Consider the following 174,526-nt stretch of genomic DNA (forward strand, 5'->3'; position numbering starts at 1 on the left):
AGCGCCGATGGTACTGCAGGGGGGACCCTGTGGGAGAGTAGGACACCGCCGGACTTCTTTCGAGAAAGGGCCACCCAATGCTGGGTGGCCCTTTCGCGTTTCTGCAGGTCGCGCGCGGCGTGTGAACCTCACGCGGGGGCGTCGTCGGGGTCGAGGGCCTTGAGCGTGTCTTCTTCGACGGGGTTGTCGGCTTCGAGCTCGTCTTCGGTCGTCTCGTCGCCGCCGATCGGGGCGTCCTGCTCGATGGGCTGGTCTTCGGCGCGTCGCTCTTCGTCCATGGAGTGAGGCTACGACGGCGCACGCGTCGCGGGCAGGGGCTTGACGTGCGCTGCGCGCGCGAGCAGGGGCGGGGAAGCCACGCGGCATCCCCGCCCCTGGTCACTCTGCGGCGGACTAGCCGCCGACGGGGAACCCTCCGAACGGAGCCGTCTCGGTCCCGGTGAACGAGACGCCGTCGACGGTTCCGGTCACCGTGACCGTCGCCTCACCGGCCGGCACCGATGCCAGACGCGTGTTGATCGATACGGCGACCGACGTGCCCGGCGCGACGTTCGTGAACGTCTTGCTGCCGTAGGCGGTCGAGACCGTGAGGTCCACGGGAACCGAATCGCGGTTCGTCGCCGACACCGACAGGTAGACCTTGCCCGCGAGTGCTCGCGGCGTCGTCTCGGCCGTGACGTCCAGACCCGCGTTCACCGAGAAGGTGCCCTCGATGCCGGTCAGCCGGCTGGTGTAGCTCGAGAGGTAGCGCGTCAGGAACGGTGCGGGGGCACCGTGCGTCTCCTGGTCGTTCTCCACGCTCATCAGCGGCAGCGACAGCGTGGGGTCGCTGACCGTGATGGTCTCGCCCGAGCCGCTGCGCGGCCAGCTGCGGGTGTAGTTGGTCCCGATGCCGACGGCGAGCTGGTGTCCCTCGAGCAGGGTCCAGTCGGCATCCTTGAAGTCGAAGGTGACGGTTCCGTCGGACACCCGCGACATCTGCTCCGTGAACATCACCGCGGTGCCGTCGGGGGCGACATCCCACAGCCGCGCGAGCACGTTGCCGCTGCCCGTGGCATCGAACGAGATCGTCGGGGTGCCGGAGATGCGCGTGTCGTCGTTCAGCGGCCGCGACCAGGAGTAGTAGCCGTCTGCGTCCTCGGTGGTACGCGGCGGCACGGCGCTGCGGTTGCGGGCCTGGAAGGTGCTGCTCTCGGCCTTGACGAGGTCGCCCTTGGGGAGCAGGCTCGGGGCGTTCTCCATGTCGAACGTCGCAGCGCCCGGTGCGGCGGGGGTGCGGCCGTCGTCGTCGACGTACGAGCCGGGCTCGAGGTCGATCACGGTGGTGCGGTCGACGATGGGCCAGGTGTCCTGCGTGCGCCATGTGCCGAAGTTGTCCTGGATCATGAAGGCGGGGTCCACGATCTCGGGCTCGATGCCCCGGAGGTGCTCGTCGTAGAAGCGCATGACCTCGTCGTACCAGCCTTCGCGCCCCATCTCGAGGACACCGGCCGAGTTGCGGTCACCGCCGCGCACGTGATCCCACGGGCCGAGCCAGCCGCGCTGAACGCCCTCGTGGTTGGTGAGGTACTCGTTGAAGTCCTCGGGCTTGGTGTTCGCCTCGGTCATGCCCTGCGTGACGAACAGCGGAACCGTGGAGCCCTTCGCCTGCTCGGCGAGGTTGCGGGCGCTCCAGTACTCCGATTCCAGCTTCGACTCCCGCGCGTCCGCCAGGTTGTTCGCCAGGCACTCGGGGTGCGCGATCTCGTATGCCGCGTTGGCCTTGTACCGGTCGGTGTCGTCGGCCATGCCCTGCAGCGACGCGATCGAGTTGTAGGCGCGCGGGGTGCCGGTGACGTTGGAGCGAGGGACCTCGTTGCTGTACAGGTAGTTGTACATGTTCCACAGCGGCTCCTGAGCGACGACGGCCTCGAGCCCCTCGGGCTCCAGGTTCGCGCCGATGAGGCCGGTGACGGCATCGTAGGACTTGCCGTACAGGCCGACCTTTCCGGTCGACCATTCCTGGTTCGCGACCCAGTCCACGGCCGCGACGACGTCGGCCTGTTCGCCGGGCCCGGCGAAGTCGATGCAGCCGGTCGAGCCGCCGTATCCGCGCAGGTCGACGTAGACGACGGTGTAGCCGCGCTCCATGAGGGATCCGCCCTCGATGAGGTCGGTGAAACGGTTCGACGGGCCGGTGTGGGGGTGACGGTCGTTGCCGGACTGGCCGATGTGCCCGAAGTACGGGCCGACCGACAGGATGATGGGGGTGGGCTGGTCGAGCGGCAGGTGGACGGGTCGGAGCACATCGGCGTGCAACTCGACATCGCTTCCGTCCGAAGAGGAGAAGTAGTGCTCGGTCCAGGCGGCGCCCGCCGGGACTCGGCTGTTCTGGGCTGTCGTGATGCCCCCCGTCAGCGGAGAGTCGACGATCGTGTCGGTGGCTGCCGCCGGGGCCTCATTCGCCTGAGCGACGGCGGGGAGACTGGCCAGGACGAGGCCCGTTGTGCAGGCCAGCGTGAGGGTCAAGCGCCTGATGCGCAAATGTTCTGTCATTCCGCTGAGGCTAGGGGTGCCCGGATGCCGGGGGAAGGGTTGGCGGATGGCTCGTTACCCGGTCGTTACCTTCGGCGAGAAATGCGGCGTGAACCGGGCGTTTCGCAATGCTGCCCGCAGTGGTAGTGTCTGCATGGCGCGTGAATCGTTTCACGGATTCGAGCGCACGATGTCGCCGTCTCGACGCCCGACGAGGAGCTCGAGCGACACACCTGTCAAGGAGGACATGTGAACACTGCCCGCACCCGCCTGCGCGACTTCCTTCGCGCGCCGCTCATCGCGCTCCTTGTCGGGACGCTGGCGATCACCCTCGCGGGGGTGCCGGCGCAGTCCGCGTCGGCGGTCGAAGCCCGACCCGCGGCATCCGATCTCTCCACGAACTTCCTGCCGGCACCGATGAACCTCGACGCCGCCACGGCGCCGACCTTCCGCTGGACCCTCGCGCCCTCGCAGTCCCAGACCGCGTACCGCATCGTGGTGGCGTCGTCCGAGCAGCTTCTGGGCGATGCCGCCGACGTGTGGGATTCCGGAAGGGTCGAGTCGGGCCGCATCGGCGGCATCCCGTATGAGGGACCGGCCCTCGCCGAGGGGGAGCGGTACTTCTGGAGCGTCATGACGTGGGATGCGGCGGGCGTCGCGACGTCGTGGGCGACGACGGCGATGTTCGGCACCGGCCCGGGGGCCGATTGGTCTTCGGCGGACACCGTGTGGGTGGGCGGTCCCGCGAAGTGGGGGTCGGACTTCTCTCTGACTCTGCGTGCGCAGTTCGTGCAGCGCCACGTCACCGTCGCGTTCCGAGCGACGGACGCGAACAACTACTACCTGTGGCAGTTCCGAGGTGACGGCGTCGACGAGCTCGCCGTGCACCGCAAGCTCAACGCCGACCCGTCACCTGCCGTGCTCAAGACGGTTCCGCTCGGCGTGCAGATCGAGAACGGGGCGAACGCGAGGTTCTATGACATCCGCATCGAGGCGGAGGGCGACGTGATCCGCACCTACCTCGATGACGTCCTGATCGACACCACGGTCGACGCGACCCTGTCCAGCGGCGGGTTCGGCTTCTACACCGGCGGCTCCGAGTCCTTCATCGTCGACGATGTGCGGATGACCGACCCCGATGGGGCGGTGCTCTACGAGAACGACTTCGAGGGAACCGGGTACAACGACTTCAGCTGCGGCGCCCTGACCGGATCGGCGCTGTCCATCCCGACGGCTCAACGCGCCGGATGCATGTACTTCGGACCGTGGTCGGACTACGACCTCGAAGTGGACGTCAAGGTCTCCAACGCCGCGACGGGAATCCTGCTGCGGGCCGCGGACGCCCGGAACAACCTCATGTGGCAGATCCGCGGAGACAACTCCCGCATCGTGCCGCACACGAGGCTCAACGGCACATTCGTCGCACTGCCGCACACCACGGTGTCACCCGCGATCGGCATCGGCACGACCAACCGCATCACGATCTCGGCGCGGGGCGACACGTTCACGACATCGGTCAACGGCACACAGGTCGATTCCCGTGTCGTCCCCGGCATCCGGGTCGGCGGGATCGGATTCCGCAACGGCGGTTCGGAAGTCGGCGTCTTCTCCAACCTGCGGGTCACGAGTCCGCGCGGACAGGTCGTGTACGAGAACGACTTCCCGACCGGCGACGCGGCCTTCCCCTGCGGCAGCGCCGTCGCGGGCGAGCTGACGGTTCCGCGGTCCGCGGACTGCGTTCGTGCCGGACAGGCAGGCGTCACCGAGGAATGGGCGTTCCTGCGCGGTGAGGCGGCACTCGAAGACAAGCCGGTCGCGTGGGCGAGCCTGTTCACCAGCGGTGCCTCGACGGCTCCGGGGCGCCAGTACGTCTACCGCGTCTGGGTCAACGGAGAGTTCGTCGGCGCGGGGCCGCAGCAGCCGGCGGCAGATGAGAACCGCTTCGGAGGGTACGACGTCACGTCGCTCGTGCGCCCCGGGGAGCGCAACGCCATCGGAGCGCTCGCGCACTCGGCGCAGAGCCAGGGATTCATCGCGAAGCTCGTCGTCGAGTACCAGGACGGCACGCGACAGGTCTTCGACACGGGGCGTGACTGGACGAGCCGAGGAGGATCCGACGTGTATCCCAGCGGCGGATCGATCGGGACGTCGTACTTCCGGGCACCGGTCGAGAACCTCGACGCGCGCGTGTACCCGTTCGGATTCGCCGAGCCCGGGTTCGACGACTCCTCGTGGTCCCGCGCAGCCGCACGATTGACGCTGCCGAACCTCGCGCCGTCGACGACCGAGAACCTCGCCGAGGAGTTCCACGCTCCCGAGCGCATCGTGGAGAAGGGTCCGGGTCATTACTTCATCGACTTCGGCCGGTCCTGGCTCGGCGGAGTCCGGCTTCAGCTCGACGGCGCCGCGGGAACGCGCGTCGAGATCCGGTACGGCGAAGAGCTGACCGATCGGACGACCACCGCGAACACCGTGCGCTGGCAGATGCGCACCGGCAACAACTACCGCGACTACTACACGCTGTCGGGGCGCGGGGAAGCGCTGCAGAACTGGGGCTTCCGGGTGTTCCGCTACGTCGAGATCATCGGTTCTCCCGAGGTGGTCACCGCGGAGAACCTGCAGGCGGCCGCGCTCGTGTATCCCATGAGCGACGATGCCCGGTTCCGCGGCGACGGTGAAGCCATCGACGCGGTGTGGGAGCTGTCTCGACACACCATCGATTCGCAGAACTTCGACATCTACGGGGACTCGTGGACGAGGGAGCGCGCACCGTACGAGGCGGACGTGTTCATCCAGCTGCAGTCGCACATCTACCTCGATGCCGACCCGACCCTCGCGCAGTACTCCGTCGAGTACCTGCTGAGCAGGCGCACGTGGCCGACCGAATGGCCGATGTACCTCATCCTCGCCGCGCACGAACTGTGGCAGTCCACGGGGGACGAGTCGTTCGCCGCGGAGCACTACGACGCGCTCGTGTCGAAGCTTCCCGCTCAGTATCTCGAGGAGGAGACGGGGCTCATCCGCAAGACGTCGGGCTCGGACGGGTGCAACAGCCGGACGGACTGCGACATCGTCGACTGGCCCGCGGGGGAGCGCGACGGCTACCAGTTCCGTCAGTACAACACCGTCGTCAACGCCCTCGCCTATCGCAGCTACCGAGACATGGCCGACATCGCCGATGCAACCGGACATGCCGACGACGCAGCGCGCTTCACAGCGGTTGCCGACCGGATGCGCGAGGCGATGAACACCTATCTCTACGATCGGGATGCGGGTGCTTTCGATGACGGGATGGATGCCGCGAAGGTGCGCACCGGTCATCACGCCGTCCACGCCAGCGTCTTCGCGCAGGCGTTCGGTGTCACAGCCGATGATCAGCGAGAGACCGTCGGCGAGTACCTGGCGGGTCGCGGCATGCAGTGCAGCGTGTACTGCGCGCCCTTCCTCCTGCAGGCGCTCTACGACGGCGACCAGGGCGACGCGGCCTACGGGCTCATGACGTCGACGGGGCAGCGCAGCTGGATGAACATGATCGCGCTGGGCGCGGGCGCCACCATGGAGGCGTGGGACCCCGCGCTCAAGTCGAACACCACGTTCTCGCACCCGTGGGCGTCGTCGCCGGCGTTCATGATCCCGCGCGGTGTGTTCGGCATCAGGTCGATCGACCCGGGGTACGAGAAGTTCTCGGTCAAGCTGCAGCCGGGAGGCCTGCCCTCCGCGGATGTCAGCGTGCCCACCGTGCGCGGGCTGATCCGCGCGGCATACGCGCAGGAGGACGGCCGGACGGATCTCGGACTCCGGGTGCCGTCGGGTTCGACCGCGGTCGTGTCCGTTCCCGTCGAGGGTGCGGGAGACGGCACGCTCTTCGTGGACCGGATCGAGACGCAGGCTACGCGCGAGGGTGCGTATCTCGTGGTCGAGGTGCCCGCGGGATGCCACTACGTCAGCGCGTCGCGGGACAGTGACCCGAGCGCGGTCGATGCGGCGTGCCCGGACGGTTTCGATCTCGGCGCCGACGTGACGCCGAGGGTGCTGGGCGGCAAGACGTATCTCTCCGTCTCGGCGACGAACAACGCCACGGTGCAGGCAGACGTCGTCATCACGACGCCGTACGGGAACAAGACATTCACGAACGTGCAGCCCGGCAAAACGGTCGCCGCCTCGCTCAACTCGAGGCTCGCGTCAGTCCCCGCCGGGCAGGTGACGATCGTCGCGACGCGCATCGTCGGTGGCGAGACGGTCTCCGAGGCGAAGACCGTCCGCTACGCGGCGTTCCCTGTGAGGGAGTGATGCGAGACGTGTGAGGCTGTTCGCAGATCAGGATCTGGCGAGAATCCGCCACCATGACCGAGACCAAGTCCACTCCGCACGGGTATTCTCGGTCGGCGGCGAGCCGGCAGCAGAAGAGCGGGGATGCACGGTTCTGACCGGCATCCCCCGCTCTTCAGCGTTGGCGGGTGGCTATTGCGTCCCTTCCGGATGTGGCAGCGCCTACGTTCGGCTGGACGCCCGCACGATGAGCTCCGGCTGAATAACCGTCTGCCGGGGAATGCTCGATGGGTCTGCGGCCTCTTCGAGAAGGATGCGCAACGCGGTGCGCCCGATCATCCGGCTGGGTTGGCGAACGGACGAAAGCGGCACCGCCGCGGCCGCGGCGAACGAGATGTCGTCGAAGCCGATCAGGGTGATCTCGTCGGGAACCAGCATCCGCCCGCGCGAGACGAGCGACTGCAGCAATCCGAGCGCGATGAGATCGTTGGAGGCGAAGATCGCGTCGGGTCGCTCGCCGCGAGGACGCTCGACGATCTGGCGGCCGACGCGCACGCCCGCTTCGACGGTCGGCGACTGCGTCGGGATCACCTCGAGCTCGACGGGGGCCGGGGCGCTTTCGACGGCGATGCGCGCTCCCGCGAGCCGATCGGTCATCTGGCGCATGTCCAGCGGTCCGCCCACGAACGCGAGGCGTGTGCCTCCGCCCTCGATGAGATGAGCGGCGGCCATCGTTCCGCCGGCCACGCTGTCGACGGAGACGGAGGAGAAGCGCCCGTCGCCGCTGAAGCGATCGACCAGGACAGCGGCGATCCCGCGGGCACGCAAGCGTTCCAGCCGGGCGAGGACATCACCGTGCGGCGCGATCAGAAGGCCGCGCACCTGCTGTTCCTCGAACAGGTCGAGATAGAGATTCTCGCGCGCGGGATCGTAATCGGTGTTGCCGTACAGAATCGCGATGCTGTGTCGCGACGCTTCATCCTCGGCGCCTCGAACGACATCGTGGAAGAACGGGTTCTGCCCGTCGAGCACGACGAAGCCCACGGTCGTGCTGATCCCCGCCCGGAGCTTTCGCGCGGCATCGTTACGTATGTATCCGAGCTGCTCGATGGCCTCGGTCACGCGCCGAGCGGATGTGGCGGAAACCTCATCCGGGCGGTTCAAGACGTTGGACACGGTGCCGACGGAGACTCCGGCCAGTTCAGCGACGTCACGGATGCTCGCGCGCACGCTCTTCCTTCGACTTGAGATGCTGATCACGATCCCATCACGGACGGCGGTCGACTTGACCGACGCGATTCACATAAATAGAGTAGGGAGAAATCCCGGCTGAATCGATTCACTTTCGTCCCGACCTCAAGGGGGAGGCTACAACTCGTGGCTGAGAGCAACTTGTCGCTCGAGCCCGCGCTCGTCCTCGAGCGCGTGGTGAAGTCCTTCGGCGCCGTCCTGGCGCTGCGTTCGGGGAGCTTGACGCTGCATCGCGGATCGATCCATGCGCTGATCGGTGAGAACGGCGCCGGCAAGTCGACGCTCGTGAAGATCATCGCGGGCCTCTACCGACGTGATTCGGGCGAGTTCCTCCTCGACGGGAAGTCGGTCGACTTCACCTCGACGGCGCAGTCGAAAGAGGCCGGAATCGCGGTGATCTACCAGGAGCCGACGCTCTTCCCCGACTTGTCGGTGACCGAGAACATCTTCATGGGACGCCAGCCGACGAACGCCGTGGGCCGGATCGACCGCAAAGCGATGCGCGCGGAGGCGGCGCAGATCTTCCAGCGTCTGGGCGTCGGCCTGGACCCCGACCGTGTGACGGACGGACTCTCGATCGCCGACCAGCAGATCATCGAGATCGCCAAGGCGATCTCACTGGACGCCAAGGTGCTCATCATGGACGAGCCGACGGCGGCGCTGTCCGGTGTCGAGGTCGAGCGGCTGTTCGCGGTGGCGCGGAGTCTTCGCGATGAGGGCCGTGCGCTGCTGTTCATCTCGCACCGGTTCGACGAAGTCTTCGCTCTGTGCGACACGGTCACCGTGATGCGCGACGGTTCGTACGTCGACACGACCGCGATCGCCGATACGACCGTCGACGACCTGGTTCGGCAGATGGTCGGCCGCGATGTCACCGACCTGTTCCCCAAATTGCCCGCCGAGATCGGCGATGTCGTCCTCGAGGTCGAGGGACTGACGCGCAAGGGCGTCTTCGGCGACATCTCTTTCCAGCTGCGTGCGGGCGAGATCGTGGGCCTGGCCGGTTTGGTGGGGGCAGGGCGCAGCGAAGTCGCGCGCGCGGTCTTCGGCGTCGATTCCTATGAGTCGGGCTCCGTGAAGCTGCAGGGCGCGGCGCTCCCGAAGGGCAATCCCCGCACCGCGACGGCGCGCGGAATCGCGTTGGTGCCCGAGGACCGCCGACGACAGGGGCTCGTGCTCGATGACGGAGTCGCCCGCAACATCACGCTCGCCATCCGCGGCAAGCTCGCGAAGTGGGGCCTGATCTGGAACGGCCTGGAGAACCAGGCGGCCAAGACATGGGCCAGCCGCCTCGAGGTGAAGACGGCGGCGCTCGACGCCGAGACGGGCACGCTGTCCGGCGGCAACCAGCAGAAAGTCGTGCTGGGAAAGTGGCTCGCCACGGATCCGGTGGTGCTGATCGTGGACGAGCCGACGCGAGGAATCGACGTCGGAACGAAGTCCGAGGTTCACCGCCTGCTGAGCGAGCTCGCACAGCAGGGGTTGGCGATCCTGATGATCTCGTCTGAGCTGCCGGAGGTTCTGGGGATGGCTGACCGTGTTCTGGTGATGCGAGAGGGCCGCCTGACCGGCGAGTTCTCGCGCGACGAGGCGACACCGGAGGCCGTGATGTTCGCGGCGACCGCGGATGCGGGGGCGGCAGCATGAGCGCGACGCTGACAACTCCTCCGCCGGTGAAGCCCGGCACCAGCGGTGCCGCGAGGCTCGTGCGTCACATCGCGACGGCGCGTGAAACGGGAATCGGCATCGCCCTGGTGGTCATCGTGATCGCCGCCACCGCCGCGAACCCGAACTTCCTGTTCTCGAACGACGGATTCCGCGATCTGCTGCTGACGCCCTCGCTGCTGCTGCTGGTCGCGGTGGGTCAGGCCTTCGTCATCATCACCCGCAGCGTCGATCTCTCGGTCGGCTCGGTCGTGGGGCTGACCGCGTACCTCACGGGTCGACTGTTCATCGACTTCGAAGGCATCCCGGTGATCGTCGTGTTCATCGCGGGCGTCCTTCTCGGCGGACTCCTCGGCGCGATCAACGGCCTCCTGGTGGCGTGGGCCAAAGTGCCGGCGCTGGTGATCACGCTCGGCACGATGTACATCTATCGCGGCATCAACGTCGCATGGACCGGAAGTGACCGCATCAACGCATCGGATCTGCCGCGGGACTTCCGCGGACTCGGAACCGATCAGCTCCTCGGTGTGCCGATCCTCACGATCATCGCCGTCATCGTGCTGATCGCAGCGGCCTGGTACCTGCGCAACATCCGCGGTGGCCGCGAGTTCTATGCGATCGGATCCGACCCCGCAGCAGCCCACCTCTACGGCTTGAAGGTCAACCGCCGCATCATCACGGCGTTCGTCGTGTCGGGTGCCCTGTCCGGGCTTGCCGGTGTGCTGTATGCCGCGCGCTACGGCACCGTGTCCTCTGCGGCCGGGACCGGCTGGGAACTGCAGGCGATCGGTGCCGCCGTGATCGGCGGAGTGGCGATCGCGGGCGGCGTCGGAACCGTGTGGGGCGCCGCGATCGGTGCCTTCCTGCTGCTGACCATCAACCGCGCCCTGCCGATTCTCGGAATCGACGACTTCTGGCAGCGCGCTGTGGTCGGCATCCTCATCATCGGGTCGATCGTGCTCGACCGCGTCCTCGCGGTCCGACAGCACCGACGACTCATCGCACAACGGGAGGAGGGCCGATGAGCACCATGGCCACGGAGACCACCCCGATCCGGCTCTATCAAGCGCATGCCCGTCCGGCGTGGCGGCGCATCCTGTTCACGCGCGAGGCCGCGATCATCGCGCTCCTGGTCATCGTGATCGTGGTCGCCATGACGACCGTGCGCAACTTCGACAGCCCGCTGACGGTGACCTATCTGCTGCGTGATGTCGCGCCGATTCTGCTGATCGCGTTGCCGATGACGTTGATCATCATCACCGAGGAGATCGATCTGTCGGTGGCATCCATCGTCGGTCTGTCGAGTGTGATGACAGGCATCCTCACGCAGGCCGGGTTGCCGTTCCCCATCGCAGCGATCCTCGCGATCCTGGTCGGCACGCTGGCGGGGGCCTTCAACGGGTTTCTCGTGACCGTGGTCGGGCTTCCGTCGCTCGCGGTGACGATCGGCACGCTCGCGCTGTTCCGCGGTATCGCGGTGGGTCTGCTCGGCACGACCGCGATCACCGACTTCCCGGACGAGTGGACGGACCTCGCGAAGGCGAACATCCCGGGCACGCCGATTCCGATGATCATCATCCCCTTCGTGGTGCTGGCCATCCTGTTCGCGGTGCTCCTGCACTTCACGCCCTTCGGGCGCTCGCTGTACGCGATCGGTCTCAACAAGGAAGCGGCGCACTTCTCGGGCATCGACGTGGGGCGCACGAAGTTCATCCTCTTCGTGATGTCGGGCGCGGTCTCGGGATTCGCCGGCGTCTACTTCACTCTTCTGTACTCCAACGCCCGCGGTGACAACGCGATGGGAATGGAGTTGCAGATCATCGCTGCCGTGCTTTTGGGCGGCGTATCGATCTTCGGCGGTCGCGGTGCACTGCACGGCGTCATCGCCGGTGTGCTGCTCATCGGCACCCTCGGCAGCGCCCTGCGCCTCGCCGGTGTCACGAGCGACATCATCAACGTCATCACCGGAGTCCTGCTCATCCTCTCGGTGGTGTCCGCGAGCCTTCTCGCCTGGGTGCACAAGAGACGTGCCGCAGCCATCGGAAAGAGAAGGGGTCGACGCGTCGCTGATCGAGCGACCGCCGGCACCTCGACGCAGTAATCACAAATCCCGCGAGAGCTTCTCGCACCAAGGAAGGAAACAATGATGTTCGGATTGAAGCGCAAGCGGCGTGCTGGTGTTGTAGCCGCGCTGGCTCTCGGCGTGGCCCTGGTCGCGACGGGCTGCTCCGGTGACGGCGGCGGCACCCCGACCGACGGGGGCGACAACGGCGACGGTGACGCGAACCTGACGATCACGATGCTGCCGAAGAACCTCGGCAACCCGTACTTCGACACCTCGACCGGTGGTGCGGAAGAGGCGACGGCCGAGTTCGGCGGCACGTTCGAAGAGGTCGGCCCGACCGAGGCGTCGCCGACGTCGCAGGTGCAGTACATCCAGACGGCCGCTCAGCAGGGCGCTGGGGGACTCATCGTGTCGGCGAACGACCCCGAGGCCATCTGCGACGCCCTCGACGAGGCGCGTTCGGCCGGTGTGAAGGTCGTCACGTTCGACTCGGACACCAACCCCGACTGCCGTGACCTGTTCATCAACCAGGCCTCGAGCGAGGGCATCGCCAAGGTGCAGGCCGAGCTGATCGCGGATCAGATCGGCGGCTCGGGTGAGATCGCTGTTCTGTCGGCGTCGGCCAACGCGACGAACCAGAACGCGTGGATCGAGCTGATGGAGGAGGAGCTCGCCGCGAGCTACCCCGACATCGAGATCGTCGAGATCGCCTACGGTGACGACGACGACCAGACCTCGTTCGACAAGACTGCGGCGCTGCTGCAGACGTACCCGGAGCTGAAGGGCATCGTCTCGCCGACCACGGTCGGTATCGCTGCTGCCGCTCGCTACCTGTCGACGTCGGAGTACAAGGGCCAGGTCGCGCTGACCGGTCTGGGTACGCCGAACCAGATGCGCGAGTACGTCGAGGACGGCACGGTCACGGCGTTCGCGCTGTGGAACCCGGCCGACCTCGGCTACCTCGCCGCGTTCGCGACGGCGGCGCTCATCACGGGTGAGATCACCGGCGCCGAGGGCGACACGTTCGAGGCCGGCAAGCTGGGCTCGTTCGAGGTCGGCCCGGACAACAGCGTGCTGCTCGGAGACCCCTTCGTCTTCGACGCGGACAACATCGGCGACTTCGACTTCTAAGTCGTCCCCCCAGGGCACCCGGCGGCAGCATGACTGCTCGCCGGGTGCCCTTGCCGTGCGTGAGGGGCGGAGTGGCATTCGCGGCGCCGGGGCGTCGGGGTGCCGCTGAGCCGGGGCGCCGGGACCGTCGCGTCGATCTCCCCGGCCATTGACCGCGAGACTGCATCGGCGGGTCGAGACAGCGGGTGGGCCCCGCAGTCTCGGCGGCCTGTTGCGGTCTCGCGGTCGTGGGCGGATGCTGCGGGGGCGGCGGATGCGGCGGGGGTGGGCGGATGCGGCGGGGGCGGCGGATGCGGCGGGGGCGGCGGATGCGGCGGGGGCGGCGGATGCGGCGGGGGCGGCGGATGCGGCGGATGCGGCGGGGGTGGGCGGATGCTGCGGGCACGGGCACGGGGATCGCTTCCTCCACAGGGGGGTCTCCGGGCGGGTTGTGCACGGATTGTAATCGGGGTGTCATCTGGGGGTTTGGATGTCGGTGGCCCTGGTCAGAATGGGGGGTATGAGCACCCTTCCTGTCACTCTCGCCCGGTTGGGTGACGCCCTGGCCGGGGTGGTGCAGACCGTGTTCGACGAGGGCGTGTTGCGGGTCGCGAGTGATGACGAGGTGCTGGCGGTGCTCGCGGCGGCGGGGCGGTTGTTGCGGGGTGTGGAGGCGGTGCTGGTCGAGACGGTCGGGCAGGTGCGGGAACGCTCCGATGCGGTCCCGCATGCGGACCGGTTGACCACCCGGTTGGGGTGCCGGTCGGAGGGTGAGCTGGTGCAGCGGGCGACACGGGTGTCTCAGCGCACCGCGGCCGATATCGTCTCCGCAGCGCGGGCGATCGAGCAGCGCACCGCACCGAGTACGGGGGAGCTGCTCCCGGCGGAGCTGCCGGGCATGCGGGAGGTGCTCGTAGCGGGTGAGGTCGGTGTCGACGGGGTCGTCGCGGTGGCCGGACCGTTGCGGGGATGTATCGCGGGGCGGCAGGCGCTCCTGGCCGCGGATGCGGAGTTGGCTGCGGCCGCTCGCGGTGAGGGGGCGGATGCGGCCCCGCCGGCGTGTGCGGAAGATCTTCGCACGTATGCCACGGTGTGGGCGGTGTTCCTGGATCAAGACGGTACCGAACCCGGCCAGGCGCGGGCGATGCGCAAACGCGGGCTGACCCTCGGGGTCAGCCGTGACGGGCTCGTCCCGGTGCGGGGGAACCTGCTCCCCGAGGTGGCCGCGCAGTTGCAGCGCGGGTTCGATGCCCTGCTGAACCCGAAAGTGAACGGGGTGCCGGTCACCGGGCCACGGTTCGACGGCCACGACGAGGATGATCGTGACGAACCGTTGCCGGGCACCGCCGATGACCGCACCCGCACGCAGAAGCAGCACGACGCGTTGGCGATCATGCTGACCGCCGCCGCCGAATCCGCCGCCCTTCCCACCCTGGGTGGTGCCGCCCCCACGCTCGTGGTGTCCGTGCGGGAAAAGGACCTCGCCACCGGGCGGGGTGCCGCGTTCCTCAGCGGCCTGAACGACCCGGTATCCCTGTCCGTCGCCCGGCACATCGCGTGTTCCGGGGCGGTGCAGCGGGTCGTGCTCGGCGTCAACGACCGGATCGTGTCGATCCACACCCAGGAACGCGTGTTCAACCGCCGCCAACGCCGCGCGATCGGGCTCCGCGACGGGGGCTGCGTCATCCCCGGATGCCACGTCCCCTTCGAATGGTGCGAACTGCACCATGTCGTCGAGCACGCCCAGGGCGGGCCCACACACACCAGCAACGGGGTGCCCCTGTGCTGGTGGCACCACCGCACCCTCGACACCAGCGGATGGCACATCCGGATGAGACGCGGCGTCCCCGAAATCCGCGGACCCGCCTGGTGGGACCCCCACCTGAAATGGCGACCCGTCACATCCTCACCCACAAGACTCCTCGACAGGCTATCGACGAACAGCTGAACCGTGCCCGCTGGGCGGAACTGCGCCGATCAGGACCGGCGCGGCGCGCTCGATAACCCTCGATAACCCTCGGTGACGGTGACGGTGACGGTGACGGTGGCGGTGGCGGTGGCGGTGTCCTCGTGCTCGTGTTCGCCGTTGTCGGCATCCTCGTGCACGTCCTCAGCTTTCGTTCGCGTCTTCGTCGGCGTCCTTCTTTGGCCTTCCTCGGCCTCCGCGTGACCGTCCTCGTTTTCGTTCGCGTCTTCGCCGACGTCCTCGTCTTGGGTCTTCCCCGGCCTCTCGTGCGCGAGCTCGTCCGCATCCCGTCCCGTCCCGTCCCTGCCCCAGTCCTCGCCACATTCCGGTCCGGTGCGCGCGGGTCACGCTGCTCGACCCCGCTCTTCCAGGGGCGCCTCAGACAAATTCGTCACAGCGCTTCGGCGAGCGCAAGCGGCCGACTTCAGCGTTCGATCCCGCCTGCCACGCGCGTGAACCCGCGATCTCGGCACCCGTTTCTGTCTTTCCGTCGGCGTTGGGCGTTGACAGCGGGCGGCGACGGCCAATAGCTTTGCCTGACTCGGCTCCAGCTGCAGGAGACCGAGGGTGCTTCTGGGGATGCACCGAAGCAGCGCTTGTCGAACGCTCAAAGGAGAGACGATGTCGATGATTTCACGATGGCGCCGGACGATGATGGTGGGGGCGATCGGCGCCGCGAGCTGCGCGCTGCTGCTCGCCGGCACGGCCGCGGCGACGGCGGCTCCATCTCACGTGGTCGTGGCCCAGATCGCCGCGCAGGACCTCGTGAGCGTCGAGCTGACACCGCGGATCCTCGCGGGCAGCGTGTTCCTGTCGATCTCGGCCACGAATAACTCATCGGCGCCCGTCGACATCGCCATCTCGACCGTCTACGGCGGCCAGACCTTCACTGCTGTGGCACCCGGCCGGACCGTGGCGACGTCGGTCAACACGCGCCTGGCGACCATTCCGTCCGGGGTCGCCACGATCACCGCGACGAGTGGAACCACCACCGAGACGACGACCGTGCCGTACGGCGGCTACCCCATCGAGGTCGTGCCGCGCACGCTCGCCGGCCGCGTGCACCTGTCGGTGACGGCGACGAACCCGCTCGCCGTGCCCGCCGACGTCGTCGTCACGACGGCATACGGGGGCAAGACCTTCCGCGGCGTCGCGCCCGGCGCCTCCGTCTCGGTCAGCGTGAACTCGCGCCTCGCCGCGGTCCCGGCTGGGGAGGCCACCATGACGGCGACCGCCGTCGCCGGCGGCAACTCGATCACGCGGACAGCGCCCTACCCGGCGTATCCCGGGCAGTAGTCAGCGCGTCGGCTCGTACCGACGCGGCGCGTGCGTGCGCGCCACGAGGTCGCGCAGCGCCTCGAGCGAGCCCGAGACGAGCCCGACGGCACGCGCCTGCACGAGGACGTTGCCGAGCGCTGTCGCCTCGACGGGCCCCGCGAGCACCGGCAGACCCGCCCGATCGGCCGTGCGCTGGCACAGCAGTTCGTTGAGCGCGCCGCCCCCGACGATGTGGATCGTGCGCACGTCGACGCCGCCGATGCGACCCGCCTCACGCGACGCGTCGGCGAACGCCTGCGCGAGCGACTCGACGATCGACCGCGCGTACTCCGCGCGCGAGCGCGGAGGAGTGAGGCCGTGCTCGTCGAACCATGCGTCGATCCGCGCAGGCATGTCACCGGGCGGCATGAAGCGCGGATCGTTGACGTCGAAGACGGGCACGTTGCCCGAGACCTCTTCGGCCGCGTCGAGCAGCGACGGAAGATCGATGCGCTCGCCCGAGCGCTCCCACGTGCGCACCGTCTCGCTCAGAACCCACAGGCCCATGACGTTGTGCAGCAGACGCACGCGTCCGTCGACGCCACCCTCGTTCGTGAAGTTCGCCGCGAGCGCCTCTGTCGACAGCACGGGCCGTTCCACCTCGACGCCGACGAGGCCCCACGTGCCGCACGAGATGTAGGCCGCGGCATCCGCCTGCATCGGCACCGCGACGACGGCCGAGGCCGTGTCATGCGAGCCGACGGCGGTCACGGGCACGCCTTCGGGTGCCCCCACCGCCGCCGCGACGGCGGTCGTGAGCGCGCCGAGGTGCTCGCCGGGCGCGATGAGCGGGGGCAGGATGCCGCGCGGCACGCCGGCTGCCGCACGCAGCCGGTCGTCCCACCGCTGGTCGTGCAACAGCCCCGTCGTCGAGGCGTTCGTCAGTTCGGCGCGGGCGACGCCGGTGAGCCAGTACCCGATGAGATCGGGCACGAGCAGCGCCGTGTCGGCGAACTCGAGCACGTCCCGTGACTCGGCCGCGAACTGATAGAGCGTGTTGAACGGCAGGAACTGCAGGCCGTTGCGGGCGAAGAGATCGGCGTGCGGCATCCGCTCGTGAACCGTCGCCACACCGCGTCCGGTACGCCCGTCGCGGTAGTGGAACGGCTCGCCCAGCAGACGTCCGTCGCGCAGGAGCGCGTAGTCGACGGCCCAGGAGTCCACGCCGATGCTGCGGATGCCGGAATCCCGACGGAACGCCTCGCTCAGTCCGCCCAGGGCGCTGCCGTACAGACCGAGGATGTTCCAGTGCAGCCCGTCGGACGTCTGCACCGGGTCGTTCGGGAACCGTGCGACCTGGGTGAGCTCGAGCGTGTCGCTGCCGACACGACCGACCACGACCCGGCCGCTCGTCGCCCCGAGATCGACCGCCGCGACAGCGCCGGCGCTCACGAGGTCTCCCAACGGTCGCTGAGCTCGTCGAAGCGTCGTCCGTGATCGTTCGCCGACCCGTCGACGACCTCGTGCACCGGGACTCCGCTGCTCATCGCAGGAACGCCGCAGCGACGCCGGAGTCGACCGGGATGTGCAGGCCCGTCGTGCGTGAGAGCTCGGGACCGGTCAGGACGTACACGGCGTCGGCGACGTTGTCGGGCACGACCTCGCGCTTGAGGATCGTGCGGTTGGCGTAGAACTGGCCGAGGTCCTGCTCGTCGACGCCGTAGGTCGCGGCGCGGTTGGCGCCCCAGCCGCTGGCGAAGATGCCCGAGCCGCGCACGACGCCGTCGGGGTTGATCCCGTTGACGCGCACACCGTGCTCACCGAGCTCGACCGCGAGCAGGCGCACCTGGTGGGCCTGATCGGCCTTCGTCGCGGAGTAGGCGATGTTGTTGGGGCCGGCGAAGACGGAGTTCTTCGACGAGATGTAGATGACGTCGCCGCCCATGCCCTGGTCGATGAGCGCCTTCGCGGCGGCCTTCGAGACGAGGAACGAGCCCTTCGCCATGACGTCGTGCTGCAGGTCCCAGTCCTTCTCGGTGGTCTCCAGCAGCGGCTTCGACAGCGACAGGCCGGCATTGTTGACGACGAGGTCGATGCCGCCGAACGCCAGCACGGTCGCGTCGATCGCCGCCTGCACGCCGTCGGCGTCGGCGACGTTCGCCGCGACGCCGATCGCGACATCGGTGTTGCCGAGCTCGGCGGCCACGGCCTGCGCCTTCTCGAGGTCGAGGTCGGCGACGACGACGCACGCGCCCTCGGCGGCGAGGCGGGTGGCGATCGCCTTGCCGATTCCGGATGCCGCACCCGTGACGAACGCGATACGGCCCTGGTGCGTCTTGGGCTTGGGCAGGCGCTGCAGCTTGGCCTCTTCGAGAGCCCAGTACTCGATGCGGAACTTCTCGGCATCCGAGATGGGAGCGTACGTCGACAGCGACTCGGCGCCGCGCATGACGTTGATCGCGTTGACGTAGAACTCGCCCGCGACGCGCGCCGTCTGCTTGTTCGCGCCGTACGAGAACATGCCGACACCCGGCACGAGCACGATGAGCGGGTCCGCACCACGGATCGCGGGGGAGTCTGCCGACGCATGGGCGTCGTAGTAGGCCTGGTAGTCCTTGCGGTACTGCTCGTGCAGCTCCTTGAGGCGCGCGATGGAATCCTCGACCGACGCGTCCGCGGGAAGGTCGAGCAGCATGGGCTTGACCTTGGTGCGCAGGAAGTGGTCGGGGCAGCTCGTGCCCAGCTCGGCGAGCTCGGGGGCACGCGCCGACTCGAGGAAGTCGAGCACGACGTCGGAGTCGGTGAAGTGGCCGACCATCGGCTTGTCGGTTGAGGCGAGACCACGGATCGTGGGTGCCAGCGCGGCGGCCTTCGCGTGGCGCTCGGCCTCGGAGAGGGCCGCGAAGCCGGCCCGGGGTGCGCCGAAGGGGGCGTCCTTGCCGTGCTCGTCGATGTAGCGCTGCGCGGTCTCGATGATCCAGAGCGAGTTCTGCTCGGCTTCGTCCGACGTGTCGCCCCACGCCGTGATGCCGTGGCCGCCGAGGATCGTGCCGATCGCCTGCGGGTTCTTCGCCTTGATCTCGGCGATGTCCAGGCCCAGCTGGAAACCGGGGCGGCGCCACGGCACCCACACGACCTTGTCGCCGAAGATGGTCGCCGTGAGCTCCTCGCCGTCGGCGGCGGTCGCGATCGCGATGCCCGAGTCGGGATGCAGGTGGTCGACGTGCGCCGCATCGACGAGGCCGTGCATCGCCGTGTCGATCGAGGGGGCGGCACCGCCCTTGCCGTGCAGGCAGTAGTCGAACGCCGCGACCATCTCGTCCTCGCGGTCGACGCCGGGATACACGTCTACGAGCGACCGGAAACGGTCGAGCCGCAGCACCGCGAGGCCCTGCTCCTTCAGCGTGCCGAGGTCGCCGCCGGATCCCTTCACCCACAGCAGCTCGACCGGCTCACCCGTGACGGGATCGGTCGCGGTGCCCTTGGCCGACGTGTTGCCGCCCGCGTAGTTGGTGTTCTGGGGATCGGCGCCGAGACGGTTGCTGCGGGCGATCAGCTGAGCGGGGGTGGAATCGGTCATCACGGAACTCTCTGTACGTGGACGATGTTCGTTCGTGTGAAGTATCTCAAGAAATGATCACATGTGCAACGGTGTCAGCGCACGTCGACGACGTCGCGGTAGGCGCGCAGGCGCGCATCGGTCGGATCGAGCTCGGTCACGAGCAGGTCGATCTGCTCCCACTCGAAGCTGCGGGCGACGTCGCGCTCGCCGAGCTTGGAGGAATCCAGCAGGAGCACGATGCGCTCGGCGCTGCGGGCGAACTCCTGCTTCACTTGCGCCTCGGAGAGTGAGACGTCCATCGATCCGAGGTCGGACTGCACCCCGCTCGCACTCGTGAAGAGCGTCGAGTAGCTCATCGACGCCGCCGCGCGACACGCGAGCGGGCCGACGAAGCTGTCCGTCGAGGCCTCGGCCTCCCCGCCGGTGAGCAGGCTGTTCATGAAACCGGCGCGGCGCGCGGCGGAGAAGTTCTCCCACGAGTTGGTCACGACCGTCACGCCGTCGTCGCCCGAGAGGCTCGCGATCAGCGCGCCGACCGTCGTCGACGCATCCATCGCGATCGCGCCGCCGCGCGGAACGAGCCCAGCCGCCTTCCGCGCGATGACCGTCTTGGCGTCACGCTGCAGATTGCTTCGCACGCCGAAGCGCTGCGGTCCCGGAGTGGGAATCGCGCCGCCGCGCACGCGGCGCACGAGGCCTGCCGCCTCGAGCTCGAGCAGGTCGCGACGGACCGTCATCTGCGAGACCTCGAACGCGGATGCCGCATCGGCGAGACTGACCGACCCGTGCTCTTCGACGAGGCGCGCGAGGGCCTGTCGCCGGCGCTCGCTGTCCAGGGAACTCGTGGTCGACATGACGACGACATTGCTGCATCGGCCGCCCCTGCACAACTCGCGCAAGGCCGATTCGCGATCTTGTTGCGCTCTCGAGGACCCTTTGTTAGATTCACTGAATCACAAAAGGTTCATTGAACCCAAGTGAGCCGGATGGACATCGACGTCGAGATATGACGTCACGAAGGAGTGAGAAATGGCGAACGCCGGGCCCTACGAGAACGTCACGAGCACAGAAACCGCCATCGAGCGCGCGATGGATGCCTCGGGCGGCGTTCTGTCACTGGCCCCCGCTTGGGTGCCCCGCTCGTTCTGCACGCCGGGTCGCCGCATCCGCCTCCACCCCGACGACTACTTCCCGCTCGGCAAGGACCGCGGCGGAATCGACGAGCGTTGGCTCGCGAGCGCCATCCGCGCTGAGAACGGTCCGCGCACCGACCCGTTCGAGGGTCTCAGCCTCGTGCGCGACCCCGACGGCAACGTCATCCCGTTCGACGAGTTCATCGCGCACTTCCGTGGCGACGCGATTGGCGGGCTGTGGGATTCGCACGGCCTGTGGCCGATGTACTCCAAGTTCTTCGACAACGAGTTCCCGCTGCCCTTCCACATCCACCACCGCGACGAGCACGCGGCCCTCGTGGGCAAGCCCGGCAAGCCCGAGGCCTATTACTTCCCGACGCAGATGAACAACCACGGCGGTCAGTTCCCGTACACCTTCTTCGGCCTGCACCCCGAGGTCACGAAGGATCAGCTGCGCGAGAAGCTCGCCGGCTTCCTGCGCGGCGGCGACAACCGCATCACCGACCTGTCGAAGGCGTACCGCATCACCCCCGGCACGGGATGGGACGTGCCCGCCGGCATCCTGCACGCTCCCGCCAGCATGTGCACGTACGAGCCGCAGGCGGCGTGCGACGTCTTCGCCATGACCGAGTCCTGGTCCAACAACCGCGAGGTCGGCGACGAACTGCTCTGGAAGGACGTACCCGACGATCGCGTCGGCGACCTGGACTTCATCGTCGAGCTCGTCGACTGGGAGCGCAACGTCGACCCGGAGTTCTGGAGCCACCGTTTCACTCCGCCCGTCGAGACCGTCGCGAGCGTCCGCGCCGCGACGCCCGACTACGTCGAGAAGTGGATCACGTATCGCTCGCCCGCGTTCAGCGCGAAGGAGCTGACGGTCCGCCCCGGTGGCGCCGTGACGGTCGGTGAGACCGACGCGTACGGCCTCGTGGCCGTCGGCGGCCGCGGCACGATCAACGGCCAGCCCCTCGCCGCGATCAGCTCGATCCGGTACGGCCAGTTCTCATCCGACGAGTTCTTCGTGACGGCATCCGCGGCCTCGGCCGGTGTCACAGTCGTCAACGAATCTTCGACCGAGGATCTCGTCATCCTCAAGCACTTCGGTCCCGGCAGCGCCCAGCTGAGCGCCGAGCGCGGGGAACTGGGACTGTAGATGACCGGCACGGCAGAGCTGTTCGGCGTCGACCTCGGCGAGGCGCGACGGCGGATCGGCTCACTCGCTCAGATCGCTCGGATCGACGAGTTCACCGAGACGCAGGGTCCGGCGCGCGGCGCTCGCCGCATCCGCGTCGACACCGGCGGCGGACTGTCCTTCGAGGTGCATCCTGACCGGGCGATGGACCTCGGCCAGGTCACCTTCCGAGGGACTCCGCTGAGTTGGATGTCGCCGGTCGGCATCGGCGCGCCCGCCCACACCCACGACGTGGGCATGGACTGGCTCCGCGCGTTCGGCGGCGGCCTGCTGACGACGTGCGGCCTGGACTCGTTCGGGCCGCCGACGAGCGAGGACGGCGTGGACTACCCCATGCACGGCCGGATCAGCTCGACACCGGCGACCCTCACGCGTGCGCAGGTCCTCGACGACGGGATCGTCATCGAGGGAGAGGTGCGGCAGGCCTCGGTGTTCGGGGAGAACCTCGTCCTCCGCCGCCGCATCCAAGCGCACCTGGGGGGCTCCGTCATCCGGATCGACGACACCGTGACGAACGAGGACTCGCGTCCGGCCGGTCACATGGTGCTCTACCATTGCAATCTTGGCTGGCCGCTGCTTTCGGAGGATGCCGTGCTGCGGATCCCGTCCGCAGCCGTCACCCCGCGAGACGCGACCGCAGAAGCCGGAGTCGCGAGCTGGCACGAGCTCTCAGCGCCCACGCGGGGCTATGCCGAGCAGGTGTTCCGCCACGACTTCCGCGATCAGGGTTTCGCCGAGGTCTCGGTGGACAACCCGGAACGCGACGTGCGTCTGGCGATCAGGTTCGACACGAAGACGCTGCCGGGCCTTCACCAGTGGAAGATGCTCGGCGAAGGTCACTACGTGCTCGGGCTCGAACCCGTGAACGTCGATTGGAGCAGGGGCCGCGCCACGGCCCGCAGCGAAGGCGTCCTGCCCGAGCTGCAGCCGGGCGAGTCGGTGTCGTACGCCATCGAGATCGACGCCGGACCCAGCCGCGCGCGCGGCGCGAAGAGGAAGGAGTCGGCATGAGTGTGCCCGCACTGGAGATGCGGGGGATCTCGAAGTCGTTCCCCGGCGTCAAGGCGCTGTCCGATGTCGATCTCGTCGTCGAACCCGGCGAAGTCCACGCGATCGTCGGTGAGAACGGCGCAGGAAAATCCACCCTGATGAAGATCCTCGCCGGGGTCTACCAGCCCGACGCCGGCTCGGTCGCCCTGTCGGGCGAACGCGTGCGGATCTCCGGTCAGCTGGATGCCCGGCGACGCGGCATCGGCATGGTCTACCAAGAACTCAATCTGGTGCCCGACCTGTCCGTGGCCGAGAACATCGCCCTGGGGGCCACGCCGTCGAGATTCGGCATCGTGCGTCGTCGCGCGCTGCTCGAGTCCGCCCGTGCCGTGCTCGACGCGCTCGATGCGCGGATCGACCCGCGGGCTCGTCTCGGGTCGTTGACGGTGAGTCAGCAGCAGCTGGTCGAGATCGCCAAGGCGTACGCCGCTCGCCCTCAGATCATGGTGCTCGACGAACCGACGTCGTCGCTGAGCGAGCACGAGGCGCAGGCGCTCTTCCGTGTCATCCGCACGATGCGTGCCGATGGCATCGCCATCATCTACATCAGCCACCGCCTGCGCGAAGTGCTGGACTTGGCAGACCAGGTCACGGTGCTGCGCGACGGCCGTCAGATCGAGACGCGGCCCGCGTCGGGGCTGACCGCCACCGAGATGATCACCCTCATGGTCGGGCGCGACCTGACCGATGTCTTCCCCAAGCGCGACGTGCCGATCGGAGACGTCGTGCTCGAGCTCGAGGGACTCAGCCGCTCGGGCGCCTTCGAAGACGTCTCGCTCACGGTCCGCGCGGGCGAGATCGTCGGTCTCGCGGGCCTCGTCGGCGCCGGTCGGACCGAGGTCGCCCGCGCCGTCTTCGGCCTGGACACCGCCGACGCCGGCACGGTCCGTGTCAACGGCTCCGACGCGCGCGTCCGCAGTCCGCGCAAAGCGGTCAACGCCGGCATCGCCTACGTGCCCGAGGATCGCAAGCGCGACGGCATCATCCCCGAGGCATCCATCAAGGACAACATCGCGCTGCCCGTGCTTGCCAAGGTGAGCTCGGCCAGCTGGATCTCGTCGCGGCGCGAGCGCGCCCTCGCGCGGAAAGAGGTCGACGCCCTGGGGGTCTCCCCGCCGGTCATCGAGCGCGCCGTGAGCACCCTCAGCGGCGGCAACCAGCAGAAGGTCGTCATCGCGAAGTGGCTCGCGACGCAGCCCGACGTGCTGCTGCTGGACGAACCGACGCGCGGAGTCGACGTCGGTGCCAAGGCCGACATCCACACGATCATCGGCGAGCTCGCCGCCCAGGGCGTGGCCATCCTGCTCATCTCGTCGGAGCTTCCCGAGGTGCTCGCCGTCAGCGATCGCATCTACGTCCTGCACGAAGGCCGCGTATCGGCGGAGTTCGACCGCGCCGACGCCGACGAGCGATCTGTCATGCACGCCGCGACCGGAGAGGTAACGCAATGACCTCATCGAACGCGCCCACGCGGGCGCAGACCGAAACGACCCGATCGGGCGACCGCCTGACGAAGGGCAGCGCGCTCTCGCGCATCGGTCCCTGGATCGGCATGCCCGTCGGCATCGTGCTGCTGCTCATCGTGGGGTCGGTGCTGTCGGACCGGTTCCTGAGCATCGGCAACCTGACCAACGTCCTCATCAACATCTCGATCCTCGGCGTCATCGTCGTCGGGATGACCTTCGTCTTCATCACGCGAGGCCTCGCCGACCTCTCGGTGCCGGCCACCGTCGCCGTCGGAGCGATCCTCGTGCTCGGCCTGCAGCCGATCATGGGCACGATCCCGGCAGCTCTCGTCGCGATCCTCGCCGCCCTCGCCGCCGGAGTCGTCAACGGCCTCCTGATCGGCTACGCCGGCATCAACCCGGTCATCACGACGCTCGCCGTCGGCACGATCGTGCTCGGCATCGCGCAGTGGAGCGTCGGCGGCGTCATCGTCTACGGCAGCGACCCCGAAGCGCAGGCCTTCCTCAACGGGCGCATCTTCGGGATCCCCGTCATCGTGCTGGTGTTCCTCGTGGTCGCGATCATCGGGCACCTCGTGCTCTCGCGCACCGTGCTGGGGCGCTGGGTGTACGCGGCCGGTGGAAACCCGGATGCCACGCGGGCGAGTGCCGTGCCGCTCTTCTTCACTCGGGGCGCTGCCTTCGTGCTGACGGCGGGGCTCGCGGGCATGGCCGGCGTGCTGCTCGGAGTGACGCTGCAGACCGCACGCCCCGGCATCGGGATCGGCTACGAGTTCGACGCGATCACGGCCGTCGTCGTGGGCGGTGTCAGCCTCCTGGGCGGATCCGGCAGCATCCCGCGCGCGATCGGCGGACTGCTCTTCGTCGCGCTGCTCAACAACATCCTCGTGCTGCAGGGCGTGCCCACCGCAGTGCAGGGCATCGCCAAGGGCGCGCTCATCGTGGCCGCCGTCTCGCTCGATGTGTACCTCCGTCGGAAGGGAGGCCGATCATGATCCGCACCTCGTCGAATCGGATCACCGACAGTGTCGTGTTCCTGAGCCTCGTGCGCTACCGCGTCATCGTCATCCTCGTCGCGACCCTCGTGCTGTCGGCTTCGTTCGTGCCGGGGTTCTTCGAAGGGCGCACGCTCAGCCTCGGCGTCGATCGCGTCGCCACGATGGGGCTGCTCGCGATCGGTCTGACCGTCGTGCTGATCGCCGGCCAACTCGACCTCTCGGGCGGTGCGATCCTCGCACTGTCGGGTATCGCGGCCATCGGATTGCAGCCTGCACTCGGCCAGATCCCGGCGGCTCTCGTGGGCATCGCGGTCGCCATGGCGGCAGGAGCCATCAACGGCGTCCTCGTGGTCGTGCTCAAGATCAACTCGCTCGTGGCGACCCTCGCGACGATGGTGTTCTTCCGCGCCGTGTGCCACCTCATCACCGATTCCCGGCCCGTCAGCGGCACGGACCCGTTCTTCGGCATTCCGCTCACCCAGCCGGTCGCGGGGACGGTGTCCGTGCGTGTGCTGCTGTTCCTCGCGCTCATCCTCCTGCTGCACTTCTGGCTGACGCGCAGCGTCGGCGGACGCAACCTGTTCGCCGTCGGCAGCAACGCCGCCAGCGCGACGGCGAGCGGCGTGCGCTCCAATGCCTACCTGTTCGGCGCGTTCGTCTTCAGCGGCACGATGGCCGGCGTCGCGGGCGTCACGTTCAGCATCGCCTCGAACACCGGCTCACCCGTCTTCGGCGACACGATCGTGCTGACCGCGATCGCGGCCGTCGTGATCGGTGGCACGCGGCTCGAGGGCGGCGTCGGCTCGGCGCTGGGAACCCTGGGCGGTCTGCTGACCCTCGCGGCTCTGACGACGGCGATGGAGTACCAGAGCGTACCCGCCTACGTGCAGGACATCGTGACCGGCTGCATCCTGCTGCTTCTGATCCTGCTCGACCGCTTCACCTTCGCGAAGCAGGGTGTCGACCTCTCCCTGTCGGCACTCGCGCGACGCCTCCGACGACGGGGGCCGGGCGCACAGAAAGACACCACACAAGAGATCGAAAGGACGATCGCATGAAGAAGAAGTTCCTGTTCGGCGGAGCCGTGCTGTCAGCGGCGATGCTGCTCGCCGGATGCGCCGGCGCGGCAGACACCGACTCCGGCTCGACCGATGGCGAGGCCGCAGGCTCCGGCAAGGAGATCTGCTACATCACGGCAGCCGAGTCGCACGCCTACGCCACGCCCGCCAACGAGGCGTTCCTCGCCGCCGCCGATGAGGCAGGCGCCAAGGTCACGATGCTCAGCCAGGACTTCGACGTCCAGACCGGCACCGAGCAGCTCTCGACGTGCATCGGGCGCAACCCCGACGGCATCGTGCTGTGGCCGCTCGACCCGCAGGCCTACATCCCGGGCCTCATCCAGGCGCAGTCGGCACAGATCCCGGTCGTGCTGATCAACTCCCCGATGGATGACGAGGCGCTCAAGCTCGTCGCGAGCTTCACCGGCCCCGACGTCTACGAAGAGGGCGTGCTGTCGGCCGACGCGATGAACGACGCGCTCGGCGGCGAAGGAAACGTCGTCATCATCGCCGGTCAGGCCGGCAACGGCACGAGCATCGGTCGCAGCGACGGCTTCACCGAGCGTCTCGACGAGCTCGGATCGGGCATCGAGATCCTGCAGTCGGTGAACGCCGACTTCGACCAGCAGAAGGCGCTCGTGGCCAGCCGCGACCTCATCACGCGCTTCGGCGACGACATGGACGGCGTCTACGCGAGCGACGACACGATGGCCCGCGGCTTCATCGACGCGTGGACCGAGTCGGGCCGTGACCTTGCCGAGATCCCCGTGATCGTCGGCATCAACGGCCAGGCGGACGCGTTCGCGTCCATCAAGGCCGGTCACTTCTACGCGACGATCCTGCAGTCGCCGGTGGAAGACGGTGCGCTGGCCCTCGAGACGATCCTCAAGGTCGCCGACGGCGAGACGGTCGACGCACGTCTGCCGATCCCGCTGACGGTCGTCACGATCGACAACGTGGACGACATCGAGCCCGCGTTCTAAATCGGGTAGACGAAGGGGCGGATGCGCGCGTGAGCGGCATCCGCCCCTTCGCCGTCCTCACGTCGATTCGCGCACGACCAGCTCGGGCTCGAGAACGACGTGGTTGGTTCGGGGGCTTCGCTGCGGGCTGTCGATGAGGTGCATGATCATCTCGACGGCCGTGCGACCCAGCTGCGCGCGCGGCTGCGCGACGGTCGTCAGGGGAACGGCGCCCACTTCGGACCACACGACGTTGTCGTAGCCGACGATCGCGAGATCCTCGGGCACCCGCAGCCCGCCGTGCGTCACCCGCTGGAGCAGGCCCAGGGCCACCACGTCGTTGGCGCAGAGGACCGCCGTGGGACGCTTGTCGGGTTGCCGTGCCAGCAGCGCCTCGCCGGCCGCGCGTCCTTCCTCGACCGTCCAGGACTCGGTCGAGATGAGTTCGAGCGTGATGTCGCCGGCCGTCCGGTCGATGACCTCGCGCGCGCCCTCGTAGCGCATCCGCACCTTCGGCGACCGATGCGGATGCCCGAGATAGGCGATGCGCCGGTGTCCACGGTCGATGAGATGCTGGGCCCCCGCGCGTCCGCCGTGTCCGTCGTCGACGACGACCGACCAACAGTCGCGATCGTCGCCGACCCGGTCGACGAAGACCATGGGCACGCCGCGATCGCGCAGCATCTCCAGGCGGGAGCTGTTCTCGTCGACGGGGGAGATGATGATGCCCTGCACGCGCTGCTGCACGAGCAGGTCGAGATTCTGCGACTCCCGCACGGCGTCGTAGGCGCTGTTGCACAGCACGACGCCGAGTCCGAGTTCGCGGCTGAGCTGCTCGGCGCCGAGCGCGACGTCGACGAAGAACGGGTTGTCGAGGTTGGCCACGGCGATGCCGATCGTGCGCGTGCGGCCGGCGCGGAACTGCCGCGAGCTCTGGTCCGGCACGAAGTCGAGCTCGTCGATCGCCCGGATGACCTTCTCGCGCGTCTCTGCGCGCACGTACGACGGTCGATTCAGGACGTTGCTGACCGTCCCCGCGGAAACTCCGGCAAGCCGCGCGACATCGCGGATCGTAGCCATCAGCGGGCCCGAGCGGCGCGGTGGGACAGGTTCATTGAACGATCGTATCGCTCGTCCGCCCGGTCCGTAGGGGTCAGGCGCCCCAGCTGGCCTGCACGCCGCCGACGCGCTCGGCCTCGATCCGTTCCTGATAGCCGGATGCCGCATAGGCGGCCATCGGGTCGGCGGGAAGACCGCGCGTCTCGCGCCACTCGGCGAGTGCCGGCCGGACGTCGGTGTAGAACGCATCCATGAAGACCGCGTTGGCGGCCAGCACATCGCCCGAAACCTGAGCGTCGCGGAGGGCGTCGCCGTCGACGAGGAGCGCCCGGGCGGTCATCTCCTGCACGTTCAGCACCGAGCGGATCTGTCCGGGGATCTTCTGCTCGATGTTGTGGCACTGGTCGAGCATGAAGGTCACATCGGGGTTGTTGAGCGCGCCGCCGCGGATCACCTCGAAGAGGATGCGGAACAGCTGGAACGGGTCGGCGGCACCGACGATGAGGTCGTCGTCGGCATAGAACCGCGAGTTGAAGTCGAACGAGCCGAGCTTTCCGAGGCGCAGGAGCTGCATCACGATGAACTCGATGTTCGTGCCCGGGGCGTGGTGGCCCGTGTCGAGGCAGACCATCGCGCGCTCGCCGAGCGCCGCCACCTGCGCGTACGACGTTCCCCAGTCCGGAACGTCGGTGTGGTAGAACGCCGGCTCGAAGAACTTGTACTCCAGCACGAGACGCTGCTCGCCGGAAAGGCGCGCGTAGATCTCCTGGAGGGACTCCTGCAGGCGGTCCTGGCGCCCGCGCAGGTCGGCCTGGCCGGGATAGTTCGAGCCCTCTGCGAGCCAGATCTTCAGATCGCGCGAGCCCGTGGCATCCATGACGTCGATGCATTCGAGATGGTGATCGATCGCCTTGCGGCGGACCGCGGCGTCTTCGTGGGTCAGGGCGCCGAACTTGTAGTCGTCGTCCTGGAAGGTGTTGGAGTTGACGGTGCCGAGTTCCACGCCCAGATCTTCGGCATGGCGGCGCAGCGCGGCATAGTCGTCGACCCTGTCCCACGGGATGTGCAGCGCCACCGCCGGGGCGAGAGCGGTCACGCGGTTGACCTGCGCAGCATCCGCGATCTTCTCGAACGGGTCGCGCGGGGTTCCCGGGGTCGTGAACACCTTGAAGCGCGTGCCGGAGTTGCCGAACGCCCACGAGGGGAGCTCGACGCCTTGCCGTTCGAGGTTCGAAAGGATCTCGGAGGACAGCGTCGTCATGATGCGGAGCTTTCGTTGTCGGAGGCCGCAGCCAACTGGTCGTGAAGGTGGAAGATCTCGGTGAGCGTCGTCGCCGCCTGGTCGGGGCGACCGTCGAGGTCGACGAAGAAGCGGGCCATCTCGGCCTCCCATTCCGCGGCGATCGGCGATGCGGCGAGATACGCCTGGGCGGCAGCGTCGTCATCGGTCTCGTAGTAGCCGATGAGTCGCCCGCGCTCGCCCAGGAAGAGGGAGTAGTTGCGGCGGCCGGCGGCGGCGATCTCGGCGAGCATCTCGGGGGAGACCGGACTGTGGCGGGCCGTGTACTCGTCGATCAGCTCCGGCCGGATCCGCAGTTCGAAGCACACACGGTGCGGGGTGGGGTCATTCGACATCGAGCCGGCTCCTTCCGAGATGGATGACAGGACATGAATCGTTTCAAGATTAGACCTCGGAGTCGACGCGCGCAACCCGGAGTGCGCGTGCGTCGTGCACTGCGCGAGGATGGTCCCTGGCGTGCCATAAACTCCCGGCAGCGCAGCGTCGAGCAGGAGCCCCACATGACGGTGAGTATCAAGGATGTCGCCGCCGCGGCATCCGTCTCGGTCGGCACGGTCTCGAACGTGTTGAACCGCCCCGACCGGGTGGCGCCCGCGACCGTCGAGCGCGTGCACGCCGCGATCGCGGAGCTCGGGTTCGTGCGCAACGACGCCGCACGACAGCTTCGCGCGGGACGCAGCCGCAGCATCGGCCTGATCGTGCTCGATGTGCGCAACCCCTTCTTCACCGACGTCGCGCGCGGCGCCGAAGCGCGGGCCGTTCGCAGCGACCTCACCGTCCTGCTGGGCAACAGCGACGACGATGCCGCGCGCGAGGCCGGCTACCTCGATCTGTTCGAGGAGCAGCGCGTGCACGGCGTGCTCATCACTCCCGTCGACGACATCTCGGACCGCCTCGAGCGGCTGCGCAAGCGCGGAATCGCGACGGTGCTCGTCGACCGGCCGAGCGATGAGCAGGATGTCTCCTCCGTGTCGGTCGACGACGTGGCGGGGGGCCGACTGGCCGTCGAGCATCTGCTCGAGACGGGACGCCGGCGGATCGCGTTCGTCGGGGGTCCCTCGTCTGTGCGCCAGGTGGCCGACCGCCTCGAGGGTGCGCAGCGTGCCGTCGATGCACACGGCGGCGCGACGCTCGAGATCATCGAGACTCCCGCCCTGAGCGTCCTCGCGGGGCGTGCCGCGGGGGAGCGCGTGCATGACCGCGCCCCGGCGGATCGCCCGGACGCCGTCTTCGCCGCCAACGACCTGCTCGCGATGGGGGTGCTGCAGGCGCTCGTCATGCTGGGCGGCGCCTCGGTGCCCGACGACATCGCGATCATCGGCTACGACGACATCGATTTCGCGGCCGCCGCCGTCGTGCCGCTGTCCTCGATCCGCCAGCCGAGTGAGCTCATCGGGTTCCGCGCCGTGGAGCTGCTCCTCGAAGAGGTCGACGACCGCGATGCCCGGGCGCAGATCGTGTTCCAGCCCGAGCTCATCGTGCGCGAGTCCACCGGACGCGCGTCGACCGGCTGACCCGGATGCCGCGGCCCGGCCCGCCCCGGAACCTCCCGCTCTGACCGCGCCTGCCCTGACCGCGCCCGCTCTGACCGCGACACTTCATCGGGGCGCCGAGACAGCGGGCTGACCCCGCAGTCTCGAGCGCCCGTTGCAGTCTCGCGGGTATCGGGTCAGGGGCGTCGGGGGGTGCTGTGTTCCGCTGCCGGGACCCGGATCGGCGTCGTCTGGGCGACCTCGTCGCTGAACTCCTCGGGCGCAGGCTGCACGACCATCAGCGGTCGCGTCTCGTCGATCGTCAGGCGGAAGCGGCTGTCCTCGCGACGCTTGAGCCGCCCCGAGGCGAGCAGCCAGATCGCCCCGATCGAGAACGCGGCGAAGCCGGCGAGGGCGCCGAGGCCGATCGCGACGCGCGGGCCGAACTCGGCCGCGACCCATCCGACGATGGGTGCGCCCACCGGCATCCCGCCCATCAGGATCGCCATGTACAGGGCGAGCACGCGTCCGCGCAGTGCGGGGTCGGTCGTGGTCTGCACGTAGCCGTTCGCCGTCGTCAGCATCGTCACGACGGCGAAGCCGGTGAACATGAGCGTGACGGCATATGTCCAGTAGGTCGGCATGAAGGCCGACACGGCCGCGGCCGTCGCGAACAGCAGCGTGCCCGCGATGACGACGCGGATCCGTGCCCGGTCGCGCCGCGCCGCGAGCAGGGCCCCGGCGAGGGAGCCGATCGCCAGGATCGAGCTCAACAGGCCGTAGCCGTCGGCCTCCTGCCCGAACTCGAGCGCCATGGTCGAGGCGAAGATGGGGAAGTTCATGCCGAAGGCGCCGATGAGGAAGACCATCGCGAACGCGACGACGAGGTCGGGGCGACGCGCGACGTAGCGGAACCCGTCGGCGAGACGGGAGGCTCCCGGCGCCCGCACGCGCGGAATGAGCTCAGCGGGCCGGATGAGCAGCAGTGCGACGATCATGGCGATGAACGTCACGGCGTTCACGACGAACACCCAGCCCGTACCCACCGCGACGATCACGATGCCCGCGACGGCGGGTCCGATCATGCGGGCGCCGTTGAAGGACGCGGCGTTCAGCGCCACGGCGTTCGAGGCATTTTCGCGCGTGACGAGGTCGGACACGAACGCCTGGCGCGCGGGATTGTCGAATGCCGCGACGACACCGAGCACGAGGGCGAACGCGTACATGAGCCAGAGCGTCATGACGCCCATGAGCAGCAGCATCCCGATCACGAGACCCAGCAGAAGGAGCAGGCTCTGCGTCAGCATGAGCAGGTGCCGCCGGTCGAACCGGTCGGCGACCCAGCCGGTGACGCCCACCAGGAGCAGGGGCGGGGCGAACTGGAGCGCCATCGTGATGCCCATCGCGCTGGCGTCGTTCGGGGTCAGCTCGGTCAGGACAACCCAGCTGAGCGCCGTCGACTGCATCCACGCGCCGGTGTTGGACACGAGGGCGCCGATGAACCACACGCGGTAGTTGAAGACCGAGAAGGAGCGGAACATCGCCGACGTGCCGCGGCTCATCGCGTCACCATCCGCTGCATGATCCCGGCCGCACGGGCCATGGTCTCGCGCTCGTCGTCGGTCAGATCGGCCAGCGCCGCGTCGACCCAGGCGTCGCGGCGTCGCGATGTCTCTTCGACGACGGACCGGCCTTCGTCGGTCAGGGCGATGACGACCTTGCGGCCGTCGCTCTCGTCGGGCGCGCGGTCGAGGTAGCCCGCCTCCTGCAGGCAGTTGACGGTGCGGTTCATGGCGGGCGAGGACACGTGCTCGCGGTCGGCGAGCTCTCCGAGAGTGTGCGCGCCGTGCACCCACAGCGCGGCGAGTACGGCGTACTGTCCGTCGCTCATCGTGTCGACGGCACGCTGCGTGCGCATGCGTCGCGCGAGCCGGAAGACGGCGTTGCGCAGGTCGGAGGCGTCGATGGGGGCATCCGGATCAGGCATAGATCATTAGCTTAGGTCATTATCGTTGTTAAGTAAATTCGCGGATGCCGCATGCCTAGACTCGATCGCATGCCCGAGTTCATCGATGCACACGGCATCGCGATCGTCTACGACGTCCATCCCGCGAAGCGCGAGCCTCGGGCCGTCGTCCAGTTGCTGCACGGCGTGGGCGAGCACGCCGGCCGCTACGCGGCGCTCATCGATGCGCTCACGGACGCCGGATACACGGTGTACGCCGACGACCATCGCGGTCACGGCCGCACGGGCATGACGCAGTGGGCCGGCGACGCGTCGAAGCTCGGTCGGCTCGGTCCGGGCGGCATGCCCGCTGCGCTCGCCGCCGTGTGGCAGTTCACGCAGCTCATCCGCGACGAGAATCCCGGCCTGCCGTTCGTGCTGCTCGGCCACTCGTGGGGATCGTTCCTCGCCCAGATGCTGGTGAACGCGCACCCGGACGCGTACGACGCCGTCGTGCTGTCGGGGTCGGCGCTGCGGTGGCCGGGTGCGCTCAACGCGGGCGACCTGAACGCGCCGTGGAAGACGAAGGATGCCTGGGGCACCGAGTGGCTGTCGTCAGATCTTTCCGTGGGCAGGGCGTTCCGCGACGACCCGCTCACGACGACGACTCCGCTGCTCAAGCTGTTCGGCGTGCTCGATGCGTCGCGCCTGTACGGACTGCCGCGGCGCGAGCTCGGACACGATGTGCCGGTGCTGCTCATGGTGGGCCGCGACGACACGGTCGGCGGACCCCGCAGCGTGCACCGGCTCGCCGAGGCGTACCGCACGAGGTCGGGGCTGACCGACGTCACGACCCTCGTGTACCCGGACGCACGTCACGAGATCTTCAACGAAGCGGTCCAGGCCGACGTGCGCGCCGACCTGATCGCGTGGCTCGACGCGCGCCTGCCCGTGCGGGGCTGACCCCGCACCCGCGCCGGCCGTCGTGACAGCCGGGTTCGGGGCGCAGAACCGTGGCGACGCGCCGGGGCCGCCGGCGTGTCGCGGTGGAAAGACGCCCCGAACCGGGCGAGCCGGGATGCGGGTGCTCAGCCGCGGGCGAGCCGGGATACTGGTGCTCAGCCGCGGGCGAGCCGGGATGCTGGTGCTCAGCCGCGGGCGAGCCGGGATGCTGGTGCTCAGCCGCGGGCGCGGCGGTTCGGCGTGCGCGCGCTGCGGCGGATGTCCGCGACGGTCGCACCCGTCGTGAAGCGCTGGCTCGACGAAGTTCCCGTGCGCGCGGCCGGAGCCCCGCTGCGGGGCTGCTCGGACGAACGGGCGCGACCCTGGCCGGAGCGACCCGCGCCCGAGCGTGCCTGATCCGCAGCGGGCTGGCGTGCGGCATCCGTCGTGCTCTTGCCGCGTCCGCCGGAACGGCCACGCGCCGGACGGCCCTGGCCCTCGCCGGATGCCGCGGGCTTCTTCTTCGCCGCGGGGCGCTGCTGCTGCTGGACGGGAGCCGGCGTGACGTGCGGGGCAGGCTCGCCGACGAGCTCGGCGACCGCAGCGTGCGCGGCGTGGACGGGCTCGAGCGGCGCGGTGACCTTGGCCTTGCGCAGCAGGTCCTTGACCTCGCCGCGCTGCGAATCGGTGGCGACGGTCACGACGACGCCCTCGGCGCCGGCGCGAGCCGTGCGGCCCGAACGGTGCAGGTACGCCTTGTGCTCGACGGGCGGGTCGACGTGCACGACGAGCTCGACCTCGTCGACGTGCACGCCGCGCGCGGCGACATCGGTCGCGACGAGCACGCGCACGCCGCCCTTGTCGACGGGGGCGCCGAACGCCGCGAGGTTGCGCTCGCGCGCGTTCTGGCCGAGGTTGCCGTGCAGGTCGACCGACGGGATGCCCGCTGCCGTGAGCTGCTTCGCGAGCTTCTTGGCCTGGTGCTTCGTGCGGGTGAACAGGATGCGGCGGCCACGGCCGGACGCGAGGTGACGGACCAGTGCGAGCTTGTCGTCGGAGCTCGTCACGAACACGCGGTGGGTCATGACGCCCTGCGGGACGCTGGACTCGTCGACCTCGTGCAGGACCTCGTTCGAGAGGAAGCGCTTCACCAGGCTGTCGACGCCGCGGTCCAGCGTGGCGCTGAAGAGCATGCGCTGTCCGCCCGACGGCGTGGCCGCGAGGATGCGGGTGACGCCCGGCAGGAACCCGAGGTCGGCCATGTGGTCGGCCTCGTCGAGCACGGCGATCTCGATGGCGTCGAGCTTGGCGACGCCCTGCTTCATGAGGTCTTCGAGCCGGCCGGGGCACGCGACGACGATGTCGACGCCGCGCCCGAGGGCCTGCTCCTGGGGCCTCTGGCTGACACCGCCGAAAACGGTCGTGACGGTCAGGCCCGCGGCATCCGCCAACGGCTTGATGGTCGCGGCGATCTGGGTCGCGAGCTCGCGAGTCGGGGCGAGGACGAGGCCGCGGGGGCGACCGGGGCGGCGCTTGGCGGCACCGGCGCCGGACAGGCGGGCGACGAGGGGCAGCGCGAACGCGATGGTCTTGCCGCTGCCGGTGCGGCCGCGGCCGAGCACGTCGCGACCGGCGAGCGAGTCCGGGAGCGTGTCGCGCTGAATCGCGAACGCTTCGGTCTTGCCGTCAGCGGCGAGGACGGAGGAGAGGTTCTCGGGCACGCCGAGAGAGAGGAAAGAAGACATGAGTGCTTTCGGTGGTGCACGCGTGCGGAAACGCAGCAGTGCGGAGGTGGCGACGGCGCGGGATCGCGCATCGGTTCGCCGTTCGTAATGAGCCACGGCTTCGGATGCCGGGGAGCGTGACGACGACGCAGCGGCACACAGGCCGCGGCACAACGATAGCAGTCCGGCCGGACCCGAACCTGCGAGCCACCCGCGCGGCGCGTCGGCGCCCGTAGGCTGAGGGCCATGCACGGTGAGTACAAGGTTCCGGGCGGCAAGCTCGTCGTCGTCGACCTCGAGGAGCGCGACGGGCGGATCGTCGACTTCCACCTCGCGGGCGACTTCTTCCTCGAGCCCGACGATGCCCTGGCCGACATCGACGCGGCCGTCAACGGGATGCCCGTCGAGTCCGACGTGACGGCGATCGCCGCGGCGGTGCGGGCGGCGCTCCCCGAGGGGGCGCAGCTGCTGGGCTTCACGCCCGAATCGGTCGGTACCGCTGTGCGCCGCGCGCTCGTGACGGCTCCGGGATGGCGCGACTTCGACTGGGAGATCGTGCACGAGCGCCCCGTCTCGCCGCGGATGAACCTCGCGCTGGACGAAGTGCTCACGACGCGCGTGGGCGACGGGCGTCGTCGCCCGACGCTGCGGATCTGGGAGTGGGACGAGTCGGCCGTCGTGATCGGGTCGTTCCAGTCGCTGCGCAACGAGGTCGATCCCGAGGGCGCTGCGCGCCACGGCTTCGATGTCGTCCGCCGGATCTCGGGGGGCGGCGCGATGCTCATGGGGGCGAACTCGATCGTGACGTATTCGCTGTACGTGCCGGCATCCCTCGTCGCGGGGATGACGTTCGCGGACTCGTACGCGTTCCTCGACGACTGGGTCCTGCAGGCGCTGCGCTCGGTCGGGGTCGAGGCGACCTATCAGCCGCTCAACGACATCGCGTCGCCGCAGGGCAAGATCGGCGGCGCGGCGCAGAAGCGGCTCGCCAACGGGGGAGTGCTGCACCACGCGACGCTCAGCTACGACATGGACGGCGACGTCATGACCGAGGTGCTGCGGATCGGCCGCGAGAAGCTGAGCGACAAGGGCACGACGTCGGCGGCCAAGCGGGTCGATCCCCTGCGCCGGCAGACGGGCCTGTCGCGCGAGGCGATCATCGAGCGGTTCACCGACACGTTCGCGAACCTCTACGGCGCCGTGCCGGGGTCGATCTCGGACGACGAGTATGCCGCGGCAGAAGCGCTCGTCGAGTCGAAGTTCGCGACCGACGCGTGGCTGCACCGCGTGCCGTGACCTCGGATCCCGTGCCCGGCACGCCCCCGGCCTCGGTCCCCGAGCTTGCCGAAGGGTCGTGCTCCGACCCCGCCTCGGCCTCGGTCCCTGAGCTTGCCGAAGGGTCGGTGACCGTCCACCACGGCGACAACCTCGAGGTGATCCGCGGGTTCGACGACGGCTCGTTCACCCTCATCTATCTCGATCCGCCCTTCAACACGGGCCGCCCACGCGAGCGCGCACTCGAGACGGCGCGCGTGCCTCGGCCCGCGGCATCCGCCCCTCTCCCCGCAGCGATCGCAGAGCCCATCCCCGCGAGACTGCAACCGCACGGCGAGACTGCGGGTGATACCCACGGTCTCGGCAGCCCAATGCAGTCTCGCGGTCAAGGGGGCGGGCAGGCGGGCGGCGAGCAGCGGGGGGTCGTACGGCGGGGGTTCCACGGGCGGGAGTACGAGCGGCTGCGCGGAGACCTGCGTGCCTACGACGACCGGTTCGACGACTACTGGGGGTTCCTCGAGCCGCGGCTCGAAGAGGCCTGGCGGCTCCTCGCCGACGACGGCACGCTCTACCTGCACCTGGACTACCGCGAGGCGCACTACGCCAAGGTGCTGCTCGACGCGCTCTTCGGGCGGGACCGGTTCCTCAACGAGCTCATCTGGGCCTACGACTACGGAGCCAAAACGCGCCGCCGCTGGCCGACGAAGCACGACACGATCCTCGTCTACGTCAAGAACCCCGATGCGTACTGGTTCGACTCCGAGACGGTCGACCGCGAGCCGTACATGGCGCCGGGCCTGGTCACTCCCGAGAAGGTCGCGCGCGGCAAGCTGCCGACCGACGTGTGGTGGCACACGATCGTGCCGACGAGCGGACGCGAGAAGACGGGCTACCCCACGCAGAAGCCCGAGGGGATCCTCCGCCGCATCGTGCAGGCCTCGAGCCGGCCCGGCGATCGCGTGCTCGACTTCTTCGCGGGCTCCGGCACGACGGGGGCCGTGGCTGCCGCCCTCGGCCGGCACGCCGTGCTCGTCGACGACAACCCCGCCGCGATCGCCGTGATGCGCAAGCGCATGGCGCACGCCGAGGTCGTCGACAACTCCGGATGAGCGCGCGGATCCGGCCTGGAGCGCGACCCGAAACGGGGATCGGTCCGGAGTTGTCGACGCCTTCGCCTCGATAGGCTCGGGCCCATGCGATTCGGAACCTTCATTCCCCAGGGCTGGCGCTTCGACCTCGTGGGCATCGCGCCCACCGAGCAGTGGAACGTGATGGACTCGCTCGCGCGTCGCGCCGACGAAGGCCCGTGGGAGTCGCTGTGGGTGTACGACCACTTCCACACGACGCCCGTGCCGAGCGAAGAGGCCACGCACGAGGCCTGGACGCTCATGGCCGCGTTCGCGGCGTCGACCAGCCGCGTCCGCCTGGGGCAGATGTGCACGTGCATGGGCTACCGCAACCCGGCCTACCTCGCGAAGGTCGCCGCCACCGTCGACCACGTCTCGAGAGGACGCGTCGAGATGGGCATCGGCGGCGGCTGGTACGAGCACGAATGGCGCGCGTACGGCTACGGGTTCCCCGCCATCGGCGATCGGCTGGGGATGCTGCGCGAAGGCGTCGACATCATGCGCCAGGCCTGGACCACCGGCAGCGCCACGCTCGACGGCACGCACTACCAGGTCGACGGCGCGATCGTGCAGCCGCTCCCCGTGCAGGATGGCGGCATCCCGATGTGGATCGCGGGCGGCGGCGAGAAGGTGACGCTCAAGATCGCGGCGACCTACGCCGATTACACGAACTTCTCGGCGAACGACCTCGACGTCTTCGAGCACAAGAGCGCCGTGCTGCGCGGCCACTGCGAGCGCATCGGCCGCGACCCGGGCGAGATCACCCGCAGCGCCAACTTCAACACGATCGTCGGTGCGACCGAGGCCGAAGCCCGCGATCGGCTGGCCGCGGTCATCGACCGGCTGCGCCCGCACCTCGGCGACGAGCGCACCGACACGATCGAGCGCGACTATCTCTCGTCGCCCGCGTTCGGCACGCCCGAGCAGATCGCCGAGCGCCTGGCCGAGCGCGCCGCCCACGGCCTGGGCTACGCGATCCACTATTTCCCCGAGGCGGCCTACGACCTCTCCGGCATGGAGATGTTCGAGCGCGAGGTCATCCCCGCGCTCAGCTGACCCGGTCGGTTCGGGGCGGCGGGGGCGTGGACTGGCCCCGGCCTCTGGTGCCCGCGACGGAATGGGCTTATTCTCCGTTGCACAGCGGGATGCGATGTTGTTCCCCAAGCTCGGTGCGTTCCGCAGATCACCTCTGAGGAGTGCCATGAGCAATTCCCGTTTCCGTCACGCTCGCGCCGTCATCGTCGGTGTGTCCGTGGCGGGGCTGCTGGTCAGCGCGATCGCCGTACCCGCCTCGGCAGCGCCGCCGCCGTCGGACTTCACCGCGTCGCCGATCGCGCCGGACGGCCCCCCGCAGGCCGGTGCGAAATCCGCGTCGGGCAACCTCGCGCAGAGCGATGGCGACCTGCTCGCGCGCGCCGATGCCGCGGTCGTGCCGGTGCTCGTCAAGGTCGACGTCGACCCCGTCGCCTCCTACGCGGGCGGCGTGGAGGGCTACGCCGCGACGAGTCCCGAGACGACGGGACGCTCCCTCGCCGACGGCGGCGCCGCCGTCGCGCGGTACACCGAGTACGTCGACGCGCAGATCGCGACGGCACAGGCCGAAGCGCTCGCGCTCGTGCCGAGCGCCCGCATGATCGCGACGTACGCGACGGTCTACGGCGGGTTCGCCATGACGATCCCTGCGAACCGCGCGAAGGACGTCCTCGCCCTGGGATCGGTCGCCGCGGTGCAAGAGAACGCGCTGCGCCAATCGGATGCCGCGACCCCGGCCGCCGACCCGGCTCTGACGCCCGACCCGTCAGCCCCGACGCCCGACCCGTCGGCCCCGGCGACGCCCGAGAAGGCCCCGGCGACGCCCGAGAAGGCGCCCGCCACGACCACCCCGGCCGCACCGCGCGCCGCGGTCACCTTGCCGCAGACGACCCCCGCACCCGACGCCGACGCGACGACCTTCATCGGCGCGGATGCCGTGTGGCCCAAGCTCGGCGGACGCGACAAGGCCGGCGAGGGCGTCATCGTCGGCGTCATCGACACCGGCATCTGGCCCGAGCACCCGATGCTGCGCGACAACGGCATCGACCGCCCCGATGGTGGACCGTGGGCCTGCGAATTCGGCGACGGCAGCGTCGGCGACGCGTTCGAATGCAACGACAAGCTCATCGGAGCACACGCCTTCCTCGACACCTACGTCGCGCTGCAGGGACCCGTTCTCGAGGGCGAGTACTGCACCGTCGACGTGTGCTCGGCCCGCGATGCCAACGGCCACGGCACCCACACGGCGACGACGGCCGCCGGCAGTCACGTCGAGTCCGCCGAGATCTTCGGCGTCGATCGCGGTGCGATCAGCGGCGTCGCCCCCGGTGCATCCGTCATCGCCTATCGGGCGCTCGCGGAGCTCGGCGGATACGACGGCGACCTGCTCGCCTCGATCGGTCAGGCCGTGCTCGACGGCGTCGACGTGATCAACTACTCGATCAGCGGCAGCCAGAATCCGTATGACGCCGTCGAGCTCGCGTTCCTCGACGCGTTCGCGGCGGGAGTCACGGTCAACTCCTCGGCGGGCAACTCCGGACCGGGCGCGTCGACGCTCGACCACGCGAGCCCGTGGACGACGACCGTCGCCGCCTCGACGTCGGATCGCGCATTCACGTCGACGCTCGTGCTCGCCGGTGCCGGTGACGCGACGTTCGTCAAACCCGGCACGACGATCACGGCGGGCGTCACCGACGCTCCGGTCGTGCAGACGAAGGACGTCGCCGGCTACCCCGGCACGGAGTACTGCGACGAGCCGTTCGCGCCCGGCTCGGTCGCGGGGCAGGTCGTGCTCTGCATCCGCGGCGGCGCGAACAGCGGCGGACGCGTCGAGAAGGGCTACTACGCGCTGCAGGGCGGGGCGGCGGGCATGATCCTCGCCAACCCCCAGCCGCAGGATCTGCAGACCGACAACCACTTCCTTCCGACCATCCAGCTCGAGGGCCCGAACGACGACCTCGTCGCGTTCCTCGACGCGAACCCGGGAACCACGGCGACGTGGGCGGCGGGCACCGCCACGGTCGCGCCGGGTGACGTCATGGCGTCGTTCAGCTCGCGCGGTCCCGTCGGCGACTTCCTGAAGCCCGATGTCACGGCACCCGGCGTGCAGGTCATCGCGGGGCACACGCCGACGCCATCCGAGATCTCCAGTGGCCCTCCGGGTGAGCTCTACCAGGCCATCGCGGGCACGTCGATGTCGGCGCCCCACGCGGCGGGGGTCTCGGCGCTCGTGAAGGCGGCCTACCCGTCGTGGACGCCGGGGCAGATCAAATCGGCGCTCATGACCTCGTCGCTGCAGGCGGTCGTGAACGTCGACGGCTCGCCCGCCGGGGTGTTCGACCGCGGGGCCGGATCGATCCGCGCCGACCGTGCGATCGCGCCCGTGCTCACGATCAGCGAGTCGGCCGCCGACTTCGCCGCGAGCGCGACCGATCCGCTGCACCGCGTGGACCTCAACATCCCGAGCGTCTACGTCGACCCGCTGCCCGGCGCCGTCGCGACCAAGCGCACCGTGACGAACGTCAGCGGCAAGACGCAGCAGTTCACCGTGAAAGCCACGAGTGACGCGGGCGTGCGGATCACGGTCATTCCGTCGAGCTTCTCGCTCGCGCCGAAGAAGTCGCGTGATCTCACGATCGTCCTCGACGCCCTCAAGGCGAACGAGGGGTGGCACGAGGGGCAGATCACGATCACGCCCCGCTCGGGGAACCCGGTCGTGCTGCCGGTGGCTGCCAACGTCGGTGAGGCCGAGATCACGTTCTCGCAGACGTGCGACCCGACGACGATCGCCCGCGGCTCGACGTCGACGTGCACCGTGACGGCGTCGAACTACCTGCCGGTCGAAGTGGCCGCGAAGATCGACGTCGCGGCGAACCCGCTCCTGCAGGTGCGATCGGTCACCGCGCCGGCGAAGAAGACGCTGCTCGGCGCGAAGTGGAGCGGCACCCTGGCGCCGGCTATCCCGCCGACGATCGCTTCCGTCGAGGTCGTGCCCGATTCGTCGCCGGCGGGCTACGTCCCGCTGAGCGCATTCGGCATCGGTCTCACGGCGATCGGCGACGAGGAGATGGTCAACTACAACGTGCCCGCCTTCCAGTACGGGGGTGAGACCTACACGCGGATCGGGGTGGACTCGAACGGCTACGCCGTCGTGGGCGGCGGAACGGCGGCCGACCACAGCTTCGAGCCCAACGGCATCCCCGATCCCATCGCGCCCAACAACGTGCTCTCGCCGCTGTGGACCGATCTCAACCCCGCCGCGGCTGCCCCCGGCGACGGCGTGCGGGTCGGATCCTTGACCGACGGTGTCACGTCGTGGCTCGTGCTGGACTGGCAGAACGTGCCGACCTACACCGGCAACGCGAGGAACTCTTTCCAGGCCTGGATCGAACTCGGCGCGACCGAAGGGATCTCGTTCACGTACGGCAGTGCCGCCGTCGGCGACGCCGGGTCGGCGGTCGCCGTCGGCGCTGAGAACCGCGACGGCACGAGCGGTGCGACCCTCGCGACGCTCCCCGCCGCGGGCGATGAGGTGCGGGTCACGACCGCGCCGCCGTCGGCGGGTGGCACGGTGACGTTCGACTACACCATCAAGGGTCTCCTGTGGGGCACGTGGTCGACCTTCGCGACGCTGCAGTCCGACGTGCTGCGGGCCACGCCTGCCGAGCAGACCAAGATCAGGGTGAAGTAGAAGAAGAGGGGGATGCTGCAAGCCGCGGCATCCCCCTCTCTTCTGGCCGTTGAGTCAGGCGGAAAGGAAGTCCAGCAGCGCCTCGTTGACCTCGGCGCCGTGGGTCCACAGCAGTCCGTGCGGCGCGCCCTCGAGTTCGATGTAGGTCGCGGTGGGCAGCAGGTCGCGGAAGCGCCGCGCCGTCACATCGGCGGGGAGGATGCGATCGGCCGTGCCGTGCAGGATGAGCGCGGGCACCGTGACCGCCGGGATGTCGTCGCGGAAGTCGGTCGGCCACGTCAGGGGCGCCGCCGCGATCGCCGTGTTGCCGGCCGCGTTGGCCGTCTGCACGCTCGCGTCGACGGCCTCCTGAGAGATGCGCGAGCCGAGGTTCTCGTCGAGGTTGTAGAAGTCGTCGAAGAACCCGCGCGCGAAGGCGTAGCGGTCCTCGCGCACCGACTGCGCGATGCCGTCGAAGAACTCCTGGGGGCCCGCACCGTCGGGGTTGTCATCGGTCTTGAGTAGATAGGGCTCGAGCGAGCCGAGGAAGGCGACCTTCGCGACGCGCTCCGCGCCGTAGCGCGAGAGGTAGCGGGCGATCTCGCCCGTGCCCATCGAAAAGCCCACGAGCACGGCGTCGGTGAGATCCAGGTCTTCGATCAGCGCGTGCAGGTCGGCCGCGAAGGTGTCGTAGTCGTAGCCCGAACCGGCCTTCGTCGAGCAGCCGAAGCCGCGGCGGTCGTAGGCGATCACGCGGTAGCCGGCCTCGAGCAGCGCGGCCTGCTGCTTGCCCCACGACTCGCCGTCGAGCGGAAAGCCATGGATCAGCACGACCGGCTGCCCCGTGCCCTGGTCGGTGTAGAAGAGGTCGATGTCGGCCGAGTTCTCGTTGCCGACGGTGATGTACGCCACGGTCGCTCCTTCCGGCCGGGCGGGATCCCGGCGCACCTCCGACGCTAGAGCGGTACCGCGCCTCGTGCCAAGCGGTGCCGGCGCGCGGGGTAGCCGTGTGGCGGCGGCCGGGCGGTGGGGCGGTCGGGCGGTCGGGCGGTCGGGCGAACGGCCGGGCTGGTGGGTGGTCGAGCTGGATGGGCGGGCAGGCGAGCTGGGGGTTCGTTTGCCTGACTCTGTTCTTCGTCGTGGGTGGGCTCAGCAGATCGGGGCAAGTGAGCGGTCGGGCGGCGGTCGGGCGGCGGTTGGGCGGCGGTTCGGCGGCGGCCGGTCGGTCGGCCGGTCGAGCTGGTCGATCGAGCTCGGGGTTCGTTTGCCCGACTCTGTTCTTCGTCGTGGGCGGGCTCAGCAGATTGGGGCAAGTGAGCGGGGTGACGAGCCGCGCGGGCTACGCGTCGCGGTCCGCTCCGGCGGACGGTGTCACCGGGAACACCGTGGGGGCGGCGAACCCGGATGCCGCGAAGGCCGACCGCGCGGCATCGGCGACGGCGTCGACGCGGTCGTGCGGCACGAGGGCGATGGCCGCGCCGCCGAACCCGCCGCCCGTCATCCGCGCGCCGAGGGCTCCCGCGGCGAGCGCCGCGTCGACCGCGGTGTCGAGTTCGGGCACCGAGATCTCGAAGTCGTCGCGCATCGAGGCGTGCGAGGCGACGAGCAGGTCTCCGATCGCGGCGGGACCGTGCTCGCGCAGCGTGCGCACGGTGTCCTGCACCCGCTGGTTCTCGGTCACGACGTGGCGGACGCGGCGGAAGGTGACGTCGTCCAGGAGGTCGCGCGCGCGGGCAAGGTCGCCGGCCCGCAGATCACGCAGTGCCGGGACGCCCATGATCTCGGCGCCGCGTTCGCAGGCTGCGCGGCGTTCGCCGTAGCCGCCGCTCGCGTGCGCGTGCCGGACGCCCGTGTCGATGACGACGAGCTGCAGGCCGGCAGCGGCGAAGCCGAGGTCGACCACGGTCGCGTCGAGTGTGCGGCAGTCCAGGAAGATGGCGGCATCCGCTCGGCCCTTGATCGAGGCCATCTGGTCCATGATTCCGGTGGGCGCGCCCACGGCTTCGTTCTCGGCGGTCCGGCCCGCTTGCGCGAGGGCATCGTCGTCGAGGCGCAGGTGCCAGATGTCGTTGAGGGCGGCGGCGGTCGCACCCTCGATCGCCGCCGACGAGGACAGTCCCGCGCCGACGGGGACCTCGGTCGTGAAGGCGAGGTCGACTCCGGTCGGGGAGTCCGCGCCCGTGGCGCGCAGGAGCGCCCACGCGACGCCGAGCGGGTAGCGGGCCCACTCGCGGACCTCATCGCGGCGGGCGGGGAAGAAGGTGTCGAGGTCGGTCAGGGAGACCTCGACGGGCGCGCTGTCGTCCGATGAGCCGCCGGGGAACTGCGAGACGATGCGGATGCGGCCGTCTCGCCGCGTGCCGACGGCGACGGTCGTGCGCTGCTGGATCGCGAACGGCAGCACGAACCCGTCGTTGTAGTCGGTGTGCTCGCCGATCAGGTTGACCCTCCCCGGCGCCGACCACGTGCCCTCGGGCTCGCTGCCGTAGACGGCCCTGAACAGGTCGCGCGCGGCGCTCATGCCCGCACCTCGGGGATCGTCGCGACGGCCTCGCGCAGACGCTCGGCGGCAGCCTCGGGCGGGATGTCGCCGATCCACGCGCCCATGGCGGCCTCGGAGCCGGCGAGGTACTTGAGCTTGTCGGCCGCGCGGCGCGGGCTCGTCAGCTGCAGGTGGAGGCGCACCGTGTCACGGCCCTCGCGCACCGGTGCCTGATGCCAGGCGGCGATGTACGGCGTCGGGGTGTCGTAGAGGGCGTCGACGCCGCGCAGGAGGCGCAGATACAGGGGGGCGAGCTCGTCGCGCTCGGCCTCGTTCGTCGCGGCGAAGTCGGCGACGTGGCGATGGGGCAGCAGGTGCACCTCGAGCGGCCAGCGCGCGGCGAACGGGACGAACGCCGTCCAGTGCTCGCCCGCCAGCACGACGCGCTCGGAGGCGCGCTCGAACTCGAGGATCCGCTCGAACAGGTCCTCGCCCTCGCGCTGGATCGAGGCCAGGAGCGTCGTGGTGCGCGGGGTGACGTACGGGTAGGCGTAGATCTGCCCGTGCGGGTGGGGGAGGGTGACCCCGATCGCCTCGCCGCGGTTCTCGAACGGGAACACCTGCTCCACACCGGGAAGGGCTGACAGGGCCGCGGTGCGATCCGCCCACGCCTCGATCACGGTGCGGGCGCGGGTGCGGGTCTGGGTGCCGAACGACCCCTCGTGCTCGGGGCTGAAGCACACGACCTCGCAGCGACCGACCGACGTGCGGGTGCGGCCCAGGCCCGGCGCCGTCAGGTCAGGGGTGCCGTGCGCTTCGGCCAGGGCGGGGCCGAACGAGGGCGACTTGTTCTCGAACACGGCGACGTCGTAGCGCGAGGGGATCTCGGAGGGGTTGGCCGGAGTCTGCGGGGCCAGCGGGTCCAGTTCGGCCGGCGGCAGGAACGCGCGGTTCTGTCGTGCCGCGGCGATCGAGATCCAGTCGCCGGTCAGCACGTCGCGGCGCATCGACGCCGTCGGCGGGCGCGGGGTGCTCGCGCGCGCGTCGATGCCCCGATCGGGACCGAGGGTCGTGTCCGGGTCGTCGAAGTAGATGAGCTCGCGGCCGTCGGTGAGTACCGTGGACCGCTTGACGACACCGGCGCCGAGCACTTCACCGGGTGCGGGGGTCTCGATCTCCGGAATGTTCACGTCAACACGGTACTCGCGACGCCGTGGGAGCGAGCGTGCCGTGCTCGCTCTCATCGCGGCGATCGACGGTGCGCCCGTCTCGGCGGACGTCACCCCGACGACACTCATCGTGCGTGACAGCGCGCCCTGAGGATCAGGCGCCGAGCGCCTCCGCGACGACGGCGCGCGCCTCGGCCTGCACCTGGGCGAGGTGCTCCGGTCCGCGCAGCGATTCGGCGTACAGCTTGTAGACGTCCTCGGTGCCCGACGGGCGGGCGGCGAACCACGCGTCGTCGGTCTGCACCTTGAGTCCGCCGATCGCGGCGCCGTTGCCCGGCGCGTGCGACAGCTTGCCGGTGATCGGCTCGCCCGCGAGCTCGGTCGCCGAGACTGCTTCGGGTGAGAGCTTCGCCAGTTCCGCCTTCTGCTCCGCCGTCGCGGGCGCGTCGACCCGCTGGTAGGCGGATGCACCGTATTCGGCCTCGAGCTCGGCGTAGCGCTCTGACGGGGTCTTGCCCGTGACGGCGAGGATCTCGGCGGCGAGCAGGCACAGCAGCATGCCGTCCTTGTCGGTCGTCCAGACCGAGCCGTCCATGCGCAGGAAGGACGCGCCGGCCGACTCTTCGCCGCCGAACGCGATCGATCCGTCGAGGAGTCCCGGCACGAACCACTTGAATCCGACCGGAACCTCGTAGAGCCGCCGGCCGAGCGCAGCGGTGACCCGGTCGATGATCATCGACGACACGAGCGTCTTGCCGACCGCGGCATCGGCCGGCCAGCCGGGCCGATGCGCATAGAGGTAGTCGATCGCGACAGCGAGAAAGTGGTTGGGGTTCATGAGCCCCCCGTCGGGCGTGACGATGCCGTGGCGATCGGCGTCGGCGTCGTTGCCCGTCAGGATGTCGTACTCGTCGCGCCGTGCGACCAGCGAGGCCATGGCCGACGGTGAGGACGGATCCATGCGGATCTTCTCGTCCCAGTCCAGCGTCATGAACCGCCACGTCGGGTCGACGTCGGGGTTGACGACCGTGAGGTCGAGGCCGTGCACCTCGGCGATGAGCGCCCAGTAGTCGACCGAAGCGCCGCCGAGCGGATCGGCGCCGATCCGCACACCCGCCCGGCTGATCGCCTCGAGGTCGATGATCGTCACGAGGTCGCGCACATAGGCGTCACGGAAGTCGTACACGCCGATCCGCTCCGCCTCGATGTCGGCGTAGCGGGTGCGGGTGACCCCGGCCAGCCCCGCGGCGATCAGCTCGTTGGCGCGCGCCGCGATCCACCCGGTCGCGTCCGTGTCGGCCGGGCCGCCATGGGGCGGGTTGTATTTGAAGCCGCCGTCGCGCGGCGGGTTGTGCGACGGGGTCACGACGATGCCGTCCGAGCGACCCGGGTCCTCGGTGCCCATGCCGCGGTTGTGGGTCAGGATCGCGTGCGAGAGGGCCGGGGTGGGCACCCACGAATCGCGGCTGTCCACGCGCACGTCGACGCCGTTGGCCACGAGCACCTCGATCGCGGTGCGTTCGGCGGGGTGCGAGAGGGCGTGCGTGTCCCGCCCCAGGAAGAGCGGACCCTCGATGCCCTGGTCGCGACGGTAGTCCACGATCGCCTGGGTCGTGGCGAGGATGTGGTCCTCGTTGAAGCTCGACGACAGCGACGAGCCGCGGTGACCGCTCGTGCCGAAGGCCACGCGCTGCGCGGGTTCGTCCGGGTCGGGCTTGCGGTCGTAGTACGCCGCGATCGCCTCGTCGACGTCGATCAGGTCGGATGCTTCGGCGGGCTGTCCAGCTCGGCTCATCGTCCCAGTCTGCCCGGCGCGCGCCGCTGGCGCACGGGATCTGTCGGATGAGCCGCGTGACACCGTCACGGGCAGGGCGTGGAGATGACCATCCCCTGCCAGTTCACGAACGTGCAGCCCGCGCCGCCACCACCACCGCCGCCGCCGCCTCCGGAGGATCCCCCGCCTCCTCCGGAGCGCGGGGCATTCCGCCGCGCCTGTTCGGCGGCTTCGGCCGCCCGCCGCTCGGCCTCGACGCGTTCGGCTTCGAGTTGCGCCACCCGCTGGTCGTGACTGGCGCGCGCCGCGTCGTGGTCGGTCACGTAGCCGCTCAGCATTCCGGCCAGCTCCGTCCACGCCTCGACGGCCTCGCCGTTCTCGGCCGTCAGCGCGACGAGGTCGCGCAGCCCCTGCGCGCGAGAAGTGAGCGCTGTGCGCTCGGCGTCCCCGGCGTGCTCCCACGACGCCGCCGCCGTGTCTGCGGCGTCTGCCGTCGCCGTCGCCAGCGCGCCGGCGGCCTCGTGCGCACGGCTCAGCCACGTCTCGGCGTGCTCCCGCTCGTCCGACCGTTCGGCGGCATGCTGCACAAGACGCTCCACTTCAGCGGATGCCGCCTCATCGGTCGCATCCCGATCCCACTGCATCCGGTCGACGAGGCCCCCGCCCTCGTCGCCGAACTCCGGGGCGATCCGCACCTGTGACGTGGACGCACCCATCGCCGCGGCTTCCGCGTCGAGGTCCGACAGTGCCGCCAGCGCGGCGGCGTCGAACCGGTCGGGATGCGTTTCGGCGGCGTCGAGGACCGGGCGCACGACGTCGTCGAGGGCGCGGGCCGCCTGCTCCTGAGCGGCGACAGCCTCACGGTGCGCGGCCTCGGCCTCGGCGTGCGCGGCGCCTACCTGCACCGTGACCTCGTCGGCGGCCGCCTGGGCCGATGCCCGGGATGTCCCCCACCACACCCCGGCGCCGATGAGCAGGGCGGAGACGAGGGCGATCGCGATGATCATCGCGATGCGCGGTCGCCGAGTGCGCACGGTTGAGTCCACAAACACCGATGCTAGAAGCGGCGGCATCCGAGCAGCACCCGTATTTCCACGGGTCACCTGCGCAGGAGCGCGCCCCCGACGGCGGCCCGCGATGCCGCACCGAGTTTGCCGCGGATCCGGGCGACGTGCTCCTCCGCGGTGCGCACGCTGATGCCCAGCAGCGCCGCGATCTCTTTGTTGGCGAGCCCTTCCGCCACGAGTTCGGCGACCTGGCGCTCGCGCGGAGTCAGGGTCGCGAGCACGCTCGACGAGGCGCGGTCCTGCGCGCCGCGCGCGGCATGCGCGGCGATGATCTGCATCCCGGTCATCCCCTGGCGTTCGAAGATCTCGGATGCCTCGTGCAACAGCGTCGCCGCGGCGGTCGCGTCGCCGAGCGCGAGCTTCACGTGCCCTTCGGACAGCGTCAGCCAGCCCGGTCCCGGAGCGCCGTCGAGGCGGTCGCGGGCTGCGTGCGCGGCGGCCATCATGCGCGCGGCGGCCCGCGCATCCTGATCAGACGCGGCGATCTCGGCGGCAGCGGCATAGCGAAGCGGCAGTCCGAGGCCTCGTCGCAGAGGGTCGGGCGAGAGTGCGACCCGCTCTCCCAGACGCGCGCCCACCACATCGGTGAAGGGCTGGCACCATCGCGCGATCCACCGGGAGGGGGCCGGAGGCGCATCGCGCAGGGCGGTCCAGTCGGCGCGGAGGTCATCGCCGCGGACGTCGGCGGCGACCAGGCGTGCGACCCCCGCGAGCCGCAGACCGTCGAGGTCACCGGCCCGGTGCGCCGCGGCGAATGCCCGCTGGGCAGCGTGCCATGCCGGCTCCGCGGCACCCTGGACGGCGAGGCTGAAGGCGTGCAGGGCCCCCAGGACGGCACCTGGAACGGGGTCGCCGGCGAGCTGGGCGGCGTCCTGTCCGGTCGCGCTGAGGCGCGCAGCGTCGTCCCACCGCCCCCGTTGCATCGCGGCGGCGCCGGCCCAGACGAATGCCGGGACGGCATCGGCGCGCTCGGTGGCCCCGACCTCCGCGAAGAGCGCGACGGCGCGGTCCAATGCCTCGACGCACTCACGGCCCGCCCCGCGTTCGGCGGCGTGCAGCGCGCGAAGGGCCTGACCCGCGGCATCCGCGATGACCGAGGTCGCGTTCGCTCCGAGCGCGTGGATCGCGGCGTCACCGTCGTCGCGCGCGAGCAGGGCATCGGCGAGCTCGGTGCGCACTCGAATGTGCTGCGCGGCGGGATCCGACGCGATCGCGGCGCCGAGGTCGCCGTGGCGTCCCTGCCGGCGCAGCGCGCGCAGGCGTTCGGCGCACGCGAGAGGGGGTTCGTCGGCGCCGAGCGGCCCGAGCGCTTTCAGCGCGGCATCCGGATCGCCGATGCACAGCAGCGCCCGTGCGCGCAGCAGGTCCCGGCGCTCATCGCGGATGTGCAGCGTGCCGGCTGTCCACCGCACGACATCGTCGGGATCGGTGAGGATGCGCGCCTGAGCCTCGTCGCAGATCCGCGCGACGTCGGTCGCGGTGACCTCGTCCGCCAGCATCGACAGGTGCTCGGCTCGCTCGGCCGGCGCCGAGGCGAGCGGCTCGTCGAGCAGGAGGCGGTGCAGCCGGCGCCGCTCGGCGACCGGGATCCCCCGGTACGACGCCGCGCGGACGATCGAGTGCACGACGACCACCTCGCCGTCTTCGCGCGTCGTCAGCAGTGTGCGACCGCGCAGTGATGCTTCGGCGGACGCGATCGATGCCGGATCCAGGCCCGTCAGGAGCCGCGTCGTGGTCGCTCGGAAGACACCGCTCATGGCGACGGCGCGCAGCACCGCCCGTTCCTCGGTGGGGAGGCGTTCGATGTCGGTGCGCAGGGCGCCGTGGGCAGAGGGCAGATCCCCCAGGCGTACGCCCCTCAGCGCTGCTCGGAAGGCGTCCGGGTCGGGGCGGTGGTGCCAGACCTGGGCGAGCAGGGTCGCGAACAGGGGGTTGCCGTCCGAATGCTCGGCGACGACGCGGCGGCCCTCGGCGGGCAGCGCCGGCAGAATGCGAGCGATGGCATCGGCGGGCAGGGGCGGAAGCGTGATCCGCTCCAGGCGCGCGCCCGAACGCCGTACCGCCGCGAGCAGGCGCAGGGGCACGCCGGTGGGGCGGTGGACGAGCACGAGCGTGAGCAGCCGCGCCGCGCCGGTCGTGATCAGCCGTTCGAGGATGTCGAGCATCGGGCCGGTGGCCCACTGCACGTCATCGACGACGAGGAGGACGGCGCCGTCGGCGACGGAGTCCAGCGCGGCGACCCGCGCCGGCGCATCGGCATCCTGGGGATCGGCGCTGACCCAGTGGAGCGCCGCGGGGGCGACGTCGTCCTCGGTGAGGACGGCGACGGCACGACGCACGAGCGCCGACTTTCCGGCGCCCAGCGGCGCGTCGACGAAGATCACGGTGCGGTCGAGGCAGGAGCGGGCGGCGTCTGTGAGCGCGCGAAGTTCCCGCTCGCGGGCGACCAGATGCGCTGACGAGCGCTCGTCGACGCCGTCGGCACCCGCGAGGGGCACCTCGCTCCGCGTCGGTTGGCTCATCGCTGCGATTCTTACAGACCGCTGCGCACCGTACCGGCGGATGGCCGGCGACGGGCGCGGCGTAGGCTGAGCGGGTGACTGCCGAGCCCGGACCCCGCACCTACAGCTACCTCGGGCCCGCGGGCACCTTCACCGAAGCCGCCCTCGCCCAGGTGCCCGAAGCGCGCGGACAGCGCTGGCGTCCCGTGCGCAACGTCGGCGAAGCGCTCGACGATGTCGTCGCGGGACGTTCGGATGCCGCCATGATCGCGATCGAGAACTCGATCGACGGCGGGGTCTCGACGGCGCAGGATGCCCTGGCGACCGTGCCAGGACTGCGGATCGTGGGGGAGTACCTCGTGCCGGTCGAGTTCGTGCTGGTCGCGCCCCGCGGCACGCGCCTCGACGACGTCTCGCTCGTCGCGGGGCACCCCGTCGCCTATGCGCAGTGCCTGCAGTGGCTCACGAAGAACCTCCCCGCCCACGCGCACCTGCCCGCTGCGAGCAACGTCGCGAGCGCCGTCGGCATCCTCGACGGGACGAGCGACGCCGACGCGGCGATCGCGCCGCCCGGCATCCTCGAGCACCACGACCTCGACCTGCTGGCCTCGAACATCGGCGACAACCCGAACGCCGTGACGCGCTTCGTTCTCGTGAGTCGCACGGTGCAGCCGCCGGCGCCGACGGGCGCCGACAAGACCTCGCTCATCGTCGAGCTTCCCGAGGAGTACCCCGGTGCGCTGCTCGAGATGCTCGAGCAGTTCGCGACGCGTGGCATCAACCTGTCGCTGCTCGCATCGCGTCCCATCGGCGACGCGATGGGACGATACCGCTTCGTCATCGACGCGGACGGGCACATCCACGACGAGCGCGTGGCCGACGCCCTGATGGGCCTGCGCCGGTTCAGCCCCCGCGTGATCTTCCTCGGGTCCTACCCGCGGGCCGACCGTCAGGTCGTGCGCTATCCCGAGCGGTACGCCGACGACGTCTTCGTCGAAGCGCGGGACTGGCTGCGGGCCCTCGTCAGCGGAGAACCCGAGGCCTGAGGCTCACGCCGCGGTCAGCGCGGTGGCGAGCAGCTCGAGCGTCTGCACGCGGCCGGGTGCGGCATCCATCGGCTCGGTCTCATACGCGCCGGCGATGGGCGAGATCATCACTTCGTCGACCTCGTGCTTCGCGGCGAACGCCGTGACGGATGCCGCGACCTCGGCGCCCGTGCCGATGAACCAGCTCGCCCGCGACGACGCCATGATCGACTGGGCGAGGGCGTCGAAGTCGGCAACCCCCGCGATCGACTGCTCGACGGATTCGAGCGCCGTGAGCGGCCGGTTCGTGCGCAGCCGCGCCATCATGCGCAGCTGCGGCAGGGCGCGCTCCTCGGCTTCGCCCGACGTCGGTGCGGCGATCGCGTTCGCCGTGAGGAAGGTCCGCGGGGCCGCGAGCAGCTCGGAGGGCTGGAAGCGCGAGCGGTACAGATCGAGGGCGCGTTCGAGGCCGTCGCCCGAGAAGTGGTTCGCGAAGACGTACGGCAGCCCGAAGCTCGCGGCGAGCTGCGCCGAGTAGTCGCTCGAGCCGAGCAGCCACACCTCGGGAACGGTGCTCGCCGCGGGGGTTGCGTGCACGTCGTACGTGCCGCCCGAAGCGAACCGCACCGTCGCACCGTCGGCCGAGACGAGACCGAGGATGTCGCGGATGTGCTCGGGGAACCGCTCGACGTCGCTCGTCGTGCCCGACATGCGCAGCAACTGGCTGATGACCGGGTCGCTGCCGGGTGCGCGGCCGATCCCGAGGTCGATGCGGCCGGGCGCGATCGCCTCGAGCGCCGCGAACTGCTCGGCGACGACGAGCGGCGAGTGGTTGGGCAGCATGACGCCGCCCGAGCCGACGCGGATCGTGGTCGTGCGCGCCGCCGCCGTCGCGATCAGGACGGGCGGTGACGTCGAGGCGACCGCCGGCATGTTGTGGTGCTCGGCGAACCAGTACCGCCGGTAGCCGAGCCGGTCGGCGTGCTGCGCGAGATCCAGTGACGCCGCGACGGCCTCGGGGCTGGTCTGCCCCGTGCGCACGGGCACGAGATCGAGGACGGACAGGGCGGGAGCGGCGGTGGCAGTCATCCTCTGGCGCAACCCGGCGGCGTCGGGGATCATTCCGGACAGCCGGAGGGGCGGGGCTGCGTCAGCGCATCCTTTCGGATTCGCCCTGTTCTTGATACGTTTCTTGCGGAAGCGTGGGGCTTCCGTTTGGGGAACTGATCGCAAGATCACAACTGGGGAGTTGTCCGTTTGCTTACGCACCGCCGTGGGCGCGCTGTCGTGGGCGGCATCGCTGCCGTCATCGTCGCGCAGGCCCTGATCGTCGCCGTTCCGGCGACCGCCGTCGCATCCACCGCCATCGCCGTCTCGGACTCGGTGGGCGTCGCCTCGCCGGCGCTCGCGATCGAGTCGCCCGCCGCGGGCGCCTCGCTCGTGCGGGGCAGTCTCGGCGACGTCACGCTGTCGGCGGCGCACGCCGCCCCGCTGGATCGGCTCACGATCGACCTCTACGACGTCAACGGCACCTTCATCGGGGCCGTCGGATCCACGTCGGCCACCGCGTCGATCGGTGCGCACACGTGGATCGGCTCCTACGCGCTGCCCGCCGATCTCGCCGCGGGCTCGTACACGATCAGCGCCACGGTCACCGACGCCGCCGGCAGTGCGCGCACCGTCACGTCGGGCTTCGACGTGACCGAGCACGAGCCGCCGTCGCTCGAGTGGCTCAGTGAGCTCGTCGCCCGCGTCGTCGCCGGGGTCTTCGCTTCGCTCGGCCGCTGATCCTCAGCCCCGCTTGACGACCTCGTATGCCGCGAGGGCGGCCCTGCGCGTCTCACCGAGGTCGACCATGGGCTCCGTCGGTGCGTCGCGGGCCCACTGCGAGATGTAGTGGCCCTCGGCGTCGAACTTCTTCGCCTGCAGTTCGGGGTTGAACACCCGGAAATAGGGTGCCGCATCGGCGCCCGACCCGGCGACCCACTGCCAGTTGAAGGGGTTGTTGGCGGCATCCGCGTCGACGAGGGTGTCCCAGAACCACTCCTCGCCGCGCCGCCAGTCGATGAGCAGGTTCTTGATGAGGAAGGATGCCGCCACCATCCGCACGCGGTTGTGCATGAAGCCCGTGTGCCACAGCTCCCGCATGCCCGCGTCGACGAGCGGGACGCCCGTCTCGCCCCGTTGCCAGGCGCGCAGGTGCGCGCGGTCCAGCGGCGGCCACGGGAACGCGTCGAACTCGCTCCGCAGGTTGCGCTCTGCCAGATCGGGCTTGTGGAACAGGGTGTGCCAGGCGAACTCGCGCCAGCCGAGTTCGGAAAGGAAGCTGCCGGATCGGCCCGCCGCGACGGCTTCGTGCCACACGGTGTGCGGGCTCACTTCCCCCCAGCGCAGGCGCGGCGACAGCAGCGACGTCGCCCCCGCCGCGGGTTCGTCGCGCGCCCGTTCGTACGAGGCCAGGTCGTCGCGCAGAAACTCCCTCAGGCGCCGGCGGGCCGCCGGTTCGCCCGGCTCCCAGGTGTCGCGCAGCCCGCCCGCCCAGTCCGGGGCGGTGGGCAGCAGCGCCCAATCGTCGAGGTCGTCCGACGCCGGTGCACGGGCAGGGCCCGGGATCTCGCGCGGCTCGGGCAGCGGGGCCCGCGGAGCGGGCCGGGCGAGGCAGGCGCGCCAGAACGGAGAGAAGACCGAGTAGTGGGTCCCCGATCCCGTGCGCACCTCCCACGGTTCGTGCAGCAGGGAGGCCGCGAACGAGGCGACCTCGATGCCCGCCTCGCGCAGCGACGACTTCACCCCGGCGTCGATCTCGCGTTCGGGCTCGCTGTAGCGGCGGTTCCAGAAGACCGCGGCCGGTGCCGTGTCGGCGACGATCTCGCGCAGGACTGCGCTCGCGGGCCCCCGGCGCAGCACGAGGGCCGAACCGCGCTCGCGCAGGCGCGCATCGAGGGAGGCGAGCGAGTGGTGCAGCCACCAGCGTGCCGCCGCACCGAGGGCGCGGATGCCGGGCGACTCCTCGTCGAGCACGTAGAGCGCGACAATGGGTCCGCCCCGGTCGATCGCGGCGCGCAGCGCGGGGTTGTCCGCCAGGCGCAGGTCGTCGCGGAACCAGACGATCGACGGAGCGGTCATCGCTCAGAGCCCGCTGAGGTCGTGCCCCTCGGGCACGGCGAGGAGCAGAGCCCCGGCATCGATGCGGGTGTCGACCTCGACGGCCTCGCCGAACTCGTCGCCGTCGAGTTGCACGGGGTGCGGCTCGCTCGTGCCGATCTCGATCCCGGTGCCGCGCGAATAGATGACCGAGTTGTCCTTCGTGCGGAACGACAGCACGCGCCGCCCCGCCCGGAAGCGGCGCAGGACGCTGTTGTCCCACGCGACCCGCCGCCACACGAAGAGCCAGCCGAACGCGCCCTTCGGCTGCACGATGACGATGTCCAGCGCCCCGTCGAGGATCGACGCGTCGGGCACGAGCTCGAGGCCCGCCGGGAGCGACCCGCAGTTCGCGAAGAGGATGCTCTGCACACGGGCGGCGTGCAGGCGCCGGCCCGCGAGCTGGTACATGACGCGGAACGGCTTCGCGCCGGCGAGCGACCGCGCGGCGCCGTCGACGTACGCGACCCACCCGACCGTCTTCTTCAGCTGCGGGCTCGTGTTCGCGATCATCGCCGCGTCGAGGCCGATGCCGCCCATGACCACGAAGGCGTGCTCGACGCGCTCGCCGTCGGCGCGGCGCAGCCGCGCCCAGCCGACGTCGATGGCGTGCCGGTCGCCGTCGAACGCGGCGCGGATCATCGCGGCGGGCTCGGTGAGGGGCAGGCGCAGGTTGCGGGCGAGCAGATTGCCCGTGCCGCTGGGCACGATCGCGAGCGGCACGCCCGACCCCGCCATCGCCTCCGAGACGGCGCGCACCGTGCCGTCGCCTCCCGCGACGAGCACGACGTCGGCGCCCGCCTCGAGGGCCTGTCGCGTGATGTCGTCGCCGAGATCGGACACGGTGGTCTCGTAGAACAGCGGCTCGGACCATCCGGCATCCGTCGAGATCCGGGTCACGGTGTCGCGCAGCTCGTCGCCGTCGACCTTGATCGGGTTGTAGACGAGCGCAGCCTTGGGGCTCGGCCGCTCCTCGCCGCCCGACATGGTGGCGGTGTCGCCCTCGGCGTCGACGCGTCGCGCTTGCCCGCTCGCGCCGTCGGTGCGATCGGGGGCGATGTCCTCGGGCTCGCGGATGACGTCGTCGGGGGCCGCAGCCTGCACCGGATCCGGCGCGTCTGCGTTTCGAGAACCGTTCCCATCAGGGGTCGCCATTCGACCATTATGCGCAGGATGCCGCGGGGGAGCCCGCATGCGAGGATTGTCGGGTGATCGATCCCGTGCTTCTCCGTGAAAATCCCGAGCTGGTCAAGCGCTCGCAGGAGGCGCGTGGGCACTCCTCCGACACTGTCGATGCGGCGCTCGAGGCCGACCGTGCGCGTCGCTCCGCCATCACGACCTTCGAAGAGCTGCGCGCGGCGCAGAACGCGCACGGCAAGACCGTCGCGCGGGCGCCGAAGGACGAGAAGGCTGCCCTCGTCGCCGAGGCCAAGCAGCTCAGCGAACGTGTCAAAGAGGCCCAGCACGCCGTCACCGCCGCCGAGGAGGCCTCCGACGCGGCGCTCGCGCAGATCGAGAACATCGTGATCGACGGCGTCCCGCCCGGCGGCGAGGCGGACTTCGTCACGCTGCGCACCCACGGCGACGTGCCGACGTTCGACTTCGAGCCCCTCGACCACCTCGCGCTCGGCGAGAAGCTCGGCGCGATCGACATGGAGCGCGGCACGAAGGTGTCGGGCAGCCGCTTCTACTTCCTCACGGGCATCGGCGCGCGGCTCGAGATCGCCCTCATGTCGCTCGCACTCGACCGTGCCCTGCAGGACGGTTTCATCCCGCTCATCCCGCCGACCCTCGTGCGGCCCGAGGTCATGCGGGGCACCGGATTCCTCGGTCAGCACGCCGCCGAGGTGTACCACCTCGAAGAGGACGACCTCTATCTCGTCGGCACGAGCGAAGTGCCGCTGGCCGGATACCACATGGACGAGATCCTCGACCTGACCACGGGCGCGAAGCGCTACGCCGGCTGGTCGACGTGCTACCGGCGCGAAGCCGGCTCGTACGGCAAGGACACGCGCGGCATCATCCGCGTGCACCAGTTCAACAAGCTCGAGATGTTCGTCTACACGGTGCCCGAGGACGCCGAGGCCGAGCACCTGCGACTCGTCGCGATGCAGGAGCGGATGCTGCAGGACCTGGGCCTGAGCTACCGCGTCATCGACGTCGCGGCCGGGGATCTCGGGTCCAGCGCCGCACGCAAGTACGACGTCGAGGCGTGGGTGCCCACGCAGGGCGCGTACCGCGAGCTGACCAGCACCTCGAACTGCACGACCTATCAGGCGCGGCGCCTTGACATCCGTCATCGTCTGCCCGCCGACCAGGGCGGCAAGACGCAGCCCGTCGCGACCCTCAACGGCACCCTCGCCACGACGCGGTGGATCGTCGCCCTCCTCGAGACGCACCAGCGCGCCGACGGTTCGGTCGTCGTGCCCGAGGTGCTGCGGCCCTACCTGGGCGGGCTCGAGATCATGGAGCCGCCGGCATGACCGACGACGACCTGTCCCACCTGCCCGCGACGGGTGAGATCGACGTCGTCGGTCGGGGCGAGGCCGTCGAGATCGTCGACGAGCTCGCCCGCGAGACCGAGGCGCCGGGCATCGTCGTCGAGCACATGCTCATCGCGCTCGACATCGACGGCACCGTCATCCTCGAGGACGAATCGCTCAGCCCGGGTGTCGTCGACGCCGTCGAGCACGCGCAGCGTGCGGGGCATGAGGTGATGATCGCGACGGGACGCAGCTGGGAGGGAACCCGCGGCATCCTCCGTGTGCTGGGTATCGCTCCCGAATACGTCGTGTGCTCGAACGGTGCCGTCGTGCTGCGCCGGATCGACGCCGACGACCTCGAGTACGAGCGGTGGCACCTCGAGACGTTCGACCCGCGCGATGTGCTGACGCTGCTGCGCGAGCACCTGCCCGACGCCCGGTACCTCGTGGAGCTGCCCGACGGAAACCGCCTCTATACCGAGTACCTCGACGACTGGAACCTCGTCGCCGCGCGCCGTGTGCCCTTCGAGGAGCTGGGGGCGCAGCGCGTGTGCCGCGTCGTCGTCGTCGCGCCCGAGCACGCCTCCGACGCCTTCCTGGAGCTCGTCTCGGACATCGGACTCACCCAGGTCTCGTACTCGGTGGGCTGGTCTGCGTGGCTCGACATCGCGCCGCACGGCGTCGACAAGAGCACGGGGCTCGAACGGGTGCGCACGACGCTCGGCATCCAGCCCGAGAACGTGCTCGTCATCGGCGACGGACGCAACGACGTCGGCATGTTCGCCTGGGCGCTCGAGCACGGCGGTCGCGCTGTCGCGATGGAGCAGGGCCCGCAAGAGGTGCGGGATGCCGCCGGTGAGACGACGACGTCGGTCGAGGCCGGCGGCGTCGCCGCGATCCTCCGGGCGCTCTGAGCCTCGCTCGCGTCGCCTTTCGTCGAACCCGACCTTTCCCGTCGAACCCGACCTTTCTCGCGTCGCCTTTCGTCGAACCCGACCATTCCCGTCGAACCCGACCTCGTCGACGTCCCGTTCGGCGGAAACGGTACGGTTCGAGCGACAAAGCCCCGCGCGCCTTTCAGAAGTCCCACAGCCGCCGCTGGAACAATATGTCAGCAGTTCCGTCGACTAGACTCGACGCCTGTTCGACGGATGCCGGTGGCATCCGCCGGGAGGGTTGTCCGAGCGGCCGATGGACCTGGTCTTGAAAACCAGTGGGCAGAAATGTCCCGTGGGTTCGAATCCCACACCCTCCGCTTGATGTGTGCTGGGGGCGAACCTGAAGACGCCGTGAAAGGACCCCCGTGAGCCAGACGACCAAGCCCGCCAAGCGTGGCCGTCGCACCGTCGCGCGTCACGGGGCGCTGACTTCGCCGCATCCGGTTTCGCTGCTGCTCAAGGTGATCGGCGTCATGCTCGGGGTCGTTCTCGTCTCGGGGGCGGGTGTGGCCGCCTATGCGACCTACGATCTCGCGGCGAGCGCCACCGAGGACGCCGTCGATCTCGAAGGACAGGCTCCCGTGCCGCCCGACATCGGTGCGATCGAGACGGGCGTCGATCTGCTGGTCGTCGGCACTGACGAATGCGAGCCCGAGTACGCGTACCTCTTCGGCGACCGCTGCACGGGTCCGGATGCCGAAGGTCAGCTCAACGACGTCAACATGCTCGTGCACATCTCGAACAATCCGCGCCGTGTCACGGTCGTTTCGTTCCCGCGCGATCTCATGGTCCCGATCCCCTCGTGCACGCGCGAGGACGGCTCGACGACGTCGGCGATGAGCAAGCAGCAGATCAATACGGCATGGTCGTACGGCGGGCTGTCGTGCGTCGCCAAGACGATCTCGGCGCTGAGCGAGCAGAGCATCCCCATGGCGGCGAAGGTCAGCTTCGGGAACGTCATCAACATCACCGACGCGATCGGCGGAGTCGACGTGTGCATCGGCAACGGCGGCATCCGCGACCGGTACACGAGCATCGACTGGCCTGCCGGCATGCGCAACGTGCAGGGCGTGGAGGCCCTGCAGTTCCTGCGCACGCGTCACGGCCTCGAGAACGGCAGCGACCTCGCCCGCATCTCGAACCAGCAGCAGTACATGTCGCGACTCGCGCGCAAGCTCGTCAGCGAAGAGGTGCTGTCCGACTTCGGCACCCTGTACCGGCTCGCCACGACCGCCGTCGACAACATCACTCTCAGCAAGAGCCTCGCCAACCCCGTCACGCTCGCCCAGATCGGTCTCGCCGTGAAGGATGTGCCGTTCGACCAGATCGTGTTCGTGCAGTACCCGGTCAACACCGATCCCGCCGACCCGAACCGCGTCGTTCCGAACTATGCCGCGGCCGAGCAGCTGTGGGCCGCGCTCGCCGCGAACGAGCCGATCCAGGTCACGAACGACCCGAACCGCGGCGGCGGCGTCGTCACGGTCGAGCCGTCGGAAGACCCGATCGACGCGGGCGAGGCCCCCGTCGAGCCCGCCGATCCGGCCGACGCCACGACGCCTGAGCCGACCGAGACGGCTGTCGCGTTGCCCAACTCCATCCCCGGCACCTCCGCTGCCGACGAGACCTGCTCGGCGGGCAACCTGAGGTCGAACGGTTGATGTCGGTGCAGGTCCGGCCGGAAGGCCGACGCCCGTTCGCGCGGCATGGCCGGTTCGGGATGCTGCATCCGATCACTCGGCTGCTCGCGGTGCTCGGCGTCGTCCTCGCCGTCGTCGGACTGAGTGCCGGGGGAGTGGGCGCGTTCGCACTGTGGAATGCGGCGCAGGCCGTCGCCGACAGCTCGGTCGCGATCGGCGACGAAGAGTCGATCCCGCCGTCGCTCGGAGCGATCGAGGGCGGCGTCAACCTGCTGCTCGTCGGATCGGACTCGTGCGAGGGGCAGGACGTCGCGCTCTTCCCGCGCTGCGCCAACGAGGATGCCGAGGGTGAGCGCAACGACGTCACGATGCTCGTGCACATCTCGGATGCACCGCGGCGTGTGACCGTCGTGTCGTTCCCGCGCGACATGATCGTGCCGATCCCCGCATGCCCCCGCGAAGACGGCAACGGCGATCACTCGGCGATGAGCGCGCAGATGATCAACGCGTCGTACATGTACGGCGGCCTGCCGTGCACCGTCAAGACCGTCGAGGAGCTCACCGGCGAGAGCATCCATTTCGCGGCATCCATTCGCTGGACCGGCGTCATCAACATGTCCGACGCGATCGGCGGCGTCGAGGTGTGCGTCGCGGGTGACATCAGCGACGGGCACACGGGTCTGAACCTGGCCGCGGGCCCGCACACGCTGCAGGGTGTCGAGGCGCTGCAGTTCCTGCGCATCCGTCATGGAATCGGCGACGGATCCGACCTCGGTCGCATCTCGAATCAGCAGCAGTTCATGTCGTCGATGGTGCGCACGCTGCAGGGTGACGGCGTGCTCGGCAACCCCGGCACGCTGTTCTCTCTCGCGACGACCGCGATCTCGCAGGTGAACGAGGGGCAGCTGGTGCTCAGTCAGTCGCTCGCGAACCCGACGCTCATGGCGCAGATCGCGATGGCAGTGAAGGACGTGCCCTACGAGGACATCGTCTTCGTGCAGTACCCGACCGAGTACGGCGACAACTTCTCGCGTGTGCTGCCGGTTCGGGATGCCGCGGACCAGCTGTTCGCCGCGCTGCGTGAGAACAAGGCGCTCAACCTGACCGGCGACGCGAGCCAGGGCGACGGTGTCGAGGTGACCGGTGAGGCAGCGAAGCCCGAGGGCGACGCCGAGCCCGTCGAGTCGGCGGCGCCGTCGCCGGAGACCCCCGCGGTGCCCGAGGATCGCGTCGATCTGCCCTCGAGCATCGCGGGTCAGACGGCGGCCCAGGTCACCTGCACCCTGCCCGAGCGCTGATGTTTCGCCGGGCTCGACTCGACCGGTTATGATTGCTCTGCGCGTGCTCTTCGAGCGCTCGCCTGGAGACGTCGCATAGTCAGGCCTAGTGCACCACCCTGCTAAGGTGGAGTCCTCGCAAGGGGACCGAGGGTTCAAATCCCTCCGTCTCCGCCATTTTTTCTGGCTCGGTTCCCTTGTAAACACCGGGATCGCGGACCATCTCGGGTTCTAGTTTTCCGGGCTTGCGTTTGAACTGCGTAAAGTCTGCGGGAGTTGGTCTCTGCGGCGTGCGTGAAGCATGCGTAAACCGACGGACCGCCCAATCCGCGAGAGCTCGGCTGACTGTGTCTGAAGTTGTGCTCGGGCGGCTGCCGTCGTGGAGTGACTGTAGTCCCTGAGGTGTTGAAGACGTGCCGATTGACTCTCCTCTTAGGGGAGGCTGCAAGCTGGATTCATGTTGAAGATCGGCGAGTTCGCAGGGTTGACGGGGCTGAGTGTGAAGGCGCTTCGCCACTACGACGAGGCCGGGGTGCTCGTGCCCGCCGAGGTGGACGGCCGTACGGGATACCGGCTGTACGCGGATGGGCAGGTGCGCGCGGGCATGGTGATCCGTGCGCTTCGTGACGCGGGAGTGCCGTTGCCCGAGGTGGCAGATGTGGTCGGTGGCGGGAAAGCGCTCGAAGTGCTCGAGCAACACCGGCTTCGTGTCCTCAAGGAACGGGAGCGGGAGGACCTCGCGTTCCGCGATGCTGAGGGTGTACTCCGCGCGCTTGCCGTGGTGGTCGACGTCACTGAGCGGACGATGCCCGCTCAGCATTTCGTGGGGCAAGTCCTCGCTGTTCCGGTCGATGATGTTGACGCCGTGTCGGACGAGGACGCGAACGAGATCTTCGGCGCACTGTTCACGCGACTGCAGCGGGCAGGCCTCGGTCCCAGCGGGCCATTCTGGACCGCGCTGCGCGCTGGTGACCAGGGAACCATCGAGATCGCATGCTGCTGGCCCACGCCGGAGGATGTGCCCGAGGATATGCTCGGGTCCGAGAGCTTCGCTGCCGTGCTTCCGGCTCGTACGGAGCTCGTGGCGACATGGCGTCCGGCCGGTGGCGAGGAGCTCCCTGATGGGATCCTGCATCCGGCGGTAGTCGGTCTTTTTGATGCCGTCGATGAGCTCGGCTTCGAAATGGGGGCTGTGGAGATCCGTCAGACGGTCACTGGACAGAGCGCTGACGACTTCGTCGTCGAACTGTCGGTGACTGTGTCATGACAGCGGGTGTAGGCGGGGCATGCGACCGCCGACGTCGGCATGGTGCTGACGGCATGGCGGCGTTAGCGCCGGCTCAAGCGAGGTGACGTCGTGCCTATCCGAGCGAGAAGCCGGTGCCGGGCTCGAGGCGCCCGACGGCTCGTGGCGGTGTGACGCGGGTCGTGCATGGTCGTGGCCTGGAGGTCTGCGTCTCGGAGCGCTGTCTTGAACCAGGACTTGGATCCGCTGCTGGCCCGGGTGCGCCGCATGTACTCGCCAGCGGAGTTCGGGACCTACGGGTATGCCAATGCGGGCGGGTGCGGACCGAACAAATCCCTCCGTCTCCTCCGGCAGTTGTCGCCGCGACGGCTCATGGTGTCAGAGCCCGGCGGCATCCATTCTCTGGATCAGGGACGGGCGCCGGGCGTTCTTTCGGCGCACCTCGGCGAGGTAGTCGTCGGCGATCTCGGGGTGTCCGGCTGCTCGTGCGGCGGCGCGGAGTTTCGTCATCCTGCGTACCGCGCCGGGGTAGACGCGGGTGTTCGCCTCGATCAGACGGTCGTCGATGAGCTGCGCCATCACGGGGAGTACGGCAACGGGATCGATCTTGCTGTACCGGTCGACGAGGTCATCCCACTGTTGGGAGAGAATCGACGTGCCGTTCTCGGCCGCGCGGAGTCCCTCTGCCCATGCGCGGGCGATGTCATCCGCGTCGATCAGGTATGCGATCAGCTCCCACGGGCGTTCGCGCATCCGATCGATCGCGTGCTCCCGGATCGCTGGCCAGTCTGGTCCTGAAGCTGACTCCCACGCCTGCGCATTGGCCGTGGTCGGCCATCGTCCGAATACCTCTGAGGCCGCGTCCGCGGCACTCTTGCCCGTTTCGATTGCCAAGGCGGCCCAGAGCTCGCCGCACTCCTGCTGCTGGTGCGGCCCGCCGGGCAGAGTCATGCCCTCGTGCGCGATGACGGTCGCGCGGTCGAGCAGTCCGGCCTCATGGAGCGCTTTGGCAGCGGCGGCGTGCATGTGGGCGCGCGGCATGTCTCCGCCGTGGGTGCGGACGATCGCGTCCTCGTCACCACGCAGGACGGCGAGGCGCTGCAGGTTGTAGAGCACGGCATGGCGGGCATGCCACTCGTCGTCGTGTGTGAACTCCGGGTCGGGCCGCCCGTCGAAGGGTGTGGTCAGCGTCTGTCGTCGCTTGTCGAGGTGAGCTTCGAACCTCACGATGCCGGCTTCGCCGAGAGCGTCCGCGTAGTCGACGACGTCCACCGAGAAGTACTCGCCGAGTTCGCCGAACTGCTGCTTCTGGATCCACCCGGTCAGCGTGGCCGGCGGAGGCGGGCTCTGATCGCACAAATCGGCATGCAGGTTCAGCAGCTCCTGGATGACGAGCTGGATGAGTCCGCCGGAATCGTCGGCGCGCATGAGGACACGGAAGGTGCTCCCGATCGCCTTCTGCACGACCGGGATCACGCCTTCGGCGCCGTAGTCGTCGGCCATGTCCGCCAGGAGTGACACCCCTTGTTCGGCTTCGAAGGCGTAGGTCTGCACCGAGCGCCAGTCCCACATGTCGCGTCTGGTCGTGCGGAACGAGGCGAGGACGTTCGGGATGTCGCGGGCCAAAGGCATCCGTCCAGGATGCCACTGCCCGAGGCTCCGCGGCCGACCGGTGCCAAGGCCGCAGGCCCCGGTCTCACCGTTTCGGCTGATGAAAGAAGAAGATTCGGCCGGATGTCAATCCAGCTCCGAACGGCTCGTTTCGCGATCGTGAAGTCCATCGCGCTCGTGTAGCGGCTCCGGCCGGCGTGGCATGCTCGCTGTATGGCGCGGACGTGGCTGTCGGTGAGGGTGGAGCTCTTGGGCGGGCGGGGCGAGGACCTGTGGCCGTGGCCGGGCCGGATATTCGCCGTGGCGCCGTCGCACACGTTCCTTGACCTGGCTGAGGCGATCGATGACGCGTTCGCGCGATGGGATCGCTCGCACCTCTCCGTCTTCACCCTCGCCGATGGTCGTGTCATCACCGACGACGAGACCGGGCAGGAGCTGGTGTCCAATTCGTTCGGGCCGATCGTCGCTGCGGTGGACATCGAGTCGGCGAAAGTGGGACGGATGCTGACGCTTGGCGCCACGTTCCAGTACACGTTCGATCTCGGCGACAACTGGGTTCACCGCTGCGTGGTCGGCGAGCGCAAGATCGATCCGCTCGATGAGGTCGGGATTGTGCCGGATAAGCCGCTTCCCTACTGGGGGTGGGGGAGTATCCCCGACCAGTACGGCAGGAACTGGGATGGCGACGACGGTGAGTCGCGGATGCCGCAGCGACCGCGGGCGGTGGATCCGATGCAGGCTCATGAGTGGCCAGCTGTGGGTGCTGTGGCGGAACTCGACATCCGGGCTGTCCGCGCCGCAGTCGCGGCAGCCGATGCGGTGGGCTTCCTCGATGCGCTGACGGGGCGGGAGATCGATGACGCGCTCCAGCAGGTCGGCTCCGGAATGGCGATGGCATTGCGCAGCCGGCGTCGCCAGGCCGAACCGGTGGTGCTCTCCCTGATCCACCGCCTCACCGGGCGGAGCGGCCCTGGGGACCAGGTGCTCGCCGACGATCTGCTGGCACTGCTGCGACGTGAATCGCCCGCAGCACACACTTCCCCGGTCGACCTCGACGAGCTCAGTTCGTTCCTGGAGGGCGACTTCGGAGAGTCGAGCACGGTCTACGTCGACGTCCTGACCGGTGAGGCCTTCAGCGGAGACTTCACCGACCCGGCCATTGTCGGGGAGGACGCAGCGATGAACGTCGAGGCGGAACCTGATCGGTGGGTCCGGCTCGAACGGGCTGGATCACGGGACCGGTGGGAGGACATGGAAGCGTTCGTGCTCCGTCAGCGCGATAGCGCGCTGCGAGACCGACTGATCCGCGCAATCGAGGGCGCGGGCGCGTTCCGCCGCTTCCGTGACCTCGTCCATGACGAGGGGCTCGCCGAGCAATGGCAGATCTACTCCGACGACCGCCGATGGGGCAGAGCCCGTGACGCGCTCGCGGATGCCGGCATCCGCGTCTTCTGACAGTGTCGAGCAGGTCCATCTACTGATCTGCCAGGGACGCGTGGTACGGTAATCGCAACAAACGCAACCTCCTGCGTTCACGTGTATTGAGGTGATTCCCGTGTCTCGCGCTGCAGTCGTTGAAGAGACGTATCTTCCCAGCAAGGGCGACGAGCTAGCCCCTGTTCTGGACTTCCTTACCGCCCATGAGGCTGCCGGTCGGGTCGTTCCCGAGCCGCGGTACTTTCTTGCGGGAGCGCACCCAGGTGATCAGGTAGAGCTTCCGGAAGAGATCTACCTCGCTCTCCGCAAGATTGTTCATGCGATGCAGAGCGGACTGGCTGTCTCGGTTGTGCCGCAAACAACGAGGCTGACCACTCAGCAGGCAGCGGATCTCCTGAACGTGAGTCGCCCGACCGTTGTGAAGCTCCTCGACGAGGGTGAGATCCCGTTCGAGAGGGCTGGAACGCACCGGCGCGTTCTCCTCGCGGATCTCCTCGACTACCGGGAGCGCCGGCGTGAGCGTCAGTACGACATGCTCGCCGCTACGCGTGACGCTGTTCACGAAGACAACGTCGAACAGACGCTCGAGGACCTCAAGGCGGCGAGGAAGGCGGTCGCGGCGAGGAAGGCGGTCGCGGCGAGGCGGGCTGCACGGCTCTAGCTTCGCAGCCTGACAGGATGGGGGTCGTGTTAAGGCGACCCTCGACACCAACGTGCTGTGGCCGAGCCTGCAACGTGACTTCCTGCTCTCCCTCGCGGTTGAGGGTGCGTATCGGCCAACCTGGAGTGCGGTGATCCTCGAACAGCTCGAGTATCACGAAGCGGCCAAGCTCACGAAGCGGGGGATCCCCACAGTCGAGGCTGCTGAACGCGCGGCGACCCTCATTGCCGCGATGCGCCGCGAGTTCATCGACGCCGAGGTCGAAGGCTGGGAACCGCTGGAGGGCACGTTCGGGCTTCCCGACCCGGACGACGAGCACGTGGTCGCCGCGGCCGTCATTGCAGGAGCCGGTGCGATCGTCACGGAGAACCTCAGAGACTTCCCCGCAGACAAGATTCCACCGACCATCCAAGTGCTCAGTGCGCGCGAGTTCGCGAAGAACACGGTCGCCCTCAACCCGCGGCACGCGCTCGCCGCGGTGCAGGAGATCGCGAGCCGTTACGGCCGCTACGGTACGGCACTCACTGTTGAGGAGATCCTCGATACTCTGCGGGACCGATACAGCATGATCGAAGCCGTCGAGATGATGGTCGAGCTGCGACCGAGTAGCCACAGATCGCACGCCTGCGGTGCAGGCAAGGTCGCCCAATTCGTGCTTGGCGCCCGCCCGCTCCGGGCCCACAGCATCCGTCTTGTTTCATGCCATAGACCGTCGCGCATTGCCCCGTCGATGAGACCGCGCACCCGCCTCGCTGAACCGGCCGGAACCCGCAGCTGACCGGCGTGCCTGCCTCGAGAGACGCGCTACGGCGCGTCTCTCGTTAGGCCCTCCGCATGAGCACGTACTTCGAGCTCGAGCAGGAGGCGTTCCTGATCGTCTTCGAGGCTCATCCCGGTGACTCGCTCGACGCGCTTGAGTCGCTGCCGCAGCGTGTTCGGATGCAGATGCAGAGCACGCGATGCGCGTTGCGGGCTCTTGCCCTCACGGAAGTACACGTCGATCGTGCGAAGCAACTCGCGGCCATCTACGTACGGACTGGCGAGGATAGCCTCGACCGCCGCTCCGGTGAGCACGCCCCGTTCCCAGAGGGTTCGCACAGCTCGCGACACCTGTAGATGCGCTCTCTTGGATTCATAAGTCGTTACCCCGCTCGTTCCCTCGACGGAGGAGTTCTTCAGCATCGCTTCGACGGTTTCGCGTGCGACGGGCAACTCGCGCGGGCTCTCGACCGAGGGTCCCATTGCGCACCGCATGCTCACCTTCAGCTGTGAACTCAGGGCACCGGAGGTGCGCTCAGCCCATGGGAGGATCGTGGACGCGGGGGGAGGATCGGGGATCAGTACGTACGCGATGGACTGTGCGATGGCCACCTGGGCCTTCTGTCGGATCACGGCCGCATGGAGAGCGATCACCGCGGCGGTCGAGGCGGCGAAGGGCTCGGCGGGTATCTCGTCCGATGCGAGCGCGAACGCGACCAGCATCCATGTTCGCGACTCCTCGAGGCCGAGGATGGCGGCGAGCGTTCGACGGGACTCTGTGCTCCGCCGCAGTCCGAGCAACTGCAGAAGGGTCTCCGAATCGCGAGACTCGACGCGGTCGGCGCGTGCGATTGCCCTGGCGGCGAGAGCAGCACCTGCTGCGAGGATCTGACGGGCCCGCGGCGCGAACTGCGTCGCTCCCTGTTGCACCCATATGGTGCCGAGATGCCTCTGCGTGCGCTCGTCGATGATGCCCGCGGCCAGCCGGGGCTGGATCTCACCGTCTCGCCCGAACTCCAAGACCCGTCCCGGCCGGCTCAACTGATCCCACACGCCCTGGGCCCGCAGCTGCTCGCGATGCCCAGGTGGAGCGCCGCGTCCGAGGATGGAATCACGACGCAGCTGGTCGGCATGCTCGTCGAGCGGCGAGAACGCCAGGACTCGGCTCTGCATGTCGTCGATGGAGACGTACCCGTTAACCTGATCAGCGAGCGAGTTCGCTATCGCGAAGAGATCACCGGCCTGCGGCCGCTCTGGCGTGCCGTCGGGCGGGGCCGTGTCGGCTTCAGGAGCCGACGCGATCATCCTCTCTACCAGCCCGTGAAGTTGACCCCAGGGGACATCGGCGTTCACCCGTGCTACGTGAGCGATACCGGCTGCTTCGGCGAAGTGCTCGAGGTCCGCAGCATCCGAAGACTTCGCCATCACGAGCGCGGGGCGAGACGCCGCGAGGTCTTCTAATCCGCTCGCGAGGTGCTCGGAGGTCTGCCCGATGAGCAGGACGACCTCATCGGAACGATCCAGCCGGGGCACGCCTTCGTCATGCGCCTCGACGATGCTGCATGCCCTGATTGCGAGAGCCGGCGCCCTCGACTCCCCCAAGAGCGTCACCATGCCACGAAGGTTGGTCACCAGTCGGTCCAGCGTCTCCACGCCACTCCCGTTTCGCCGATTTTTCTAGCCTGTTTCGATCGTGGTAAATCGTTGCATGTACCCACCATTCTCGTAAACATTGTGTGCGCTTGCACGGTACTTTGGTGGCCCGCCTTCCGTAACATCGCTCACAACCAATACTCACCATCACCCGCAGGAGTCCGCATGCGTCCTACTCATCGCATACAGCACGCACTTGTTACGGGCGCCGTTGTCGGTGCCGTCGTCCTCAGCCTGGCCGGGTGCTCGTCCGCTACAGACCCGGCGGCATCGACCGATTCGACGGTCGAAGGGGAGACGTTCGTCATCCCGCAGCAGACCGGTGTGCCGCCGTGGGCCTACACGGACGACACTGACGCACTGATCGGCATGCTGCCTGACCTTTCGTCGGCTCTCGCGCCGTATCTCGGGGTGACGATCGAGAACGAGCGCACGACGTGGGAGAACTCGCTGCTCGGCCTCGAGAGCGAAAAGTACATCTTCGTCCCCGGCGCTGACGCGACACCGGAGCGGCTCGAGAAGTTCGACTTCGCTATTGCGTTGCAGGACGCCTACGGATTTCAGGTCAAGGCCGGCAACCCTGAAATCGCTGACGACATGATGGCGCTGTGCGGGCTGAGCATCGGGCTCCCGGCATCGTCGAGCCCCATCCAGTCTCTGGAGGAGCAGTCGGCGAAGTGCGTCAAAGCGGGCGAGGAGGCGATCGAGATCAAGACTTTTCCTGATTGGGCAAGCGCCGACCTCGCCACGCAGAGTGGGCAGGTCGACACGGCGACGGCAACGCTGAGCTCGATGGCCTATCAGACTGCTGAGAACCCGGATAAGTGGACCATCACAGGCCCACGCTACCTGGAGCTGGAGATCGGCTTCGCGGTGCCCAAGGGCAGCGCCTGGGGCCCGAAGCTCGTCGACGCGTTCAACGAGATGATCGCCGACGGAGCCTATGCCGCGATCTTCGACGTATACGGCACTTCCGGCATGATGATCGAAGAGTCGCACCTGGTGACGCAATGAGTAGTTCGCTCATGACCGCCCCCGACTCCGAAGCCGTGTGGCGCGTGCGGGCCAACAGCCTGGGTGCTGCCCCGCACGAGCAGCACAGCCATATCGTGCGCAACTCGATGGCTGGCCTTGTGCTTCTCGTCGCCGTCGTAGCGATCATCGATTTCGTCATGCGCCCAGCTCTCGGTTGGCCCGTCGTGTGGGAGTACCTGTTCGCGCCGAGCGTGATGCAGGGCATCGGCAACACTCTTCTGCTGACTGTGCTGTCGATGAGCTTGGCACTCGTCGCATCGGTGATCCTGGCGAACATGCGTCTGTCGGCTAACCCCGTCCTGCGCGCGATATCAGGCATCTATGTCTGGTTCTTTCGGTCGATCCCGCTGCTCGTGCTGCTCATCCTCTGGTTCAACATCGCGATCATTTACCCCCGCATCGCGATCGGAGTTCCGTTCGGGCCGGAGTGGTGGGCGATCGACACCTCGACGGTGGTCAACGGATTCTGGGCGGCGGTCTTCGCATTCGGCTTCCAGCAGGCTGCGTACACGTCGGAGGTGATCCGGGCATCGCTCCTCGCTGTCCCAGCCGGCCAGCGTGAGGCGGCGGCTGCCATTGGCATGACCAAGCCCCTCATGTTCTTCCGCATCGTGCTGCCTCAGGCGATGCGCATCGCGATCCCGCCGATCAGTAATGACACGATCAATCTCCTGAAGGCAACGTCGCTCGCGGCATTCATCTCGGTGCCCGACCTGCTGTACTCGGTGCAGACGATTTACAACCGCACCTACGACATCGTTCCGCTGCTCTTGGTGGCGACGATCTGGTACGCGGTCTTCGTCAGCGTGCTCTCCTATGGGCAATACCACCTGGAGCGAGCGCTCAGCCGCGACCGAAGGGCGGTGGGGTGATGACCGTTCCCCTCATCGCCGCGTTGAACATCTCCAAGTCTTTCGGCTCCCATCAAGTCCTTCGATCGGTCAGCTTTGAGGTAGCTCAGGGAGAGGCTCTCTGCATCCTTGGCCCATCTGGAAGTGGGAAGAGCACTCTGCTCAGATGCCTCAACATGCTCGAGCGTCCCGATGAAGGAGCAGTCTTCCTCGGAGGCGATCTCATGGGCTACCGCATGCACGGGAATGGAATCAGAGAACTCCACGACAAGACCGAGGCGCGGCAGCGGCAACGTCTGGGCATGGTGTTCCAGCAGTTCAATCTCTTTCCCCACATGACGGTTCTCGAGAACCTCACGGAGGGGCCTGTTCAGGTTCAGAAGCGAGCCCGCTCGATCGCGAAGGCCGAGGCTCTCGCCCTTCTCGATCGTGTCGGCCTGGCGGAGAAAGCCCGGAGCTTCCCTGCCCAGCTCTCGGGCGGCCAGCAACAGCGTGTCGCCATCGCACGGGCGCTGGCCATGCGGCCGGAGGCGCTTCTCTTCGATGAGCCTACGAGCGCGCTCGATCCCGAGATGGTGAACGAGGTCCTGCAGGTGATTCGTGAGCTCGTGCGCGATGGGATGACCAGCATCATCGTCACCCACGAGGTGGGATTCGCGCGCGAGGTGTGCGATCGCTTCCTTTTTATGGAAGACGGCCTTCTCGTGGAGGACGGCCCCGCATCGGCCCTCAACCAGGATGCCGCCCACGCTCGCACCAGAGCCTTTCTCGCCAAGGTCCTGTAAGGGGATTCGGATGCCCAAACGCACCAACAGAGCACCCGGCAAGCCGTCGGTCGCGATCATCGGAGCGGGTTTCGCCGGGATCGCTATGGGGGTTCGGCTGCTTCGCAGCGGGATCACGGACTTCACGATCTTCGAGGCCGGTGACGGCATCGGCGGTACGTGGTTCCACAACACCTACCCTGGGGCCGAGGTGGACACTCCGTCCCACATGTACTCGTACTCGTTCAAGCAGCACGACTGGTCCCGACCCTTCGCGACGCAAACGGAGTTGCTCGGTTATCTCGAGGAGACCGCCGACGATTGGAGGCTGCGGGAGCACTTGACGCTTCGCACCCGCATCGTGCGGGTGGAGTGGGATGAAGCATCCCAGAGCCAGCACGTCCGCGCGGAGGACGGGCGCGAATGGCGGTTCGCCGCGGTCGTTTCGTCGGTGGGGCTGCTCAACGTGCCGTCCGAACCTCGCCTGTCGGGGCGAGACCTCTTCGCGGGGCCGGTCATCCACACCGCGCGGTGGGACCACGGCGTGCGTTGGCAGGGCAAGCGGATCGCCGTGATCGGCACCGGATCCTCTGCCGCCCAGGTCGTTCCCGCGCTCGCGCCGGCTGCCGGCACGCTCACGCTCTTTCAGCGACAGCCAGCGTGGGTAGACATGAAGGAACGAAGCACGTTCACCCCGGAGCAGCGCCGCCGGCTCAACTCCGGGCGAGGTTATCGGCGGGAGCGCGCGCGACTCTTCTGGAACCAGGAGAAGAACTGGTTCGGCGGCAGAGTCGTGCGGCCGGGTTCGCGCGCCGACCGCATAGCCGTCGAGCGATGCACCCTGCACCTCGAGCGCTCGGTGGCAGACGCGGAGCTGCGCGCGCTCCTTACTCCGACGGGGGCCTACCTTGCCAAGCGACCGGTCCGAAGCAACGAGTATCTTCCCGCACTCCAGCGGGACAACGTCCGAGTAGTCCCGCGAGCGGTCGCCGGACTGTACGAGGACGGCGTAGTCGACTCTGGTGGCGAGCGTCACCCCGTCGACATCGTCGTCACCGCGACCGGATTCCGCCCGGCCGAGTTCTTGCTGGGGATGACGGTACTCGGCGAAAGCGGTCGGGATATCCACGAGGTGTGGGGCGACGACCCGCAGGCCTTCTTGGGTATCGCGGTTCCGGGCTTTCCGAACTTCTTCATGATGTACGGGCCCAACACGAACTTCTATGCCATCGTCTACAACCTTGAACGCCAAGCCGATTACATCGCCCGAATTCTTCAGCGGATGGCGAGAAAGGGCTTCACCTCAGCCACAGTGAAAGCGCGATATCACGACGTGTTCAACGACGCGCTCCAGAGGCGGATGGCCAAGACCAGCTTCACGCAAGGCCAGAGCTACTTCCGCTCGAAATCCGGCCGCGTTGTAACCCAGTGGCCTGAGGGGGCGATCGTCTACGGTCTCCTCACCCGAATGCTCGCGGTCCCGGCAACCCAATTCGAGCGTGGCGGTCACTTGAGGCAGACCGGTTTCGGAGCGGAGCCACGCCGTGTCGAGGCCGTCGAGTCGTTGGAACGCCAGTGACTGCGTTCTGAAACACACGCAGCAGAACCGAACGTGCTGGGCCCGCCGAAGTCGGTGTCGACTGCCGCAAACACTGTGGGCCCGGCACTGAACACGCACCTTCTTGAAGCGGCCTGACTTTCACATTATCGTCGAATCGCCTCAGGTGGAGTTGAGGATCACTTGGGCTCGGCCATGGGTGACAGCGCCGTCGTCGAGATGGCGCGTGGGTCGTGCATGCCGATTTCACGCTAGGGGTCTGCGTGCGAAGTCATCGTCATCAACCGTTGACGTTCTGCGGAATTCCTAGCGGATTGGCGTCCTGCAGTGGCTCGGGCAAGAGCACGGCGGGGAAGTTCTGGAACGCCACGGGGCGCAGAAAGCGGCTGATCGAGGCGGTCCCGACGGCCGTCGTGGTCGAGGCCGTCGTGGCCGGGTATGGTCCGCCGTGCTGCTGTGCATGGGTGACGGACACTCCGGTCGGCCACTGGTTCCACAGCACGCGGCCGGCCTTCTGCGTCAGGAGGGGGACGAGCTCACGGGCGATCGCGAGGTCTTCGGCGTCGTCGTCGGCTACCAGCGTCGCTGTCAGCTGGCCTTCGAGAGCCATCGTGAGGTCTCGCAATCGTGCCGGATCGGAGTAGCTGACGATCAAGCCGAACGGGCCGAAAACCTCGGTCACCGTCCCGTCGGGGTTCTTGAGCACGTCTTCGATATCCGCGTGCAGCAAGGTGAGTCTCGGCTCCGTCAGGCTCGTGTCAGCCTCGCGCAGGGGGTTCACCCCGTCGCGCGCCTGGAGCTCGTGGAGGCCCTCGACGTATCCCTTCAGAATCCGGTCGTTGAGCAAGGGTCCACCCACAGGAGCGGTGGCTTCGCGCAGTGCATCGATGATGTCGGAGCCAGTGGGCACCACGAGCATCCCCGGCTTGGTGCATAGCTGTCCTTGGCTGCCGGTGACGGACGCGACATAGCCCTCGGCGATCTCAGCTGTCCGGCTGCGCGCCGCTGCGGGTGCGACGAAGGCCGGGTTCACGCTCCCGAGCTCTCCATAGAAGGGGATCGGTACAGGGCGCGCGTTGGCGATGTCGAACAGTGCCCGTCCGCCCGCGATCGAGCCCGTGAAGGATGCCGCCTTGATGAGTGGATGACGTAGCGCTTCGACGCCGCGCTGGGTGCCGTGGATGACGGTGACCAGATCCGCGGGCGCTCCGACGCGCTCCACGGCTCGCGCGATCGCCGCAGCGGTCGCGTCGGAGAGTCGGGGATGCCCCGAGTGCGCCTTGACGAGCACGGCATTGCCCGCCGCGAGGGCTGCGGCGGTGTCGCCGCCGGCCACCGAGAACGCGAACGGGAAGTTGCTGCCGGCAAACACAAGCACCGGTCCAATCGGCACGAGCATGCGTCGCAGGTCCGGTCGAGGTGCACCCATCTGCCACTGCGGATCCGCGCGGTCGATACGCGCGTCGAGGAAACCACCCTCCTCGGCCACGTCCGCGAACAGACGCAGCTGGAAGGTTGTCCGTGTGAGTTCGCCGGCCAGCCGAGGCAGGGCCAGGCGAGTCTCCTCCTGGGCGATCGCGGTGAGGTTCGCGGCTGCAGCATCGAGCTCGTCGGCGATCGCGCGGACCACGCGCGCACGCTCGACGTACCCATACAGTGTCCACCGGTCGGATGCTGCGGCGACGCGGGACACTGCCTCGTCGACATTCTGCTCGAGAGAGCTGTCGCCTGTCGTCATGATGCCAGCCATCCGCCGTCAACGTTGAGAACTGTGCCCGAGATGTACTGCGACGCGGGGGAGAGGAGGAACACACACGCGTGTCCTATGTCGGTGGGATCTCCCAGTCGGCGCATGGGGATCCTGCCCATGATGCGGTCATGGTCTGCGGGGTTCTGGAGCAGCCCCTCGGTCATCTCCGTGGCGAAGTACCCCGGGCCGATGACGTTGGATCGGATGCCGTGTACCGACCATTCCGTCGAGAACGCGCGGGCCATGCCCACCAGGCCGGTCTTGGACACCACGTACGGCGAGATGTTCGGCAGACCGATGCTCGAGTTCAGCGAGCCGATGAAGATGTGGGAACCGCCCCGCGCTCCCGCGATCTGCTGCCGGGCGATCGCCGTGCTCAGGAAGTACGGCGCGTGCAGGTTCACCGCCTGGATCCGCAGGAATTCGGCCGGGGTGACGTCCACAGCAGGCTTCCGCAGCTGGATGCCAGCGGCGTGCACCACGGCGTCGATCGGCGCGATTCGTGAGATCTCCTCAACGAGTGCGTCGATGCGGTCGAGCTCGCCGACGTCGGCGGGGACCGCCTGCGCCGCACCGCCTTCGGCCGTGATCGCGTTGACCGTTCCGGCTGCCTGCTCGGAATTGCGCGCGACGATCGTCACACGACCTCCGGCGCGTGCGACCGCGTGCGCGATGGCACTCCCGAGGCCGCGGCTTCCGCCGGTGACCAGCACGTGCGCGTTGCCGAGGTCGAAGGGATGGGCGTCGATACTCATTGCGCTCCTGAGAAGTCGATGTGCGGGGCGAGCGCCTCGGCCGCGGCCGTGACGCGGTTGATGTGCGCGATCGTCAGTTCGCGCGCTGTCGGGGCATCGCTTGCGGCGATGGCCTCGGCGATGAGTCTGTGCTCTTCGTGGGTCTTCGATCGCTCCGGCGAGTACCCCGGACTGCGCAGATAGGTCGCGGCGAGGATCTCGTTGATCGGCAGCGACATGTGCGCGAAGAACGGGTTGCCCGTCGCCCGGGCGATGACGGAATGGAAGCCCAGGTCGGCGGCGACGTGCGCCGCGGTATTCGCGCTCTCGCCCTCGTGCACCACCTCGATGAACTCGACGAGCTCGAACAGTTCATCGAGTTCTGCGTCGGTGCGGCGCAGCGCGGCGTGCGCAGCCATCTCAGGTTCGAGTGCTCGCCGCATCTCCATGAGTTGCGGGAACGTGCCACCGCCGAGGCGCAGCATGAGCGCTACTTGACGGGAGAGATTGCGCTGATCGAACTGGGCGACCTGCATGCCTCGGCGCGGGCGGATGCTGACGACACCGCGTGCCACGAGAGTGCGCCCGGCTTCGCGGATGACGGTGCGACTCACACCGAATGCCTCGGTCAGCTCCGGCTCGGTGGGCAGTTGGTCGCCCGGCCGGAGGTTCTTCTCGAGGATGTGCGCCGTCACCGCATCGGCGACCTGCTCGGACAGCGGACGCCGCTCGGTGGTCGCATCGGACAGCGCGGTTGCGGGCGCAGGCATCATCGTCGTCGTCTCCTCGTTAGGTCAAGCGACCTGGCAGCGCAGGGCATCGCCGTTGAGAGCCCGGAGGGCCTCTTCACTCGCCAGACGCTGAAGATTATCGAGCGACTCCTCGTCGTAGAACGCGGCGTGCGGCGTGATGACCAATCGTGGCACGTCGCGCAGCGGCGAATCTGCAGGCAGCGGCTCGGCACGTGTGACATCGAGCAGCGCACCCGCGAGGTGGCCGGATTCGAGAGCGGCACCCAGTGCCTCTTCGTCGACGAGTCCGCCGCGGGCCGTGTTGACGAGGAGCGCGCCCTCCGGCATCCGGGACAGAAACGCGGCGTCGATGACATTCGACGTCTCGGGCGTCAGTGGCGCGTGCAGCGTGAGCGCGGTTGCTCGGTGCGACAACTCGTCGAGATCGACGCGCTCGACACTGGCGGCGGCGAGCACCTCGTCGGGGCAGAAGGGGTCGTAGGCGACGGAGCGGACGCCGAACGCCTGCAGGCGGCGATGTACCGCCTGAGCGATGCGACCGAACCCGAGATAACCGATGGTGTGCTGGCGAAGGCTCCGCACAGGACCGAGCCCGGTGGGCGTCACCCATCCGTCCGAGCGCAGGGCACGATCGTAGAGAGGCAGTCGACGGGCGAGCGCCACCAGCGATGCCGCCGCGTGGTCGGCCACGGTCTCGACGCCGTAGTCCGGCACGTTGGCGACGCGGATGCCTAACTCCGCGGCGGCGACCAGATCGACGTTGTCGACGCCGACGCCGTAGCGGATGACAGTGCTGCCCGGGCGCATCGTCTCCAGCACGCCCCGGGTCATCGGTGCGAAGTTGACGAGCGCGACATCCGCGTCGACGACTGCCTCCCCCGCAGATTCCTCGGTCTTGGCGGCGTACTCGCAGAACGACGCACCGGCGATGCGTGCCGCTGCCTGCTCGTGATGCGTATCCGCGAACGCGTGATCGGTGACGACGATGCGCTGACTCATGCGCGCCCCTTCCGCTTGCAGCTCGTGTCTGCGAACGGTGCTTCTCGGTGAGAAGCATGGGTGCGTCGTCGCAGCGGTGAAAGCACTGGTTGATCTGACAAGAATAGTATCATAATATGAATGCTGATCGAGTGAAGAAGCCTAGGCTGCTCGGTTTCGAGAACCCGTTCTTCACAACCCAATGGAGGGAAATCCTGTGATCACCAACGCTTCGCGCATCGGAACCCGATCGCTCGCCACGCTCACACTCGTCGGTGCTGCGACGCTCGTCCTCGCCGGCTGTGGGGGCCAGGCGCCCAATACGTCCGGACAGGGTGGCGCAGAGGATGCGCTCAACGTCGGGATCTTCGTCGACAACGCCTTCGGTGACGGTGACTTCTTCGACCAGGCGGCGCTGGCGCAGTCTTCCCTCGAGAGCGACTTCGATGCGCGGGTCACGACGTATGAAGGGCAGCTGCAGGCACAGAATTTCGCACCCCTGCTCCAGGATGCCGCGGACCGAAACGACATCGTCTACGTGCTCGGCTTCGAGGCCATCGACGCAATGATCGACGCGGCTACGGCAAATCCCGAGACCCAGTTCGTCTTCATCGACGGCGACGCGGGAAGCGAGGATGTCGTGTCGGCAGTGTTCCACACTCAGGAAGGCTGTTTCATGGCGGGTGCGCTCGCCGCGACAGTCAACGCCGACAACGGCTCGACGGTTGCCGGCTTCATCGGGGGCGTCAATGCGCCCGTGGTCGAGAACTGTGAGTCGGGCTACACGCAGGGCGTCACGCACGTCGACTCCGCGCAGTCGGTCGCGTCGCAGTATGTCGGCAGCTTCGTCGACCCGTCGAAGGGATCCGAGATCGCCTCGTCGCTGGCGTCGACGCGCGGGGCGTTCGGCATGTTCGCCTACGCCGGACTGTCCGGCTCGGGCGTTTTCGACGCCGCCAAGTCGGGTGTCGACATCGCACCCATCGGCGTGGTGGCAGACAAGTCGTCGCTGGCACCCGGCAAGGTTCCGGGAAGCCTCATCATGGGCGTCGACAGTGTCATCCTCGACCTGACCCAGCAGTACATCGATGGTGCGCTGAACGGCGGAGACGTTGTCGAGTTCGGTTTCGCCGAGGGCGGCTGGGACATGGCCTACGACGAGGCGATCCTCGGAGCTGACAACATCGCTGCGCTCGAGACGTTGCAGGAGTCGATCATCGCGGGCGATGTGACGATCAATGACTGACAAAGCCCCCGTGGCAGCCCCGGTCCTGGAGCTGCGCAACATCTCCAAGCGCTTCGGCGACGTGCTCGCCAACGATCGGGTCGACCTCACGCTCTATGCCGGCGAGATCCACGCGCTCGTCGGAGAGAACGGTGCCGGAAAGACGACGCTCATGCGCATCCTCTTCGGGATGTATCGCGCTGACACGGGCGCTGTGCGACTCAAGGGCAGAGAGGTTGCCTTCCATCGCCCGAGCGACGCGATCCGTGCCGGGGTCGGCATGGTGCACCAGCACTTCATGCTCGTGCCGTCGTTCACGGTCGCCGAGAACGTGGTCCTCGGCGCGGAGCCATCGCGCGGTGGCGGATACAGCGCCCGAGCGGCGGCCGAGGCGATCGCCCCCGTCGCGAAGCGTCTGGGGGTCACCGTCGATCCGCAGGCAATCGTCGGAGACCTGAGTGTGGCGACGCAGCAGAAGCTCGAGATCATGAAGGTGCTCTACCGCGGAGCACAGATCATCGTCCTCGATGAGCCGACCGCCGTCCTCACCCCCGCCGAGACGACCGAACTGTTCGCGCTGCTGCGGCGGCTGGCATCCGAAGAGAATGCGGCGATCGTCTTCATCTCACACAAGCTGCGCGAGGTGTTCGAGGTCGCCGATCGGATCACCGTGCTGCGGCAGGGCCGGACCGTCGAGTCCTTCCTCGCGGCCGAGACCGACACGGAACAGGTCGTGGCGGCGATGACGGGACGCAGCGATGTGAACCTCGGTCGCGTTCAACGCGTGCACCACATCGCAGAGACCCCCGTGCTCGATGTCAGCGGGCTCACGACCGAGAAGGCCACGCACGACGCGGCCCTTGAAGACGTGAGCTTCACGGTCCGTCCGGGTGAAATCGTGGGCATCGCCGGTGTCGAAGGCAACGGCCAGACCGCGCTCGCCGAGGCGCTCGTCGGTGCGATCCAGCCCGCCGGTGGACACATCCTGCTCGACGGGACCGAGCTCACCGGACTCTCCCTCGCGCGTCGACGCGATCGAGGGATCGCCTTCGTGCCCGAAGACCGCCAGCGTGAGGGGATCCCGATGAATGGATCCGTCCTCGAAGGGCTCGCAGCGGGCAAGATCCGCCGTGTCCTGCGCGGGCCGTGGCTCGTGAACGCATTGCCCAAGAGCACCCGCGAATGGGCCAAGGAGATGGTGGATCGCCACCGGATCCGCACTGCGTCGATCGACACGCGATGCGCGTATCTCTCGGGCGGAAACCAACAGAAGATCGTGATCGCGCGCGAGCTGGAAGAGAGTCCGAAGCTGCTCGTTCTTGCTCAGCCGACGCGCGGGGTCGACCTCGGGGCGATCGATTTCATCTACTCCCGCATCGTCGAGGCCGCGGCCAATGGATGCGCCGTTCTGCTCATCTCAGCGGACCTCGACGAACTGCTTCGGCTGAGCGATCGCATCCTCGTGATGTACGACGGACGCATCGCCGCCGAGGAAGAGGCGACCACCACTTCCCGTGAACAACTCGGGGTGCACATGGTCGGACTCGGAATCAGGGGTGAATCATGACGGCCACGACGACGTCCATCATCATCGCGCAGTCCAAGCGCGCCACGGCTCACACGCTCCGCTCGGTGCGCAACGGAGCATTCGTGCTCGTCATCGCTGTCGTCGCAGCTGTCGTGCTTATCCAAGCCCAGGGGTACGCCGCTCTGCCGACGATCGCGGCGGGCTTCGACTACTCGCTCGGCTCGCTGAACGCCGTGGCGCGCACATTCGCGTGGGGGCTTCCTCTCGTGGTCGCGGCCCTCGGTGTCTCGCTGGCCTTCCGGTCGGGCATGTTCAACCTGGGTGCCGAAGGTCAGGTGTTCGCCGGTGCTATGGCCGCAGCCCTCGTGGGCGCCTACATCGGGCCGATGTTCTCCCCGCTCCACCTCGCCCTCACCACCCTCGCCGCGGCAGTCGCCGGCGGTCTCATCGCCGGCGGACTCGGCTGGCTGCGGGCGAAGTGGAACGTGGACGAGGTCGTCTCGAGCCTGCTGTCCAACTACATCGTGATCCTGTTCTGTGCGTACCTCGTAACCGGTCCTTTGCGCGATCCCTCGCGCCAGAGCGGCACGACCGAGCGCGTGCACGACACGGCGATGTTCTCCGAGCTGATCCCGCGCACGGGGCTGACATGGGGCGTGATCGTCGTGCTCGCCATCGCTGTTTTCGCCTGGTGGCTGAGCGAACGCAGCGTGACCGGCTACCGCTGGCGCATGACGGGAAACGCCCCCGGCTTCGCCGCAGCGTCGGGAGTGAGTACGGTCCGATCGCAGATCCGCTCCATGGTGATGAGCGGCGCGCTCGCCGCCGTCGCTGGCTCCATGCTGGTCACCGCGTCTCAGGGACGCTACTGGACCGAGATCGGCGCTGGCATCGGATGGGATGCCGTACTCATCGCCCTCGTCGCCCGAGCTCGCCCGATCCCGACGATCATCTGGGTCGGCATCTACAGCATCATGCGTTCGACGGCACGCGGGATAGAGCAGGTCTCGCTCGTTCCGTCCGAGCTCTCCAGTGTGCTGATCGCCATCATCATCATCGTCGTCGCGGCGCGTGCGGGGCTGTTCGCCCGGGTCTCCGACCTGTTCACGCGTCTGACGACGCGAAAGGAGCGTTGAGCATGGAGATCCTGGACGCGTTCCTGTCCTCCGGTGTCCGGTTCGTCACGCCGATCCTGCTCGCAGCACTCGGGTGCCTTCTGACCTCATGGACGAAGGACCTGAACGTCGGGCTCGAAGGCGCCATGCTCTTCGGCGCGTTCTTCGGTGTCGTGATCGGTTTGGCGACAGGCGATGCCCTCCTCGCCGTGACGCTCACGGTGCTGCTCGGCGCGGTTGCCGGAGCTTTGTTCGGAATCCTCGTGTCGGTCTTCAAGGTCAATGTGTTCGTGGCCGGCATCGTGCTGAACATCTTCGCCGCGGGCGCGACCGTCTACATGCTGCGCAGCTTCTATGGAGTGAAGGGGACGCTGAGTGACACGGCCATCCCGTCGCTGGCGAAGATCACGGTTCCCGGTCTCGACGGCGTGCCGATCGTGGGTGCCATCCTGTCCGGGCACACGGTGCTGACCTATATCAGCTGGGTCATCGTGATCGGCCTCGCCCTGGCGGCCCGCTATACGATCATCGCGCGCCATCTCAAGGCCGCGGGCGAGCACCCGGAGGCGCTTGAGTCTGCGGGAGGCAACGTCACCCTCATGCGCGTCCTCGCACAGGTCTGGTGCTTCATGCTGTGCGCGCTCGCGGGGGTGCAGCTGAGCATGGGCCAGCTGTCGCTATTCACCGAGGGGATGACGAGTGGGCTGGGCTTCGTCGCGCTGGCGGCGGTGATCTTCTGCCGCGGCCGGGTCGGCCTGCTCACGCTCATGTGCGTGCTCTTCGGGATGGCCACGGCCACCTCGATTCTCGTTGACGAATCGATCATGCCTCCGCAGTTCGCACAGATGCTGCCCTACGTGGTGGCGTTCATCGGACTCGTCGTGCTCGCCAGGACGTCCAAGTCGGGTGGCATGCGCATCGCCACCCCCAAGCTCGAGGAGGCATGATGACCCGTGTCCCAGACGCATCTGAGGTCGAATTGTACGACGCGGCCAAACAGTTGCTCATTGCCCGGCACGACCCCGACATCCACCAGGTCGCTGCCGCTGTGCGCGCCGACGACGGCAACGTCTACCTCGGTCTGCACATCGGGTCCCGGCGTGTCAACGTGTGCGCCGAATCATCGGCGATCGCGAACGCCGAGATGGCGGGCGCGGGTGACCTGCGCACCATGGTGGCGGTCTGCAAGAACGACGCCGGCGACATCGTCGTCACCAACCCGTGCGGCGTGTGCCGTGAGCTGATGGGCACCTACGCGCCGAACGCCGACGTCATGGTCGATGACCGCGGTGACGTCGTGATGGTCGGTGCGGATGCCCTGATGCCGACCCGCTGGATGTTCCCCCACGAGAACGATTGGACCCCCCATGAGCCTGCTGGCCAATAGCGGTGGCGCGCACCGCCGCCCGACCATCACCGACATCTGCCTGATCACCCCCGATCTTGACGGAAGCATCGCCTTCTATGTCGAGACGCTCGGGTTCACGCTGCGTAGCCGCATGCCCGGCTTCGCCGACTTCCAGGGACCCGGTGTGATTCTCGCCCTGTGGGAAAGTGGCCAGCTCGAGAAGACCACGGGTGTCCCAGGGCACGCTGCCGCCGGGCCCGGACGCACAGTCATGCTGGCCTGCGAGGTGGAATCGCCAGCCGAGATCGACCGCATCTACGAGGAGTACCGCGGTCGGGGCGTGCACTTCTCGGCCGAGCCCCGCGACTATCCATGGAACGCCCGGTGCATCTACTTTGACGGCCCCAACGGAGAGTTCTGGGAGTTCTTCGCGTGGTATGAGGGCGGTGAGCCCGGCATCGTTGACGCCGGGTCGGCCGTCCAAGAGCAGCGAGGTGCGAAATGAGCACTCGACTGCGCGCACATGACGTGCTGCCCGCCGACGCGGACGCCCTCCTTGTCGGGCGCGTCCATTCTGCCGAAGCAGCGGGCGCGAGTCTGGTCGTCGTGGATGGCGACCAGCTCGTCGATATCACCGACCTCGGGCCGACGACGACTGTCCTGTTCGCGGAACCCGATCTTCCCACGCTGCTGCGCAGTGCGCGTTCCGACGCCCGCCGTAAGCGATGGAGTCTCGACTCAGCGCTCGACTTCGACCCGCAGCATCCGACCGCAGCCGACGTGCGGCTCCTCGCTCCCATCGACCTGCAGGTCGTGAAGGCTGCGGGGGTCACCTTTGTCGAGTCGATGCTCGAGCGCGTCATCGAGGAGCGCGCGGGCGGTGATGCTGCCCGTGCCGACAGCATCCGTGACCAGCTCGTTGAAACCATCGGTGGTGCCATCTCGACGATCCGGCCGGGATCCGCTGAGGCTGCGAAGGTGAAGCAGCTGTTGCAGGCGGAGGGGCTGTGGTCGCAGTACCTCGAGGTCGGCATCGGCCCCGACCCGGAAATCTTCACGAAAGCGCCCGTCCTGTCGGCGATCGGCTCCGGCCATGCCGTCGGGGTCCACGCCGAATCGACGTGGAACAACCCGGAGCCCGAAGTCGTGCTCGTCGTGCGCGGTGACGGTGTGGCGATCGGTGCGGCCCTGGGCAACGACGTAAACCTGCGCGATTTCGAGGGTCGCAGCGCGCTTCTACTCACCGAGGCGAAGGACAACAACGCTTCGTGCGCGATCGGTCCCTTCGTCCGCGTCTTCGATGAACAGTTCGACATGGATACCGTGCGCGGTCTCGACGTCCGACTGAGAGTCGACGGACCTGACGGGTTCGTGCTCGACGGATACAGCTCGATGCGCAACATCAGCCGTGACCCGGAGAGTCTGATCCAGCACGCATGGGGCGACCATCACCAGTACCCTGACGGCTTCGTGCTGTTCACGGGAACGCTGTTCGCCCCCACACAGGATCGACACGCGCCCGGTGCCGGGTTCACGCACGAGCTGGGCGACGTCGTCAGTATCTCGAACCCGTCGCTTGGAACTCTGGTGAACACCGTCATGCATGCCCAGAACGCTCCGCGATGGGAGATCGGCATCTGGGAGTTCGTGTCCAATCTGCGCAAGCGCGAGTTGCTGTAGTCGCGCCCGCACCGCCGAAACCACATCGACCAAGGAGACTGACATGTATAGAGTTGTGAACCCCGCGACCGGGGAGACGCTGAGCGAGTACCCCACCTTGAGTGACGCAGAGCTCGACAACGAGATCGAGACGGCAGCGGACGCGTTCCGCTCCTGGCGCGAACTCACAGTCGCCGAACGCGCCGCTATCACGCGGCGCGTGGCCGAGGTGTTCGCCGCGCGCAGCGACGAGCTCGTGCGAACCATGACGCGGGAGATGGGCAAGCGTCCTACGGAAGGCCGCGGCGAGATCGAGACCGTCGTGTCGATCTTTACCTATTACGCCGACAGGGCCGACGATCTCCTTGCCGACGAGGAGTTGGAGATCGTCGGCGGGAAGGCGACGATCCGACGCCTCCCGACGGGCGTCATCCTCGGCATCATGCCGTGGAACTACCCCGCCTACCAGGTCGCCCGTTTCGTCGCGCCCAACCTCGTGCTGGGAAACACGATGGTGCTCAAGCACGCATCCAACTGCCCCGAGACGGCGCTCGCGATCGCGGACGTCCTGCGTGAGGCGGGCGTTCCTGAGGGCGTTTATCGGAACGTCTTCATCGATACGTCACAGGTGGAGCGGGTCATCGCCCACCCGGCGGTGCAGGGTGTCTCGCTGACCGGAAGCGAGCGCGCGGGCAGGGCCGTCGCCGAGGCCGCGGGGCGACACCTCAAAAAGGTCGTACTCGAGCTGGGCGGCTCGGATCCCCTCGTCGTGCTCGATACCGACAGCGTCGCTGACACGGCGGCCACGATCGTCGAGTCGCGTCTGAGCAACGCCGGCCAGGCGTGCAACGCGCCCAAGCGCGTCATCGTGCTCGACGAGCTCTACGACGAGATGCTCACTTCGGTCGTCGCCCAGGTCGAGCGGTACACGGTCGGTGACCCCGAGGATCCCGCCACGATGCTCGCGCCGCTATCCTCGCGGAAAGCAGCGGAGGACGTCGTCGCTCAGGTGCGGCAGGCCGTAGAAGACGGCGCCACACTGCACACCGGTGGTGATCTGATTGACGGTGCGAGCGCGATGATGACACCAGCAGTGCTTACCGGCGTTGAGCCTGGCACCGCTGCGTACGCCGAGGAGATCTTCGGGCCCGTCTTCGTTCTGTTCTCGGCCGTGAACGTCGAGGAAGCCATCGACCTCGCCAACGACACCGGCTTCGGACTCGGCTCGAGCGTGTTCAGCAGCGACCGTGACCGTGCGCGCGAAGTGGGCTCGCGCATCGACGCGGGAATGGTGTACGTCAACCAAGCCGGCGGATCTCAAGCAGATCTGCCGTTCGGTGGAATTAAGCGAAGCGGCTTCGGCCGCGAGCTCGGCCCCTACGGTATCGACGAGTTCGCGAATAAGATGACGATCCGTCACTGACGATCCGACTCTGAGGGAGTGCGCCATCGCCGTTCGTGCACGGCGGTGGCGCACCGATCGCTGACGGGGCGGGCCGGGCGTCTATCTAGAACGTCGGTGCTTCGCTAACACACCGATAACGGCCACCGTCCATACGTTCCGAGCGCGGTCGCCCTGGGAATTCCGTGGGTATGCGCGGGAGACGGCGGGACGCGGGCGTAGCGTCGCTCGGACCGAGATGAAGGAGCAGGCCATGTCCATTCGCACTCGATCCGCCGCAGCATTCGTCGCCGTAATTCTTGCCGTCTCGCTCACCGCGTGCGCGACACCGGCCACGACAGGGCCGACCGATCCGGTGGGCATCAGCGCGACGCCGACGGCATCCTCGCCGGCCGCAACGGCAGGCCCCGATGAGATCGAAGGAATTCGCGTCGGCGAGCCGTTCTCCTCGGCGACTGCGGCGATCCCCGAATTTGCGACGACACCCGGGTGTGAATGGGTCGGCTCGGCGCCCCGCGACGGATACAGCCTGGTGGTCCAGCGCGAAACCGAAGGCGACGATGACGCGCCGGTCGTTCTGGTCGCGGTGTCCGCCCCCTCCGATGAAGCCGCGGCCGCGGGCCCGATCACGCCTGAGGGGATCGGAATCGGCTCGAGCGTCGAGGATGCGCGCGCGGCGTACCCGGACGCGGTCGAGATCCCAGGCGTCGGCGACCGTCTCTACCTGAAGGTTCCCGGCGATGCGGGTGCGGCGCTCTTCCTCTCGTACTCGGATGGCGGCGACGTGATCTGGGCTCTCACGGCCACGTCACTGCAGACACCGCCGTACGAACCGTGCGCCTGACCCTGGCGCGCATTCGACTGAGGTCATCAACGGCGGCGCCGACGGCGCTGACGCCGGCGACATTTCCAGGCAAGACTGCGTTTGCCTGCAGCGCCGAAGCGAGCTTCGACGAGCTCGCTCGGGCGGCTGTTTGGCCTCCCATTCTCGATCAGAAGGTGCGGTCGCCCTTGACGACGCTGCTCGCGGCCACCGGTAGACGACAGCATCTCGTTTAGGCGCGGACGCTGGTGATCATCGGAGGCGAAGCTCGGTGCGGCTCAGTGTGCCGGTGCGCGGTGGGAGAAACCGTCGAGGCTCAGTGTGCCGGTGCGCGGTGGGAGAAACCGTTGAGGCTCAGCTGCCTCGGGCGAGTGTCGGGTTCGGCGAGACGTAGCAGAGTCATCGCGATGCCCGCGTATCCGAGCATGTAGTCGGGGCTCGTCACATTCGGGATGTCACCGAAGTACAGCACGCCGTGCTCGGTCGCGGAGGCGTACGCATCCAGCAGGCGTCCGACCGCAGCGGCCTCGGTCAGGTAGTTTTCGTTCTTGGTCGACTGGTAAGCGTCCAACAGCAATTCGATAGTCGCCGCGTGCCCGTGGCACTGGGCGGGACCGAGGTGTCGTCCTGAGCTTGCAGCTGTGCGCGCCGCGCGTTCGAGCAGTTCCAAAGACCGTGCTCCGATCCCTGCTTTCCCCGCCGATCGGAAGAAGATCGCGATCCCTGCACCACCGTGGCACCACGACCCGGTCATTACACCCGAACCGTCCGCGTGGTCGGGCCAGCGCGTCCCCTGTGACGGGGTGGTCACCGCGAGAGACTCCAGCCGTTCAGCGATCTGACTGGCCGTTTCACGCCACCGCTCTCCGCCTGTCGCATTGTGGAGGTCGATGAGAACGTCGCCGATCCCGGCGTAGCCGTGTGCGTAGCCGGTGCCGATGGGGCCGGCGAGCTTGCCGAAGCCATCTGCCAGGGACCAACTGAGTCGTCGGTGTTCATCGGGTTTCGCATCGTCGAGGAGTCTCGTGCCCGCGAATTCAGCGTGTTGCAGGTGGCGGCTGCCACCCACGACCTGGTGAACGAGCAGGTGGAACCTGACGCGTCCGGCTAAGCCGTTGAAAAGGTCGGGTGCTGTTCCGGGCATGCGCGCGACATGATCGCTGATTTCTTCCGCGATTGCGATCAGTCCGAGGTCATCGAGCACCTGTCCGGCTCGCAGGATGGCTGCGCCCCGGCCCGCAAGACCAACGTAGAGCCCGGCCAGCGGAGCACCGTCGGCGACCGGCGCATACCGCAGCGAGAGCGCAGCTCGGCGGAGCACGTCGCGTGCCTCCTCATCACCGTCGCATGCGTCAACGAGTTCGGCGTAGGCGAGCACTGCGCCGGCACCACCTATGTTGATGTCGCCGGCATCGAACCCGCGAGCCTGCGGATGACGTGTTCGCCAGAAGGTCCGATCGCCGTCGCGATGAACCGTTGCGTCCATGGCGGAGAAGAGTTCTCGTGCACGGCGCATGGCGTGTTGTTGGGCCGTCTGCCCATCGTTCGCAGTGTCTCGGTGTGCCGCGGTGGCGTTCGCCACGTCATGCCGAAGGGAGTCCAGAGCTTTGGAGATATCGTGCATCGTGGCCGGACGGCTTGCCCGATCCGACCGCAGACAGCGCTCGATCAGCTGAGCCAACAGCGGATGCATGCGCGGGTTCATCAGTAACGGTCGGCGTGCCAGAAGGTCGTTCACATCGGGCGCCTGAGAGGGTTCGGCGCCCGTGGTGAGGAAGTAGAGGAGCGCACCGAAGGAGAAGACGTCGTCCGCGACGCTCGACGACTCGCCGTCTCTTTGCTGGGGCGCCATGTACCCGGGCGTGCCGTAACCTCGACGGTCGGGAGCCGCGTAGCCGACGGGTGCGGCGAGCTCGAAGTCGATCAGACGCGGGCGGTCGTCGTTGCCCAGGATCACATTGGACGACTTGAGATCGTGCAAGACCAAGCCGCGCTCATGAATTCCGGCGACCAGCGAGGCGAGTTCGGACGCGATGCCGACCACCCAGTCCTCGTCATATTCGGCGCCTGTTTCATACCGGTCGCTCACAGCGCGCGTGATGGTGGAGCCGGGGATGTCCTCCAAGGCCAGGAAGAGATCGTCCTTGAACTCGAACAGACCGTACTGCCGTGGGATCCGCGAGTCGTCGGCGAGCTGAGTGAGGATGTTCGATTCGTGGCGTAGCCGATCGCGCGCGTCGAGACCGCTCGACTCGATCACCCCGCCGCGTCGGGCGTGTTTCAGCACGACTGTCTGCCGCGTGTGCAGATCGAGCGCGAGATGCACGGCACCCCGCGCACTCGTGTGCAGCGGCGCCCCCACGACGACGAAGCGTCCAGCGACGAGTGCGGGGGAATCGCCGGAGTCGCGGTCGCCTGATACGTCGTCGTCGTCGCCCTCGAGCGTGGCGAGCGGATCGGAGACCCAATCGGGACGCGAGAAGCGCGACCCCCGCTCGTCCGGGACGGGAACGCCGTCGGGCCCGAGGAGAGCGGGCAGGTACTCGCCGAGCGGGGTTTGCAGCCACCGTGCGCGAAACGAACCGTAGCGGTAATAGACGATGCTGCCGGGTCGTACCGGGCGATCGGAGGAGATGACCGGGCCGTGAAGATGCGACGTCGCAGCATCCACCTCCCGCGCCAGCGTGACGAAACCATCGTCGCTCGGCGGATACACCGTGATGAATTTTCCGACCTGGCTGAAGTTCTCGCCGTGACCCTGATTGAGTATTCCGAGAAGCTCGTGTGAGCGCAGCACCTTGAAGGCGCAGTCGTGAGAGAGCAAGACGGGCAGTGCTGATTCGAGCACGGCGTCGACTGTCAGCGGCGAGGCCGACAGGTGGATCTTCCAACCTTGCTCCGGCACCGAGGTGTTCGAGGAGACACGGATCCAGTCGTCAGCATGCGCGAGAGACCACCGATCCGACGCACGTCGGACGGCGGCCTCGAGCGTCGTTATCACGGACGGCCGAGGAGCCACCTCGATTTCGTCCGACGGTGCGGGGGCGCCTGGCACCTAGTGGATGGAGACGAAGCACGTGCCGGGACACATGCTGATGGTGAACCAGCAGGTCCCGTCGCAGCACTGGTGCCGCCGAGCTTCCGTTTCCTGCAGACTTGCGTCGTAGTTGAGTACGGCGTCGACCGAGGCCGGCGGAATCCCCACCCCCGTGAGAACCGACGTCGGCTCCTCCTTGAACATGCGGGCAAGCTCTGGGTCCGCATTCACCTTGGCGTTGAGTTCCGCGATCGCCTCGCGTACCTCATCTGGCATCATCGTCAGCGTTGACATCGTCGTTCCCTCCGCGATCCTCTCGGACCGATTGGTTAGCATACAACCACACTCCCGGTCGGCGCGCACCGCTTTCGTCGCGGCATTCTGGTTGCATGAGTGACTGACCGTGCCGCGCACCGTGGGGGTCTTTCGCCTCCCGACCGACTGGCGCCGGGGTGCTTTCGCTCACTTGCTCTCGGCCGAGTACTCGGCGAAATGATCGTGGCCGGGCCGTTGGCGCACTACTCAGCAGTCGACGAGCGAGGCTGCCGCCGCGCGCGGTGACGGCCAGTAGTGCGAGCGTTTGAGCTCGCCCGCGCGTGTGAATCACGGAGCCTGCGGCTCGATCGGCTGATCGGGCTCCGCCCCGTCGCGACGGATGATGCTGATCTCGCCGTTCGGTTCGATGAAGGCCCGGCGCACGTCGTTCATATCCTCGATGCCGTGCAGTCGCAGCTGGCTCCTCAGCTCTTCCAGCGATAAGAACTCCCGCCGCATCGCTCGGCGATTGGGTCGCCCGTTCTCGATCAGAAGGTGCGGTTTGCCCTTGATGATGATCGCCGCCCGCGGCCATCGGTAGGCGACGGCGTCGAGAGCGATGCTCCAGCCCATGATCGTCGCGACCAGGATGATCCCATCGGTGATCGAGGACGCGTCCCGATGAGACCGGGTGCGGCCGCTTGGGCGATCAGGACGATGACCAGCAGATCGGTGACGCCCAGCCCGCCGGACTCGCGCTGGCCGAGGAATCGCTCCAACGCGAGCAGCACGAGGAAGGTGACGGTACCGCGCAGCACCAGTTCGACGAGCGGCAGGCTCGGCAAGAACATCGCTTCCCAGTCGAACATGCCGCCTCCCGAAGGATTCAGCGCGCCCACTCGCGCAGACTTGCGTTCAGGTTAGTCGGACACCCCGGTGTCAGAGCGACTCCCAGAGTGTCGAGCGCCCGTGACGACCGCGGTGCGCGCATCGGGGATGCCGCCGGCCGCTGCCGCCATGACCTCAGGTGACCACTCGCCATCGCGAGAAGGGCCGGCGCCCGGACGCGCGACAGGTGGTGTGCGGCATCCGTTCAGTTGATGATGAAAGACGTCACGGTCCGTGCGGGAGCGGGGGGAGCGACGCCCGTCATCGCGGCGTTGCGCTGATTCACCTTCGTCAGTCGGGCGTCGTGCACGGCGTGCCGCAGGTGCGCGATCGGTCCGAGCCGGGACAGCGCTACGCGCGGCGCAGCCCTGACGCTCGACGAGCTCGTTCAGATGACCGTGGGTCTGCCCTGACGCCCGCGCCTCACGAACGGCGGGCCGCGAGCGGAGTCTTCTTCGCGGATGCCGCGCGAATGTGGTCGTCACGCCACTCGTGTGCGACCTCCTCACCGCGCGCGATCCGCTCTTCGCGCTGGCGCAGGTCGACGCGGCGGATCTTGCCCGAGATCGTCTTGGGCAGCTCGAAGAACTCGATGCGTCGGATGCGCTGGTACGCCGAGAGGTGGTCTCGCGCGTAGACGAGGATCGCGTCGGCCGTTTCGGCGGTGGGTTCGACGCCGTCGGCCAGCACGACGTAGGCCTTCGGCACCGCGAGCCGCAGTTCGTCGGGAGCAGGGACGATCGCCGCCTCGACGACGGAGGGGTGCTCGACGAGTACGCTTTCCAGCTCGAAGGGGCTGATCTTGTAGTCGGACGACTTGAAGATGTCGTCGGTCCGCCCGACATAGGTGAGGTAGCCATTCTCGTCGCGCACGGCGATGTCGCCGGTGTGGAAGTACCCGCCCGCGAACGCGTCGCTGTTCCGGGCGGCATCCCCGACGTACTCGGTCATCAGGTTGGTCGGCGCTTCACTCGTGTCGACGCAGATCTCGCCCTCGTCGGCGGGTTCGCCGGTCACCGGGTCGACCAGCACGATCGGGCATCCCGGAAGCGGCCGGCCCATCGCGCCGTCGCGGATCTGCTGGCCGGGGGAGTTGGCGATCACCGCCGTCATCTCGGTCTGGCCGAATCCATCCCGGATCGTGAGTCCCCATTGCGCGCGGACCTGCGCGATCACCTCCGGGTTGAGGGGCTCGCCGGCGGACACCGTCTCGCGGAGAACGCCCGGACCCGCCGAGAGATCGGCCTGGATCAGCATCCGCCACACCGTCGGCGGAGCGCAGAACGACGTGACTCCCTCGACGCGCATCGTCTCGAGCAGCCGCTCGGCGTCGAACCGCCCATAGTTGTAGACGAAGATCGTCGCCTGCGCGATCCACGGGGCGAAGAAGCAGCTCCAGGCGTGCTTGGCCCATCCGGGCGAGCTGATGGCCAGATGCACGTCGCCGGGCCGCAGCCCGAGCCAGTACATCGTCGTGAGATGACCGACCGGGTACGAGGCGTGCGTGTGCTCCACGAGTTTCGGCCGGCTGGTCGTGCCCGACGTGAAGTAGTGCAGCAGGGGGTCGGTCGCCCGCGTACCAGGGTGCGAGACGGGAGCAGCCGGCGCGCGGAAGGCATCTTCATAGGCTGCCCACGTCGCGGGGCCCTCGCCGATCCGGATGCCGGTGACCGCGGTCGCCATGCCGTCGAACTTCGACGCGTGCTCGGCCGCGGCGATGACGTGCGTGACCGAGCCGCGCACGAGACGGTCTTCGAGGTCGCTGCCGCCGATGGCGAGTGTCGTGGGCAGGATCACGGCGCCGATCTTCATGAGCGCCAGCATCGATTCCCACAACTCGACCTGGTTGCCGAGCATCAGCAGAACCGCGTCGCTGCGGGAGACCCCGAGGCCCATCAGCCAATGCGCGAGCTGATCAGAGCGTGACGCCATCTCGTCGAAGGTGCGCGTCGTGCGCTGGCCGTCCTCTTCGACGATCACGAGCGCAGGTGCGTCGTTACCCCGTGCGATCGCGTCGAACCACTCGATCGCCCAGTTGAACTCACCGTCGATCGTGGGCCACGAGAACTCCGAACGCGCGCGGGCGTAATCCTCTCGGAGCGCGACGAGCTGATCTCGAGCCTGCCGGAAGCGCTCGCTGTTGACGGTCGTGGCCATCGGATTCCTCCCCATCGAAGACATGCTGAGACAAGCTTCGCGATCCGTGCACCCGCGCACCATCCCCCAAAGGGGGTGCGTGCCGGGGCGAGGATACAATCGGCGCGACACGGCAAGGAGGGCGGTCGGATGCGCAGACGCGAAGATATGGACGCACTGCGACGAATGCTGCGCGGCATTCGCGTCGCCTCCCGGTTTCCGATCGTCTTCGGAGGCGTCGTACGGGGTGGCGGGCTGCGGCTGACGGAGTTCTCCGGAACGACCACCGACAGCCTGCGTGAACTGGTCGTCGAGCCGGGCAGCGGTGCGGGCGGACGGGCGCTCGCGGGCAAGAGCATCGTCGTTGTCACCGACTACCGTCGTGCGACATCGATCAGCCACGACTATGACGAGCCTGTCCTCGCCGAGGGCATCCGGTCGGTCATGGCGGCGCCGATCGTCGTGAACGGCGCGACGAGGATGGTCGCGTACGCGGCGACGCACCACCCGGTGACGTGGGGGACTCGTGCGCGAGACGACTTCGCCGTCGCTGCGGACGCACTCGCCCGAGAGATCGAGATCCGTGACGAGGCGGACCGCCGCATCACTCTGCTCGAAGCGGCCGCGGCCGAGCGTGATGTCGAGCTCGCTCACGCGGCCCAGGAGGTGTCGGCCGAACTGGACGAGTTGGCGCAGCTCATCACGGACGAGTCCGTCGCGTCACGCGTTATTGCGGCGTCGCGTCGACTCGCGGGTGTACAGCCCGCGTCGAGCACGACGATCCTCACCCGTCGCGAAACCGAAGTGCTCGAGCTCGTCAGCTTGGGTCTGACGTATGCCGACGTGGCGCGGCAGCTGAGCCTTCAGCCGGCGACGGTGAAGACCTACATGAAGAGCACGATCGCCAAGCTCGGTACGAACAGCCGTCACCAGGCGGTGATTCACGCACGCAGGCAGGGACTCCTCGGGGCGGTCGCGGAACGCTGAACGACTCCGTCGCCAGGGTGTGCGACTGCGCGGGTTCGCTGTTGCGGCCGGGTGGGTGTCCGAGCGGAGACCTCGCGGCTGTATGCGTGTCGCGGTTCGTCGCCGTTAGAAGGGTGGGGGTTCGGTGGAGGTGAATCCGGTGGGTGTGGTGACTTCGACGGTGCCGTTGTCGCGGGTGCGGTAGGCGAGCTTCGTGCGATGTCGATGCGTGTGATCGGGCGGGCAGAGGGGGCGGAGTTGGCGGATGTTGGTGGGTCCGCCGTGTGCCCAGGGGGTGGTGTGGTCGATGTCGGCGTCGAGGGCGAGGCGGGTGCAGCCGTCGCGGGCGCAGGTGCCGTGTTGGAGGGTGAGCCAGTCGCGTTGGGCGGTGGTGGGCCGGTAGGTGCGGCGGTCCATGTCGAGGATGACGCCGGAGATCGGGTCGGTGATGACCCGGTGGAAGGCGTTGGTGTCGAGGAAGATCTGTTTCGCCGCGAGGGGTGACAGGGGCCCATGTCCGACGATGGAGGCGCTCTCACCGAGACCCGCGCGGACATCCGCGCCGGCTCCCGTGCTGGCGCCGACACCGGCCTGATCACCGTCGCCCGCGCCAGCATCGGCCTGGTCGCGGCCGCCCGCGCCGGCACCGGCCTGGTCGACGCCACCGGCCTGGTCACCGTCGCCCGCGCCGACGTTGGCTTGGTCGACGCCGCCGGCGCTGCCGCGGCCGGGCTTGCTGCTGCTGGCGAGGAGGGTGGCGGGGATGGTGACGAACACTTTGGTTTTCACGGCGGTGGGGGTGCCGATGCCGCGGGCCCAGGCGGAGAGCAGATCGGCGCGGATCTGGTCGCGGGATCGGGTTTCGTGGGGGTGTGTGGCCAGGTGCTTCGCGGTCGCTGTCAGGCGGCGTTTGATCGCGACCGCATCGATCGACGGCACCAGGGCTGACACCCATGCCATGCCGTCGCCGACGTGTTCGACCAGGACCTTGCGATCCCGCAGCGCCGCGGTGTGCCGGGCGTCAGCGGTGCGGGCATCGAGGGTGTCCAGCAGGCGGGCCAGGCGGACCGGAACCCGGCCGGTGTGACCGTGACCGCCCACTCCTCGGCCCGGGAGTCCAGTTCGTGCAGCGCCGCCGCGGAGACGGCCCGTTCGTCATCACAGGCCCCGAACGGGGGGAGCAGTCGGGCGGCGCCGGTGACGGCGGACTCCACGAGCGAGAGCGAGAGGAAGCCCTCTTCGGCACGCTGCCACAGCATCGGCAACCGGGTACGCGCGTCACGGACCAGTCGTGCCACATCCTTCACCGCCCGCTCGGACAGCTGCAGCCGCAACGCGATATCGACGATCACGGCACGCTCGGCCAGATTCGACCCCGCCCGACCCTCGACAGATGTGTACACGTACGGGTGCCGCACCGCGGTATCGATCGCCTCGACGATACGACCCGCACGAAGCGCCAGACGACGATTCGCGTCCATATGGTCGGCCAGCGCAGCATCCAGAAGATGACCCAAGATCTCTTCGGCGGGCAGGCGTACCGGTGTCATTTCTTCGGGATACGGGTCCTCCGCCATGCCCCCGAGTGTAGTACAAAACTACGACAAGAGGAAGGGTCTGACGAAGAAAGATTCGATCTCGTGTTCCTGTGACAGGGCTCGCCGCGCCATGAGTTCCAGGACCGAGTCGCTCACGGCAGGACGACGGCTCCTGGGTGTCGTCCGTCGACGTCTTCGAGCCCGCCGGCGGAGCGACGCTGCGGCTGTTCGCTCGCGTGCGTGGACGATGGCCGGGTCGCGGCATCCGTTCTTCTGGTCCCGCTCGCGTCCGATGCGAGACCGTTGACACGCTGGGAAAACACTGGGAGCGTTTGGCGAGCAAGGATGTTCGCCCCCACGTTCATCCAGATCCAGCCAGGGAGATCACGATAATGCGGAAGAAGCCACTTGCACTGACACTCGGCGTGTCTCTGCTTCTGTCCATGGGTATCGCCGGCGGAGGCGCCGCGGCCCAGGAAGGCACGAGCGGTGTCGGCGCAGACGACCGCTTCGAGCCGAACGTCACCTACGACCTGTCGGTGTCAGGCGATGAGCGCGACAAGATCCACGCCGAAGTCGAGGCGCTCGCCGGTCTCGTGGAACGCGCCCGCGTGGGCGACGGCACCTACGACCCCCTCACCCTCGTGGGCGCGATGCTCGACGGATCGAGCTACGACTCGATCTCGCGAGGCGGTACGGCCGCGACGGCGTACCCCTTCCCCGTCAGCAACACCGAGGCCAACCAGTACGAGTACGACCGGAAGGTCGCCAAGCTCGCCTGGGTCGTCAAACTGGCCAACGACCTCGGCTTCCCGGTGGTCGTCCAGCGACAGGCCGACAAGTACGTCTACATGGAGATCGGCGATCCGGATGCACCGGAGATGATCATGGCGCTGAGCCACCTCGACTCGCCGACCTCATCGGTGACGGCCGCGCAACTGGAGCGGTGGCGGGATGCCGACGGCAACCTCGGGATGGACGGCGCCTACCACTCGCCCTATATCCAGGACGGCTGGATCTACGGAGCGGGCATCCAGGACGACAGCGGCCCGACGCTGGCCACGCTGCTCGCGGCCAAGGCGCTCATGGAGGCCGGGCTTCCGCTGGATCGCCGCATCCGCATCGTGATGGGCATCTACGAAGACGGCGGCCCGGGAACTCCCACGGCGGCGAACACCGCCACCTTCCAGTCCATCCCGTACAACGCCAACCCGAGCTTCTACGACAACTGGGCCTACAAGAACCTCAACCGCGAGGAGATGCCGATCGCGGCATACACCTCCGACTCGCGGTTCCCGGTCATCGTCGGCAACTCCGGCTCGGTCACGCCCCCGGTGTCGATGGATCTGTCCGCTGACAGCGCCAAGGCGTTCCGGCTGACGGATGCCACCGCGGGGGTGACCCTGCGCGCCGGCGACCCGACGCTCAAGGACATCGCCTACGGAAGCACGACGCAGATCGCTTCGCGAGCCACCTTCACCCTCGACGTGGCCGGCGCAAGCGCCGCCGAGCGTGAGGGATTCGTCGCGGCGGTCACCGCGGCCGCGACGGCGAAGGGCTGGCTTCCGGCAGCCGCCGGCACCACCCCGAAGGTGCAGACCACGATCACGGGCGACTCGCTGACGCTCGAGGTCAACACCGACGTCGCGATGGAGATGCCGACCCCGCAGTACGGCAAGAACGCCGTCGTGTGGGGCATGTTCCTCATCTCCGAGGCGCTCGGGTCCCGCGGCGTCACCGCGGCGGACATGCAGCTCAAGAAGGCCGCCGAGGGCATCGCCGACCTGTTCTTCCGTGACGGCGTCGAGGGGGAGGCCTACATCGGCCGGTACATGGGGATTCCCGAGGCGCTGCTGCGCAATCCGAGCAACGGCACCCCGAACCTGACTTTCGCCCTCATGGCCAACATCAACTCCGAGGTGCCGCGGAGCTTCTACACGGCCGAGACGAGCAGCCTCAGCATGCCGATGTACGTGCGCAGCATGCACGTCACGGCCGAGGACTCCACTCAGGCGATGACGGCGGTCGCGGCGGCGTTCGAGTCGAAGGGCTTCACGATCGGCGCTCTCGGAGCACCCATCGGCGCCGGGCTGTACGTTACCCACGACAACCCGCTGACGGCTCTTCAGTACGGCAGCTACAAGGCCTCGATCGACCACGATCCCGCGGCGTTCGCGGACCCGTACGCCCTCCGGGACATCGTCTATCCGCAGGGCACGACCGGTGGCACTCTGGCGAGCAACTTCCGCAACAAGATGACCGCGTTCGGCGCGGTGATCCCGGGCAACGAGCGCTGGTGGCACACCGCCAACGAGCGGATGTCGCTGGATTCGGCCGTGCAGATGACCAAGATGATGGCCGACGGCATGCTCGAGATGGCCCGGTACACCGGGCCGGCCGGTGCGAAGTTCATGTGGGCGGACATTCCCGGACTGAACGCGGACCGCTCCGACCTCGACCTGCTCGACGTCACCATCGGGACCTTCCAGGACGCATCGGCTGAGGTCGGTGCGAGCCGGCTGGACGGCCGGGCACTGCTCGGCGCCACCTCGTTCAACATCCCGATGTGGGAGGGGCGCGGCAACAACACGCGGCCCGCGGCGGCGTTCGAACTCGGACACGCTCCGGGCGGGGTCTACCTCCCGCTCGACAACCCCGAGTACCTCAGCTCGACCTATGTCGCACCGATGCGGCTCGAGTTCAAGGTGGAGCGCCCCGATCACCTGTCGGATGCCGCGTGGGCGACCTTCGTGGACGGCGGGTACGGCGCCTTCGAGTTCAACGTCCTCGTCGGCGACGAGGTCGTGCCGCTGTCGGTTCCCGACGGGCAGAGCGCGGACACCTACTTCTCGTCGCGCACCTCGGCCACCAACCCCGACGCCGTCTACCTGTCGGTCAACCTCGCGATCACGGATGCCCCGTACTCCGGGGTGCAGGCTGTTCTCGCGGATTCCAAGACCGACCTGTACACGGTCAACCCGACGTTCCTCGAGACGAACGCCGACCCGTTCCCCGAACGCGGCGCCATCGAGCAGCGGGGATTCTTCCTGCTCGGTGACGGAGCGAAGAACGCGGAGTTCTCGTCGCCCGGCGCCGTGTACGTGACGGTCGACAACGCCGTCGTCGACGCCGAGCCGACGGCGGTCGTGAAGAAGCTGACGGGCGACACGAACGAGTTGACCATCACGGTGAACGAGACGCGCGTCGACGGCAGTGAGTCCTCTGTCACCGAGACGTTCACGATCGACAACAACGCCGCGGGCACGTACACGGTCGGTGAGTACAAGGTGTATGTCGACACGAAGGGCAACACCCAGGTGCGGGAGATCTACATCGTCGAGGGCGAGCTCGTCGGCGTCGATGTCGACGTGACGCCGCGGACGCTCGCGGGCAAGGTCTACCTCTCGGTCGAGGCGACCAACACGGCAGCGGTGCCGGCGGACATCGTGATCACCACGGCATACGGCAACAAGACGTTCTCGGCCGTTGCGCCCGGAAAGACGGTTGCGGTGTCGGTCAACTCCCGTATGGCGTCCGTGCCCGCGGGGGAGGCGTCGGTGAGGGCGAGCACGTTCGTGGACGGTGAGCGGGTGGCCGTGACGGAGACTGCTCCGTACGGGGCGTATCCGCCCGGACGCTGATCTCGCGACACCACCGGGGTGGGGATGCTCTGGCATCCCACCCCGGTGGTCCGCGATTTCAGACGAGCCGGCGCGTCGGCGACTCGCCTCGGGTGATCCGAGGGTGACGCGGAGGGTGATGTGGCTGCACGCGTTCATCACCCCGCTCCCACCATGCGCTAGACAAGAGTCACAGCGACGAGTCAGGGGTGATTCGACGTTCTGGAACGAACAGGTCCAAGGGGGGGACCTACGAGTCAGATTCGCAGATTCAGAGGAACAGATCAGTGGAAGCTACTGTGCACCGCTCGTGTGACCTATCGACCGCGCATTCAGCGAAACCGCCTGTCGAGCCGGGGGGTCTCCGAGAGGCCAGGTCGTGAACTTCAACGACCCCCAGCGGGCCGAAGCCGAACTGCGCCGGGCGATCGATTCCGGGAACGCGGACTCGATCGCGCAGGCGGCGACGTCGAACATCTGGCCGCTGTTCTCCGCGCACCACGACATGCTCGTCGCCGCCATCGTCGCGCTTCCGAGCGCGACGCTCGAGCGCCATCCCGTACTCAGGGTGCTGCATCCGATGACTGCCGTGCTCGCACAGACGACGCGTCCGTTCCTGCCCGTCGCGCCTCCCGACGATTCGCGCGCGATGCCCCCCGCCGAGGTCGATGCGCTCGTCGTCGCGCACATGACGGCGTGCCGGATGAGCGGGAACGTCACCGCTGCCCTGGGCTACGCGCGTCGTCTCGAGGATCGCATGATGCGCACCCGCGTCGAGGCTCGCGACCGGATGGACGGTCCGCTCTGGTTCTACCACCACCAGATCGGCACGACCCTTCTCGTCGCCGGGGACACCGGACGGGCCCTGCTCGAATTCGCGACGTCCCGCCAGCTCGGGTCGTTCTCGATGCAGCCCTATGCGGAACGCGTGGCCCTCGGCCAAGCGGCGGTGGCGCACGCCGTGCGCGGCGCGCTCGCCGAAGCGGAACGCGTCCTTTCGGATGCTGCGCGGATGCCGGCACCCTCGGCCGCTTTCAGGGCGTTGAGCGCGACATCGGAGCGGACCGCGGCAGCGCTCATCGCCGTCGAACGCATGTCGGACGACATGGACGACCGGCTGATGGAGCTCGAATCGTATGACAGCATCCAGATGACGTGGCCCTTCGCGCTCCTTGCGCGCGCTCGCGCCTTCCTCGCTCGGCAGCAGCCGGAAGACGCGCTCGAGGCGATCCAGCTGGCAGCGGGATCGCACCGCACCGATCCCGGCTCTTTCGCAGCGGAGGTGATCGCGGCCATGTCGATCAAGGCTCTCCTGGCGATCGGGGACATCCCCCGCGCTCGCAGCATGGCGAACGAGCGCCCCGACGCAGGGGTTCTCACCCGATTGGCGACCGTGCGCGTGTCGTTGCACGAAGGCCGGTTCGACGACGCCTCGCAGGCCCTCCAGTTCCTCGCCCGCGACCGCCGACTCGGACCCGCTCAACGCGCGGAGTCCGTGCTGCTGTCGGGATGGCTGGAGCTGGCGAGCACTCATGATCTCGGTCGCGACACGGCACTGCAGATTTGCCGGATCGCCCGGCGGGCCGACAACCGACGACTGCTCGCGATGATGCCGCGCCAGCTCGTCGATCACGTGCGGCAGCGGTTGTCGAGCGAGTCCGCGGCGGATTTCACCGCGGTGACCGCGGGTCTGGCGAACTTCGAGATGCGGGCTCGTCCAGCGCTGACCCGGGGTGAACTGCGCGTGCTGAACGCGCTCCCGATGAACGATTCGGTCGCGGCGATGGCGTCGAGCTTCCATGTGTCGCCGAACACGATCAAGTCGCAGCTGCGTTCGCTCTACCGCAAGCTCGGATGTTCCACGCGTGCCGAGGCGATCAGCGTGGCGCAGCGACTGAACATCCTGGAAGTCACGCCCGCGCCGGCCATCTCGGCGCGGGCATAGGCGGCGCCCGAGCGCGCACCGAGGTGAACGGAGGGTGATGCCGCGGATGACCCACCGGGCGAAATCTCCCACGGAGCCCGGGGACGGTGCCCCGGACGCGGGATAGTCTCCGGCTGACAGCAGTCGCGTCCCTCGCCGGACGAGATCCCCCACGAGCACCGGAAGGCCATACATGTCCGCCACACCCGACCGCGCCGTCACCGGCATCCGCATCGCTCTCGCCACCGGGGGGATCCGCGCTGTGTCCTACGGGCGCACCGCCGCGCGCGCGACGACCGGCGCGCGCGTCTAGGCGGCGGCACCGGTGTCTGCTCGCGAGGAGGACGACAGCGTCTTGCAGGCGCGGATCGCGCACCTCGAGGCGGAGAACAGACGCCTGATCGAAGCGGATGCCGCGCGCTCGGCGCCCGGTCCGCGCCGAGGCCGATCGTGGCGGGCCTTCCTGTCCGCGATGTGCATCGTGCTGGCGGGATTGCTCGTGCCCGTGTCGATCGTGGGCGGCTGGGTGCGGGCGGAACTCGTCGACTCCGACCGGTTCGTCGCGACGTTCGGCCCGCTCGCGGAGGACCCCGCCGTCCAGGCGATGCTCGTCGCCGAGATCTCCGGAGTCATCGATGACCACGTCGACGTCGCTCAGCTGACCGACGACCTCTTCGATGGCGTGGCGACTCTGGACCTGCCGCCCCGGGCGCTCGCTGCCCTGGAGCTGCTGCGCGTGCCGGCCGCCGCCGGGGCGCGCGGCATCGTCGACAGCACGGTCACGCGAGTCGTGGAATCCGAGACCTTCGCGGACGTCTGGCGCACCGCGCTCGGCGCGAGCCACCGTGCGCTCGTCATCGCGGCGACCGGGGGAGCCGACGGTGGCCCGGTCACGATCGACGGCGCGGGCGTCATCGGCATCCAACTCGGTCCGATCATCGGCGAGGTCAAAGCCCAGCTGATCGATCGGGGTGTGACCTTCGCGAGCGTCATCCCGCAGGTGGACCGAACGATCGTCGTCGCGCAGAGTGACGCCCTCGTCACGCTCCGGCTCGTCTACGGCCTGGCCGTGACCGCGGGATGGTGGCTGCCGGTCATCGCTCTGGCTCTCTTCGCCGTCGGGGTGCTCGTCGCGCGCCGACGCACGACGGCGATCCTCGGCGTCGGCGTCGCGTCGGCTTTCGGAGGCGCGACGCTCGCCGTCGCGCTCGGCGTCGGCCAGCTCGCACTCGAGCTCGCGCCCTTGGAGGCCGGAGTGAGTACCGACGCGCTCCTGGCGATCTACGAACAGGTCATCGCCGCGATGCGTCAGACCGCCGTCGTCGTCGCCGTCGTGGGAATCGCCGCGGCGACCCTCGCCTGGAGCCAGGGCCGCTGGCGGGCCGCGACCTCGCTTCGCCGTCTCGTCGCCGCCGTGAACGCGTCCGTCCGGCAGGTGCTCGCACAGCGCTCGATCGGCTCGGGTGCGTTCGGAGCGTGGATGGACCGTCGCCGGGTGCTCGTCCGGACGATCATCGGGGCCGGGGCCGTGCTCTGGCTCGCCGCGCTGCGACCGCTCGGGATAGGCGACATCGTGGTGGTGATCGTCGTCGCACTGGTCGCCTGGTGGTTCTGCGAGCTCGCGCGCCGGCCGGGGACGCCCGAGATCGACGACCCGCTCGCGGCGTGATCTCGGCCCGGGCGGTCACGCCTGCGGTCGCCGCCAGCCCTTCGCCAGCACAGTGGCATCGCGACTGAGGCCGCCACCCAGCAGCATCCCGATCGCGATGGCGATGAGGGACCCGAAGGTCCGCAGGATCGTGCTGGTTGCTCCCGCCGTACCGGATGCCGCCTCACTCAGCCCGATGAAGCCCATCGACCCCGGCACGAGCACCCAATACGCGCACGTCAGCATGATCGCCGTCGACGCTGCGGGTGTGAGACGGCGGGCGAGGTACACGGCCGGGATCACGATGAGCGCGCCGATGAGTCCCGACAGCTCGGCCCCGACGAGCAGGTTGCCCAGCAGCTGCGCCGAGTGCGCGACGACGAGGGCGTACACGATCCAGATCAGAGACCCGGACGGCGCCGAGGAGAAGAGGTAGTAGCCCAGGCTCACGAGGAGGAGGCCGACCCACGGTGCCCAGGCACCCAGTTGAGCGGGAGCCGTGGTGATGGCGGGAGGCTCGCCGGCGACCGAGATGCCCGCGAAGACCCCGAAGGCGAGAAGGCCCAGCCGCGCGAGCCCGAAGACGAGCCGGCTCGCTCCGGCCATCACCTGGCCGGAGGTGAGTTCGACCGCGGCGATGGTGAGGGTGAGTCCCGGGAGGAACGAGACGAGCGACGGTGCGACGAGCCGCAACACGTCGTCGTGGACGAGCGGACGCACCAGCAGCGAGATCAGGAGGGTGACCGTGAAAGCGGTCGCGACGGGCAGGAGCAGCGAGAGCGTGGGGATGCGGGCGCCGATGAACACGATGGCGCCGACGATCACGCCGAGCACGACATAGACGGGCAGAGCGGTGACGGTGGGATTGAGCACCAGGCCGAAGCCGACGGTCAGGAGCGCATAGCCGATGACCGTCAGGATCGAACCGAATCGCGGCGGTGCGGCTTTGATCTCGGCGAGCGCCGCGACGACCTCTGCCGGCTCGGGCGCCTGCGCGAACGCGCGCTGGACGACACGCTCGACCGCGCCCGCCTGATCCAGCCGGAGGGGCTCCTGGTCGGCGGCGACGAATGCCATCTGCGCCGGAGACGTCGAGGGATCTTCGAGGAGCACGAGCGTCGGGAGGACGAAGATGCGCAGCTCGGGTCGTTCGTAGCGCACGGCGAGCTCCTGCAGCGTCACCTGGACATCGCTCGTGGCCTGAGAAGAGGCGAGCAGCGTCGCGCCGAGCTGCCCGAGCATCCCCGACACTCCGGCGTCTCGCTCCGCGGTCGCGTCGGCGCCCGCGTCGGGGTCGGCGGGACGCAGCGCGAGCAGCGCACCGCGGGCCCGGGCGAGGAACCCGGGTTCTCGCTGTCCGCCACGCGACATCGTCGACTCCTCAGCCGACCGGGACGGCGATGAGGCGGTGGCGGATCGCGACCTTGAGCGCCTCTTCGCGCGTCGAGCAGCCGAGCTTGCGGTAGATGGACTTCAGCTGCGACTTCACCGTGTTGGGGGAGACGTGGAATGACGCCGCGATGGCAGCCGTGGTCGGGTGCAGGGGGAGCGCGTTCAGGACGCGGAGCTCACCGGGGGTGAGCGCGGGTGTGCGATGGCTCTCGGTGTGCGTGAGCCCCGCCGTCGCGTCATCGAAGGCGGCGGCCTCCGGCTCCGGAAGGTCCGCACGGACGAGCGAGATCAGCTGCTGCGGCATCGTTGCGAGGAGCCGGCGGACATTCCTCTTCGCGGTGAGGCGCGCGATCTGCCGTGCGGTCTCGGGATCGACCGCGTCGGTGCGCATCATCTCGACCCACGTCGACAGCAGGAGCGCCTCGACCCGCTGCCCGGGCCCCAGGGTGAGATCGGCCGAGATCTGCCGCACACCCCGCGCGGCGAGGTCGAGACGCGAATCCTGCAGCGCGAGTCGAACGGACGCGATCGTCGTGAGGGTGCCGGCCTTGGCGTTCGTTCCCGCCACGCGCCGTGCTCCGGCCGCGTCTCCCGCGGCCCACAGCGCCTCGATGGTCGCCGAGTGGATGACATCGGACGCGAAGGATCCGTGCTGAGTGGGGTGCGCATCGCTCGCCAGATGAAGGGCTTCCAAGGCGTCGTCGGCGCGATGACGCGCCAGCAGCGAGCGCGTGCGAGCGAGGAGCGCGAACGGCCAGCTCAGCTCGATGCTGTCGTAGGACTCCAGATCCGCGAGCAAATCGTCGACGTCGTCCACCATCCGCTCGACGCCCACGAGCGCTGCCGCGGTGCGCTCGGTCATCGTGCTCGAGTTGACGTGCGCACCGGTCGGCGGCGGCTGGTGCACGAGCTCGGCCAGCGCGAGTTCGGCATCATCGAGCGACCCGCGCACGGCGTGCGCGAGGGCCGTGCGCCCGAGCGCCAGTCGTTCGGCATCCGCCTGAGGCGAGAGCCGTCCGAGCTGTCGCGCGGTGGCGAACTCGAGCAGCGCGCGTGAGGAGTCGCCCGCGGCGAGCAGGGTCGACCCGATCTGCTGGTGGTAGTACCACAGCGGTCCGTCGATGCGCTCGCGCGATTCGACCCGCACCTGCTGGATGCGCTCCTCGAGACGACGCGCATAGATGAGGGCCGCGGTGACATCACCGCTGAACCGGAACGCGATCATCTGCACGAGAGTGAGGATGTCCAGTTCGTCGGGGGACATCGATCGGGCGTCGTCGGGATAGATCAGCGGCTTGAAGGGACGCGTCGTCCGGGCGAGCACCGGTGTCATGCGGTGCACGATCCGCAGGACGGGATACCGGGCCAGGACCGAGTTCGGCAGGGCCTCGGTCGCGGCGGTCAGCAGCTCGAAGTGCGCGCTGTAGAGCGGCCACACGTTGGACATCGCCGCCCGCGCGATCGTCTCCGGCTTTCCGGACGCGATGGCGCGTCGCAACTCGGCTTCGGCTCTGACATCGTCGTGGAGGTTCATCAGGAGGCATCCGGCCGCACCACTGTTGTGCACATGCGGGCGGGCGCTACTTCTTGCGCGGGCGGAACCAGGGGAAGAGGGAACCGATCACGACGCCGGCGATGAGGACCGCGAGGAACCATCCCCAGGCGGGCATCGTGAACTGCAGGAACAGGAACCGCAGCGTCGCCGGTCCGACGTTCGAGAAGACGAAGGTCAGCGCAGCGATCGACAGGAGGATCGCGAGGATCACTTTGCCGTTCGCGGCGCGAGTCTCCTTCTCCGCCGCGGTAGTTTCCTTGTCAGGCATACGTTCTCCTTCTCGCCCTGCGATGAGCGTCTCGCAACGGACCCTATCCGCAAACGCACCTCGCGCACGATGGGGTGAGATGCGGGTGATCAGTGGGTGAGAGGCGAGATGACGGGCCGGGCGAAATCCTCTGGGATCCGGCTCGCGATATGAACGACGCGGAATAGTCTCGCCGGCATGACCCCAGGCACCAAGGCACCGCAGAGAATGATCATCCGCAACGTCCGCGTGTTCGACGGCGTGAGCGACACGACCCAGGACAACGTCGACGTCCTGATCGAGGGCGCACACGTGGTCGCCGTCTCGTCGTCACCCGTCGCCGGCGACGCGTCCGACGGCGTGCTCGAGATCGATGGCGGCGGGCGATTCCTGATGCCGGGGCTGAGCGATGCCCACGTCCACCTGATGGGCAACGCCAACAGCATGATGGAGTTCCTGCAGGGCCCGACCGGAGCCCTCTACGGCAACACGATCGCCGAGGCCAAGCGCATGCTGCTGCGCGGGTTCACGACGGTCCGCGACATGGGCGGCGACACCGCGCCTGTGAAGTCGCTCATCGACCGCGGCGTGTTCGAGGGGCCTCGCATCTTCCCGAGCCAGGCGATGATCTCCCAGACCTCCGGTCACGCCGACTTCTCGTTCGTGTACGACGTTCCGGAGGAGTTCGGCGGCAAGCCCAGCCGCACCGAGGACATCCACTTCACGCGCATCGCCGATGGTGTTCCCCGCGTGCTGGCCGCCGTGCGCGAGCAGCTCAAGCACGGCGCCAGCCAGATCAAGCTCACCCTCGGCGGCGGTGCGGCGTCGATGTACGACCCGCTCAACACGCTGCAGTACACGCCGGACGAGATCCGCGCCGCCGTCCAGGCGGCGACCGACTACGGAACGTATGTCGCGACGCACGTCTACACGCCGGCCGGAATCGCGCGTGCGATCGACGCCGGTGTGGCCTCGATCGAACACGGTCACCTGGCCGACGAAGAGACCATCAAGCGCATCGCTGACGCGGACATCTGGCTCTCGACGCAGCCGTTCGCCGAAGACGACCACCACTACCCCGACCCGTCGCGAGCGGCGAAGAACACCGAGATCTGCCACGGCACCGAGCAGGTGTACGAGTGGGCGAAGAAGTACGGCGTCAAGACCGCGTGGGGCACCGACCTGCTGCTCGAGCCGCAGTCGGCTCCGCGGCAGAGCGTCATGGCGGCCCGTCTGAGCGAGTTCTACACGAACGCCGAAGCGCTCAAGATGCTCACGTCGGGCAACGCCCAGCTCTTCGAGATGGCCGGTGAACGCAACACCTACCAAGGCGGCAAGCTCGGCGTCATCGCCGAGAACGGCTGGGCCGACATGATCCTCGTCGACGGCGACCCGCTCACCGACCTCTCGCTCATCGCGGACCCGGACACCAACTTCCGCCTCATCGTCAAGAACGGTCAGGTCGTCAAGAACACCCTCTGATCGGCCTGCTCGACGCCGACCGATTCTCGATATCCCCGCAATGTCAGGAGTGAAAGTGACTTCCAACACCAGCAAGGCGCGTCAGTCGACCAACATCGACCCGACGCTCGCCATCAACCCCGTCTTCGTCCGGCCCGGCGAAGCGACCGAGTTCGACAAGTTCGTCATGCCGGACGGCCCGAGCCTTCCCGAGACCGCCTATCAGATCGTGCACGACGAGGCGATCCTCGACGGCAACTCACGCCTCAATCTCGCGACCTTCGTCTCCACCTGGATGGACGACCACGCGCTGAAGCTGTACACCGAGGCAGCCGACAAGAACATGATCGACAAGGACGAGTACCCCGCGACGGCGGCGATCGAGGACCGCTGCTGGCGCATGCTCGCCGAGCTGTGGCACGTCCCCGACACGGCCGACACGATCGGCACCTCCACGATCGGCTCGTCCGAAGCGTGCATGCTCGGCGGTCTCGCCCTGAAGCGCCTGTGGCAGGAGAAGCGCAAGGCCGAGGGCAAATCGACCGAGAAGCCGAACCTCATCATGTCGGCGGCGGTCCAGGTCGTGTGGGAGAAGTTCTGCAACTACTGGGACATCGAGCCGCGGTACGTCCCCGTCACGCCCGACCACATGGTGCTGGACGGCTTCGAGCTCGAGAAGTACGTCGACGAGAACACCATCGGCGTCGTGGCGATCCTCGGCCAGACGTTCACGGGGGCCTACGAGCCCGTCGAGGCGATCGCGAAGAAGCTCGACCAGATCCAGGCCGACACGGGACTCGACGTGAAGATCCACGTCGACGGTGCTTCGGGCGCCATGGTCGCGCCGTTCTGCCAGCCCGACCTGGTGTGGGACTTCCAGATCGACCGGGTCAATTCGATCAGCACGTCGGGTCACAAGTACGGACTGGTCTACCCCGGCGTCGGCTGGGTCGTGTGGCGCAGCCAGGCGGTGCTCCCCGAGAGCATGATCTTCCACGTCAGCTACCTCGGCGGCGACATGCCCACGCTCGCCCTGAACTTCTCGCGGCCCGGTGCTCAGGTGCTGCTGCAGTACTACCAGTTCCTGCGTCTCGGACGTGAGGGCTACCGCGCCGTCCAGCAGAACTCGATCGACGTCGCGACGTACCTGTCGAGCGAGATCGCGAAGATCGGTCCCTTCGAACTCATCAGCAAGGGCGACACGATCCCCGTGTTCGCCTGGGTCCTCAAGGACGGCTACACCGACAAGTGGAGCCTCTACGACCTCGCGGACCGCCTGCGCATGAAGGGCTGGCTCGTGCCGGCCTACCCCATGGCCGACAACATGTCGGACATGGTGCTCCAGCGCATCGTGGTCAAGGTCGGGCTCAGCCGTGACCTCGCCTCGGCGCTTCTGGCCGACATCAAGGGCGAGGTGGAGTTCCTGCAGTCGCTCACCGCGCCGCTTCCTCGCGAAGTGGCCAGCGGGTCCCACTTCCACCACTGATTCGACCGTGTGCGGGGAGGACGCTCGGCTGCGTCCTCCCCGCACACGCGATTCACCGACCGAAACACGGATGGAGAGACCATGACGACGGCGGCCATGACGGTGGACGTTCCCCGGCGCTTCTTCGTGCCGACCGTGACGAAGCAGTGCTGGATCTTCATGATCGGCTCGTCACTGTTCGCTGTGGGGTCCGCACCCGGACTCAGCGATCTGATGGGCGCGAGCGCATCGAACCTCTGCTATTTCGTCGGCGCCTGGTTCTTCACGACGGCGGGACTCATCCAGCTCTTCTTGAGCGGCGCCATCGCCGTCCCGGTGTCGTACGCGCCCGGACGGATGGTGCGTGCCGAGTGGCTCGCCGCCGCGACGCAGACGTTCGGGACGCTCATGTTCAATGTGAGCACGACGGCCGCCCTGCATGCGAAGACGGTCACCTCTCAAGAGCATCTCGTGTGGAATCCGGATGCCGGCGGCTCGGTCGCCTTCCTCGTGAGCGGCGTCCTCGCCTTCGTCGCGTACGCGCACCACGCGCGCCTGCTCGACCTGGGCAAACGCGCGTGGTGGTCGGTGCTGGTCAACTTCATCGGCTGCGTCGCGTTCGGCCTGTCGGCGGTGGGGTCCTACATCCTCCCCGGCGGCGACACGATCAACAACGCTCTCGCCAACGGCGGGACGTTCGTCGGCGCGATCTGCTTCTTCCTCGCGTCGCTCATCGTGCTGCCCCAGTGGAACCGCTCGGCGAACCGGGCGGCCGCACCCCGCGGGGCGGACGGCATTCCCCCGGTCATCCAGTGATCTCCGAGGGCCTTGCGACCGATCCGAAGCCGCGTCGCGCGCTCATCGACGACGAGTCCGCGGCGATCATCATCGCCGCCTCCGTCTTCGTCGTCTCCGCCATCGTGGCCGCGGTGGTGTTCTGGGGTCGTGAGCTCCCGATCGCCGGTCGCGGGTCGCTCGGCGAATTCGTCGCGATAGCGGGAGCGGTGGCGGCAGCCCTCGCCTTCGCGGGCGGCCGGTGGGTGGCATCCGTCCTCAAGATCGGGGGGATCCCCGGGCAGACCCGCGCGCGCTATCTGTGGTTCGATCTCGTGGCGCTCTCGGTCGCGCACGCCGCGATCGCGCTCCTGGGCTGGACCGGCATCGCGACGGTCCTCGAGCACAGCTTCATCGGCGCCACGGTCTTCACCACTCCCGCCGTCGTGATGGCCGCAGCCGCGACGGCGCTGAGCGGATACGCGGCGTATCTGTCGGGGCTGAGCCTGACGCCGCGCCAGCTGTCGCTCGTGCTCGCGCTGTTCCTCGCGGTCGGGATGATCACCGCGATGCTGAGCTCGAACGATCCGCAGTGGTGGCAGATGAACCTGTCGGCGCTCGGGATCACGCACGACATCTCCTCGCTGACGTTCAACCTGACCCTCATCATCTCGGGCGTCATCGTCACGACGATCGCGCGCTTCGGCACGGCGTCGCTGCCGGCCGAGACCGTGGCGGAGCGTCGTCGCCGTGCCGTCGTCCGCGCGCTGTTCGTACTCATCGGCGTCATGCTCGCGTGCGTCGGGGTCTTTCCCGTGGACCGCTTCTTCCTGCTGCACAACACCGTCGCGACGGGGATGGCGGTCGCCTTCGGCGTGCTCGTCATCGGTGCGCCGTGGCTGCTGCCCACGGTGCCGAAGACCTTCATCGTGCTCGGGTACGTCTTCGTCGCCGCCGTGGCGGGGCTGGCCCTGCTCTTCGCGGTCGGCATCTACAACCTCACGGCGGTCGAGCTCATCGCCGCCGTGCTGATCTTCGCGTGGATCATCCTGTTCCTGCGCAACGTGCAGACGAGAACCTGACGATGCTCGTCGTCCTGGCAGACCTGCTGACCATCGCGGTCGCGGTCGCCATCAGCCCGCTGGCGATCGTCGCCGTGATCCTCATGGCGACGGCGGGGAAGGGCCGCTCCAACGGCACGGCCTTCGTGCTCGGCTGCTACGTGTTCATGGTCGTGTTCGTCGGGGTTCTCGTGCTCATCGGTCGCGCCGCGGGAACCGAGGATGCGCATTCCGTCCCACGGCTGCTCGTCGACGGTGTCGAGATCCTGCTCGGCATCGCGCTGCTGACGATGGCCGTGCTGCAGTGGCGCAAGAGAGGGACGAAGGACACCCCCGGCTGGATGGACAAGCTCGACGGACTCACGGTCGGCAAGGCGTTCATCGTCGGCGTCCTGCTGTCCGGTCCGCTCTCGCCCAAGGACCTGCCGCTGCTCATCGCCGCGGGAGGGCGGATCTCCCAGGCCGACCTCCCCGTCGAGCAGATCGCCTCGGTCATCCTGATCTTCGCCGCGATCGGCATCACCGCGGTCGCGATCCCCTGGGTCGTGAGCATCGTGGCCCCGCACCGCGCCGAAGCGACGCTCGCCAAGCCGCGCGACTGGCTGGTCGCGAACCACGCCGTCATCGTGACCGTGCTGTTCATCATCCTCGGGTTCAAGCTGGTGGGCTCGGGCGTCGCCGACCTGGTCGGGTGATCGCCGGAATGTCCATCGAACTGCTCGTCGTCGCGGTGATCGCGATCATCGCGATCACCCTGACCTCGACACTGGCCGATCGCATCGGGGTCGCGGGGCCGCTCGTCCTCGTCGCCCTCGGCGTCGTCGTCAGTCTCGTGCCCGCGATCCCGGCGCTCAGCGTCCAGCCCGAGCTGATCCTGGTCGGTGTGCTCCCGCCGCTGCTGTACTCGTCGGCGGTGTCGGCTCCCGCGATCGAACTGCGGCGTGATCTGCGCGCGATCAGCGGCCTCGCGATCCTGCTCGTCATCATCAGCTCCCTCGTGCTCGGACTCTTCTTCGCCTGGGCGATCCCGGGACTGGGCCTTCCGCTCGCGATCGCGCTGGGTGCGATCCTCAGCCCCACGGATGCCGTCGCCACATCGATCGTCCGCAAGCAGGGGGCGCCGCGCCGGGTCGTGACACTGCTCGAGGGGGAGAGCCTGCTCAACGACGCGACGGCGCTCGTGCTCCTGCGCACGGCGATCGCCGCGGCCGCGGCGGGCTTCTCGTTCGCGGCGACACTCGGCGCCTTCGCCTGGGCGGTGCTGTCGGCCGTCGCGATCGGCGCCGTCGCCGGGGTGATCGCGCTGCGACTGAGGGCGTGGACGCGCAACGCGACGGCGAGCACGGCGGTGGGCCTGATCGTGCCGTACCTCGCCTATCTGCCGACCGACGCGGTCAACGGCTCGGGGCTCGTGGCGGCCGTCGTCGCCGGTGTCGTGTGCGGTCAGGGTGCTGTGCGCCGGCTCACACCGGAACAGCGGATCGCGGACAAGGTCACCTGGCGCACCGTCGAGTTCATCCTCGAGGGCGCCGTCTTCCTCGTGATGGGGCTCGAGCTCTACGGCATCGTCGCGAAGAACATCGCGGCGCACGAGGGGCTGCTGCACGGGGCGATGATCGCGGGCGCGGCGTTCCTGATCCTGATCCTGGTGCGCGCCGCCTATGTCTTCCCGATGCTCGCCTTCCACTCCTCGCGCATCAGGCGCGCCACGCGAAGGCGGCTGAGCACGGCGAGCGGCACGAGCCGGCGCGCGAGCGTGAAGCGCGCCGGGCGGATCCGTGCCGACATCGACTACTTCGATGCGTCACCGCTCACCTGGCGTCACAGCGTCATCGTGACGTGGGCGGGCATGCGCGGCGTGGTCACGCTCGCGGCGGCGCAGACACTGCCCAGAGACACGCCCGAGCGCGAGCTGCTCGTGTTCATCGCCTTCGTCGTCGCGGCGGGAAGCCTGCTCCTGCAGGGCATGTCGCTGCCCGCGGTGGCGCGGATCGTGGGACTGGGCTCGTCGCCGCAGACGGGGTTGCCCCGTCGCGCGCTCACCTCGGTCAACCACGAGCTTCAGGATGCCGCGCAGTCGGCGATCGCGAACCGCGCGCTGCATCGCGAGAAGGGCGCCTTCCCGGAGAAGCTCTACGCGCATCCTCCGTCGCGCTTCCTCGCGGGCCTCGGGTCCGACGCCGAGGCCGGGGGTCCCGAGAGGCTGGAGTTCGAGCTGGCCCTCATCGGCGTCATGAGGGTGCGACTGCGTCAGATCGCGGCATCCGGTGCGCACAGCACGAGCGTCGTGCGATACGTGTTCGACGAGCTCGACGCGTACGAGATCAGTGTGCGGCTGCGACTCGAGAGCGAAGGGTGACAGACGGATGGACCTCACTTCCCTGCCGTTGGCGGGCATCGGACTGGCCGTCGCCTCGGCCGCGGTGCTCTCGGTCGGCAACCTTTTGCAGGCGCGCGGCGTGCACGCCATGGAGGAGCGGATGGACCGCGGCGCCGGCGGCTCGCGCACGATCCACCTGATCCGCACGCGCCTGTGGCTGCTGGGCGGCGCCCTCCTCGGCATCGCGATCCTCCTGCAGATGGGCAGCCTCGCGTTCGCGCCGCTCATCGTCGTGCAGCCCATCGGCGTGGCAGCCCTCGTCTTCACCGTGCTCATCACCGCGATCGCCGTGGGGCGACGGCCGCCGCCGGCCGTCGTGCGGGCGATCGTCGTGTGCGTCGTCGGGGTCGCGGCCTTCGTCACCGTGGCCGCCCTCGTGAGCACGCAGCACGCGATCACCGACGTCCAGCTCATCGCGGTCCTCGTCGTGCTCGCGGGAGTGCTCGTCGCGACGGGTGCCCTCCTCGTCGTCGGCCGCGCCCGTACCGCTCCGCCGATCCTGTGGGTGCTTCTCGGCGGGGTGTACTCGGCGTTCGTCGCGACGCTCGGCAAGACCGTCATCCTGAGGGTCCAGACGGCGTGGCGTCACCGTGACTTCGCGATCGACGCCACGAACCTGCTCACGATCGGCTGCCTCGTGGGGATCGCGGTCGCGGGGGCCCTGTCGATCTACTTCGTGCAGCGGGCGCACGTGTCCAACCGGCCCGAGGTCGTCGTCGCGGGCCTGACCGTCATCGACCCGACGGTCGCGGTGGTCCTGGGGATCACGATCCTCGGCGAGGCGAGCGACGCACCGCTGTGGGCGGTCTTCGCGTTCATCGGCGCCGGGCTCGTCGCGGTCACGGGGGTGTTCGCCCTGTCCCGCGCCGAACGCCGCAGCGACATCGGCGAGGGGGCCCGTTCGTGAGGTCGTCGGCCCGCCGCGTCACCGACGACCGATGCCCGTGACGCCCGACGCCGCCCGGGGAGCACCCGGGTGGTTCCGGGCGCTCGCGCGCACGACGCCCGCGCCTCTGCAGTGGGATCGCGTCGTGCTCACCTCGATCGGCGTCGCCGCACCGGTCGGACTGGGCGTGCTGCTCGCGCCCCAGCATCCGGCGGCAATCGGGCTGGGCTCGCTGGCCTCGATGGGGGCGATGGCCACCTCGGTGATGGACCTCGGCTCGGCCGGAGCCGAACGCATCCACCGCATGGCCCTCGTGTCGGTCACCGCTGCGCTCGGATTCGCCCTGGGGACGCTCGTGTACGGGAACACCGTCGCGACCCTCGTCGCCGTGGTCGCCGCGACGCTGGTGTCCGGGCTCGCCGGCACGGTCAGCGCGACCGCGTCGAGGTCGGGACTGTACTTCCTCGTCTTCGCCGTCACGGCGGCCAACGCGGACTTCGGGCTCGCGAATCCGTGGGAGGCGCCGGTGGTGTTCTTCCTCGGCGCGGTGTGGCGGCTGAGTCTGACCACGGTCGTCGCCGCCGTGATCGGCGCCAATCTGGCACCCGAGAAGCGCGCCGTCGCCGCCGTGTACGACGCGATCGCGAATCAGCTCGCGGCGTCGGGCACCCCCGCCGCGGACGCGGCGGGGTCGAGGCTGACGAACGCGCTCAACAACGCCTACGACGTCATGATCGCGGCGCGCACCGCCGTCGCCGCGCGGGACGTGCGATGGCAGAACCTCGAGACGGTGCTGAACGCCTCTGCCCCGGTGGTGGATGCCACGATCGCCACGACGACGAAGGGGCTCGCGACCGATCCCGATGTCGTGACCTACGTGCGAGCGGTGGCAGCGTGGATCAAGGATCCGAGAGCGACCCCGCCCGCCCCGCCGTCGCCGGCGGGAGCGGGCGGGCCGGACGCCGAACGCGCGGCGCTCGCGTCGTCCGTGCGCTTCCTCGCCCGCGTGGTCGAACGGGTCGGCAGTGACGAACGGCGGCGGTTCGTCGCGGCATCCCGGGCAGGACTGCCCGGCGGGCCGTCCGTCCTGGAACGGCTGCGCGAGGCGGGCCGCACACTGGCGGCGGGCAGCGAGACGTGGCTCGCGATCCTGCGGCTCGTGCTGTGCATGGCCGTCGCGCAGGGGATCTCCCTCGTCCTGCACCTCGAGCACCCCTATGTCGTCATGCTCACCGTGGCGCAGATCATGAAGCCCGACCTGGGATCCGTTTTCGCACGGGCGATGCAGCGCGGAGCCGGCACGATCATCGGCGTCATCCTGGCCACGATCGCGACCGCGCTGATCCCGCACGACGGATGGCAGGTGCTCGCCGTCCTGGCACTGGCGGCCCTCATCCCGATCACCATGCCGCGGAACTACGGCCTCTATTCCGGCGTCAGCGTCTGTCTCGCCGTCCTCCTCGTCGAACTGCACGCGGGAGCGAGCGCGTCGCTCATCGAATCCCGCCTGTTCGACACCGTCCTCGGGTGCGTCGTCGTGCTGGCGATCGGATATCTGCCCTGGCCGTCGACGTGGCGCGCGCCTCAGCTCCTCGCGCAGCAGGTCGCCGACCTCGCCCGCGGCATGGCCGACTATGCGACCGTCGCCCTCGCGGATTCCTCCGCCGTTCGCCCGCCGAACGGCGACGGTCCGGCAGACCCGTCGATTCCCGGTCGCGCCCAGACGACCGCACGGCGCCAGACGTACCGCCGCATCTCCGATCTGCGCACGCGCATCGTGAGGTCGCTCGCCGAGCCCCCGGCGATCAGCGCCGCAGCAGCGTCGTGGACACCCGAGATCACGGCGCTGGAACGCGTGGCCGACGCGGTCACGGCCGCCGCGACGACGACCGTCGTCTCGGGCGCCGAGCTCGAGTCGCGCGATGTCGACCGCGTGCACGGGGCGCTGACAGACCTCGCCGCCGCGATCGCCGACGACCGTGCGCCCGGCGCGGACGACGTCCCCTCTTCCGGCGCGCTCGCCGATGTGGGCGACGAGATCAGGTCGGCGAGGGGCGCGCTGTCATTGCGCGTCCGGCAGCGCACGCACCACGTGCGTGCCGAAGCGTGACGAGGTCTCGAGGAGCCGGAACACCTCATCCGATGCGCCCACGACACAGACCTGCAGCACGCCGCTTTCGAACAGCTGGTGCATGAGCTCGTCGGTGAAGTCGGTCGTCACCGACTCCACCTCGTCGGCGACGAGTCTGAGCTCATCGGTGAACGCGAGGATGTGGGAGCGGCGGACGATCATCTCGGCGGCGGCCCGGGAGTCGGATGCTCGGGGGAGCGTGATCGAGTCCATTCGTCTCTCCTCAGGGGCGGTCGGAGCGAATCGACCCCGCTCCGGCTGCCGCCAGCCTAAGCACGGCACCGGGAACCGCCGCCGTCTCGCCAGCCGATTTCGCCCGCACCGTACCCCGGCCATCACCCTCGCCGACGAGCCGGTGCGGCAGGGTGATGACGGGGTGATCGGGGGAGTGCGCGGCGGGTGAAACCTGACGGAGTCACCGGGATGCGCCCCGGCGCGAAGTTAGAGTCTGGGGGTCACCGGGAGGTTCGATGTTCGAGGTCGTCATCACGATCGTGCTCGGTGCCGTCTTCGCCGTGGGTGCCGCCTGGGTCGCGCAGCACGTGCTCGGCACGCCGATCGGCTGGGTGCGGGCGATCATCTTCGTCGCGATCATCTATACGGCCACGGTCCCGATCGTGCGCGCTGCGCTCGAAGCCGGCGATGTCATGGTCGACGGACAGTTCGTGGTCTCCAGTCCGATCGGCGTCGTGTTCATCGCGGTGGCACTGGGCTGGCAGTTCGCCCTCGCGGTGACCGTCATCATGATCTCCGAGCTCTTCTGGCCGTCCGGGCGAGGGTGGCATCCGATCCGCGGGGTGAAGGAGCTCCTTCACCGCCGCAAGCGCATGCTGCGTTACGCGCAGACATTGCGGATCGCGTCCAAGCACGGTCTCAGCCTCTTCGGCAGCCACCGCAAGGGAGAGGACCAGGACGTCCCGGCGGCCGTCGTGGCCGCGATGAACGAGGCCGGGGTCACGTTCGTGAAGATCGGGCAGGTGCTCTCCACGCGCGACGACGTGCTTCCGAGCGAGTTCACGGATGCATTCGCGACGCTGCAGATGCAGACCACTCCCCTTCCCTGGGACGACGCGAAGGCGGCGATCGAGGCGGAGCTGCCGGGCACCATCGACGAGGTGTTCGCGTGGGTGGATGAAGTCCCGATGGCGGCGGCCTCGCTCGCTCAGGTGCACGCCGCGCGGCTGCATCCCGCGGAGGGCGAGACCGAGGGGGCGAACGTCGTCATCAAGATCCAGCGCCCGGACGCCCGCGCCTCGGTGCAGATCGACTCGGACATCATCGTGCGTCTGGCACAGCAGGCCGAGCGCCGGGCGGCGTGGGCGCGGGCCTACGGGCTGAACGCGCTCGCGGGCGAATTCGTGCGTTCCCTCAAAGAAGAACTCGACTACCGCATCGAGCTGGCCAACACCGAGCTGCTGCGCGACACGCTCGCGCGCTCGAGCGTCCGTGCGGTGCACGTGCCCGAGGTGTACCCGGCGCTGTGCACCGAGCGGATGATGGTGCAGGAGCGGATCGAGGGCATCCCGTTCTCGAACCTGGACGGCGGCCTTCCGGCCGCCATGGCCGACGCCGAGCCGCGCGAGCGAACCGAGGAGGAGCGGTTCGAGGTCGGCGACGTGGCCGGGACCGTCTCGTGGACGCGACCCGACCCGCTTCCCACGGCGCACGAGATCGCCGACGTCCTGGTCGACACCGTGTTCGAGCAGATCGCGGTCCGCGGGGTCTTCCACGCCGACCTGCACCCGGGGAACATCATCCTGCGCGCCGACGGGCAGATCGCCCTCATCGACTTCGGCTCCGTCGGCATCCTGGAGCGGAGCATGCGACGAATGCTGCTCGCGATGATGTCCGCGATGGGCGCCGAGGACGACATCGCCCTCACCGATCTGCTGCTGATGATCGCCGGCGAGCCCGCGGATGGATCGGAACTGGATCGGCGGGCACTGCAGCATGAGATCGGCGTCATCCTCACGCGCGTGCACAACGGGCGCACCGATGCGAGCATCTTCACCGAGGTGATCGACGTCCTGCGCCGGCACCAGCTCGCGCTTCCGCCCGCTCTCATCCTCGTGTTCCGCACGATCGCCTCGATGGAGGGCTCATTGCGCCGGCTCGTGCCCGACTACGACATAGTCGATCAGGCGCTGACTCGGACGACGTATTTCGCGCGGCTCGCGTTCGATCCGCGGGACATGCTGGCGGATGCCCGTGTGCAGCTGCAGGTGGTCGGCGAACAGCTGCGACGGCTGCCGCGACGGATCGAAGCGATCGGCGCGCAGTTCGAGAACGGCACCTTCGGCATGAGCCTGCGGATGTTCCGCGACCCCAACGAGCGCAGCTGGATCGCCTCGCTCGTCGGTCAGCTCACGACGGCGCTCGTGGGCGTCGTCCTCGTCATCGCGGCGGTCGTTCTCGTGGTGTTCGGCGGCGGGCCGCTGTTGACTCCCGACGTCTCTCTCTTCCCGTTCCTCGGTGCCGTTCTCGGTCTCGGCGGCATGCTACTGGTGCTCAGATCCCTGCGAACCGCACTCATGCGGGGCGATACGCCCGCAGGGCGGTAGCCGGAGGGCGTCTATCGCACGGGCGCTGCCGCATCGAGCGCGGCGGCCGCGGCACGTCGTCCCTCGGCGATGAGGCGCCCGACGTCGCGCATCGTCCACTGCGCCATCCGCTCCATCTCGGGTTGAACGAGCACGACACTCGGATCGCGCGCGAGATCGGCCGTCCGGGTGGCGGTGCGCATCATGCGCACGTTCTCCCACTTCGCGTGGAGGTGCACGACGATGACACGCTCCGCACCGAGCTGTCGCGCCGCCGCGTGCGGCACGTTGTCGACCATTCCGCCGTCGGCGAGCAGCTGGCCGCCGAGGCGCACGGGCGGGAGCAGCCCCGGCACGGCGATCGTCGCGCGCAATGCCGTGCTCAGCGGTCCGGTGTCGATCGTGACGGCACGGCGAGTGCGCAGATCGGTGGCGACGGCTCCGAAGCGACGCGGCAGGTCCTCGATGCGCGGGTCCTCCTGGAGGAGCCGCTGGATGGCATCGGTCACGACGTGCGAGTCCAGCAGCCCCCAGCGGGGCCGGAAGGTCCACCGGGCGACCCGACTCCAGCGGAAGGTCCGCGCGATCCGCTCGATGGCGTCGCCGTCGAGTCCCGCGGCGAAGGCAGCGCCCACGAGGGCGCCCGAACTCGTGCCGGTCACGATGCCAGGACGGATGCCGCGCTCCTCCAGCACCTGCAGAACCCCGACGTGTGCCGCACCGAACGCGCCGCCACCGCTGAGCGTGACGGCGAGCCGCGCATCGTCAGTGGCATCGCCTGTGTCGGGGATCACGTGGTGACCGTACCACCGGGCGAGCCGGGCACGGCAGAGTGAGAACCGGGTGATTCCGCGGGTGAGGAGCCGGGATGATTCCGCGAGCGTCGCGCACCGGCACGATCGGTAAGGTGCAAGCAGGAACGGACGGAGACGTGATGGCGCGTGTAGCGGTTGCTCAGGTGGGCTCGGTGCTGTTCGACACCGACGGCACGATGCGCAAACTGCGCGCCTACGTCGATGACGCCCGTGAGCGCGGTGTCGAGTTCCTCGTCTTCCCGGAGGCGTTCATCGGCGGCTATCCGAAGGGGCTGTCGTTCGGTGCGGTGCTCGGCTCGCGAAACGATGCCGGGAGGGACGAATTCCTCCGCTACACGCGGGCCGCGATCTCGATTCCGGGGCCCGAGATCGATGAGATCGGGCAGCTGGCCCGCGAGGCTCGGATGACGATCGTGGTGGGGGTGATCGAACGGGACGGCGGCACCCTGTACTGCACCGCCGTGTATGTCGGGCCGGATGGGGAGTTCCTCGGGAAGCACCGCAAGCTCATGCCGACCGGCACCGAACGTCTCGTCTGGGGTCAGGGCGACGGCTCCACGATCAGCGTCGTCGATTCTCCGGCCGGCCGTTTCGCCGCCACGATCTGCTGGGAGAACTACATGCCCCAGTTCCGGCTCGCGACCTATCAGCAGGGCGTGCAGCTGTGGTGCGCTCCGACCGTGGATGACCGCGACATCTGGCAGGCGACCATGCGTCACATCGCCTACGAGGGCCGGTGCTTCGTGCTCAGCGCGTGTCAGTACCTCAACGTCGACTCGCTGCCCGACGGCTACGATCTGCAGCGTTCCGGCGACGCCCGCGGCGACCTGATCCGCGGCGGCAGCGTCATCGTCTCACCCTTCGGTGACGTGCTCGCCGGCCCCGTCTACGGGGAAGAGACGCTGCTGGTCGCCGACATCGATCTCGAAGAGCAGCTGCGCGGAAAATACGACCTCGATGTCGTGGGTCACTACGCGCGGCCGGATGTGTTCTCGCTCACCGTCGACACAACGCCGAAGTCCGCCGTCGTGCGGTCGGGTGCATCCGATTCGGGAGCGCCCGAATCAGCCCCGTGATACGGGGCGCCGCCGTCGGCGACGGAGCGGTCCAATGCGTCGGCGAGCCGTGAGATGACCGTCGCGGCGGCGGCCGCTTCGTCCTCGGAGAGCCCGTCGATCACCTCGACGATCGTCTCGTGGTGACCCGAGAACGCCTCGTCGACCCGTCGCACGGCCTCGTCGGTCGGAATGAGGTAGCGCGCGCGCCTGTCGGTCGGGTGCTGTTCTCGCGTGACGAGTGAGCGCCTGACGAGACGTTCGACGATGTTCGTGACGTTCGCGCTGGAGGTCGAGAGCATGACGATGAGGTCTTTCGGCCCGATGGCGCGGTCGTCGCGACGAGCCTGGACGAGGTATCGCAGGGCCGTGAGATCGAGATGCAGCAGTCCGGAGGACCGGAGAGCTCGCTGCGACTGCAGCCGTTCCGCACGTCGCAGCCGGAGGATGGCGTCGCTGAGCCGCTGCCCCTCGGGGGTCTCGGGCGGGGCCGCATAGAGGTGTTCGCCTTCGCGGCGCATGATGCTTCGCGGCACTGCTGCTCCTCTGCGCTCCTCGTGGCGCATCCCCAGCGTAGCCACACGGCAGCGGCCATCGCCAGGGAATTGCACAATATCGAGGAATCACATCGGATGTGAGTGTAAGAAAGGAAAAGACACTTCAGGTGAATTACTAGCTAGGTTGTAATAAAGCTCGTTTCCCCTTCCCCCAGAGAGGAACCCCGATGGGCTACCTGTACTACGGCGCTGAACGCACGCCTGCCGAGATCCCCGACCGCGTCCTCGCTCATATCAAAGTGGTCGTCACGACCAAGCTGCGCCGCAATGAGAGCTTCACGCTGACCTGGCCGCACCCCGACGGCGCCGCGGGCCGCACGTCGATCTGGCTTCAGCCGTCCATCCCGCTGCGCTTCGTGTTCGACACCCCCGAGGCCGAGCGCCTCGATGAGCAGATGCTGCGTTCGTACGCCGAGCAGGCGCATTCGTCGAAGGGCCTCGTCATCGACTGGCGTGAGGAGCATTCGTCGACGGCGCCGTCACTGAAGATCGCGTCCCAGCCGGAGGACGTGCCGGAGCGTCAGGTCGCCTGAGGCGCGCGGTCACGCCAGAGCGGTGTCGGCGGGCAGCGCGTACCACGTGCGGTCGTGATAGATCAGCGGTCGGGAGCGCGCGGCCGCGTCGGCCTGCTCCGTGATGGCGAGCGCCTCGATGATGCACAGCGTCGACGTGCCGGCGCGCACCCGTTCGACGACGCGCGCCCGGACGAGGACGGGCGCACCCACGAAGTACGGTTCGCCCTCGGGCGTCACCGCCCACGTCCGCGGATCACCGAAGCGGTCGGCATCGTGCCGTGCGCCGAGTCTGGCCAGCCATGCGCTGCCGGCGTCGAGCAGATGCACGATGAGCGTCTCGGCGCGCAGCAGCACGGGTGCGCTCGAGGACTCGTCCGACACCGAGAAGACCAGCAGCGGCGGTTCCGCGCTGACCGATGCCAGCGAGCTGACCGTCATCGCGACGTGCCGCCCCGCGTGGGTGGCCGTCACGAGGGCCACGCCGGCCGGGTGGTTGCGCAGCGCATGCCGGAACCGGTCCGCCGTCGCGGCGTCGATCGTCAAATTCATGGTCGGCTCCTTCGCTACGACGTGACGGCGGGGGTCCACCCCAGGGCGGGCGCGATCGTCGTGGCGAACTGCTCGAGCCGCGCGATGCTGAGGTCGGCGCCGGGCGTGCTGTCGCCGGCGGCGGGGTAGAGGCCGACGGTCGGCAGCAGGTCGGTGACGTACCCGAGCAGTGCCGGATCGTCGCGCAGGTCGTCGATGACGTCGTCGACCGTGCCGTACCGCGTGACGCGTCTCAGGTATCCCTCGGTCGACAGGTCGGCGAGGTCGGGCTTGTAGGCGTTGGCGAAGGTGCGTCGGAAGGTGTTCAGCCCGTCTTCGACCGTGCGCTCGATGCTCTCCCGGCTCTCTCCGACATAGGTGAAGCGCAACGCGCCGATCCGCGGCGCCCGGTCGGCCGGCTGCGTCGCCTTCCACGCCGCGAGATAGGCGTCGATCTTGGCGCGCTGATCGTGCACGGGGTGGTCTGCGAACGTGCCGATCAGCAGTCCGTTGCCCGCCGCGGCGGCCTCGGCGGCACGTTCGGGGGTGCCGACCGACTGCCACAGGCGGTCGCGCAGGCCGGCTGCGACCGGACTCAGCCGGCGCGGCTCGTCGTCACCGGTGAGCGATCGTCCTTCCAGCAGCGCATGGAGCGTGCGCAGGTTGCGGTCGAACAGCTCGCGGCGCGCGGCGTAGTCGAGCCCGAACGCCGTGAACGCCGCGCGATCGCCCCCGCCCGACCCCAGCCCGAGGTTGAGGCGGCCGCCGCTGACGAGGTCGAGCACGGCGGCATCCTCGGCGAGTCGCACGGGGTCTTCGAGTGGCAGCACCGTGATGGCCGTGCCGAGCGTGATCCGCTTCGTCTGGGCGGCGACCGCCGCGAGCAGCACGAGAGGGGACGAGAGCCGACCCGACCCGAGCCCGAAGTGGTGCTGTCCCACCCACACGCTGTCGTAGCCGAGTTCCTCCGCGGCGACGATCGTGTCGATGAGCTGCGCGAGCACGTCGGCATCCGACTGCCCGGGCACGCCCGGCACCTGCGTGAAGAATCCGAGCCGGAAGCCCGGCGCGACGGCGGCGCGCTCGGGCGCCTTGTCGATGATCGTGCTGCTCACGGTGTCGTTCCTTTCGGTGGGGGCACCGCACCGACCGACCAGCGGCTGTCGAGCTCGCCGTTGACGAGCCAGTCCCCGACGAGTCGGGAGCGGTAGACGATGGGATTGTGGCTCGCGATCGTGCGAGCGTTGCGCCAGTGCCGGTCCAGCGCCAGCGTCCGATCCAGTGCCGACGCGCCCAGCGCATCGAAGGCCCGCCCGGCGGCGTCGGTGACGAGTCGGGGGACGACGGTCTGCGCCTGATAGGTGGCGGCGGTGACGGCGCGGTCATCGTGCGGCTCCCCGTCGGGGTCGTCCGCGAAGAGCGCGTCGTGCCGGCGAGCGACATCGACGACGATCGCCTCGACCGCTGCGGCCGCCGCGGCGACCTCGCCCACGATCTGCAGGATCTGCGGATCGGCCTGCACGGTGTCGGCGGCGCCGTGCGCATAGACGCGCCGGCGACGCCGCACTTCGCCGGCGAGATCGTCGCCCGTGCGCCGGGCGATGCCCGCCGTCACGGCGAGCAGGACGAGCTGCAGCAGATCTCCGCCACGGGCATCGGATGCCACCGGCGCGATCTGCCACGCCTCGATGAGCACGTCGTGGAAGTTCGTCGCCCCGGTCGCGGTGAGCTTCTGCCCGAAGCCGTTCCACGTGTCTTCTCGCGACACCCCCGCGGCGTCGGCGGGAACGATGACGACCTCGGGGGACGCGTCGCCCTTCGCGACGATCACGAGGATCCAGTCGGCGTAGAGGTTGCCCGTCGAGTACTCCTTGCGTCCGCTCAGTCGTGCCGTGCCGTCCGCAGACCGCCGCAGCGTGACCGAGGACCCGCCGAGCGGGGTGCCCGGTGTGTCGGTGACGCCGTTCGCGATGAGATCGCCCGCCGTCACCGCGGCGAGCAGCCGTCGCCGGTACTCGCTGTCGGGAGAGCGCACCACGCCGTGCACGGCGTGGAAATGGCCGCGGAACGCCTGCGCGATGTTCGGATCGGCGGCGGCGAGGTCGATGAGCAGACGCGTGAGGTCTTCGATGCTCCCGCCGAGGCCGCCGTCGTCCTCCGGCACGAGCAGCGTGCCGAACCCGGCGACCTTGAGCGCGGCGATCTCGTCGAACGGAAGCTCGCGAATGTCGTCACGGTGAGCCGCGTCGCGTGCGATGGCGGCGAACAGCGGTGCGAATCGCTCGTGCAGCAGCCGGTACACGGCGGCGCGGGCGGGCGCGATGGCGAGTGTCGACATGCGCTCGCCTCAGTCCACGAGGATGTCGTTGAAGTCGGACACGTAGATCTCCTCGAAGCCCTCGGGGAACGTCTGGAAGGCGCCGGTGCCGACGAAGAATTCGATGAGGGCGCGCTCGGTCTCGATGAAGGCGTCGTCGATCGGGATCCAGGTGCTGCTCACCTTCTCGCCGGCGATCCGCGCGGCTTCCACCGAGATCCCGTTGAGTGCGGCGACGTCCGCCGCCTCTTTCTCGGGGTCGTCGGCCGACGTCGCGAAGAAGTCGTTGAGCGCGGCCAGATAGCTCTCCAGCGCCGCTCGCTTCGCAGGATCGTCGAGACGGCCCTGATCGGTGACGAGGGGATAGTAGTTGTCGATCCTTCCTTCGCCGTCGGACAGTTCGCGCAGGCCCTTCGTCTCGACGAGCGAGCTCGAGACCGGCTCGATCGAGATGATGAAGTCGACCTGTCCCGACAGCAGAGCCGACGTCGCGTCGGGCACCTGCTCGAGGATCGTGAAGTCGTCCTCGCCGAGGCCCACCTCTTCGGCGGCCTTCAAGAACTGGATGTAGGAGTTCGTGCTGCGCGAGAACACGGTCGTGCCGCCCTCGAGGTCGGCGAGTGACCGGGCGGTGCTGTCGGGGCCGACCAGGATCGTGTGGGCCGAGCCGTTGGCATCGGTCGATCCGATGACGCGGATGCCGGTGCCGCCGTTGACGTACGACGTCACGGGCCCGACCTCGCCCCACTGCGCGAGATCGAACGCACCTGTCGTCAGACCCTGCGCCACGTCGATGCCGGCGCCGTCGACGTAGGTGACCTCGAGCCCTTCGGGCTGCAGGTCGGCGGCAGCGGCACGATTGAGCGGTCCGTTGAAGATCGAGTACTGCACGGTGAGCTGCAGCGGCCCGTCGCCGTCGGCTGCGGTGTTCTCGGCGGCCGACGAGCCGCCGGCGGCGCATCCCGCGACGGCCAGCATGAGTGCGAGGGCGGCGACGGGGAGGGCGGCGCGCAGGGGCTGTCTGGTCATGGGGTGTTCGCTCCTTGGTGCTGATCGGCGGGTGAGAAGTCTTCGTCGGCGTCCACGCCCAGAAGTGCCAGCACGACGCCTTTGAGGTCGGTGACACGGTGATCGGCGTGCGAGCGCGGGCGCGGCAGATCGACCCGGATGTCGGCGACGATGCGCCCCTCGTCGACGATCACGACGCGGTCGGCGAGCACGATGGCCTCCTCGACGTCGTGTGTGACCAGCGCGACGGCGAAGCCGTGCTGACGCCACACGCGCGACACGAGCGCTTGCGCCTGGAGCCGGGTCAGCGCATCGAGGGCGCCGAAGGGCTCGTCGAGCAGCAGCAGCCGAGGCTCGAGGGTGAGCGCCCGGGCGAGTGAGACCCGCTGGGCCTGCCCGCCCGACAGGGTGTGCGGCCAGGCATCGGCGAAGGCGTCGAGGCCCACTTCGTGCAGCGCTGCCACCGCGCGCCGCTTCAGCTCGCGCCTGTCGTCGCGGAGGCCGAAGACGACGTTCTGCCACACACGCTGCCACGGGATGAGACGCGAATCCTGGAAGCCGACGGCGACCGGTGCCGCCGTCGAGACGCTTCCCGCGGTCGGTCGCTCGATGCCGGCGAGCACGCGAAGGAGCGTGCTCTTGCCGCATCCGCTGTGTCCGACGATCGCGAGGAACTCGCCCGCGTCGACGGTGAGGTCGACCTCTCGCAGCACGATGTTGTCGTCGAACGCCTTCGTGAGGTGGTGGACCGCCGCGGCGGGTCGGGTGTCGAGGAGGGCGGTCATGGGGTGAACCCCTTCCGCCACGGCAGCAGCACGCGTTCGAGCAGCGACACGAGACCGCTGATCAGCAGGCCGATGAGGGCGTAGAGCACGGCGACGAGGATCATCGCGTCGGTCTGACTCAGCTGCGACGCACGCCACAGGATGTAGCCCAGCCCCTCTTGCGGTGCGATCTCCTCGGCGAAGACGAGCGCGAGGAAGCTGATCACGAGGGCGAGGCGCAGGCCCACGAGGAACTGCGGCAGTGCGCCGGGGAAGACGATCGTGCGCAGCAGCCTCCATCCGCGCACACCACGGGTGAGAGCGAGTTCGCGCAAGCGCGGGTCGATCCCGACGACACCGGCAACCGTGTTGAGGTAGATCGCGAATGTCGCGGCCAGCACCAGGATGCCGATCCGCAGCGTCTCGCCGACGCCGAGCCAGATGAGCAGCAGGGGGATCAGTGCCGGGAACGGGATCGCCTTGATCGCGTGGAGCGTGCCGTCCAGCACGCGGTGACCCCATCGCGACAGGCCCGAGAGCAGACCGAGCGTGACCCCGATCACGATGCTGAGCCCGAGACCGACGAGGACGCGCCGCAGCGACACGGCGACGTCGCGCACGAGCGTGCCGTCGGCCAGACGCGTCGTGAACTGCTCCCAGACCCGCTGCGGAGACGCCAGGAGCAGCTCGCTGACCCACTCGTTCGACGTCGCGACGAACCACAGGACGACGGCGGCGGCAGGAAGCAGCAGCGACACCGCGACGGGCGTGAGGCTCGAGCGTCTCGCGCGGCGCCGCCGAACCGGGGTCGCGGGCGCCGCCCCGTCGTCGGCGGGGGCGACGTCGCCCGGCGATGGCGCCGCGTCGATCAGAACGGTTGTCGTCATGGGCCCAGGACACACCCGCACCCGGCGCCGCTCAACTTCCGTTGCGAAGTGTGTGCGCCTGTGACTCCGCGTGAATCCATCGCGCGAGGGTCCTTGCGCGCGAGCCGTGCCGTCGGCTATTCGCGCTCGCGGTGAAGATCAGTGCGGCAAGAAGTTCTCTCGCGCGAGCGGCGCGACCTCGAGGTGTTCGGCGTCGGCGCGCGTGACCCATCGCAATTCGGCGATCTCGGCCGCGATCACCGGAGTCTGGGCGCCGATGTCGGCGACGAAGACATCGGCGACGACGACGAATCCCGGCTCGTTCGCGGCCGCGGCGGTGAACTCGCCGAGCGGCCGCAGGTCGCCCGGATCCACGCGCAGGCCGAGCTCCTCCTGCAGCTCGCGGCTGAGGGTCTCATCCGCAGACTCACCCGGCTCCGGCTTTCCGCCGGGCTGCATGAAGGCCGATGTGCCGGTCTTGCGGACGAGCAGCAGGCGACCGTCGTCGTCGGCGATGACGGCGGCCGACACGCGAATGCTGCGCGCGTCGGGTTCGGCGAGAGAGGTCACCCCGGAACGCTAACAGCCCGCGCGTCGTAGAATCTCGTGTGCCTCCCGAGACTTCTGCCGCGACCGACCTGCCGCCCAGCGGCATCGACCCTTCGGATCTCGAGGTCACCCTGCGGGTGCTGGACGGGATGGCGGGGCTCGATGAGACGCATCCTGATTTCGTCGCCGTGCGGCGCGCGACGGCGGCGATGTTCAAGGCGGTCAAGAAGGTGCGACGCCGTGAGATCCGCGAGGCGATCGCGCAGGCCGACCGCGAGGTCGTCGCGGCGACCGCCACGGGAGCCCCCGACCGCATCGACGACGAGACGCGCGGCATCCCGATCTCGACGTCGACGACGGCGCCCACCGCGGGCACGCTCATCAAGGCGCGCGCCTGCTACATCTGCAAGCAGCTGTACACGCTCGTCGATGCGTTCTATCACCAGCTGTGCCCGGACTGCGCCGCGATGAGTCACGCCAAGCGCAATGCGCGCACCGACCTCACCGGCAAGCGGGCCCTGCTGACGGGCGGGCGCGCCAAGATCGGCATGTATATCGCGCTGCGGCTGCTGCGCGACGGCGCGCACACGACCATCACGACCCGATTCCCCCGCGATGCCGTGCGGCGGTTCAGCAGCCTGCCGGATGCTCCGGAGTGGATCGATCGGCTGAAGGTCGTCGGCATCGACCTGCGCGATCCGGCACAGGTCATCGGCCTCGCCGACGACGTCGCGGCGGCGGGAACCCTCGACATCCTCATCAACAACGCGACCCAGACGGTGCGGCGCTCGCCGGGCGCGTATCAGCCGCTCGTGGACGCCGAGCTCGCACCGCTCCCCGACGGACCCCTGCCCGAACTCGTCACGTTCGGCCACACCAATGACCGGCATCCCCAGGCCCTCGAGCGTTCGGTGACGGCGCACCCGATCCTGGCCGCGGCGGCCGAGCGCGCGGATGAACTCACGGAGCAGGCCATGACGGCGGGGTCCAGCTCGCTCGAGCGACTGGCCGCCGGGACGGCGATCGATGCGGGCGGCCTTCTGCCCGACCTCGACCACGTCAACTCGTGGACCCAGCACGTGCAGGACGTCGATCCGCTCGAGATGCTCGAGGTGCAGCTCGCGAACACGACGGCGCCGTTCCTGCTCGTCTCGAAGCTGCGCCCGTCGCTCGCGGCCAGCCCGGCCCGTCGCACCTATGTCGTCAACGTCAGTGCGATGGAGGGCGTGTTCGGTCGCGGCTACAAGGGCCCCGGGCATCCGCACACCAACATGGCGAAGGCGGCCGTCAACATGCTGACACGCACGAGCGCGCGCGAGATGTTCGAGAGCGACGGCATCCTCATGACGAGCGTCGACACGGGCTGGATCACCGATGAGCGCCCGCACTACACGAAGGTGCGCCTCGCCGAGGAGGGCTTCCACGCTCCGCTCGACCTCGTCGACGGTGCCGCGCGGGTCTACGACCCGATCGTGCGCGGCGAAGCCGGTGAAGAGCTGTTCGGCGTCTTCCTGAAGGACTACGCCCCGGGTGCCTGGTGACCACCGACGATCGTGCAGCCGGGCGCGGACGCATCGCGCTCCCCGCGCCCGGTCACCGCGTGGTGGTGCGCTACCTGCTCGCGTCCGGTCAGGCGACGGATGCTCTGGGCGAGCTGCTCAGCGCCGACGAGAACACCCTCGTGGTCGACGGCAAGCGGGGCGTCGAGCGCATCGCGCGGGCGGACATCATCGCGGCGAAGGAAGTGCCGCCGGCTCCCGAGCCGCGACCGCGCAGGGCGTAGGCGCGGACGAATCATAGTCCGGGCCCGCGCCGGCGGATACGGCCCGGGTCGGTGGCATCGGCGGATCTATGCTCAGGGCATGTCGAGAAGGCTCCGGGCGATCGCCGTCGGCGCGATCGTCGCGATCGCCTCGCTCACGGGGTGCTCGGGCGGAATCCCCGCCGACCCCGAGGGCACCCTCGAGAGGGTGACCGGGGGGACTCTGCGCGTCGGCGTCTCGCACAATCCGCCCTGGACGCAGCTGAGTCAGACCTCCGACCCGTCGGGGTCGGAGGTCGAACTCGTCCGGCAGTACGCCGAGCAGCTCGGGGCGGAGACCGAGTGGACCGAGGGGAGCGAGGCCCCGCTCGTCGAGGCTCTCGAGCGAGGTGAGCTGGACCTCGTCATCGCCGGGTTCCACGACGACACCCCGTGGACCGAGATGGCTGCGGTGACGGCGCCGTACGCGGAATCGACCGACGCCGACGGCAAGACCCGGCGCCACGTGATGCTCGCCCCGATGGGGGACAACGCGTTCCTCGTGAGCGTCGAGCACTTCCTGCGGAACTCGGAGGGCTGAGCCATGGCGGTGCGTTTCGGAAGGAACGAGCTTCCGCCCGACCAGGAGCAGGCCCTTCGCCGCGCGATCCGGATCGAATGGTGCACGATCGCGTTCCTCATCGTCATGATCGCGCTCATCTACCTCGTGATGGGCAATTCGCAGGCCATGAAGGCCGCGTGGATCGAAGACATCCTCTCGCTCGCCCCGCCGATCGCCTTCCTTCTGGCCGTGCGCATCGTCAACCGGCCGCCCTCGGCGAAGTATCCCTACGGCTTCCACCGCGCGGTCGGCGTCGCGCATCTCGTCGCGGGCGTGGCGCTCCTCGCGATGGGGCTGTTCCTCGTCGTCGATTCCGCGACGGGCCTGCTCACGGCCGAGCATCCCCCCATCGGCTCGGTCGAGCTCTTCGGGAACACCGTCTGGCTCGGCTGGCTCATGATGTTCGTCATGGCGCTGACGATCCCGCTTCCGGTCTATTTCGGTCGGGTCAAGATGAAGCTCGCCGAGCAGCTGCACGACAAGGTGCTGTATGCCGATGCCGACATGAACAAGGCGGACTGGATGACCGCCGTGGGGTCGATCATCGGCGTGGGCGGCATCGGGCTGGGGCTGTGGTGGATGGACTCGGCCGCCGCGCTGTTCATCGCCGCGAGCATCCTGTGGGACGGTTTCAGGAACATGAAGTCGGCCATCACCGACCTGATGGACACCGCCGCGACCACCTTCGACGACAGCGAGCCGCACCCCCTCACGCGGCAGATCGACGAAGTGCTCCTGCGGCAGCCCTGGGTGCGGGCGGCCGGATCGCGGACGCGGGATCAGGGCCACGTCCTGCACGTCGAGGCGTTCGTCGTGCCGGCGACGACGGGCAAGGTGTCGGTGCGCAAGCTGCGCGAAGCGCGCGAGGAGTGCATCAACCTCGACTGGAAGATCCAGGACATCGTCCTGATCCCCGTCGAGAAGCTGCCCGAAGAGGTCGGCGGTCCGTCCGAGCGTCAGACCGAGCGCAACCTCTGAACCGCGCGGCTACACGAAGTCGCGCGACACGTCGATGATGCGGCGCAGGGCGAGCACCGCCCCCGCCTCGTTCGCGACCTGCGGCATGGCCGCCGCCGTCTGATCGGTGAGCGCGCGCTCATAGGACTCCAGGGCATCGGATGCCGCGTGCAGCAGGTCCGGCGCCCGTTTCGAGCCGAGCGGGGCGTCGACGAGCTCGCCGGTGCGCCGGATCGCGCGCGCGAGGTCGTCGCGCAGGGTGCTCGTCAGCGTCGGATCCTCGGCGGCATCCATGTGCAGGATCACATCGATGAGGTCGCGCGTGAGGAACGACGTGCGCTCGAGCGCCGCGAGGCGCCGGGCGTTCTCATCCTGCTCGCCCGTGTGCCGACGGCCGCGCGGATTGATGCGCTGACTCTCGTCGCCCTGGGCGACGTCGTCGGTGACGGCTGCGATCACGGCGCCCAGCTCGTCGACCGCCGCGTGAAGGCGCTCGTCGTCGAGTCGCGCGTGCGCGACCGCGTCGCTCAGCTCGTCGAGGACCCGCACGACCGTGGCGCGCAGCTCGGTCAGCTTCTCGCTCGCGCGCCGCAGATACAGCGGCGGCACGACCACGAGGTTCACGACGACCCCCACGACGACGCCGAACCCCATCGTGACGAGGTACGACACCGAGAAGTCCTCGGCGTTGTTGCCGGCGACGAGGACGAACAGCGCGGCGAGCGCGATCCAGTCGCGGCCCGCGCCCAGACGACGGAACCCGCCGATCAGGATCGCGATCAGCACGATACCGGCCAGCACGAGACCCGCCGGCATATCCAGGCGCGCGAGCGCCATGCCGCCGAGTCCGAGCGCGATGCCGAGCGCGAGGCCGAGCAGGGCCTGCGCGCCGACCCGCAGCGATCGCGCGACCGTGGGGTGCATCGTGACGAGCACGCCGAGGGGTCCGTAATAGGAGTACTGGTCCTCGGCGAAGGGGATGAGAGGCGCCAGGTACCAGGCCAGCGTCGCGGCGAGGGCCGTCTTCGCCGCCAGCAGCAGGCGAGGCTGTCCCGCCACGCGCGCCATCCACCCCGCGGCACGCCGCAGCGGCGGTGGATCGTCACGCCGTGTCAAGGGCGTTCCCCTCTCGCAGGGCGCGACGCACGATGGTGGGTATGGACAGAGACGACCCGAACCGTACCGGCCCAGGATCCGACCTCGCGGGCGACGACTTCACCGAGCAGATGCACGAGGGGGAGCAGCAGGCCGACGCCGCGAGCGGAGCGACCGAGGGTGCCACCGATGCCCCACAGGACCGTTAGCGTCAGTCCTCCGAGATCTCGGCGACCGTCTCACCCGTCTGAGTGGCGGACAACTCGCGGGCGATGTCGGCCTGACTGATGATCCCGACCAGGTCATGGCCGTCGATGACGGGAAGACGCCGCACCTGGTGGTCCTGCATCACCGTCAGCGCCTCGCGGATGTCGTCGTCGGCGCCGATCGTGACGGGCTTGCCCTGCGCGAGGCTGCCGGCCGTCGTCGTGACGGGGTCGCCGCCGTCGGCGATGCAGCGCACGACGATGTCGCGGTCGGTGAGCATGCCCTTCAGTCGGTCGTCTTCGCCGCAGATCGGGAGCGCGCCGACGTCGAGGTCCCGCAGCAGCCGGGCCGCGTCGACGAGGGTGTCGTTCTCTCGCACGCACGTCGGGTCGAGGGTCATGATGTCGCGTGCAGCAGTCATGGGATGACTCCTTTCTCTCCTGCACGCGACGCTAGGCGAGCCCGCGCACCGCAGCACCGGGGTTGACGTCCGGCCCATCGCGTGGATCGACCCGGCGCCGCCCCCGGTGCATCCGGCTTCCGGTCAGAAGGCGGGCTGGATCGTGCCGTTCGATTCGATGACCTCGCGCACTTCGTCGCTCGCGAACGCTGTCTTGAGGGCGGCCGTGGCGGCGGAGTCGGCGTCTTCGTCGCGCACGACCAGGTGCAGCACGAAGCGGTCGTCGAGCTCGGTGATGAGGCCGTCCTGCTCGGGCGTGAGGCCGAGTGCGGCGATGTGCGACGGCCACTGGAAGACGAGATCGGCCTCGTCGTATGCGGCGTTGAGGGCACTGATGCCGACCTCGAGGAACTCGAGGTTCTTCGGGTTCTCGGCGATGTCGGCGACGGTCGCGTCGTAGGGATCGACGGAGGCGTCGAGGGTGATGATCCCCTCATCGGCGAGCAGCTTCAGCGCGCGGCCCCGGTTGGACGAGTCGTCGGGCACCGCGACCGTGCCGCCCTCGGGAAGATCGGCGATGTCGTCGATCGTCTTCGAATAGAACGCGATGACGAAGTTGTAGACGGGCTGCACCGCGACGAGGGTGCCGTCGTTGCCGGCGTTGAACGATTCCATGTACGGCTCGTGCTGCGAGAAGTTCGCGAACACGTCTCCGGCGTTCACGATCACGTTGGCCGTCACATAGTCCGACACCTCCACGAGCTCGATCTCGTAGCCGTCCTCGATGGCCTCGGCGGCCGCCGTGACGACATCCGTCATGGGAGAGGTGACCGCGGCGACCTGGATCGTCACCGTCTCATCGCCGCCGGGCTCGGGCTGCGCGTCGTCGCCGCCCGACGCGCAGCCTCCGATGAGCAGCGCGGAGGCGACGAGGCCGGCGAGGATGCCGAAGCGGGCTTTTGCCATGGTGGTACTTCTCTTTTCTGTGGTGGGGGTTCTGTGCGCTGAAGATCAGCGGTGGTCGAGGCGCTGCGACGTGCGGTAGCCGACGGCCTGGATGGCCAGGACGCACACGATGATGATGAGGATCGTGATGTACATGAGGGCGTCGTTGTATTCCTGGTAGCCGTAGCGCATCGCGAAGTCGCCGATGCCGCCGCCGCCCACGACACCGAGCACGGTCGAGTACGACAGCAGGCTGATCGCGGCCGAGGTCAGCGCGTAGACGAGACCGGACCGCGCTTCGGGGAGGAGCACGCGGAACACCGCCTGGGGAAGGGTCGCGCCCATCGCATCGGCGACACGCGATATGCCCGCGGGGATCTCGCGCAGGATCTGCTCGACCAGGCGGGCGTAGATCGCGACGGCGACGAAGCACAGGGGGAGGGTCGCCGCCTGCGTGCCGAAGCTCGTGCCCATCACCAGGCGCGTGAATGGGATGAGGAACACCACGAGCAGCAGGAACGGGAAGGAGCGCACGATGTTGATGAACATGTTCGCCGCCGACCAGAACACGCGGTGCTCGGCCAGTCCGCCGCGCTGGGTCAGGAAGACGATGACGCCCAGCGGCAGACCGATGAGCACGGCGGCGGCAAGAGACACGACGAGCATGTAGCCGGTCTCGGCGAGCGACTCGACGATCGCGTCGCCGTACTCGTCGAACAGCTCGGTGAGCCAGGTCATCTCATCAGCTCCCGTCGCACCTGTTCGCGGTAGCTGGGAAGGGTCGGATACTCCGTGCGCGCGACGCGGAAGAGCTCCTGCAGCACGCCGCGCTCGAGCAGTGCCGCACGGTCGCAGAGCGCCTTGACGACGTCGAGGTCGTGCGTGATGACGACGACGGTCGTGCCGAGCTCGTCGCGAGCGTTGCGCAGCACACGCAGCACGTCGGAGGTCGTCGCGGCGTCCAGTGACGAGGTCGGCTCGTCGCACAGCAGCAGGGCGGGTCTGGCCACGAGCGCCCGCGCGAGACCGACGCGCTGCTGTTCGCCGCCGCTGAGCTGAGCGGGGTAGTGGTCGGCCCGATGCGAGAGCCCGACGAACGCGAGGATCTCGTCGACGGCTTCCCGCTGCGCCCGGCCGTTCGTCCGCTTCGCGAGCGTGAGGGGCAGGGCGACGTTGTCGCGCACGGTCCGGCTGCTGAGGAGGTGGATGCCCTGGAACACGACGCCGATGTCGCGACGCAGCATCCGGAGCGCTCGCCGACCGAGCGTCGCGACGTCGGAACCGTCGACCGTGACGGTTCCCGAGGTCGCGGTGGTGAGCCCGTTGACGAGCTGCAGCAGTGTCGACTTGCCGGCGCCGCTTTCTCCGATGACGCCGAAGATCTCGCCGCGCTCGATCGTGAGATCGATGTCGCGCAGCGCGGGCCGTCCCTCGGCGGGTGCGCCGAAGTGCTTCGTGACGGCGTCGAACGTCACGATCGCCGGCTCGGCTGTGCCCATCGCGTCGGGTCGCTTCCTGCTTGCGCCGCGCATTCCGGCGAATTGATGTACAGCGTCCAATTATACTGGCCGGATGCGTGCACGGTACCGGACGGCGGCCTTCAACACAGACGGCGGTGACGGCGTGAGCCGCGTGCCCGGAGGGCTCGAGGTGGCCGTCGCGTCGCCGCTGTCGGATGCCGCGGACTCAGACGCGACCAATCCGGAGCAGCTGCTCGCCCTGGCCTGGGCGACGTGCCTCAACGCGACGGCGCAGGTCATCGTCGGCGGTGCTCGGCGCACCGCCGTGCGTGTCGAGGTGGCGCTGCACGATGCGCGGCCCGGCCCCGGACTGGAGTTCCATGTCGACGCCTACCTGTCCGCCGAGGGTGCCGGGGTCGCCGAGGTGGAGCGCGTGCTCGCCGCCGCGCACGCGCGCTGCCCCGTCTCGAAGCTGCTCGCCGGCGCTGCCACCGTCCGCGTGCACACCGAGGACTACGCCGCCGCGTGACACCTAGTCTCACGTAGACTGAACCGAAGTCCCACTGCCGTCGTCGTGTGAAAGAGGCTCTCATGGTCGATTCGTACCGTCCCCCGATCGAGGACTACACGTTCCTGCTGAGCGAGGTGTTCGGCACCGACCTCGTCTCGCGCGCGACGGCGGGAGAGCTCACGGCCGACGACGCGACCGAGATCCTCGCGGCAGCCGGAGAGTTCGCGGCATCCGTCATCGCTCCCCTCGAGCGGATCGGCGACGAGGTCGGCGCACGCTTCGAAGACGGCGACGTGCGCCTGCCCGACGGCTTCGCCGAGGCGTATCAGGCCTTCGTGGAGGCCGGATGGGTCACCGCCGAGGCTCCCGTCTCGGCCGGCGGCGACGGGCTGCCCGGCGGCATCCGCGCGGGCCTCGGCGAGATGTGGAACGCCTCGAACGCCGCGTTCGCGCTGTGCTGGCTGCTGACGGCGGGACAGATCCACGCCCTCGACGCCGCGGCATCCGAGGATCTGCGCGAGACCTACCTGACACAGCTGGTGTCCGGGCGCTGGACGGGCACGATGAACCTCACAGAGCCCGCCGCCGGCACCGATCTCGGCGCGATCCGCACGCTCGCGACGCCGCGCGATGACGGCAGCTGGGCGATCCGCGGGCAGAAGATCTTCATCACGTGGGGCGATCACGACATCGCCGAGAACATCGTGCACCTCGTGCTGGCGCGCACGCCCGGAGCGCCCGAGGGGGCGAAGGGCCTGTCGCTGTTCGTCGCGCCGAAGTTCCTCGTCGGCGGCGACGGCTCGCTGGGGGAGCGCAACGCCATCACGACGGTCGGGATCGAGCACAAGCTCGGCATCCACGGCAGCCCGACCTGCGTGCTCGACTACGCCGACGCGACCGGCTACCTCGTCGGCGAGCTGCACGGCGGCCTTGCCGGCATGTTCGTCATGATGAACTCGGCGCGCGCCGGCATGGGCTTCCAGGCGACCGGCATCGCCGACCGCGCCTACCAGGAAGCCGCCGACTACGCCGCGCAGCGCCTGCAAGGACGCGTCCTCGACCGGCCCGCCGGCACGCCGATCGCCGAGCACCCCGATGTGCGCCGTCTGCTGCTGTCGATGTCGAGCAAGATCTTCGCGATGCGCGCGCTGGGCGTCTACGTCGGCGACCTGCTCGATCGCGGCGAGACCGACCCCGCTGTCGCGACCCTCGCCGAGTTCTTCGTGCCGATCCTCAAGGGCTGGACGACCGAAGACGCCATCGGCGTCACGAGCGACGCGATCCAGGTCTTCGGCGGGATGGGCTTCGTCGAAGAGACGGGGGTCGCACAGCACTATCGCGACGTGCGCATCACGACGATCTACGAGGGCACGACGGCGGTCCAGTCCAACGACCTCGTCGGCCGCAAGGTGCTGCGCGACAACGGGGTGACGGCAGAGCACCTGTTCGACCTGATCGACGAGACGGTCGCCGGACTGCGCGCGCGGGATGCGCCGACGGCCGCACGCACCGCCGACCAGCTCGCGCGCGCCGTCGATGCGGCCCGCCGGGCGACGACCGATCTGCTCGCGTTCGAGGGATCGCGCGACGCGTACGCCGTGAGCGTGCCGTACCTGATGCTCCTCGGCACACTCGCCGGCGGATGGATGCACGCGCAGGCGGTCGCCGCTGTGCTCGCGCACCCGACCGAGACCGAGACGGATGCCGCGCGCCTGACGGCCGCTGACTTCTACGGCAGCCACCACCTGCCGCGCGTGCACGCGCTCGCCGAAACGGTCGCGAACGGCGAGATCGCCTGATCTCTGCGACGCGGAATCGCCCGCGTTAGGCTCGAACGATGGGTTCCGGGAAGAGGAAGCGAGCTGCACGGCGGGCCAAGCCCGGAGACGGCCATGTGCTGCCGGGATACCGGTGGTGGCAGCCCCTGTCTCGGTCGCTGTTCCACCTGCGACTGGCCGACGAGCACGGAAGACCCCAGGTCTGGTCCGTCGACGTGCGCCTGTGGGGCGACTCGAACGGTGAAGTGATCGCCCAGCTGTACCGTGACGGCCGCAACCTCGCGCGGTCGAAGCTTCCCGCAGCCTTCGCCGTGCCCGGCGGCACGATCGAGGTCGTCGCCAGCAGCTTCGGGCTCAAGCGCTGCCACTACATCGCCGACGACGGGACCGAACGGCAGCTCAGCCCCGATTCGGCGTCTGCGGAGGGCCGGCGCTCACGACTGAACACGACGCGCCCCGCGCTCAGTCGTGGCATCGGGATCGCCTCGGTCGCGGTGCTCCTCGTCGCCCTCGTTATCGGCGTGCCGCAGATCATCGAGCAGATCACGCGGATTCCGCCCGTCGCCGAAAGCGTCGGCACGTTCATCAGCCCGATCCACCTCCCCGCCTGGGCGAATATCTCGCTCCTGATCGCGACGCTCGTGGCGAGCACGGAGCGCGCGCTGCGGCTGCGCTACAACTGGCTCCTCGACGGCGGTGTCTTCGACGGCGGCGAATGACCCGTCTCGTCTAGACCGCCATGAGTCCGCGGCGATCCGGGGCGCGCAGTTCGCCGTGGAGTCGCTCCATCCGGGCGTCGAGTTCCGCGGCGGAGTCCGCCGCATCCTTCAGCTCGGCCAGCAGCCCGTCGGGGACGACACCGTCGTACTTGTAATAGATCTTGTGCTCGAGACTGGCCCAGAAGTCCATGGCGATCGTGCGGAACTGCACTTCGACCGGCACGCTGACGCGACCCGTGGACAGGAAGACAGGCACGTCGACGACCGCGTGCAGGCTCTTGTACCCGTTGGGCTTGGGCTCGGCGATGTAGTCCTTGACCGTGCGTACGGTGATGTCGTCCTGTCCGGCGAGAAGGTCGAACAGGCGGTAGGCGTCCGGGGCGAAGCTCGTCGTCACGCGCACGCCGGCGATGTCGGTGACCTCCCGGCGGATCGTGTCGAGTGAGGGGTCGATGCCCTTGCGCACGAGTTTGTCGATGAGGCTGTCGCTGGTCTTGACACGACTGGACACGTGCTCGATCGGGTTGTAGTCGTGAACGAGGAGGAACTCGTCGCGCAGGATGCCGAGCTTCGTCTCGACTTCGCGCAGTCCGAACTGGTAGTCGAGCAGAAAGCGCTGGAACTCGTCGCGCATCGTCCGCAGCTGATCGGGCGAGAACACGCTGGGCCCGTCCTCGGTCATGACGGTCACGGATTCCGGCCTCGCGCGCATGACCGAAACGTTAGCCGCCGGGCATAGGCGGGCGCTGTGAGCAACAGCGCTCCGCGGAAGCGACCGCTGTAGCCGAGCCGCGCGGCAAAGCAACCCCTCGCGACCTCGCGCAGGATGCGGGAAGGTGGGGACGTCGGCCGATCACCCGCGAGACGTGGGCGCTGACCGGCCTGTGGCCGCGACCGAGGTGATGACGAACGGAGGGGATGGCGGTGCAGGCGACGTCGTTCTGGATCGAGGAGCCGGGCCGAGGGGCGTTGCGCCGAGAACGGATCCGCGACCCCGAGTTCGGCGACGTCCGCGTGCGCACCGTCTACACGGGCATCAGTCGCGGCACTGAGTCGACGGTCTTCCGCGGCGAGGTTCCCGAGCGCGAACACGCCCGCATGCGGGCGCCTCTCCAAGAGGGCGACTTTCCCGCACCCGTCAAGTACGGCTATCTCAACGTCGGGGTCGTCGAGACGGGACCGTCGACCCTCGAAGGCCGCACCGTCTTCACGCTCGCGCCGCACCAGTCCGCCTTCGTCGTGCCGGAGTCGGCGCTCGTCCTCGTGCCCCACGGTGTGCCCGCCCGCCGAGCGGTGCTCGCGGGAGCCGTCGAGACCGCGGTCAACATCCTGTGGGATGCCGCACCCCTCGTCGGCGACCGCATCACCGTGATCGGTGCGGGCATGATCGGCTGTGCCGTCGCGCGTCTGGCCCGCGGCATCCCGGGCGTGCAGATCGCCGTCGTCGATGTCGACGAGACGAAGGCCGAGGTGTGCGCCGCCCTCGACGTCGCCTTCCACGTGCCCGCGGACGCTCCGCACGGCCGGGAGATCGTGATCGACACGAGCGGCTCGGAAGACGGCCTGCGAACCGCTCTGCGCACCGCGGCGACGGAGGGCGAGATCATCGAGGCGAGCTGGTTCGGCAGCCGCGAGGTCAGCCTGCCGCTGGGCGAGGACTTCCACTCGAGAAGACTCACGATCCGCTCGAGTCAGGTCGGTGTCGTGCCCGCGCGCAGACGCGGCACGCGCACGACAGGCGACCGGCTCGAGATCGCGCTGCGGCTGCTGCGCGACCCCGCCTACGACGCACTCCTCACGGGCGAGTCGTCGTGGACCCGACTGCCCGAGACGATGGCGGCGATCGCTGCCGGCGACCTGCCCGGACTCTGCCACGTCATCGACTGGAAGGACGACGAATGACCTACACGCTCACGGTGCGCGACCACATGATGATCGCGCACAGCTTCACCGGCGAGATGTTCGGCCCCGCGCAGCGGCTGCACGGGGCGACCTTCGTCGTCGACGCGGCCTTCCGCGTCGCCGAGCTCGACGAGAACGGCGTCGTCGTCGACATCGGCCTCGCCTCCGAGGTGCTGAGCGGCATCCTGTCGTCGCTGACCTACCGCAATCTCGACGACGACCCCCGCTTCACGGGCGTCAACACGACGACGGAGCGCCTGTGCGAGTACGTCGCACAGCAGCTCGTGACGGCCGCGCGGAACGGCGATCTCGGAGCGGATGCCGGCAGGATCGACGCCATCGCGGTGACGCTGCACGAATCGCACATCGCGTGGGCGACCTACGAGGTCGCGTTGTGACGGATGCCGTGAGCTTCGTCGTGCCGCGCGGGCTCGATGATCCCGCGCGGGTGAGCGGGGGGAACGTGTACGACCGGCAGGTGCGCGACGGGCTCCTTCGCACGGGATGGCTCGTGCGCACGGTCGAGGTCGATCCCGCCCAGGCCCGGGGCGCGCTCGAGGCCGAACCCGACGGCGCCCTCGTGCTCGTCGACGGTCTCGTCGCGGGTGCCTCGGCGGCAGCGATCGAAGACGCCTCCGCGCGCCTTCGGATCGTCGTGCTCGCGCACATGGTGTCGTCGGCGTTCCCGCAGCCCGATCCCGCCGCGGCCGAGGGGGAGCGGCGTGCGGTGCGCGCCGCACGCGCCGTCATCGCGACGAGCGAATGGACGGCGGCGCAGCTCGATCGGGACGACGTCGCGGTGGCCGCGCCGGGGGTCGCCCCCGCCACCGTCGCGTCCGGGACGCAAGATGGCGGAGCGCTGCTGTGCGTCGGCGTGCTCGCCCCGCACAAGGGACAGGACGTCCTCGTCACGGCGCTCGCCGAACTCACCGGCATCCCGGACTGGCACTGCACCCTCGCCGGCGCGACCGACGCGGATCCCGCCTTCGTCGACGACCTGCGCGATCGGCTGCAGGATGCCGGTCTGCGCGAGCGCGTCGAGCTCGCGGGCGTGTGCACGGCGGACGAGCTCGACCGCCGGTACGACGGCACCGATCTGCTCGTCGCGCCCACGCGCGTCGAGGCGTACGGCATGGTCGTCGCCGAGGCGCAGGCGCGCGGCATCCCCGTCCTCGCGAGCGGGGTCGGCGGTGTACCCGAGGCGGTGGCCGACGACGCCGCGCTCCTCGTGCCGCCCGGCGATGCGGGAGCGCTCGCCGACGCGCTGCGGCAGTGGATGACCGACCCGGATCTGCGCGGCCGCCTGACGACGGCGGCCCGGCGTGCGCGCCCGCTGCGACGCGGGTGGGACACGACCGTGGCGCGGGTCTCGGACGCCCTGGCGGGTGTGCCATGACGCGGCCGTACGTGACGCTCAGCGCAGCGATGTCGCTCGACGGCTGCCTGGACAGTGCCGCGCCGCACCGGCTCGCGATGTCGAACGAGGCCGACTTCGACCGCGTCGACCAGCTGCGGGCCGACAACGACGCCATCATGGTCGGCGCCTCGACCGTGCGGCGCGACAATCCGCGGCTGCTCGTGCGCAGCGAGGAGCGACGTCGCGCGCGGGTCGCGCGGGGGCTGCCGGCCTCGCCCGCGAAAGTCACGATCACGGCGACGGGCGACCTGCCCGCCGACTCGGCGTTCTTCACGCTCGGCGACGTCGAGAAGATCGTGTACTGCCCGCGCGGTGAGGCCGGGCGCCTGACGCGCGCGCTCGGCGATCGCGCGACGATCGTCGGCTTGGACGGCGAGACGCCGATGGCGGACGCGATCACCGACCTCGGCGCGCGAGGGATCGGGCGGCTCATGGTGGAGGGCGGAGGCCGCGTGCACACGCAGTTCCTCGTGCAGCGGCTCGCCGACGAGCTGCAGCTCGTGATCGCGCCGTTCTTCGTGGGAGAAGCCGGCGCGCCGCGCTTCGTGCATCCGGGACGGTTCCCGTGGGACGACGAGCACCGCGCGCGGCTGCTCGACACGCGGCCCATCGGCGATGTCGTGCTGCTGCGGTACGCCCTGTCGTCGCGGTGCCCGAGCAAGATCGCCGGCGCAGCGCCGTCGTGAATCATGGGCGATCGGACCGATCAGCGTGACACGGGATGCACCGGGGCGGGCCGCAGGAGGACGAGCCGGCTCGTCGTCCTCGTCATCGCGACGTAACGGTCCACCGCGCCGGTGACATCGTCCCCGAAGTCGTCGGGGCGGACGATCACCACGAGATCGAACTCCAGCCCCTTGGCGGCGGCGGGGCTGAGCGAGCGGACCCGCGGCCTCGGCGCGAAGCCCGGGTCTCCGATGACGCACGCGATGCCGTCGGGGTTCTCGGCGAGCCATTCGCCGATGATGCGGTCCCGCTCATGGACCGAGCCCTCCTGGACGGCGATGCCGCTGTCGCGGACGGAGGTCGGCACGTTCGCATCGGGGATCGCGGCGAGGATCACCGGCGCCGCGGCCGCCATCGCTTCGGACGGCGTGCGGTAGTTCACACCGAGGTGGGCGAGGTGCACGCCGCGGGCGCCGACGCGTTCGAGGCGCTCGGTCCACGTCTCCACGAAGCCGTGCCGGGCCTGGGCGCGGTCGCCGACGATCGTCAGGCTCTTCGACGGGCATCGCGCCAGCAGCATCCGCCATTCGGCGTCGGTGAGCTCCTGCGCCTCGTCGACCACGATGTGGGCGAAGGGGCCGGCGAGCTCGTCCGGATCGGCGACCGGAGGCGCATCGGCGCCGGCGAGCACGTTCCGTGCGTCCTCACCGCGCAGGATGGACATGACCTTCATCTCGCTGTCGTCGTTCTCGATGAGGTGGTCGATGACGTGGGACATCCGGTCCTGCGTCGCGGCGATCACGGCCTGACGGCGATGCTCGCGTCGCGCCGCCTCGGGGTCGCCGATGCGTCGATGCGCGGCATCCAGCAGCGGAAGATCGGCTGCCGTCCATGCCCGCGGTTGGGATCGCTGCAACGCCACGGCGTCGGCGGGCGAGAGATGCGGTGCACAGCGCTGCAGGAGATCCGCGTCGCTCCACAGCCGGGCGACGATCTCCGTCGGAGAGAGCAGGGGCCAGGCGCGCAGGAACGCACCGGTCAGCTCCTCGTCCTGGCGCAGCCAGCGGCGCACGACCTGCGGCGCGGCATCCGGGTCGTCGATCTGGTCGACGAGGAGCTCCATGAGCTCCTCCCACACACCGTCGCGTGCCTCGTTGTGCGCGACACCGCGGTCGGCGTTGCGGAACACATCCGCCCACTCCTCGCGGGTCACCCACAGCTCGCCCCACGGCGAATCGATCGGGAGTGCACGCCGGGGCGGCCGCTCGTGCTCGGCCGCGGCGGCGTCGATCACGGCGATCGGATCGAGAGCGGCCTTGAGGTCCGCGACCCGTGCGTCGCTCTCGTCGCCGGCGTCACGACCCTCGGGCACGAGGTCGCGCAGCGTGCACAGTCGCACCGTGTCCTCGCCGAGACTCGGCAGGACGTCTTCGACGTACGAGAGGTAGTGCGGGTGGGGGCCGACCAGCAGCATCCCGCCGCCGCTCTGCGTGAGCCGCGGCTCGGCATACAGCAGATGCGCCGCGCGATGGAGCGCGACGACCGTCTTGCCCGTGCCCGGGCCGCCGTCGACGACCAGGGCGCCGGGGGAGGGTGCGCGGATGATCGCGTCCTGATCGGCATGGATGGTCGCGAGCACATCGCGCATCTTCGACGTCCGGTGCGAGCCGAGGCTCGCGATGAACGCGGACTGGTCGTCGAGCGACGCGCGATCGTCGAATCCCTCGGCGGCGAGCGCTTCGTCCCAGTAGTCGACGACACGGCCGTGCGCCCAGCGATAGCGACGGCGTGAGACGAGCCCGCGGGGATCCTCGAGCGTCGCGGCGAAGTAGGGCTCCGCGGCGGGCGTGCGCCAGTCGATGACCAGCCGCTCGCCGTCGGGCGCTGCGAGTCCGGTGCGTCCGATGTACACGCACTCGCCGCTCGCACGGGTCATCCTGCCCAGGCAGAGGTCGATCCCGAACCGACCGAGCAGTCGAAGACGACTGCCGAGCCGGCGGATCTCGAGGTCCCGTTCGACGGCGGCCTCACCCGAGCGCGCCGGAATCCGTCGTGCGGCGGCGAGTCGGGCCTCGGCCTCGTCGTGCTGGTGTCGCAGCGCATCGGCGATGCGCGCGAAGTGCCTGCGGTCGGCATCGATGAGCGACGGATCCGCCTTCGCGGGCGGAAGATCCGAGAACGGGTCCTTCGGGTCGTTCGTCATGCGGCCTCTCCCGCTCGGGCGCACACCGCGCGAGCGGGGATCGATTCTGCCCCAGGAGGGGGGTCTTGCGGCAAGGCCCCCCTCCGGCGATACTCTGAAAGTGGGAGGACATTCTGTTCTCCCTTCGTCTTTTCCCGCTCAGGCGGTCGCGACGACCTGGATCGTGGCCAGGGTGGGGTCGGCGGCGTAGGCGATGCGACCGCCGTCGGCGCGCGTTTCGCGCAGCGCGTCCAGCGCTTCCCGCGTGACGATCTCACCCGGTGCGAGCACGGGTACCCCCGGCGGGTAGGGCGCGATCAGCTCGGCGCACACGCGGCCGACGGCGGCGTCGGCCGGGACGCTCTCGTGCGGGGCGAAGAACGCGTCGCGCGGGGTGAGCGCCTGATGCGGTTCGACCGCCCACGCCGATGAGGGCGCGACCTTGCGCGGGCTGCCCCGGTGCCGGTCGACGGCCGCGATGAGGGCGTCGACGAGGCGATCGACCGAGCGCTCGTCGTCGGCGAGTGTGACCATCGGCACGAGCACGTCGCGGTCGGCCATCTCGAGACTGATCCCCTCGGCGAGAAGGTCGGCCTCGAGGGAGTGCCCGTGGGCGCCGGTGCCGGCGACGAGCACGACGAGCTTGGCCGGATCGACCGCGAGGCCGGGCCGGCTCTCGAGCACCTCGATGCCGTCGACCGCCGACAGCCGCGCCCGGGCGCGCGACACGAGCGCGACGAGTCGTCCGATGAGATGCTCGCCGTTGCGCTGCAGCAGTGCGCGTGACGCGTCGATGCTCGCGAGGATCGCGCCGGCGGGGCTCGTCGAGTTCGACGCATCGAAGCCGCGTTCGAGCCGGTCGGGGTCGAGCAGGCCTCCGGCCCGGGTCGTACGGGCGACGAGCAGAGCCCCCTGGCTCCAGGCCGGCAGCGTCTTGTGAGCACTGGTCACGAGCGCATCCGCACCGCGAGCGAGAGCGTGAGCGGGGACGAGCGGCGAGAAGCCGAAGTAGGCCGCCCACGCGGCATCCACGACCAGCGGGACTCCGGCGGCGTGCGCCGCATCCGCGATCCCGCCGATGTCCGACAGCGTGCCCGTATACGAGGGGTCGCCGATCAGCACACCGCACGCGTCGGGGTTCTCGGCGAGGGCGGATGCCACGACCTCGGCCGGCACGGCACCCGGAAGCCCCGTCGCGGCGTCGACCTCGGGCCGCACCCACACCGGTCGCAGCCCCGCGAACACGATGCCGAGCAGCACCGAGCGATGCAGCGTGCGCGACACGACGACGGACTGGCCGGGCCGGCCGAGCGCGAGGACCGCCGCCTGGTTCGCGTGCGTCGATCCGCCCGTCGACAGTCGCGCCCAGTCGACGCCCCACGCTGCGGCCGTGCGCGCCTCGGCGTCGGCGAGGAGACCGTGCGACTGCTTCATGGTGTCCAGCCCCGCGAACAGCGGCACATCGCCGCGGATCACCTCGCCGACGAGGTCGCGGCGGTGCTTGTGCCCCGGGATGCTGAACGGCGTGACGTTGCCGGCTTCGGCGGCCGCCGTGTAGCGCTGCCAGGCATCGAGGAGCGGCGCGTCGTCGGGGTTCAGGGCGGGCACACGCACGACCCTAGCGAGGACGGCGGGCCGATGCGCACGCCGGTGTCGCGCGTGCGCGGTAGCATCCCCACAGTGGATCCCGAAGACCCGACCTCGACGCCCCGTGCGCCGTTCGGCGAGACCGTACTCGTCGTCGGCGCCGGACGGATGGGCACCGCGCTCACCGCGGCGCTCGCCGACGCGGGCGTCGCCGTGCGCGGGCCCGCCGGCCGCGGAGCGACGGGCGACGACGCCGACATCGTGCTGCTCGCCGTCCCGGACACCGCGATCGCCGCGGCCGCGGCGCACATCGCCCCCGGGCGCCTGGTGGCGCATCTGTCGGGATCGACGACGCTCGACCCGCTCGCCGCGCACGAGGCTTTCAGCATCCATCCGCTCATGACCGTCACGGGCGCCGGCGCCCGGTTCGCCGGCGTGCCCGCCGCCCTCGCCGCCTCGACTCCGCGGGCCGAGCGGGCGGCGCACGCCCTCGCCACGGCCCTCGGGCTCGATGCCTTCGAGGTCGACGACGCCGACCGCGTCGCGTACCACGCCGCGGCGAGTGTCGCCTCGAACTTCCTCATCACCGTCGAGGGGTTCGCCGCAGAGCTCGCGGCGACCGCCGGCATCGAGCGGTCGGCGCTCGTGCCGCTCGTGCGGGCGGCCGTGGAGAACTGGGCGGACCACGGCGCCTACGTCGCACTCACGGGACCGATCGCGCGCGGAGACGACGAGACCGTGCGGCAGCAGCGCGCCGCCGTCGCCGAACGTCTGCCCGGCCGCCTCGAGCTGTTCGACGCCCTGGTGTCGGCGACGCGCGACCTGGCGGCCGCCGAGCCGCAGGGGAGGCCGTCATGATCACCGTGCGCACCGTCGCCGAACTGCGCGAAGCGCTCGCCCGGCGCGGCGAGGGCCGCATCGGCTTCGTCCCGACGATGGGTGCGCTGCACGAGGGCCACCTGACGCTGCTGCGGGCCGCCCGCGAAGCCGAGGACACCGTCGTGCTGTCGATCTTCGTCAATCCGACGCAGTTCAACGACGCCGCCGACCTCGACGCGTACCCGCGCACCGAGCAGCGCGACGCGGAGCTTGCGGCATCCGTCGGCACGGACATCCTGTTCGCCCCGGCGCCCGCCGAGATGTACCCGGCGGGCTCTGCCACGACCGTCAGCGTGGCCGGCCACATCGCCGAGACGCTCGAGGGCGCGCATCGCGGCCGCGGGCACTTCGACGGCGTCGCCACGGTCGTGGTCAAGCTGCTGCTGGCCGTGCGTCCCGACGTCGCGTACTTCGGCGCGAAGGATGCGCAGCAGGTCGTCGTGGTCCGTCGCGCCGTGGCCGATCTGGGCATTCCCGTGCGCATCGCCGTATGCCCGACGTCACGCGATCCCGACGGCCTCGCGCGCTCCAGCCGCAACGCACTGCTGTCGCGGTCCGAGCGGAAGCGGGCGCTCGCGATCCCCCGTGCGCTTCGCGCGATCCGGGATGCCGCGGCAGCGGGCGAGCGCGACGCACAGGTCCTGCGGGCGCGGGCGATCGAGGTGCTCGGCGCGGGCGGCCTGACCGCCGAGTACGTCGCGATCGTCGACCCCGATACTCTCGAGGAAGTGCGGGCAGTCGACCGCCCGGCGCTCGTCGCCGTCGCGGTCCGGGTCGGAGCGACCCGGCTGATCGACAACGTCGTGCTCGCGCCGGGAGGAGAGCCGTCATGACGCACCGCGCTCCGATCACGATCACGCGCCTGGCCCAGATGAAGGCCGGCGGCGAGCAGATCGTCATGGTGACGGCCTACGACCACCCCTCGGGGCGCATCGCCGACGAGGCCGGCGTCGACATGGTGCTCGTGGGCGACTCGGGCGCGCAGGTCGTGCTGGGTCACGATTCGACCGTGTCGATCACGGTCGACGAGATGCTCGTGCTGGCCGGCGCCGTGCGGCGCGCCGTGCGCACGGCCTTCGTCGTCTGCGACCTGCCTTTCGGGTCGACCGAGACCTCGGACGAGCAGGCGGTGGCGACCGCCGTGCGCTTCGTGAAGGAGGCCGGCGCCGACGCCGTCAAGCTCGAGGGCGCGACGACGCCGCGGCTGTCGCGCATCCGCGCGATCGTGGATGCCGGCATCCCCGTCGTCGGTCATGTCGGCCTGACGCCGCAGACCGCCGTCGCGCTGGGTGGTCTGCGCGCGCAGGGGCGCACCGAGGAATCCGCGGCTCGCCTCATCGACGAGGCGCTCGCCGTGCAGGATGCCGGAGCGTTCGCGCTCGTCGTCGAAGCCGTGCCGGCCGAGCTTCTCGCCGTCGTGCTTCCGGCGCTGCGCATCCCGGTGATCGGCATCGGCGCGGGGCCGGCCGACGGACAGGTGCTCGTTCTGCACGATCTGCTCGGCATCACGCCGGGAAGGCTCCCGACCTTCGTGAAGCGTTTCGCCGACGTCGGCGACGCGATGACCGCGGGGGTCGCCGCGTACGCCGGCGAGGTGCGCACCGGGCTGTTCCCCGCCGCCGAACACACGTACCGCTCCCGTCCGGAGGCTGTCGACGCCGCGCGGGCGGCGCTCGAACGGCGGGCGACGAAGGACCCGGGTTCGCCGAATCCGTGAGCTCGGCGGGGGCGCTCGTGCGATGGTGGTGCGATGAACGACGCTGCGCCTTCCCGTGACGTTCTGAACGTCGTCGTCGCGCCGGATTCGTTCAAGGGCACGTTCGACGCGAGGGCGGCAGCCGACAGCATCGCGCGGGGGTGGCGGTCGGTCCGTCTAGACGACGCGGTCCTCCCGGTGCCGCAGGCCGACGGGGGAGAGGGCACGCTCGACGCCCTCGCCGCCTCGATGCCCGCCGCGCGGTGGGTGGAGACGGGGGCGGCCACGGGCCCCGACGGGTCGCCCGCGCGCGGGCGGTATCTGCTCCTCGCCGACGGCACGGCATGCGTCGAGCTCGCGCTCACGTCGGGGCTTCCGCTCATGCGTGCGCTCGACCCGGTCGGCGCGACGACGCGCGGTGTCGGCGAGGTCATCGCTCAGGCGCTCGCCGACGGTGCCCGGAGTGTGCTCCTCGGTCTGGGCGGATCGGCGTCGACCGACGGAGGAGCCGGCGCGCTCGCCGCGCTCGGACTGCGCCTGCTCGACGAGCGCGGGCGCCCCGTCGCGGACGGAGCCGGTGGGCTGCTCGCCCTGAGCTCGATCGACCGTACGCATCTGATCGCACCTCCGCCCGGTGGCATCCGGTTGCTGTGCGATGTGACGGCACCCCTGCTCGGTCCGCGTGGGGCGGCGGCGACATTCGGTCCGCAGAAGGGCGCGACGCAGGATCAGATCGCCGGACTGGAGCGTGCGCTGCTGCGTCTTGCCGATGCCGCGGGCGCGTCGGATGCCGCCAGGTCGCTGTCGGGCGCCGGTGCCGCCGGCGGCACCGCGTTCGGCTTCACGGAGTTCTGGGGCGCGACCATCGAGCCCGGAGCCGCGACGATCTCGCGTCTGACGGGGCTGGACGACGCACTCACGGATGCCGACGTCGTGGTCACGGGAGAGGGCCGCTTCGACGCGACGAGCCTGACCGGCAAGGTCGTCGGCGCGGTGCTGGAATCGGCCGGGCGGAAGGGCGTCAGAGCGATCGTCGTCGCCGGAAGCGTCCGCTCGGTTGCCCCCGGTGCCACGACGCTGTCTCTGTGCGAACTCGCCGGCGGTGAGACCGCGGCGATGCGCAATCCCGGTCGCTGGCTCGAGGAGGCGGGAATGGTGGCGGCAGGTCGAACCCGCCGCTGACGTACGGTAAACGAATGCGACGTGTCGTTTTCCGTACGGGGTTGCTCGGTGTCGGCGCCCGTCAGGCCGCGGGGCGGCCCGTGAACTCGTCCATCGACGAGTAGACCTTGAAGACGCGCGCCGCGACCGTGTCCCACACTCTCGTCGGCAGGACGCCGCGCAGCGCCATCGCGAGCTTGACGGTCCACGGCCGCAGGACGACGGGGGTGCCCCGCAGCATCCCGTTCCAGGCGGCGGCCGTCGCCTGCTTCGGCGTCATGATGGGGGTCATCAGCGGACCGCGGGCGCCCGCGAACATGCCCGTCGAGACGTAGCTCGGGCAGAACGTCGTAACGGCGACGTGACGATGCCCGGCTTTCTCGAGCTCGAGTCGCACCGAATCGCTCCAGCCGATCATCGCCCACTTGGATGCCGCGTAGACGCTCATGTTCGGGTTGGCGAGGGTGCCCGCGGCCGAGGCGATGTTGAGGACGCGCTTGGGCTTGCCGGCATCCGCGATCATGTCGGGCAGCACTTCGCGCGTGAGCCACATCGCGGCGAGGACGTTGATGCGCATCGTCGCCTCGATGTCGCGTTCGGGGTCGTGCTCCCAGAAAGGTGCGCCGCGCACGATGCCGGCGTTGTTGATGACGACGTCCGGTGCCCCGAGGTCTTCGCGCACCCGCGCGATGCCGCGGCGGATGTCATCGAGCTGCGAGATGTCGACCCGATAGGCCCGCGCATCGACACCGGATCGCGACAGATCGGTGGCGACCTGCTGCGCGAGCTCTTCGTCGATGTCCCACAGGGCGATCGCGCGAGCACCGGCCGCGACGGCGCGGCGGGCGTAGATCTCACCCATGCCGCGGGCGGCGCCGGTGATGAGCACCGTCGCACCTCGAACGGGGTTGCGGTCGCGTCGGTCAGTCATCGGGAAGCCCATCGTCGCAGCGGATACGTCGTTCCTGGAACCATAATCCAGCTGCGGCGGATGCCCTGATCCAGACGCGGGCGAACGCGCCGCGTGTCAGGACACCGGGTTCGCGGGGCGTTCGGTGCCGGCGAGGCGGGCATCGGTCATCGTGTCGCGCAGACCGAGTCCGTTGCGGACGTCGTCGCTGATCGCTCGCCGCCGCGCGACGACCGTCTCGGCCTGGCGCAGCACCGTGTCGATGTGGGCGCGCGGCACGACGACGAATCCGGTCGGGTCGGCGAACACGAGGTCGCCCTCGTGCACGACGCGACCGGCGATGTGCACGGGCTCGCCGGCCGTGCGCTGCTGCAGCCGACCGCGCGCCGAGGCGGGGACCGTGCCGCGGGCGTAGACGGCGAGGTCGAGCCGGCGGTTCTCCTGCACGTCGCGCATGGCGCCGTCGATGATGATGCCGCGCACGCCCCGAAGGCTCGCGCCCAGCCCGAGGATGCCGCCCCACGCCGCGACGTCGGTGCGCCCGTCGTTGTCGACGACGAGGACGTCGTCTTCGCCCGCGGCATCCACCACTTCGGTGAGGATGTGCGTGTGCAGCACGTCCTGATGACGGGGTTCGAGTTGCGCGGTGCGCGCGTACCCGATGACCGGCGCGTCGACCGTGAGGGGAAGGAGCCCGCCTACTCCCGACAGCAGACTCAGCGAGTCCAGGGCATCACTGACCGCGGAGGTCTCCAGCGTGGCGTAACGATCGAGCAGGCTCATGTGTCCATGACATCGCACTCCGCGCCGGGAGTACAGCGCGGCGCGCGGTCGCCGCCTGTTCGTGACCGCGCGACTGCTCCATGACCGCGAGACTGCAACGGCCGGCCGAGACAGCGGGTGGACCCCGCAGTCTCGGCGCGCCGTTGCAGTCTCGCCGTGGAGGGGGCGTGCTTCACTGGACGCGAGGTCGGGAACGGAGCCCACATGGACGCGCAGCACGTGCAGGTGTGCGTCATGGGGGTGTCGGCCGCCGGCAAATCGACGGTCGGCCTGCTGCTCGCTCAGCGGCTGGATGCCGCGTTCATCGACGCCGATGACCTGCATCCCGTCGAGAACACGACGAAGATGGCCTCGGGCCGGTCGCTGACCGACGACGATCGATGGGTGTGGCTCGACGCGGTCGGTGCCCGATTCGCGGATGCCGCGGCTCACGGCCGCGACCTCGTGATCGCCTGCAGCGCGCTCGCGCGCCGCTATCGCGACCGCATCCGCAGCGTCGCCCCCGGCGTCGTGTTCGTGCACCTGCACGGGGATGCCGAACTGCTCGCGCAGCGCGCCGGGGAGCGCCGCGAGCATTTCATGCCGGCGGCGCTCCTCGCCTCGCAGATCGAGGCATTGGAGCCGCTCGCACCGGACGAGCCGGGCCTGACGCTCGACGTCGCGGAGAGTCCGTGCGCGCTCGCGGCCCGCGCGGTCGCCTGGCTCGGCCGGCACCCCTCGTAGACGGGGCCCGAGGCCGCGGTGGGCGTGCGTCGGCGTGCCTCATGGCGAGACCAGCACGGAGTCCGAGCAGGCCTCCGGCCAGAGCGCGGCATCCTCTCTCCCCTCCCCGAGACTGCAACGGACCGCCGAAACAGCGGGTGAACCCCGCAGTCTCGGCGTGCCGTTGCAGTCTCGCGGTCAGGGGCCCGAGGCATGGGGCCAGGGGTCAGCGGCCAGAGGTCTCGCGGTCAAGGGGGTCAGGCTTCGACGTCGCCGCGCCAGCCGCCGGTCTCGACGCCGCGGGACTCGATGAACTCCTTGAAGTTCTGCAGGTCCTTGCGCACGGCGTGGCCGCCCGCGCCGACGAGCGACCCGAGCTTCTCGGCGAAGCCCTCGGGCTCCCAATCAAGCTGGACGGTCACGCGCGTGGACGTGTCGGTCAGCTTGTGGAAGGTCACCACGCCGGCGTGGGCGGTGTCGCCTCCCACGCTCGTCCAGGCCACGCGCTCATCGGGGTGCTGCTCGGTGATCTCGGCGGCGAACTCGCGCGTCGCCCCGGCCACGGTGACCGTCCACCGCGTGTGCGTGTCGTCGACCTGCGTGATCTCGTCGACCTCGTCCAGGAACTGCGGAAAGCTCTCGAATTGCGTCCACTGGTTGTAGGCCGTGCTGACGGGGACGTCGACGTCGATGGTCTCGATGATCTGCACCACGATGGGTCCTCTCTGTTGGTCGTCTTTGCTCTATTCCAGACGGATGCCGCGTTCCTGACCACGGGGTTGACACCGACGCACGTCGGTGAGATCGAGCCGGATTCTCTCGGGTCAGCGGCATCCGATCAAGGGTCTGCCCGATGGCGGCGTGAGCGGCCACGGTAGAACGACACCCCGAACGCAAGGAGACGCGCTATGAAGGCACTCACGTGGCAAGGCACGCGCACCGTGGCGGTCGAGGAGGTGCCCGATCCCGTCATCATCGAGCCCACCGACGCGATCGTGCAGATCACCTCGACCGCCATCTGCGGGTCGGATCTGCACCTGTACGAGCTGTTCGGACCGTTCATCGACCGCGGCGACATCCTGGGCCACGAGCCGATGGGCGTCGTCGTCGAGATCGGCGACGACATCACGAGCCTCGCGGTGGGCGACCGTGTCGTCGTGCCGTTCAACATCTCGTGCGGGCATTGCTTCATGTGCCGGCGCGGCCTGCAGTCGCAGTGCGAGACGACCCAGGTGCGCGAATACGGCAGCGGGGCGGCCCTCTTCGGCTACACGAAGCTGTACGGCCAGGTGCCCGGAGGGCAGGCCGAATACCTGCGGGTGCCGCTCGCCGACTACAACCACGTGCGCGTCGGGGCCGACCTGCCCGATGACCGCTACCTCTATCTGAGCGACATCCTGCCGACGGCATGGCAGGCGGTGTCGTACGCCGACGTGCCGGCCGGGGGCACACTGGCGGTGCTGGGACTCGGGCCGGTGGGACAGTTCGTCGCGCGCATCGGTGTGCACCACGGCTTCCGCGTGCTCGCGATCGACCCCGAGCCCGAGCGTCGCGCCATGGCCGAGCGGCACGGCGCGCTCACCTACGACCTGACCGACACGGTCGTTGACGAGCTGCGAGATCTGACCGAGGGCCGCGGCGCCGATTCCGTCGTCGACGCGGTCGGCCTCGAAGCCCACGGCAGCGGTATCGCCGGCTTCGCGCAGAAGGCCGTCGGCCTGCTGCCGGATCCGGTCGCTCAGCGCCTCATGGACAAGGCCGGCGTGGACCGGCTCGCCGCGGTCTACGGCGGGATCGACCTCGTCCGCCGCGGGGGCACGGTCTCGTTGAGCGGGGTCTACGCCGGCGACGCCGACATCCTCCCCATGAAGACCATGTTCGACAAGCAGCTGTCGCTGCGGATGGGGCAGTGCAACGTCAAGCGCTGGATCGACGACGTCATGCCGCTCGTCGAGGACCCCGCCGACCCGCTGGGCGTCATGGACCTCGCGACCCACCGCGTCCCGCTCAGCGAAGCGCCGCGCATGTACGACACCTTCCAGAAGAAGGAGGACGGGTGCATCAAGGTCGTCCTGACGCCGTGACGCCGACGGATGCCGCGGGGATCGCGGCGTGGCCGGGTTCGGCCTACCCGCTGGGGGCCACCTACGACGGCAACGGCACCAACTTCGCGATCTTCAGCGGCGGTGCCGAGCGGGTCGAGCTGTGCCTGTTCGACGGTGAGGACGAGACACGCGTCGACCTCGTCGATGTCGACGCGTTCGTCTGGCACGCCTACCTTCCCGGAGTGCAACCGGGACAGCGATACGGATACCGCGTGCACGGCCCGTACGACCCCGCCAACGGTGTGCGCTTCAACGCGAACAAGCTGCTCCTCGACCCGTACGCCAAGGCGGTCGACGGGCGGATCCGATGGTCGCCGGACGTGTTCGGATACGACTTCGACGACCCCGACTCGCGCAACGACGCCGATTCGGCCGCGCACATGATGAAGGGCGTCGTGGTCAATCCGTATTTCGACTGGACGGGCGACCGCCACCCGAAGACGCCCTACGCGCAGACGCTCATCTACGAAGCTCACGTCAAGGGGCTCACGCGGCTGCACCCCCTCGTACCCGAAGAGCTGCGCGGCACGTACGCCGGCATGGCGCACCCCGCCGTCATCGACCACCTGACGAAGCTCGGCGTGACGGCGCTCGAGCTCATGCCCGTGCACCAGTTCGTCGACGATTCGACGCTGCAGGAGAAGGGGCTGTCGAACTACTGGGGCTACAACACGATCGGCTTCTTCGCGCCGCACAACGCCTACTCGTCGTCGGGCGAAGCGGGGGAGCAGGTACAGGAGTTCAAGGCGATGGTGCGCGCCCTGCACGCCGCGGGGATCGAGGTCATCCTCGACGTCGTCTACAACCACACCGCCGAGGGCAATCATCTGGGCCCGACGCTGTCCATGCGCGGCATCGACAACCGCGCCTACTACCGCCTCGACGGCGACGACCCGCGGTTCTACACCGACTACACGGGCACGGGCAACAGTCTCAACGCCGGCGATCCGCACGCGCTGCAGCTCATCATGGACTCGCTGCGCCACTGGGTCATCGACATGCACGTCGACGGCTTCCGCTTCGATCTCGCCTCGACGCTCGCGCGCGAGTTCTACGATGTCGACCGCCTCGCGACGTTCTTCGAGCTCGTGCAGCAGGACCCCGTCGTGTCGCAGGTGAAGCTCATCGCCGAACCGTGGGATGTCGGACCGGGCGGATACCAGGTCGGCAACTTCCCACCGCAGTGGACCGAGTGGAACGGCAAGTACCGCGACACGGTGCGCGACTTCTGGCGCGGAGAGCCTCAGGCCCTGGGCGAGTTCGCATCAAGGCTCACCGGCTCCGCCGACCTCTACGAGCACTCCGGACGCCGGCCCGTGGCATCCATCAACTTTGTCACCGCCCACGACGGCTTCACGCTGCGCGACCTCGTGTCGTACGACGAGAAGCACAACGAGGCCAACGGCGAAGACAATCGCGACGGCGAATCGCACAACCGCTCGTGGAACGGCGGCGTCGAAGGTCCGACCGACGATTCCGACGTGCTCACGCTGCGCGCGCGTCAGCAGCGCAACTTCCTCGCGACGCTGCTGCTGTCGCAGGGGGTGCCGATGATCTCGCACGGCGACGAGCTCGGCCGCACGCAGGGCGGCAACAACAATGCCTACGCGCAGGACAATCCGACCGCCTGGGTGGATTGGGATGCCGCAGACCTGCCGCTCGTGGAGTTCACGGCCGCCCTCGCGCGCCTGCGGCGCGAGCACCCCACCTTCCGGCGCAGCCGCTTCTTCGACGGTCACCCCGTCGAGATGGCCGAAGGCGCGCCGCTCCCCGACGTCGTCTGGCTGCGCCCCGACGGCACCGCCATGCGGCCCGAGGACTGGGACTCCGGCTTCGGGCACGCGATCGGGGTGTTCCTCAACGGCAGGGGCATCCGCGAGCGCGACCAGCGGGGCGAGCCCGTGAACGACCTGCATTTCATCGTGCTGTTCAACGCCGCCGCCGAGCCGGTCGATTTCACCATTCCGAGTGTCGCCTTCAGCCCGCAGTGGGCCGTGCGCGTCGACACCGGCGGCCGACTCCCTTCCGACGATCCCGTCTCACCGGGCTCGACGGTCCGGGTCGAGGCCCGTGCGCTCGTCGTGCTCGGCGAGATCGATGCGGGTTCGGCCGACGTCGAGGATTCGGTCGCCGCCTCGCTCCGGCATCAGGCGCCCGCCGTCGTGCCGGAGGACCCCGACGATCACCGCGCGTTGTCGCTCGGGTAGCAGCCGTACGCGGCGCGATAGTGCTGCGCGAAGCGCGAGGGGTTCGAGAAGCCCCAGCGTCGCGCGAGCGCGGCGATCGTGCCGGCGGTTCCCTCGAGCAGCTCGGCGTGGGCTCCCGCGAGCCGCGCCGACCGCAGATACTCGCTCGGTGTGCGCCCGGTCGCACGACGGAATGCGTACTGCATGCCCCGGGTCGACATCCGCACTGCGGCGGCGACGTCATCGACCGTGACGGGCTCGCGCGCGTGGTCGTCCATGTACGCCATGGCGCGGCGCACGCTCGCGGGCGCGGCGGCGGTCTGGTGGGGGCGCTCCAGTGCGTGCAGGTAGCTCGTGGGAAAGGCCGACAACGTCACGACGAGGGCGTGCCGGCGAATCTCCGATTCGAGGACGGGGTGGTCCTCGCCGATGGCGCCGAGACCGTTCATGACGTGGCGGAACGTCGATTCCCACGCGCGACCGGCCTGCGCCGTACGCGGAGCGGGGTCCGTCACGTCGAGCACGAGACGGTCGTCGCCGCACGCCTGGCGGGCGAACTCCTCGGCTCTCGTCCGGTCGAAGACGAATGCACGCACGTGGGCGGCGCCGTCCCATTTCGCCCGTGTCGGGGCGTCCGCCGCGAGCCAGGGGAGTGACGCATCGAGCGTGCGCTGCCCGCTGCCGACCCAGCCGTTCTTCGCCACGACGCGGCACGCCATGAGCTGGCCCTGAGGATCTATCGACGAGCTGACGCGTGCCGTGAGCGAGTAGGAGACGACCGAGAGGCCCTCGATCTCGGCCGAGGCCCATTCGAACGGGAATCGCACGGGGTCGGCGTGCTCGAGTCGGGCCGATGGCACGTGCCGCTGCCACATCTCCTCGGCGGATCGGGCTCCGCGGCTTTGCACACGCAGGACTTCTGCCATGTCTTCTGGGTCTCCAGTTATGGCCGCCCCAGCGTCCGCCGCTAACATCCTGGCACGAAACCGACACGACGCGGCACACGGCCCGAGGAGCGAGCGGTGCCCCGCGACCTGACAGAATCTTCTCCATGCGGGAATCTTTCGTGTACGACGCTGTACGCACTCCTTTCGGTCGCGCGGGCGGCGCTCTGGCGGGCGTCCGGCCCGATGATCTGGCCGCGGTCGTCATGCGCGCGACCGTCGAACGCACGGGCATCGACCCGGCGCGGATCGACGACATCGTGTTCGGCGACGCCAATCAGGCCGGCGAAGACACGCGCAACGTCGCGCGCATGAGCGCCCTGCTCGCGGGATTTCCCACGACCGTCCCGGGCGTGACCGTCAACCGCCTGTGCGGATCGTCCGTCGAAGCGGTCATCCAGGCGTCCCGGGCGATCGAGGCCGGCGACGCCGACATCGTTCTCGCGGGCGGTGTCGAATCCATGAGCCGCGCGCCGTACGTCGTCGAGAAGTCGCCGCGGGCGTGGCCGTCGCTGGGCAATCAGACGATGTGGAACACCGCGATCGGCTGGCGCATGACCAATCCCCGGCTGCCCCGGGAGTGGACGATCTCGAACGGCGAGTCCGCCGAGAAGCTCGCCGGCATCCACACGATCCCGCGCGACGAGCAGGACGCCTTCGCGCTGCGCAGCCACCGCCGCGCCGCCGCCGCGTGGTCCGAGGGCGTCTACGACGACGAGATCGTGCAGGTGCCCGGCGCGTCGCTCCTGCGCGACGAGGGGATCCGCGACGACACGACCCTCGACAAGCTCGGGAGCCTCACGCCGCTCTTCGCCGCCGACGGGACCGTCACGGCGGGCAACTCGTCATCGCTCAACGACGGCGCATCGGCCGTGCTGGTCGGCGGTGCCGGCGCGATCGACGCCGAGCCGCTCGCCCGGATCGCCGGTCGCGCGGCGTTCGGCAACGACCCCGACGTCTTCGGCGTCGCCCCTGTCGAGGCGGCGAATCGGGCTCTCGCGCGTGCGGGACGCACGTGGGCCGACGTCGACGTCGTCGAGCTCAACGAGGCGTTCGCGTCGCAGAGTCTCGCGTGCCTGCGCGGCTGGCCCGACCTCGACCCCGAGAAGGTCAACCTGCACGGCGGAGCGATCGCGATCGGGCATCCGCTCGGTGCGTCGGGCGGTCGCATCATCGGGCACGCGGCGCACGAACTGCGCCGCCGTGGACGAGGCGTCGCCGTTGCCGCCATCTGCATCGGCGTAGGGCAGGGTCTGGCCGTCGTCCTCGAGCGCTGAAGCACCTTCGGAAGAAGGTGGCGGCAGGCCGGAACGCGCAACAGGAACGCGCTGCGTGCGCGAGGGCGCGCCGGGACGGCATAAGATCGATCCTGAATCTGTCTCAGAGGGCCTGTTGTCGCGTGTCCCCAGCACGTAATGCACAGACCGTCCCCCAGCGGTCGACAACCGGCTGACAGATCGAAAGGGCCCCCTCGAGCGGTCAGCGCCAACTGCACCACTCGAGGGGGCCGCCACACAGTCTCGAAGACTGCGTGTTGAGCGCGTCGTGACCTCGCCAGGGGTTACGAGTAGTCCTCGGCGCGCTCCGCGACCGCTTTCCCCAAGAACGCGGTCGGCCCCAGTTGCTGAGTCGACAATACTCCCTGCGGTCGTGTCCACCAAATGGTGGACACCGCGATGTCACGCATTCGACACATTCCGGATGCCCAGACCGTCGAGTGCGACCCTCAGGGTGTCGGTCGCGAGTGTGTCGGCATCGAGGCCGCCTCCCGGCCGGTACCACTCGGTGACCGAGTTGACCATCCCGAACATGAGTCGCGTCGCGACCGCACCGTCGACGTCGGAGCGCACTTCGCCCGCGCGCTGTGCGGCGGTGACGAGCGCGGTCACGCGGTGATCGAACGTGCGTCGGCGATCGAGGGCACGTCGCTCGACGTCGCTGTTGCCGCGGACGCGCAACAGCAGCGTGACCGACGGCAGTCGTTCGACGAGCACGAGCACAGCGCCGTGCAGCACGAAGCGCAGGCGATCGATCGGCGTGCCCGAGGTGGCGCCGGGCGCGTCGAGCAGCGTCTCGAGGCCCGTCAGGGCGTCGTCGACCGCGACTTCGAGCAGCTCTTCGCGAGAGGCGAAGTGGTGGTAGAGCGCGGACTTGGTCACCCCGAGCCGGGACGCGAGGTCGGCGACCGACGTCGCGTCGTAGCCGCGTTCGTTGAACAGATCGACGGCGACGGCCAGGATGCGCTCACGCGAGTAGCCCGGGCGACCGCGGCGCGCGGGAGTCGCCTGCTCGGTTGCCGGAACGGATGCCACGCTTCAGTCTCCCATCGGCGCGCTTGGGGCTCGCGTTCGATTCTGGCATGATTACTGAACGATCGGTGAGAAATTGCCGGTCCGGATCACCGCGCACCGGGGCGAGAGGACGAGGATGTCAGGCGAACCGACCGCGTTGCGCGTCGAGCACGTGGAGTCCCACGTGCTCGCGACACTCGATCGTCCGGGCACGCGAAACGCGATCGACCAGGCGACGATCGACGCCCTGCACGCGCTCTGTGCGGAGCTCGAAGCGTCGCCGCGCGTGCTGATCCTCGCGGGCGCGGGTGGCGTCTTCGCGTCGGGGGCCGACATCGCCCAGCTGCGCGACCGCCGTGCCGACGACGCGCGCCGCGGCATCAACACGACGGCGTTCCGCCGTGTGCGCGCTCTGCCGATGCCGGTCATCGCGGCCGTCGACGGCTATGCGCTCGGCGGCGGCGCCGAGCTCGCGTACGCGGCCGACATCCGCATCGCCTCGCCCGCGCTCAAGATCGGCAACCCCGAGACGGGGCTCGGGATCATCGCGGCGGCGGGCGCGACCTGGCGTCTGCCCCAGATCGTCGGAGAGGCGCGCGCGGCCGAGCTGCTGCTGACGGGACGGATCCTCGACGCCGACGAGGCTCTCGCGTGGGGGCTCGTCTCGGCGATCCACCCCGCCGGCGACCTCATCGGCGCGGCGCGCGCGATCGCCGATCGGATCGGGCGCAACGACGCGCTCGCGACGATGCACACCAAGCGCGCCCTGCTCGCTCCCGCCGACGCGCACCCCGCGATCGAGCTCGACCTGCAGGCGGAGCTCTTCGAGAGCCCCGAGAAGGAGCGCCGCATGACCGCCTTCCTCGACCGGAGGTCGCGATGACCCCCGCGCTCCCCTCGTCTCCGGTCCCTGAGCCCGCCGAAGGGAAGTCACCCGCACCCCTCCGCGTCGGCGTCCTCGGCGGAGGACGCATGGGCGCCGGGATCGCGCACGCCTTCGTGCTCGCGGGAGCGCACGTCACGGTCGTCGAAGTGGATCCGGATGCCGCCGAGTCGGCCCGCGTCCGCGTGCTCGAGTCGCTCACTCGCTCGGTCGATCGCGGCGCGACCGCGCTGCCGCTCGACACCCTCGCCTCCGCACTGGCCGTCGCCAGCGACGTGCGCGCGTTCGCGTCGTGCGAGCTCGTCGTCGAAGCCGTCCCCGAGGACCGCGGGCTCAAGCGCGACGCCCTCGCCCGTGTGGAGGCGGTGCTCCCCGGCGACGCCGTGCTCGCCTCGAACACGTCGTCGATCTCGATCGACGACCTCGCCGCCGACCTCGAGCGCCCGCAGCGGTTCCTGGGGCTGCACTTCTTCAACCCCGTCCCTGCCTCGGCGCTCGTCGAGGTCGTGATCGGCGACGCGACCGCCCCCGAGCTCGCCGACAGCGCCCGCGCGTGGGTCGCCGCGCTCGGCAAGACCCCCGTCGTCGTGCGCGACGCGCCCGGCTTCGCCTCGAGCCGGCTGGGAGTCGCCCTCGCGCTCGAGGCGATGCGCATGCTCGAAGAGGGCGTCGCCTCGGCCGAGGACATCGATCGTGCGATGGAGCTCGGCTACCGGCATCCGGTCGGTCCGCTGCGCACGACCGACATCGTCGGCCTCGACGTGCGGCTGGGCATCGCCCAAGAGCTGCACGACAAGCTCGGAGACCGCTTCGCACCACCCGCGCTCCTGCGCCGGATGGTCGCCGACGGTCACCTCGGACGCAAGAGCGGTCGAGGCTTCTACGAATGGAGTGAGACATGACCCGGATCCTGCCGAGCTACGTGCGCGACGCGTGGTGGACTCCCGACCCTTCGACGATCGACCCTTCGGCAAGCTCAGGGACCGGGATCGGGGGCGGGGGCGACCCTTCGACAAGCTCAGGGACCGGGGCAAGCTCAGGGGCCGGGGGCGACCCTTCGGCAAGCTCAGGGACCGGGGCAAGCTCAGGGGCCGGGGCAGGCTCAGGGGTCGGGGCAGGCTCTGGGACCGAGGTGCGGGACGCGTCGACGGGGGAGGTCGTCGCGACGATCAGCACCGCGGGGCTCGACCTCGCGGGTGTGCTGGACCACGCGCGCACGACGGGACAGCGCACCCTCGGCGCCCTCACGTTCCACGAACGGGCGGTGCTGCTCAAGCAGTTCGCGACGATCCTCAACGGGCGTCGTGAAGAGCTCTACGACCTGTCGTTGCGCGCCGGATCGACCAAGCGCGACTCACTGAACGACATCGACGGCGGCATCGGGGTGCTCTTCACCTACTCGTCGAAGGGTCGGCGCGAGCTGCCCAACTCGACCGTGTACGTCGACGGGCCCGCCGAGCCGCTCTCGAAGGACGGCTCGTTCCTCGGCCGGCACGTGTACACGCGTCTCCCCGGCGTCGCGGTGCAGATCAACGCCTTCAACTTCCCCATGTGGGGAGCCCTCGAGAAATTCGCCCCCGCCTTCCTGGCGGGCGTGCCGACCGTCGTCAAGCCCGCCACACCCACGGCGTACATCGCCGAAGCGTGGGTGCGCATCCTCGTCGAGTCGGGGCTGCTCCCCGACGGATCGCTGCAGCTGGTCAGCGGTGCCGTGCCGGACCTGTTCGACCGCGTGCGACTCGGCGACCTCGTCGGCTTCACCGGCAGCGCCTCGACGGCCGAGCGGCTGCGCGACAAGGCCGACCGCGACGTGCGCTTCACAAGCGAGACCGACTCGATCAACGCCTCCGTGCTGGGCCCGGACGCGACGCCGGGAACCCCCGAGTTCGACGCATACGTAAAGCAGCTCCTGGTCGAGATGACGACCAAGGCCGGGCAGAAATGCACGGCGATCCGTCGCGCCATCGTGCCCGCGGCATCCGTCGACGCGTTCGTCGAGGCGGTGCGCGAGAAGATCGCCGAGCGCGTCGTCATCGGCGACCCGCACGCCGAAGGCGTCACGATGGGGCCGCTCGTGTCGACGCAGCAGCGCGACGAGGTGCTGCGCCAGATCGCCGCGCTCGAAGACGCTGGCGGCCGCCTGCTGCTCGGGTCGACCGATGCACCCGATGTCGTGCGCGCCGACGGCACGACGGGCCCCGCCCCCGACGGCGGCTTCGTCGCCCCCGTGCTGATCGGGTTCTCGGATGCCACCACCCCGGCCGTCCACGACATCGAGGCGTTCGGGCCCGTCGCGAGCGTGCTCGCCTACGACACGCTCGAGGAGGCAGCGCACCTGGTCGACCTCGGCGGCGGGTCGCTCGTGACGAGCGTCGCGACGAACGACCCCGATGTCGCGGTCGAGCTCATGACCCGCATCGCGGCGTTCAACGGTCGCGTGCTGTTCCTCAGCCGCGACAACGCGCGCACGTCGACGGGCCACGGCGCTCCCGTGCCGCACCTCGTGCACGGCGGTCCCGGCCGCGCCGGCGGCGGCGAGGAGCTCGGTGGCATCCGCGCGGTGCTGCACCACATGCAGCGCACCGCCGTGCAGGGCTCGCCCGAGATGCTCACGGCGCTCACCGGCGTGTGGCACGAGGGCGCTCCGGCGCGGGCCGAGGGGCGGCATCCGTTCCGCAAATCCGTGTCCGAGCTCTCGCTCGGCGACCAGATCGCATCGGAATCGCGGACCGTGACGCTCGAGGACATCGAGACGTTCGCGCACTTCACGGGCGACACCTTCTACGCGCACATGGACGAGGAGTCCGCCGCGGCGAACCCGTTCTTCCCGGGGCGCGTCGCGCACGGCTACCTGCTCGTGTCGTGGGCGGCCGGGCTCTTCGTCGACCCCGAGCCGGGCCCGGTGCTCGCGAACTACGGGCTCGAGAACCTGCGGTTCATCACGCCCGTCTCGCCCGACGACGAGATCCGCGTGACCCTCACGGCGAAGCAGATCACGCCCCGCGAGACCGACGAGTACGGCGAAGTGCGCTGGGATGCGGTCATCCACAACCAGCGCGACGAGATCGTCGCGACCTACGACGTGCTCACGCTCGTCGCGAAGGAGCCGGCGTGACCGACCCGGCCGAGTGGTTCGCCGGCCAGCGCGCGATGCTCAGGGCAGATCGCGCGTCGGCCGCCCTCGGGATGGTCATCGAGCACGATGGTCCCGAGTACAGCGCCGTGTCGATGCTCGTCCGCGACGACATGACCAACGGATTCGGCATGACCCACGGCGGCATGGTGTTCGCGCTCGCCGACACGGCGTTCGCCCTCGCGTGCAACGACGACGAGCAGGTGACGGTCGCCGCCGGCGCCGATATCTCGTTCCTCGCGCAGACGAGGGCGGGGCAGACGCTGCGGGCCGAGGCGCGACGCCGCGCGGGAACGGCGCGCACGGGCGTGTACGACGTGACGGTCAGGGACGAGGACGGAAGCGTCGTCGCGGAGTTCCGCGGGCGCTCGGTCACGACCCGCGCTACACTTACTTAACGAGTGTTCTGTTATTCGAGAGCACCCCGAACCCGGAGTCGACGATGACATCACCAGAACTGGCCGCAGTGGATGACGCGGACGAGCTCGCGACCTTCGACGCGCTCATCGCCACCGAGCAGCGCATCGAGCCGCGCGACTGGATGCCCGACGCCTATCGGCGCACGCTCATCCGACAGATCTCGCAGCACGCGCACTCCGAGATCATCGGCATGCAGCCCGAGGGCAACTGGATCACCCGCGCGCCGAGCCTCAAGCGCAAGGCGATCCTGATGGCCAAGGTGCAGGACGAGGCGGGCCACGGGCTCTACCTCTATTCGGCCGCGCAGACCCTCGGGATCACGCGCGACGAGATGACCGACCAGCTCATCGAGGGCAGGGCGAGGTACTCGTCGATCTTCAACTATCCGACGCCGACCTGGGCCGACATGGGCGCGATCGGATGGCTCGTCGACGGCGCCGCGATCTGCAACCAGGTGCCGCTGTGCCGCGCATCGTACGGACCGTACGGTCGCGCGATGGTGCGCATCTGCAAAGAGGAGTCGTTCCACCAGCGGCAGGGCTTCGAGATCCTGCTGACGCTCATGCGCGGCAGCGAAGCGCAGCGCGAGATGGCGCAGGACTCGGTCAACCGCTGGTACTGGCCCTCGCTCATGATGTTCGGTCCGCCCGACGATGCCTCGCCGAACTCGGCGCAGTCGATGGCCTGGAAGATCAAGCGCTTCTCGAACGACGAACTGCGGCAGCGATTCATCGGGATGCTGGTGCCCCAGGCCGAGATCCTGGGTGTCACGCTGCCCGATCCCGAACTCCGGTGGGATGAGGACGCGCAGCGCTGGCACACGAGCGAGATCGACTGGACCGAGTTCAACGAGGTGCTCTCCGGCCGCGGACCCATGAACGCCGAGCGCATCCGGAACCGTCGCAACGCCCACGACGAGGGTGCGTGGGTGCGCGAGGCAGCGGCCGAGTATGCGCGCAAGCAGGCCGCGAAGGCAGAGGGGCGGGCAGCCTGATGGCGGCGCCCGGAGTCTCCGACCGCGAGACCTGGCCCCTGTGGGAGGTCTTCGTCCGCGCGAACCGCGGCTTGTCGCACGTGCATGCGGGATCGCTGCACGCGCCCGACGCCGACATGGCGCTGCGCAACGCGCGCGACCTGTATACGCGCCGCGGCGAGGGCACCTCGGTGTGGGTCGTGCCCGCAGAGGCGATCACGACGAGCGACCCGGACTCGAAGGGCGCGTTCTTCGAGAGTCCCGCGGGAAAGAACTACCGGCACGCCGTGTACTACACGGCGTCCGAGGGGGTGCCGCACCTGTGAACGGGCCGACGTCCAACCCGCTGGTCGGTGAGCGTGTCGAACCGTCGACCCTTCGGCAAGCTCAGGGACCGGGGCAGGCTCAGGGAGCGGGGCAGGCTCAGGGACCGGGGCAGGGGCCAGGGCAGGCTCAGGGACAGGGGCCGGAACACGGTCACGGGCCGGAGGCATCCGGCGGCCACGGCGAGGTCACGGTCGAGCAGATCGAGCTGTCCGCCGAGCTGTCGGGGGGCGACGCCGTCGCCTCGCCCGAGGCGGGGGAGTACGCCCTGTGGCTCGGCGACGACGCGCTCATCCTCGCGCAGCAGCTGAGCGCTTGGATCGCGAAAGCTCCCGAGCTCGAGGAAGACGTCGCGCTCGCCAACATCGCGCTCGACCTGCTGGGCCACGCCCGATCGCTCCTGCGCTACGCGGGAACGGCGAGCGGACGCACCGAAGACGACCTCGCCTACTGGCGCGACGAGCCCGACTTCCGCAGCGCATGGCTCTTCGAGCAGCCCAACGGCGACTTCGCGCAGACGATCGCGCGTCAGCTCGTGGCATCCGTCTATCTTTTCGAGCTCTACACGGCGCTGCAGCGTTCGACCGACGTGACGCTCGCCGCGATCGCCGCGAAGTCCGTGAAGGAGGTCGAGTACCACCGCGACCATGCCGTGCAGTGGACGCTGCGCCTCGCCGGAGGTACCGACGAGTCGCGGCGTCGCATGATCCGCGCCGTCGGCGACGTGTGGCCCTACGTCGACGAGCTGTTCCGTGACGAACCGCTCACGGATGCGCTCGCCGAGGACGGCGTCGCCGTGCGTCCGTCGACGCTTCGACCCGCCTTCGACGCCGTCATCGCGGCTGTGTTCGCCGAAGCAGAGCTCGAGGTGCCGCAGGTCCCCGGCTCGTCGGCGGGCGGTCGCCACGGCCGGCATTTCTCGACGCTCGGCTACCTGCTCGCCGAAATGCAGGTGCTCGCGCGACAGCATCCGGGGGCGACATGGTGACCGCACTTCCCGACGCCTGGTCCGTCGCGGCGGGCGTGCTCGACCCCGAGGTCCCGGCGCTCACGATCGAAGACCTCGGTGTGCTGCGTGACGTCCGCGTCGACGGCGCCCGGGTCACCGTGACGATCACGCCGACCTACTCGGGCTGCCCCGCGATGGACACGATCCGCGAAGACCTCGAGCTCACGCTCGGTGCCGCCGGTTACGACGACGTCGACGTCAGACTCGTGCTCTCGCCCGCGTGGACGACGGACTGGATGACCGATGCCGGCAAGCGCAAGCTCGAGGAGTTCGGCATCGCACCGCCGACCGGCCGGGCTGCCGTCGGTGTCGTGCGTCTGCAGCTGGGCGTGAAGTGCCCGCGCTGCGGATCGCTGGACACCCGCGAGATCTCGCGCTTCGGCTCCACCTCGTGCAAGGCGCTGTGGGAATGCCGCGCGTGTCTCGAGCCCTTCGACCACTTCCGGGTGCACTGATGACGACGACGCGCCGGCGCGGCCGCTTCCACACACTGCGGGTGGGCGCCGTGCGCCCCCTCACCGACAACGCCGTCGAGGTGACCTTCGCGGTCCCCGAGCAGCTGCGCGGCGATTTCGACTACTTCGCCGGCCAGCACGTCGCCCTGCGCACGCGCATCGACGGCCACGAGGTGCGACGCTCGTACTCGCTGTGCCGAGCGGTCGACGCGGGCGGCGGAGGCGACGGTCCCCGCACGATCAGCGTCGCGATCAAGCGCGACCAGGGCGGCCGGTTCTCGAGCTGGGCGCAGACCGAGCTCAAGCCCGGCGACAAGATCGACGTCATGAGCCCGCAGGGCACGTTCACGTCGGGTCTGGCCGATCTCGACGGCGCGCACGTCGCCGGCATCGCCGCCGGATCGGGCATCACGCCGCTCATGGCCCTCGCCGCGACCGTGCTGGGCCGGTCGGACACGTCGCGGTTCACGCTCGTCTTCACCAACCGCTCGACGACCGACGTCATGTTCCTCGAAGAGCTCGCCGACCTCAAGGACCGCTACCCGACGCGGCTCGCGCTGCACCACGTGCTCTCGCGCGAGCAGCGGTCGGCGCCGCTGCTGTCGGGCCGCATCGACGAAGATCGGCTGCGGCGCATCCTAGATTCGCTCGTCCTCCCCGAGACGGTCGACGAATGGTTCCTGTGCGGGCCGTTCGATCTCGTGCAGCTGTGCCGAGACACGCTCGAGGACGTCGGCGTCGACCCCGCCCACGTGAGATTCGAGCTGTTCACGACGGGAGAGCCCGGTGCCGAGCTGCCCGATGCCGGCCGGCCGGTCCTCGTGCGTGACGACGAGCCGGTGCGGCGCATCGAGTTCTCGCTCGACGGGCAGTCGCAGAGCGTCGACAGCCCGGTCAGCGCCAACGAGTCGATCCTCAACGCGGCGCTGCGCGTGCGCGGAGACGTGCCGTTCGCGTGCTCAGGCGGAGTGTGCGGCACCTGCCGCGCGCTTCTCGTCGACGGTTCCGTCACGATGACCGAGAACTACGCGCTCGAACCCGACGAGCTGGAACGCGGCTACGTGCTCACCTGCCAATCGCACCCGACGAGCGATCGGGTCGTCGTCGACTACGACGTGTGAACGGATGCCGCGGCTCGCAGCATCCGCGAGAGGAGAACCATGATCGAGCTCACCATCGACGGCACGGTCGCGCACGTCGTGCTCGACAACCCCGACAAGCTCAACGCGCTGGATGAAGCGGCGATCCGAGACCTCGACCGCGCGTATGCCGAGGCGGCCGCCGCGGGCGTGCGTGCCCTCGTGCTGCGCGGCGAGGGCCGCGCCTTCTGCGCGGGGCGCGACATCTCGGGCGTCGACCCCCGCGACGACGACGTCATGGGCTACCTCGGCGGGCTCGTGACGCCGCTGCTGCGCCGCATGGCGGAGTTTCCGGCGCCGACGTTCGCCGCGGCCCACGGCGCGTGCCTCGGTGTCGGCCTCGGTCTGCTCATCGCGACCGACGTCGTCTACGTGGCCGACTCGGCCAAGATCGGCTCGCCGTTCGCGGGGCTCGGCGCGACGCTCGACTCGGGCGGGCACGCCCTCTTCTATGAGCGGCTCGGGGCCCACAAGACGCTCGACCTCATCTACACGGGGCGCCTGATGTCCGGGACGGAGGCGGTCGAGTCGGGCCTGTTCTCACGAGTCCTGCCGGCCGAGGACGTACGGGCGGCGACCATCGAGGCCGCCGAGCATGCGGCATCCGGAGCGACCGCGGCCTTCGTCGCCAGCAAGAAGCTCGTCGCGCGCCTGCGCGATGAGCGGCTCGCCCTGTGGGAATCGGTCGACGTCGAGAACGCCGCGCAAGCGGCGCTGTGCGACACCGACGACTATCGCGAGGGGTTCGCGGCCTTCCAGGAGAAGCGCAAGCCCCGGTTCGAAGGACGCTGAGGCCCGCCGCCGAGGTCCGCCGCCGAGGTGATCGCGCACACGCGCGGTGTTCCGGTGTGCGTCGCGCTACCGAAACCTGCGCGCGCCCCCTTTCGATCGGTAGCTCGTGCACGTATCGGTAGCGCGAGCGCGTATCGGTAGCTCGTGCGCGTATCGGTAGCGCGAGCGCAGGGGTGATGGCGGCGGGCGCCCCCACCGCGCCGCGGATATCCGCGAGACTGCATCGGGACGGCGAGACTGCGGGGTCTACCCGCTGTCTCGACCTGCCGACGCAGTCTCGCGGTCGATGGGCGCGGGCGGAATGGGGGTGCGGGGGCGGGCGTTGGGAGCCGGTATGGAAGCCCGTGAAGTCGACGTCGTCGTGATCGGCGCCGGCCAGGCGGGACTCTCGGCCGCCTATCACCTGCGACGCCGCGGGTTCTCGGTGCAGGGCGATGCTCCGAGCTTCGTCGTGCTCGACGCGAACGAACGTCCCGGCGGAGCCTGGCAGCACCGCTGGGAATCCTTGCGGATGGGCACGGTCAACGGCATCCACGAACTGCCCGGATTCCCGGTTCCCGCGCTCGGGGATCACGAGTCCAGTCGCTCCGCGCTGCCGCCGTACTTCTCCGAGTACGAAGAACGGTTCGCCCTCGAGGTGCTCCGTCCCGTGCGGGTCACCGCAGTGCGCGACGCGGGCGAGAGGCTGCTCGTCGACTCGGATCGCGGCGCGTGGGCCGCGCGTTACGTCATCAACGCGACGGGAACATGGACCCGCCCGTTCTGGCCGCACTATCGCGGGCGGGAGAGGTTCCGCGGACGCCAGCTGCACGTGTCCGACTACACGGACGCGACGGACTTCGCCGGTCAGCGCGTCGGAATCGTGGGTGCGGGGATCTCGGCCGTGCAGCTGCTCGAGGAGATCTCGCAGGTCGCGGAGACGGTCTGGTTCACGCGCCGCGAGCCGCAGTGGGCCGAGGAGGCGTTCGACATCCCGGCGAGGATCGCCGCGATCGCCGGCGTGGAGGATCGGGTGCGCCGGGGCCTGCCGCCCGGGAGCGTCATCTCGGTCACCGGCATGCATTGGACGCCGTGGGCGCGCGCCGCACAGGCGCGCGGAGTTCTGGTGCGGCATCCGATGTTCGTCTCGATCGAGGAGGACGGCGTCCGCATGCCGGACGGCTCGTTCATCGCGCTCGACACGATCCTGTGGGCGACCGGCTTCCGCGCGGCGATCGACCACTCGCGGTATAGGTGCCGGGTGCCGGTCAGCGGGTGAGGATGAGGGCGTCGCCCTGACCGCCGCCACCGCACAGGGCGACCGCCGCCGTACCGCTGCCGCGGCGGACGAGTTCGTGCACGGCGTGCACGACGAGGCGGTTGCCGGAGGCGCCGATCGGGTGGCCGATCGCGATGCCGCCGCCGTGCGGGTTGACGACGTCATCCGACAGACCGAGCTCGGTCTGCGACCGGGCCACGACGGCGCCGAAGGCCTCGTTGATCTCGACGAGGTCGAGGTCGGACGCGCTCATGCCCTGCTTGGCCAGCGCCTTCTCGATCGCGCGCGCCGGCTGCGCGTGCAGCGAGTTGTCCGGCCCCGCGACCTGGCCGGAGGCGCCGACGACCGCGAGCACATCCCAGCCGTTCGCGTCGGCGTGCGCACGGGTCGTGAGCACGACGGCGGAGGCGCCGTCGGAGATCTGCGACGCGTTGCCGGCCGTGATCGACCCGTCCCTCGCGAACGCGGGGCGAAGCCCGGCGAGGGACTCGACCGTCGTGTCGGGCCGGATGCCTTCGTCGCGCGTCACGACGACGGGCTCGCCGCGCCGCTGGGGGATCTCGACCGGCACGATCTCGGCCTCGAAGACGCCCTCGTCGTATGCGGCGGCCGCGCGCTGGTGCGAGCGTGCCGCGACGGCATCCTGTGCTTCGCGCGTGATCTCGAACCGCTCGTTGTGGCGCTCGGTCGACGTGCCCATGCTCTCGTTGTCGTACGCGTCGGTGAGGCCGTCGTGCGCCATGTGGTCGAGCACCTCGACCGAGCCGTAGGTCCAGCCGTCGCGCGACCCCATGAGCAGGTGCGGCGAGCGGGTCATCGACTCCATGCCCGCCGCGACGACCACGGTCGCGTCGCCGACGCGCAGCATCCGCGCCGCGTCGATGATGGCCGTGAGCCCCGAGAGGCAGACCTTGTTGACGCTGCCGGCGTGCACGTCCCAGCCGATACCGGCGCCGACGGCGGCCTGGCGCGCGGCATTCTGCCCCGACCCGGCGGCCAGCACCTGCCCGACGATCACGGCGTCGACGGCCCCGGCCGGGATGCCGCTCTTGTCGAGCGCGCCCTTGATCGCGAGCGAGCCCAGCTGCGGTGCGGTCAGCGACGAGAGCTGGCCCTTGAGGCGCCCCTGCGGCGTGCGCGCGGCGGCGACGATGACGATGTCGTCGGTGTTCATGCGGGTGTCCTTTCGATCGCGATGGTGAGCTCCGGCTCGGTCGCGGCGACGACCTCGTCGACCGTGACGCCCGGGGCGGTCTCGATGAGCACGAGACCATCATCTGTCACGTCGATGACGGCGAGGTCCGTGATGATGCGGTCGACCACGCCACGGCCCGTGAGGGGCAGCGAGCAGTCGTCGACGATCTTGGCGGAGCCGTCCCGCGCGACGTGCTCCATGAGCACGATGACCTTCCCCGCGCCGTGCACGAGGTCCATCGCGCCGCCGGGGCCTTTGACCATCTTGCCGGGGATCATCCAGTTGGCGAGGTCGCCGCTGGCTGAGACCTGCATGGCGCCGAGGATGGCGGCGTCGATCTTGCCGCCGCGGATCATGCCGAAGCTCATCGCGGAGTCGAAGAACGCCGTGCCGGGCAGCGTCGTGACGGTTTCCTTGCCGGCGTTGATGAGGTCGGGGTCGACGTTCTCCTCGGTGGGGTACGGGCCGACGCCGAGGATGCCGTTCTCGGACTGCAGCACGACGGTGACGCCCTCGGGCACGTAGTTCGGCACGAGCGTCGGAAGGCCGATGCCGAGGTTGACGTAGGCGCCATCGGCGAGTTCGCGGGCCGCGCGGGCGGCCATCTCTTGACGAGTCAGTGCCATGTCAGTTTCCTTCGCTCACGGTCCGGCGCTCGATGCGCTTCTCGATGTCGGTGCCCACCTCGATGATGCGATGCACATAGATGCCGGGGAGGTGGATGCTGTCGGGGTCGAGTTCGCCGGGCTCGACGAGCTCCTCGACCTGCGCGATGCAGACGCGCCCGGCCATCGCGGCGAGCGGGTTGAAGTTGCGAGCCGCCTTGTTGAAGACGAGGTTGCCGTGCCGGTCGCCCTTGAGCGCGTGGACGAGCGCGTAGTCGGTCACGATCGCCTCTTCGAGCACGTACTCGCGCGGCTCGCCCGAGGTCTCGAACGTGCGGACATCCTTCACGGGGGATGCCACGGCGATGCCGCCGTCGCCGTCGTACCGGCGGGGGAGTCCGCCCTCGGCGACCTGCGTGCCGACGCCCGTCTGCGTGTAGAAGGCGGCGATGCCCGAGCCGCCCGCGCGGAGCTTCTCGGCGAGCGTGCCCTGGGGCGTGAGCTCGAGTTCGAGCTCGCCCGAGAGGAACTGCCGCTCGAACTCCTTGTTCTCGCCGACGTACGACGAGGTCATCTTGCGGATGCGCTTGGCGTTGAGAAGCACCCCGAGCCCCCAGTCATCGACGCCGCAGTTGTTGCTCACGATGCTGAGATCGCCCGTGCCCTGCGCGAGCAGGGCCTCGATGAGAGCGATCGGGTTGCCCGAGAGGCCGAACCCGCCGACGGCGAGTGAGGCGCCCTCCGGGATGTCTGCGACCGCGGCTGCGGCCGATTCCCACGTCTTGTCGATCACATGTGCTCCTTCGCGCGAGTGCTTGTGCACAACTCCAGAAGTCCTTTTGGTGCCGGCGCGGAGACCAGCGGATTTCCGCGGGCCGCCCACCGACGGGCGGCGATTCTTGAGGAGTTGTGCACACATCCTCCGCTAGCCGGACGCGCGAAGGCCAGGCCACGGTTGCCATGTGGACCGGGATCGGCGTACCGTCCATATCGTGGACACTCCCGCGACCATTCCCGGCGCGCAGTCGGTCGCCCGCGCGGCGCGCCTGCTCCGCCTCGTGACGCAGGGCGGCGGTGAGGGGGTGGCGGTGTCCGACCTCGCCCGCCGCGCTGAGCTCACCCGGCCGACGGCGCACCGACTGCTGCAGGCGCTCCGGAACGAGGGGCTCGTCGACCAGGACGAGCAGACGGGGCGCTGGACTCCGGGCCCCGAGCTCTATCTCATGGGCCAGGTCGCAGCATCCCGCTACGACATCACGGGGATCGCGCGCGACATCGTCCGCTCGCTCGCCGTGCGCACCGAGGAGAGCGCCTTCCTCTCCGTGCGCCGCGGCGATGAGACGGTGTGCCTGCTGCGCGAAGAGGGCAGCTTCCCCATCCGGTCGTTCGTGCTGTCCGAGGGCGTGCGGTTTCCGCTCGGCGTCGCGTCGGCGGGGCTCGCGATTCTGTCGTTCCTGCCGCCTCACGATGTGGACGAGTATCTGGAGCGGCATCCTGAACTCGATGGTCAGTGGGGCGTAGCGCACGGCGAGCCGCGCCTGCGGGCGCGACTTCGCGAGACGCAGGAGCGCGGCTACGCCGTGAACCCCGGCCTCATCGTCGAAGGCAGCTACGGCATCGGCGCGGCGGTGTTCACGCGCGAGGGGCATCCGCAGTGGGCGCTGAGCCTGACGGGCGTGCAGTTCCGTTTCGGCCCCGACCGCCTCGCGACGCTCGGCCGCACGCTCCTCGCCCACGCTCATCAGCTGACCTCGCGCATCGTCGCCTCGGGCCGCTGACGCCCGTCGACCCCGTCCGTTGACTTGCGTCCTTTGTCGACGACGCGCGGGGCGGTTCACGCAAAAGCCGCAAGTCGATACAAGCGGCGGGACGGGGCGGGCAGGGCAGGGCGGGCGCACGGCGGCACAGCGGCGCGGCGGCACAGCGGCGCGGCGGGCGCGGCGGGACGGCGGCACGGGGCGCTGCGGGACGGCGGCACAGCGGCGCTGCGGGACAGCGGCGCGGCGGGACGGCGGCGCGCCGGACGGGGCGCGGTGGGCGGGCGCGGCGGAGGTCACCGGCGCCGACGGCGTCGGGGCGGGGGGGGGGCGGGGGGTGGGGCTGGGGCGGGCGGTGTGTGGGTGTCGGTGACCGAGCGGGGTTTCGCGTGGACGTGGTGTGTGGGGT

At 69.2% G+C, this 174,526-nt stretch carries 153 protein-coding genes and 2 tRNA genes; 91 read left to right on the forward strand and 64 right to left on the reverse strand.

The features are described from left to right. Positions 1–128: 128 nt before the first annotated feature. Both ACWICD_RS08335 and ACWICD_RS08340 read right to left on the reverse strand, forming a co-directional pair. Positions 129–278 (reverse strand): hypothetical protein, encoded by a 150-nt coding sequence (locus ACWICD_RS08335; RefSeq protein WP_454139908.1) that lies wholly within the window; start codon positions 276–278, stop codon positions 129–131. Positions 279–393: 115 nt separating this feature from the next. Beyond that, on the reverse strand, positions 394–2,535 hold the full coding sequence (locus ACWICD_RS08340; protein WP_376127654.1) for a CocE/NonD family hydrolase: 2,142 nt from the start codon (positions 2,533–2,535) through the stop codon (positions 394–396). Between the two features lie 228 nt (positions 2,536–2,763). Here ACWICD_RS08340 and ACWICD_RS08345 point away from each other — a divergent pair, with 228 nt between their 5' ends. Further along, positions 2,764–6,804, forward strand: a complete 4,041-nt coding sequence (locus ACWICD_RS08345; protein WP_454139909.1) for a family 78 glycoside hydrolase catalytic domain — start codon at positions 2,764–2,766, stop codon at positions 6,802–6,804. 201 nt (positions 6,805–7,005) lie between these two features. On the opposite strand, the gene ACWICD_RS08350 is transcribed toward ACWICD_RS08345, so the two are convergent. Continuing rightward, positions 7,006–8,013, reverse strand: a complete 1,008-nt coding sequence (locus ACWICD_RS08350) for a LacI family DNA-binding transcriptional regulator (protein WP_376127657.1) — start codon at positions 8,011–8,013, stop codon at positions 7,006–7,008. A 147-nt stretch (positions 8,014–8,160) separates the two neighbouring features. Here ACWICD_RS08350 and ACWICD_RS08355 point away from each other — a divergent pair, with 147 nt between their 5' ends. The 5 genes from ACWICD_RS08355 to ACWICD_RS08375 all read left to right on the forward strand — a co-directional run bounded on the left by ACWICD_RS08355 (position 8,161) and on the right by ACWICD_RS08375 (position 14,822). Then, positions 8,161–9,681, forward strand: a complete 1,521-nt coding sequence (locus tag ACWICD_RS08355) for a sugar ABC transporter ATP-binding protein (RefSeq protein ID WP_376127659.1) — start codon at positions 8,161–8,163, stop codon at positions 9,679–9,681. Continuing rightward, positions 9,678–10,724: an ABC transporter permease gene (locus ACWICD_RS08360; RefSeq protein ID WP_376127661.1), complete on the forward strand. Its 1,047-nt coding sequence runs from the start codon at positions 9,678–9,680 to the stop codon at positions 10,722–10,724. The genes ACWICD_RS08355 and ACWICD_RS08360 overlap by 4 nt, the downstream gene beginning before the upstream one ends. Next, the gene (locus tag ACWICD_RS08365) at positions 10,721–11,800 is read left to right on the forward strand and encodes an ABC transporter permease (protein WP_376127663.1); all 1,080 of its coding nucleotides are present in this window, start codon (positions 10,721–10,723) and stop codon (positions 11,798–11,800) included. The genes ACWICD_RS08360 and ACWICD_RS08365 overlap by 4 nt, the downstream gene beginning before the upstream one ends. Before the next feature lie 45 nt (positions 11,801–11,845). Further along, complete coding sequence (gene rhaS, locus ACWICD_RS08370) at positions 11,846–12,895, forward strand: rhamnose ABC transporter substrate-binding protein (RefSeq protein WP_376127772.1); 1,050 nt, start codon at positions 11,846–11,848, stop codon at positions 12,893–12,895. Positions 12,896–13,394: 499 nt separating this feature from the next. Further along, a complete protein-coding gene (locus ACWICD_RS08375) occupies positions 13,395–14,822 on the forward strand; it encodes a DUF222 domain-containing protein (RefSeq protein ID WP_454139910.1) in 1,428 nt (475 codons plus the stop codon). A gap of 29 nt (positions 14,823–14,851) precedes the next feature. On the opposite strand, the gene ACWICD_RS08380 is transcribed toward ACWICD_RS08375, so the two are convergent. Beyond that, complete coding sequence (locus ACWICD_RS08380) at positions 14,852–14,980, reverse strand: hypothetical protein (RefSeq protein WP_376127666.1); 129 nt, start codon at positions 14,978–14,980, stop codon at positions 14,852–14,854. Positions 14,981–15,461: 481 nt separating this feature from the next. On the opposite strand from ACWICD_RS08380, the gene ACWICD_RS08385 reads away from it, so the two are divergent. After that, positions 15,462–16,136, forward strand: a complete 675-nt coding sequence (locus ACWICD_RS08385) for a hypothetical protein (RefSeq protein WP_454139911.1) — start codon at positions 15,462–15,464, stop codon at positions 16,134–16,136. Here ACWICD_RS08385 and ACWICD_RS08390 read toward each other — a convergent pair whose 3' ends face one another. From ACWICD_RS08390 to ACWICD_RS08400, 3 genes are all read right to left on the reverse strand, one after another. Continuing rightward, positions 16,137–17,549, reverse strand: coding sequence for a rhamnulokinase (locus tag ACWICD_RS08390; RefSeq protein WP_376127670.1), 1,413 nt, complete (start codon positions 17,547–17,549; stop codon positions 16,137–16,139). Positions 17,550–17,640: 91 nt separating this feature from the next. Next, on the reverse strand, positions 17,641–19,677 hold the full coding sequence (locus tag ACWICD_RS08395; RefSeq protein ID WP_376127672.1) for a bifunctional aldolase/short-chain dehydrogenase: 2,037 nt from the start codon (positions 19,675–19,677) through the stop codon (positions 17,641–17,643). Between the two features lie 74 nt (positions 19,678–19,751). Continuing rightward, on the reverse strand, positions 19,752–20,513 hold the full coding sequence (locus tag ACWICD_RS08400) for a DeoR/GlpR family DNA-binding transcription regulator (protein ID WP_376127674.1): 762 nt from the start codon (positions 20,511–20,513) through the stop codon (positions 19,752–19,754). 175 nt (positions 20,514–20,688) lie between these two features. Here ACWICD_RS08400 and ACWICD_RS08405 point away from each other — a divergent pair, with 175 nt between their 5' ends. The 6 genes from ACWICD_RS08405 to ACWICD_RS08430 are packed head-to-tail and all read left to right on the forward strand — an operon-like array spanning position 20,689 to position 27,539. Beyond that, positions 20,689–21,945, forward strand: a complete 1,257-nt coding sequence (locus ACWICD_RS08405) for a hypothetical protein (protein WP_376127676.1) — start codon at positions 20,689–20,691, stop codon at positions 21,943–21,945. Continuing rightward, complete coding sequence (locus tag ACWICD_RS08410) at positions 21,946–22,995, forward strand: aldose 1-epimerase family protein (protein WP_454139912.1); 1,050 nt, start codon at positions 21,946–21,948, stop codon at positions 22,993–22,995. After that, complete coding sequence (locus ACWICD_RS08415) at positions 22,992–24,485, forward strand: sugar ABC transporter ATP-binding protein (RefSeq protein ID WP_376127679.1); 1,494 nt, start codon at positions 22,992–22,994, stop codon at positions 24,483–24,485. The genes ACWICD_RS08410 and ACWICD_RS08415 overlap by 4 nt, the downstream gene beginning before the upstream one ends. Continuing rightward, a complete protein-coding gene (locus tag ACWICD_RS08420; RefSeq protein WP_376127681.1) occupies positions 24,482–25,495 on the forward strand; it encodes an ABC transporter permease in 1,014 nt (337 codons plus the stop codon). Before ACWICD_RS08415 ends, ACWICD_RS08420 begins: the two co-directional genes overlap by 4 nt. Further along, positions 25,492–26,556, forward strand: a complete 1,065-nt coding sequence (locus tag ACWICD_RS08425; RefSeq protein ID WP_376127683.1) for an ABC transporter permease — start codon at positions 25,492–25,494, stop codon at positions 26,554–26,556. Before ACWICD_RS08420 ends, ACWICD_RS08425 begins: the two co-directional genes overlap by 4 nt. Then, positions 26,553–27,539, forward strand: coding sequence for a sugar ABC transporter substrate-binding protein (locus ACWICD_RS08430; RefSeq protein WP_376127685.1), 987 nt, complete (start codon positions 26,553–26,555; stop codon positions 27,537–27,539). The genes ACWICD_RS08425 and ACWICD_RS08430 overlap by 4 nt, the downstream gene beginning before the upstream one ends. A gap of 57 nt (positions 27,540–27,596) precedes the next feature. On the opposite strand, the gene ACWICD_RS08435 is transcribed toward ACWICD_RS08430, so the two are convergent. The 3 genes from ACWICD_RS08435 to ACWICD_RS08445 form a co-directional block, all read right to left on the reverse strand. Then, positions 27,597–28,598 (reverse strand): LacI family DNA-binding transcriptional regulator, encoded by a 1,002-nt coding sequence (locus ACWICD_RS08435; RefSeq protein WP_376127687.1) that lies wholly within the window; start codon positions 28,596–28,598, stop codon positions 27,597–27,599. 73 nt (positions 28,599–28,671) lie between these two features. Continuing rightward, positions 28,672–29,838, reverse strand: a complete 1,167-nt coding sequence (gene rhaI / locus ACWICD_RS08440; RefSeq protein ID WP_376127689.1) for an L-rhamnose isomerase — start codon at positions 29,836–29,838, stop codon at positions 28,672–28,674. Further along, positions 29,835–30,212: an L-rhamnose mutarotase gene (locus ACWICD_RS08445; RefSeq protein ID WP_376127691.1), complete on the reverse strand. Its 378-nt coding sequence runs from the start codon at positions 30,210–30,212 to the stop codon at positions 29,835–29,837. The genes rhaI and ACWICD_RS08445 overlap by 4 nt, the downstream gene beginning before the upstream one ends. A gap of 165 nt (positions 30,213–30,377) precedes the next feature. On the opposite strand from ACWICD_RS08445, the gene ACWICD_RS08450 reads away from it, so the two are divergent. Beyond that, entirely contained in the window at positions 30,378–31,391 is a 1,014-nt protein-coding gene (locus ACWICD_RS08450) for a LacI family DNA-binding transcriptional regulator (protein WP_376127692.1), read from the forward strand. 155 nt (positions 31,392–31,546) lie between these two features. On the opposite strand, the gene ACWICD_RS08455 is transcribed toward ACWICD_RS08450, so the two are convergent. Next, the gene (locus ACWICD_RS08455) at positions 31,547–32,911 is read right to left on the reverse strand and encodes an MFS transporter (RefSeq protein WP_376127694.1); all 1,365 of its coding nucleotides are present in this window, start codon (positions 32,909–32,911) and stop codon (positions 31,547–31,549) included. Next, positions 32,908–33,336, reverse strand: coding sequence for a MarR family winged helix-turn-helix transcriptional regulator (locus ACWICD_RS08460; RefSeq protein WP_376127696.1), 429 nt, complete (start codon positions 33,334–33,336; stop codon positions 32,908–32,910). The genes ACWICD_RS08455 and ACWICD_RS08460 overlap by 4 nt, the downstream gene beginning before the upstream one ends. A 69-nt stretch (positions 33,337–33,405) precedes the next feature. Between ACWICD_RS08460 and ACWICD_RS08465 the strand changes: the two genes are divergently transcribed. Then, positions 33,406–34,257, forward strand: coding sequence for an alpha/beta hydrolase (locus tag ACWICD_RS08465; protein ID WP_376127697.1), 852 nt, complete (start codon positions 33,406–33,408; stop codon positions 34,255–34,257). 215 nt (positions 34,258–34,472) lie between these two features. Here the strand turns inward: ACWICD_RS08465 and ACWICD_RS08470 are convergent, their stop codons facing one another. Next, positions 34,473–35,981, reverse strand: a complete 1,509-nt coding sequence (locus ACWICD_RS08470) for a DEAD/DEAH box helicase (RefSeq protein WP_376127699.1) — start codon at positions 35,979–35,981, stop codon at positions 34,473–34,475. Positions 35,982–36,206: 225 nt separating this feature from the next. On the opposite strand from ACWICD_RS08470, the gene ACWICD_RS08475 reads away from it, so the two are divergent. The 4 genes from ACWICD_RS08475 (at position 36,207) to ACWICD_RS08490 (ending at position 43,085) form a co-directional block, all read left to right on the forward strand. Continuing rightward, positions 36,207–37,256, forward strand: coding sequence for a lipoate--protein ligase family protein (locus tag ACWICD_RS08475; RefSeq protein ID WP_454139913.1), 1,050 nt, complete (start codon positions 36,207–36,209; stop codon positions 37,254–37,256). Then, entirely contained in the window at positions 37,235–38,344 is a 1,110-nt protein-coding gene (locus ACWICD_RS08480) for a DNA-methyltransferase (RefSeq protein WP_454139914.1), read from the forward strand. Before ACWICD_RS08475 ends, ACWICD_RS08480 begins: the two co-directional genes overlap by 22 nt. Positions 38,345–38,428: 84 nt before the next feature. Then, entirely contained in the window at positions 38,429–39,418 is a 990-nt protein-coding gene (locus ACWICD_RS08485; RefSeq protein WP_454139915.1) for an LLM class F420-dependent oxidoreductase, read from the forward strand. 145 nt (positions 39,419–39,563) lie between these two features. Continuing rightward, entirely contained in the window at positions 39,564–43,085 is a 3,522-nt protein-coding gene (locus tag ACWICD_RS08490) for a S8 family serine peptidase (protein ID WP_454139916.1), read from the forward strand. 54 nt (positions 43,086–43,139) lie between these two features. On the opposite strand, the gene ACWICD_RS08495 is transcribed toward ACWICD_RS08490, so the two are convergent. From ACWICD_RS08495 to ACWICD_RS08520, 6 genes are all read right to left on the reverse strand, one after another. Next, positions 43,140–43,976 (reverse strand): alpha/beta fold hydrolase, encoded by an 837-nt coding sequence (locus tag ACWICD_RS08495; protein WP_454139917.1) that lies wholly within the window; start codon positions 43,974–43,976, stop codon positions 43,140–43,142. Between the two features lie 427 nt (positions 43,977–44,403). Beyond that, on the reverse strand, positions 44,404–45,585 hold the full coding sequence (gene galK / locus ACWICD_RS08500) for a galactokinase (protein ID WP_454139918.1): 1,182 nt from the start codon (positions 45,583–45,585) through the stop codon (positions 44,404–44,406). After that, on the reverse strand, positions 45,582–46,730 hold the full coding sequence (gene galT / locus ACWICD_RS08505) for a galactose-1-phosphate uridylyltransferase (protein WP_454140006.1): 1,149 nt from the start codon (positions 46,728–46,730) through the stop codon (positions 45,582–45,584). Before galT ends, galK begins: the two co-directional genes overlap by 4 nt. A 139-nt stretch (positions 46,731–46,869) precedes the next feature. Further along, positions 46,870–48,510: a phosphoglucomutase (alpha-D-glucose-1,6-bisphosphate-dependent) gene (gene pgm / locus ACWICD_RS08510; RefSeq protein WP_454139919.1), complete on the reverse strand. Its 1,641-nt coding sequence runs from the start codon at positions 48,508–48,510 to the stop codon at positions 46,870–46,872. 65 nt (positions 48,511–48,575) lie between these two features. Beyond that, positions 48,576–49,535 (reverse strand): hypothetical protein, encoded by a 960-nt coding sequence (locus tag ACWICD_RS08515; protein WP_454139920.1) that lies wholly within the window; start codon positions 49,533–49,535, stop codon positions 48,576–48,578. A gap of 53 nt (positions 49,536–49,588) precedes the next feature. Next, positions 49,589–52,078 carry a LuxR C-terminal-related transcriptional regulator gene (locus ACWICD_RS08520; RefSeq protein WP_454139921.1) on the reverse strand — a complete coding sequence of 830 codons (2,490 nt, stop codon included), beginning with the start codon at positions 52,076–52,078 and terminating at the stop codon, positions 49,589–49,591. Positions 52,079–52,152: 74 nt separating this feature from the next. Here ACWICD_RS08520 and pheA point away from each other — a divergent pair, with 74 nt between their 5' ends. Next, a complete protein-coding gene (pheA, locus tag ACWICD_RS08525) occupies positions 52,153–53,103 on the forward strand; it encodes a prephenate dehydratase (protein WP_376127713.1) in 951 nt (316 codons plus the stop codon). Between the two features lie 3 nt (positions 53,104–53,106). Here the strand turns inward: pheA and ACWICD_RS08530 are convergent, their stop codons facing one another. Beyond that, positions 53,107–54,171 (reverse strand): LLM class flavin-dependent oxidoreductase, encoded by a 1,065-nt coding sequence (locus ACWICD_RS08530; RefSeq protein WP_376127715.1) that lies wholly within the window; start codon positions 54,169–54,171, stop codon positions 53,107–53,109. Between the two features lie 198 nt (positions 54,172–54,369). Here ACWICD_RS08530 and ACWICD_RS08535 point away from each other — a divergent pair, with 198 nt between their 5' ends. Continuing rightward, the gene (locus tag ACWICD_RS08535) at positions 54,370–54,870 is read left to right on the forward strand and encodes a hypothetical protein (protein ID WP_454139922.1); all 501 of its coding nucleotides are present in this window, start codon (positions 54,370–54,372) and stop codon (positions 54,868–54,870) included. Between the two features lie 3 nt (positions 54,871–54,873). On the opposite strand, the gene ACWICD_RS08540 is transcribed toward ACWICD_RS08535, so the two are convergent. Together ACWICD_RS08540 and ACWICD_RS08545 are read right to left on the reverse strand one after the other, a co-directional pair. Further along, positions 54,874–56,208 carry a cryptochrome/photolyase family protein gene (locus tag ACWICD_RS08540; protein ID WP_376127718.1) on the reverse strand — a complete coding sequence of 445 codons (1,335 nt, stop codon included), beginning with the start codon at positions 56,206–56,208 and terminating at the stop codon, positions 54,874–54,876. A 3-nt stretch (positions 56,209–56,211) separates the two neighbouring features. Next, the gene (locus tag ACWICD_RS08545) at positions 56,212–57,381 is read right to left on the reverse strand and encodes a diacylglycerol/lipid kinase family protein (protein ID WP_376127720.1); all 1,170 of its coding nucleotides are present in this window, start codon (positions 57,379–57,381) and stop codon (positions 56,212–56,214) included. A gap of 53 nt (positions 57,382–57,434) precedes the next feature. On the opposite strand from ACWICD_RS08545, the gene serS reads away from it, so the two are divergent. From serS to ACWICD_RS08580, 7 genes are all read left to right on the forward strand, one after another. Continuing rightward, positions 57,435–58,709, forward strand: a complete 1,275-nt coding sequence (gene serS / locus ACWICD_RS08550) for a serine--tRNA ligase (RefSeq protein WP_376127722.1) — start codon at positions 57,435–57,437, stop codon at positions 58,707–58,709. Continuing rightward, entirely contained in the window at positions 58,706–59,623 is a 918-nt protein-coding gene (locus ACWICD_RS08555) for an HAD hydrolase family protein (protein WP_376127723.1), read from the forward strand. Before serS ends, ACWICD_RS08555 begins: the two co-directional genes overlap by 4 nt. A 256-nt stretch (positions 59,624–59,879) precedes the next feature. After that, positions 59,880–59,964: transfer RNA gene (locus tag ACWICD_RS08560), tRNA-Ser, on the forward strand. Positions 59,965–60,012: 48 nt separating this feature from the next. After that, the gene (locus tag ACWICD_RS08565; protein WP_376127724.1) at positions 60,013–61,305 is read left to right on the forward strand and encodes an LCP family protein; all 1,293 of its coding nucleotides are present in this window, start codon (positions 60,013–60,015) and stop codon (positions 61,303–61,305) included. Then, positions 61,305–62,582, forward strand: a complete 1,278-nt coding sequence (locus tag ACWICD_RS08570) for an LCP family protein (RefSeq protein WP_376127726.1) — start codon at positions 61,305–61,307, stop codon at positions 62,580–62,582. Before ACWICD_RS08565 ends, ACWICD_RS08570 begins: the two co-directional genes overlap by 1 nt. Positions 62,583–62,646: 64 nt before the next feature. Continuing rightward, positions 62,647–62,738: transfer RNA gene (locus ACWICD_RS08575), tRNA-Ser, on the forward strand. A 280-nt stretch (positions 62,739–63,018) separates the two neighbouring features. Continuing rightward, a complete protein-coding gene (locus tag ACWICD_RS08580) occupies positions 63,019–63,828 on the forward strand; it encodes a MerR family DNA-binding transcriptional regulator (protein ID WP_454139923.1) in 810 nt (269 codons plus the stop codon). A gap of 357 nt (positions 63,829–64,185) precedes the next feature. On the opposite strand, the gene ACWICD_RS08585 is transcribed toward ACWICD_RS08580, so the two are convergent. Beyond that, positions 64,186–65,439, reverse strand: coding sequence for a DUF6880 family protein (locus tag ACWICD_RS08585; protein WP_454139924.1), 1,254 nt, complete (start codon positions 65,437–65,439; stop codon positions 64,186–64,188). 192 nt (positions 65,440–65,631) lie between these two features. Between ACWICD_RS08585 and ACWICD_RS08590 the strand changes: the two genes are divergently transcribed. The 3 genes from ACWICD_RS08590 to ACWICD_RS08600 all read left to right on the forward strand — a co-directional run bounded on the left by ACWICD_RS08590 (position 65,632) and on the right by ACWICD_RS08600 (position 68,294). Then, on the forward strand, positions 65,632–66,873 hold the full coding sequence (locus tag ACWICD_RS08590) for an IS1096 element passenger TnpR family protein (protein WP_454139925.1): 1,242 nt from the start codon (positions 65,632–65,634) through the stop codon (positions 66,871–66,873). A 100-nt stretch (positions 66,874–66,973) separates the two neighbouring features. Then, positions 66,974–67,516 carry an excisionase family DNA-binding protein gene (locus ACWICD_RS08595; protein ID WP_454139926.1) on the forward strand — a complete coding sequence of 181 codons (543 nt, stop codon included), beginning with the start codon at positions 66,974–66,976 and terminating at the stop codon, positions 67,514–67,516. Between the two features lie 52 nt (positions 67,517–67,568). Next, a complete protein-coding gene (locus tag ACWICD_RS08600) occupies positions 67,569–68,294 on the forward strand; it encodes a PIN domain-containing protein (RefSeq protein WP_454139927.1) in 726 nt (241 codons plus the stop codon). A gap of 26 nt (positions 68,295–68,320) precedes the next feature. Here the strand turns inward: ACWICD_RS08600 and ACWICD_RS08605 are convergent, their stop codons facing one another. Beyond that, positions 68,321–69,628, reverse strand: a complete 1,308-nt coding sequence (locus tag ACWICD_RS08605) for a PucR family transcriptional regulator (protein WP_376127736.1) — start codon at positions 69,626–69,628, stop codon at positions 68,321–68,323. Positions 69,629–69,748: 120 nt separating this feature from the next. On the opposite strand from ACWICD_RS08605, the gene ACWICD_RS08610 reads away from it, so the two are divergent. Genes ACWICD_RS08610 through ACWICD_RS08625 form a run of 4 tightly spaced genes read left to right on the forward strand, consistent with a single transcriptional unit; the run spans position 69,749 to position 74,157 of the window. Then, entirely contained in the window at positions 69,749–70,942 is a 1,194-nt protein-coding gene (locus ACWICD_RS08610; protein WP_454139928.1) for a transporter substrate-binding domain-containing protein, read from the forward strand. A gap of 11 nt (positions 70,943–70,953) precedes the next feature. After that, positions 70,954–71,835, forward strand: coding sequence for an amino acid ABC transporter permease (locus ACWICD_RS08615; protein ID WP_454139929.1), 882 nt, complete (start codon positions 70,954–70,956; stop codon positions 71,833–71,835). Continuing rightward, positions 71,835–72,599 (forward strand): amino acid ABC transporter ATP-binding protein, encoded by a 765-nt coding sequence (locus ACWICD_RS08620; RefSeq protein WP_376127778.1) that lies wholly within the window; start codon positions 71,835–71,837, stop codon positions 72,597–72,599. Before ACWICD_RS08615 ends, ACWICD_RS08620 begins: the two co-directional genes overlap by 1 nt. 10 nt (positions 72,600–72,609) lie before the next feature. Next, complete coding sequence (locus ACWICD_RS08625) at positions 72,610–74,157, forward strand: flavin-containing monooxygenase (RefSeq protein ID WP_454140007.1); 1,548 nt, start codon at positions 72,610–72,612, stop codon at positions 74,155–74,157. A gap of 259 nt (positions 74,158–74,416) precedes the next feature. Here the strand turns inward: ACWICD_RS08625 and ACWICD_RS08630 are convergent, their stop codons facing one another. Genes ACWICD_RS08630 through ACWICD_RS08645 form a run of 4 tightly spaced genes read right to left on the reverse strand, consistent with a single transcriptional unit; the run spans position 74,417 to position 78,371 of the window. Continuing rightward, the gene (locus ACWICD_RS08630) at positions 74,417–75,874 is read right to left on the reverse strand and encodes an aldehyde dehydrogenase family protein (RefSeq protein WP_454139930.1); all 1,458 of its coding nucleotides are present in this window, start codon (positions 75,872–75,874) and stop codon (positions 74,417–74,419) included. Then, on the reverse strand, positions 75,871–76,641 hold the full coding sequence (locus ACWICD_RS08635) for an SDR family NAD(P)-dependent oxidoreductase (protein ID WP_376127746.1): 771 nt from the start codon (positions 76,639–76,641) through the stop codon (positions 75,871–75,873). The genes ACWICD_RS08630 and ACWICD_RS08635 overlap by 4 nt, the downstream gene beginning before the upstream one ends. Continuing rightward, complete coding sequence (locus ACWICD_RS08640; RefSeq protein WP_376127748.1) at positions 76,638–77,393, reverse strand: FadR/GntR family transcriptional regulator; 756 nt, start codon at positions 77,391–77,393, stop codon at positions 76,638–76,640. Before ACWICD_RS08640 ends, ACWICD_RS08635 begins: the two co-directional genes overlap by 4 nt. A 21-nt stretch (positions 77,394–77,414) precedes the next feature. Continuing rightward, positions 77,415–78,371, reverse strand: a complete 957-nt coding sequence (locus ACWICD_RS08645) for a C-terminal binding protein (RefSeq protein ID WP_376127749.1) — start codon at positions 78,369–78,371, stop codon at positions 77,415–77,417. 196 nt (positions 78,372–78,567) lie between these two features. On the opposite strand from ACWICD_RS08645, the gene ACWICD_RS08650 reads away from it, so the two are divergent. The 9 genes from ACWICD_RS08650 to ACWICD_RS08690 all read left to right on the forward strand — a co-directional run bounded on the left by ACWICD_RS08650 (position 78,568) and on the right by ACWICD_RS08690 (position 87,471). After that, on the forward strand, positions 78,568–79,596 hold the full coding sequence (locus ACWICD_RS08650; RefSeq protein WP_376127750.1) for a BMP family lipoprotein: 1,029 nt from the start codon (positions 78,568–78,570) through the stop codon (positions 79,594–79,596). Continuing rightward, complete coding sequence (locus ACWICD_RS08655; RefSeq protein WP_454139931.1) at positions 79,589–81,142, forward strand: ABC transporter ATP-binding protein; 1,554 nt, start codon at positions 79,589–79,591, stop codon at positions 81,140–81,142. The genes ACWICD_RS08650 and ACWICD_RS08655 overlap by 8 nt, the downstream gene beginning before the upstream one ends. Beyond that, positions 81,139–82,239, forward strand: coding sequence for an ABC transporter permease (locus ACWICD_RS08660; RefSeq protein WP_376127752.1), 1,101 nt, complete (start codon positions 81,139–81,141; stop codon positions 82,237–82,239). The genes ACWICD_RS08655 and ACWICD_RS08660 overlap by 4 nt, the downstream gene beginning before the upstream one ends. A 2-nt stretch (positions 82,240–82,241) precedes the next feature. Beyond that, complete coding sequence (locus tag ACWICD_RS08665) at positions 82,242–83,165, forward strand: ABC transporter permease (protein ID WP_376127754.1); 924 nt, start codon at positions 82,242–82,244, stop codon at positions 83,163–83,165. Further along, positions 83,165–83,605: a cytidine/deoxycytidylate deaminase family protein gene (locus ACWICD_RS08670; protein ID WP_376127756.1), complete on the forward strand. Its 441-nt coding sequence runs from the start codon at positions 83,165–83,167 to the stop codon at positions 83,603–83,605. Before ACWICD_RS08665 ends, ACWICD_RS08670 begins: the two co-directional genes overlap by 1 nt. Continuing rightward, complete coding sequence (locus ACWICD_RS08675) at positions 83,586–84,071, forward strand: VOC family protein (RefSeq protein WP_376127757.1); 486 nt, start codon at positions 83,586–83,588, stop codon at positions 84,069–84,071. Before ACWICD_RS08670 ends, ACWICD_RS08675 begins: the two co-directional genes overlap by 20 nt. Beyond that, positions 84,068–85,246 (forward strand): fumarylacetoacetate hydrolase family protein, encoded by a 1,179-nt coding sequence (locus ACWICD_RS08680; RefSeq protein ID WP_376127759.1) that lies wholly within the window; start codon positions 84,068–84,070, stop codon positions 85,244–85,246. The genes ACWICD_RS08675 and ACWICD_RS08680 overlap by 4 nt, the downstream gene beginning before the upstream one ends. Positions 85,247–85,289: 43 nt before the next feature. After that, positions 85,290–86,648 carry an NAD-dependent succinate-semialdehyde dehydrogenase gene (locus ACWICD_RS08685; protein ID WP_454139932.1) on the forward strand — a complete coding sequence of 453 codons (1,359 nt, stop codon included), beginning with the start codon at positions 85,290–85,292 and terminating at the stop codon, positions 86,646–86,648. 232 nt (positions 86,649–86,880) lie between these two features. Further along, a complete protein-coding gene (locus ACWICD_RS08690; protein ID WP_454139933.1) occupies positions 86,881–87,471 on the forward strand; it encodes a hypothetical protein in 591 nt (196 codons plus the stop codon). A gap of 295 nt (positions 87,472–87,766) precedes the next feature. Here ACWICD_RS08690 and ACWICD_RS08695 read toward each other — a convergent pair whose 3' ends face one another. From ACWICD_RS08695 to ACWICD_RS08715, 5 genes are all read right to left on the reverse strand, one after another. Beyond that, on the reverse strand, positions 87,767–90,505 hold the full coding sequence (locus ACWICD_RS08695; protein WP_454139934.1) for a class III lanthionine synthetase LanKC N-terminal domain-containing protein: 2,739 nt from the start codon (positions 90,503–90,505) through the stop codon (positions 87,767–87,769). Next, positions 90,506–90,781, reverse strand: a complete 276-nt coding sequence (locus ACWICD_RS08700) for a hypothetical protein (protein WP_376127765.1) — start codon at positions 90,779–90,781, stop codon at positions 90,506–90,508. It lies immediately after the preceding gene. A gap of 309 nt (positions 90,782–91,090) precedes the next feature. Continuing rightward, positions 91,091–91,375, reverse strand: a complete 285-nt coding sequence (locus ACWICD_RS08705) for a DUF421 domain-containing protein (protein ID WP_376127766.1) — start codon at positions 91,373–91,375, stop codon at positions 91,091–91,093. After that, complete coding sequence (locus ACWICD_RS08710) at positions 91,291–91,641, reverse strand: DUF421 domain-containing protein (protein ID WP_376127780.1); 351 nt, start codon at positions 91,639–91,641, stop codon at positions 91,291–91,293. The genes ACWICD_RS08705 and ACWICD_RS08710 overlap by 85 nt, the downstream gene beginning before the upstream one ends. A 412-nt stretch (positions 91,642–92,053) precedes the next feature. Further along, positions 92,054–93,787, reverse strand: coding sequence for an AMP-binding protein (locus ACWICD_RS08715; protein WP_454139935.1), 1,734 nt, complete (start codon positions 93,785–93,787; stop codon positions 92,054–92,056). 129 nt (positions 93,788–93,916) lie between these two features. On the opposite strand from ACWICD_RS08715, the gene ACWICD_RS08720 reads away from it, so the two are divergent. After that, positions 93,917–94,753: a helix-turn-helix transcriptional regulator gene (locus tag ACWICD_RS08720; RefSeq protein ID WP_376127770.1), complete on the forward strand. Its 837-nt coding sequence runs from the start codon at positions 93,917–93,919 to the stop codon at positions 94,751–94,753. Positions 94,754–94,858: 105 nt separating this feature from the next. Here the strand turns inward: ACWICD_RS08720 and ACWICD_RS08725 are convergent, their stop codons facing one another. Beyond that, positions 94,859–95,734 carry an HNH endonuclease signature motif containing protein gene (locus ACWICD_RS08725; protein ID WP_454140008.1) on the reverse strand — a complete coding sequence of 292 codons (876 nt, stop codon included), beginning with the start codon at positions 95,732–95,734 and terminating at the stop codon, positions 94,859–94,861. Continuing rightward, complete coding sequence (locus ACWICD_RS08730; protein ID WP_454140010.1) at positions 95,632–96,309, reverse strand: hypothetical protein; 678 nt, start codon at positions 96,307–96,309, stop codon at positions 95,632–95,634. Before ACWICD_RS08730 ends, ACWICD_RS08725 begins: the two co-directional genes overlap by 103 nt. A gap of 404 nt (positions 96,310–96,713) precedes the next feature. Between ACWICD_RS08730 and ACWICD_RS08735 the strand changes: the two genes are divergently transcribed. The 3 genes from ACWICD_RS08735 to ACWICD_RS08745 all read left to right on the forward strand — a co-directional run bounded on the left by ACWICD_RS08735 (position 96,714) and on the right by ACWICD_RS08745 (position 103,483). Beyond that, positions 96,714–99,911, forward strand: coding sequence for a M20/M25/M40 family metallo-hydrolase (locus tag ACWICD_RS08735; RefSeq protein WP_454139936.1), 3,198 nt, complete (start codon positions 96,714–96,716; stop codon positions 99,909–99,911). A gap of 358 nt (positions 99,912–100,269) precedes the next feature. After that, the gene (locus tag ACWICD_RS08740) at positions 100,270–101,835 is read left to right on the forward strand and encodes a LuxR C-terminal-related transcriptional regulator (protein ID WP_454139937.1); all 1,566 of its coding nucleotides are present in this window, start codon (positions 100,270–100,272) and stop codon (positions 101,833–101,835) included. A gap of 304 nt (positions 101,836–102,139) precedes the next feature. Beyond that, the gene (locus tag ACWICD_RS08745; RefSeq protein WP_454139938.1) at positions 102,140–103,483 is read left to right on the forward strand and encodes a hypothetical protein; all 1,344 of its coding nucleotides are present in this window, start codon (positions 102,140–102,142) and stop codon (positions 103,481–103,483) included. 15 nt (positions 103,484–103,498) lie between these two features. Here ACWICD_RS08745 and ACWICD_RS08750 read toward each other — a convergent pair whose 3' ends face one another. The 3 genes from ACWICD_RS08750 to ACWICD_RS08760 are packed head-to-tail and all read right to left on the reverse strand — an operon-like array spanning position 103,499 to position 106,677. Next, on the reverse strand, positions 103,499–104,833 hold the full coding sequence (locus ACWICD_RS08750) for a threonine/serine exporter family protein (protein WP_376128745.1): 1,335 nt from the start codon (positions 104,831–104,833) through the stop codon (positions 103,499–103,501). Positions 104,834–104,843: 10 nt separating this feature from the next. Then, complete coding sequence (locus ACWICD_RS08755) at positions 104,844–106,388, reverse strand: helix-turn-helix transcriptional regulator (protein ID WP_376128743.1); 1,545 nt, start codon at positions 106,386–106,388, stop codon at positions 104,844–104,846. Positions 106,389–106,434: 46 nt separating this feature from the next. After that, complete coding sequence (locus ACWICD_RS08760; RefSeq protein WP_376128742.1) at positions 106,435–106,677, reverse strand: LapA family protein; 243 nt, start codon at positions 106,675–106,677, stop codon at positions 106,435–106,437. A gap of 177 nt (positions 106,678–106,854) precedes the next feature. On the opposite strand from ACWICD_RS08760, the gene ACWICD_RS08765 reads away from it, so the two are divergent. From ACWICD_RS08765 to ACWICD_RS08800, 8 genes are all read left to right on the forward strand, one after another. Continuing rightward, positions 106,855–108,138, forward strand: coding sequence for a metal-dependent hydrolase family protein (locus tag ACWICD_RS08765; RefSeq protein WP_376128740.1), 1,284 nt, complete (start codon positions 106,855–106,857; stop codon positions 108,136–108,138). A 55-nt stretch (positions 108,139–108,193) separates the two neighbouring features. After that, on the forward strand, positions 108,194–109,603 hold the full coding sequence (locus ACWICD_RS08770; protein WP_376128738.1) for a glutamate decarboxylase: 1,410 nt from the start codon (positions 108,194–108,196) through the stop codon (positions 109,601–109,603). An 81-nt stretch (positions 109,604–109,684) separates the two neighbouring features. After that, positions 109,685–110,398 carry a hypothetical protein gene (locus ACWICD_RS08775; RefSeq protein ID WP_376128736.1) on the forward strand — a complete coding sequence of 238 codons (714 nt, stop codon included), beginning with the start codon at positions 109,685–109,687 and terminating at the stop codon, positions 110,396–110,398. After that, positions 110,395–111,438, forward strand: a complete 1,044-nt coding sequence (locus ACWICD_RS08780; protein ID WP_376128734.1) for a DUF998 domain-containing protein — start codon at positions 110,395–110,397, stop codon at positions 111,436–111,438. The genes ACWICD_RS08775 and ACWICD_RS08780 overlap by 4 nt, the downstream gene beginning before the upstream one ends. Positions 111,439–111,440: 2 nt before the next feature. Continuing rightward, positions 111,441–112,112, forward strand: coding sequence for a GAP family protein (locus ACWICD_RS08785; RefSeq protein ID WP_376128732.1), 672 nt, complete (start codon positions 111,441–111,443; stop codon positions 112,110–112,112). Positions 112,113–112,120: 8 nt separating this feature from the next. Continuing rightward, positions 112,121–113,776, forward strand: coding sequence for a cation:proton antiporter (locus ACWICD_RS08790; RefSeq protein WP_454139939.1), 1,656 nt, complete (start codon positions 112,121–112,123; stop codon positions 113,774–113,776). A gap of 7 nt (positions 113,777–113,783) precedes the next feature. Then, a complete protein-coding gene (locus ACWICD_RS08795) occupies positions 113,784–114,704 on the forward strand; it encodes a multidrug DMT transporter permease (RefSeq protein WP_454139940.1) in 921 nt (306 codons plus the stop codon). 31 nt (positions 114,705–114,735) lie between these two features. After that, complete coding sequence (locus tag ACWICD_RS08800; protein WP_454139941.1) at positions 114,736–116,793, forward strand: FUSC family protein; 2,058 nt, start codon at positions 114,736–114,738, stop codon at positions 116,791–116,793. Here ACWICD_RS08800 and ACWICD_RS08805 read toward each other — a convergent pair. Then, positions 116,746–117,027 carry a hypothetical protein gene (locus tag ACWICD_RS08805; RefSeq protein ID WP_376128728.1) on the reverse strand — a complete coding sequence of 94 codons (282 nt, stop codon included), beginning with the start codon at positions 117,025–117,027 and terminating at the stop codon, positions 116,746–116,748. The two genes, ACWICD_RS08800 and ACWICD_RS08805, sit on opposite strands and share 48 nt — an antisense overlap. 257 nt (positions 117,028–117,284) lie before the next feature. On the opposite strand from ACWICD_RS08805, the gene ACWICD_RS08810 reads away from it, so the two are divergent. After that, complete coding sequence (locus tag ACWICD_RS08810) at positions 117,285–119,375, forward strand: ABC1 kinase family protein (RefSeq protein ID WP_454139942.1); 2,091 nt, start codon at positions 117,285–117,287, stop codon at positions 119,373–119,375. An 11-nt stretch (positions 119,376–119,386) separates the two neighbouring features. On the opposite strand, the gene ACWICD_RS08815 is transcribed toward ACWICD_RS08810, so the two are convergent. Next, positions 119,387–120,148 carry a patatin-like phospholipase family protein gene (locus tag ACWICD_RS08815; protein WP_454139943.1) on the reverse strand — a complete coding sequence of 254 codons (762 nt, stop codon included), beginning with the start codon at positions 120,146–120,148 and terminating at the stop codon, positions 119,387–119,389. Positions 120,149–120,288: 140 nt separating this feature from the next. Here ACWICD_RS08815 and ACWICD_RS08820 point away from each other — a divergent pair, with 140 nt between their 5' ends. Then, positions 120,289–121,245, forward strand: coding sequence for a carbon-nitrogen hydrolase family protein (locus ACWICD_RS08820; protein ID WP_454139944.1), 957 nt, complete (start codon positions 120,289–120,291; stop codon positions 121,243–121,245). Here ACWICD_RS08820 and ACWICD_RS08825 read toward each other — a convergent pair. Further along, complete coding sequence (locus tag ACWICD_RS08825) at positions 121,140–121,760, reverse strand: MarR family winged helix-turn-helix transcriptional regulator (protein WP_454139945.1); 621 nt, start codon at positions 121,758–121,760, stop codon at positions 121,140–121,142. The genes ACWICD_RS08820 and ACWICD_RS08825 overlap by 106 nt on opposite strands. A gap of 188 nt (positions 121,761–121,948) precedes the next feature. Here ACWICD_RS08825 and ACWICD_RS08830 point away from each other — a divergent pair, with 188 nt between their 5' ends. Further along, positions 121,949–122,314 carry a DUF7882 family protein gene (locus ACWICD_RS08830; protein ID WP_376128720.1) on the forward strand — a complete coding sequence of 122 codons (366 nt, stop codon included), beginning with the start codon at positions 121,949–121,951 and terminating at the stop codon, positions 122,312–122,314. A gap of 9 nt (positions 122,315–122,323) precedes the next feature. Here ACWICD_RS08830 and ACWICD_RS08835 read toward each other — a convergent pair whose 3' ends face one another. The 7 genes from ACWICD_RS08835 to ACWICD_RS08865 form a co-directional block, all read right to left on the reverse strand. After that, complete coding sequence (locus ACWICD_RS08835) at positions 122,324–122,845, reverse strand: flavin reductase family protein (RefSeq protein WP_376128718.1); 522 nt, start codon at positions 122,843–122,845, stop codon at positions 122,324–122,326. Positions 122,846–122,859: 14 nt separating this feature from the next. Then, the gene (locus tag ACWICD_RS08840; RefSeq protein ID WP_454139946.1) at positions 122,860–123,939 is read right to left on the reverse strand and encodes an LLM class flavin-dependent oxidoreductase; all 1,080 of its coding nucleotides are present in this window, start codon (positions 123,937–123,939) and stop codon (positions 122,860–122,862) included. Further along, positions 123,936–125,162, reverse strand: coding sequence for an acyl-CoA dehydrogenase family protein (locus ACWICD_RS08845; RefSeq protein WP_454139947.1), 1,227 nt, complete (start codon positions 125,160–125,162; stop codon positions 123,936–123,938). Before ACWICD_RS08845 ends, ACWICD_RS08840 begins: the two co-directional genes overlap by 4 nt. A gap of 9 nt (positions 125,163–125,171) precedes the next feature. Beyond that, entirely contained in the window at positions 125,172–126,170 is a 999-nt protein-coding gene (locus ACWICD_RS08850) for an ABC transporter substrate-binding protein (RefSeq protein WP_454139948.1), read from the reverse strand. Beyond that, on the reverse strand, positions 126,167–126,934 hold the full coding sequence (locus ACWICD_RS08855; RefSeq protein ID WP_376128713.1) for an ABC transporter ATP-binding protein: 768 nt from the start codon (positions 126,932–126,934) through the stop codon (positions 126,167–126,169). Before ACWICD_RS08855 ends, ACWICD_RS08850 begins: the two co-directional genes overlap by 4 nt. Then, entirely contained in the window at positions 126,931–127,800 is an 870-nt protein-coding gene (locus tag ACWICD_RS08860) for an ABC transporter permease (protein WP_454139949.1), read from the reverse strand. Before ACWICD_RS08860 ends, ACWICD_RS08855 begins: the two co-directional genes overlap by 4 nt. Before the next feature lie 138 nt (positions 127,801–127,938). Next, positions 127,939–128,349 (reverse strand): NUDIX hydrolase, encoded by a 411-nt coding sequence (locus ACWICD_RS08865; protein ID WP_376128710.1) that lies wholly within the window; start codon positions 128,347–128,349, stop codon positions 127,939–127,941. Between the two features lie 38 nt (positions 128,350–128,387). On the opposite strand from ACWICD_RS08865, the gene ACWICD_RS08870 reads away from it, so the two are divergent. The 4 genes from ACWICD_RS08870 to ACWICD_RS08885 all read left to right on the forward strand — a co-directional run bounded on the left by ACWICD_RS08870 (position 128,388) and on the right by ACWICD_RS08885 (position 131,669). After that, positions 128,388–129,869, forward strand: a complete 1,482-nt coding sequence (locus ACWICD_RS08870) for an SDR family NAD(P)-dependent oxidoreductase (protein WP_376128708.1) — start codon at positions 128,388–128,390, stop codon at positions 129,867–129,869. Then, a complete protein-coding gene (locus ACWICD_RS08875) occupies positions 129,866–130,111 on the forward strand; it encodes a putative acetyltransferase (RefSeq protein WP_376128707.1) in 246 nt (81 codons plus the stop codon). Before ACWICD_RS08870 ends, ACWICD_RS08875 begins: the two co-directional genes overlap by 4 nt. 79 nt (positions 130,112–130,190) lie before the next feature. Beyond that, complete coding sequence (locus ACWICD_RS08880) at positions 130,191–130,670, forward strand: transporter substrate-binding domain-containing protein (protein WP_376128705.1); 480 nt, start codon at positions 130,191–130,193, stop codon at positions 130,668–130,670. Between the two features lie 3 nt (positions 130,671–130,673). Then, complete coding sequence (locus ACWICD_RS08885; RefSeq protein WP_454139950.1) at positions 130,674–131,669, forward strand: cation diffusion facilitator family transporter; 996 nt, start codon at positions 130,674–130,676, stop codon at positions 131,667–131,669. Between the two features lie 9 nt (positions 131,670–131,678). Here ACWICD_RS08885 and ACWICD_RS08890 read toward each other — a convergent pair whose 3' ends face one another. After that, on the reverse strand, positions 131,679–132,764 hold the full coding sequence (locus ACWICD_RS08890; RefSeq protein WP_454137038.1) for an FUSC family protein: 1,086 nt from the start codon (positions 132,762–132,764) through the stop codon (positions 131,679–131,681). A 41-nt stretch (positions 132,765–132,805) separates the two neighbouring features. On the opposite strand from ACWICD_RS08890, the gene ACWICD_RS08895 reads away from it, so the two are divergent. Then, positions 132,806–132,952: a hypothetical protein gene (locus ACWICD_RS08895; protein WP_376128703.1), complete on the forward strand. Its 147-nt coding sequence runs from the start codon at positions 132,806–132,808 to the stop codon at positions 132,950–132,952. A gap of 2 nt (positions 132,953–132,954) precedes the next feature. Here ACWICD_RS08895 and ACWICD_RS08900 read toward each other — a convergent pair whose 3' ends face one another. The 4 genes from ACWICD_RS08900 to ACWICD_RS08915 all read right to left on the reverse strand — a co-directional run bounded on the left by ACWICD_RS08900 (position 132,955) and on the right by ACWICD_RS08915 (position 135,794). Beyond that, on the reverse strand, positions 132,955–133,371 hold the full coding sequence (locus tag ACWICD_RS08900; RefSeq protein ID WP_376128701.1) for a CBS domain-containing protein: 417 nt from the start codon (positions 133,369–133,371) through the stop codon (positions 132,955–132,957). A gap of 123 nt (positions 133,372–133,494) precedes the next feature. Continuing rightward, positions 133,495–134,316: a MetQ/NlpA family ABC transporter substrate-binding protein gene (locus tag ACWICD_RS08905; protein ID WP_454139951.1), complete on the reverse strand. Its 822-nt coding sequence runs from the start codon at positions 134,314–134,316 to the stop codon at positions 133,495–133,497. Between the two features lie 45 nt (positions 134,317–134,361). After that, positions 134,362–135,033, reverse strand: coding sequence for a methionine ABC transporter permease (locus tag ACWICD_RS08910; RefSeq protein WP_376128697.1), 672 nt, complete (start codon positions 135,031–135,033; stop codon positions 134,362–134,364). Then, entirely contained in the window at positions 135,030–135,794 is a 765-nt protein-coding gene (locus ACWICD_RS08915) for a methionine ABC transporter ATP-binding protein (RefSeq protein WP_376128695.1), read from the reverse strand. Before ACWICD_RS08915 ends, ACWICD_RS08910 begins: the two co-directional genes overlap by 4 nt. 73 nt (positions 135,795–135,867) lie before the next feature. Between ACWICD_RS08915 and ACWICD_RS08920 the strand changes: the two genes are divergently transcribed. From ACWICD_RS08920 to ACWICD_RS08930, 3 genes are all read left to right on the forward strand, one after another. Then, on the forward strand, positions 135,868–136,284 hold the full coding sequence (locus ACWICD_RS08920; protein ID WP_376128694.1) for an OsmC family protein: 417 nt from the start codon (positions 135,868–135,870) through the stop codon (positions 136,282–136,284). A gap of 62 nt (positions 136,285–136,346) precedes the next feature. Further along, positions 136,347–138,065 carry an acyl-CoA dehydrogenase gene (locus tag ACWICD_RS08925; RefSeq protein ID WP_454139952.1) on the forward strand — a complete coding sequence of 573 codons (1,719 nt, stop codon included), beginning with the start codon at positions 136,347–136,349 and terminating at the stop codon, positions 138,063–138,065. Between the two features lie 38 nt (positions 138,066–138,103). Continuing rightward, positions 138,104–138,763 (forward strand): hypothetical protein, encoded by a 660-nt coding sequence (locus tag ACWICD_RS08930; protein WP_376128691.1) that lies wholly within the window; start codon positions 138,104–138,106, stop codon positions 138,761–138,763. A gap of 10 nt (positions 138,764–138,773) precedes the next feature. Here ACWICD_RS08930 and ACWICD_RS08935 read toward each other — a convergent pair whose 3' ends face one another. Further along, complete coding sequence (locus ACWICD_RS08935; RefSeq protein WP_376128689.1) at positions 138,774–139,475, reverse strand: GTP pyrophosphokinase; 702 nt, start codon at positions 139,473–139,475, stop codon at positions 138,774–138,776. A 206-nt stretch (positions 139,476–139,681) separates the two neighbouring features. Here ACWICD_RS08935 and ACWICD_RS08940 point away from each other — a divergent pair, with 206 nt between their 5' ends. Genes ACWICD_RS08940 through ACWICD_RS08955 form a run of 4 tightly spaced genes read left to right on the forward strand, consistent with a single transcriptional unit; the run spans position 139,682 to position 142,768 of the window. Beyond that, entirely contained in the window at positions 139,682–140,665 is a 984-nt protein-coding gene (locus tag ACWICD_RS08940; protein WP_376128687.1) for a zinc-dependent alcohol dehydrogenase, read from the forward strand. Continuing rightward, a complete protein-coding gene (locus ACWICD_RS08945) occupies positions 140,662–141,063 on the forward strand; it encodes a 6-pyruvoyl trahydropterin synthase family protein (protein ID WP_376128685.1) in 402 nt (133 codons plus the stop codon). Before ACWICD_RS08940 ends, ACWICD_RS08945 begins: the two co-directional genes overlap by 4 nt. Further along, a complete protein-coding gene (locus ACWICD_RS08950; protein WP_454139953.1) occupies positions 141,060–142,061 on the forward strand; it encodes a glycosyltransferase in 1,002 nt (333 codons plus the stop codon). Before ACWICD_RS08945 ends, ACWICD_RS08950 begins: the two co-directional genes overlap by 4 nt. Continuing rightward, positions 142,058–142,768 carry a RibD family protein gene (locus ACWICD_RS08955; protein ID WP_376128681.1) on the forward strand — a complete coding sequence of 237 codons (711 nt, stop codon included), beginning with the start codon at positions 142,058–142,060 and terminating at the stop codon, positions 142,766–142,768. Before ACWICD_RS08950 ends, ACWICD_RS08955 begins: the two co-directional genes overlap by 4 nt. Before the next feature lie 20 nt (positions 142,769–142,788). Here ACWICD_RS08955 and helR read toward each other — a convergent pair whose 3' ends face one another. Then, the gene (gene helR, locus ACWICD_RS08960) at positions 142,789–144,951 is read right to left on the reverse strand and encodes an RNA polymerase recycling motor ATPase HelR (RefSeq protein WP_454139954.1); all 2,163 of its coding nucleotides are present in this window, start codon (positions 144,949–144,951) and stop codon (positions 142,789–142,791) included. A gap of 138 nt (positions 144,952–145,089) precedes the next feature. After that, a complete protein-coding gene (locus ACWICD_RS08965) occupies positions 145,090–146,538 on the reverse strand; it encodes an aminotransferase class I/II-fold pyridoxal phosphate-dependent enzyme (protein ID WP_454139955.1) in 1,449 nt (482 codons plus the stop codon). A gap of 72 nt (positions 146,539–146,610) precedes the next feature. Here ACWICD_RS08965 and ACWICD_RS08970 point away from each other — a divergent pair, with 72 nt between their 5' ends. From ACWICD_RS08970 to ACWICD_RS08985, 4 genes are read left to right on the forward strand one after another with little or no spacing between them, the layout of a single operon-like run. Continuing rightward, on the forward strand, positions 146,611–147,375 hold the full coding sequence (locus ACWICD_RS08970) for a DUF2520 domain-containing protein (protein ID WP_454139956.1): 765 nt from the start codon (positions 146,611–146,613) through the stop codon (positions 147,373–147,375). Beyond that, on the forward strand, positions 147,372–148,229 hold the full coding sequence (gene panC / locus ACWICD_RS08975) for a pantoate--beta-alanine ligase (protein ID WP_454139957.1): 858 nt from the start codon (positions 147,372–147,374) through the stop codon (positions 148,227–148,229). Before ACWICD_RS08970 ends, panC begins: the two co-directional genes overlap by 4 nt. Then, positions 148,226–149,113 (forward strand): 3-methyl-2-oxobutanoate hydroxymethyltransferase, encoded by an 888-nt coding sequence (gene panB / locus ACWICD_RS08980; protein WP_454139958.1) that lies wholly within the window; start codon positions 148,226–148,228, stop codon positions 149,111–149,113. Before panC ends, panB begins: the two co-directional genes overlap by 4 nt. 33 nt (positions 149,114–149,146) lie before the next feature. After that, positions 149,147–150,274, forward strand: a complete 1,128-nt coding sequence (locus ACWICD_RS08985; protein ID WP_454139959.1) for a glycerate kinase — start codon at positions 149,147–149,149, stop codon at positions 150,272–150,274. 61 nt (positions 150,275–150,335) lie between these two features. Here ACWICD_RS08985 and ACWICD_RS08990 read toward each other — a convergent pair whose 3' ends face one another. Both ACWICD_RS08990 and ACWICD_RS08995 read right to left on the reverse strand, forming a co-directional pair. Then, a complete protein-coding gene (locus ACWICD_RS08990) occupies positions 150,336–151,184 on the reverse strand; it encodes an SDR family NAD(P)-dependent oxidoreductase (RefSeq protein ID WP_454139960.1) in 849 nt (282 codons plus the stop codon). A 96-nt stretch (positions 151,185–151,280) separates the two neighbouring features. After that, positions 151,281–151,946 carry an RraA family protein gene (locus ACWICD_RS08995; protein WP_376128657.1) on the reverse strand — a complete coding sequence of 222 codons (666 nt, stop codon included), beginning with the start codon at positions 151,944–151,946 and terminating at the stop codon, positions 151,281–151,283. Between the two features lie 204 nt (positions 151,947–152,150). Between ACWICD_RS08995 and ACWICD_RS09000 the strand changes: the two genes are divergently transcribed. After that, on the forward strand, positions 152,151–152,669 hold the full coding sequence (locus tag ACWICD_RS09000; protein WP_454139961.1) for a gluconokinase: 519 nt from the start codon (positions 152,151–152,153) through the stop codon (positions 152,667–152,669). A gap of 236 nt (positions 152,670–152,905) precedes the next feature. On the opposite strand, the gene ACWICD_RS09005 is transcribed toward ACWICD_RS09000, so the two are convergent. Further along, the gene (locus ACWICD_RS09005) at positions 152,906–153,361 is read right to left on the reverse strand and encodes an SRPBCC family protein (RefSeq protein ID WP_376130976.1); all 456 of its coding nucleotides are present in this window, start codon (positions 153,359–153,361) and stop codon (positions 152,906–152,908) included. Between the two features lie 195 nt (positions 153,362–153,556). Between ACWICD_RS09005 and ACWICD_RS09010 the strand changes: the two genes are divergently transcribed. Both ACWICD_RS09010 and glgX read left to right on the forward strand, forming a co-directional pair. Next, entirely contained in the window at positions 153,557–154,732 is a 1,176-nt protein-coding gene (locus tag ACWICD_RS09010; RefSeq protein WP_454139962.1) for an alcohol dehydrogenase catalytic domain-containing protein, read from the forward strand. 20 nt (positions 154,733–154,752) lie between these two features. Then, entirely contained in the window at positions 154,753–156,960 is a 2,208-nt protein-coding gene (gene glgX, locus ACWICD_RS09015; RefSeq protein ID WP_454140009.1) for a glycogen debranching protein GlgX, read from the forward strand. Here the strand turns inward: glgX and ACWICD_RS09020 are convergent. Continuing rightward, positions 156,936–157,865: a helix-turn-helix domain-containing protein gene (locus ACWICD_RS09020; RefSeq protein WP_454139963.1), complete on the reverse strand. Its 930-nt coding sequence runs from the start codon at positions 157,863–157,865 to the stop codon at positions 156,936–156,938. The two genes, glgX and ACWICD_RS09020, sit on opposite strands and share 25 nt — an antisense overlap. A 125-nt stretch (positions 157,866–157,990) precedes the next feature. Here ACWICD_RS09020 and ACWICD_RS09025 point away from each other — a divergent pair, with 125 nt between their 5' ends. Then, positions 157,991–159,160 carry a thiolase family protein gene (locus ACWICD_RS09025; RefSeq protein ID WP_454139964.1) on the forward strand — a complete coding sequence of 390 codons (1,170 nt, stop codon included), beginning with the start codon at positions 157,991–157,993 and terminating at the stop codon, positions 159,158–159,160. A gap of 402 nt (positions 159,161–159,562) precedes the next feature. On the opposite strand, the gene ACWICD_RS09030 is transcribed toward ACWICD_RS09025, so the two are convergent. Continuing rightward, complete coding sequence (locus tag ACWICD_RS09030; protein WP_376130965.1) at positions 159,563–160,195, reverse strand: TetR/AcrR family transcriptional regulator; 633 nt, start codon at positions 160,193–160,195, stop codon at positions 159,563–159,565. 115 nt (positions 160,196–160,310) lie between these two features. Here ACWICD_RS09030 and ACWICD_RS09035 point away from each other — a divergent pair, with 115 nt between their 5' ends. From ACWICD_RS09035 to ACWICD_RS09085, 11 genes are all read left to right on the forward strand, one after another. Further along, the gene (locus tag ACWICD_RS09035; protein ID WP_376130962.1) at positions 160,311–161,057 is read left to right on the forward strand and encodes an enoyl-CoA hydratase/isomerase family protein; all 747 of its coding nucleotides are present in this window, start codon (positions 160,311–160,313) and stop codon (positions 161,055–161,057) included. Then, on the forward strand, positions 161,054–161,959 hold the full coding sequence (locus tag ACWICD_RS09040; RefSeq protein WP_454139965.1) for a 3-hydroxyacyl-CoA dehydrogenase family protein: 906 nt from the start codon (positions 161,054–161,056) through the stop codon (positions 161,957–161,959). The genes ACWICD_RS09035 and ACWICD_RS09040 overlap by 4 nt, the downstream gene beginning before the upstream one ends. Then, positions 161,956–164,172, forward strand: a complete 2,217-nt coding sequence (paaZ, locus tag ACWICD_RS09045; RefSeq protein WP_454139966.1) for a phenylacetic acid degradation bifunctional protein PaaZ — start codon at positions 161,956–161,958, stop codon at positions 164,170–164,172. Before ACWICD_RS09040 ends, paaZ begins: the two co-directional genes overlap by 4 nt. Beyond that, entirely contained in the window at positions 164,169–164,588 is a 420-nt protein-coding gene (gene paaI, locus ACWICD_RS09050) for a hydroxyphenylacetyl-CoA thioesterase PaaI (RefSeq protein WP_454139967.1), read from the forward strand. The genes paaZ and paaI overlap by 4 nt, the downstream gene beginning before the upstream one ends. A gap of 44 nt (positions 164,589–164,632) precedes the next feature. Next, positions 164,633–165,604 carry a 1,2-phenylacetyl-CoA epoxidase subunit PaaA gene (gene paaA, locus ACWICD_RS09055; protein ID WP_454139968.1) on the forward strand — a complete coding sequence of 324 codons (972 nt, stop codon included), beginning with the start codon at positions 164,633–164,635 and terminating at the stop codon, positions 165,602–165,604. Further along, a complete protein-coding gene (gene paaB / locus ACWICD_RS09060) occupies positions 165,604–165,909 on the forward strand; it encodes a 1,2-phenylacetyl-CoA epoxidase subunit PaaB (protein ID WP_376130948.1) in 306 nt (101 codons plus the stop codon). The genes paaA and paaB overlap by 1 nt, the downstream gene beginning before the upstream one ends. Before the next feature lie 200 nt (positions 165,910–166,109). After that, positions 166,110–166,895, forward strand: coding sequence for a 1,2-phenylacetyl-CoA epoxidase subunit PaaC (gene paaC, locus ACWICD_RS09065; protein ID WP_376130982.1), 786 nt, complete (start codon positions 166,110–166,112; stop codon positions 166,893–166,895). Then, complete coding sequence (gene paaD / locus ACWICD_RS09070; protein WP_376130945.1) at positions 166,889–167,371, forward strand: 1,2-phenylacetyl-CoA epoxidase subunit PaaD; 483 nt, start codon at positions 166,889–166,891, stop codon at positions 167,369–167,371. The genes paaC and paaD overlap by 7 nt, the downstream gene beginning before the upstream one ends. Further along, on the forward strand, positions 167,371–168,492 hold the full coding sequence (gene paaE, locus ACWICD_RS09075) for a 1,2-phenylacetyl-CoA epoxidase subunit PaaE (protein WP_376130942.1): 1,122 nt from the start codon (positions 167,371–167,373) through the stop codon (positions 168,490–168,492). The genes paaD and paaE overlap by 1 nt, the downstream gene beginning before the upstream one ends. Before the next feature lie 39 nt (positions 168,493–168,531). Then, positions 168,532–169,302: an enoyl-CoA hydratase/isomerase family protein gene (locus ACWICD_RS09080; RefSeq protein WP_376130939.1), complete on the forward strand. Its 771-nt coding sequence runs from the start codon at positions 168,532–168,534 to the stop codon at positions 169,300–169,302. A gap of 334 nt (positions 169,303–169,636) precedes the next feature. Beyond that, a complete protein-coding gene (locus tag ACWICD_RS09085) occupies positions 169,637–170,560 on the forward strand; it encodes an FAD-dependent oxidoreductase (protein WP_454139969.1) in 924 nt (307 codons plus the stop codon). On the opposite strand, the gene ACWICD_RS09090 is transcribed toward ACWICD_RS09085, so the two are convergent. Genes ACWICD_RS09090 through ACWICD_RS09100 form a run of 3 tightly spaced genes read right to left on the reverse strand, consistent with a single transcriptional unit; the run spans position 170,550 to position 173,153 of the window. After that, entirely contained in the window at positions 170,550–171,734 is a 1,185-nt protein-coding gene (locus tag ACWICD_RS09090; RefSeq protein ID WP_454139970.1) for an acetyl-CoA C-acetyltransferase, read from the reverse strand. The genes ACWICD_RS09085 and ACWICD_RS09090 overlap by 11 nt on opposite strands. Further along, positions 171,731–172,381, reverse strand: coding sequence for a CoA transferase subunit B (locus ACWICD_RS09095; RefSeq protein ID WP_454139971.1), 651 nt, complete (start codon positions 172,379–172,381; stop codon positions 171,731–171,733). Before ACWICD_RS09095 ends, ACWICD_RS09090 begins: the two co-directional genes overlap by 4 nt. A gap of 1 nt (position 172,382) precedes the next feature. Next, positions 172,383–173,153: a CoA transferase subunit A gene (locus ACWICD_RS09100; protein WP_454139972.1), complete on the reverse strand. Its 771-nt coding sequence runs from the start codon at positions 173,151–173,153 to the stop codon at positions 172,383–172,385. Between the two features lie 199 nt (positions 173,154–173,352). On the opposite strand from ACWICD_RS09100, the gene ACWICD_RS09105 reads away from it, so the two are divergent. Then, positions 173,353–174,138: an IclR family transcriptional regulator gene (locus ACWICD_RS09105; protein ID WP_454139973.1), complete on the forward strand. Its 786-nt coding sequence runs from the start codon at positions 173,353–173,355 to the stop codon at positions 174,136–174,138. Positions 174,139–174,526 lie beyond the last annotated feature (388 nt).

The organism is Microbacterium sp. NPDC055357 (assembly GCF_053644835.1).

What these genes read in the sequence shown, in the direction of transcription:
- ACWICD_RS08335 (WP_454139908.1), bottom strand. Translation starts at nt 278, where the DNA reads ATGGACGAAGAGCGACGCGCCGAAGACCAGCCCATCGAGCAGGACGCC.
- ACWICD_RS08340 (WP_376127654.1), bottom strand. Translation starts at nt 2,535, where the DNA reads ATGACAGAACATTTGCGCATCAGGCGCTTGACCCTCACGCTGGCCTGC.
- ACWICD_RS08360 (WP_376127661.1), top strand. Translation starts at nt 9,678, where the DNA reads ATGAGCGCGACGCTGACAACTCCTCCGCCGGTGAAGCCCGGCACCAGC.
- ACWICD_RS08365 (WP_376127663.1), top strand. Translation starts at nt 10,721, where the DNA reads ATGAGCACCATGGCCACGGAGACCACCCCGATCCGGCTCTATCAAGCG.
- rhaS (WP_376127772.1), top strand. Translation starts at nt 11,846, where the DNA reads ATGTTCGGATTGAAGCGCAAGCGGCGTGCTGGTGTTGTAGCCGCGCTG.
- ACWICD_RS08375 (WP_454139910.1), top strand. Translation starts at nt 13,395, where the DNA reads ATGAGCACCCTTCCTGTCACTCTCGCCCGGTTGGGTGACGCCCTGGCC.
- ACWICD_RS08385 (WP_454139911.1), top strand. Translation starts at nt 15,462, where the DNA reads ATGTCGATGATTTCACGATGGCGCCGGACGATGATGGTGGGGGCGATC.
- ACWICD_RS08395 (WP_376127672.1), bottom strand. Translation starts at nt 19,677, where the DNA reads ATGACCGATTCCACCCCCGCTCAGCTGATCGCCCGCAGCAACCGTCTC.
- ACWICD_RS08400 (WP_376127674.1), bottom strand. Translation starts at nt 20,513, where the DNA reads ATGTCGACCACGAGTTCCCTGGACAGCGAGCGCCGGCGACAGGCCCTC.
- ACWICD_RS08405 (WP_376127676.1), top strand. Translation starts at nt 20,689, where the DNA reads ATGGCGAACGCCGGGCCCTACGAGAACGTCACGAGCACAGAAACCGCC.
- ACWICD_RS08410 (WP_454139912.1), top strand. Translation starts at nt 21,946, where the DNA reads ATGACCGGCACGGCAGAGCTGTTCGGCGTCGACCTCGGCGAGGCGCGA.
- ACWICD_RS08415 (WP_376127679.1), top strand. Translation starts at nt 22,992, where the DNA reads ATGAGTGTGCCCGCACTGGAGATGCGGGGGATCTCGAAGTCGTTCCCC.
- ACWICD_RS08420 (WP_376127681.1), top strand. Translation starts at nt 24,482, where the DNA reads ATGACCTCATCGAACGCGCCCACGCGGGCGCAGACCGAAACGACCCGA.
- ACWICD_RS08425 (WP_376127683.1), top strand. Translation starts at nt 25,492, where the DNA reads ATGATCCGCACCTCGTCGAATCGGATCACCGACAGTGTCGTGTTCCTG.
- ACWICD_RS08430 (WP_376127685.1), top strand. Translation starts at nt 26,553, where the DNA reads ATGAAGAAGAAGTTCCTGTTCGGCGGAGCCGTGCTGTCAGCGGCGATG.
- ACWICD_RS08435 (WP_376127687.1), bottom strand. Translation starts at nt 28,598, where the DNA reads ATGGCTACGATCCGCGATGTCGCGCGGCTTGCCGGAGTTTCCGCGGGG.
- rhaI (WP_376127689.1), bottom strand. Translation starts at nt 29,838, where the DNA reads ATGACGACGCTGTCCTCCGAGATCCTTTCGAACCTCGAACGGCAAGGC.
- ACWICD_RS08445 (WP_376127691.1), bottom strand. Translation starts at nt 30,212, where the DNA reads ATGTCGAATGACCCCACCCCGCACCGTGTGTGCTTCGAACTGCGGATC.
- ACWICD_RS08450 (WP_376127692.1), top strand. Translation starts at nt 30,378, where the DNA reads ATGACGGTGAGTATCAAGGATGTCGCCGCCGCGGCATCCGTCTCGGTC.
- ACWICD_RS08455 (WP_376127694.1), bottom strand. Translation starts at nt 32,911, where the DNA reads ATGAGCCGCGGCACGTCGGCGATGTTCCGCTCCTTCTCGGTCTTCAAC.
- ACWICD_RS08460 (WP_376127696.1), bottom strand. Translation starts at nt 33,336, where the DNA reads ATGCCTGATCCGGATGCCCCCATCGACGCCTCCGACCTGCGCAACGCC.
- ACWICD_RS08465 (WP_376127697.1), top strand. Translation starts at nt 33,406, where the DNA reads ATGCCCGAGTTCATCGATGCACACGGCATCGCGATCGTCTACGACGTC.
- ACWICD_RS08470 (WP_376127699.1), bottom strand. Translation starts at nt 35,981, where the DNA reads ATGTCTTCTTTCCTCTCTCTCGGCGTGCCCGAGAACCTCTCCTCCGTC.
- ACWICD_RS08475 (WP_454139913.1), top strand. Translation starts at nt 36,207, where the DNA reads ATGCACGGTGAGTACAAGGTTCCGGGCGGCAAGCTCGTCGTCGTCGAC.
- ACWICD_RS08485 (WP_454139915.1), top strand. Translation starts at nt 38,429, where the DNA reads ATGCGATTCGGAACCTTCATTCCCCAGGGCTGGCGCTTCGACCTCGTG.
- ACWICD_RS08490 (WP_454139916.1), top strand. Translation starts at nt 39,564, where the DNA reads ATGAGCAATTCCCGTTTCCGTCACGCTCGCGCCGTCATCGTCGGTGTG.
- galK (WP_454139918.1), bottom strand. Translation starts at nt 45,585, where the DNA reads ATGAGCGCCGCGCGCGACCTGTTCAGGGCCGTCTACGGCAGCGAGCCC.
- pgm (WP_454139919.1), bottom strand. Translation starts at nt 48,510, where the DNA reads ATGAGCCGAGCTGGACAGCCCGCCGAAGCATCCGACCTGATCGACGTC.
- ACWICD_RS08520 (WP_454139921.1), bottom strand. Translation starts at nt 52,078, where the DNA reads ATGAGCCAACCGACGCGGAGCGAGGTGCCCCTCGCGGGTGCCGACGGC.
- ACWICD_RS08530 (WP_376127715.1), bottom strand. Translation starts at nt 54,171, where the DNA reads ATGACTGCCACCGCCGCTCCCGCCCTGTCCGTCCTCGATCTCGTGCCC.
- ACWICD_RS08540 (WP_376127718.1), bottom strand. Translation starts at nt 56,208, where the DNA reads ATGACCGCTCCGTCGATCGTCTGGTTCCGCGACGACCTGCGCCTGGCG.
- ACWICD_RS08545 (WP_376127720.1), bottom strand. Translation starts at nt 57,381, where the DNA reads ATGGCGACCCCTGATGGGAACGGTTCTCGAAACGCAGACGCGCCGGAT.
- ACWICD_RS08555 (WP_376127723.1), top strand. Translation starts at nt 58,706, where the DNA reads ATGACCGACGACGACCTGTCCCACCTGCCCGCGACGGGTGAGATCGAC.
- ACWICD_RS08570 (WP_376127726.1), top strand. Translation starts at nt 61,305, where the DNA reads ATGTCGGTGCAGGTCCGGCCGGAAGGCCGACGCCCGTTCGCGCGGCAT.
- ACWICD_RS08580 (WP_454139923.1), top strand. Translation starts at nt 63,019, where the DNA reads ATGTTGAAGATCGGCGAGTTCGCAGGGTTGACGGGGCTGAGTGTGAAG.
- ACWICD_RS08585 (WP_454139924.1), bottom strand. Translation starts at nt 65,439, where the DNA reads ATGCCTTTGGCCCGCGACATCCCGAACGTCCTCGCCTCGTTCCGCACG.
- ACWICD_RS08590 (WP_454139925.1), top strand. Translation starts at nt 65,632, where the DNA reads ATGGCGCGGACGTGGCTGTCGGTGAGGGTGGAGCTCTTGGGCGGGCGG.
- ACWICD_RS08615 (WP_454139929.1), top strand. Translation starts at nt 70,954, where the DNA reads ATGACCGCCCCCGACTCCGAAGCCGTGTGGCGCGTGCGGGCCAACAGC.
- ACWICD_RS08620 (WP_376127778.1), top strand. Translation starts at nt 71,835, where the DNA reads ATGACCGTTCCCCTCATCGCCGCGTTGAACATCTCCAAGTCTTTCGGC.
- ACWICD_RS08625 (WP_454140007.1), top strand. Translation starts at nt 72,610, where the DNA reads ATGCCCAAACGCACCAACAGAGCACCCGGCAAGCCGTCGGTCGCGATC.
- ACWICD_RS08630 (WP_454139930.1), bottom strand. Translation starts at nt 75,874, where the DNA reads ATGACGACAGGCGACAGCTCTCTCGAGCAGAATGTCGACGAGGCAGTG.
- ACWICD_RS08635 (WP_376127746.1), bottom strand. Translation starts at nt 76,641, where the DNA reads ATGAGTATCGACGCCCATCCCTTCGACCTCGGCAACGCGCACGTGCTG.
- ACWICD_RS08640 (WP_376127748.1), bottom strand. Translation starts at nt 77,393, where the DNA reads ATGATGCCTGCGCCCGCAACCGCGCTGTCCGATGCGACCACCGAGCGG.
- ACWICD_RS08645 (WP_376127749.1), bottom strand. Translation starts at nt 78,371, where the DNA reads ATGAGTCAGCGCATCGTCGTCACCGATCACGCGTTCGCGGATACGCAT.
- ACWICD_RS08655 (WP_454139931.1), top strand. Translation starts at nt 79,589, where the DNA reads ATGACTGACAAAGCCCCCGTGGCAGCCCCGGTCCTGGAGCTGCGCAAC.
- ACWICD_RS08660 (WP_376127752.1), top strand. Translation starts at nt 81,139, where the DNA reads ATGACGGCCACGACGACGTCCATCATCATCGCGCAGTCCAAGCGCGCC.
- ACWICD_RS08665 (WP_376127754.1), top strand. Translation starts at nt 82,242, where the DNA reads ATGGAGATCCTGGACGCGTTCCTGTCCTCCGGTGTCCGGTTCGTCACG.
- ACWICD_RS08670 (WP_376127756.1), top strand. Translation starts at nt 83,165, where the DNA reads ATGACCCGTGTCCCAGACGCATCTGAGGTCGAATTGTACGACGCGGCC.
- ACWICD_RS08675 (WP_376127757.1), top strand. Translation starts at nt 83,586, where the DNA reads ATGAGCCTGCTGGCCAATAGCGGTGGCGCGCACCGCCGCCCGACCATC.
- ACWICD_RS08680 (WP_376127759.1), top strand. Translation starts at nt 84,068, where the DNA reads ATGAGCACTCGACTGCGCGCACATGACGTGCTGCCCGCCGACGCGGAC.
- ACWICD_RS08685 (WP_454139932.1), top strand. Translation starts at nt 85,290, where the DNA reads ATGTATAGAGTTGTGAACCCCGCGACCGGGGAGACGCTGAGCGAGTAC.
- ACWICD_RS08690 (WP_454139933.1), top strand. Translation starts at nt 86,881, where the DNA reads ATGTCCATTCGCACTCGATCCGCCGCAGCATTCGTCGCCGTAATTCTT.
- ACWICD_RS08700 (WP_376127765.1), bottom strand. Translation starts at nt 90,781, where the DNA reads ATGTCAACGCTGACGATGATGCCAGATGAGGTACGCGAGGCGATCGCG.
- ACWICD_RS08705 (WP_376127766.1), bottom strand. Translation starts at nt 91,375, where the DNA reads ATGGGCTGGAGCATCGCTCTCGACGCCGTCGCCTACCGATGGCCGCGG.
- ACWICD_RS08715 (WP_454139935.1), bottom strand. Translation starts at nt 93,787, where the DNA reads ATGGCCACGACCGTCAACAGCGAGCGCTTCCGGCAGGCTCGAGATCAG.
- ACWICD_RS08720 (WP_376127770.1), top strand. Translation starts at nt 93,917, where the DNA reads ATGCGCAGACGCGAAGATATGGACGCACTGCGACGAATGCTGCGCGGC.
- ACWICD_RS08730 (WP_454140010.1), bottom strand. Translation starts at nt 96,309, where the DNA reads ATGGCGGAGGACCCGTATCCCGAAGAAATGACACCGGTACGCCTGCCC.
- ACWICD_RS08735 (WP_454139936.1), top strand. Translation starts at nt 96,714, where the DNA reads ATGGGTATCGCCGGCGGAGGCGCCGCGGCCCAGGAAGGCACGAGCGGT.
- ACWICD_RS08750 (WP_376128745.1), bottom strand. Translation starts at nt 104,833, where the DNA reads ATGTCGCGTGGCGGACAGCGAGAACCCGGGTTCCTCGCCCGGGCCCGC.
- ACWICD_RS08755 (WP_376128743.1), bottom strand. Translation starts at nt 106,388, where the DNA reads ATGAACCTCCACGACGATGTCAGAGCCGAAGCCGAGTTGCGACGCGCC.
- ACWICD_RS08760 (WP_376128742.1), bottom strand. Translation starts at nt 106,677, where the DNA reads ATGCCTGACAAGGAAACTACCGCGGCGGAGAAGGAGACTCGCGCCGCG.
- ACWICD_RS08765 (WP_376128740.1), top strand. Translation starts at nt 106,855, where the DNA reads ATGACCCCAGGCACCAAGGCACCGCAGAGAATGATCATCCGCAACGTC.
- ACWICD_RS08775 (WP_376128736.1), top strand. Translation starts at nt 109,685, where the DNA reads ATGACGACGGCGGCCATGACGGTGGACGTTCCCCGGCGCTTCTTCGTG.
- ACWICD_RS08785 (WP_376128732.1), top strand. Translation starts at nt 111,441, where the DNA reads ATGCTCGTCGTCCTGGCAGACCTGCTGACCATCGCGGTCGCGGTCGCC.
- ACWICD_RS08790 (WP_454139939.1), top strand. Translation starts at nt 112,121, where the DNA reads ATGTCCATCGAACTGCTCGTCGTCGCGGTGATCGCGATCATCGCGATC.
- ACWICD_RS08795 (WP_454139940.1), top strand. Translation starts at nt 113,784, where the DNA reads ATGGACCTCACTTCCCTGCCGTTGGCGGGCATCGGACTGGCCGTCGCC.
- ACWICD_RS08800 (WP_454139941.1), top strand. Translation starts at nt 114,736, where the DNA reads ATGCCCGTGACGCCCGACGCCGCCCGGGGAGCACCCGGGTGGTTCCGG.
- ACWICD_RS08805 (WP_376128728.1), bottom strand. Translation starts at nt 117,027, where the DNA reads ATGGACTCGATCACGCTCCCCCGAGCATCCGACTCCCGGGCCGCCGCC.
- ACWICD_RS08810 (WP_454139942.1), top strand. Translation starts at nt 117,285, where the DNA reads ATGTTCGAGGTCGTCATCACGATCGTGCTCGGTGCCGTCTTCGCCGTG.
- ACWICD_RS08820 (WP_454139944.1), top strand. Translation starts at nt 120,289, where the DNA reads ATGGCGCGTGTAGCGGTTGCTCAGGTGGGCTCGGTGCTGTTCGACACC.
- ACWICD_RS08830 (WP_376128720.1), top strand. Translation starts at nt 121,949, where the DNA reads ATGGGCTACCTGTACTACGGCGCTGAACGCACGCCTGCCGAGATCCCC.
- ACWICD_RS08835 (WP_376128718.1), bottom strand. Translation starts at nt 122,845, where the DNA reads ATGAATTTGACGATCGACGCCGCGACGGCGGACCGGTTCCGGCATGCG.
- ACWICD_RS08845 (WP_454139947.1), bottom strand. Translation starts at nt 125,162, where the DNA reads ATGTCGACACTCGCCATCGCGCCCGCCCGCGCCGCCGTGTACCGGCTG.
- ACWICD_RS08850 (WP_454139948.1), bottom strand. Translation starts at nt 126,170, where the DNA reads ATGACCAGACAGCCCCTGCGCGCCGCCCTCCCCGTCGCCGCCCTCGCA.
- ACWICD_RS08855 (WP_376128713.1), bottom strand. Translation starts at nt 126,934, where the DNA reads ATGACCGCCCTCCTCGACACCCGACCCGCCGCGGCGGTCCACCACCTC.
- ACWICD_RS08860 (WP_454139949.1), bottom strand. Translation starts at nt 127,800, where the DNA reads ATGACGACAACCGTTCTGATCGACGCGGCGCCATCGCCGGGCGACGTC.
- ACWICD_RS08880 (WP_376128705.1), top strand. Translation starts at nt 130,191, where the DNA reads ATGTCGAGAAGGCTCCGGGCGATCGCCGTCGGCGCGATCGTCGCGATC.
- ACWICD_RS08885 (WP_454139950.1), top strand. Translation starts at nt 130,674, where the DNA reads ATGGCGGTGCGTTTCGGAAGGAACGAGCTTCCGCCCGACCAGGAGCAG.
- ACWICD_RS08895 (WP_376128703.1), top strand. Translation starts at nt 132,806, where the DNA reads ATGGACAGAGACGACCCGAACCGTACCGGCCCAGGATCCGACCTCGCG.
- ACWICD_RS08900 (WP_376128701.1), bottom strand. Translation starts at nt 133,371, where the DNA reads ATGACTGCTGCACGCGACATCATGACCCTCGACCCGACGTGCGTGCGA.
- ACWICD_RS08905 (WP_454139951.1), bottom strand. Translation starts at nt 134,316, where the DNA reads ATGGCAAAAGCCCGCTTCGGCATCCTCGCCGGCCTCGTCGCCTCCGCG.
- ACWICD_RS08910 (WP_376128697.1), bottom strand. Translation starts at nt 135,033, where the DNA reads ATGACCTGGCTCACCGAGCTGTTCGACGAGTACGGCGACGCGATCGTC.
- ACWICD_RS08915 (WP_376128695.1), bottom strand. Translation starts at nt 135,794, where the DNA reads ATGGGCACAGCCGAGCCGGCGATCGTGACGTTCGACGCCGTCACGAAG.
- ACWICD_RS08920 (WP_376128694.1), top strand. Translation starts at nt 135,868, where the DNA reads ATGCGTGCACGGTACCGGACGGCGGCCTTCAACACAGACGGCGGTGAC.
- ACWICD_RS08925 (WP_454139952.1), top strand. Translation starts at nt 136,347, where the DNA reads ATGGTCGATTCGTACCGTCCCCCGATCGAGGACTACACGTTCCTGCTG.
- ACWICD_RS08930 (WP_376128691.1), top strand. Translation starts at nt 138,104, where the DNA reads ATGGGTTCCGGGAAGAGGAAGCGAGCTGCACGGCGGGCCAAGCCCGGA.
- ACWICD_RS08935 (WP_376128689.1), bottom strand. Translation starts at nt 139,475, where the DNA reads ATGCGCGCGAGGCCGGAATCCGTGACCGTCATGACCGAGGACGGGCCC.
- ACWICD_RS08940 (WP_376128687.1), top strand. Translation starts at nt 139,682, where the DNA reads ATGGCGGTGCAGGCGACGTCGTTCTGGATCGAGGAGCCGGGCCGAGGG.
- ACWICD_RS08945 (WP_376128685.1), top strand. Translation starts at nt 140,662, where the DNA reads ATGACCTACACGCTCACGGTGCGCGACCACATGATGATCGCGCACAGC.
- ACWICD_RS08955 (WP_376128681.1), top strand. Translation starts at nt 142,058, where the DNA reads ATGACGCGGCCGTACGTGACGCTCAGCGCAGCGATGTCGCTCGACGGC.
- helR (WP_454139954.1), bottom strand. Translation starts at nt 144,951, where the DNA reads ATGACGAACGACCCGAAGGACCCGTTCTCGGATCTTCCGCCCGCGAAG.
- panC (WP_454139957.1), top strand. Translation starts at nt 147,372, where the DNA reads ATGATCACCGTGCGCACCGTCGCCGAACTGCGCGAAGCGCTCGCCCGG.
- panB (WP_454139958.1), top strand. Translation starts at nt 148,226, where the DNA reads ATGACGCACCGCGCTCCGATCACGATCACGCGCCTGGCCCAGATGAAG.
- ACWICD_RS08985 (WP_454139959.1), top strand. Translation starts at nt 149,147, where the DNA reads ATGAACGACGCTGCGCCTTCCCGTGACGTTCTGAACGTCGTCGTCGCG.
- ACWICD_RS08990 (WP_454139960.1), bottom strand. Translation starts at nt 151,184, where the DNA reads ATGACTGACCGACGCGACCGCAACCCCGTTCGAGGTGCGACGGTGCTC.
- ACWICD_RS08995 (WP_376128657.1), bottom strand. Translation starts at nt 151,946, where the DNA reads ATGAGCCTGCTCGATCGTTACGCCACGCTGGAGACCTCCGCGGTCAGT.
- ACWICD_RS09000 (WP_454139961.1), top strand. Translation starts at nt 152,151, where the DNA reads ATGGACGCGCAGCACGTGCAGGTGTGCGTCATGGGGGTGTCGGCCGCC.
- ACWICD_RS09010 (WP_454139962.1), top strand. Translation starts at nt 153,557, where the DNA reads ATGAAGGCACTCACGTGGCAAGGCACGCGCACCGTGGCGGTCGAGGAG.
- ACWICD_RS09020 (WP_454139963.1), bottom strand. Translation starts at nt 157,865, where the DNA reads ATGGCAGAAGTCCTGCGTGTGCAAAGCCGCGGAGCCCGATCCGCCGAG.
- ACWICD_RS09025 (WP_454139964.1), top strand. Translation starts at nt 157,991, where the DNA reads ATGCGGGAATCTTTCGTGTACGACGCTGTACGCACTCCTTTCGGTCGC.
- ACWICD_RS09035 (WP_376130962.1), top strand. Translation starts at nt 160,311, where the DNA reads ATGTCAGGCGAACCGACCGCGTTGCGCGTCGAGCACGTGGAGTCCCAC.
- ACWICD_RS09040 (WP_454139965.1), top strand. Translation starts at nt 161,054, where the DNA reads ATGACCCCCGCGCTCCCCTCGTCTCCGGTCCCTGAGCCCGCCGAAGGG.
- paaZ (WP_454139966.1), top strand. Translation starts at nt 161,956, where the DNA reads ATGACCCGGATCCTGCCGAGCTACGTGCGCGACGCGTGGTGGACTCCC.
- paaA (WP_454139968.1), top strand. Translation starts at nt 164,633, where the DNA reads ATGACATCACCAGAACTGGCCGCAGTGGATGACGCGGACGAGCTCGCG.
- paaB (WP_376130948.1), top strand. Translation starts at nt 165,604, where the DNA reads ATGGCGGCGCCCGGAGTCTCCGACCGCGAGACCTGGCCCCTGTGGGAG.
- paaD (WP_376130945.1), top strand. Translation starts at nt 166,889, where the DNA reads ATGGTGACCGCACTTCCCGACGCCTGGTCCGTCGCGGCGGGCGTGCTC.
- paaE (WP_376130942.1), top strand. Translation starts at nt 167,371, where the DNA reads ATGACGACGACGCGCCGGCGCGGCCGCTTCCACACACTGCGGGTGGGC.
- ACWICD_RS09080 (WP_376130939.1), top strand. Translation starts at nt 168,532, where the DNA reads ATGATCGAGCTCACCATCGACGGCACGGTCGCGCACGTCGTGCTCGAC.
- ACWICD_RS09085 (WP_454139969.1), top strand. Translation starts at nt 169,637, where the DNA reads ATGGAAGCCCGTGAAGTCGACGTCGTCGTGATCGGCGCCGGCCAGGCG.
- ACWICD_RS09090 (WP_454139970.1), bottom strand. Translation starts at nt 171,734, where the DNA reads ATGAACACCGACGACATCGTCATCGTCGCCGCCGCGCGCACGCCGCAG.
- ACWICD_RS09095 (WP_454139971.1), bottom strand. Translation starts at nt 172,381, where the DNA reads ATGGCACTGACTCGTCAAGAGATGGCCGCCCGCGCGGCCCGCGAACTC.